Annotated in this window: 159 protein-coding genes, 10 pseudogenes and 1 riboswitch (1 of these 170 cut by a window edge); of the genes and pseudogenes, 81 read left to right on the top strand and 88 right to left on the bottom strand. The window is 58.4% G+C overall.

The window, feature by feature from the left end; translation table 11 throughout:
• Both ACVIW0_RS07700 and ACVIW0_RS07695 read left to right on the top strand, forming a co-directional pair.
• A protein-coding gene (locus ACVIW0_RS07700; protein WP_461351772.1) for a thermonuclease family protein crosses the window boundary here: on the top strand, nucleotides 1-502 show its 3' portion. Its footprint begins 224 nt before the window's first position; the window shows 502 of its 726 coding nt (coding positions 225-726); its start codon lies beyond the left edge, outside the window; it ends in the stop codon at nucleotides 500-502.
• A gap of 10 nt (nucleotides 503-512) precedes the next feature.
• The gene (locus tag ACVIW0_RS07695; protein WP_461351771.1) at nucleotides 513-1,256 is read left to right on the top strand and encodes a carbonic anhydrase; all 744 of its coding nucleotides are present in this window, start codon (nucleotides 513-515) and stop codon (nucleotides 1,254-1,256) included.
• A 558-nt stretch (nucleotides 1,257-1,814) separates the two neighbouring features.
• Here ACVIW0_RS07695 and ACVIW0_RS07690 read toward each other — a convergent pair.
• Nucleotides 1,815-2,462, bottom strand: a complete 648-nt coding sequence (locus ACVIW0_RS07690) for a hypothetical protein (protein ID WP_461351770.1) — start codon at nucleotides 2,460-2,462, stop codon at nucleotides 1,815-1,817.
• Between the two features lie 895 nt (nucleotides 2,463-3,357).
• On the bottom strand, nucleotides 3,358-4,509 hold the full coding sequence (locus ACVIW0_RS07685) for an 8-amino-7-oxononanoate synthase (protein WP_461351769.1): 1,152 nt from the start codon (nucleotides 4,507-4,509) through the stop codon (nucleotides 3,358-3,360).
• A 1,995-nt stretch (nucleotides 4,510-6,504) separates the two neighbouring features.
• On the opposite strand from ACVIW0_RS07685, the gene ACVIW0_RS07680 reads away from it, so the two are divergent.
• From ACVIW0_RS07680 to ACVIW0_RS07670, 3 genes and pseudogenes are all read left to right on the top strand, one after another.
• Nucleotides 6,505-7,671 carry an acyl-CoA dehydrogenase family protein gene (locus ACVIW0_RS07680; protein WP_461351768.1) on the top strand — a complete coding sequence of 389 codons (1,167 nt, stop codon included), beginning with the start codon at nucleotides 6,505-6,507 and terminating at the stop codon, nucleotides 7,669-7,671.
• Nucleotides 7,672-8,344: 673 nt separating this feature from the next.
• Nucleotides 8,345-10,057 carry an MFS transporter gene (locus tag ACVIW0_RS07675; protein WP_461351767.1) on the top strand — a complete coding sequence of 571 codons (1,713 nt, stop codon included), beginning with the start codon at nucleotides 8,345-8,347 and terminating at the stop codon, nucleotides 10,055-10,057.
• Nucleotides 10,058-10,686: 629 nt separating this feature from the next.
• Nucleotides 10,687-10,996 (top strand): annotated as a pseudogene (locus tag ACVIW0_RS07670) (branched-chain amino acid ABC transporter substrate-binding protein); the annotation flags it as partial.
• Nucleotides 10,997-11,308: 312 nt separating this feature from the next.
• Here the strand turns inward: ACVIW0_RS07670 and ACVIW0_RS07665 are convergent.
• Nucleotides 11,309-11,506 carry a hypothetical protein gene (locus tag ACVIW0_RS07665; protein ID WP_461351766.1) on the bottom strand — a complete coding sequence of 66 codons (198 nt, stop codon included), beginning with the start codon at nucleotides 11,504-11,506 and terminating at the stop codon, nucleotides 11,309-11,311.
• 167 nt (nucleotides 11,507-11,673) lie between these two features.
• A complete protein-coding gene (locus tag ACVIW0_RS07660) occupies nucleotides 11,674-11,850 on the bottom strand; it encodes a hypothetical protein (protein WP_461351765.1) in 177 nt (58 codons plus the stop codon).
• Nucleotides 11,851-12,742: 892 nt separating this feature from the next.
• Between ACVIW0_RS07660 and ACVIW0_RS07655 the strand changes: the two genes are divergently transcribed.
• From ACVIW0_RS07655 to ACVIW0_RS07630, 6 genes are all read left to right on the top strand, one after another.
• Complete coding sequence (locus ACVIW0_RS07655) at nucleotides 12,743-13,402, top strand: Crp/Fnr family transcriptional regulator (protein WP_461351764.1); 660 nt, start codon at nucleotides 12,743-12,745, stop codon at nucleotides 13,400-13,402.
• Nucleotides 13,403-14,959: 1,557 nt separating this feature from the next.
• Nucleotides 14,960-16,474 (top strand): FAD-dependent oxidoreductase, encoded by a 1,515-nt coding sequence (locus tag ACVIW0_RS07650; RefSeq protein WP_461351763.1) that lies wholly within the window; start codon nucleotides 14,960-14,962, stop codon nucleotides 16,472-16,474.
• 21 nt (nucleotides 16,475-16,495) lie between these two features.
• Entirely contained in the window at nucleotides 16,496-17,911 is a 1,416-nt protein-coding gene (locus tag ACVIW0_RS07645; protein ID WP_461351762.1) for an aminotransferase class III-fold pyridoxal phosphate-dependent enzyme, read from the top strand.
• Nucleotides 17,836-18,774: a sulfotransferase family protein gene (locus ACVIW0_RS07640; protein WP_461351761.1), complete on the top strand. Its 939-nt coding sequence runs from the start codon at nucleotides 17,836-17,838 to the stop codon at nucleotides 18,772-18,774. The genes ACVIW0_RS07645 and ACVIW0_RS07640 overlap by 76 nt, the downstream gene beginning before the upstream one ends.
• Nucleotides 18,771-20,018 carry an MFS transporter gene (locus ACVIW0_RS07635; RefSeq protein WP_461351760.1) on the top strand — a complete coding sequence of 416 codons (1,248 nt, stop codon included), beginning with the start codon at nucleotides 18,771-18,773 and terminating at the stop codon, nucleotides 20,016-20,018. The genes ACVIW0_RS07640 and ACVIW0_RS07635 overlap by 4 nt, the downstream gene beginning before the upstream one ends.
• An 18-nt stretch (nucleotides 20,019-20,036) precedes the next feature.
• Nucleotides 20,037-21,383, top strand: coding sequence for a condensation domain-containing protein (locus tag ACVIW0_RS07630; protein WP_461351759.1), 1,347 nt, complete (start codon nucleotides 20,037-20,039; stop codon nucleotides 21,381-21,383).
• A 717-nt stretch (nucleotides 21,384-22,100) separates the two neighbouring features.
• On the opposite strand, the gene ACVIW0_RS07625 is transcribed toward ACVIW0_RS07630, so the two are convergent.
• Nucleotides 22,101-22,748 carry an FkbM family methyltransferase gene (locus ACVIW0_RS07625; RefSeq protein ID WP_461351758.1) on the bottom strand — a complete coding sequence of 216 codons (648 nt, stop codon included), beginning with the start codon at nucleotides 22,746-22,748 and terminating at the stop codon, nucleotides 22,101-22,103.
• 1,051 nt (nucleotides 22,749-23,799) lie between these two features.
• On the opposite strand from ACVIW0_RS07625, the gene ACVIW0_RS07620 reads away from it, so the two are divergent.
• Together ACVIW0_RS07620 and groL are read left to right on the top strand one after the other, a co-directional pair.
• Nucleotides 23,800-24,114, top strand: coding sequence for a co-chaperone GroES (locus tag ACVIW0_RS07620; protein ID WP_229158150.1), 315 nt, complete (start codon nucleotides 23,800-23,802; stop codon nucleotides 24,112-24,114).
• Nucleotides 24,115-24,193: 79 nt separating this feature from the next.
• The gene (gene groL, locus ACVIW0_RS07615; protein WP_461351757.1) at nucleotides 24,194-25,834 is read left to right on the top strand and encodes a chaperonin GroEL; all 1,641 of its coding nucleotides are present in this window, start codon (nucleotides 24,194-24,196) and stop codon (nucleotides 25,832-25,834) included.
• A gap of 181 nt (nucleotides 25,835-26,015) precedes the next feature.
• Here the strand turns inward: groL and cysD are convergent.
• The 4 genes and pseudogenes from cysD to ACVIW0_RS07595 form a co-directional block, all read right to left on the bottom strand.
• Nucleotides 26,016-26,627: pseudogene (gene cysD, locus ACVIW0_RS07610) on the bottom strand (sulfate adenylyltransferase subunit CysD); the annotation flags it as partial.
• A 264-nt stretch (nucleotides 26,628-26,891) separates the two neighbouring features.
• On the bottom strand, nucleotides 26,892-28,151 hold the full coding sequence (gene noeE, locus ACVIW0_RS07605; RefSeq protein ID WP_461351756.1) for a nodulation protein NoeE: 1,260 nt from the start codon (nucleotides 28,149-28,151) through the stop codon (nucleotides 26,892-26,894).
• Nucleotides 28,152-28,287: 136 nt separating this feature from the next.
• Nucleotides 28,288-28,733: pseudogene (locus ACVIW0_RS07600) on the bottom strand (hypothetical protein).
• Between the two features lie 30 nt (nucleotides 28,734-28,763).
• Complete coding sequence (locus tag ACVIW0_RS07595; RefSeq protein ID WP_461351755.1) at nucleotides 28,764-29,132, bottom strand: antibiotic biosynthesis monooxygenase family protein; 369 nt, start codon at nucleotides 29,130-29,132, stop codon at nucleotides 28,764-28,766.
• Between the two features lie 109 nt (nucleotides 29,133-29,241).
• Between ACVIW0_RS07595 and ACVIW0_RS07590 the strand changes: the two genes are divergently transcribed.
• Nucleotides 29,242-29,715 (top strand): MarR family winged helix-turn-helix transcriptional regulator, encoded by a 474-nt coding sequence (locus tag ACVIW0_RS07590; protein WP_461351754.1) that lies wholly within the window; start codon nucleotides 29,242-29,244, stop codon nucleotides 29,713-29,715.
• 64 nt (nucleotides 29,716-29,779) lie between these two features.
• On the opposite strand, the gene ACVIW0_RS07585 is transcribed toward ACVIW0_RS07590, so the two are convergent.
• Nucleotides 29,780-30,007, bottom strand: coding sequence for a hypothetical protein (locus ACVIW0_RS07585; protein WP_461351753.1), 228 nt, complete (start codon nucleotides 30,005-30,007; stop codon nucleotides 29,780-29,782).
• A 10-nt stretch (nucleotides 30,008-30,017) separates the two neighbouring features.
• Entirely contained in the window at nucleotides 30,018-30,293 is a 276-nt protein-coding gene (locus ACVIW0_RS07580) for a YecA/YgfB family protein (protein ID WP_461351752.1), read from the bottom strand.
• Between the two features lie 1,634 nt (nucleotides 30,294-31,927).
• On the opposite strand from ACVIW0_RS07580, the gene ACVIW0_RS07575 reads away from it, so the two are divergent.
• Nucleotides 31,928-33,619 carry an acyl-CoA dehydrogenase family protein gene (locus tag ACVIW0_RS07575; RefSeq protein WP_461351751.1) on the top strand — a complete coding sequence of 564 codons (1,692 nt, stop codon included), beginning with the start codon at nucleotides 31,928-31,930 and terminating at the stop codon, nucleotides 33,617-33,619.
• Between the two features lie 62 nt (nucleotides 33,620-33,681).
• Here the strand turns inward: ACVIW0_RS07575 and ACVIW0_RS07570 are convergent, their stop codons facing one another.
• The 9 genes from ACVIW0_RS07570 to ACVIW0_RS07530 form a co-directional block, all read right to left on the bottom strand.
• The gene (locus ACVIW0_RS07570) at nucleotides 33,682-33,864 is read right to left on the bottom strand and encodes a hypothetical protein (protein ID WP_461351750.1); all 183 of its coding nucleotides are present in this window, start codon (nucleotides 33,862-33,864) and stop codon (nucleotides 33,682-33,684) included.
• 220 nt (nucleotides 33,865-34,084) lie between these two features.
• Complete coding sequence (locus ACVIW0_RS07565; protein WP_461351749.1) at nucleotides 34,085-34,795, bottom strand: hypothetical protein; 711 nt, start codon at nucleotides 34,793-34,795, stop codon at nucleotides 34,085-34,087.
• Complete coding sequence (gene alr, locus ACVIW0_RS07560; protein ID WP_461351748.1) at nucleotides 34,792-35,967, bottom strand: alanine racemase; 1,176 nt, start codon at nucleotides 35,965-35,967, stop codon at nucleotides 34,792-34,794. Before alr ends, ACVIW0_RS07565 begins: the two co-directional genes overlap by 4 nt.
• A 9-nt stretch (nucleotides 35,968-35,976) precedes the next feature.
• Nucleotides 35,977-37,065: an NAD(P)/FAD-dependent oxidoreductase gene (locus tag ACVIW0_RS07555; protein ID WP_461351747.1), complete on the bottom strand. Its 1,089-nt coding sequence runs from the start codon at nucleotides 37,063-37,065 to the stop codon at nucleotides 35,977-35,979.
• A 5-nt stretch (nucleotides 37,066-37,070) separates the two neighbouring features.
• Nucleotides 37,071-37,403, bottom strand: a complete 333-nt coding sequence (locus ACVIW0_RS07550; RefSeq protein ID WP_461351746.1) for a cupin domain-containing protein — start codon at nucleotides 37,401-37,403, stop codon at nucleotides 37,071-37,073.
• 53 nt (nucleotides 37,404-37,456) lie between these two features.
• Entirely contained in the window at nucleotides 37,457-38,791 is a 1,335-nt protein-coding gene (locus tag ACVIW0_RS07545; protein WP_461351745.1) for a SidA/IucD/PvdA family monooxygenase, read from the bottom strand.
• On the bottom strand, nucleotides 38,792-40,009 hold the full coding sequence (locus ACVIW0_RS07540) for an MFS transporter (protein ID WP_461351744.1): 1,218 nt from the start codon (nucleotides 40,007-40,009) through the stop codon (nucleotides 38,792-38,794).
• Nucleotides 40,006-41,667 carry a class I tRNA ligase family protein gene (locus tag ACVIW0_RS07535; protein WP_461351743.1) on the bottom strand — a complete coding sequence of 554 codons (1,662 nt, stop codon included), beginning with the start codon at nucleotides 41,665-41,667 and terminating at the stop codon, nucleotides 40,006-40,008. Before ACVIW0_RS07535 ends, ACVIW0_RS07540 begins: the two co-directional genes overlap by 4 nt.
• A gap of 1,193 nt (nucleotides 41,668-42,860) precedes the next feature.
• On the bottom strand, nucleotides 42,861-43,697 hold the full coding sequence (locus tag ACVIW0_RS07530) for a YopT-type cysteine protease domain-containing protein (RefSeq protein WP_461351742.1): 837 nt from the start codon (nucleotides 43,695-43,697) through the stop codon (nucleotides 42,861-42,863).
• 126 nt (nucleotides 43,698-43,823) lie between these two features.
• Between ACVIW0_RS07530 and ACVIW0_RS07525 the strand changes: the two genes are divergently transcribed.
• Nucleotides 43,824-44,021: a hypothetical protein gene (locus ACVIW0_RS07525; RefSeq protein ID WP_461351741.1), complete on the top strand. Its 198-nt coding sequence runs from the start codon at nucleotides 43,824-43,826 to the stop codon at nucleotides 44,019-44,021.
• 36 nt (nucleotides 44,022-44,057) lie between these two features.
• On the opposite strand, the gene ACVIW0_RS07520 is transcribed toward ACVIW0_RS07525, so the two are convergent.
• From ACVIW0_RS07520 to ACVIW0_RS07505, 4 genes are all read right to left on the bottom strand, one after another.
• Nucleotides 44,058-44,477: a multicopper oxidase domain-containing protein gene (locus tag ACVIW0_RS07520; protein ID WP_461351740.1), complete on the bottom strand. Its 420-nt coding sequence runs from the start codon at nucleotides 44,475-44,477 to the stop codon at nucleotides 44,058-44,060.
• A 55-nt stretch (nucleotides 44,478-44,532) separates the two neighbouring features.
• On the bottom strand, nucleotides 44,533-44,793 hold the full coding sequence (locus tag ACVIW0_RS07515; protein WP_461351739.1) for a hypothetical protein: 261 nt from the start codon (nucleotides 44,791-44,793) through the stop codon (nucleotides 44,533-44,535).
• Between the two features lie 142 nt (nucleotides 44,794-44,935).
• Nucleotides 44,936-45,136 (bottom strand): hypothetical protein, encoded by a 201-nt coding sequence (locus ACVIW0_RS07510; protein ID WP_461351738.1) that lies wholly within the window; start codon nucleotides 45,134-45,136, stop codon nucleotides 44,936-44,938.
• A gap of 1,407 nt (nucleotides 45,137-46,543) precedes the next feature.
• Complete coding sequence (locus ACVIW0_RS07505) at nucleotides 46,544-46,879, bottom strand: DUF7694 domain-containing protein (RefSeq protein WP_461351737.1); 336 nt, start codon at nucleotides 46,877-46,879, stop codon at nucleotides 46,544-46,546.
• Nucleotides 46,880-50,434: 3,555 nt separating this feature from the next.
• On the opposite strand from ACVIW0_RS07505, the gene ACVIW0_RS07500 reads away from it, so the two are divergent.
• The 8 genes and pseudogenes from ACVIW0_RS07500 (at nucleotide 50,435) to ACVIW0_RS07465 (ending at nucleotide 58,180) form a co-directional block, all read left to right on the top strand.
• The gene (locus ACVIW0_RS07500) at nucleotides 50,435-50,623 is read left to right on the top strand and encodes a hypothetical protein (RefSeq protein ID WP_461351736.1); all 189 of its coding nucleotides are present in this window, start codon (nucleotides 50,435-50,437) and stop codon (nucleotides 50,621-50,623) included.
• Nucleotides 50,624-50,881: 258 nt separating this feature from the next.
• Nucleotides 50,882-51,931: an anthranilate phosphoribosyltransferase gene (trpD, locus tag ACVIW0_RS07495; RefSeq protein ID WP_461357270.1), complete on the top strand. Its 1,050-nt coding sequence runs from the start codon at nucleotides 50,882-50,884 to the stop codon at nucleotides 51,929-51,931.
• A gap of 207 nt (nucleotides 51,932-52,138) precedes the next feature.
• Nucleotides 52,139-52,324, top strand: coding sequence for a hypothetical protein (locus tag ACVIW0_RS07490; RefSeq protein WP_461351735.1), 186 nt, complete (start codon nucleotides 52,139-52,141; stop codon nucleotides 52,322-52,324).
• Between the two features lie 935 nt (nucleotides 52,325-53,259).
• A pseudogene (locus ACVIW0_RS07485) lies at nucleotides 53,260-54,383 on the top strand (M20 family metallopeptidase).
• A 797-nt stretch (nucleotides 54,384-55,180) separates the two neighbouring features.
• Nucleotides 55,181-55,456, top strand: coding sequence for a hypothetical protein (locus ACVIW0_RS07480; RefSeq protein WP_461351734.1), 276 nt, complete (start codon nucleotides 55,181-55,183; stop codon nucleotides 55,454-55,456).
• Between the two features lie 127 nt (nucleotides 55,457-55,583).
• On the top strand, nucleotides 55,584-55,928 hold the full coding sequence (locus ACVIW0_RS07475) for a hypothetical protein (RefSeq protein WP_461351733.1): 345 nt from the start codon (nucleotides 55,584-55,586) through the stop codon (nucleotides 55,926-55,928).
• A 120-nt stretch (nucleotides 55,929-56,048) separates the two neighbouring features.
• Entirely contained in the window at nucleotides 56,049-57,347 is a 1,299-nt protein-coding gene (locus ACVIW0_RS07470; protein WP_461351732.1) for a preATP grasp domain-containing protein, read from the top strand.
• A 380-nt stretch (nucleotides 57,348-57,727) separates the two neighbouring features.
• On the top strand, nucleotides 57,728-58,180 hold the full coding sequence (locus tag ACVIW0_RS07465; protein WP_461351731.1) for a hypothetical protein: 453 nt from the start codon (nucleotides 57,728-57,730) through the stop codon (nucleotides 58,178-58,180).
• A 39-nt stretch (nucleotides 58,181-58,219) separates the two neighbouring features.
• Here ACVIW0_RS07465 and ACVIW0_RS07460 read toward each other — a convergent pair whose 3' ends face one another.
• Both ACVIW0_RS07460 and ACVIW0_RS07455 read right to left on the bottom strand, forming a co-directional pair.
• Entirely contained in the window at nucleotides 58,220-58,906 is a 687-nt protein-coding gene (locus ACVIW0_RS07460) for a 2OG-Fe(II) oxygenase (protein ID WP_461351730.1), read from the bottom strand.
• Between the two features lie 5 nt (nucleotides 58,907-58,911).
• Nucleotides 58,912-60,120 (bottom strand): GFA family protein, encoded by a 1,209-nt coding sequence (locus ACVIW0_RS07455; protein WP_461351729.1) that lies wholly within the window; start codon nucleotides 60,118-60,120, stop codon nucleotides 58,912-58,914.
• A gap of 1,090 nt (nucleotides 60,121-61,210) precedes the next feature.
• Between ACVIW0_RS07455 and tcuC the strand changes: the two genes are divergently transcribed.
• Nucleotides 61,211-62,563 (top strand): tricarballylate/proton symporter TcuC, encoded by a 1,353-nt coding sequence (tcuC, locus tag ACVIW0_RS07450; protein WP_461351728.1) that lies wholly within the window; start codon nucleotides 61,211-61,213, stop codon nucleotides 62,561-62,563.
• 93 nt (nucleotides 62,564-62,656) lie between these two features.
• On the opposite strand, the gene ACVIW0_RS07445 is transcribed toward tcuC, so the two are convergent.
• From ACVIW0_RS07445 to ACVIW0_RS07430, 4 genes are all read right to left on the bottom strand, one after another.
• A complete protein-coding gene (locus ACVIW0_RS07445) occupies nucleotides 62,657-63,499 on the bottom strand; it encodes an electron transfer flavoprotein subunit beta/FixA family protein (RefSeq protein WP_461351727.1) in 843 nt (280 codons plus the stop codon).
• A 221-nt stretch (nucleotides 63,500-63,720) separates the two neighbouring features.
• The gene (nifA, locus tag ACVIW0_RS07440; protein ID WP_461351726.1) at nucleotides 63,721-65,547 is read right to left on the bottom strand and encodes a nif-specific transcriptional activator NifA; all 1,827 of its coding nucleotides are present in this window, start codon (nucleotides 65,545-65,547) and stop codon (nucleotides 63,721-63,723) included.
• A gap of 177 nt (nucleotides 65,548-65,724) precedes the next feature.
• A complete protein-coding gene (locus ACVIW0_RS07435; RefSeq protein ID WP_375166498.1) occupies nucleotides 65,725-66,561 on the bottom strand; it encodes an SDR family NAD(P)-dependent oxidoreductase in 837 nt (278 codons plus the stop codon).
• Between the two features lie 631 nt (nucleotides 66,562-67,192).
• On the bottom strand, nucleotides 67,193-67,357 hold the full coding sequence (locus ACVIW0_RS07430; protein ID WP_143271014.1) for a PIN domain-containing protein: 165 nt from the start codon (nucleotides 67,355-67,357) through the stop codon (nucleotides 67,193-67,195).
• Nucleotides 67,358-67,694: 337 nt separating this feature from the next.
• On the opposite strand from ACVIW0_RS07430, the pseudogene ACVIW0_RS07425 reads away from it, so the two are divergent.
• Together ACVIW0_RS07425 and ACVIW0_RS07420 are read left to right on the top strand one after the other, a co-directional pair.
• A pseudogene (locus ACVIW0_RS07425) lies at nucleotides 67,695-68,753 on the top strand (integrase core domain-containing protein).
• A gap of 83 nt (nucleotides 68,754-68,836) precedes the next feature.
• Nucleotides 68,837-68,959 carry a hypothetical protein gene (locus ACVIW0_RS07420; protein ID WP_456827080.1) on the top strand — a complete coding sequence of 41 codons (123 nt, stop codon included), beginning with the start codon at nucleotides 68,837-68,839 and terminating at the stop codon, nucleotides 68,957-68,959.
• Between the two features lie 107 nt (nucleotides 68,960-69,066).
• On the opposite strand, the gene ACVIW0_RS07415 is transcribed toward ACVIW0_RS07420, so the two are convergent.
• The 11 genes and pseudogenes from ACVIW0_RS07415 to ACVIW0_RS07365 form a co-directional block, all read right to left on the bottom strand.
• Nucleotides 69,067-75,840: a shikimate kinase gene (locus tag ACVIW0_RS07415; RefSeq protein WP_461351725.1), complete on the bottom strand. Its 6,774-nt coding sequence runs from the start codon at nucleotides 75,838-75,840 to the stop codon at nucleotides 69,067-69,069.
• Nucleotides 75,841-76,262: 422 nt separating this feature from the next.
• Nucleotides 76,263-76,651, bottom strand: a pseudogene (gene tnpA, locus ACVIW0_RS07410) (IS200/IS605 family transposase); the annotation flags it as partial.
• Nucleotides 76,652-77,095: 444 nt separating this feature from the next.
• Nucleotides 77,096-78,208 carry a nodulation protein NodZ gene (locus ACVIW0_RS07405; protein ID WP_456827078.1) on the bottom strand — a complete coding sequence of 371 codons (1,113 nt, stop codon included), beginning with the start codon at nucleotides 78,206-78,208 and terminating at the stop codon, nucleotides 77,096-77,098.
• 138 nt (nucleotides 78,209-78,346) lie between these two features.
• Nucleotides 78,347-79,135 carry an ABC transporter permease gene (locus ACVIW0_RS07400; protein WP_461351724.1) on the bottom strand — a complete coding sequence of 263 codons (789 nt, stop codon included), beginning with the start codon at nucleotides 79,133-79,135 and terminating at the stop codon, nucleotides 78,347-78,349.
• 3 nt (nucleotides 79,136-79,138) lie between these two features.
• Entirely contained in the window at nucleotides 79,139-80,059 is a 921-nt protein-coding gene (nodI, locus tag ACVIW0_RS07395) for a nodulation factor ABC transporter ATP-binding protein NodI (RefSeq protein ID WP_461351723.1), read from the bottom strand.
• 1 nt (nucleotide 80,060) lies between these two features.
• Nucleotides 80,061-81,770 carry a nodulation protein NodU gene (gene nodU / locus ACVIW0_RS07390; RefSeq protein ID WP_461351722.1) on the bottom strand — a complete coding sequence of 570 codons (1,710 nt, stop codon included), beginning with the start codon at nucleotides 81,768-81,770 and terminating at the stop codon, nucleotides 80,061-80,063.
• A gap of 8 nt (nucleotides 81,771-81,778) precedes the next feature.
• Nucleotides 81,779-82,408 (bottom strand): nodulation methyltransferase NodS, encoded by a 630-nt coding sequence (gene nodS, locus ACVIW0_RS07385; protein WP_461351721.1) that lies wholly within the window; start codon nucleotides 82,406-82,408, stop codon nucleotides 81,779-81,781.
• A 16-nt stretch (nucleotides 82,409-82,424) separates the two neighbouring features.
• Nucleotides 82,425-83,795, bottom strand: a complete 1,371-nt coding sequence (nodC, locus tag ACVIW0_RS07380; RefSeq protein WP_461351720.1) for a chitooligosaccharide synthase NodC — start codon at nucleotides 83,793-83,795, stop codon at nucleotides 82,425-82,427.
• 17 nt (nucleotides 83,796-83,812) lie between these two features.
• Nucleotides 83,813-84,472, bottom strand: coding sequence for a chitooligosaccharide deacetylase NodB (gene nodB, locus ACVIW0_RS07375; protein ID WP_461351719.1), 660 nt, complete (start codon nucleotides 84,470-84,472; stop codon nucleotides 83,813-83,815).
• Entirely contained in the window at nucleotides 84,469-85,101 is a 633-nt protein-coding gene (locus tag ACVIW0_RS07370; RefSeq protein WP_461351718.1) for a NodA family N-acyltransferase, read from the bottom strand. The genes nodB and ACVIW0_RS07370 overlap by 4 nt, the downstream gene beginning before the upstream one ends.
• 41 nt (nucleotides 85,102-85,142) lie before the next feature.
• Complete coding sequence (locus ACVIW0_RS07365) at nucleotides 85,143-85,490, bottom strand: hypothetical protein (RefSeq protein WP_461351717.1); 348 nt, start codon at nucleotides 85,488-85,490, stop codon at nucleotides 85,143-85,145.
• Nucleotides 85,491-85,930: 440 nt separating this feature from the next.
• Here ACVIW0_RS07365 and nodD1 point away from each other — a divergent pair, with 440 nt between their 5' ends.
• The 9 genes and pseudogenes from nodD1 to ACVIW0_RS07320 all read left to right on the top strand — a co-directional run bounded on the left by nodD1 (nucleotide 85,931) and on the right by ACVIW0_RS07320 (nucleotide 98,076).
• Nucleotides 85,931-86,875 carry a transcriptional regulator NodD1 gene (nodD1, locus tag ACVIW0_RS07360; protein WP_461351716.1) on the top strand — a complete coding sequence of 315 codons (945 nt, stop codon included), beginning with the start codon at nucleotides 85,931-85,933 and terminating at the stop codon, nucleotides 86,873-86,875.
• 628 nt (nucleotides 86,876-87,503) lie between these two features.
• Nucleotides 87,504-88,493, top strand: coding sequence for a LysR family transcriptional regulator (locus ACVIW0_RS07355; protein WP_461351715.1), 990 nt, complete (start codon nucleotides 87,504-87,506; stop codon nucleotides 88,491-88,493).
• Nucleotides 88,494-89,416: 923 nt separating this feature from the next.
• A complete protein-coding gene (locus tag ACVIW0_RS07350; RefSeq protein ID WP_461351714.1) occupies nucleotides 89,417-90,130 on the top strand; it encodes a MerR family transcriptional regulator in 714 nt (237 codons plus the stop codon).
• 339 nt (nucleotides 90,131-90,469) lie between these two features.
• Nucleotides 90,470-91,582: a branched-chain amino acid ABC transporter substrate-binding protein gene (locus tag ACVIW0_RS07345; RefSeq protein WP_461351713.1), complete on the top strand. Its 1,113-nt coding sequence runs from the start codon at nucleotides 90,470-90,472 to the stop codon at nucleotides 91,580-91,582.
• A gap of 749 nt (nucleotides 91,583-92,331) precedes the next feature.
• Nucleotides 92,332-92,589, top strand: a pseudogene (locus tag ACVIW0_RS07340) (transposase); the annotation flags it as partial.
• Between the two features lie 205 nt (nucleotides 92,590-92,794).
• Nucleotides 92,795-93,775: an LLM class flavin-dependent oxidoreductase gene (locus ACVIW0_RS07335; RefSeq protein WP_461351712.1), complete on the top strand. Its 981-nt coding sequence runs from the start codon at nucleotides 92,795-92,797 to the stop codon at nucleotides 93,773-93,775.
• Between the two features lie 1,165 nt (nucleotides 93,776-94,940).
• Entirely contained in the window at nucleotides 94,941-95,315 is a 375-nt protein-coding gene (locus tag ACVIW0_RS07330) for a NolY (protein WP_461351711.1), read from the top strand.
• A gap of 958 nt (nucleotides 95,316-96,273) precedes the next feature.
• Nucleotides 96,274-96,519, top strand: a complete 246-nt coding sequence (locus tag ACVIW0_RS07325; RefSeq protein ID WP_461351710.1) for a hypothetical protein — start codon at nucleotides 96,274-96,276, stop codon at nucleotides 96,517-96,519.
• A gap of 834 nt (nucleotides 96,520-97,353) precedes the next feature.
• Entirely contained in the window at nucleotides 97,354-98,076 is a 723-nt protein-coding gene (locus tag ACVIW0_RS07320; protein WP_461351709.1) for an outer membrane protein, read from the top strand.
• A 305-nt stretch (nucleotides 98,077-98,381) separates the two neighbouring features.
• On the opposite strand, the gene ACVIW0_RS07315 is transcribed toward ACVIW0_RS07320, so the two are convergent.
• Entirely contained in the window at nucleotides 98,382-99,107 is a 726-nt protein-coding gene (locus ACVIW0_RS07315) for a helix-turn-helix transcriptional regulator (protein ID WP_461349783.1), read from the bottom strand.
• 99 nt (nucleotides 99,108-99,206) lie between these two features.
• Between ACVIW0_RS07315 and ACVIW0_RS07310 the strand changes: the two genes are divergently transcribed.
• From ACVIW0_RS07310 to hemN, 3 genes are all read left to right on the top strand, one after another.
• A complete protein-coding gene (locus ACVIW0_RS07310) occupies nucleotides 99,207-99,464 on the top strand; it encodes a hypothetical protein (protein ID WP_461351708.1) in 258 nt (85 codons plus the stop codon).
• 918 nt (nucleotides 99,465-100,382) lie between these two features.
• The gene (locus tag ACVIW0_RS07305) at nucleotides 100,383-101,099 is read left to right on the top strand and encodes a sulfite exporter TauE/SafE family protein (RefSeq protein WP_461351707.1); all 717 of its coding nucleotides are present in this window, start codon (nucleotides 100,383-100,385) and stop codon (nucleotides 101,097-101,099) included.
• Nucleotides 101,100-102,274: 1,175 nt separating this feature from the next.
• On the top strand, nucleotides 102,275-103,609 hold the full coding sequence (gene hemN / locus ACVIW0_RS07300) for an oxygen-independent coproporphyrinogen III oxidase (protein WP_461351706.1): 1,335 nt from the start codon (nucleotides 102,275-102,277) through the stop codon (nucleotides 103,607-103,609).
• Nucleotides 103,610-104,192: 583 nt separating this feature from the next.
• Here the strand turns inward: hemN and ACVIW0_RS07295 are convergent.
• Nucleotides 104,193-104,708: a hypothetical protein gene (locus tag ACVIW0_RS07295; RefSeq protein WP_461351705.1), complete on the bottom strand. Its 516-nt coding sequence runs from the start codon at nucleotides 104,706-104,708 to the stop codon at nucleotides 104,193-104,195.
• Between the two features lie 803 nt (nucleotides 104,709-105,511).
• On the opposite strand from ACVIW0_RS07295, the gene ACVIW0_RS07290 reads away from it, so the two are divergent.
• Both ACVIW0_RS07290 and ACVIW0_RS07285 read left to right on the top strand, forming a co-directional pair.
• Nucleotides 105,512-107,104, top strand: coding sequence for a carbohydrate porin (locus ACVIW0_RS07290; protein WP_461351704.1), 1,593 nt, complete (start codon nucleotides 105,512-105,514; stop codon nucleotides 107,102-107,104).
• 321 nt (nucleotides 107,105-107,425) lie between these two features.
• A complete protein-coding gene (locus ACVIW0_RS07285) occupies nucleotides 107,426-109,225 on the top strand; it encodes a hypothetical protein (protein WP_461351703.1) in 1,800 nt (599 codons plus the stop codon).
• 469 nt (nucleotides 109,226-109,694) lie between these two features.
• Here ACVIW0_RS07285 and ACVIW0_RS07280 read toward each other — a convergent pair whose 3' ends face one another.
• Both ACVIW0_RS07280 and nopM read right to left on the bottom strand, forming a co-directional pair.
• A complete protein-coding gene (locus ACVIW0_RS07280) occupies nucleotides 109,695-111,602 on the bottom strand; it encodes a hypothetical protein (protein ID WP_461351702.1) in 1,908 nt (635 codons plus the stop codon).
• Nucleotides 111,603-112,875: 1,273 nt separating this feature from the next.
• Nucleotides 112,876-114,627: a T3SS effector NEL-type E3 ubiquitin ligase NopM gene (nopM, locus tag ACVIW0_RS07275; RefSeq protein ID WP_461357269.1), complete on the bottom strand. Its 1,752-nt coding sequence runs from the start codon at nucleotides 114,625-114,627 to the stop codon at nucleotides 112,876-112,878.
• Nucleotides 114,628-115,132: 505 nt separating this feature from the next.
• Here nopM and ACVIW0_RS07270 point away from each other — a divergent pair.
• A complete protein-coding gene (locus tag ACVIW0_RS07270; RefSeq protein WP_461351701.1) occupies nucleotides 115,133-116,959 on the top strand; it encodes an NEL-type E3 ubiquitin ligase domain-containing protein in 1,827 nt (608 codons plus the stop codon).
• Between the two features lie 663 nt (nucleotides 116,960-117,622).
• Here the strand turns inward: ACVIW0_RS07270 and ACVIW0_RS07265 are convergent.
• The 3 genes from ACVIW0_RS07265 to ACVIW0_RS07255 all read right to left on the bottom strand — a co-directional run bounded on the left by ACVIW0_RS07265 (nucleotide 117,623) and on the right by ACVIW0_RS07255 (nucleotide 122,270).
• Nucleotides 117,623-118,663 (bottom strand): pectinesterase family protein, encoded by a 1,041-nt coding sequence (locus ACVIW0_RS07265; RefSeq protein ID WP_461351700.1) that lies wholly within the window; start codon nucleotides 118,661-118,663, stop codon nucleotides 117,623-117,625.
• 222 nt (nucleotides 118,664-118,885) lie between these two features.
• Nucleotides 118,886-120,184 carry a glycoside hydrolase family 28 protein gene (locus ACVIW0_RS07260; protein WP_461351699.1) on the bottom strand — a complete coding sequence of 433 codons (1,299 nt, stop codon included), beginning with the start codon at nucleotides 120,182-120,184 and terminating at the stop codon, nucleotides 118,886-118,888.
• A 1,756-nt stretch (nucleotides 120,185-121,940) separates the two neighbouring features.
• Nucleotides 121,941-122,270, bottom strand: coding sequence for a hypothetical protein (locus ACVIW0_RS07255; RefSeq protein ID WP_461351698.1), 330 nt, complete (start codon nucleotides 122,268-122,270; stop codon nucleotides 121,941-121,943).
• Between ACVIW0_RS07255 and ACVIW0_RS07250 the strand changes: the two genes are divergently transcribed.
• The 3 genes from ACVIW0_RS07250 (at nucleotide 122,270) to ACVIW0_RS07240 (ending at nucleotide 127,107) form a co-directional block, all read left to right on the top strand.
• The gene (locus tag ACVIW0_RS07250) at nucleotides 122,270-123,730 is read left to right on the top strand and encodes an MATE family efflux transporter (RefSeq protein WP_461351697.1); all 1,461 of its coding nucleotides are present in this window, start codon (nucleotides 122,270-122,272) and stop codon (nucleotides 123,728-123,730) included. The two genes, ACVIW0_RS07255 and ACVIW0_RS07250, sit on opposite strands and share 1 nt — an antisense overlap.
• Before the next feature lie 1,060 nt (nucleotides 123,731-124,790).
• Nucleotides 124,791-124,973 (top strand): hypothetical protein, encoded by a 183-nt coding sequence (locus ACVIW0_RS07245; protein ID WP_461351696.1) that lies wholly within the window; start codon nucleotides 124,791-124,793, stop codon nucleotides 124,971-124,973.
• 700 nt (nucleotides 124,974-125,673) lie between these two features.
• Nucleotides 125,674-127,107, top strand: a complete 1,434-nt coding sequence (locus ACVIW0_RS07240; RefSeq protein ID WP_461351695.1) for an NEL-type E3 ubiquitin ligase domain-containing protein — start codon at nucleotides 125,674-125,676, stop codon at nucleotides 127,105-127,107.
• A 1,466-nt stretch (nucleotides 127,108-128,573) separates the two neighbouring features.
• On the opposite strand, the gene ACVIW0_RS07235 is transcribed toward ACVIW0_RS07240, so the two are convergent.
• Both ACVIW0_RS07235 and ACVIW0_RS07230 read right to left on the bottom strand, forming a co-directional pair.
• Nucleotides 128,574-131,255 carry a PAS domain S-box protein gene (locus ACVIW0_RS07235; RefSeq protein ID WP_461351694.1) on the bottom strand — a complete coding sequence of 894 codons (2,682 nt, stop codon included), beginning with the start codon at nucleotides 131,253-131,255 and terminating at the stop codon, nucleotides 128,574-128,576.
• A 340-nt stretch (nucleotides 131,256-131,595) separates the two neighbouring features.
• Nucleotides 131,596-131,964: an antibiotic biosynthesis monooxygenase family protein gene (locus ACVIW0_RS07230; protein WP_461351693.1), complete on the bottom strand. Its 369-nt coding sequence runs from the start codon at nucleotides 131,962-131,964 to the stop codon at nucleotides 131,596-131,598.
• 97 nt (nucleotides 131,965-132,061) lie between these two features.
• On the opposite strand from ACVIW0_RS07230, the gene ACVIW0_RS07225 reads away from it, so the two are divergent.
• Nucleotides 132,062-132,535, top strand: a complete 474-nt coding sequence (locus ACVIW0_RS07225) for a MarR family winged helix-turn-helix transcriptional regulator (RefSeq protein ID WP_461351692.1) — start codon at nucleotides 132,062-132,064, stop codon at nucleotides 132,533-132,535.
• Between the two features lie 523 nt (nucleotides 132,536-133,058).
• Here the strand turns inward: ACVIW0_RS07225 and ACVIW0_RS07220 are convergent.
• The 5 genes from ACVIW0_RS07220 to ACVIW0_RS07200 form a co-directional block, all read right to left on the bottom strand.
• A complete protein-coding gene (locus tag ACVIW0_RS07220) occupies nucleotides 133,059-133,328 on the bottom strand; it encodes a hypothetical protein (RefSeq protein ID WP_158074166.1) in 270 nt (89 codons plus the stop codon).
• Nucleotides 133,329-133,511: 183 nt separating this feature from the next.
• Entirely contained in the window at nucleotides 133,512-134,159 is a 648-nt protein-coding gene (locus ACVIW0_RS07215) for a 4'-phosphopantetheinyl transferase family protein (protein ID WP_461351691.1), read from the bottom strand.
• Nucleotides 134,160-134,392: 233 nt separating this feature from the next.
• A complete protein-coding gene (locus ACVIW0_RS07210; RefSeq protein ID WP_461351690.1) occupies nucleotides 134,393-143,677 on the bottom strand; it encodes a non-ribosomal peptide synthetase in 9,285 nt (3,094 codons plus the stop codon).
• On the bottom strand, nucleotides 143,674-144,060 hold the full coding sequence (locus tag ACVIW0_RS07205; protein WP_461351689.1) for an ectoine synthase: 387 nt from the start codon (nucleotides 144,058-144,060) through the stop codon (nucleotides 143,674-143,676). Before ACVIW0_RS07205 ends, ACVIW0_RS07210 begins: the two co-directional genes overlap by 4 nt.
• A 623-nt stretch (nucleotides 144,061-144,683) precedes the next feature.
• Nucleotides 144,684-145,403, bottom strand: a complete 720-nt coding sequence (locus ACVIW0_RS07200; protein ID WP_461351688.1) for an aspartate/glutamate racemase family protein — start codon at nucleotides 145,401-145,403, stop codon at nucleotides 144,684-144,686.
• A 344-nt stretch (nucleotides 145,404-145,747) separates the two neighbouring features.
• Between ACVIW0_RS07200 and ACVIW0_RS07195 the strand changes: the two genes are divergently transcribed.
• The gene (locus tag ACVIW0_RS07195; RefSeq protein WP_461351687.1) at nucleotides 145,748-145,966 is read left to right on the top strand and encodes an Lrp/AsnC ligand binding domain-containing protein; all 219 of its coding nucleotides are present in this window, start codon (nucleotides 145,748-145,750) and stop codon (nucleotides 145,964-145,966) included.
• 31 nt (nucleotides 145,967-145,997) lie between these two features.
• On the opposite strand, the gene ACVIW0_RS07190 is transcribed toward ACVIW0_RS07195, so the two are convergent.
• The 4 genes from ACVIW0_RS07190 to ACVIW0_RS07175 form a co-directional block, all read right to left on the bottom strand.
• Nucleotides 145,998-148,121 (bottom strand): prolyl oligopeptidase family serine peptidase, encoded by a 2,124-nt coding sequence (locus tag ACVIW0_RS07190; protein ID WP_461351686.1) that lies wholly within the window; start codon nucleotides 148,119-148,121, stop codon nucleotides 145,998-146,000.
• Nucleotides 148,122-149,374: 1,253 nt separating this feature from the next.
• Nucleotides 149,375-149,575 carry a type II toxin-antitoxin system RelE/ParE family toxin gene (locus ACVIW0_RS07185; RefSeq protein ID WP_461351685.1) on the bottom strand — a complete coding sequence of 67 codons (201 nt, stop codon included), beginning with the start codon at nucleotides 149,573-149,575 and terminating at the stop codon, nucleotides 149,375-149,377.
• Between the two features lie 84 nt (nucleotides 149,576-149,659).
• A complete protein-coding gene (locus ACVIW0_RS07180) occupies nucleotides 149,660-149,938 on the bottom strand; it encodes a type II toxin-antitoxin system ParD family antitoxin (RefSeq protein WP_139481374.1) in 279 nt (92 codons plus the stop codon).
• 390 nt (nucleotides 149,939-150,328) lie between these two features.
• Nucleotides 150,329-150,535: a hypothetical protein gene (locus tag ACVIW0_RS07175; protein WP_461351684.1), complete on the bottom strand. Its 207-nt coding sequence runs from the start codon at nucleotides 150,533-150,535 to the stop codon at nucleotides 150,329-150,331.
• Nucleotides 150,536-150,902: 367 nt separating this feature from the next.
• On the opposite strand from ACVIW0_RS07175, the gene ACVIW0_RS07170 reads away from it, so the two are divergent.
• From ACVIW0_RS07170 to ACVIW0_RS07155, 4 genes and pseudogenes are all read left to right on the top strand, one after another.
• Nucleotides 150,903-152,492: a Fic family protein gene (locus tag ACVIW0_RS07170; RefSeq protein WP_461351683.1), complete on the top strand. Its 1,590-nt coding sequence runs from the start codon at nucleotides 150,903-150,905 to the stop codon at nucleotides 152,490-152,492.
• A gap of 15 nt (nucleotides 152,493-152,507) precedes the next feature.
• Nucleotides 152,508-152,705: pseudogene (locus ACVIW0_RS07165) on the top strand (RES domain-containing protein); the annotation flags it as partial.
• A gap of 105 nt (nucleotides 152,706-152,810) precedes the next feature.
• On the top strand, nucleotides 152,811-153,344 hold the full coding sequence (locus ACVIW0_RS07160) for a hypothetical protein (protein ID WP_461351682.1): 534 nt from the start codon (nucleotides 152,811-152,813) through the stop codon (nucleotides 153,342-153,344).
• Between the two features lie 286 nt (nucleotides 153,345-153,630).
• Entirely contained in the window at nucleotides 153,631-155,853 is a 2,223-nt protein-coding gene (locus ACVIW0_RS07155) for a hypothetical protein (protein ID WP_461351681.1), read from the top strand.
• A 506-nt stretch (nucleotides 155,854-156,359) separates the two neighbouring features.
• Here the strand turns inward: ACVIW0_RS07155 and ACVIW0_RS07150 are convergent.
• The 3 genes from ACVIW0_RS07150 to ACVIW0_RS07140 all read right to left on the bottom strand — a co-directional run bounded on the left by ACVIW0_RS07150 (nucleotide 156,360) and on the right by ACVIW0_RS07140 (nucleotide 157,743).
• Nucleotides 156,360-156,785: a hypothetical protein gene (locus tag ACVIW0_RS07150; protein WP_461351680.1), complete on the bottom strand. Its 426-nt coding sequence runs from the start codon at nucleotides 156,783-156,785 to the stop codon at nucleotides 156,360-156,362.
• A 135-nt stretch (nucleotides 156,786-156,920) separates the two neighbouring features.
• Nucleotides 156,921-157,280, bottom strand: a complete 360-nt coding sequence (locus ACVIW0_RS07145) for a hypothetical protein (RefSeq protein ID WP_461351679.1) — start codon at nucleotides 157,278-157,280, stop codon at nucleotides 156,921-156,923.
• Between the two features lie 100 nt (nucleotides 157,281-157,380).
• Nucleotides 157,381-157,743: a hypothetical protein gene (locus ACVIW0_RS07140; RefSeq protein ID WP_461351678.1), complete on the bottom strand. Its 363-nt coding sequence runs from the start codon at nucleotides 157,741-157,743 to the stop codon at nucleotides 157,381-157,383.
• On the opposite strand from ACVIW0_RS07140, the gene ACVIW0_RS07135 reads away from it, so the two are divergent.
• Nucleotides 157,730-158,305 carry a hypothetical protein gene (locus tag ACVIW0_RS07135; protein WP_461351677.1) on the top strand — a complete coding sequence of 192 codons (576 nt, stop codon included), beginning with the start codon at nucleotides 157,730-157,732 and terminating at the stop codon, nucleotides 158,303-158,305. The genes ACVIW0_RS07140 and ACVIW0_RS07135 overlap by 14 nt on opposite strands.
• A gap of 744 nt (nucleotides 158,306-159,049) precedes the next feature.
• Here ACVIW0_RS07135 and ACVIW0_RS07130 read toward each other — a convergent pair.
• Both ACVIW0_RS07130 and ACVIW0_RS07125 read right to left on the bottom strand, forming a co-directional pair.
• Entirely contained in the window at nucleotides 159,050-159,322 is a 273-nt protein-coding gene (locus ACVIW0_RS07130) for a type II toxin-antitoxin system YafQ family toxin (RefSeq protein ID WP_461351676.1), read from the bottom strand.
• A 12-nt stretch (nucleotides 159,323-159,334) separates the two neighbouring features.
• A complete protein-coding gene (locus ACVIW0_RS07125) occupies nucleotides 159,335-159,601 on the bottom strand; it encodes a type II toxin-antitoxin system RelB/DinJ family antitoxin (protein ID WP_461351675.1) in 267 nt (88 codons plus the stop codon).
• Nucleotides 159,602-160,067: 466 nt separating this feature from the next.
• On the opposite strand from ACVIW0_RS07125, the gene ACVIW0_RS07120 reads away from it, so the two are divergent.
• The gene (locus tag ACVIW0_RS07120; RefSeq protein ID WP_461351674.1) at nucleotides 160,068-160,376 is read left to right on the top strand and encodes a Fic family protein; all 309 of its coding nucleotides are present in this window, start codon (nucleotides 160,068-160,070) and stop codon (nucleotides 160,374-160,376) included.
• A gap of 1,055 nt (nucleotides 160,377-161,431) precedes the next feature.
• On the opposite strand, the gene ACVIW0_RS07115 is transcribed toward ACVIW0_RS07120, so the two are convergent.
• A complete protein-coding gene (locus tag ACVIW0_RS07115; protein ID WP_461351673.1) occupies nucleotides 161,432-161,845 on the bottom strand; it encodes a hypothetical protein in 414 nt (137 codons plus the stop codon).
• 5 nt (nucleotides 161,846-161,850) lie between these two features.
• Between ACVIW0_RS07115 and ACVIW0_RS07110 the strand changes: the two genes are divergently transcribed.
• Nucleotides 161,851-162,108 (top strand): hypothetical protein, encoded by a 258-nt coding sequence (locus ACVIW0_RS07110; protein ID WP_461351672.1) that lies wholly within the window; start codon nucleotides 161,851-161,853, stop codon nucleotides 162,106-162,108.
• A 310-nt stretch (nucleotides 162,109-162,418) separates the two neighbouring features.
• On the opposite strand, the gene ACVIW0_RS07105 is transcribed toward ACVIW0_RS07110, so the two are convergent.
• Both ACVIW0_RS07105 and ACVIW0_RS07100 read right to left on the bottom strand, forming a co-directional pair.
• Complete coding sequence (locus ACVIW0_RS07105) at nucleotides 162,419-162,625, bottom strand: cold-shock protein (RefSeq protein WP_050424578.1); 207 nt, start codon at nucleotides 162,623-162,625, stop codon at nucleotides 162,419-162,421.
• Between the two features lie 217 nt (nucleotides 162,626-162,842).
• Nucleotides 162,843-164,471, bottom strand: a complete 1,629-nt coding sequence (locus ACVIW0_RS07100) for an acyltransferase family protein (RefSeq protein ID WP_461351671.1) — start codon at nucleotides 164,469-164,471, stop codon at nucleotides 162,843-162,845.
• Nucleotides 164,472-164,863: 392 nt separating this feature from the next.
• Here ACVIW0_RS07100 and ACVIW0_RS07095 point away from each other — a divergent pair, with 392 nt between their 5' ends.
• The 4 genes from ACVIW0_RS07095 to ACVIW0_RS07080 all read left to right on the top strand — a co-directional run bounded on the left by ACVIW0_RS07095 (nucleotide 164,864) and on the right by ACVIW0_RS07080 (nucleotide 169,647).
• On the top strand, nucleotides 164,864-165,184 hold the full coding sequence (locus ACVIW0_RS07095) for a hypothetical protein (RefSeq protein ID WP_461351670.1): 321 nt from the start codon (nucleotides 164,864-164,866) through the stop codon (nucleotides 165,182-165,184).
• A gap of 291 nt (nucleotides 165,185-165,475) precedes the next feature.
• Complete coding sequence (locus ACVIW0_RS07090; RefSeq protein WP_461351669.1) at nucleotides 165,476-167,716, top strand: tetratricopeptide repeat protein; 2,241 nt, start codon at nucleotides 165,476-165,478, stop codon at nucleotides 167,714-167,716.
• Nucleotides 167,717-168,089: 373 nt separating this feature from the next.
• A complete protein-coding gene (locus tag ACVIW0_RS07085; protein WP_461351668.1) occupies nucleotides 168,090-169,265 on the top strand; it encodes an MFS transporter in 1,176 nt (391 codons plus the stop codon).
• A 16-nt stretch (nucleotides 169,266-169,281) separates the two neighbouring features.
• The gene (locus ACVIW0_RS07080; RefSeq protein ID WP_461351667.1) at nucleotides 169,282-169,647 is read left to right on the top strand and encodes a DUF3088 family protein; all 366 of its coding nucleotides are present in this window, start codon (nucleotides 169,282-169,284) and stop codon (nucleotides 169,645-169,647) included.
• Nucleotides 169,648-169,657: 10 nt separating this feature from the next.
• Here ACVIW0_RS07080 and ACVIW0_RS07075 read toward each other — a convergent pair whose 3' ends face one another.
• The 3 genes and pseudogenes from ACVIW0_RS07075 to ACVIW0_RS07065 all read right to left on the bottom strand — a co-directional run bounded on the left by ACVIW0_RS07075 (nucleotide 169,658) and on the right by ACVIW0_RS07065 (nucleotide 175,782).
• The gene (locus ACVIW0_RS07075; RefSeq protein ID WP_461351666.1) at nucleotides 169,658-170,632 is read right to left on the bottom strand and encodes a LysR substrate-binding domain-containing protein; all 975 of its coding nucleotides are present in this window, start codon (nucleotides 170,630-170,632) and stop codon (nucleotides 169,658-169,660) included.
• Between the two features lie 590 nt (nucleotides 170,633-171,222).
• Complete coding sequence (locus ACVIW0_RS07070) at nucleotides 171,223-173,343, bottom strand: prolyl oligopeptidase family serine peptidase (protein WP_461351665.1); 2,121 nt, start codon at nucleotides 173,341-173,343, stop codon at nucleotides 171,223-171,225.
• A 633-nt stretch (nucleotides 173,344-173,976) separates the two neighbouring features.
• Nucleotides 173,977-175,782: pseudogene (locus ACVIW0_RS07065) on the bottom strand (alpha,alpha-trehalose-phosphate synthase (UDP-forming)).
• A 950-nt stretch (nucleotides 175,783-176,732) separates the two neighbouring features.
• Between ACVIW0_RS07065 and ACVIW0_RS07060 the strand changes: the two are divergent.
• From ACVIW0_RS07060 to ACVIW0_RS07030, 7 genes are all read left to right on the top strand, one after another.
• A complete protein-coding gene (locus tag ACVIW0_RS07060; RefSeq protein WP_461351664.1) occupies nucleotides 176,733-177,209 on the top strand; it encodes an Lrp/AsnC family transcriptional regulator in 477 nt (158 codons plus the stop codon).
• A 374-nt stretch (nucleotides 177,210-177,583) separates the two neighbouring features.
• Nucleotides 177,584-178,420 (top strand): Crp/Fnr family transcriptional regulator, encoded by an 837-nt coding sequence (locus tag ACVIW0_RS07055; RefSeq protein ID WP_461351663.1) that lies wholly within the window; start codon nucleotides 177,584-177,586, stop codon nucleotides 178,418-178,420.
• A 144-nt stretch (nucleotides 178,421-178,564) separates the two neighbouring features.
• Complete coding sequence (locus ACVIW0_RS07050) at nucleotides 178,565-179,014, top strand: hypothetical protein (protein WP_461351662.1); 450 nt, start codon at nucleotides 178,565-178,567, stop codon at nucleotides 179,012-179,014.
• A 67-nt stretch (nucleotides 179,015-179,081) separates the two neighbouring features.
• On the top strand, nucleotides 179,082-179,600 hold the full coding sequence (locus ACVIW0_RS07045; protein ID WP_461351661.1) for an SIR2 family protein: 519 nt from the start codon (nucleotides 179,082-179,084) through the stop codon (nucleotides 179,598-179,600).
• Nucleotides 179,597-181,333, top strand: coding sequence for an ATP-binding protein (locus ACVIW0_RS07040; protein WP_461351660.1), 1,737 nt, complete (start codon nucleotides 179,597-179,599; stop codon nucleotides 181,331-181,333). Before ACVIW0_RS07045 ends, ACVIW0_RS07040 begins: the two co-directional genes overlap by 4 nt.
• A gap of 2,377 nt (nucleotides 181,334-183,710) precedes the next feature.
• Nucleotides 183,711-183,986 (top strand): DNA -binding domain-containing protein, encoded by a 276-nt coding sequence (locus ACVIW0_RS07035; RefSeq protein ID WP_229158575.1) that lies wholly within the window; start codon nucleotides 183,711-183,713, stop codon nucleotides 183,984-183,986.
• 1,177 nt (nucleotides 183,987-185,163) lie between these two features.
• Nucleotides 185,164-186,222, top strand: a complete 1,059-nt coding sequence (locus tag ACVIW0_RS07030; RefSeq protein WP_461351659.1) for a type III polyketide synthase — start codon at nucleotides 185,164-185,166, stop codon at nucleotides 186,220-186,222.
• 217 nt (nucleotides 186,223-186,439) lie between these two features.
• On the opposite strand, the gene ACVIW0_RS07025 is transcribed toward ACVIW0_RS07030, so the two are convergent.
• On the bottom strand, nucleotides 186,440-186,676 hold the full coding sequence (locus tag ACVIW0_RS07025) for a hypothetical protein (protein WP_461351658.1): 237 nt from the start codon (nucleotides 186,674-186,676) through the stop codon (nucleotides 186,440-186,442).
• A gap of 403 nt (nucleotides 186,677-187,079) precedes the next feature.
• Between ACVIW0_RS07025 and ACVIW0_RS07020 the strand changes: the two genes are divergently transcribed.
• From ACVIW0_RS07020 to ACVIW0_RS07010, 3 genes are all read left to right on the top strand, one after another.
• Nucleotides 187,080-188,486 (top strand): hypothetical protein, encoded by a 1,407-nt coding sequence (locus ACVIW0_RS07020; protein WP_461351657.1) that lies wholly within the window; start codon nucleotides 187,080-187,082, stop codon nucleotides 188,484-188,486.
• 895 nt (nucleotides 188,487-189,381) lie between these two features.
• Nucleotides 189,382-189,816: an SET domain-containing protein gene (locus tag ACVIW0_RS07015; RefSeq protein WP_461351656.1), complete on the top strand. Its 435-nt coding sequence runs from the start codon at nucleotides 189,382-189,384 to the stop codon at nucleotides 189,814-189,816.
• A 337-nt stretch (nucleotides 189,817-190,153) separates the two neighbouring features.
• A complete protein-coding gene (locus ACVIW0_RS07010; protein WP_461351655.1) occupies nucleotides 190,154-190,429 on the top strand; it encodes a transposase in 276 nt (91 codons plus the stop codon).
• Nucleotides 190,430-190,652: 223 nt separating this feature from the next.
• On the opposite strand, the gene ACVIW0_RS07005 is transcribed toward ACVIW0_RS07010, so the two are convergent.
• Entirely contained in the window at nucleotides 190,653-191,276 is a 624-nt protein-coding gene (locus tag ACVIW0_RS07005; protein ID WP_461351654.1) for a hypothetical protein, read from the bottom strand.
• 1,030 nt (nucleotides 191,277-192,306) lie between these two features.
• Nucleotides 192,307-195,717 carry an autotransporter family protein gene (locus ACVIW0_RS07000; protein WP_461351653.1) on the bottom strand — a complete coding sequence of 1,137 codons (3,411 nt, stop codon included), beginning with the start codon at nucleotides 195,715-195,717 and terminating at the stop codon, nucleotides 192,307-192,309.
• Between the two features lie 917 nt (nucleotides 195,718-196,634).
• Between ACVIW0_RS07000 and ACVIW0_RS06995 the strand changes: the two are divergent.
• Nucleotides 196,635-197,111: pseudogene (locus ACVIW0_RS06995) on the top strand (tyrosine-type recombinase/integrase); the annotation flags it as partial.
• Nucleotides 197,112-197,372: 261 nt separating this feature from the next.
• Here the strand turns inward: ACVIW0_RS06995 and ACVIW0_RS06990 are convergent.
• Nucleotides 197,373-197,867 (bottom strand): hypothetical protein, encoded by a 495-nt coding sequence (locus ACVIW0_RS06990; RefSeq protein ID WP_461351652.1) that lies wholly within the window; start codon nucleotides 197,865-197,867, stop codon nucleotides 197,373-197,375.
• A 130-nt stretch (nucleotides 197,868-197,997) separates the two neighbouring features.
• On the opposite strand from ACVIW0_RS06990, the gene ACVIW0_RS06985 reads away from it, so the two are divergent.
• From ACVIW0_RS06985 to ACVIW0_RS06970, 4 genes are all read left to right on the top strand, one after another.
• Complete coding sequence (locus ACVIW0_RS06985) at nucleotides 197,998-198,588, top strand: helix-turn-helix domain-containing protein (RefSeq protein WP_461351651.1); 591 nt, start codon at nucleotides 197,998-198,000, stop codon at nucleotides 198,586-198,588.
• Nucleotides 198,581-199,804, top strand: coding sequence for a type II toxin-antitoxin system HipA family toxin (locus ACVIW0_RS06980; RefSeq protein ID WP_461351650.1), 1,224 nt, complete (start codon nucleotides 198,581-198,583; stop codon nucleotides 199,802-199,804). Before ACVIW0_RS06985 ends, ACVIW0_RS06980 begins: the two co-directional genes overlap by 8 nt.
• Nucleotides 199,805-200,154: 350 nt before the next feature.
• Nucleotides 200,155-201,705 (top strand): nSTAND3 domain-containing NTPase, encoded by a 1,551-nt coding sequence (locus ACVIW0_RS06975; RefSeq protein ID WP_461351649.1) that lies wholly within the window; start codon nucleotides 200,155-200,157, stop codon nucleotides 201,703-201,705.
• Nucleotides 201,654-202,097 (top strand): hypothetical protein, encoded by a 444-nt coding sequence (locus tag ACVIW0_RS06970; protein WP_461351648.1) that lies wholly within the window; start codon nucleotides 201,654-201,656, stop codon nucleotides 202,095-202,097. Before ACVIW0_RS06975 ends, ACVIW0_RS06970 begins: the two co-directional genes overlap by 52 nt.
• 96 nt (nucleotides 202,098-202,193) lie before the next feature.
• On the opposite strand, the gene ACVIW0_RS06965 is transcribed toward ACVIW0_RS06970, so the two are convergent.
• The 4 genes from ACVIW0_RS06965 to ACVIW0_RS06950 all read right to left on the bottom strand — a co-directional run bounded on the left by ACVIW0_RS06965 (nucleotide 202,194) and on the right by ACVIW0_RS06950 (nucleotide 207,156).
• A complete protein-coding gene (locus ACVIW0_RS06965; RefSeq protein WP_461351647.1) occupies nucleotides 202,194-202,523 on the bottom strand; it encodes a hypothetical protein in 330 nt (109 codons plus the stop codon).
• A 142-nt stretch (nucleotides 202,524-202,665) separates the two neighbouring features.
• The gene (locus ACVIW0_RS06960; RefSeq protein ID WP_461351646.1) at nucleotides 202,666-202,980 is read right to left on the bottom strand and encodes a hypothetical protein; all 315 of its coding nucleotides are present in this window, start codon (nucleotides 202,978-202,980) and stop codon (nucleotides 202,666-202,668) included.
• 413 nt (nucleotides 202,981-203,393) lie between these two features.
• Entirely contained in the window at nucleotides 203,394-206,789 is a 3,396-nt protein-coding gene (locus ACVIW0_RS06955; protein ID WP_461351645.1) for an autotransporter family protein, read from the bottom strand.
• Nucleotides 206,790-206,988: 199 nt separating this feature from the next.
• Entirely contained in the window at nucleotides 206,989-207,156 is a 168-nt protein-coding gene (locus ACVIW0_RS06950) for a hypothetical protein (protein WP_461351644.1), read from the bottom strand.
• Nucleotides 207,157-207,691: 535 nt separating this feature from the next.
• Here ACVIW0_RS06950 and ACVIW0_RS06945 point away from each other — a divergent pair.
• Nucleotides 207,692-209,023, top strand: a complete 1,332-nt coding sequence (locus ACVIW0_RS06945) for an MFS transporter (RefSeq protein ID WP_461351643.1) — start codon at nucleotides 207,692-207,694, stop codon at nucleotides 209,021-209,023.
• 121 nt (nucleotides 209,024-209,144) lie between these two features.
• Here the strand turns inward: ACVIW0_RS06945 and ACVIW0_RS06940 are convergent, their stop codons facing one another.
• Complete coding sequence (locus tag ACVIW0_RS06940) at nucleotides 209,145-209,585, bottom strand: nucleotidyl transferase AbiEii/AbiGii toxin family protein (protein WP_461357268.1); 441 nt, start codon at nucleotides 209,583-209,585, stop codon at nucleotides 209,145-209,147.
• Between the two features lie 71 nt (nucleotides 209,586-209,656).
• On the opposite strand from ACVIW0_RS06940, the gene ACVIW0_RS06935 reads away from it, so the two are divergent.
• Nucleotides 209,657-210,931 carry a Wadjet anti-phage system protein JetA family protein gene (locus ACVIW0_RS06935; protein ID WP_461351642.1) on the top strand — a complete coding sequence of 425 codons (1,275 nt, stop codon included), beginning with the start codon at nucleotides 209,657-209,659 and terminating at the stop codon, nucleotides 210,929-210,931.
• A 660-nt stretch (nucleotides 210,932-211,591) separates the two neighbouring features.
• Here the strand turns inward: ACVIW0_RS06935 and ACVIW0_RS06930 are convergent.
• The 3 genes from ACVIW0_RS06930 to ACVIW0_RS06920 form a co-directional block, all read right to left on the bottom strand.
• Entirely contained in the window at nucleotides 211,592-212,002 is a 411-nt protein-coding gene (locus ACVIW0_RS06930) for an ATP-binding cassette domain-containing protein (protein ID WP_461351641.1), read from the bottom strand.
• Nucleotides 212,003-212,043: 41 nt separating this feature from the next.
• On the bottom strand, nucleotides 212,044-213,387 hold the full coding sequence (locus ACVIW0_RS06925) for an ABC transporter transmembrane domain-containing protein (protein WP_461351640.1): 1,344 nt from the start codon (nucleotides 213,385-213,387) through the stop codon (nucleotides 212,044-212,046).
• 1,245 nt (nucleotides 213,388-214,632) lie between these two features.
• Nucleotides 214,633-214,839, bottom strand: a complete 207-nt coding sequence (locus ACVIW0_RS06920) for a hypothetical protein (RefSeq protein WP_461351639.1) — start codon at nucleotides 214,837-214,839, stop codon at nucleotides 214,633-214,635.
• 1,027 nt (nucleotides 214,840-215,866) lie between these two features.
• On the opposite strand from ACVIW0_RS06920, the gene ACVIW0_RS06915 reads away from it, so the two are divergent.
• From ACVIW0_RS06915 to ACVIW0_RS06900, 4 genes are all read left to right on the top strand, one after another.
• A complete protein-coding gene (locus ACVIW0_RS06915) occupies nucleotides 215,867-216,325 on the top strand; it encodes a Tox-REase-5 domain-containing protein (protein ID WP_461351638.1) in 459 nt (152 codons plus the stop codon).
• Nucleotides 216,326-217,101: 776 nt separating this feature from the next.
• The gene (locus tag ACVIW0_RS06910) at nucleotides 217,102-217,584 is read left to right on the top strand and encodes a hypothetical protein (protein ID WP_461351637.1); all 483 of its coding nucleotides are present in this window, start codon (nucleotides 217,102-217,104) and stop codon (nucleotides 217,582-217,584) included.
• Nucleotides 217,556-217,924 (top strand): nucleotidyl transferase AbiEii/AbiGii toxin family protein, encoded by a 369-nt coding sequence (locus ACVIW0_RS06905; RefSeq protein ID WP_461351636.1) that lies wholly within the window; start codon nucleotides 217,556-217,558, stop codon nucleotides 217,922-217,924. The genes ACVIW0_RS06910 and ACVIW0_RS06905 overlap by 29 nt, the downstream gene beginning before the upstream one ends.
• Nucleotides 217,925-217,977: 53 nt before the next feature.
• The gene (locus ACVIW0_RS06900) at nucleotides 217,978-218,235 is read left to right on the top strand and encodes a hypothetical protein (RefSeq protein WP_461351635.1); all 258 of its coding nucleotides are present in this window, start codon (nucleotides 217,978-217,980) and stop codon (nucleotides 218,233-218,235) included.
• An 11-nt stretch (nucleotides 218,236-218,246) separates the two neighbouring features.
• On the opposite strand, the gene ACVIW0_RS06895 is transcribed toward ACVIW0_RS06900, so the two are convergent.
• Complete coding sequence (locus tag ACVIW0_RS06895; protein ID WP_461351634.1) at nucleotides 218,247-218,621, bottom strand: hypothetical protein; 375 nt, start codon at nucleotides 218,619-218,621, stop codon at nucleotides 218,247-218,249.
• A gap of 600 nt (nucleotides 218,622-219,221) precedes the next feature.
• On the opposite strand from ACVIW0_RS06895, the gene ACVIW0_RS06890 reads away from it, so the two are divergent.
• Nucleotides 219,222-220,130, top strand: a complete 909-nt coding sequence (locus ACVIW0_RS06890; protein ID WP_461351633.1) for a hypothetical protein — start codon at nucleotides 219,222-219,224, stop codon at nucleotides 220,128-220,130.
• 582 nt (nucleotides 220,131-220,712) lie between these two features.
• On the top strand, nucleotides 220,713-220,880 hold the full coding sequence (locus tag ACVIW0_RS06885; RefSeq protein WP_461351632.1) for a hypothetical protein: 168 nt from the start codon (nucleotides 220,713-220,715) through the stop codon (nucleotides 220,878-220,880).
• A gap of 178 nt (nucleotides 220,881-221,058) precedes the next feature.
• On the opposite strand, the gene ACVIW0_RS06880 is transcribed toward ACVIW0_RS06885, so the two are convergent.
• From ACVIW0_RS06880 to ACVIW0_RS06860, 5 genes are all read right to left on the bottom strand, one after another.
• Nucleotides 221,059-223,293, bottom strand: a complete 2,235-nt coding sequence (locus ACVIW0_RS06880; protein WP_461351631.1) for a hypothetical protein — start codon at nucleotides 223,291-223,293, stop codon at nucleotides 221,059-221,061.
• A 597-nt stretch (nucleotides 223,294-223,890) separates the two neighbouring features.
• Entirely contained in the window at nucleotides 223,891-224,244 is a 354-nt protein-coding gene (locus tag ACVIW0_RS06875) for a hypothetical protein (RefSeq protein ID WP_456709152.1), read from the bottom strand.
• A gap of 283 nt (nucleotides 224,245-224,527) precedes the next feature.
• On the bottom strand, nucleotides 224,528-225,766 hold the full coding sequence (locus ACVIW0_RS06870; RefSeq protein WP_456709151.1) for a cytochrome P450: 1,239 nt from the start codon (nucleotides 225,764-225,766) through the stop codon (nucleotides 224,528-224,530).
• 586 nt (nucleotides 225,767-226,352) lie between these two features.
• A complete protein-coding gene (locus tag ACVIW0_RS06865) occupies nucleotides 226,353-227,426 on the bottom strand; it encodes a ribonucleotide-diphosphate reductase subunit beta (RefSeq protein WP_456709150.1) in 1,074 nt (357 codons plus the stop codon).
• Complete coding sequence (locus tag ACVIW0_RS06860; protein ID WP_461351630.1) at nucleotides 227,417-229,354, bottom strand: ribonucleoside-diphosphate reductase subunit alpha; 1,938 nt, start codon at nucleotides 229,352-229,354, stop codon at nucleotides 227,417-227,419. Before ACVIW0_RS06860 ends, ACVIW0_RS06865 begins: the two co-directional genes overlap by 10 nt.
• 97 nt (nucleotides 229,355-229,451) lie before the next feature.
• Nucleotides 229,452-229,667: riboswitch (cobalamin riboswitch) on the bottom strand.
• Nucleotides 229,668-230,686: the final 1,019 nt, after the last annotated feature.

Below are 230,686 nucleotides of genomic sequence, written 5' to 3'. Positions count from 1 at the left end.
CAACTACTCGAATGGACGAATATGGGATTGTCAGACCGCAGGAGTAGACAAGTACGGCAGGTCTCTCGGCAGTTGCTTTATCGAGGGCCAGGACGTGAACGCCTGGATGGTAAGCTCCGGTTGGGCACTGTCATTCGATCCATCCACCCATGTTTACGTCGTCAATGAGGTGGTGGCGAGCAATGCCTTTGCCGGCTTGTGGTCGGGGGCGTTCATCACCCCCTGGGACTGGCGCCACCGCAACAAGAGCACGATTATTGTCGGCGCGAGCTCGGTGCCGAACAAGGCCCAGGAGCTCCTGCTCGGATCCGCTTTGCTATCTGACCCACCCTCGCCCGACTGCCTGATAAAGGGCACCGTCGACGGTACTGGCGAGCGCACGTATCACTCTCCGGGGCAAATCAGTTACGGACAAATCGACATGACGAAGAAGCCGGCTGAACGCTGGTTCTGCAGCGAAAAAGAGGCCGAAGCCATGGGGTGGCATAGAGCCGCGCGATAGGTGTCCTACCATGCATGCAAACCATACACAGAGCACTCCCTATCCGGCCGACGTCGCGCCTTCGCGCCGCTCGCTGTTGCTGTTCGCTGTTTCGGCATTGGTCGTGCCGTTTGCCGGCAACATTGTCGACGCGAACGAAGCGACAGCACCGCCGAAGCTGGATAACCTGCTCTCGCCCGATGCTGCGCTGAAGCGGCTGATGGAGGGTAACGATCGTTATATGCAGAGCGTGTCGCGAGGACGCGATCTGGAACGCGAGCGCCGACTTTTAGTCAATGGTCAGAATCCATATGCGGCGGTTCTGAGCTGCGCCGATTCGCGGGTAGCGCCCGAGCTTGCCTTCGACTGCGGACTTGGTGATTTATTCGTATGCCGCCTCGCCGGTAACTTCGTCAACGATGACACGCTAGGTAGCCTGGAGTATGCGGTTGCTGCACTGAACACGCCGTTGATCCTGGTACTCGGTCACGATCACTGCGGCGCGATAGACGCCACGATCAACTCGCTTGACGAAGGCAAGCCGGCGCCGGGACATATCCGCTCCATCGTCAGCGCGCTCGCGCCTGCCGTAAGAGGGGCGCGCCACCAACCAGGTGACAGCTCTGCCGATGTGATCCGGCAGAATGTGATCGACAACGTCAATAAGCTCAAATCCACCAGCCCGATCCTGAACCTGGCTGTCGAGCAGGAAACACTAAAGATCGTCGGCGGTCTATATCGGCTCGAAACCGGCAGGGTCGACGTATTGAGCTGACGCTGATGCCTTCGCGCGATCGCCCAGTCGGTGTGCCCTCGTCCCCTCAATCGACTGACACAACATTCGCGGATCCGTCGGGCTGCATCAAGTGCACCGGAACGTGGATCCGCGTCACGATTGTCATAGCTTCGGGATAATGTTGGCGTGGCCTCCTGATCGTGGTCATATTCTTCGTACGTATGTGGTAACGCGCCGGGCCAGCATCCGGACGCTCGATATCGCGGCCGATGTTGTTCATTATCGTTGTCTTCAGCAGCGTTGAGACCTCCACCCGGATTCACCCGCTGCCATCGCCCGTGGAGAGGCTATCCTTCGCGTAGTTGTTTTGTGCGCTTATGGTATGCGTTCGAAGACGATGCCGACGGCGATTTCACGAAACCGGTTCACGCGGGCGCTTCGGCGACTTGCTGAATTCGCGATCCGCCAGGGGCCGATGCGGTCCAACCGCTGGCGGACGCGACAGTCCATTGCTGAGCTATGAACAGCCGAGATAGTTGGAACCGAATGACCACAAGACTGTAGCGGCTAGCTCCGCTGGTTCTATCTCGGTGCCTTTCATCCAGCCCTCCTGAGCCTGACGAACCCTCCCTGCATCAATTCCGCATTGTAAGTTCGGCCATTGAGGGCAATGGTTGTTGTGTTGTTTGGACTAGGCATGAAGCCTGTTTCCTGCAGCTTCTCGATTAGGGCTGGGGTCGCCCACTGCTCCGGAAGCGGGAAACCTCTGCGCGACGTCTCGAAAATGAATGCTCCGAAATCTGGTAGCCCCGCTGGCCCAGCTCCCATATTTTGGTCCTCCGGAGGGTTATGAATGAGACGCACGCCGCTAGAGGGGTCCAGGGCAGCGGTATAGCGATGCCCTTTGATCTCATAGGTCATACTCGGCTGGTCGGCGTCAGGCAGGAGACCCAAGTGGTTCAGTCTCTCGACCATTTGCCCGGGAGCGGATTGGGTGCCGTGGGAAAACTTGTGGGGAACGGCGAATGAGACATCGTATGCCGTCTCCTCAGGCACGGCGGACGATGATGGCCCCGCTTCATTGATGATCCGACTAAATAGATCATGATCTTCTTGTGTCCAGGCGTACTCTCCTGGAGACCCTGGGGATCCGCCGTGGTTGATCTCATTGAAATCCATACAGCTCTCCTTCTGTTTTAATCCCTCGCAGATCGGCACCGCCGTTACCGCCACCGGTTCGGTCATCGCGAGAGAAGGTCTATGCTATGAGGCTTGGCTTTCGAGAAGCTGACGAGTTTCGGGAAGACGAGCGCAGTGGCAGACGCGGCGGTCGTGGTCCGCAGGAAAGGTGATGTCTCGGTCCGGGCTCGAGCTCAAGTCGCCTGTCGAAGCGAGCGACCGATCAAATCGACCTTAAGCCGACATCGACAAAGCGCTGGGGAGCGATCCTAAACCTTCCTACAATCCCTCCCCGCGGGCAGGAGCTTCGATCCGTATTCGGACAACATCAATATCCGGCGAGACTATTGTCTAACCGGCCTATTCGAATTCGAGTGTGATCGGCACCTGCCATCCCTTCGGGGTTGCTTTCTCCATCCATCATCAAATGATAGTCACCTGTCGAGCTTGGCCGTCTTCGCGGCCCGATGCATTGTGCTTAACAGGGGCCTTCCGGCGACGCTGCTCCATCGACATTCGTGAACCTGATTGTTGACTGTGACGTGGGTCGAGCCGCCGATCGGGTCGGCATGCTGATGGATGTTCAGTAAGCCTTCAATATCGAACAAGTTGAGAAGCCATACGACGCGGATCGTCCGACCTTGGCCATCAAGCAGGACTAAAGATCACATACAGGAAAATTGCGACAACGATGGCTGTCCAGCCCACTGATGATACGAAAAGTGCTAGTCGCGTCGACATGGGGCGTATTCTCCTTCGTCAGCCAACGAAGCGGCCGCCAGTGTCGCAATGAGCAGCCTCGTCGAATTTAGGTCGAGTTTATATTTGCGCCGCATCAAGCGGAACTAATCAGCGCAGGACGCAGTAACCACCGATCGGCGGAGGATTTGCGCGCCCAGGCGCTTTCCTTGGACGATCGTCGGCCGATCCGAATACCGATCAGCATCACGATTGTGGGACCTCACCGTACCTTCCCCCAGGTCTCTTCGACCAACGCATCGATCATCTCGGACACATCATCTTGCTCGACATTAAGCGTTAGCGAAATCCGCAACCTTGCCCTGTCCGGGGGCACTGGCGGTCGTATTGCTCGGACATCAAAACCGCGCGCCTGCAGTGCTGCGGCCAGCCGCATCGTGCGGGCGTTGTCAACGACCCTGTAAGGAACGATCTGGGAGCTCGAACGGGTCGGGCGGCCGCAGATGGCGAGCTGACGGTGTGCAAAATCGACAAGATCGATCAGGCGTCTCCGCCGCTCAGGCTCCTCCTGTACAATCAAAAGCGCCTGCCGAACAGCGATTGCCATCAGGGGCGATGGCGCGGTAGCGAAAATAAATGGACGACACCGATTGACCATGAAATCGCGCAATACGCGGGACGCAGTGACAAGAGCACCGGCCGCGCCGAGAGCCTTCCCGCAGCTGTGGATCACCAGAATACATTCGCGTCCCTGGTATCGCGCTGTGAGCCCCCGCCCCTCTTCGCCGTAAATGCCTGTGGCATGGGCCTCGTCCACAACCAGCATCGCCTCGTGACGTTCAGCGATTTCAACCAGATCTGCAAGCGGCGCGAAGTCACCCTCCATACTGTAGAGGCTCTCGACCAAGATCCAGACGCGCCCTACGCCGCCTTTGGCGCGCCAATTGCCAATCGTGTCTTCAACTGATTGAGGATCATTATGAGCTGCTATCCGGAACTCGGCTCGGCCCGCGCGCGCGCCTTCATGAATGCTGGCGTGCACGAGCGAATCGAGAACCAGCAGATCGCCTCGCTGCGGCAGCGTTGTCAGAACAGCAAAGTTTGCGATGTAACCGCTCCCGAAGAACAGTGCTGTCTCCGCCCGGAAGAAGCGCGCCGCTTCCGCTTCGAGAGCCTCGTGTTCCTCGCAGTTGCCGCGCAGGAGCCGCGACCCGCCAGCGCCGATGGGCGTTCCGGCCTTGAGCGCAGCGAACAGAGCTTCCTTCATACGCGGCGCGCCCGCCAGTGCCAGATAATCGCTGGAAGCAAAATCAACACCTGCGCGTGCCTTGAGTCCGCGCCGCCGGCGCTCTTCTCTCATAGCTTCCACGGCCGCGGCATAGCGGTCAAGCTTGCTTGGGTGAGTTAAGTTCATTGCTTGATCCAGCCTATGTCATCGAACGGGAAGACGAGGGAATGCAGCGCAGTCTTTGATCCTGTTAAAGCGCAGCTGTCTGCTCTCAAGCAGAGCAACGTGCGACCTTTGCGCCTTCCCATAGCTGCAGCCTGTCAATCGGAGGCGCCAGTCCCGATCTCAGAACGGTTCGATCACAAAGATGGCCGTCGTCGTTTCGGCTTTTATAAGTCACACTTGTCCGCTCAAATGCCTATCCTGGCCACGCGGCCGCGCAATCGGTCAAGTCTTTGTCCAACAATCTGGCTCGGGCCACTGGAGCGCGACACATTCGCTGGACGTTCTACGGCATGCTAGCCAGAGCGGCAAACCACCGCGATACTTTCCGTCGGGTCGGTAGACGCGATGAACGGGAGCGTTGCTGAGGCGCCTTTCGATTTGGGCCATCACGACCACCAGCGCGGGCTCGAACGTCTCAAGGACGTTGCCAAACGACCGCTCTCAAGGTCGAGCCACAGCCGGCATTAGTCAAATGGAACTGGCATTTCTGGCCTGGTCTCCACATGTTCGCCACTCCGGCGCTGCTGCCGCGGCTGATTCGTTGACATCACCGAGCTAGCGCCTTTGATCCCTTGCACCCAGGAGCTTTACCGAGAGGCCCGATGAGAGGACGAGCCTTGCGCTGCGCACTCGTTCACTCGCGGATAGTCATGTTGGCAGATTACCACTTGCTATTCGCGCGCAACCTCGGCACGGACCGGACAAACGCACAACACGGCAGTAAGTGTGATCTGATTGCATCACAATTGTTCGACACGCACGAACCGTTTCCAATGCCATTGCCGATTCTAGAGCTCGCTGCCCTGATGATCTTGTGGCGCGCATGACGGCAACCGGAGCAGCGTCGCGGTGCAGCCAATGCCACGATAGCGTTCTGACCGGTTCGGGTCGGGGGCTCGGATGTCTCACGATTCGTCACATGGTTTGTTCACTGACACGAGGCAGTTAAAATTCGTCGAAGAAAGGCCGCCAGCGGCCTTCGAAGAGTGAACTGAGCCAAGAGACTGCGCGACTGCCTTGTGTCCGACACGGCGGAATATGAACAGCGTATCGCTTGCTGGCAGGCCCGAACGTCTTCAAAAAGCCGCAGGAAGCTCTCTGTAGATGCTTGCATGGGCTGGGACCGCAGCACATAGAGCAGGACTTGGCAAAGCGAAGGCAGCGTCTGCAGCCAGTCCCTCGCGTTTGTCACGCGGCGTGCGTCCGCCCTCGCCTCTTAGCAACGGCGCAAGCGGCACGGGCGAGCCGCGTCAACCTTGGTACGAAGTAGAGAAGTACCGCACTCTGCTCCGTATCTTGGGTGACTTTGCAGCAATACGCCATATCGTCAAGTCGCGGTGACGGCTAATGGCCAAGGCGGGCTCGTGCGCGGTCGAGGTCGAGATCGAGGTCGGTCATTCACCTAGCACCCCGTCCGCTTGATGACACGATATGGCTGGAACCAAACACAGATGACGCTCACATCGCGCTGACTCGGCTCGTGCCATGCGATTTACTTCCGCGGAAACACAGCTGGCAGGCCCCGTTTGATGGCACATCGATTGCTGGCGAGACGATAAGCGGATCCACAGATTCATGAGCCCTCGCAACTCCCAGTTTGAGAATAGATGACAAGCAAACTCTATCGTCAACTCTCGCAGACATGATCAAAACAGATGAGAACGGATGTCGCCGCCGCGTTATTTGCTTACCGATCCAACCTCAAGGGCAGCGCCGATGGCGCCGATGGCCACGTCTTGCTTAGCTTTCCGGCCCCTCAAGACTGTGTTTCTGCCCCAACTCGTTCGGCAAGCGGTTTGGAGAGGAAGGAGCCTGCAGGCTGGTCGCAATCGATATCAACCGCGGCAATCGGCGATCTTCTCGGGCCTCACTCAATAGGGCCAGCTCTCCTATGCGGTCGCAATCTCCATCAATGACCGGCTACACCGCTTGGTCGTCTTAACGCCGAGGACAAACATGAACGCTCCGCCAGGAATGATCGCACCAGAAACGGATGTTTCGGCTGCAACAAGTGATGATCTGTCGCCCCTGCTGGCCAATATCCGCGCGCGCCGAAACGAGTTCGCTCGCGCGCAGAAGGTTCCAGACGACATTATTCAGGCATTCAAACGCATTGGCGTCTACCGGGCTCTGGCCGCCAAACGTTTTGGCGGCGACGAGAGAACGCCTGCCGATTTTTGTCGCCTGATCGAGCGCATTTCCGAAGCGGACGGATCGGCCGGTTGGGTCGCCAGCTTCGGCGACGGGGCTCGCTACCTCTCTGCTCTCCCTGAAGACACGCTTTGCCGCGTATATGCCAATGGACCTGACGTGGTGTACGCGGGTGCAGTTTTCCCGCTCCAGCCCGCTCAACGAAGTGCCGACGGGTTTGTCGTGAACGGCGTGTGGCCTTTCGCCAGCGGATCACCGGGCGCGGAGCTAATTGGCGTTGGAATCACTTTAGACGATGATCCAACAAGTGGGCTTGCACGCATAGCCGTGATGCCGGCCGACAAGGTAACGATCCGTCCCAATTGGGACGTCATCGGCCTGCAAGGCACCGGCAGCCATGACATCGTTGTGGACAATGTTATTGTACCAGAGGAATGGACACTGATCCGCGGCGGCCCACCGACTTTCGACGGGCCTCTCCATCGTTATCCTTCGGTGACTTTCGCTGCGCAGGCGCATGCGATTGTGGGCATCGGCATTGCGCGCGCCGCGCTAGACGAGGTGATTGCCGTGGGCCGGAGCCGCGCCTCGATTACTGGGGCGCCGGTGATGGCAGAGCGCGGCTATATCCAGCTGGAGGTCGCCAGAGCCGAAGCCATGCTGCGTAGCGCACGCTCCTTCTTCTATGAAGCCACCGAGGAGCTATGGAAGGAAGCGTTGCAGGATACGGTCCAGTCGACTACGACGACCCTGATGCGGCTTGCCGCGACCAACGCCGCCCGACAGAGCGCCGAAGTCTGCAAGATCGCGAGCGGTCTCGCAGGAACGCAATCACTCTATACGACGAGCAATCTCGCGCGCGCAATGTGCGACAGTTTCGTGGTTGCCCAGCACGCAGCCTTGAACGAGGGAACACTTCAGAGCGCAGGTCGTCTCCTGCTCGGAAGTTCAGCACCGGCAGGGTTTCCATGAAGACCGGCCATCCACGAGCAACTCCGCACGACCCGCAACAACGGTCTGCCGAATCCCGCGTCACGCTCGCTCGCGTGGGAACTCGTCCGGAAGTGTGAGACGCTTATGCGAGCGACTAGATAGCCAGCGGGACGCCTTGAACCAGGCTACGGGAACAATCTGCGTGTTAGCCGGGATAGCTCGATCTGTTGCATCCCATTTCGCTCTAGATAGAGATCCTTCGCCGCAGTCTCGGTCGTGGGGGACAGGGAGAGGCCGCCCACCCTATTCTGGGTTGCAACCACTCGCCCGAGAGAACAAAAGTCGATCAAGCGCTGCGACGCCCGTGAACTATGGATAGGGCTCTGACATGGGCCTTCGGCTTGTTAGCAAAGAGGGTCGCAGTTCACTCTACCCACCGACAAGCGATTCCGCACTCGTCGATTCGCCATTTGTACGATGCGTACAAAGTCTTGCGCGCGAGCGATGCAACATCTGTTCTACGTGTCCATGTAAGCGATGCGCCGGATGCAGCATAACGTCACCAATGAACAGCGCTGACTGGAACGTAAGACAGGCAATCAGCGGAACAACGTCATCTGATTGATGCGTCTTATTCCGCCGCGATATCACGTCGGGAACATCCTTGTGATCCGCGACAGAATCAAATCATGATAGATCATCACGATCCAACATGAGCGATTCAACCAAAGTCCCGTTGCGCAGCGCCGAAAGTATCACGGCGCCTCTGCGGCACGCGACCTTCCGTCGCATATGGATTGCGAGTCTTCTGTCCAATGTTGGCAGCTTGATACAAGGCGTAGGTGCAGCCTGGGCGATGACGCAGATGACGTCATCAGCTGACAAGGTGGCGTTGGTGCAGACCGCGCTGTTGTTGCCAGTGATGCTGATTTCAATACCAGCGGGCGCAATCGCTGATATGTACGATCGCCGCATCGTGGCACTGGTTTCGCTTGGCATCGCGCTCGCCGGCGCAACTGGCCTTACGGTGGCCGCCTGGCTTGGACTGGCCACACCGAACGTCTTGCTGGTACTCTGCTTCGTGGTCGGCAGCGGCATGGCGCTTATGGGACCGGCCTGGCAATCATCCGTAAGCGAACAAGTGCCGTTGGAAGCGCAGCTACCTGCGGCCATTGCGCTGAATGGCATCAGCTACAATATCGCACGGAGCGTCGGCCCAGCGATCGGCGGCGTAGTGGTAGCCAGCGCCGGCGCAGTGGCCGCATTCGCGCTCAACGCGCTGCTCTATCTCCCGCTGATGGCCGCGTTGTTCCTTTGGAAGCGCGTCCGCGCTCCCTCACGCCTGCCGCCTGAAAGATTGAGCCGCGCAATGGTGTCTGGCGTGCGCTACATCAGCAATTCGCCATCGATCAAGGTCGTATTGCTTCGCACCCTTGTAACCGGCGTTGGAGCCGGCGCGATTACTGCGCTGATGCCTCTGGTGGTGCGGGATGTATTGCATGGCGACGCCCAGACCTACGGCATCATGCTTGGCGCTTTTGGCGCGGGGGCCGTGGTCGGCGCGTTGAACATTGCCGAGATCCGCAGGCAGATGAGCGGCGAAGCTGCGATTCGCGCCTGTGCATTGTCCATGGGGGCGGCGATGGCTGCCGTGGCGCTGAGCCGCCAACCGGTATTGACCGCGGCTGCGCTGGTCCTGGCAGGAGCCGTGTGGATGCTGACATGGGCGGTGTTCAACATCGGAGTTCAGCTGTCGGCGCCACGCTGGGTGACCGGTCGCTCGCTCGCGGCCTATCAGGCGGCGAGTTCAGGGGGAATTGCCGTCGGCAGCTGGGGTTGGGGCCATCTGACGGACGCGGCCGGCGTTGAAACTGCGCTACTGGTGTCGGCCGCGCTGATGCTCGCCTCACCACTCATCGGCCGTTGGCTACCGATGCCCCGTGTCGGCGCGCGCGGCGAAGAGCCCGAGCTGCTCGCCGATCCCGAAGTACGGCTCGCCTTGACTGGACGTAGCGGGCCGCTCGTCGTCGAGATCGAATACCGGATTGCACAAGAGAATGCCCGCGCATTTCACAACGTCATGCAAGACGTGCAATTGTCCCGCCAGCGCAACGGCGCCTATGGCTGGTCGATCGCGCGCGACATCGCCGATCCCGAATTGTGGACCGAACGTTATCACTTTCCGACCTGGCTTGATTATTTGCGCTGGCGCAACCGCCCGACCCAATCGGAACGAGCGCTGGAACGGCAGGCCATTCAGTTCCACATCGGTCCTGCACCGGTACGTGTCCGCCGCATGCTGGAAAGGCCATTCGGCTCGGTACGCTGGAAGGACGACACGCCCGAGCACGCGAGGTTGGAAATGCCGCCCGAGATGGCAAGCGCGGCAAACGCACGTAGCCGGCCGCTTCGGCCGACCAAGTAACCCGGTTTGCCAAAGCCCGGAACCTTTGCGAATGGATGTGCTCGAATATCCAGAATGCCGAGTTTCGAACAGGCTGTACGGCTGGTCCAAAGTGCGAGCAGCCCGCCGGCGAATCCGGTCTTATGACCAAGGCCAGGCTCGCCGGCCGCGTCACTCGAGCACTGATGCACTTTTGCCAGGCTTCGAACTCATCCGTTCTTATTACGCCGCGCTTCAACGAGTTACGGCGCAACAACGCTGCAAAGATGCACTATCACGCAGCGAAAGCAGGAATAATGCAACCAGAATCGCAAAGAATTCACCTCGGCGAACTGCTTTTCTGTGCCTCCTTATAGGTTCAATCGAGGGTGATTCATGCGCAATCATGACCTTGTCTCCGGTAGTCTTCTCGCGCTGACCGGAGCCAGCTTCGCACTCCTCTGCTCAAGCCTGCTCGTCTTTGCTTTCATTTGAAACGGGCGCCGGTTGCCTTGGCGCCTGGTGAAGGCCGGTCTTGCTATCAACTATCCGGAGTTCGACGAACTCTAAGGACCGACAAGGATTCTGACCTAGTCGCGGCTCGGCTAGCGCCGAGAGCATCGCGATGCCCTCGTGCCAGCAACTGGGAAGGCGGGAGTGATCTGCAGTACGTTGAATTTGCCTCGGTCACCGGCGCAGCTGGAGCGGGCACGCTTTTCACCTTCGGGCCAGACCCGCGTAACAAGCCGGCGGCGGCCGCCATCGTCAGTAAGTTCAAAGCCAGGAATATCGATTCCAAAGGGTACACCCTCTACACCTACGCTGCAGTGCAGGCCTGGACGCAGGCCGAAACAAAGCCGGCACCACGGATCCGAGGAAAGTGATGGACGTGGTCAAAGCGGGCTCCTGACACGGTGATCGGCAAGCTGGTACGATGCCAAGGGTGGCATCAAGCAGATCGACGATGTCGATTACAGGTGAGACGACAAGGGCGGCTATAGCGAGACCAACCCGAGCGCGTTTTCACGCATCGTAGGCCGACGCATCAAAGCTGGCGTGTCTCCTGGAGCGATGATCGATGCCGATTGATGATTGCTCCAGGGCAGTAAGCTACGGCCGGACGAAATTGAATGCCTGAGCTTGGCTTATGCACGGACACTGCATGCGCTTTGCTTGGTTGATCGTGACGGCCCTATCGCCGAAATCGTCGCAAAGAAGGTTATCGAGATCGGCGCAAGGCGGTTAGCGATCCCGATATCAAAGCTCTCTGTCGAGCAGCTTGGTATCCGTAAATCACCATCGGCATAAAGCCAGCACCGCCTGCAAAGGCCGATCGGCGACCTTTACCCGATCGAGGCACGGCGCGCTCTCCGGGTTCAACACCGCCACCGGGTTGGAGGCAATGGGCTTGTTAGACCTGCATAGCGCATCGACAAGATGAAACAGCTGATCGAGAACCTGCAGACCTGCATTTTTCTGTGCGATCCGCACTCATGTCCATCGATCCACGAAGCGGTTCGACCGGAACTTACGCGGCCCCGCCCCATGAAGAACAAGGGCGGGGCCGCTCCCCTACCCCGGGGGGACGCCGCGCTGCCGGATCATAATGGCTATTGTCTAACGTCCGTCATCTGCGGATCGGTATACCGCCGAGCGCGTCAGCCGGATTGCGACTTTCGGCCCTCTGCGTTTTGCGTGACATTGCGCAAGACGAGTTCAGAAAGCTGCACGACCAGCTGTTTGAGACGCGCTATCTCCTGTCTGCAGCGCACCAGCTCACGCTCTTCATCTGTCGTTGTCGACAGTTCATAGCGGCTTCTAACCGCATGATTCATTGGAGCCTCTATTCGATCAAATAACCGCGAACGACAATTCAAGCACACCCTATTGCCCCGTAATTGTACGGGCACATCGCCCTCTACGCCACCAAACACTTTACGCAGCGATCCAACTGTCTCGACGAGCCGATCAATGTATTATCTACGCCACAGATCGGTCCGTTTCGTACATCGATAACTCGCTGGCATGACGCGCCACGACGTCAAGCTTTGTCCTCTTGGAGCCGGAACGAATGCTGACTTCGGATTTCTATTGCTAGCCCGATTTGCACTCACGTTGACGACAGAGCGCACCGCCCCCGAAACCGATCCCAGGCTGACGAGGCGATCGCCGTCCCTGCTGAGAAGGTCTGCCGATCGTATTTCGGGGGCTTCAGATCCGGCCGCTCATTCGACGGCGTCCACCCTCACTCATGATTGACCGCAAATTAGATGCATACTTGCGCAGCCAGATGAGGGTCCCGGCTCCGGAATTGCTTTTCTTGGGTGCCGCCAGGGCACGATGCGGAAGGCGTTCAGTGTCGAGCCGACGTTGGCTGCACGCTCGTAACCTTGACGCTCGTTTGGAGGGTATCGCAGATCGGCGGTCCACGCGATCGCGCGCCATGTTTCGTCCTTGTCCAGAAGTAAGTGGTCTATCGTCGAGCTTTCAGGGATAGCCATAAGGTCATCGTCCGGTACGTTTGTGCGCTGTCCGGCGTCTCCCCCAGGGATCGCGCAAAGCTCGAATAGGAGAGTAGAAGAAATGTTGAACATCAAGGGGAACCGTGCAGAATGGCCTCGACCATAGCTGGTGGGGATAGGTGTCGATATCGGCGTACCCCGGCGATAAAACGGGGTACGCTTGCCGCACCAAATGCTCATTGCGCGCCTGCGGGGCGTCACAGGCTTGTCCGAGCAAGACCAAGCCGAGCTCGAAAGCATGCCTCACACCATCAAACGGTTTGCTGCGGGCGAGTGCCTGGCACGCCAGGGGGATCGGCCTGTAAGCTGTGCAGTCGTGATGGGCGGCTTTCTGTCTCGCCAAAGAGTGGCTTCGGATCGGACTCAGATAACGTCCTTCTATGTACCTGGGGACATCCCCGACCTGCACACCCTTCACTTCCCGGAAATGGATCGCGATCTCTGCAGCATCGGCATGAGCGTCATTGCCTTTGTACCTCACTCCTACCTCAGGGATATCCTCGCGAAGTCCGCTGCGCTCACCCATGCGTTTTGGCGGGAGACGTTGATTCATACAGCGATCTATCGCGAATGGATCGAAAATCTTGGCTCCCGGGCAGCGCTGCCCCGACTTGCTCATCTTCTCTGCGAGATCGCCGCGCGGCTTGAGCTCGTCGGTCTTCTGGACAATGGTCGCTTCCATGTTCCGTTCACACAGCAAGACATCGCCGACGCGTGCGGCCTTTCGACGGTGCACGTGAATCGAACAATCCAGGAGCTTAGGCGCAGGAAGCTCATTGAATGGAACGGACATGCTGTTGATCTTCTTCAGCGAGATCGGCTCGAGTTGCTTGCAGAATTCCGTCCCTCCTATCTGACGCGCTGAACTGCTTCGGGCGTTGCTGCCTGCGCAGCTGTGTCTAGACATCGCAGACGGCGTTCACCATACGACAGGCAAGACCGAGCGCTGGGGTGCAATTGGCTTTGAGGCGAATGCATTGCTTGTGGGCGGAATCCAGGGCAATTTGCCCGCCGGCCAGCGCCCCGCCGCGGTCAGTCGCCGAGGAGCTCGCCGTCACGGGAGAGTAATTTCCGTGTTGCCAGCACGGCTTGGGCGGTTCGCTGTGACGTGCCGCCGAATGAGCCGCGTCGCGCAACTCCCGATAAAGATGCTCGGATCGGGCACCGAGCCCATCATGCTCGGACTAATCCTGTCCAGTCTTGGTAAAATGATCATCCCGCATTTGAGATCGTCGACACCGACTGTGTCATTCGGTTGGCCAACAAGACCCTCAAATGATGCGCTGAAGATTTTCGGCCGCCAATCAGAAAGCACGTCAGCTTCTGGAAAGGCCAAAAGGCATGAGATCGCACGGAAAACATGACGCGCAGCGCGTCTCGATCGCGTAGTGCGCGACTATCAAAGAACGAGTGCAACACGTACGTCTGCCTCTCGAAGCACTTAGCTGATTGTAAAAGGCCGTCCGCTTGAATCGTATGCGGGTCAGCTCAAAGAGCTTGAATCGCACGCGGCGGCACATTGTATCATCTCAGAGTAGCTAACAAGGGAGTCCGAACGGACCTACTGTTGCTGCCGTGATGAGACGCTGAAGCGGTCGGTATGTGTGCAGCAGAGATCAGCTCCACTGTTGCAACCATCATCCATGAGATGACGCGAAGAAGGAACACTCGACACCAGATCTGCCCGACATGATCCTTCGCAATTTGAATTTGCGGCGAACTCTTTGCCGCAAATAACCGTCGGCAGCCCTCCCTCTGTCGACGGAAGCTGGCGCGATGCTTAGCAGCCTCGCTCCCCCAGACTGACTCCGCCCGGCCATCGATGATGGCCGGGCCTTTTTTGCCGCCTATGAAGGGCGTTGTTTGAGGTGTTTTAGCCGGCGTCTGATGATTGCGGAGATTTGAGAACGAATTTGAATTGCTGGTGGGTCCATCAGACCGGCTGAGTTTCTCGCGATCAAACCGCGTACAATTCGTACGATGATATACGAGAGTGGCGACCAATCGACGCATTCCAGCGAGCGCGGCCTTAAAAACTTCCATATGGCCTCGCGGAGCTGCACTTGCGAGCACCTTCTCGATCACGAAAATATATGTTTCGGTACCCGCATCGGGAGCACATGTGGGTGGACTTGCTTTGAGAGCTCTTAGGTCTATCAAGAATCGCATTTCGAAAAAGCCGCTTGCTCATATTATGCGGTCGCCGCCTCGAAGGGCTTGAATCGCACGTGGCGTCATATTGTACGATCTTCCGGCGATGATCCTTGGCAGACGAGCGAAGCCAAGCCGGATAATCCGGAGCGATCGCATGGATCAGCCGCGCGTCCAACGCTCGCGATGAGACTTAGTTCGATGGCAGCTTCTCTCTAATGAATACGGCGCGATAGCGCATCGGCGATATTTGTTGCCAGAAGATGGGATAATGACGGCCGATATTGTTGATGTATGTGTAATCGGGAGTGGCGCCAGCGGCTCGACGGTCGCTCACGAGATCGCACAACGCGGATTGCGAGTACTCCTTCTCGAGGAGGGGCGAACACTTCCTCCCGGCGCCTCCCTGGCGAGCGTCCAAAAAGACATGGATAGCGCCCTGGTGCAGTCTGCGGCAGGAACGTTGACGCCGTTCGGGCGTCCGTGGACCGTCTGCGCGCTCGGCGGCGGAATGACCTTATATGCCGGAATAGCCTTCCGCTGTCGCGCCATCGATTTTGACGCACGAGCGCATGTGGCCGGGGACGCGCTCGACCCGAGCTGGCCGATCGACTACACGGACCTACGCCCATTCTATGATGAGCTGGAACGGCGCGTGGGAGTGGCCCGCGTAGCCGGAGCCGACCCGCTCGAGCCGCCGAGCGATCCCCCCGTCCTGCCACCGCACCGGTACAGTGTGCAGGGCCAGTTGATTGGCGATGCCGGGGCACGCCTGGGCCGGCTACCGTTCCCCACTCCGTTGGCAATCAACTCGATCCCATATCGTGGCCGGCCAGCCTGTTGCTGCGAGGGACCATGCAACGAACATTTGTGCCCAAGCGGCGCAAGGGCCGATGCACGCTCGCCGTTCACAGGTATCGCCCTGCCGCCGGACGCGCTGACGATTGCGCTCGGCAGCAAGGCCGTCCGCATCGATCTCGGCAACGTCAGTCGAGCCGATTCGGTGGAATGGGTGGACACTCTCAACCGACAACGCGCTCGGGTCCGCGCCCGCTGCGTGGTACTCGCGGGCAATGCAGTGCAGTCTGCTGCCCTGCTCCTACGCTCGGCGCAGCCGGCAGCGCCCCACGGAATCGGCAACGCATCTGGCATGGTAGGCCGTGGTATCTCGTTTAAGATCAGCGGCTACGTGTCCGGTAGGACCACGTTAAATCCGCCGATCACGCCCCATTCGGGCCGCCCCTTCTCTACTGTCGCGGTGTCCGATCACTACCTGGACGACGAGGCGCCTTCGGGGCTCGGCGGAATGATCTACGAAGCAAGTCCGCCTGAACGCACAGATTCCGACGGAGAGATAAGGCTACGGCTGCATTTTTTGGCAGCTGATCAACCCATGCGCAACAATTCGGTCAGGCTGGCCACCAGCCGGGACGGGCTAGGTTTACCCAAGATCATCCTCGATTACCGGACCCATCCCCTCGACAAGCGCCGACTAGGCTACTTGTCGCGACATGCGTCGAACTTGCTGGCCGAGGCAGGGGTAAAACAAGTCGATTATCAAGATTCCAATTATCAGTTCGGCAGCGGCCACCTACATGGCGGCTGTCGGGCAGGAAGCGATCCGACACAGTCGGTGGTTGACCGTTGGGGCCGCGTGCATGACATCGACAATCTCTATGTCGCGGATGGCGGCTTCTTCCCCTATGCCGGGGGCGTCAATCCGACTTTCACCATTCAGGCGAACGCGCTGCGGATCGCTCGAAGAATAGTCACGCAGCTGACGTAGCGAGCGCAACGGAGACGGGTTTTGTCGATCAGCACGCCTACTGCCACCGTGAGCGCGACCGACGGGCATGGATCGGCACTGCGACGCGCCCTGCGCGTCACCGCCTCGCAGAAGTGGGATCTCAACAGGCGTTTTCCGGTGGTGATGACGCGCGCGTCAGGCGCGCATGCATGGGACATTAATGGAAAGCAATACATCGATTTCACTTCCTGTAGCGGTGCCGCGCCGCTCGGGGCCGGATACGAGCCGGTCGTGGCTCACGCAGCCGCTGAGATGCGCCGTACCGGGGGGATTCTGCCCGGACCGCTGTCCGTGCACCGGGTCGAATTGGCCGAACGGCTAGCGGAGATCTTCCCCGTCGCGGAACGCTCGATGTTTTTCCGCACCGGATCTTGCGCTACCACCGCAGCCGTGCGCCTTGCCCGCGCGTTCACGGGCCTCAATCATGTACTGACCAGCGGATTTCACGGCTGGCATGACTGGCAGTTGCAGGACCGACCGGAGATGGGGTTGCCCAATCGGGACCGCGACAGCGTGGACTTCCGCTACAACCTCGACTTGCTCGACGAACTGGCAAGTGTCCAGCGCGTCGCCGCGGTGATCGTCACCCCCGAGGTCAACTTCTTCCCGCCTGAATACCATCAGGAACTGCAGAGGCTGGTGCATCGGCACGGCGCCCTGCTGATCCTTGACGAGGTGATGACTGGATTCCGCTACGCCCTTGGCGGGTACCACATGGCGGTCGGCCTAACGCCCGATTTGATTACACTGAGCAAAGGACTGGCGAACGGAATGGCGCTGTCGGCAGTCGCGGGTCGTGCGGACGTACTCGCCGCGGCCGAAAAGACATACATGGGAAACACTTACCAGCGCGAAGTCACCCCATTCGCCGCCGCATTAAGCACGTTGCACACCCTGCGCGACGGGACCGCGCTAGCCCGGATGCGCGAGGTCGGCGAGCAATTGATCAAAGGGCTCAACGGTGTCTTCACAAGACAGCAGGCCGCGGCATGGGCGTTTGCCTGGCCTACCATGTTCGACGTCGTATTTGCTGACGCGGAACTCGGCCATGCCTTCTTCCAGGAAATGTGGGGTCAGGGCTTCCTGATGCAGTATGGCGGGCGTTTCATGCCATCGGCGGCAGTGTCCGACACCGATGTGCAGGCCGCCATCGAAGCAGCTGGAGAGGCCCTTGCGGCGGCGCTGTCCCGCATGGAGAACCCGGCTCGCGACCCGGATCCAGTCGCAGCTGCAGTACGGTTCGCCAGAGATCATTTCGTTGCCACCCCCGGAGCGGTTCGGCGCTGGTTCAATGCGCGCCGTTCACTGACAAGCACGCATGTCGAACAGAGAACAAGGCCATGTCGCAGCCGGATCCATTTTCCACATCCCCGGTGCTGCTCGGAGGTGACAACCGGTCGGGCACCACCCTGCTGAGTATCGTGCTCGACTCGCATCTGGATCTGGTCGCCGGGCCAGAGATCGACTTCCTCGAACCGCCCAATCTCGGGCCGCACATTCTGGGTGCCATCGATCTGCTTGCGGCCGATCCACGGCTCATGGGCGCAAGCAAGAACACAATTGATCCGTTCTGGTATGACGGGACGCATTTTGTGGTGCAGTGCCGCCGCTTCGGTCTCGACTTCGATGACGTGCGCGAACTTGTCGGCAAGGTCATGGTCGTCACCGGCAATGACATTGTTTCGTTCGCCGACCGATGCCACCTCATTAACGAGATCGGCGAGTTGCGCCGGACGCGCAGCGGAGCCCAACGCTGGGGATTGAAACTGCAGCGGAAGATCACCCGGATCGACGACTTCGCCCGGCTGTGGCCGCGTGCACATTTCGTGCATATCGTGCGGGACGGCCGCGACGTTGCCGCCTCTCATCTGAGGACAGTTCCTGACTGGGGGTACCGAACAATTGTCGATGCCGCCCAGGGCTGGGCAGAAGTGGTATCCCGGCCGCACAGAATCGCGCCGCCTGGCCGTTACCTGGAGGTACGTTATGAGGACCTTGTCAGCAGTCCCCGCACTACTCTGGCGGCGATTTTGGATCACCTCGGCTTGCCTTGGGACGAGGCCGTGCTGCGTCACGCTGAATACGAACACGCGTTGTTCGAACAACCGCACGACCACCCGGCAGCCGAGGCTGCGGGAAAGCCGCTGCATCGGGGGCGGATCGGTCGCCATCGCCAGGATTTGACGCCAGCTCAGATTTTGGAGTTTGAGGAGATCGCCGGAAGTGAACTGGCGCGACTGGGCTATCTGTCCACCTCAACCCCGTCTGGCGACGCGTGAGTCGCCGGCACCGATCTGGCGCGCCTCACCGGCTGCCGAGCAGCTACCTTGCGCTGCTCGTCGGCCAGACCATTTCCTTGCTGGGCTCCAACGTAACCGTGCTGGCGCTGCCGCTCACTGCAATTACCCTGCTGGATGCCGGACCGGCGCAGGCGGGGTTCTTGCTGGCCTGCGCTCGGGCACCGTGCCTTTTCGTGAGCCTGTTCGCCGGGGTCATCGTCGACCGTCTCCCGCACCGACGAATCCTTCTGACCGCCAATTTGGTGATGGCGGTAACGCTCGCCACCATTCCGTTAAGCGCCAGCCTTGGACATCTGGGAATGGTTCAGCTGTACGTGACAACCGTGCTGGTTGGGGTAGCCGCGGTGATCGCCGACGTGACTTATCTGGCGTGCATACCCGCAGTCCTGGACCGGTCTCAGCTGGTTCGGGCGCAGAGTTCATTGGAGTTCAGCCAGGCGACCGCGATGGCCGCAGGTCCGTTCCTGGCCGGCTGTCTCATCAACGCGTTCTCCGCTCCGACCGCAATCCTGGCCGACTCTGTCTCCTTTCTGCTCGCCGCAGCGTTGCTCTCGCTGGTGCCGATGCGTGCCGCCTCGTGCTCAGCGGCCACCTCGAGCACCGTGCTGGCCCAAATGACAGAAGGGTTGGCGAGCGTGTTCGGCAATCCAGTTTTAAGGGCCGTTACCTTGGCCACCGGCACATTCATCTTTTGGCACAATGCGTATTCTGCGGCTTTTCTGCTGCATCTGATCAGGACTCTCGAGTTCGACAGCCGGATCGTCGGCATTGTGCTCGGTATCGGCGCTCTTGGCGGCGTGGTGGGCGCGGCGGGCTCACCGTGGGCGGGCCGGACAATTGGGCTTGGTCCCGTATTAATGATCGGCTTGGCAGTGAGCGCGGCAGGCATGAGTCTTGGAGGCCTGCTCACCGCGCCCTGGTGGGCAGCAGTGGCATGTGTGGCGCTCTCCCAATTCATTCTGTGGATCGGCCAGGGACTCTACCACGTGCAGCAAGTTCCAATTCGATATGGGTTGGTCCCGCAGCACCTGCAAGGCCGGGTCAATGCGAGCATCCGCTGCGTCGTGTGGGGACTGGGCTCATTGGGGGCACTGGTCGGCGGCGCGGCCGCCGCTGCAACGGGGCTGCGCACCATGTTGCTGGCGAGCAGTGTGCTAGGCACTGCCTCGATACTCTGGATCTGGCGCTCGCCGCTGCGCCGCATGCGCAGCTTGCACCTGTAACCATCGCGACGGCCCTTCATGGACATCAAGCAATTTTGCGATGCCGATCGGCAGGCTGGAAGGCTGATGGTGTGGCGGGTCAGCGTTCCCGACCCGGTCAGCTGGCGGCCCGACCCGCGCCGTCCGTCCCACGTTCAGGAAGACCATCTTCGCTTTGCGCACGATAGCCGGCCCGGCTGGCTCGGCACCGCCTTCGACTTGCCGGGCGAGTTCAACAGCGCTGCGCTGACCAAATCAATTCTTGGCTGGGTCGACCGGCACGAGGCGCTACGCAGCCGGTTGGTCAAGGATGGACCGGCAATTCGTCGTGCGACGATTGGTCGAGGCGCGGCAGCGCTTCAAAAAACCGTGGTCGGTGACTACGCCGATCCCGATGAAATAGCTCAATTGCTGGAAGAGCTATTCGACGCAGAGACCAAGCCGCTGTCCTGGCCGGCATATGTCTTCGTGACGATCACACGGCCGACATCGACAAGCCTCCTCTTGGCCTGCGACCACTCCGTCAGCGATGCCTACTCCATCGCCTTAGTGCCATACGAAATTCGCGAGCTGTACACAGCCGCAATCCTGGGAGGGGCGCCCGGGCTGGCGCCGGTGAGCAGCTATCTGGACCACGCTGAATCCGAACGAAAGCGACTGGGCTATTTGACCGATGATCATCCTGCTATCGCTCACTGGCGCGAACTGATCGCCGCAAACGGCGGTCAATTGCCGGATTTCCCGCTACCACTCGGCGCTCCGGAGGGCACCTTACAACGCACAGGGCGAATGTGGCTGCTCGACGCGGCACAAGCATCTGAGTTCGATCGCGGCTGCAGGTCCCAGGGCGGAAACGCGACGACGGGATTATTCGCCTGTCTGGCGCTCGCCGGAAAGACACTGGCAGACCAACAAGAATTCCTTGCCGTTGCCCCCTTTCACACGCGGTACGACCTGCCTTCGATGCGCTCGGTAGGATGGTATGTCGGGATGAGCCCGGTGCGTTTCCGCCTGGCTGGCACGCTGCCGGAGCTCCTGCGCGGCGCGCGGCTCGAGCTCAAGCGAGCCAAGAAAACCGCTCAGGTGCCATTTCCAAAAGCGATGGAGCTGCTCGGCACCGCGCTGCGCGACCGTTTCATGGTCTCTTATATGGACAATCGCACTGTGCCCGGGTCAGACCTGTGGCCGCAGTGGCGGACACGATTTATGATCAGTCGTAGTTCTGATGCTTGCGAGACATACCTGTGGATCAGTCGCTGGCAGGACGGAATTTACGTGCACTTCCGTCATCCTGGCAGCGCGCTCGCGCGAACCGCGATCGATAACTATCTCGCTGAAGTGGCGGCGCACGCTCATTCCATCAGTCGCGCTCGTCCGCTGCTGTGACTTTCGAACTGGCCAAAAGGCGCACAACAATCTCACCTACCTTTTTTCCCTGAGCTTGCCGATGGCACAGTCCTTGCCAAGCCTCGGCCGTGAGATTAATTCGCCCCAGAGCGGCCGAGGAGGCCTACGGGATGATCGGCTGCTGCAGTTATGTTCGCATGGATAAAGGAAGCTCCAAATGAATCCTGCTATCACCAAATTGTCCGCAGATGCAGATTCATTCGAACAAGGAAGACGTCAGGGGAAGGCGTGACCATCAACTCACGGCGTGAAACAAGATAGTGGCGCTAAGTGCGTGATGAAATCGGACCAACTCAGGGAGCTACGCGAACTCATGCAGTTGCTTTGGCATTTGTTCGAACGAGTGCACCAGCTTCCAAGAGGCCCAGAACATACAGCAGCCGTTCAGACGCTTAAACGCTTGGAGCGCCGGCTGGTAGTCCTGGTTCAAGCATCTGAAACTGCTCGGGCGGCTGACCGCAAAATCGCCGGTCGTGCCGGCTCGCTAAGCCGGTGATTGTCACACTCTCACCAAAGCCTCGACGTGGCCGCCATCGGCTGGATCTGCAATAACAGCCGCGAACAAAATGACGCTTGCAAGCCTGTCCGACCGCTACGTGTGTTCGCCCTATTGATCACTGGCTGTGCAGCTTTGAGCGGCATAAACTGCGCAAATCAGTCTTCCAGCTACGAATGAGCGCCGTATTCGAGTAGCCGTTAGAAGCGCGTATTTTTGAGCAATACATCGCCTTCCACGTCGCGCGGATAGTGCGCCGCCACTTCGAACGACGGTAACAGGTCAAGAATGGCCTGAAGGGACAGCTGCCCTTCGTAGAGCTCGCGGTCGCTGTATTCCGTGTAGATGAAGCGCGTGTTGCTAACGGTCTGCATGCCGCCGGCGATGACGTCGGCTTCGGCTCCCTGGACATCCATCCAGATGAAATCGACCCTGTTCAGCCCGGCTTCGTTGCACCAATCGTCAAGCCGCCGCGTTTGAACCGGGACGGGACGATCGAAACGAACCCAATCATACTCAGTCAGATGATTTTTCGGGCGCCGTATCGAGCCAGAAAGGTCCCATTCCTTCGCATCACCATCTGCATTGCTTGGATGGAATTCGATCACCCCGTTTCGATCGCTGATCGCAATTTCAAGCAACTTCACCTTGTCGAGAGATGGGCCCAGCTTCTTCTTGAAGCGCGCGATCGCTCTGGGGTCAGGCTCGAAGCAGTAGAGCTGCGCTTGCGGGCACAGGTTGAGAAATTGTTTCGTGTCGGTTCCGTCGTTGCATCCGATATCCAGGATCACCGGATCCGACTTCTGAAGAAGGGAAACAATGTGCTGATGTATTTCCACAGAAGACACCGGTCTTGCCCCAATAGTTGAGATTTGTGCTCGGAGCCGCAATCACACGCCAGACGCCGCCGCACAATGCATATCAACGTATATAATTCATATGCCCGTCGCCCTTTATCCAAGGCCATCTGGACGGTGATACCAAAGGGGAGTCTGTCGCGGTGGGAGCCGCAGCGATTGTCCCGGGGGGCGACAGAGCTATCCGGAAGGACGTAAATCGGAAAACGTGCAGGAGAAGCTGATAGCCATGCCGGTGTGCGGTCCTTCGCCCTCGAGACTAAACGTCTTCCTCTAAACATCGTTGTACCGTCGCGTTACCCGTCCGCGGCTCTCGATGGAGCGGTCGAGGACAGAGTTACCGCTCCTGCGCAACGATGACCAATCACCCTCGACCGCAGTTGCAGCCCAGTCAATGTCGCCCTGCCATCTGACAGCCGGCGTTGCAGATTCGCGCACTCACGATGCTTCGGCTCACACTTTTATTGTTTTTGACCCGAAGGAGCGCGATCACACCGGGCGATCCTGAGAGCGCGTCCCAGCCCACGCTGATCGCCGCTGAATGATGGTCGCAGAACTCACCGCAACGTTCGCCGATCCCGTACCGGCGCTCGGAGAAAACAGCATTGCTGCGGCACGAACTCCTAAAGGAGCATCGATCATGGCCACTCCGATGGGCACGCGGCCTCCCACGTGATCGGGCGCTCCCGACGAACCGGCTCGGGTCCGGAAGGCTACGCCAATTCGGACCGTCGACCGCGGGTCACGCTACGTTCCGCTACCCTTCACTTCGCGGTACCCGCGGCGTGCATCCAAAGACCGCGAAGGCGGTATAGGCGGAATGTGGTTGTGTTGACGAAATGCAATGTCATTTTCGCAACAGCTTGGCTGTCTCTAGACATGATGACGTCTGCTTCCGACCTAGGACACACGCAGTCCAGGCACACGATTCAGCAGAACCGCAGGCAAGAGGCGCTCCTCATCGTTGGCCTGGCTCTTGCTATCAGCGATACTGTTGCAATGTGGCGAAACGCCAGCTCGTTCAAACGCTCAGGAGGTCCGTATGAATTTCCGTCCGCTTCACGACCGCGTCGTGGTCAGGCGCATCGACGCTGAAGAGAAGACCGCCGGCGGTATCATCATTCCCGACACAGCCAAGGAAAAGCCCTCGCAAGGGGAAGTCATCGCCGTTGGCCCGGGCGGCCGCGATGAGACCGGCAAGCTTATTCCGATCGACGTCCAGGTCGGCGACCGTGTTCTGTTCGGCAAGTGGTCGGGCACCGAGGTCAAGATCGACAGCCAGGAGCTGTTGATCATGAAGGAAAGCGACATCATGGGCGTTCTCACCGATGTGTTTTCCAAAAAGAAGGCCGCTTGACCCGGCTACTCGCACATCTCACCCCGACGGGCGCCTGCCGGCGCGCCGAAGGATGAGAGAATAACCGAAGGAATTGTTTATGACAGCCAAAGAAGTCAAATTCGGAGTAGACGCACGCGACCGCATGCTGCGTGGTGTGGACATCCTCGCCAACGCGGTACAGGTCACGCTCGGTCCGAAGGGCCGCAACGTGGTGCTCGAGAAGTCGTTCGGCGCTCCGCGCATCACCAAGGACGGCGTCGCCGTCGCCAAGGAGGTCGAGCTGGAGGAGAAGTTTGAGAACATGGGCGCCCAGATGGTGCGCGAAGTCGCCTCCAAGGCTGCTGACGCGGCCGGCGACGGCACCACCACGGCGACCGTGCTTGCAGCCGCAATCGTGCGCGAAGGCGCCAAGTCGGTCGCCGCCGGCATGAACCCGATGGACCTGAAGCGCGGTATCGACCTCGCGGTCGAAGCCGTCGTCGAGGACCTCCAGAAGAACTCCAAGAAGGTCACCTCGAACGAGGAGATCGCCCAGGTGGGCACCATCTCCGCCAACGGCGACGCCGAGATCGGCAAGTTCCTCGCCGACGCGATGAAGAAGGTCGGCAACGAGGGCGTGATCACGGTCGAGGAAGCCAAGTCGCTCGAGACCGAGCTCGACGTCGTCGAGGGCATGCAGTTCGACCGCGGCTACATCTCGCCCTACTTCGTCACCAACGCCGACAAGATGCGCGTCGAGATGGACGACGCCTACATCCTCATCAACGAGAAGAAGCTCTCCTCGCTGAATGAGCTGCTGCCGCTGCTCGAGGCCGTGGTGCAGACCGGCAAGCCGCTGGTGATCGTCGCTGAAGACGTCGAAGGCGAGGCGCTTGCCACCCTCGTCGTCAACCGCCTGCGTGGCGGCCTGAAGGTCGCGGCCGTCAAGGCTCCGGGCTTCGGCGATCGCCGCAAGGCCATGCTGCAGGACATCGCGATCCTGACCGGCGGCCAGGCCATCTCGGAAGACCTCGGCATCAAGCTCGAGAACGTCACGCTGCAGATGCTCGGTCGCGCCAAGAAGGTGATGATCGACAAGGAGAACACCACGATCGTCAACGGCGCCGGCAAGAAGGCCGACATCGATGCTCGCGTTGCCCAGATCAAGGCGCAAATCGAGGAGACCACCTCGGACTACGACCGTGAGAAGCTGCAGGAGCGTCTCGCCAAGCTCGCGGGCGGCGTTGCGGTGATCCGCGTCGGCGGCTCGACCGAAGTCGAGGTGAAGGAGCGCAAGGATCGCGTTGATGACGCGATGCATGCGACCCGTGCGGCTGTCGAGGAAGGGGTCCTACCGGGCGGCGGCGTCGCCCTGCTCCGTGCCTCCGAGCAGCTCAAGGGCCTGCGCACCAAGAACGACGACCAGAAGACCGGCGTCGAGATCGTGCGCAAGGCGCTGTCCTGGCCGGCCCGCCAGATCGCGATCAACGCTGGCGAAGACGGCTCGATCGTGGTCGGCAAAGTCCTCGAGAACGATCAATATTCTTTCGGCTTCGATGCCCAGACGGGCGAGTACAGCAATCTCGTCACCAAGGGTATCATCGACCCCACAAAGGTCGTGCGCATCGCGGTCCAGAACGCGTCCTCCGTGGCAGCTCTGCTGATCACCACAGAAGCGATGGTCGCCGAACTGCCGAAGAAGGCCGCGGCGGGTCCCGCAATTCCTCCCGGCGCCGGCATGGGCGGTATGGATTTCTGACTGCGCCCCTCAAAGCGCCCACACATGCGGAGCCCTGGCAAGAAAGCCAGGGCTTTTCAGCTTCGGGCGAACCTCCAGACACCATTTGAGTTGGATTGGCAGGTGGCGTCGAGAGCCGCGTCGGTCATCCATGCCAGTAGCGGTTGGCCCGATCAAGCCTCGTCTGACGTATCCTCGGCGCCTGTTGCTTTGCGAAGTAGAGCGGGACGACCGGTATCTTTTCGAGCATGGTATATTTCCATCTAGCTCGGTCCAGGTTGACATCGCGAACACCCACATGCTTTCACCTTGGCGGATCGGCGCATTGAACAGACTCCAGATCTCCGGCCGCTGGTTGCGGGGATCCCATGTGTCCGGTCGAACGGTAGGAGAGTATCCGTTCTTTGGCGCGGCTCGTTTCTTTGTCACGCCGGGCTCGCCCCCAAACGCGGCATCAAATCCGTAAAGCTCGAGCGCCTGCTTCAAGGCATCGGTGTTCATAACTTAGGTATGAAGCGCCGATCCGGAGTCGATCGGGTTCCGCGCGCAATGCCCTCCTTGTTGACATGCACGATCAGCTCGAGGCCGAGCCGTTTGGCCGTCGCGTCCCGGAAACTGATCATCTCGCTGAATTTCATGTCGTATCGACGTGAAGCAGGGAAAAGCCAATTTTGCCGGACAGAACCGCAATATGCAGCAGCACGCTGGAGTCTTTTCCGATCAGTAAAGCATGACCGGATTGTTGAACTCGGCAACTACCTCACGCATGATTTCGATCGATTGATACGAGACGGCGCAGATGATTTGACAGCATGTAAGTTCTTTGGATGCTGGATTTCGGTTCTTCGCCGCCCTGCGACTCCGGCCCAGTGGAGCAATGTTGGCGGCGGAACGGGCCCGGCGTTGCGCGTGGCTATTCAGACGATCGTGCGCGTTGGGCAGAAGACCGACACAGCCTGAGACCTGTCGCATTCCGCCGCAATGCTGTGGCATCAGCCTCACACCTATACGTAGATCAGCTCTTTATAGGCTAAGGTTAAATCAGCCGGCAGGTTTTGATCGCAAGCATGCAGATCGCCTAAGCTATATTGATGATCTGCTCAAGCCGCGCAACCTGACCTCGCAATATCTCGATAGCCGCATCGCGAGCTCGAATAGCATCTAGCCTTGCAGCTCGATCAGCTTCTGACGCCAACAGTGCCTGTTGCAACTGTGTCGTCGGTGAATTGGCCAGCTGCAAATTCTCCTCAAGCTCGGCAGACGACGGATCTTCCGCCTGCACCACGGGGGAGTCGGACGCGGAGCGAAAGTTCTGTGCAACCGTTCGAGCAATGTGGACCTGCCCACCAGATTGAGATGGCCCGGACGATGCCCCCTTGCCAACTCGCAAATCCCACCAGATTTGGAATACCTGTCGATAGAGCTCAGTGAGCTGAGGTCCTCTATCAACGACCCCGGCTTGCTGTGCACGAAGTAGTTCCGCCTCATATCCGAGGTCTGTCAAGAGGTCGGCGCCAACCAGATCGGTCACGGTTTGCATTTCTTCAATGCTTAGTTGGGATTGCCATGCATCGACCGAGCTTTGGTCGACCGCGTTTCGTTCCAGGATTTTTCGATCTCCGAAGCGGCTGGATCGAAGATAGTCTACTTGTCCAAAGCCAGCCGATGCGTTCGCCGCCGGATCACAGCCGAGTCCAGTCAGCAGGCGCCGAACCTCTTCGTCCGGATGGGCCACAAGCAGTTCGTATCGCACCAGCTGTGTGTGCGGGCGCGTGCGCTGCGCAGCCAATCTGGGAAGACCTAGAACCAAATCTGAAAGTGCAGATATCAAGCCATCTGGCACGCGGAGCACGAGATCGGCGAGACTGGACGCGCTGAGCGAATAGGAGCTTTCCGCCCGAAGCGGGATTCCCCACGTGGATTTCAGTGAAGCCGCGATGGCATAGGGATTACGCACCAGAAGGATGTGTGGCGCTCGCGGATAGACACGTTCAAGAAATTCAAGCGCTGCCCAATAGCGTGGCGTTTTGTCTATGATGATCCGCTTGCCTGCTGCTGCCAGATACTGACCATATGCTGCGTCGGCGAAAGCGCGATCGGCAATCGTCCGATCGATACGCGCTAGGAATTCGGAGTTTGCGCCCTCAATCAAGGAGGGTCCTGCCGGGTGGCCTTGGTCCACCCTGCCAAAAGCCTCGAGCGCCAGCATCAACCAGGGTTCAGGCGGAGCCGCAATTTCTGGGTGTTGCTGGAGCAGATGCGCAAGGAGCGTTGTCCCCGATCGGGGAAGTCCAAGCAGAAAGCAGACCGCGGGCGGACGGTTAGAAGTTTCACTCATAATTCAGACCTTATGGTTCAGCAGCGAATTCGTAGCCGCTCGTTCGACTGAGCGAACCCAGCCGCGGGGTTAGGGCGCGTACTCATAAAGTTACGACAATACCGGGCGTCACGTCAGTTGTCCGCGCCGCTCCAGTTCAAGCGGGTTTGCGGCGTAGCCATCCCTTCATTTTGAGGCCGTCCCGCATGTTGAGAGCAAGAAGTATAATGTTTGTTGCGCCGGCGACGAGCTCGATCGCCTGCACAGCATAGAACGTGGCATCGAACTCTGCCGCCTGAGCCCTGGACGCAAGGAAGAGCGCAGACGGAATAAGAATCAGGATGCCGTTTCCTGCAACGAATGGCATGCGCTTGAATTTGGTCGCGATCAGTCCGGCCCGGCGCCCTTTGCCAAGACGACACCTGTACCACCGGTCGCAGCGAGCGCCGGAATCAGCAACAAGAAACCCCACGGTATGGTGCTCTTAACGGCTGCAACTGCGGCATGGGACGCGAACAGCTCACTGAGTACCGTCGATAGCCAAAATGTGCCGATCGTTGCGATAGCCAAGGCGCCAGCGACAGGATGGATCAACTTGATCATGAGTATCTTGCCTTCTTAAAAGCAGCAGAGCTAGGCAACGCAGATGCCGGGCACGGCAACTTTCTGGAACAGATGAGGGGAAGCTATCGCCGAGGCCGGATAGCTGGCGATCTTTGCTAGAAAGTCAGGATGGGTGAAGGCCGCGCGGAAGTGTGCGGTGGATTCCCAGACGGCGTAGTTCAGATAGGTCGGGCTGTCGCCGAGAGCCCTGTGCAGCTGAGTGGAAATGAAGCCCGGCTGTCGCTTCATGAACGCTGCGTCGTCTTGCCAGGTCTTGAGAAAAGCCGCCTCATCGGCTTTGTCGAGAGTGAATGGATTCACCAGGACGACAGAATTTGCCTCAACAGCGATCTGGCGATCGATCGGGAAGGAAGGGTCGAGCGGGCGTAGCAGCGACATGAGTGCCTCCATGGCTATTTGAATGGCTATTTGAACTTTGATGCCTAATTGGTACTATGGCTACATAACAACTTGACGTCATGATGTCAATATAAAACAATGGTGACAAATGAAAAGAGCCAAGCGAACCCCCGAGGGTGACGCCCTGACCGACCTTGTTCTCGATCTGTTTAGGCTCGACAGCCTACTTCTGACGGCCGGCGACCGTCTGGTCGCCCCGCTTGGCCTAACAAGCGCACGCTGGCAGGTGCTTGGCGCCATTGTATCCGCCGAACGGCCCCAACCGGTCGCTTGGCTCGCTCGCGACCTCGGCGGCAATCGTCAAAACGTGCAGCGGATTATCAATGATCTGCATAGAGAGGGCCTCGTATCTTTTGAGGTCAACCCACATCACCGACGGGCGCAGCTCGTCGTGCTCACTGAGAATGGACAGCGCGCCTTCGAAGCCGCAATGGAATTGCAGGCTCCCTGGATCAACGATCTTTCAGACGGGCTGTCGGTCAAGGATATACGGATCGTCCATCGCGTGATCACGGCCTTGCGAGATAAACTTGAGGGCAGCCGTGAGGATAAGTCGGCCTGACATGGCAAAAGCATTATGCTCGGCCCGTCGCCCGCGATTCAAGCTTCCAAATTGGGGTCCCGAATCAGCCGTGATAAGTGCGCGCGCGAGCGTAGCGGGTCGGCATCCAGTACTGGCGCATGGTCTCGACGAGGTCCGGGACATCGGTATGGGCGTTGCGCAGGAATTCCTCGATTTCGCGGCCTTTCTTTGGTGGTCCAAGCAGTGGAAGCCCCTGATCGTCGACGCAGTGCAGCAGGTGGGCACGAGCAAGCCGCGGTTTATATTGCGGGTGTCGAGCAGCGGGACCCATGCCGATAGTCTCAGCCGCATGGCGGCATAGAATCTCGGGCACCACGGCCGCGCATCAACGTCGCCATTCGGCTTGCGGGCATGGTGGGCGCAAACCGATGTGGCGCGGTGGAAAGAACGTTACCAAGGTCGTTGTGGCGCAGCGCGACGGCCGAAATCGCAGCGAACTCAGGCTTGCCGGCATGGTTGAACGGATCGGCGTCGATGGCGAGTAGCGGACAGCTCCAGTCGGGCGGACTTATCGACACCGGCCCTGCCGCGATCGCGGCGACATAACCGTCGAGCACAGGAAATACTCGTGGTGATGGGATGCTGCGCGGCGCGAGCCTGCAGCCAAGGCTCAAGTTCGTCGAGGAATCGCGGCTGCCGCCATCGATGATGAAGATGATGATGAATGGCGGCGCCGGCTCATGCAGCCTCCCGTGCGCTGAGCTCGCGGGCCGCCTTCCAGTTCCATGCGAAAAGTTCGCGCAACGCGCCCGCGTTCTGATTTATTGAATTGCTTGGCTTGGTTTCTGACGACGCAGGACCTGAACCAGCCCCTGCTGTGCCCTCACTGCTTTCCGTCCCGTTCATTGCATCAAACACATCATTCCATGCCGACCAATGCTCATACCGACAGGTTTGCCGTCCCGTGACTTCGCCTGAACAACGAACCACCTCGCAACGACTTTGACGTCTGTAAAGCCGCCGGCCTTCTGGAGGTCTTGTCGAATACGACGGCTTCATCCCACGCCCGACCAGGCGCACCGAAAGCCTCGACTGTCCATCAGAGCCGAGGTTCGCAAATGAAGCCCATAACCCCTGCACCTAAGATGTGGATGAACTCTTCTTTTCCAGATCAAGCGACCTTGTCAGCTAGCGTTTTCAGCATGTGGCTGAGAGGACGCGCAAGCTCCCCGAATACGCGGCCTAGCTGTAACACTTCGCCGATGGTAGCCGTGCGTCCGGATGTCTTCGCGGATCTGCTCGCTCACCGACCGTACGACGCGTTTCTTCCGCCAGTTCCTGTTGAAATGGAGCGGAATGGAATCGCCCCGAGGAACGACGAGAAGGTCGTTCCGTTCGTTCACGTAGATATCGTACATGGATCCTCGCTCCCGACGAACATAGGCCGATGCTCAAGCGGTTTGGTGACTTTGACGACACAGTCGCGAGAAAGCCACATGAGCCGCTTTGCTCATCGAGAGGGTGACAATCATGCCGCCGCCTCCACGGCAATGCGGCGCCGAGCGTGAACTAACCAAGTCGCCGGGAAACTCCTGCACGCGGACATCGAAAGATGCCTCGGCGTTTTCCTCAAGTTCAGTTTCCACGTCGGTCTTCAAATTACTCAGCATGCTCCGGCAATGACCTACAGCGTAGTGATCGAGAGGAAGGCTTCGGGGTCCACAAGCAGCTTGCCGACCAACCTTTTGACGTCCGCTGACGGCCCCAGCACCTCTGGGGGCCAAGGGCCTGTACTGGGGCCGCAATCTCGGCTGACTCAGGGATAAGAGACGGGCAGCTTGAAAATAAAGAGCGGCCAAACTGGGCAATGAGCAAATGTGAATCTCAGCGACGTTTTCCAACGAGAAGCGATCGTAGCAGACCTTGCACCCCGCACCAAAGCGGCGCGGACTCGCTTCTGAACGTTGGGCCCCCTCTGTTGCGAAGTCGGCGCAGCGTCTCGGTTCGAAATCGCTCCGACATCGATCGGCCGGACTTCGTAAGGCTCGATGTGGGGAATCACCGGTGCCCGTCGGCAGGACAGTCCGGCTCGCCGCGTGGCAGACCGCAAGCCTGATCAAGGCTCGTCGGCATCGCAGAACTCTGCTGAGAGAGCCGTGCCACGAGCCTGCTGCACGTCGTTCGCTCATCGGCGAAGCGGTCAACGCCAGGCGCCACGTTCTAATGCGGAACCTGCTCCTCAGAACCTGCGATGCGTTCTGACCGGGCGTCCTGTTGCATAGCGTCCCCCGCACAAATTCTGGGGGCTCTGGCCAGCGAGCTATACCAATGTGTATTCGGGCCAGCCGCAGGGATAATTGGCATACAGCGCAGAGGCAATCATTCTGGCGGCATGGCTATGTCCTCTCAAGTTTGCGCCCTTTTCGAGGAGGCACCGGAACGCTCAGCCGGAGTTCGGGCTTCCAGCCTATACTCCAGTCTGATCGATGACCTCAGTCAGTTAAACTTCGCAGACGCGGATGACCGTCGAGCATTCCCTCCGACCCTACATAGCATGCTGGCGAGGCATGGACTGTTCGGGCTCACCATACCGGCAGATCGCGGCGGATTGGCTCTTTCCTTGCAAAAGGCCATCGAGCTCATCTCTGCCACTGCATCTTTCGATATCTCCGCTGCCTCTACCCTCGTCATTCATAACTTTCTAGCTTTGCCCTGCATCGAAGCGGCACCGCATCTCCCCAACCAAGAGCAGGTCATACGGGGTGCAACACGCGGCGATCTTTGCGCTTTCGCTTTGACGGAGCCTGGAGCAGGTTCTGCCCCGAGGCACATAGAAGCCTCGGCTTTCATGCATGAAGATAAGGTTCGCATCAGCGGCCGTAAAATTTGGATTGGCCTCGCTGACTGGGCCCGGTGGATCGTTTGTTTTGCGCGAGCTTCCGGTCATGATGCCAGAGGTCGCCTCGTTGGTGTACTGGTTGATAGGCAGGCTCCCGGCCTTAAAGTCACGCACGAGCATCGCACCCTCGGTTTGCGTGGAATTATACAGAACACTCTCCAGTTCCAAGATGTCGAGGTGCCACGTGCTTACGTGCTTTCTCGCGACCAAGACGGTTGGGGCGCAGCGACATCCAGCATGAACCGCGGCCGAATAGGTGTGGCTGCGATGGGCCTTGGCGCCCTTGAGCGCGCGATCCAGGTCGCTGCTTCATATGCAAATCATCGTCGCCTAGGTAAGCTGCGCATGATTGAGAACAGCTATATAGAGCAGCTGTTCGGGCAGATGGTGCTTCGCCGCGAAGTCGTGAAAGCGATGCTTACGGCATCCTGCCGACTCGTCTCTGGGCAAGGATCTCCCAATGTCCACCTTGCGTCGGCGACGAAGGTACTATCGTCCGAATGGTGCGGTCTTGTCGCCGATCAATGCGTCCAAGTGTTGGGTGGCCGAGGGTACGACGAGGGAACGCCGTTAGCTAAAATCTATCGTGACGCCCGTATTCTCCGCATCTTCGAAGGGCCGACGGAGACGCTTTTATCCCATCTTGGCCGCTGTCTTCTTTCCAGAGCCACGCGCGACGAAATAGCCGATCTTTTTGTCTCTCTGGGTGCGGCGTCAATCCATGCGGACGCCGTTGACGAGCTCCGCGGCCTCAATGAGACAGACGGTGCCGTGCTAATCTATGCAGGTTGGCTCACCACATTGGGATTAGCACAAGCTGTCATGACTGCTGGCACTTTCACTGCTTCGGACTGTGCCACAGCGGCGGCTGATTTGGTCAGTACCGAACTAGCCGCGGTGCATTCTCGCGCGCCGACACGACTAAGTGTCGAGCGCCGCACTCGTGCCAGCCAGACGCTGGCCAATTTTCTTCAAGACGCGGCTCGCTCCATCCGTTCCCCTGTTCTCACAGACGATTACCTTAAATTGGTACAATATGTCTAACGTCCAGCCACGAGGTGGAGCGAAGGCGATCTGCCACACAAGCATTGCGGATCCGCGAAGTCTCACCTCGACCATGGTCTGACCTTGTCAGCGATAACAAGCCGCTGACCACCCAAAGCTGCCAGTTCTTGATGGCGCATCGCGTCAGCCTTGAGATGCTCCATCACCGCCACGCCGGACGACGGATCCACGATCGCGCGGCGCGGGAGTTTCCGTTGAAAACGATCGGGTGGCTCCTGCAGCATTTTTCGCTCCGGACCCTTGCTTGCTCTGCGTCCGCATTTGAGACGACGTTGAGCGGCATACGCTTGCTAAGCGCTCCACCTACGTAACATTCACTACTTCACTGAATCGACGATCAAAATCGACTTGTATTTCATCTTTTCTGCTAATGCCTCCGACGAAGGAAGCGTCGCTCCCCTCCTGCCCCTTCTGCATGTCTCGTAAATCGGACGCGAATAAGCTTCACACCCGCTCGTTACTGAAATGAAGGAAATTACAGACCTCAAAGTACTTTGCCTCATTCAAACGGAATCCAAATGCCAATATTCGGCTCGTCAGAACACATGGATCGAACGCAAACGCCTGGAAGCCGTTTGAGCAATCTAATCGGACGTAGTCATCTGTCCGCACCACAGCCTGAACGTTTATCCCGCAAAGATCATAATATTCTAGTCGCACCGCGGTCGCTGTCTCGCTGGTTGAAAAGAGCGACAACGCGAGATCAAAGGGCGTCTGGCACATTAGCGTGAGAAATTCCATCGGACGATCCATGGTGCCAAGAAAATTGAACGGCAGAATGCAAAGCACTCTTCCGTCATATCGCCGCATGATCTCACCGACCAGACGCCTTCTTTTAAAAAATTTGTTGGCCTCGCAGCGGACAACAGCTCCGTTGTCCTCCTTCAATCTTCGTGCACGAGGTGGATTGATATCGATACCAAGGTAATCACTCTCATCGTTCTTGATACCGATAAGGCGATAGCAACTGCAACCAACCTCAATAATTAATCGGTATGTAGTCGAACGCAGGAGTTCAAGATAGTAGGCTCTCTCACGTTCATGGAACTGGCGCACCCGAGCGGTGAAGTAGCCCGGACGCATGAGACGCATGCCTTCGTCGCCCAGATAGATCGCTCGATTCGCTTGGCGAGGCCGGAATGCAGAGGAGTTCACTGGAGCCTCATCTCATTCCGCTTGCCGGAAATATAAAGTCTGCGACATCGGCGTCCGATCGCCGTGGTCAGTTCATCGCTCAGCATGTTCGCGGCTAAAGCCACATCTGCGACGGTCTGCTCGGGGCAGATCAGGTCAACCATTGTACCCGGCGCAGTCGAACTCTCGGGCAGATCCGTCACATCGATGCTGATGAGATCCATCGAAACGAAGCCGACGATTGGCGCGCGAGTACCACATACGAAGACATGACCTCGATTGCCGAGACTACGCGGGAACCCATCTGCATAGCCAATAGAGGCGGTCGCGACACGCATCCGTCTCTTCACTGGGTATGACCTGTGGTATCCGATCGCTTCCCCGACCTTGACCCTGCGACATTGAATGATTCGCGTTCGCAGGCGGACGACTTGCGATGGCCTGAAGTCGGGATCACCGGATATGGAAAGGCCGAGAATTCCTCCACCCGACCGTATGAGGTCGAAATGAAATTCACATCCCGCAAATAGCCCCGCTGAGTTCGAGAGCGAAAGGATGGCTTTGGGAAAAAGATAGGTGAGTTTGCGGAACTGATGCAATTGTTGCCGACTGATTTCGTTGCGCCACTCCGCGCAGGCGAGTTGGCTCATGAACAACACGACAGGCAGATCCGACAGCACCTTTTCATTCTCGGCGGCTTTTTGCAGCTCATCGATGGGAAACCCCAGTCGAGACAAGCCTGTGTCGACATGGATACCTGCGGGCAACAACCGGTTGCGAAGGCGGCAATGCCTAAGCCATGCATCCAGCTGTTCCCTGCTGTTCAGGATCGGCAGCAAATCGTGGCGCTCAATAGCCGCCTCCAAACCAGGCATAGCTCCGTGCAGCAGGTAGATCTTCGCAGATAGTGGCAGCACCTTGCGCAAGACCGCGCCTTCTTCCACATCGGCGACGAAGAAATGCCTGCAGCCGAGCCGGGCAAGAACCGGCGCTATGCGCAGCGCGCCAAGGCCGTAGGCGTCTGCCTTGAGAACTGCGCCGCAAGCGCTTTGGGGCGCCAGCATCCGAAATTTCCGGTAGTTAGATTCTATCGCGCCGAGGTCAACAAGCATGGTTGATCGCGATGTGTTGGCATAACCGGCATCTGACAGATTATCAGAGAGATTGGAATTGAGACCAATCACATCCGGCATATGCCACCCTCATATCGCTGTAATGGCGTGTTTATCCGCAGAATATAGGGATCGCACCGCCTCTTGCGCACATGCTGGCCCAAAGCGAAATCCATTACCCGAACCACCGCCGATAACGTGCAAACCTGCGATATCTTTCGCAGGATGGGAGAACGGAACACCATCCGCCGAATAGCAGTCGCAGAACACACGTGCTGACGCCACTGCTGGCACTTCGGCGGAAAACCACTTGGCCAGAATTGCGGTAGCACGCGCGAGATCATCCGAACTGAGCCGCAGTTCATCGGACACCGGCTTCACATCCCATTCCTGCGAGGTAAAGCTAAACAACCAGTATCCCTGCTCGATCATGGGAATGAGGAATGCGTAGTCATCGAATAGCCCGATCATTGGACAGTTCGGCGTTGGCCGTGCGGCCAAATGGAGCGCGACTACCTTCTTAACTCGCAATCCCGATTCGTCTGTTAGATGTCGGCGCAACGGTGACCCTGGTAACCAGGGCCCGATTGCAAGAATGGCCCGCTTCGTCGCGAGTCCGCTGTTATCAGAGGTTTGGAGAAGAATATTGCGCGGCCCCTGCCGTATTCTCGTAATCGATGTACGTTCGCTTATTGAAACCTCTTCAATCTTGAGCCTTTGAGTCAGATCCTGAACGATGGAATCGACTTGACAGTACGAACCACGGTCCAACAGGACGGCCACATCGCCGGGGACGAAGAACTGAGGCAGCGATAATAACCTCTCGGCCAGAGCGGAGGGTGTCGATGGGGTCGGGTGGCCCACGCTGCTCTGTCGCGCGAGTTCGCCGGGATTGCGCGTCAACCAAAACACATCACAGTCTCGTCCCTTGGGCCATAGTCCGTCAGGATAGATCCCGCGCCAGAATTTCGAACCACAATCGATGAGGCTCCTTTCCTTCTGGTTACGACAGATGTTGATCTGGATCCCAGGCGCAAACCCGCTAGTACCAGATCCAACGAAATCTCGTTCGACAATGATTATTCTTCTTTCCGGGCCATCGCTCGCGGCAATGAAGGCAGCACTGAGACCCATAATGCCAGCCCCGATGACTGCGAGGTCATAGATCTTGTCAGTCATTGAGTTTATTTCCAGGAGATGGAGAAGGCGCTCAGAACTTCGCTGCCACTATTCCGCAAGTGATGGGTCTGATTTGGTCGCAGAAACACCAGATCGCCGGCCTTTACGGCCAACTCACCATCGTCGGTCACTACCTGACCGCGCCCGCTCGTGATCCGCCAGATCTCGGTGGAAGGATGGGAATGAGGCGTCGACACCGCGAGTGGATCGAGGCGGAATTCGATGAATTCAACCGGAACGCTGATCTCCGGATCATCTATCCCTTTGACGCCCTGTACCAGTACGCCGGGGCTATACACCGTGACGTCCCCTAAAGTCATCAGCTGAGCATTCTTCACGGTGTATCTCCAATCATGCAGCTGGATCGCAACACGCCGCCCATTGCCGATCCTCAGCGGGCGCTCTCAGGCACCGCATCATGCCACTTGAGAGTTCCTGTTGCAGGCCCGCAATCGTAAGCTACCCGACCAATGATCGAATTGAGCACCGTCGAGGCGCGCCAAGGAACCAAACTCAGATTTGTGTCGGCGATGCCATGTTGAAATCGTGCGCCATTCTGGACGTATAAGCGGCAGCTTTCGGGGCCATCAAACCGGGCCCGAAACTCCTTGCCGACCACGATCTCCCGAGAGCCCCCAGGCGCACTCACAATCGAAAGTCGGTTTGCGATCGGTTCAAGAAAGGGAGGGATCTCGCTACGGTAGCCCGTGGCCAGCACGATAATGTCAGCGACATATTCTGCGCGGACGCCGGTGGCCTGCTGACGCACCTCCAGGCGAAATGGAGATGTGGCACGCAGCTCCTCAGCCATGGTGTCGACGCGTATTTCAACCTGAGCGGGATACGAACCTCGACCAACCTCGCGCTCGTAAAGTGCGTTGTAGATCGCGCGTAGTGTCGATGGGTTGACGCCATCGCTCGCCAAAACCTGCCGTTCAAGGGTTTGTTTTCTGGCGGCGTCGCTTTGCTCAAGGAACCATGTGCCAAACTGTGGAAAGAACCACTCATTGACGAAGGGACTATCTTCGAGGGCAAATATGCTTGCGCGGCACGTGACCCAGACCAAGGCTGCCAGCGCGCCGCATGCGCCGGTTAGCAGATGAAGAAATATTTCTGCGCCGCTTTGTCCGCCACCTACCACAACAACACGCTTGTTGGGGAACTCGCGTCGTCGCAGGGAAAAGCTACTCGCGTGAAACACCTGATTCTCCGGTGCATTTCTGCTCCAGTCAGGAACAGAGGGCACCCGGCCTACGCCGACCACTGTCGTACGGGTCTGATAATTGCGGCGATTGGTAGCGATCCTAAACGCATCACCGCGTAGTTCGACTGCAATAACCTGTTCGCCGAATTGAACGTTCGCTAGCTTTTCTGCTGCCCATTTCAGATAATCTTCAAATTCGCTCCGGCCAATCGAAGCGATTCCTCGAACAATGGCTTGATAAAGCCGTCTTTTCTCGTGCAGGTAGGCGAGAAAGCTATATGCACTGGTCGGATCTGCTGGTGTTACCAGGTCTTTTAAGGGGCTGGTTTGCATAAGAGCCCCATCTAGAAGCAACCCTGGGTGCCAACTCGGCGCCTGCGATCTTTCCAGGATGTGTAAGGCAATTTCCGGAATCGGGGCCGCGAGCGCTGCCAGGCTGAGATTCGCCGGGCCTGCGCCGATTGCCGTTACCTGATGGCCGCCGCCCTGCTTCGACATCACACTGTCCGCAAGACGAGCCATTTAACGTTCCCGGCTGGTTGAAAACACTTGAATTGCGAGAACGATGCCATTGCTACCGACAAGCATCATCATGCTGATCAGCAGATCATCGAAGCTGTGGGCGCTCACGATCTGCCCGGCGATATATGGAAATCCGAATAGACCAACGAAGTAGGAAAGTGTGAAGACCTGGGAAGCAACCGCCAATGATGTCCCGTCTGTACCTGCAATGAAGACAACCATACCGTTCAGAGTCGAATAGCTAAGTCCGTATCCAAGGGCGAACATCGCTGTACCGAGGGTGTAGATCTCCGCACTGGTTTCATTGATCAAAAGCAAGAATAGTCCCGCCATGGTGCACACGACGAGAAACGCCGCGACCCACTCAAGTCGGACCTTTCCGATGACGGGCGCCGCCGCGAAGCGCAAGAAAACAGCCGTCACCGTGAAGACTATAAAGAATGTATCGGCGGATTGCCCCCGCGATGAAGCGTAAAGCGTCTGGAACGTGGACAGACCGGAAAACACGCATGCGCCGATGCCGATCATGACGATCGGATAACGCGTATTCGACTTGAAGGCCACTCGCAGGCCCTCTAACGTGAGTCGAACAGCCGCCATTTCGATATGAGGAGCCTGCGCCAGTGCCCTGCCGGCCAACTCCAGCAGCATCGCGCCAACGAGACATGCAGCCGCGAATAGAGAGTACGCTGCGATATAGGATCCGGAAATCTCCACTACGGTGCGCGCCAGGGGAACAGCTAGTCCGATCCCCAGCATCTGGGATCCGGAAAGCAAGGTGAGATACTTGACACGAGCCGCAGGCCGCACGCGTTCCAGGATTTGAAGCGGCGCCAGCATATAAAAGATTGACCATCCAATGCCCAGCGAGAGCCCGCCGAGATAAGCGAGGAACATGAAAGCCGGCGCCGCTGCAAAACAGATCATTGCAATTGCCATCACCGCGGCAGCAAGGGTGATCGTTCGCATCACGCCAAATAGATCGGCGATCCGGCCAGCTACAAGCGAACACAGTATTGTCGTGACCGTACCGGTCGAAATAACTGTTCCCGCTATGGATGCGCTCTGTGGAGCCGACCGCAGAGCATCCACGAGAAAGAAGCTCGACCCATACGACGCGGCCACGTTGATGCTACCAAGCATAAATGGAATCGAGACCTCGAGCGGCACCTTATCGGGCAACTTCTCGGCGGCGACAATGCTCGCTGCGACTCTCATTGTGCAACTCTTCCCGGAAGGAACCGATCTATGTCTGCGGCCGTCAAGCTGCGTCGATCGATTCTTGGTACGCTTCCGCTTCGTTCGGATGAGGGCCTGGCCGCGCGGGCTGCGAGGGGATGTCCTTCATGACCGAGCCAGTGCCACAGAACTTCCGTTATCCTGGGCATCAGCGGCCAGCCCAGTACGCTGAAGCCCATCAGCCATGTGTAAGCGGTCTGATGGTTCGGATTGGAATCAAGACAATCGAGCCATTCGGTCACCGATCTGGACGCGTGCGATACGCGCAGATGATCTAGCGAGAGAGCGGAGCACTGCTGGTCGTACAGCCGGTCCAGCGTGATCATCATTGCATCGTCTACGTGACACGCGGCGATGGCCGGCATCGCGCTGATGATGCCCGTGCAACGGTTGATGACCCCAGCGCTCTTGTCGAGAATTGCATTATAGCGGTCAATCAATTGTTTTGGGATCAGATCGGTTTCCGCTTCTTCGGGGCAGATTTCCGACAGACATACTCTGAGAATATCGATTGATATATCCGGCACTTGAGCTATTTCACCCGCCCAAATCACGTGGCCGCGACTGGTGGAGAACTTCGATCCGTTCAACCGAAGGAAATGATTAAAGAAGATTCGGTCAAACTGACGAAATGTTCCCTGGCCCAATGCGCATCCGGTAACTCCCACGAGCATCGAAATTGTATTGTCGATGCCAGTCGCGCCGATCAGGAAAGTATTGGAGTTGCGCGCAAAGGCACTTGGCGTGCCAGATGTCTCGGCATCTTTATGCCCGCAATAGAGTGAATGAGCATAGAGCAACGAGGAGTAGCTAAACAGGATCTGACGTGTGTTGAACTCCTGCGAACTCCAGGACAATCCATGCAGGCCAGGAACGGTCAACCGCATTTGCTGCCCTTTGCGTGCGATATACCTCTTCCCTATCTCCACAAAGGCAGGTTCGATCGCCGCATCGTCCCAGGCCCGGACGAGTTGGTCTTTTCGCGCAATTGAGAGAAAGGCAGAAATGTTATCTGTCCATTCTACAATCCGTCCTCGCCTCGACACCGGATTCCGTGCTTCATCTGGCTCGAAATGATGTCCACACTGCTCGCAGAAGAAGCTCCCTGCGGACGCTTCGCATATGGGGCAGGTTGCACCAAACCAGCCTCCAATGCAGAAACGCTCTTCCGTTGGCGTCAGAGCAGAGCCAGCATCATCGACGGGTAGCCGCGCTGCGCGAAACTCCAGCGATCCTGCTGCAGATAACGCATCCATGAGCGCGTTGCTGACATTGGAGAACCGCTGAAGATTTTTGCCATGGGCTGGATCATCGAAATGGTCGAAAACGATCCCTAGTGAGGCGAGATCATGAGCAATTCCGACATGGAAGCCATGAGCCAAGTCCGACGGGTCGACGCTCTCGCGCGCTGCTCGAACTAGAACATGGTTCTCGAAACCGTCGGTCGTCAGACCGGAGCGAACATGATGCCCTGCCCTCTTCAGGTGCCTTTGCACGACGTCCATTCTGAGAAATGGCCCGGCAGCGTGGCCAAGATGTGCCCTGCCATTAGCTGTCAAGTTGACGGGCGAGATATATACGTCGGCGGGATTCGTATTCGCTACGCTTAGCGGCGTGATGATTGGGCTTCCTCTCATATCTGCACAAATGACATCCAGGAACAGATCCTGAAAACACCCGAATAGACGTCCAGATAATTCGCCACGACAACGGGAATACACGCGCAGCTTGACAGGTTACGGATCCCATCGGGCCGCGGATTTCGAGCCAGGGCGTTCAAAGCGTGTCACTCACTCTTGAGTACCTCTAGAATCTTTCTTAGCTGGGCGCGTCACGGGTCGGTTCACCTCAGCTCACACCCTGGCCCCCTCCACCTCTGCTCAGTCAATCTCACCGATCGTCCTTGGACCAATCGAGATCACGTCGTGAAGAAGCAAGCGTCGCGCCAATTCAAAATATTTGATTTTTGCAATGCCGCGGCCTGCATTTAGGTCGACTACCAACATTTGGTCACGAACCTGACAGGCGGCTCGGCAGGGTCGGCAAGAGTCCGCCACAGGCTCGTTACCATTACTCCCTCACGAGCAACGGCGACCTGTGGGATGGGCAACTGTCCCCGGCCTAGGCAGCTGCGAGCTCACGACTTACGCCGGGCCACCATTCCGGCCATTGCAAAGTTTGAGATGATGCCGCCCACGCGGACGAGCGCGCAGCGATCAAATAGGCCCGCGCGACAGGCATGCATGCGCTCTCATTGGACGAGATCCGATAGCTTGCTTCGAAACACGGACCTTACCGACCAGCCGATTGCGCTTCGGAGCAGGTCGTCTCCGCGCGTCGCTGAGACTGGCCGGCGAACATGCCGACCTCCGCTGGTCGACAAGGCCATTGAAGCCAACACCAGAAGCTTAACCCTGTTTTGGTGAGACGGCTTCAATCTTGCGCCTCAAGGACTCGAGTGCTCGCCCTAATTCAACTGAGACCATCCAACGGATACCGTTATTGCGCCCTCCCGCGCCGCACAATCCTTGTGTAGGGCGCCTCAACCCCTAAGTTTGAGGCAGGCGCCTCTGTCGCGCGTGAGTTGTCGATCTCTTCAAGCAAGCGAGGCAATCTCGCTAACGTACCGCAGCTCATGCGCAACCGGCGTGAATCTCGGCGCCAAGCTGCGATACCTTCAGGGCACGACCGGACGTGCAGCAAATGCGATCTTCGATGGCTTCGGAGTTGGCACCTCAAACCAATGCGGCTTCCAATCTCCATGGCCACTGTCAGACAAAACAATCCGCGCGAGGACGTCGGACCGGCCTCCAGAGCCCTAATATGCTGCTCACGTCATTCGTTGCGTGACAACCCGGGATATTTGAAGCCTGTTCGGCGGGTTCCTGTATCGGTCGCCGAGGCTTTTGAATAGCTCGCTCGTCTGGTTTGACCGAACGGTAAATTCTCCATAATTTGGATCGAACAGAGTCGTCATTCCATTCGATGTCGAGGTCGCAATTGTATGCGCGCCACGCGGGTTAAAACGCAGGCTGATCAGATAGACTGATGGATCATCGGTGACTTCATTCGCTATCTCGGCAATTTGTGAGGACGTTCCAAACTTATATCGAGTCTGAGCGTTCGCAGGCTCTAATCCCGCCTCCCGCAACATTGCGGCTTTTGCCTGAAGGTTTCTGGAATCCACAGCCCCGTCACTTCGCAATAACGCCCTGAGATCTTCATACCGTTGCTGCCGCACTGCCGCCGAGGCATGATTTTCAGCGCCCGGTACCAGCGCGCTCATTCGAGACGGTGGACTACTGGCGAGATTGAGGAGCCACTCAGCTGCCAAGCCTACGCAGATGCCATTGTCATTGGCGCCAGATAATTCGGCAGTTCTGTATCGAAACAAAGGCTGGCTCGCCTCCGCCGGAGAGGCAGAACTTGAACCGGAAGACAGAGAGGAGGTGGTGAGGTCCGATGAGACCGGGGTGTGAATGTTTGCATCCGAGGTGTGCGGCCTGCTGCAGCAGAGCCCCATTTTATCCGACAGCTCTTCGGGGGGCAGGCACTCTTCCTGCGCGAGATCCCTAAGCACTTGTTCGAAGTTGCCGTTGTCCGCCGACTGACTCAGTTCATCAGCTTGATCGGCGCGCGTGGCTTGGCCAATTACCGGATTGAACATGGCGTTCCCCTGCCTCTAGCGTTGCTTGCCTGGGCCGAGTGGGGCTAGGCGAGCTCTGCCTGCGAATCGTATTGCGGCAAGCTGACGACGAGCTGACGAGCAAGAAAGGGTTGGAGAAGCCGCCGCATGGCGTTTCTTGGATGCCACCTTTTCCGCGTACCCAATCCCGGTCAAAATGCCGGCGCCCTGGTCGACAACTTCAAGGATAAGGAGTGGTCAGCACAATCGCAAGCGCTCGAGGCGCCGGCCGAAGGGCTTGAAATTCCGCCCTATCGGTACGAACAGGCGGAGCTACAAGTCGCTCGGCAACTGGCTCAACCGTGAAGCCTCAAGGAGCTATCCCGGACATATCTCGCTAGGCTATGGCTTCCCCCGACCCTCGTGGGACTTGTCGAGGCGACAAATCCCTCGAGGAGATGGGGGCTGGATGGGGATGGATGGTCGCTCAGTCCTCCCCATGCGCGACGCGTTACCGCGTCGCGCATGCTGGCTTGGCGTGATGCATGCCCGGCATTCCAACCCACCGCCTGCTGCATTAAGGTCGGGTACGATTGCGATGTTGACCATCATCATGCCGGCGTCCTCGTGGCCAAGTATGTGACAATGCAGGGCGTACTCGCCGATGTAGCTCTCGTACCGTGTCCGGATCCGGATTTGATAGTTGTTCTCAACGATAATCGTGTCGCGGAACGCGTGCCGCATGCCGCAGTACTGGTTGGCAAGCTGCTGCTGTTCGGATGATACGATATCCGGCCGGCAGGTGCCGTCGGCATTGTACATCCGGACTCGCTGACCACTGCTCAGCTCTTGACCGCCCGAGATCGAAATCGGGCTTTCAGTGATGTTGCAGGGCGCCGTACTGGGCTCGCTTTTCTGGCCGGAGCTTGCCCCACCTCCCGGCCCGGCTACAGAGCGAACTCAGCCGGTGGGTTCGCATTTGAAGCAGCACCGCCTCGGGGGACGAAGCCTCCGCCGCAAGGCCTTCGGCTTGTTTGATGAGCTCTGTGCGGCTCTGTTGATCACGTATTCGGAGAAAAGCCCGCATCAACCTGAGCGCCTGCAGATCGGTCCGCGCTGAAGGCGCGTTGTCGTTCATGTCCCTGCTCCCTAGCCCTTCTGCAAGGCGTGTAAAGGGCAAGTGCAACGAGGCCATCGCGCAGCGGTTGCAATATAAATCGTGCGCGGACGACTCGGCCCCGCAGCGCGACTTCTCGAGTCTCAGTAATCCGAGGAGCGCCTCACCGCCACATCGTGGGGGCGTCACTGAGCGCCTTGCGGCCGACCCGTATCAAGCTATCGGGCGTCGTTTGGCCCTGCCTTGCCGCTTCGAGTATCTTTGCGGCAACATGCGTCCGGGTGCCGGTTTCGTAGCGCGACACGGTTTGGCAGACATCGTCGAGAACTGCGCGCAGCAGCGCGGTGGTCTGGGCGTCGAACATCGGAGAGTGCCCCCCAATTCAGTGGAAAACAAGAATAGCCGGCACCGCTCGTTCCCGGATTCACTAATGTTATTGCGCGCCGCAAAAATTCTTCAAGGCCCACCGCGCGGCTAAAGCTCACCGTTGGTACTCCCGGGCCGCCGCGAAGCGGCTTCCATTTGTTCCTACAGCTTTGCCTCGCGGTCTGTTCCACTTCCGCACGCTGCCCAGAGCGGCACGCTCGGCCATCGATCGGAGCCCCCCCTCTCCTCGTGCTCCCGACGGGCTACTTCAGCATCGAGCAATTGCCGTCCGGTTAGATCCCGACCCGTGGCCGATCCAGTATCTAGCGAAGTTGCTTAATGACGTAAAAGCTGTCGATGCCGCCGGGCATCCCGTCACGCTCGGACCACATTCTGAATGTCCCCCGCACTGCGCATGGAGAAGGAATCCTTGTCGTCGAGACTCGAGGCACCTGCCTGTCGAGCCGTAAAGATTTTGGCCCATCAACGTCGCTGCCATTGAGTCCACGAACAAATAGCTGAACAGGACGTTCTGCAATGACGGTGCGTCTTTAAGGATAACGTGACATTGGCTAGATCCCGATTGGCATGATCGGCATCGGCTGGCTTTCGTCTATGCAGTACCTGCACAATCCGCGACTGGCGCGCGAGCGAGGCTGTCATCTAAGCTGCGTGGATGTCATACTTGACGCTGCTTGGGCGTCCACGTCCTGAAGAGACAAATACGTAACGAGCGGGTCGACGTAGTAGGCCTCAGCATCGACTCGCTTGGTACGCTTCGGACACTTCGGTTCGAGCGGCGAATTTCCCACGAGCGTCTTGGTAGACCGCAGTTTGGCTCGATGGCGGGCCGGATTTGTCTCCCTAGCGGTGGTATCATTCGAAGGGTTTCGCAACTTATTTTGCATCCCTAATCCCTTGTCGTACCTGCCCTCCAGGCCCTCGCATGGCCGAAGCGCCCTCCACGATTGCCATTCCCGTAAAACTCGCGGCTTTGCAGCACCGGAAGTTAGCTCTATCGGAGCGCTTGGCCGGCACCGGCGCGATCAAGATCGTCGCCATAGGTTCGTCCACGACCGCAGGCGAAGGTGACCTCGTTCCTTAACCCGCAACGTCGCGAGAGCGCCGTGCGCCAGAGGTACCAAGGCCAAGTCTTCGACGTCCTCAATCGCAGCGCCGGCGGCGAAGAGGCACCCGATGAAGCGAAGCGGTCGCAGAGGAAGGTCATCGGCGAGCGGCCAAACCGTGGTGATCTGGCAGGTCGGCACGAATGCTGCGTGGAAGTGATATTCATCGCTTGGGCTTAGTGTGCCGGCATACAGCCGACACCTTCTGTTGCGATGTGGGCTGACAACAGCGCCGAACCACTGTTTTTGATCGGCCACGCAGACAACTTTAAGCTATCTCATAATGCGGTCGCACTCATGCGGGCAACCCACATTGCCGCCTCCGATGGGCCGAGCCCAACGACGCCGACAAAGCCCGGCGGGGGCATTGGGATGTCCCGATGAGTTGGCCTCCAAAGATGCAGGCAATAGCGACTGTTATTTACATATTGCGAATGTGGGGGATGCAGCTGCATCACGCATTCCTCTTCATCCCAGAACAGGTCTTTGACGAAGCACATCTCTTCCCAATTCGGACAACGTCGCGGCGTCGAGACAGCGACATGCTCCCAGGCAGGACGAATCAATCCGCTGATCGTCAGTTCACAGCCGCAAGGTCCCTGTACAACGAACATGCCGCAAGGACCTGATCCTGGAAGGCTGGCAAACTGGCCATATTGTACGCGACCGGCCTCCAGCCTCTCTGTTACTTGCGTCCGCACGTTTCCTCCTTTGCCTCGTGGACCGCCTTGAAGTCGATGTATATGACGTTGTTGTTTTGCAACTCACAACTTGGCGCATGTTCCGTCCTCTTTGGGACGGCGCTCCAATACCATTCTTCAGCGAACCACCTGCTGAGAAAGCCGCAGATGTCCATCACTTGTTCTCCTGTCTTTTTGGACGCTGACGCCCTGCCCAGGACGCTTGCCAGTCCTTGCAGGGCCTTTTTTGCCCGAATGCAAACCGTGCAAAACCACTCGATAATGACCCGGCGCGTAGGTTGAGAATTGCCGCTCTGTGAAGCTCGGCGGCTATGGGAGCCGACCTCTCGATCACCGCACGAGGCCCATGTAGAGCGCTTTGCTCATTGACTGCAGCGTACACTGTCGAACAACGCGCGCATCAGCATACGATGGGGCTTTGAGCCTTCGCGATTGACGCACAATGTTGCGCTGCGTGCGCCGCGTCGAGGTTTCGCGGAGATGCGCTTGACGGAGGCGCCGAGGGCCACCACGTCATCGCCGGCGGATCGACGACCATGCTTGGTATGCACGCCGAAATGGCCTGACATCTACATTCTATTATCACTCGCAATACCACAGCATATTTCGCCTATCCTCGTTCAATGCTTCGCAAGGGCGATATGCTGCCTCACCAATTGTCCTGCGATCATTCGCTGTTTTCTGCTCGCCGGCTCTGAAACAGTGCCAATGCGTCATCTATGTGACCGTAATTGATTCGTTCGGAGCAAAATCGAAACGGGGCGCGTCAGGCCGCGACGATTAAGTATACCGTGTTCCCATACTGATCTCATCCATGGGTTGATGAGATCTCGTAAGCTAATGGTCAGAGAAGCTGATTAGTCTATCTTGAGGGACTGCAATCGCGCTGCCACCCGCTGCCCCTTTGCCGCGTCCCTACAATGCAACTCCCACCCGCTATTTTGTCGAATGTCGCTAGCGAGCTCTTGCCTTCTTTTGATGCCGATGTCGCCTTCCGGACACCAAGGTCGCAACTCCGACCAAGGGCAGCGAGCTCGTGCAGCTTCCTTCGTATCTAGGCTGCGCCGGCATCTGTCCGCTCGTGGCATGCTGATTGCTGCAGTTGAGTCCAGGCTGAATCCAGGCGATCACTCATCTGGCTATTTGTTTAGTTCTTAGCGATGCGCTGCCCAGCGCTCCTCAGCTTTGGTAGCACCTTCTCTCACCGCCCATTGCATGAGAACGCCCTCACCCGGATGCGCTGCTAACAAGAATCTGACAACCCGAGCCATGAAGGAGGACTGCGAACTTATGAACTATACGATGCATCCGGAAACCAGCCGTTCCCCGCGGACCAGTGCGGCACGTGGTCAATGACTCACTGGCGCGCACCAAAGGACTCGACTGCCAGGCATTGCGGTGCCGATTGCCGTTGTTTGCAGGCGCAACGGCGATGGAATCTATGGCCGCTGGCCGCGCTCCTCCTCGGTGCGCTGCTCTGGGCCAGCATTTTCTGGATTGTCGCAGCGGTCTTATAAGCCGAAGACGCTAACGGAACCAAAAATCACAAGGAAAGCTGCGTCGGGTGGCGCGCCCACGCACCTCCCGACCTCGGCGGTCCGATTCAGGGCAGCAATATGCCGGCGTCAGTGGGAAGCGGACACGCCTTTCACGGGCCAGCCTTGGGCCCGGCTTGGCTAGCGGGATATGAATTCGCAGCTGAGGCAAGAACACGCAACCGGCATACCATCCCGAACCAGCTTCGGAGGCCACTCAATGTGCCTCGAAGCCAAAAGGCCCATCGTGACCAAAGCCAAATCCAGCGCAACCTGCTTTGATGCGCCGATTGCCGAGTGACATTTGCTCTGCAATTGGCGCTGCGGCCGTCCAGCTGAGGCGCGGCTTCTCGAAGCCCAGCAAAGCCCTACAGCTCTCGCTCTGGCCATGTTTCGTCTTCCCTTCTACGCGTCTGCCACTCTTGGGCACGCCGAGCCAGCTTATCGTACTCGATCGCAACGTTAAGAAGCCTGTCTCTTAGTTTACCGTAAGCAAGTCCTTCCGCCTTTTTTCGCGTTGCTTCCGCACGGCTTCGCCAATGGTCGGGCTGATAGAGTTTACTTTTCGGATTCATGCCGTGAGCATGCAATTGAGACATCAAGGAAATGCGACACCGGCGCTCCGTATAATCACGTAAGAGCCGCGGCCATCAAAGTGCCACACGCGAGCGCAGAGGATACTCGGTCGACTTGATTGAAGGAGAGGGCTTGAATCGTACGCAGCGTCAGATTGTACGATCCTGGACAGCTGGACCGCCTTCGACAATCCAGACGCTTGCTGCAGGCAAAAGAGAATAGCGAATGTGTCAAACATCTGAACTCAGCTGGCGAGGGTCGCTCGGGATCATACGCTTCTGCAGATACGTGCCTGTTCGCAGGTTATCCGAGGCTCTCTCGACTAACAGCGGAAGCAATCGGGGCCCTTCGAGTATATCTACAGAAGGCGCTCTCATCCCGATCGCCGTCTCCATGTTAATATGGAGCGCAGGCCGACTACATTAAACATGACCTGCTGACGTCCCATCAGGGTTCGTTACGCAGGATCAACTACGTCATCAGCTAGCGCACCTGGCTTTTGGCCCCTCTCTCTGCCTCGATAAGTCCGGCACCAGGCCGCAGGTCTTGTTCGATCCCGTATTGCGCTGGCGTGACGGTAACTATCGGCCGTGAGGTGGGGCTGCGCTCAAACACCGAAAGACGTGCCACGCCGAATACCTCAGGACATCGAGGCATACCAAAGTAGGCGAAACGGAACTCGGGAGCATTGCACCTGGCGCTATACGTCAATTGGCCGACGGACAGACGATTTGCGCTTCGCTCAGGACATCGCAGACCTACCAAGCTGAAGGAATGACATGACTCAAGACCAACTGACCGGTTTGGCTTCGCTCCTCAATTCCTGCCGCGCCATCCCGATAGCCGCCGCAGTGACTGCCGTAATCCCGCGGCAGGTAAACGCGCGAGATCAAGCCCCGACTCCCGAGGAGAGACAGGCGTGTATGGAGGACGTGTTCCGCCTTTGCAGAAATCACATACCGAGCCATGTCGCTATCCTTGCCTGCCTCAGATCCAAGCACAACAGCGTCAGCCAGCAATGCCGTTACGTGATCTCCTCTCGAGATACAGACAAGAACAGCGGCAACTCGAAGTAGAGAATCAGGGGCACGTTCGCCCGCTCTCATGCTTCGAGATAGCTCACCTCGCACGCAGGACGGTCACGAAACGTTGGCAAGCGACAAGGAGCCCGGCCACTCACGAAGGTTTGATCCCTTGATGCTTATCTGGATAGGCACATACGACTATTGCCCTTCGATACCGTACTGATCGCCAACAGGAGCGAGATAGCCGCCCGCATCGTCAAACCGTTACGTAAGCTTGCACTCCGTTCTGCAATCGCCTACCACGAAAAGATGCGAGAACACCCGCCGTTTCCATGGCCGACCTGGCCATTCGGGTCGGCGGCAGAATGCCGATTACAAGTTATCTCGATACTGGGCAGATCATCGCGGCCGCCCACCAGGCGCGCGCCGGCGCGCCACTCCCGGCTATGGGCTACTTTCCAAAATGCGGAGTTCGCCAGAACCGTGAGAATCGCCGGTTTGCGTTTCGCCATCTTTGCTAGCAGCGACGGCACTGCTCTAGTCGGCCAGCGATCTCTTGACGGACTCCACGACATGGAGAGCTTGACCCTCACGTAGCGTCAGGTTGTAGCCTTGACAAAATGCCGGCGCCCGAACGACCCGATCACTCAAACGTCGACGTTCGGGCGTGCGTCGATGGGCAAGACGGCTTCATCAAGGCAGGCAGTGCGATGTCTCTTCAACAAACGCCTCCATTGAAGCGAAACGCTCCGGATACCGACAATGAACGTGTAAAGTCGATGGAAGCGCTGAAATCAATTATCGGTAAAGTTGCTAGCGGCGCCACTCTGACCCGTGCGGAAGCTGCGTCAGCATTCGACGGTCTGTTGTCGGGTCATGCGACTCCGTCGCAGATCGGCGGCTTGCTGATGGGTTTGCGAGTCAGGGGTGAAACGATCGAAGAGGTCACCGGCGCCGTCTCCGCGGTACGCGAGAGAATGCCGCGGATCGAGATCGCATGCGATCACATTAATATGGTTAGCACGAGCGATACCGTTGCGTATTCGGCCGCCGTGATGACGTGCGCCTCATTTATCGTTGCCGGAGCCGACGTTCCTGTCGCCAGACATGCCAACAGCGACGCATCCACAAGTCCTGGCTCGGCAGGCCTATTGGCGCATCTCGGTGTCAACGTTGACCTCAAGCCTGAGGCCGTTGCGCGCTGTGTCAACGAAGCCGGGATCGGCTTCTCATTTGCGTCGGCCCATTATCCAGCGATGCAGCGCATCCGCCAGATCCGGACCGCACTTGGAACCCATACCATCCTTAACCTCATCGGGCCCCTGTCCAATCCGACCAGGGTCAAGCGGCAGATCGTTGGTGTATTTGCCCGGGAATGGGTCCAGCCTTTGGCTTACGTGTTAAAAAACCTCGGCGCCAAATCGGCATGGGTGGTTCATAGCTCTGACGGGGTAGGCGAAGTTACCCTCGCCGGACCGACCTTTGTTGCCGCGCTCGAGGCCGGCACAGTGCGCACCTTTGAAGTAACGCCGGAACAAGCCGGTCTTGCCCGCTGCGACAAGGAGATGCTGAAGAGCGGCGAAGCGAAAGCCAATGCCGTCGCCCTGCAAGACGTACTCAATGGCATTCCAGGTCCGCTTCGCGACGCCGCACTTTTAAACGCGGCGGCGACACTGATCGTGGCTGGCCGCGTCCAGACGTTGCAGGAGGGCATCGCACTTGCACAACATGCGCTTGACGGTGGCCGCGCAGCCGTTCGACTGAAACGCCTGATTGCGGTTTCCAACAGCTCCGGGTTCGAAGGAGATTCCGGCGGAGGCGGATCGTGACAAGCGCTGAGCAATTGCAGCTGCGAATGGGCGTCGACACCTTGGAGCTCTCGATGAGCATGTGCCGCCTGCCGCGCGCCGATCAAGGCAATCCGCGTTAAGCACGCGGGTTCGAGAGCCGTTCCTGTTCATAACCGAGAGGCTGCTCCGGGCCTGTGCCGAGAGAGAGACCCGCGGCGTGCGCTGCGTTCCAAAGGAGATAATCAGATGATGTCATCGCAGAAGCTAGAAGCGCTCGGATCCATCGCAATGATAGAACACATCATTCGAAAGTTTCGTGAATTGATCGATACAGATGCCTCGATTCCGCCCGAGCTGCGGGGTTCGCTGCACGCGACGCTCGATGTGCATCTTCTAGATGCAAAGAAACGTGCTCTCTTGCGAGTGTATTGAGCGTGCTAACCAGGGCGGCACCCCGGTCAAAAGCTGATTATGAAGCCCTAGTTATCCCGAGGTTTGAGAAACCTGCCGTCTATTCAGCCCAGATCTCCGTCCGGCAATGCGAAGTCTGGCAAGCGTTGCCGCCATGGTCACGACCGGAGCGGCTGGCGGACGAGGTCGACTGATAGCGAACTCCGTGCCTCCATCTGCATCACACTCGTCGTGCTTGCTCGTCGGTATTCGCCCCTCTTAGTTGTATCGACGATACTTGTTAGGTGCAGTTCGCAGGGATGAGAGGGACTTACTCTGCGTTTCGGCGGCCAGGAGTGAGGGATACGCGTTCATCGCTTCGGCACCGCTTCCTGGACCCAAGTTCCTGGACTCAAGGCATGATTGATCTGCCGTTATTGTACAAAGCATTTTGCGCGCTCGAATGCGTTCGGTATGACGACAATATCGTTGGCACACATAGGGATCTTTATTGGACAAAACGGCGCGGACAGGCCAGGGCTGTACATTGTTCAATTTCGGCCGCGCGCTTCGAATCTTACCGCTTGCCGAGATCTGCGCAGAATGTCGTTAGCATGGAATACGTTGAGCGAACGACCAGTACTGCAGCGATAGTTTTCGAACAATCATCCGGGGAACCTGGTGGATGTTTTGGTTCTTACGGGCTCACCCCACGTTGAAAAGCGCGGATTTCTCGCGATCAGCTACAGCTTTCCTATCGCACGCTGGACTCTCATGGTCCCGACGTAAACTACCAGCTTTGGTAGCTCAGTTCTCCTCGGTAGGCGCGTAGCATCAGTGTCGCGGCAAGATCGTGGTGGTAGGCGCACTGCGTCACAATAGCCAGCCAAGCTGAGAGCTCCGTGCTCGATCCGGATACGAGCAAGTGGGTCTTGCGCGAGTGATGAAAGTCCAGATTCGAGGGGCGTCAGACAACCATGTCCAGTCACCCGTTTGAAACCTCCGCGATCCTCGATGGCATCCGCCGATGGGTCGAAATCGAGTCGCCGACGGAGCGGCCGGATCAACTCAACAAGTTGGCTGACGTCGTAGCGGCAGGCTATCGCGACCTACCGGCGACCATCGAACGCATTGCGGGACGTGAGGGTTGCGGCGACCACCTGCTCACACGCTCATCCTGGGGACAAGGCGTGCCGGGCATTCTGGTTTTGAGCCATCTCGACACGTTCATCCGATGGGATCCCTAAGACGATTACCGTTCAAAATCAACGGTGACAGCGCGTTCGGTCCGGGTACCTACGACATGAAGGGCGGTGCTTATCTGGCCTATCATGCATTTCGGCAGATCTGCGCCGACGACGCACGCCCACCGCTCGGCATCACCCACCTCTACGTGTCCGATGAGGAGATCGGCAGCCCGACCTCGCGGGCGCTGATCGAGGCGGAGGGCCGCAAGGCGAAATATGTGCTGGTTACCGAACCAGCGCGCGACGGCGGCAAGATCATCACCGGGCGCAAGGGCGTTGGTCGCTTCGATGTGCTCATCGAGGGCGCATCGGCGCATGCCGGTACACGTCCCGAGGACGGCCGTAGCGCAGTCCGGGAACTAGCCAATGTGATCCAGACGCTCGAGGCAATGAACGATCTTTCGCGTGGCATCACCGTCAACGTTGGCGTCGTCCGCGGCGGCACCAAGCCAAATGTAATCGCCGAACAGGCTCACGCGGAAGTCGATCTGCGCGTGCCGACCATGGCTCATGCCGACGAGTTGGTGCCGAGAATCCTCCGAATGACGTCACGCACGGATGGCGTTCGCTTGAAAGTATTGGGCGGCTTGAACCGTCCTCCCTATGAGAAGAGCAGGGCCGGCGCTGCGCTCTACGAACACGCCAGGAAACTTGCCGCTGAGATCGGTTTTGATCTGCTCGACGCGTTCAGCGGCGGCGGCTCCGACGCTAATTTCACCGCACCGCATACCGCAACCCTCGATGGCCTCGGCGTAGACGGCAAGGGCGCGCACACGCATTACGAGCAACTCTATATATCATCGATCGATCCTCGCGCGCGGCTTCTGTATCGCCTCTATCAGACACTGCGATAATCCACGCAATGGGAGGTGAGCGAACCCAAGAGGAAGTTGTCGCGGAATCGGCGTCAGCTGCGAGCACTCGATCCCTGGACGTGCGAGCCTCTCCGACCAACGGCCCCGATCAGCAGCAGAACCGTTCTCATGAGTGGGCAACTTTCCAACGCAGATCGCGCGCTGCAAGCTCTCCACCCGTCCCTGGGGGTCTGTCCGACATACCCCTTTAGGATGTTCACGCAGGTTGTTAGAAAGCACTTGAACCGGACGTAACGTTAAGTTGTACGATATTTCGGTTGGCACGCATCTTCATCCGCCGCCGGGCTGGAAGATTGCCGAATGTCTCAGCTGGTCAGAACAATCCCGCACCCTGGTTGGTCATGATCTTGATCCCTTGCGGCCTGTCGATCGAAACAGTAGCGCAGGACGCCTTGAGCGCAGCCTTAAGCCTCGCGGCTGGTTGCAAATGGTCGGGCATTGCAGGATCGCAACATTGTAGCTTGCGCAAGTCAGCCCAACAACGAGAAGGTGACGTGAGAAGAGATCAATGCAGAGTTCGATGCAGCGCCCCTGCAGGGCGCGGCCTCTTCCCGATATTCAACGCGAACCCCTCTTCTGGCAGGACACACTCCCACAATCAGTCGTCCGAGCCGGCTCTTCGCTCCGCTCAAGCCGGCCTGCCCGTGCATTCTTGTCGCGGAGATGTGCGACCGGCCGTTAGCGTCCAGAGGATTTCAGCGGGCCCCCGCTGCAAGTGTCACTCGGCGTGACAAGAACGGCACCGAAGAGATTGCCTGGTATCCTGGAGCAGCAAGTTGAAAGAGCCTGACGGCGTCAACAAGGTCCTGTTGATCGACCATACTGAAGGCCAATGCCGGGCCATCATCGGCTTCAAGGATGGAGATACTAGAGCTGCCTATATGTGCGGCGAGCCTGTCTGTCAAAGACCAGGCAAGAAACAGTCGTCATGGTGCGCTTACCACTACGGGCAGATGCACACCACCACTGCTGAGCCAAACAGAATGAGCAATCAATCGGCAGCGATTAGCCAGGCAATATCCGTTGATCGCAACCATAACAACCATCAATAGCTGCGTTGTCCTACCGAAGGGTGTGATTGTCGCTTGTGCAATGGGCGCCGAACCGTGTGATGGCGGCCTCGCGAGCGCGTTACGAGGTCTGTCCAATTGCGCGGAGCTGGATCATACGGAGATTTAGTTGGACCTCTGCACATTAGTTAACCGCAGCGCAGCGCATGCTCCTGATGAATTCGCAATCCGTCTCGAAGGGCAGACTCCAAGCCACGCGAGCCTCAATCGCCGGATAGGGCGGGCCGCTTGCCGACTGGGCGCCCGGATCGAAGCAGAGGCGCTGATGGCGCTTGTCCGATCGCGGCTCGCCCGTTTCAAGGTCCCAAGCGAGGTCATTTTCACGCATGGGAAAGGTTCAGCATTTTGTGCTGAAGGAAGCCGGCAGGCAATCAAGTGGCAAGCGAGGCGGCAGTTGAGTTCGGCGGATGAAGACCAGCCGTGCTTTCCAGCAACCCTGCCGATGATGCCGTGATGCCACGAAATGATCTTATCGGCCGCATTGCCAGGTCACGGGCAGCCACTTCATCCGTTTTGGCCAACGCGCTCTGACTAACCGAATACGCAAAGGTGACCGATGCCGCGGATCATAATCATGAATGCCGGTACGCCCCAAATGTCGGGCTCCGATCTGACAGCAGCTCAACTCTCGCTCGCCGCCAACTCGGCTTACCGTTCGACGTGGTTTGCCAACGAGGGCGATCTGATCGTCTCGCCGCTTACCATTCCGGCGGATCTGCTCTCCTATATCGGCGAGACACTCAACTTCGACGCCTCAAGCGTTTCATTGCTTGTACCTGAATTTGGCCACGAAGCGCCGGTCCTGAATGATCGCGCCCTGCTGTCCGGCAGCATCGTTGAGGGACTCAACAGCCATATTCGTCAAACATCTTCGTGGAGCATGTATCCCTGCTACTCCAGCGAAGGCGTTGCGCGATTGGCGGCGATGCTGGGCATTCCGCAAACCGGGGACAATTTCGCTCTGCAGCGAGGACCTGACCTGCTGAACCGCAAGAGCCATTTCCGTCAATTAGCGACAAGTGTCGCGCTTCCGATGCCAAATGGAATCGTCACGACGAACCCGAGCGAACTATTCCGGGCGGTCGATTTGCTCCGGCACGAGACCGGCAGGGTCATCGTGAAGCTGGACAATGGGGCCGGCGGCGTCGGAAATATCATCCTGGCCAGTAACGAAAGCGGTCCACTGCCTGGGGCAAGAGATACACGACGGATTCTATGGCCGTCGTTTGATCCTGACGCACTTTGGGCCGAGATGGCCACAGCGTCGTGCAACACGCTGGTTGTGGAATCATATCACCTTGCCAAGTCTCTCTTCTATCTCGAGTATGAAATCGAGGATGATGGCTCAATCACTTTCATCAACAGTGGAAATATTCGACTACGCCGCAGCACCGATCGATCTGAACGGGCTCTGATCTGGACCGGACTTGAGCTTCCAAGCGATCTAGGGAATGAGCAATGGTTGACTGCGCAGGCGCATGCCTACCGATTCCTATCCCTTGTCCGCAATCTAGGATATCGCGGACCGATTAATATCGACGCCATTTTCGCAAACGACGGGCGGCTGCTCTTCAACGAGGCAAACGGCCGCTGGGGTGGCGGCTCGGTATTACACAGCATTGCCATCCGGCTCCTGGGCTTCGACTACTCAGGCTCCTACGTTATTTCATCCGTGAGGAATGTTCGATCGAGTTCGCTCCAGGCTGCACATGAACGTTTCGCCAGGGAGGGTTTTCTATTCGATGGCGCACGCAAGCAGGGCGTGATCCCGCTCGCCAGTGACCAGGAGGCTGGCACGGTGGAGTGCCTCGTGATTGCGTATGACCGGCCAGCCGCCAGCGATCTGAAACGACGGCTACTCACATTGGTTTGATTGGGGTCATGGTAACCACATGTATCCTGCTACTCCACTCATTCGAACTTACCCCTGCTTCCGACGGCGTGCTGGAGGACGGTACCTGGGAGGTAACCCGGACCCGCGTCCGCCTCGCCTGATGCGGATATCGGTGCCGCTGCGCTGTTTCAGCCGACAGCCTGATCCGGGCGAGAACCTGCGGGCGGAAGGAATCCGTCAGCGTAAGGCGCGATCAGTCCCGAGGCGATCCCGAAGTGCCGGTCGATCGGCGATGAGACGATCGAGGTGCAGCGGCTCGCGGTCCGGCCGCTCTCCTTGCGCCCATCGTCCGACCAGCGCTCGCGTCGAGTCCATCACGAAGACTCCACAATCATGACCGTTCTGCTGCTGAGCCATCCGTGCCGCCTGCTGGCAGCCTGGGCGAGGAGCAGCCTGTCGCGGAGGCGTTTGCGACGACTGCCTTAGGCCAGAGCAAATTCGGTCACCGAATTCACCGTCTACCGCCTTCGTTCATTTCAGCAAGCGATCAGCTGACGATGGGCTCAAACGAAGGCATCGCCGCACAGGTCCTCCAAAACAAAGGACCCAGCAAAAACGTATTCACTGAAACACCCGGTTCCCGCTTTGACCAACGTTGGGCGCACCTCGCCTCGGTAGAATCTGGAACCGAAGTCCTTCGTGCGCGCGAGCTTGGTTCGGGGATCCTGACGGGTCACCACGTCATTCCTTTCCGAATGGCTCTCGCCGACGGCCTCACCGGAGCCACCCTGACAGCGCGCGCCGCAGCGACAAACCATCTCGCAAGACAGATCTTCTGCAAGATGGGTGCAATCTGCCGGTCTCACTTCTGAGAGCACTTGCGCCACTCAACCTATTAGCAAGTTTTTGAGCTAATTTGCTTTATGGCCGCTGTTAGCGCTTTCGAAGACGCGCCGGTTTGTGCCGCTGCGCTTCGAACAGAAATAGACCAGCGACCGGCGCTCCCCGGCAGATACGGGCTTCACCTCATGGCGCAGCCTACATGTTGTGATCAGCACCGCACCAAGTGGAGGTCGAAATACCTGCTGCTCATACGCGCTCGGATATACGACGAATTCTCCCCCCTCAAAATCTTGCGCGAGCTGCACAATTACGGAGTATTCAAAGTCGGGATCGCTCTCAGCATCCAAATGGATGCCAACAAACGAACCAGGCGGCATACGATGCAACTGGCATCTGCGAATCACATAATCCGACGATGCTCCCAGGATCCGTTTTAAGGCGAAGCCGCGGTCCTTCCTTTCAAGTAGATCGATGATTTGCCCCGCCGCTGCGCCATCCACGTTGCTGGGACTGCGGCCGGGCGGGTCCACCCTCACGCGTTTGACAAAGACGTTGTGCGAGTCGCCAGCATCTCCCAATCGTACCTCTTCTTCGGGAATCTCAGCCTGCAGCTGATTGATGCTTGCCAATTCATCCAGCGTAAATAACGTCTGGGGGCCGATCACGATCGTACCCTTCACCAGCAGCTCTACGCGGAATTTCGTCAGGGCCTCTTCTGAAAGTAGGCCTTTTTTGTCATTTGCTGAACGCGCCATTGGGTTCACTCCGGGGTTTGTTCTTCAATGCAGAGCCAGGATCCTGGTCGCTTCGAGCGAAATGCTTGTTCCCAATGCTCGCCATCGAACTCGTCTATTGTGATGCCGTCGATCGTTCTTCTATCCAGGCATCGAACATTGACGCTGAATCCGGAAGGATTCGACCGCGGGCGATAGAATGGCTTGACGCCGCAAACCCGACAAAACGTGTGCCGGGCGATGTTCTTATTGAACTGGTAAGTGGTGAGGAACTCTTCGCCGCATTCAATCTTGAGCCTATCGCCAGGTACCAGCAAATGCATAAATCCATGCATCCTGCAGATCGAGCAATTGCATCGAACTGCAAATAGCTGCCGCGGCGCCCGCACGAGGAATTTGACAGAGCCACAGTGACAATGGCCCCGGTGTTGGATTTCAGCTCGGTCATTTTGCTCAAGTGAGACAATTCGGAGCAGATCCTGGCACCACCCTAAGTTCAGTCGATAGGCCCGATCGAACTCGTCCAGAAAACGACCATTGCGATCAGCGGAGACGAGTTCGCCCATGAGGCGGCTTGTCATTTCTCCATGATACCTTTCGGCTGGATCTTCTCCACCGACGTGGCTGCGGAAGTACTCAAGATCGTCGGGCCTCGCATCAAAGGTTTTGACGATGGTGGTCCACAGCGCCTGGATCATCTCCGCAGCGTGCAGCTCAAAGGCGACCATGTAGGCGCAACGGACCAGGGGGTCTTTTGCTGACAATCCGTCATAGAGAGAATGCAGGTAGCGGTTCGTCGTGGCACTATAGTTGGGACGTATTGCTCTGCCGAGCAATCGCGATGCATCCGTTCTAAGCAGGTTCGAGTGAAACTTTTCGGTCAGCAGAATGTCGGGTAGTGCCGCCTTGCCACCCTGAAGAATTCGGCCATAGCCGCCCGTCTCATCCCAGCAAATGAAATTTGCGACGACGCTGGTCAGCTCAATATCCCTGGAAAGATCGCGGTTATGATGCATTGCATCGAATATGAGATCCTTTTGCGATCCTGCCTGCAGATAGGGAAACGCCTGCGACATCGCGAGATATTCAGGCACCAGGTTAGCAAACTGCTCCTCGGACAGCTCCTCAGCAAAGGGATGTGTGCCAAACAGAGCTCGCGCGCGCGCAGTCAAATGCGCGCAAAGTATCTGCGAAGGCTGATGCGGCGGAAATCGAGAAGCGTCAGAAGACGTCATTTGGACGATAGCCATGAGGAGAGAACAAACCCACCCTGAAGAAACGAATTCTCGTCGTGACCAACTATTGGCCAGCCGAGACAGAAGAGCTCGATGGCTCGATGGCGCAGATGACCGCCGTCGCCTTCCAGGCGAATTCTGCTCTTTGCATCCTCGCGGCTCCCCTTAGCCGGGCGTCTTGAGCCCATCCTTTTCACACCTGGAGCACGCCCATTGATTGATGCGGCGAGGTCCCTGTCAGATTGCGATCCGGATCAGTCCAATTCCACGCATGGTTGGCACCTCCAGGCATCACGCGCAGAATCTCATGGCGTCATTGGCCCCGCGCAAACGCATCGGGATTTTGGAGTCTGTTTGCGCGATCGTGCCTCGCTTGACGTCGGTCGTAAGATGCATCGAATCCTCGCGGTATCTGCTCATCGCTATTTCTGGCTGGCTACGCGCTTGGAACGGCGCTGCCCGAGGAGGCGCACCTACCGCGCTCTTGAGCGTTTCAGCCGCGATCTGCACGAGATATCGGCAACTCGCCGCCACGAGCATCTGAGAAAACACCGCCGCTGGTTCTTACCCGTTCCGCCTGCACTCGTCCGCTCCTGTTGTCTCGCACGTTTTCAGCAATCGTCGTGCCAAGATCTGCTCTCACGCCATAAGTTTCGGAATAGCTTGCGAAAACGTGCATACGGGCTCGTCAAGGCAGGTGTCTTGAGTCTGACACGGTTCGCATGGCTGTCAGAGATCAAGCAGCGAATAAGTGTCAGCCTCTGCCCGCAAAGGGCATGCGTCCCTGACCGCCGAGATCGCCCCAACCGGCGTCATAGCTGACGTGAGTCGGCATACGAATCACCTTCTGAATTCACAATTTCGGTTTGAATGAAGTTAGCTTGCGGCAATTGTCGTTGAGATCTGCTGGTGCTCCGCGAACTGGCACTGAAATATCTGCACTAATCTAATTATCGCCGAAAATACGCCGAAAAGATCTGGCGCCTTCCGCGCGGCCGGTAATGTCGCCAACGACAAAGTCACGGCCTGACGCAATTGGGCTGGCGTGAGGTTTTCCGAACCGGCCATTCTTGACGGGAAGGAAACTCGCATGTCACAAAAACTTATTCAGCCCGGGACGGTTAAATCGCGCGTCAATGCGATCCTGCGTGCAACGAGCGGCAATTTCCTCGAGCAATTCGACTTTTTCCTGTTTGGTTTTTACGCCAGCGCTATCGGACGAGCCTTCTTCCCATCCGAAAGTGAGACAGCCTCGTTGCTCAACACCTTCGGCGTGTTCTGGCTAGGAGCCTTAATGCGTCCAGTAGGCGCAATCGTCCTCGGCGCCTATATCGACCAGATCGGCCGTCGACAAGGCCTGATCATCACGCTATCAATCATGGCGATCGGCACCGTCATCATCGCCTTCTGTCCTAGTTACGCGACCATTGGCATTGCTGCCCCGATTATCGTTTTGGCCGGACGGCTGCTGCAGGGTTTTTCCGCCGGCGTTGAGGTTGGTGGCGTTTCAGTCTACCTGGCGGAGATCGCAACCCCAGGCAATCGCGGCTTCTATACATCCTTTCAATCGTCCAGCCAGCAGGTCGCGATCTTTGTCGCAGCGAGCGTGGGCTACCTGCTGAATGAGTCGATGCCGGCCGAAACCGTTGCCTCCTGGGGGTGGCGCATTCCGTTCTTTCTCGGTTGCCTTATCATCCCGCTTATCTTCCTTCTTCGTCGAACACTGGAGGAAACGCCGGAATTTCTGGCGATGAAGAAGCACCCGAAAGCCCGCGAGATCTTTGCCTCGGCGCTGGTCAGCTGGCGCGTGGTCGTTCTCGGAATGATGATGGCGATCCTGAGCACAACGACCTTCTATTTCGTCACCGTTTACACGCCCACTTTCGGCAAAACAGTCTTGAAGCTGTCCGCTCAGGACGCTCTCCTTGTTACGCTCCTGGTCGCCATGACCAATTTCTTCTGGAATCCGATTGGCGGCGCCATTTCCGACCGTATCGGCCGAAAGCCAGTTCTGCTCGCCATTGCCGGTCTTGCATTAATGACCGCGTATCCGGCTTTGAACTGGCTGGTAAGCGCTCCCACCTTCGGGAAGATGTTGGCGGTCGCGATGATGTTCTCGTTCTATTTTGGCGCCTACAGCGGAACTATGTTGGGCGCGCTCGTTGAGATCGTGCCCGGGCATGTGCGTACAACTTGCTTTTCTTTGGCCTTCGCACTCGCGGCCGCCCTGTTTGGGACCTTTACGCCATTTGCCTCGACCTGGCTCATTGAGCGGACCAACGACAAGGCCTCACCGGGGTATTGGCTGATGTTTTCAGCCGCGCTCGGCATCATCGCGGCACTGACGATCTATCGGGGTATCGCCAAACCGTCGAGAACCGCGGACCCTTCACACCCTGAACCAAAGGATAGCAGCTTGGGCGTGCAAACGACATCGCCCTAGCATGATGCTTGCTGATGCAGACGAGTTTCGCCTCGTCGCCACTGCACGTCGAAGCTGGCCTTGTATTATGGTCTAACTGAGCTTCTATCCAGATCAAGCATCACGGGCTGATGCCGCAAGATCGGCTTCGAGCTTGGGTTGATGCTTGAAAATGGCGTCTATCAGCGCCTGCGCTGGTTGCTCTGTGGCCTCCACCAAAGCCGCCTTCTCAGCACGTGCAGATGGCGCGAACACTCGCTTGACGACAGTCGGCGAGCCCTTGAGACCGCATTTGGAGATGTCCTCAACGCCAGCGTCGTGGGCGCTCCATTTCACGATCGGCGCCCGTGCGGCACGTAAGGCATCCGCCATCGCGCCGCGCCGAATCTGGTTTGTCGCCTCCAGCATAGTGACGAGACAGGGAAGTCTCGTGTGCAGCACCTGGATACCACCTTCGGAACGTCGTTCTGCTTCGATTGTATGTGCGGCAAGATCCAGGGATCTGACCTTGACGACGTAGGTAAGCTGCAGCACGCCCAGCCGTTTTGCGATGCCGGGCCCAACCTGCGCGGTATCGCCGTCGATGGTCTGCTTGCCCGTGAAGATGAGGTTTACCGGGCCATATTCCTTACCAATCTTCCGGATAGCTGTTGCCAGTGCATACGTCGTGGCAAGGGTGTCGGAGCCCGCAAAGCATCGATCGGTGAGCAGTACGGCGCGATCGGCGCCATAAGTCAGCGCCTTCCTCAAAGAGTCTTCCGCCGACGGCGGGCCCATTGTCAACACGGTTATTTCGCCGCCGAACCGATCGCGCAGTTCCAGCGCGGCCTCAAGCGCAAAGAGGTCATATGGGTTGATGATGGTCGGTACACCTTGACGCATGATTGTATTAGTAACGGGGTGCACGCGGATCTGCGCAGAGTCAGGAACCTGTTTGATACAGACGACATTGTGCACGGAGTTGCTCCAAAAGTTGCGACAGCTTCGAAGAGGCCAGCAAGTCTCGTACCATCGCGACTCTCCTTGGACTTTGCTCGCTATTACAACGGCCTGGACCGAGGCGCTCGAGCGACCAGGCCCGGTTTTGCGAGGGACGAATATCGACATACGTCGAGGCCGCGACAGCGCCCTGACGCCGACAGGCAGCGTCAGGTAAAGTGACGCCAAGATCCTTGCGCTCAAAATCGCTTAATTTCGATTCCGTATTTCCTCAACGCGTAACCAATCTGGCGCGGCGTTAGCCCCAGCAAGCGCGCTGCTTTTGCCTGCACCCATCCAGATTTTTCCATGGCCGCGATGACTCGCTCGCGATCGGCGATCTTCGCGCCGCTTACGAGGACTGTACCGGGCGGAGCAGCCAGCGAGGCCAACTCGCTGCCGCCTGGGGGAGCCGGCGCGGCCGCTTCCGATAGCGGGGCGATCGACTTAGGCAGCATCGACGTGCTCGGGACCGGTGGCATGATCATCTGCTCCGAGGTGCTTTTCCACAGCATCGCGGAAAGACATTGCCCGTGACAACAAGCGAAATCGTTTCTCACGATCGCCGGCCCAGCTGACAGCGTCGCCGTGCGCTGAATGCAGTTCTCGAGCTCCCGGACATTTCCGGGAAATCCGCAGCTCATCAGCACATCAATCGCGCTCGCCTCCAAGGTCAGCGTACGCCCGTTCTCATTGTTGAAGTTCCTGAGAAACTCTCTGGCCAACAGCGGAATATCACTGCGCCGTTCGCGCAGCGGTGGCAGGAGCAAGGGAACGACGCTGATCCGATAGTATAGGTCAGCACGAAACTCGCTTTTTGCCACGGCCTCTTCCAAATTCCTGTTGGTCGCTGCTATGACACGAACATCGACCTTGATGGTCTGGTTGCTGCCGACGCGCTCGAACTCCTGCTCTTGCAGAACTCGCAGCAATTTTGCCTGGAACGGCGCCGAGATCTCGCCGATCTCGTCAAGAAATAGTGTCCCTTTGTCAGCAAGCTCGAAGCGCCCCTTGCGCGAGCTGAACGCCCCGGTGAAGGCACCCTTTTCATGGCCGAACAATTCGGACTCCAGGACTGTCTCAGGGAGCGCCGCGCAATTCAATTTGACGAAGGGCCGCTTGGCGCGAGATGACGACTCGTGAATGGCTTTGGCTACCAGCTCCTTTCCGGTCCCGGATTCACCGCGCAGTAGGACTGTGCTATTCGACTTCGCTACAATCGCGATCTTCTCGAGAAGCCCACGGAGCGCCGGGCTGTCGCCAATGATGCCGTGGACGTGGACCTTCTTACGATCCCGCGCAGGTTGCCTAAGCTCAACCAATTGCTTTTGTAGCCGATCCTTCTCCACCATCAGCCGTTCGCGATCGGAAGCGAACAAGCGATGCAGCTTCACTGTCTGTCCCACCAAGTTAGCGATCATGGCGAGTAGCTGTGTATCGTGATCGAGCCGCAGACTCGACCTGTCGTCCCGGATACGGTCAACTGTCAACGTACCCACGACTTTGGGATCGATGCGAATTGGAACTCCGATGAACGATACGGGTGTACCATCCGAGACGCCCAGCACCTCGAGATCGGCGGCGCTGAATGCCGGATCGGCTGCCACATTTTCGGCGACAAGAGGCCGGTCCGCCGCGATGATTTGATCGATCGCCTTTCGGGGCAAGCGCATCCGGTAGCGTTCGTCGCTGCCTTCGCTCCAACCGGCGCCCACGGTCATGTCTGGCATCCCGTCATCGTCGAACAGTGAGACGATACCGTGTCGCATCTGCACAAACGATTGCAGAAGATCGAGAACGTTGGCCAATGTGACTTCAAGCCGGCAAGGAGCGTTCAGTATCTTCGATATTTCGAAAATGCCGGTCAGTGCGCTCTCGCGCAGCGGCTCGACGGAGAGCTCACGTTCCGGCTCCACTTGTGAGGCAGGTCTTTCGCGTGCGGAAGCGATATGCAGCATGGGACGGTCTCCGATGTTTTGATCATCCTCCCTGGCGTTTTCTTCTGGTTTGCGAGCTTCGTTCTGCATGTCATTCTCGATCTAGCGCCAAGCGGTGACGAGATGACATAGAAGCGTAACAGCTTTTCGTGGCACGACGATAAACTTTCAGTGCGTTTTGTTTTGCGGAATGGGTGACCGACGCCAGCGTAGAACGCACGTTCCACTGCTGCAGCTCACGTCAGCTGCGTTGTCAGGCGAGGCCGATCACAGATGTTGCCCACCGTTGATCGGCAGCTCGGCTCCCGTGACGTAGCTCGCAGCATCTGAGCACAGGAAGAAGATGACCTTGGCCACCTCGTCGGGCGTTCCCACTCTGCGCAGCGGGATGGTTGGCACAAGACGCGCTTCGGTGTCGGGCGACAACATGTCTGTCCCGATTTCGCCGGGAGCGATCGCATTTACACGAATGCCGTGCGGCGCATAATCATGCGCCATTTCGCGTGTGAGACTTGCAAGCGCCGCCTTCGATGTCGCATAGGCACTTCCAGCAAACGGATGCACCTTCGATCCGGCTATCGAAGTCACATTGACGATCGATCCTGACCCAGCTCTCAGCTCGTCAAATAAGCCCTGCGCCAGCAGGATCGGAGCCACGAGATTGAGGTGGAAGACCCTCATCCATGTCTCGGTGGATGTCGTCAAGGACGTTAGCCGGTCCCCATTAGGTGTTTTGGGCGAAATCCCGGCATTATTCACCAGCGCATGCAAAACTCCGCCGCTTAGGCGTTTCTTCACTTCGCTCACCGCGCGCGGCAGCATTCGATGGTCGCTTAGGTCGATCTGGACATGATCCTCATTCCCTGATTCCCACGGGCAGCGCTCGCCGTCAAACGGCCGGCGCGCACAAGAAATGATACGCCAGCCAGCTTCTGAAAACAGCTTGGCGGTAGCGTGACCAATTCCGCGCGACGCTCCGGTTAGCAGCATCGCCTTCCGTTCTCCTCGATGCACGCCAGCTTTATCGACATGAAAAGGACAAGTCGAGTGCATCGCCGATGGTGCGGCTGGGATCAGATCGTCATTTGGCAGATCGAGACCCACGCCCACCTCCTCTCCTGTTGCGTGCTCGCGCACTCCAAGCAGGAATTGGGCCACCATGACCGAGGCAACGCGGCTCCGGCTTTGCGGCCTGGTGTCGCGCACCTGGAACAGTCTGGGCTCGCGAGACGTCGGGTTGTCTTTGCGACAATAGTGGCGCGTCACCGACGAAATGTCAGGAGTCCGCCCTCATCTGTGTCGCGAGCAAGACAGGTCCCGAGGCGTACGCAGAATCCTGAACGCACAATCGAAGGCGCCCACCGCGGGCGGAGTTTTGCGCAGCGCAACGATCGGTCCACGGAGCCAGGTCCGTCGCCGTACCTCGAGCGATCCAAAGCTGACGCAATCATCATCGCACGTCCGATTTTCCTGAGCGTGACTCTGACCTGTCGCTCACCGCCAATGCCCCTCCTTTGGGCTGTCTGTGAACAAGCACGCATCCTGGCTACTTTAGAACACCTCCAGAAGATCCGTGCAGCGAACCACCAAAGACGAACCGACTGAGTGGGTCTTGGCCCGAGACCTCCTTCGCTTGCAGCGTCTGCGTTCCGTCGACGGTCTCGCCCGGATGAAGCCCATTTTTTTAGCCGAACGGTACAATGCGGCCCGCGAATTAAATTTGGGGCCTCAGGGTCTAAACGATGGTCGGCCCCAGCAAGGCGCGACGAATTTCGGTAAATGTGAGCGAGGTGATGAACAAATGGTTTTCAAGCTGCGCCCCCATCCAAGCCGGGAGCGGTTCCGACAGGTGCCGCTTGAGAACATTGCTGATGATGTTATTGGCGAGAGCAACGCTCATCGGGTCGCCATTGTGCCCTCCTTCGCGACGCCGTCACGTCCAGATCAGCGGCGACGGCCGGCGAGCGACGGAACGCGATCGGGATGCCAACGGACTTCGGGCTCGCCGGAAACGCCGGTCACAGTGATGTCGCCGATGCCTGCTTCCAATTGTTCCACTTACGCGCAAGCGCTGTGACGAGGTCGTGGTCGGTCTGAAGGCCTTGAATCTCGAACTGTACGGCGTCCGCTTTGGTTAGCGCAGGTCAGCACTTTTCCCTCGCTTCCGCGGCGTACTAGGGGTGTTTAGTCCCAGGCTTTGATGGTGCATTCTTGTCGCACGATTCGAAGGATGCGCTATGGGACGGGTTTTATACGGCTGCGTCACCACGGCGGAGGCTGTCCGTCGAGCAATACAAAATAGTCAAGGGAGCCTGAGAGCACTCGCCAGGCGCTACGGGATCAACAAGACTGCCGCGAAGTGGAAGCAGCGCGAGACCGTCGCCGATCGTTCGACAGGGCCCGAAGGAAGCCAAGTCGACAGTCCTTTGCATCGAGGAGGAGGCGATCATCATCGCTTTCCGGCGGCATACGCCGCTGCCCCTCGACGATTGCCTCTATGCCCTGCAGCCGACCATCCCGGCATCTGACGCAGTCATCCCTGCATCGCTGTCTCCAGCGCCACGGCATCAGCCGATTGCCGGAGGTTGAAGGTGGCAAGCCTTCGAAGAAAAAGGTCAAGACTTATCCGATCGGCTATTTCCACATCGAATCACTGAGCTCCAGACCGCCGAAGGCAAGCTCTACCTCTACGTCGCAATCGATCGCACCAGTAAGTTCGCCTTCGTGCAACTGGTTAAGAAGACCGGAATGACCTCAGAAGACCGGAATGACCTCAGCCCTCGGCCTTCCTCGAAGTCTGATCGTGGCTTTCCCCCACAGGATCCACACGGTGCTCACCGCCAATGGGATTTAGTTCATCTTCCCCCCGCGCTATGCGGACGGCCCAACGGCAAGGTACGTGACGCATATGTTCGATATGCATGCGAAGAGAACGGGATCGAACATCGGCAGACCAAGATCAAGCATCCCTGGGCCAATGGCCAGGTCGAGCGCATGAACCGCACCATCAAGGAAGCGCGACCGTCCAACGCTACCATTGCGATCGACACGATCAACTGGGAGCTCACCTTGCCGACTTCATCACAGCCTACAACTACGCGCGGCGGCTGAATACCCTGAAGGGCCTCAAACCCTATGAATACATCTGCAAATGCTGGACTTCCCAGCCAGAACGATTCAAATTCAATCCGCTCCAGCAAATGCCGGGACTAAACACACTAGACCGTTGTCGTTCAATGACAGAAACAAACGCTTGCTGCGTCGTTGCCATTCTGGTCGTGGACAATCCCCGTTGAGGTTTCCTGAAGGTCATTCGCGCTGCGAGCAGATGACTTTGCGTGGGCCCGACGAGCCGCGTCTGCGCCGCAAGATACTGATCATGCCTCCGCAACTGCTCGTGCAGCAGAGCGTAATCGGCCGCGATATCGTCACCTGGCAAATCCGCGGCGCCGTCCACGAAGCCGGCATCGGCCAGGGCTTCCGGTACAAAGCCCCGATTTGAAATGTTTGACACCACAAATCGTGCGGTGTGGACGGAAAATCGAGCACAGATCCAGCACTGCGATGGATGTCTGGCCAGGGAGCCGTAGCAGTCGATAGTGACGTGGGTCATGGCATCTGCTCCTGCGCAATCGAAGCTCGCGCCCTCGGGGCGCTTGAGGCAGCGGACTCCTCCTTAACCGAGCCAGATTGCCCAGCGTCTAGCCCGCCACCGGCGCAGAGATAGCCGTGCAGTTCGCTAAGACAAGCATCGGCGCTCTTGAGTTCCCGCCGGGCCTGTGGGGCAATCGTGAGATTGGCGAGCTTATACACAGGATTGCGCTGCTCCATCAGGTCTGTGATCATCTCGTCCCGGTCTGCGGTTTGTATTTTCGGACGGTTGGTGTCGTGTCGCAGGTTGCGCCTGATCACGTCCTCGTTGGTATTAAGCCAGATCGAGACCGCTTTCTCGCCGACACGACGCCGGACTTCTTCGGTCATGAAGGCTCCACCACCGGTTGCGAGCACCAGCGGCCCCCGATCGAGCAGCCGGCTGATCTCATTCGCCTCGAGATCCCTGAAATGCGCCTCGCCGTCCTCCGCGAAAATCTTGGTTATGGACTTGCCAGCCTTCGCCTCGATCTCTTTATCGGAGTCGACGAACGTCAGCCCCAGCTGCTTTGCGAGTGCACGTCCCACACCGGATTTCCCGGCCCCCATCATACCAACGAGCACGATCGGGCGGTTGTCGAGCGCGCCAACAATCTCTGTTGCGCGAGGCGACCGCGCTGCGCGTGTCGGCCGGGCCACGTTCGACACACGAGCATGGCTAGCGCCAACGCTGTTGCCGGCTTCGGCTTCCCAATGGGGGATCTCTGTGGCCCCCTCGGGGATGACAACCTTGTTGCACGCCCGTCGCACGCGCTCCAGGAGTTGCTCGGCTATAGACTCATCCGGGGGCTCCTCGCTCCCTCGCTGCAGCCGTCTGAGCTTCTGCAGCTCCTTGTACGTGTCATGATTGTCGAGCTTGGCCTTGTAGCTGTCTGCCGTGTGAAACTCGAGCTCAAAACGGTAACCGCCAAGCGTGGCGAGCACTGTCTTGATGCCAGCGAAGGTCCGCGATCGCGTCCTGAACCAGTTAGTCGTGCTGACCTCGCTATACCCGCTCTCCTCGAACGCTAGAATGGCTTTCTTGAAGGCAGGTGTAAAATCCCTGTCAGAGAATTCGAAGACGTGCCGTACAGCGTTGTTGAAAAGCTGGACGCCGGCCTCAGAGCTGGCCTGGATTCCGGTGAGCTCGTCTGTCATTGAGCTTGGCGATCTAAGACGCTTAGCCAAATGGGGCATCTTCACCTCGATGCCGGCCCCCTTAAGGGCTTCGGCAACCGACATTGCCGTCCGCGTGATGTCCTTCTCTTCGGCTTGAGCGCGGGACGCCTCCATTTGGGCGCGCTGTGCCGCCGCCTCGCGAGTCAACGTGATTGTGGTGGCGACATCTTCGGCAGCAAGCGTTGGAGCCGAGGGTTCGCGCAGAATCCCCCGCTCGGCAGCAAGCTTGATCGAGGCTTGCATGACCGACGCCGCGAGCGTCGGATTGTCATTAAGATCCTCCAAGGCCGCATCGACATCGAAACGACCGTGGTTGAGGGTAGCCGCCAAGCTCTTGGTGTATGGAGCCGATTTTAACCCGGGTGTCTGTTGAAGCAGGCGCTGAAGGTGCCTGCTCTTGATCATAAAGGTGTAAACGCCAGTGTCGGATTTGTAGGCGTCAGTTCCGACCTTGGTGCCGATGCTCAGCAAATTTTTTGCACTTTGCACGAGGTCGTCCGGCATGTAACCATCCGGTCGGGGCTCGATGCGCGTAGGGTAACGATCGACCAGAAGCTGGACGCGGTCCCGTGGGTGAGTCGTTGCCGGATAGGTCTCGGCTAGCGGCGGAAACAGCTCGCAAAGCTCTTGGCTCATTGCGAGCTGTCTCTCACTCGCAGTGGCGGCTGTTTCGGGCAGGAGTTGAGGCGGAACTTGCTCGTCGAGACCAGCCGCCCACGCCTCGAGTTCGGTGAGAAGCAACTCGGCCGCCTCGAGCGCGACGGGATGGTGTGCCAGCTCAATGTCGTGCCGCGCCTTCTCGAGCTTGTCCCGGACGTCGTGAGCACTAACCTGTTCCTGCTCCAGCAGGCCGCGAATGTCTCGCTTGAGCTCTCGGTCAATGCCTTCGTACGTGCCGAATATGGCACGTTCGGCAAACCACTGCCGGGCTTCATCTGATTGAGCCAGAAAGCCTCGCTGCAGGCCGGTATAGGTTTCCAGAACGTTCCGCGTGGCGGCGAGAATCTGGCTGGCGCGACCGAAATTATAGCGACCGTCCTCAATCGCCGGGGTATGGGATTTTGGCGGCTTGAGCGAGCGCAGGCCGCGAGCTTGCTCCTCTTGGTCGAATTGACTGACATGGTCGTAAAGCTGCGGCCGGTCGCCAATGATAATGGCCGTATCGCCATCGAAGTCGCCGTCGAGTTTCTTCTGTTCATCAGGCGGGATGGCAACCAGGGACCCCGGAGCGAAGATCTCAGTGGCCTGCAGGATTCCGATGCAATCGAGCGAGCTGTCCGCCGTTACGCGGTCCTTGCCCTTGATCCAGCTCGAATGGCACTTGACGTCCTCGGCGGACATCACCAAGCCACGGTCGGCGAAGTCGGCTGGCCACATTTCATCCGGCACCACGATCAGAAGCCCCTTGGCAAAGAAAGTCGGATCATCGACTGCCAGCTCCTCCCCCGACTTCTGGGCGACGTTGAAGCTGTATTGTATGGTCACGCACTGATCGAGAAACGCCGCAGTCGGGTCCCCGTCCGCAGCTGACCTGACGCGATCGGGGGCGAACGGGCGGAGGTTGGGCTTGTCGTAGGGCGATCGCCCGATCAGCACGCCACCACCGGTCAATGTTTCGCTCTTGAGCCTCGGCACATGCAGACAGCCATCAGCGGATGGGACGGCGACGGCGCCCGGACCATTGATATTCGCGGCTGTTACGACGCGAAACAGCTCCTCCGACGTCATCTCTTGCTTTACCCGACTCTCAAGCCAGCTCATCGCCTTCCGCCGGGCCTCATCCGCTACTTGCTCGCTGCGCGGATAATGTTGCAAGGCCGACGCTGGCAAGGATGCTCTCCTTCCCTCGGCAAAGGCCTGCACGCGGTCAGGACCTTCCTGCTCGCCGGCGCGGCAAACAGCTGGCATAAGCTTGGCCAGCGAGGCCCGAATGAAGCCGCAGCCGTCGTGCGGTCGCAATGCAATGGGTCCGGCCGCCCCCCTGAGCTGGAAGGGATGCTCCTCGTTGGCAGGGCGGTCCGGCAGCAACACCAGTTTGAAGGCGCCTTCCAGCGCGGAGTCGTGGGGTGATAGACCTTTGATCGCCGGCGGCGCCGCAAAGCCTCTGCGCTGAGTATAATAATAGGCCTCTTTGAAAGGGGCCCACGCGCGCGACAGCTGCTCGAATGCTGTACCCGGCGCGGTTTCGGCATAGGGAATCGCCAGCAGCTTTCCCCCCGAAAGCTTTGCTTGCTCGTCTGGGGCGCGGGTCGCAATTTGAGACACAGTTAATCGTGGCGGCTTTAACTTGCTGCCGCCGAACAGGTCCATCCGGTATGGAATACCGTTTACATTTACCGTACGCGCCAGCATGAAGGCGCTCGGGGGTGCCGGCAATTGTACCGCGACGACGGGCAGGGCCCCCGAAGTCAGGCGATGGAAAATCGAGTACCGCGTCTCCGGCTCCGTGGCCAACGGCCGCCCATGCATGTCCACGACCGGCAACTGCATCAGTCCCGCCTCACCTTGCGGAGACCTCGGGGCGTGGTCCATGGCTCGCAATACCTGGTGCACGTCGAACACCGACGGAGGACGTTGCGCCTGGATCGCCGCCGCATCCTGCTCCATGAATAAGTCCAGCGCATCCACTGGACTGTCCGCCTCGATCTGCGCAATCAGATTCCAGCTCATGCTGGACAGATCGTCTTGAATCAGGTCGCGAGCGCCAGCCAGGATCTCTCTCGTGCCGCACTGCAGCTCTTTCTGCCTGATCCGTAAATCGGACCTGTCGCCCTCGACATAGGGTGACCTGAACAATCTCTCCAGCACCGCACGAGCCTTGAGCGTCTGATAGATCGATAAAGCGGGGCGGCGGCTCGCAATGGGCCCACGGCTCCGCTCCGCACCGCCCGCGTTCAGATGCGCCTTGATCTTTTGCTCGAGCAAGGGCTGAAGATCGTTAAGCACGTTGAGGGCCTGCCTGCGGTGCCAGCGCAGTGGCTTCTCTGGGCTGCGCGCGAGCGGCAGCAGAGCAGCACTCAGATTACCCATGGTTTCAAGGTTGTTCTCGGCGGCAAAACCAGGAGCTGAACGCAATTCAGAGAGCCGACTCAAGCCTGTCGGCGCGAGCAAACCGAGATCATCGAATAGGCCAGCCTTACCCAGAGCCTTGAAAATGTTCGTGATGTTCAGAACCTCAGCCTTCAAGAGGCGATCATCATACTGCAGGTAGTGGGCGAGCTTGTGCAACCGATCCTTCGGCAGAGCGGCATCCGTAATCTCCCCACTCTCCTCCGCCCTCCTGATCGTTCGGGACAGAGCGTTGGCGAGCATAGCCAGCTCAGGCGTGGTGAACACACCAAATCGCTGTGCTCCAGCCCCCAATTCGCGCGCGATGTCCATGATGGACTGACAGCACATCGCGTCAGGCCACTTGCTGAAGCCGTTCAGAAGGTGCACCACGTCCTGCGGAGAGAACTTAGAGCGCTGACGTTGACGGGTTTCCCCGGCGATTACTATCGTGGCTTTGCGACAATCCTCACTCTCTGGCCATTTGCTGAAGCCGTTCAACAGGTTTGCCAATCCCTGGGGGGCCAAATCAGAGAGTTCGGCGCGAAGGACCTCACGCGCGATCGCAAACGTGACCTCGCGACAGTCCCGCGCGTCGGGCCATTTGCTGAAGCCGTTCACCAGGTTCGACAGGCTTTGGTGCGTAAACTCTGAGAGTCTGGCGTGACGAAGGACCTTACGCGCGATCGCAAGCGTCGCGTCGCGGGAGTCCTGCGCGTCCGGCAATTTGCTGAAGCCGTTCACCAGCATCGCAAGGTCCTGACGGTCGAAATCAGAGAGTCCGAACTCACTGCGCGCGTCGCGGCGAACGACCTCACCCGCGATCGCAAGCGTGGCGTCGTCACAGTCCGGCGCGTCAGGCCACTTGCTGAAACCGTTCACCAGGTTCGCCAGCTCCTGCGGAGTAAAATCAGAGAACTGGGTACCCCGACTAACGACCTCGCGCACGATCGCAAGCGTAGCGTCACGACAATCCCGCGCGTCCGGCCATTTACTGAAGCCGTTCACAAGCATCGCCAGGTGCTGGTTGTCAGAATGCCGGGCGCCGCGGCGAAGGACCTCACCCCCGATCGCAAGCGTGGCGCCGCGCGAGTCCTGCCCGTCCGGCCATTTGGCGAACCCGTTGACCAGATTCGCCAGTTCCTGCGAGTTGAAATGGAAGAGCTCGGCGCGGCGAATGACCTCACGTGCGATCGCAAACGTGGCATCGCGACACTTCGGCTCGTCCCGCCACTTGCAGAAGCCGTTCACCAGGTTAGCCAGATTCTGGTGAGTGAATTTAGAGAGCCGGGCATGGCGGTCCCGGCGAAGGACCTCACTCGCGATCGCCAAAGTCGCCTCGCCCGACTCCGTTCCGTCCGGCCACTTGCTCAAGCCGTTCACAAGATTCGCCAGTATCTCCGTGGCAAAATCGGATAGTCCGAACTCACCGCGGACGGCGCGGTGAACGACCTCAGACGCGATCGCAAAACTGCCCTCGCGACAGAGGCGCGCGTCCGGCCATTTGCTGAACCCGTTCACAAGCATCCCCAAATGTTTCTGATCAAAATCAGAGAGCTCGCAGCTGTGGCCGGCACGACGGACCACGCGGGCAATAGCTTCCGTGCCTTCACGAGTTTCCGCCTCGCGCGTCCACTTGCTGAAACCGTTCACCAGCAGCGAGATATTTTGGCTATTCGTCGCGCCAAGTACCTTGGGTTCATCACGACAAAACTCGGCAATTCTGATGACTCCATTGCGGCATGTCTTCGACTGCTGATGCCGACCGAATGCTGCCGCGAACAGCGAGAGAGCAGCGGGCTTAAGTTCGCGCAGTAACGAATTGGAAAGCTGCGACACCCGAGATGCCACCGCTTTGCAAGCTTCGAGGCCTTCCTGACCGCCGGCCTCGCGGCTCACAACGTTGCATGCCGTGGCGTAGCCCCAGGATTCCCCGCGGCGGATATCATCCTCGAAGTGGGTGACAAATTGGCTCCTGAACTGGGCGGCAGCCTTTTGCACAAAGACCGCACGGATCTTCTCGTCCTCCCGCTGCAGCCGCTTGTCATTTTCCACCACTGCACGTGAAAATTCGACAATGTCGCGAGCGAAATAAATGGCGTCCAGAGCGGCGTTACATTGCTGTTGTGAAATCGCAGCTTGCGCGCCCTGCGGGGCGACAAAATCCAGGCGCCGCCGTTTTGGCCCTGCCTCGAGGTCCGATACAGATTGCCTGTACGAGGAAGAGGCACCTCGTGAACTCCTGGACTGATCGGCACAGCGGCTCTCGGCACCGGAACGCGACGAACTTTCTTCCCAATTTGGCGCGCCGCGATGCGCCAAATACCGCAAAGCTGGCTCGTCGACATGCGTATTCACGGAAGGTTCGGTTGACGTACGGCGTTGGGCATCGCTGGCCGAAGTCGGCCTTCCAGCCGAGCCCGCAGCCAGGTCTTGATTTTCAGAGCTCAAACCCTGCAAGATAGAACTGAACTTCGAGCGATCGTTTCCGCCGCCAAGATCTGCTTCAGGACCGGACCAGTCCATGTCTGATCCGCGGGCTTCGTTCGCTCTCCAGTCGGCTCTCGTCAAAATCAATCTCCCATGCGAGCTAGAATGCGCGATTGCGGCGGTGGCATAGAGGCCCTCAGTGCCGGCCTCAACGACTTTTGTTTCAGCGCGGAGCTCCTTGGCCGCGTCGACAGGACGTCACTCGCCACAAAACTGACGCGCGAGTCAGCTTTGTACGATATTTCTAGGGGTGCCGAAGATATGCCCTGCACCTGACGTAAATCTGACTAGCGCGGGATTCAACGGAGTAGTTGCATTGGATTACCAGCCTTTGATCGCAGCGGCCGGACCGAACGTACACTGATCGCCTCACCCCGCGGGTACGCTTTGACGATCCTTCCTGAGAGAGCCTCCAACGTGCCGCAGGCGAATTTGAACATGCTTTTGCCGGAAGCCACATCCTCGGCCTCCTGCTTGCGGATGTATTCCCTGATCACCACTTCGTTTCGACCGACGGTCGAGACGACGTATCCAAGTGCTGCCCTACGAGATTGCGCTTCCTCTCTCCATTGACCCGCGCCAGGTGGATAGCGCTCTTGCCCTTGATGTACCCGATCACTTGCGACACCGCATATTTGGGTGGGATCGAAATCATCATGTGAACATGATCGGGCATCAAATGCCCCTCTTCGACCTTGCACTCTTTCTGCATGGCCAATCTGCGGAACACCTCCCCGAGATGCAGCCTCAACTCGCCGTACAGCGTCTTCCTGCGACACTTGGGAATGAAGACCACGTGATATTTGCACTCCCATTTGCTGTGGCTTAGACTCTCGTAATCATCCATCGCGAAACTCCTTCTCGTGCGCGTGGTGGCTCACGAGGCGCGAGCTTCGTCGATGGACGACTGCCTGAAATGTCACACTTCTGCTCCCTCCCCGGCAGAGCCGGGGGCCTCCCTTGGTAGGCTAGCGCCGACTGCGTCGACTGTCCCGAGTAGCGATGGCGGCGGGAATATGGGGTGGCCATTGTCCGACGTCAGGATCAATGAGATTGACGAGGCTCGCGCGAAGCGATGACGAAGAACGGTTGCACTTTCTTGAGCGCGACGGAGCCGCTCTTCACCGTGTTCGAGTGCCGCGGTCCCTATTTGGCTGTTCGCGGCTGGTGTCCTTTAATGGAACCTCGCCGCCAGGAGCTACTTTGGCAACAATTCTGCGCGCGGAGAAAAAGTGATAGTACTTCTCGATACAAAGAGCGACCAGTAGATCAATCAGGCGAGCCACGACTTTCATAGCGTCACAAGCTCTTGGGACGCTTCTTCAATCAAGATTAGCCGGCCCGGATCGTTCAGGTCGAATTCTACCACGCGTGGCGCAAACAGGCGGGCATAGCGCGTGAATGCGCTCGTCGGGGGAAAACGAATTGCAGTGTCGCACCTCGCAAGAAGATACATTTCGATAAGAGCGGAAAAGCCGCCCGCGGCTCCGAGCGCGCCACTGTGCAATGGTCCGGCTTGAGGCGCCTGGAAACTCTTGGGAACCGTGAAGACATCAGGAAATATCGCCGAGATCTCTTCGAGGACGACCGCACTGTCCGTGCAAAGGAACACTCTCGCAGGTTTTGCGTGCGGCAACGCTTTGGCCATTTCGACGGCATTGCAGACCTGTCGCAGGGCCCGCTCCGGATCGGTCCAATAAGGGGTATGCCCCATAATGTCCTCGCCGTTGCCATGTCGAACATGCACGCCGATCATGCTGTATGGCTCAAACTGCTCGCGGTAGATCGCATCAATCCTGGCCTGAATCTCAGATCGTGGTTTGATGGTCCGAAAAATTTCTCGTTCTGCTCCTTGATCGCAGCGCCACATCAGGCAAGCGTCACATACAACTGTATTGGCTTCACTATCCTGCTGACTTTGAAACAATTGATCGAGCTCGTCACGTTCCCGGAAAATCTGCTCGTCCGGCCGATAGACGCAGTCGATCGATGGCTTGTTCCACCAAGCCGGGAAAAATGGTCCCGGAAACGAGCACTGATTGATCTGGTCGTCGCAAATCACCCGCACACCCGCAATGTCTTGAATTGGTTCGAAGAACACGGGGAAGGCATTGATGAACGGTTGGTGGAGATAACAGGATCCACGCCAATCGATCACCAGGGTCCGCTCGGTCCGCTGTGCAAAACGCCAAGCTGCCGCCAGCGACCACAGGCAGTCGCCGAATCCGGTACGTCGTCGCGAGACAATGAACCGATCGCTCCTCGAGCTGCCAAGCATCTGCACTACCTCATTCCGGGCTTCGGGTTGGGCCAGAGACGTCCTAAGGGACGCTAAACGTTTTGTCCTGTCCGAGGCCATGCTCGGCGATCGAAGCGCTGGCGATGTCCTTCGGTAGAATTTCATAGCAGGGTTTATACCTGGTGGCGCCAGCACTCGTTCGCACCCGATCTGGTGACGAGAGCTGTCGGGCGCGGCCTAGCGCGTCTGAGGCGATCACGTGACACTGCTTCAATCGATTTTTTCCTGGTGCCGCACTACATGTCAACGCAGCAAGCGGCGCCGAAACAGCGCTGTCGATACGAAGAAGGGCAAGACGGCGTACAGACAAAGCGCCCCGATGTGCAGTGCAATGCCGCCGGCGTCGTGCTCAAGCATCACTGGACGAATAAGGTCGACCGAATGCGCCAGCGGCAATAAGCCAGCCAAATTCTGCACTGAGCCGGGCAGTTGGCTGGTCGGGAAGACGACGCCACATAAGAACACCATCGGTGTGAGGAAGAGGGTCTGGTAAAAGACGAAATAGTCGTAGGTCGGAGCAAGAGATATGACGACCATGGCCAGGCTTGCGAACACAATGCCGGTAAGAGCGACGGTTGGAATAGCGCAAAGGATCGAAAGCCAGGATGCATAACCAAGCGCGGCAGCGACGATCCCGATTGTTGTTCCGGCCAGAACGGACTTACTGGCCGCCCACGCCAACTCACCGAGAACGATATCGCCAAGCGTAAGCTGTGTCGATAGAATGGCCTCCCAAGTGCGCTTTGCATCCATGCGCGCGAAAGCCGCATACATTGTTTCGAAGGTAGCGGAAGTCATAGCGCTGGTCGCGACCATGCCCGCCGCTAAAAATGCGATGTACGAAGTCCCCTCAACGCGCCCCACAATCAGTCCAAGGCCAAAGCCAAGGCCGAACAGATTAGTTATGGGATCTGCGAGATTGCCGAGAATAGCGGCAAGAGCGACCTTCCTCCACGCCAGGAAGTTCCGCCGCCATACCGCCGTCCAGTTGTAAGCGTTGGCTGGCATCATCGTCGCATAACTTTCGGCCATCGCTCACTTCTCCATCTCGCGTCCGGTCAGGCGCAAAAATACGTCCTCGAGATTTGGCGGTCGCTGCAGAATGCGTAGACCCGCTCGCCCCCGCAGTTGCACACGGACCTGTTCCGGATATGGCGCATAGCAAAAGAGTGTCTCTCCACTCACCTCGACGTGACGTGCGTAGGGCCTTACTAGGTTGCACAGCTCATGTGGATCTCCGCCATAAACCTCAATTACGTTGCAACCAATATGCTGGTCGATCAACGCATCCGGTTTTCCTTCGGCGATCTTGCGTCCACTCTCAAGCACACACAAGCGGTCGCATAGGCGCTCGGCTTCTTCCATGAAGTGGGTTGTCATCAGGATCGTCTTGCCACGCGCCAGCAGAACTCGCAGGCGCTCCCAGATCAGGTGGCGTGCGTGCGGATCCAGGCCAGTCGTCGGCTCGTCCATTACGAGCAGATGCGGATCATTTATTAGCGCGCGTGCCAAGGTCAATCGCCGCTTCATGCCACCCGACAGTTCTGAGACCCGTGCGTCCGCCTTGGTTTCGAGCCGCGCGAACTCGAGCAGCGATGGTACGATGGCTTCGATCTTGCGGGCGCTCATGCCGAAATAGCGACCGAACACCAGCAGATTCTCACGTACGGTAAACTCAAGCTCAAGGTTGTCGAACTGTGGTACGACACCGACCCGCATGCGTGCGACACGAGCTCGCGCCGGTACAGGTTCATTGAGTACCATTATCTCGCCCGCGTCCGGCGAGATCATGCCGAGGAGCATACGGGCGATCGTGCTCTTGCCGGCTCCATTTGGCCCGAGTAAACCAAAGCACTCCCCGCGGGCAACAGAGAACGACAGGTCATCGACGATAATTCTGCCGCCAAATGACTTTCTGACGCCGGCGAGGTCGATCGCAACCGCGGAGCTGCTCATCTTAGGCCGACTGGAGCCGTTTTGCCGGCGGCTGCTTCCTTACGGCCGGCTTGGTCCAGAGCTGGCCATCACACCACACATGCTCCACGCGCCCCCATTGACAGGCCGCAGCGGCGTCCGGAAAGAATCCACGCCCGTTCAGGTTCGCGCTGGTGTTGCAGAGCAACGGAAGCCCCGTAAGGCGCTCGAATTCGATGAGAAGCTCAGCAACTTTGTGCGAAGAGCTGCGGGAGATTGTCTGCAGCCGCGCCGAGCCGTCCAGATGGATGACAGCGGGGATTTTGTCGCACCATTGCGCCCTGGTCTGATGATCGAACAGCATGTAGGGGTCCGGCGTACCTGGGTTGAATATCTCTGGCGCGCGATCCTCCAAGCAGATCGGCGCCACCGGTCGGAAGTGCTCACGACACTTAATGTCGTTGAGATGATCCTTCATCGCCGGTGAGGTGGGAGCCGCCAGAATACTTCTGCCGCCCAACGCTCGCGGACCCAGCTCGGCGCGCCCGGACAGGAACACCACCGGCTTGTTGTCGGCGAGAATGGCGGCAAGCTCACGCAGACTGCACGGCTCGGCCTCCCATTCCGACAACCCCTCGGTGGCCTGCAGAGCCGGACCGCTGTAAACGGACCATTCCAACGGTCCAAACCCATTTCGCGCCGCCATCGCCGCGCAAGCCACACCTATTGCCGAGCCGCTGTCATTCGGGAAAGGTGGTACCCACACCTCATCGAACAGGCCCGCAGCACGAAGCGCACTATTCCACTTGATGTTGAGACCGCACCCACCTGCCACACATAGATTTCGCGCGCCCGGAAGGGAGGAGTGCTGCAACAGAACCATCGCGATTTCCCGAACCAGAAGACGTTCCAGAAACATATGGAACGAGGCAAGGATGTCCTCGGCTCGTTTGCCTGTAAGGCGCAATGCGCTTGCCTCGAAAAATTCGTGCGTCGCCGCAAGTAATGCTTCCGGGTTGTGGATCTCCGCGCGGTAGCGACGAGCCTGCTCCGTGTCGGCGGCGAAGCGCTTCTCGTAGAGTTCTTGGAAGATTGCGACAACGTTTTCGTCGACAGAGCCGAGCGCGATATACGCCATCAGCTTGCCGGCGATGCCCAAATCCCAGCTGGTGCGGTTCGGCTGCCTGTAAGGCCCGAAGTGAAGGCCGGCGGCAGCGTAGGCCTGACCAATCATGGGACACAGGGTTCTCACGAGCCGCGCGCCGCGAGGTTCGACATAGTAAAGCCGGGGAAAGATGGAGCCGTCCCAAACCAGACAGAACGCGGGTTTTCCGATGCTGGCGAAGGGGCTGGTGCTATAGGCCGACGCAACGTGGCCCGTGACGTGGGGGTAACTTTTATAGGGAAAGACCTTGTCGCCGAGGATCAGGCCAAAGCCTTCGACGGAATCAAGAAGGCCCTCAGCATGACGCTCGACATATGGTCCTCCTTTCAGCGTGATCGGCACCGCCCCACTAAGGACCTGGAACCGCGACTCGATCTCTCCATCCCAGCCATCGATGACGAACTGATCAATGTCGCGCGGATCAAGACCATGCTCGGCCAACGCACCTACGACCTCATCGAGGTTGTCGATGGATTGATAGCGTGGGCTGTTGCCGCGCTTTTCCTGCTCGGTGCAAAAGACGAGACGCCCGTCCTCGACGAGAGCAATTGCGCCGTCATGTGTTAATTTGATGCCGCAGATGCGCATACGACCCCCTAATGACTGACAATTGAGTGTTTTAACGACTGCCTCGACTTCCGGAACAGGACGAGCAAGCAGTCTTCGTTAACCGACGAGGTTTGGCAGTGCACACGCTCCACCTCCGACAAGCTCTCCTTGAAGAGAGAGATCACCGTCTCGGCACCAGCCGCATGGCCCCAATGTCGACAGGTGGCATCACGCGCGGACCCGAACACCAGAGCGCCGTCTGGGGCAAGCATGCTCACCAGGTTGCGGACCGCCGTGTGCATCTCGGAAACGTCATTGAGATAGTAGAGAACCTCGGCGACGACGATCAGGTCGAACTTCTCTGTGGTCGACAACTGCTGAATATTGCAGGTTATCCAATTTATGTGTGACCGATGCCCGGTCCGCCGGCGCGCTCGTTCGATCGCTTGCGGCATGACATCGACCACCGTTAGGCGTCGGCAACGCAGTGCAAGCATTTCCGTGAATACCCCTGCTGCGCATCCAACTTCGAGGGCATGCTCGACACTGCCATTGGAGGACGACATCCGGAGCATTTGCGCATACCGCTCCTGCTCGAACGCACTGCCGTCGAGATGCCATGGATCATCCACAGCGAGTTCGCGTTCCAGCAATTGATGGTTCTTGTACACAGTCATGCGCCGATCCATCCACTTATAACGCGCCCGATCGTTTCCGACCGCAAATGCTCTCCGGCACCGCCAAGCGCGATGAACGGTGAGGAACCGACGGCTTCGGAATTGTGCTAGACGCGCCCCCTGTAGCCACAGGACCTGATGCACTGTTTGGCACCGGCAAGACCGCCTGCTCATCTCCTTCAGTTGGCGCGCTGACGATCGTGCGCGACAGCCAATCGCTGTTGCTCAATGTACAAAGGGCATACGCTTTGAGTGGCAGTAAAAGAAAAATGTTTATCGGTGTGTGGAGCGAGAATCCGAGAAATCGCAATTCCCCCGCCCGAAGTGCAGCTACACTGCACCGGACCATTGTCATCGCCGCGATTGTCAAGCCCGTCCACCAGGGTACAGATCCGCCGACTGCAAGCTCGGCAAGCGCAGCAAGTGCTGAAAGGGCGAGTAGCAGTGGGCCAAGATTCTGCCCGACAACGTCCAGTGTGAGGTAGCCATCGAGTTCCGGCAGCAGACGCAATGCGAGAAACGTGTCGCGAAACGTGCTGCGCGCCCAGCGCAGCTGCTGACGCAGGTATGGCCCCATGGTCTCCGGGACAAGTGTTGCCGCGATCGCGTCCGGAACATACTCGGTTCGAAACCCCGCCTTGAGCATGAGGATCGTCAAATGGCGATCTTCGCCGAAATCACTCGGCTTGCCGCGAAAGAATTGCGTTTCGTACTGATCAAGCAGCAGGGCAAGAGCAGATCGACGATACATCGCACATGGGCCGCAGCAGCACATGACCGCACCGAAGCGAGCTTGCGCCGCGCGCTCTTCGTTGCATGCCAACCAGTATTCCATGTCGATCAGACTGGTCAGCCATGTGTCGTTGCGATTGCTCGCCACCAACTGGCCCATCGCGGCACCAATGTCGGGGTCCCGCATCTTCGTCGCAAGCTTAGTGACCACGTCAGCGGCCAGTATCGTGTCCGAATCGACGTTAAGCACCAAGTCACCAGACGAGCCGCGTATTGCGGCGATCTGCGCTTTTCGCTTGCCGACATTCCTGGCAAGCAAGATGACGCTGAAGCGCGGATCGTTGGCATAGATCTTATGTACAGGCCCCACAACATCGCGATTTGCCGAGCCATCGTCGACCACATAGACCCGCAGCTCTCCTTCGTAGTCTTGCCTGGCGAGCGACTCCAAACACTGGGCGAGCGTGTCCGGCTTCTCGTTGAAGCAAGGCACGATAATATCTACGCTTGGCAGAGCCAGCTCGGATTGTCCCAGATCGTTCCGCAATGGGGCATTCCCCCGCCGCGCATACAACGCCTGCGTACTTTTGTAGATGGTCGAGAGCAGCGCGTAAGAAGAAACCGCGACGGCGCTGGTTGTAGCGAGCAGGTCCATAGGGTGCCGGTTGTTGTTCAGTGAAGCTGAGGGAGCGGGCGGATCACGAAACCGCGGTGTTGTAGTGCTGGGACCAGGTAAGAGAGCGCTCTAACCGTCTGATCTCGCCGGGTCGCATCAGCCCAAGGCCCGTCCTCATCAGGAGGATATCCGTCGTGCAGGAGAACAATTGAACCTGGCCGAACGGCTCCGAGCACCGAAGTCACAATTCTGTTCACCCCGGGCTGGGACCAATCTCTCGGATCGACCGACCAGTGCACAGCCGTAAGGCCAGCCTGAGCCGACGTAGCGAGCACCTCTTCGGTCCATTTGCCGTACGGCGCCCGCATGTGCCTGGGCGCGGCCTGCGGACACGCCGAACGAATCGCCTCGCTGGCCATTAGCACCTCATCGCGAACCTCCGCCGACCCACATCTGGACAGATCCGGATGTGTCATCGTGTGGTTCGCGACCTCATGGCCTTGCGCGACCATCCGTCGAATGAGTTCGGGCTGCTCGGCCGCGTAGGTACCGATCACAAAGAACGTCGCTGGCACCCGATGTTGCGTCAACACATCGAGAACCTCTGGCGTGCAGAATGGATTTGGCCCATCGTCAAACGTCAAATAGACAGGGAAGCTTCCGCTCACATCAGCGTAGTCGCAAGGAACGGCAGACACAGGGACAAGGTCTTTCACAGCTCGGGCCCGTTGCGATCGATCATTGCGCCGGCGGGCCACTCGCTCATCCCGCTCTGAACCGGGAACACCACCACGATCACCTCTTCGATGCGGATCGGCGACAAATTGGGATAGACATCCGGATGCGTTGAGCGGACGCGAAGGCCCGACATCAGCGTCGCGAGGCCCTGTCTTTGCACCAGTCGGGTAAGATGCTTCTCAAGTGCGGGCCGGACCGTCCCGAAGCCGAACGGGACTCTAAGTTCGTGCAAGATCGGATACATCACCCGCAGCGCATGGCTAATCCCCAGTCCCTCGAGATCCGGGCGCACCGCATACAATCCCAGTTCGGCCACGAGTAGATCGACTGCACCAATCTTGATGAAGCGGCGCAGAAGTCCGACGTGAGCAGCCACACCGTGGGCATCCCGACCAATCACGCGGACCTCAGGCCTGGCGCCGGCCCAACTTCTGTTACCTTCAAATGGCTGCGCATTGAAAGCACCGGTCGGCCCGTAACTCTTGCGAAAAAATTCGGCGAGCTCGGCGTGCTCGGTGAGCCGCAGTTCGTTTTCCCAGCGAACGCTCCAATGAACTTGAGTGCGCGCAGAAGGCGCTTCCGCGGTCCGAGATGCGACAATGTTCATGGCGGGCTTTCCTACGCGAGGCATTTCAAGAGCGGGGTCAGTCATGCAACCTCGCTCACCGGACGCAGATCGATCGAGAACTGCTCCGTCGCGTTGTGTTGGATGCCGGCTCTCCTTCGAGCGGCCGGCCGCAGCAGAAAGCTTGGGGTCGCCCCTCTGTGTGCGATCGGCTGATTGCCCCGTTGAGGCTCGTCATTCCGAGCGAATGCGCCGGAGGCGTACGGACGGGGCGATTTGATCGTGCAGACGTTATCTGCACCAGGGCGCCCGTCTGCCTCGTCTGCGGGAATCATCGGCGCTTTGCCGCTCGTGACCGGGCCATCGATGCGGACCACCTTGTTGAGGGAGCGTACCAATGACACCTGATCGACTTGGTTTTTCTCGTGCATCTTCGACACGCCCCGAATGCAAATGACAGTCGAGCGAATGGACTGTCGCCAGAAGTACTTGGCATCGGCAAATTGCGCCTGCCTCTCTGTCGTGACACTACGGCGATGCTGATCCAGCCCTCAAGTGTACGCGGGTAAACCGCCAATATGGAAAGGGTTGGAATGCACATACGAAGGTTTACCGAGCGCCTCGCGTTACAACGAATGCGCGAGCTGCGCCGGTCAAGACGACGCCTCATACGCCTTCGCCTTGAATAGCTGCCCAAGAAGCCGACAGCAGCCGCTCGCGTTCAAGAGGTGGTCCAGAGCCCGCGAACGACCAACAGCCATTTTGGTGTTCAGTCCATTTTCCAAACTGATGTTTGCTATCCAACATCCCACAGTTTGGTAAAATCGATTGTTTCGATAGAAAGCATCCAGACGGTGGATAGACTCAAACGATGCGATTCAAGGGACTTGATCTAAACCTACTCGTTGCGCTCGATGCTCTGATGACCGAGCGCAACCTCACAGCAGCGGCGCGTAAAATTAACCTGAGCCAGCCCGCGATGAGCGCGGCAATCGCGCGGCTGCGCACCTACTTCGGTGATGAACTTTTCACGATGCGCGGTCGAGAGCTCGTCCCGACACCGGGCGCGGAAGCGCTCGCAGGTCCGGTTCGCGAGGCCCTCTTGCACATTCAAATTTCGATCATTTCACGAGATTCGTTCGACCCTACTCAGTCTAGCCGTCGCTTTAGGGTCATTCTCTCCGATTTCATGACAATCGTCTTTTTTCGACGAATTATGGACCGTATCGCGCAGGAAGCCCCGGCTGTGCGCTTTGAATTGCTGCCCTTTTCGGATGAGCCAGACGAGTTGCTCCGTCGGGGCGAGGTCGACTTTCTCATTCTGCCGGAGTTGTTTATGTCGAGCGCTCATCCCAAGGCGATGCTGTTCGACGAGACTCTCGTATGCGTGGGATGCCGCTCGAACAAGCAGCTGTCACGCCAACTGACATTCGACAAATACCTTTCGATGGGTCACGTTACGGCCAAATTCGGACGGGCGCTGAGACCCAACCTGGAAGAATGGTTTTTGCTTGAACACGGCTTAAAGAGACGGATCGAGGTGGTTGTGCAAGGCTTTAGCCTTATTCCGCCCATAATATTGGACACCTGCCGTATCGGCACGATGCCTTTGCGACTCGCAAGGCACTTCGAAAAGCGGATGCCCGTGCGGATTGTCGAACCACCTTTGCCGCTGCCCGCATTCACCGAAGCAGTGCAATGGCCTGCATTTCACAACACCGACCCGGCGAGTGTTTGGATGCGGCGGATATTGTTGGAAGAGGCGTCCAACCTCGCATCTGGGCATCTCGAGACATCTACTCGCAGGCGATGTTAAGTTTAGCGTAGGCGATTCCGGCCGTGCCTCGAGTACGGCGCAGCCATCGAATCTCTGCCGACGCTTTCCGTTTATCGACGCGCGATGTTGCAAGCATCTAATAATAGATGACGGTTCGCTAACCGGACTTGGCAGGTCGTGCGCCTAATAATGTTCTGGTTGAGGTTGGGATACGCGCGATACTGCTCGACGGACGTCCAGCATTAGGCTGGTACATAACCCTTGTTGGTGCGCAAATGTCCGGCACGTCAAATTATTCGCTTGAATCCCACGCTGCGTGAGGTTGTAGGCTGTCCGCCTTGGCTGACGCTGCGTTAAGCGGCGGTCGACCGGGCGCATGGCCGAACTCAAGGCTTTGGCGGAACACTTGGACTGGTGCCAGCAGTTAACGACCGGGTCTTGTTACGAGGCACGCAGGTGAGCCTATTAGCTTCGGGCTTGTAATGGAGTCCGGCCTCTGATGTCCGCCAACGGCCGAAATGTCCATCGTTGCGACAATTCCGCGATCCTCCTCTCGCGATCGCAGGATGGAACGAAATTGATTCGGACGAGCCGGTGAGACTGCCTCAGACGTAGCCGCGGCCGGTCGTTTGTACAATGCAAGCACGTTTGCGCCGGGCAAGAAGATATGCGCTTCAAAGGACTGGATCTAAATCTTCTCGTCGCGCTCGATGCTCTCATGACCGAGCGCAGCCTGACTGCAGCTGCACGTAAGATCAACCTTAGCCAGCCCGCTATGAGTGCAGCCGTCGCCCGACTTCGCTCCTATTTTAGTGACGAGTTATTTGCAATGAGAGGACGGACACTTGTCCTGACCCCACGTGCAGAGGCACTCGCCGCTCCGGTTCGTGAGGCGCTGATGCACATTCAGCACTCGATTATTGCGCGGGAGGCCTTCGACCCCGGCCGATCGAAGCGGCGGTTCAGGATCTGCCTGTCAGATTTCATAACCGTCGTATTCTTCCGTCACGTGGTGGAGCGCGTCGCGCGAGAAGCCCCCAATGTCAGATTCGAGTTGGTGACGCTCACCGGTGAACACGATGAGCTACTTCGGCGCGGCGAGGTCGATTTTGTCATCCTGCCGGAACAATTCATGTCCGGTACGCATCCCAGAGCGGCCTTGTTCGAGGAGAGCCTCGTTTGCATAGGCTGCCATACAAATAGTCACCTACTGAGGCGGCTGACATTTGACCGGTATATGTCGATGGGCCACGTGGCGGTCAAGCTCGGAGGCACAACCTTCGTCGAGGATTCCTTGTTACTCGATCTCGGCCTCAATCGGCGCATCGATATTCTTGTGCAGAGCTTCAGCATGATCCCACCCCTGCTGGCGGGCACAGGACGCATAGGGACCATTCCACTAAGGCTCGCGAAGCATTTTCAAAGAACCGCGCCACTTCGGATTGCCACGCTTCCGCAGCCATTCCCCACCTTCACCGAGGCAGTCCAATGGCCAGTCCTGAGTAACAGCGATCCAGAATGCATTTGGCTGAGAGAGATATTGCTGCAGGAGGCCGCTAGCTTAGCAACTGCGCATGAAGAGGCGCGCAAGATTAGCGATTCGGAGCAAGCAAATGAGGCCGGCGGCTTCGCACGATCGGTCTCGCCGTTAGCGTAGGGACGTTGCCGATGAACGAACCCGGCACCGATCGTGTCTGAACGCGTGCAATTTGGGATCTCCTCGCTCGAACTCGTTGTCTCTCGTTAACGCTCCTCATAGTTGGCGAACGTCGCAAGCCTGCCTCTTTCCCGCACCGGACACGGTGTCGAGGTGAAGAAGCGGTAGCCCGAATCATTAGCCCAGACTTGAGAGACACAGCGGTCGCCACGTGCACGCGCCAAGCTACGCCGGCGCATTGTAAGCCCGACCTGCGGCTGAACCGCTCTTAAGAGGCCAGGTTCGACTCGGCGGCTAATCGCATCAACACGGCGAATCGGTTGCGGCGCTCGCAATGAGCGCCGGCTCGGCATCGTCGGAGATCCAGCTCCACGAGCAGCCAACGCAGTGCTGATTGATTGTGCATTTGATGTCGGACTAGCAGTCGGCCAGGCTAGGCATCGCACCCGCGTGTTGCTCTGTCGCATCACCCTAGAGCGTATCGCATCTTCGTGTCTCTGCGCCGCGGGGCTGACTTCTTTTGGCCCCACCTCGGCCAAACGTCTTGACGAGGTGCGCTATGCCGACACAATGACGAACAAGGAGCCCTACGTTGGAGCAACACAGCGGAGTATTCGATCCCGAAGAGCTTTCTTTCTTAGGAAGCCTTTTTGACAGGACAGTCTTCGCGCTGCCGCCATCAATGCGAACTCCGGACAATCGAACGGCGATCGCCAAACTTATCCTGGAGCGTACAGCGGCCGGCAATACCCAGCTGGCATGCTTAACGAACCTGTTGATCACTCTTTCCCCTCAGGGTTGATCGCGCGCCGTTCTAAGGATAGTCACCACTCCTGCGCTGGAATGGAAGACGATCCAGCTAGAGCTTTGAAATGGCTTGAATCCAACGTGACGTCAGGTTGTAGGCTTTGAAATTGAACAACATGAGCAAAGCTACACTAAGACGGCGTCGATGGCGCATTGGCGAACTTGCGGAAGCGACCGGAGTGACGGTACGCACGCTGCATCATTATGAACACACCGGCCTGTTAGCCGCTTCAGAGCGCACGGACGGCGGCCATCGTATGTACGACCGCGAAAGCGTCCAGCGGGTTCACCAGATCCGAGCGCTACGTGAGCTTGGCTTCTCCCTTCACGAGATCCGTAAAGCTATGGAGGGAACGACTTCGCTGATCGATCTATTGCGCAAGCATTTGGAGCGTATAGAGCTTCAAGTTGCTCGCGCAACGCTGTTGCGAGATCGATTGCGCAACATGACGACCGACAGTGACGTTCAGGTCAGCGTGGATGAGCTACCTGCCACCTTGGACGCCATGTCGCGGGTTGAGACACGGAATCAAACATCCCGATGCACATGCAAGTTGGCTGCAGAACGCGAGGAGCGATGGCGACAAATTCGGGACGACCTCCGCGATTGTATGGATAGAGGCGAACATCCTTGCGGCGAGCGCGCGAAAGCCGTCGCGATTGCCGCGCGGCTCCTGATCGGCGAAATCGCTGGAGCGGATTCTCGGGTTTCGACGATCCTGAAGGTTCTCGCACGCCTAAGTGCCCCACGCAGTTTGGCCGGTTGGGATCCCTGCCTCATGCAATATCTCGACCTTGCCCTCAGTGGCCTGGAGGACCAGCCATACTGAGATCAAAAGGCCGCGGCTCGGACGACCTGACCGGTCCGCTTGGCCGGCTCGATCGTCATGGCGGTTGGGCGTGATCCGTGGGCTTTGATGCCCGGCGGCAGCTTTCCCAATCACCGGTCAGATTTTCTGCGAGGCTCTCGGCAATCTGCTGCTTTCTCGATGTATTGCGCGAAGCTCCCGTTCAAGGGGCCTTGAACCGCACGTAACGTCAAATTGTAGGCTCCGCCACGGTCGCCGCCCGAGCTGACGCATGCTTCGCTTGGCGATCCTTCAATCTGCGGGCCCGTTCTGGTCGTAGACAGTTGGGCTTAGATCGAGGCGAGCACTAGGAGTTCTACAGTGTTGAAAAGGCGTTACATTCCAGCTGCAGGCGTAGCCTTCTTTTTCTGTGCCCTCGCCTCCACTGCGTGGGCTTCGGACGTTCATATTGCCGTGGCCGGCCCAATGAGTGGAAGCAGCGCGGCGTTCGGCGCGCAGATGCGCAACGGCGCCACTGCGGCTGTCGAGGCATTGAACGCTTCGGGCCTCCTTCCCAACACCAAGGTGCTACTGAGTGTCGCTGATGACGCCTGCGACCCAAAGCAAGCGGTCGCGGTTGCAAATAAGCTCACAATGGCTCAGGTGCGTCTGGTCGTCGGCCATTTTTGCTCGTCTTCGTCTATCCCAGCCTCCGACGTCTATGCCGAAGCAGGTATCATCCAATTGTCACCTGGTTCGACAAATCCTCAGCTAACGGAGCGCGGCATCCCGACCGTATTTCGGATCTGCGGCCGCGACGACCAGCAGGGCGCCGTTGCGGCTGAATACATTCACCGAAACTACCATAACGACAAGATCGCAGTACTCGACGACAAGAGCACCGCCGGCAAGGGTATCGCCGATGCGGTTGAGGCACAGCTTCAGAGATTCGGCAAACGCCTCACTCGGCAGAGCTATATCGCCGGTGAAAAGGATTATACGGCGCTGATCTCTAGATTGAAGAAGGACGGGATACGCCTCGCCTATATCGGAGGTTATCACACCGAGATTGGGCTGATCATCCGTCAGGCATCAGAGGCAGAGGCCGGCCTTACCGTCATGGCCAACGATCCGTTGATGACGCCCGAATTCTGGGGCATCACCAGCAGCGCGGGAAATGGTACGCTATTTACCTTCATGCCCGACGTGGCAACGAATGCCAATGCGGCCGACGCCGTGGCCAAACTCAAGGCTTCCGGACTGTCGTCCGAAGGCTACACACTTTACGCCTATGCCGCAGTGCAGGCGTGGGCAGAGGCGGTGAAGCGGGCCGGTTCGCTCAATGCTGCGCGGGTCGCAACCGAACTCCGTTCACGGCCGATCGAAACTGTCGTTGGTCCGGTCCGGTTCGATACCAAGGGAGACAATGCAGGTCCGGGCTTTGTGGTTTACCGCTGGCTCGACGGGCGTGTTGAAGCGCTGCACCAAAATTGATCTACGCGACCACAGCCCTTCTCTCAACACAGCCACCACACAGATGATGAAACGACATCATGACCTTGCTGCCGTTATACTCGCGAGCTCTCTTGTGCTCGCGGCTTTCGGAGCGCTTATCGCCCTCGCTGCAGCGCTTGCAGAATTACCAGACGTCGACGTAGAGGAGGAGCTACGTCCGATGTTAGACAAATAGCATCCCGACAAAGGCCAGTTCTTGCGACGCTTCACTGCCAAACATCCGCAACAGTCTGATTGGCAATGCTACGCAGGTCCGGCCGTTGCCGCTCATGCGACGGCACCTATGATAACCAAACTATCGCGGCAATGTCTTTCGACCACGCTTGCTGACAAATGCAACTGTACTTCGCAAGTTCCGGCGACCTCACATCGCGCGCAAGGCGATTGGGTTCCAATCGCTGTTTCCCTGCCAACAACAATTTCCAAGTTGACCGGCAATCGGCAAGTTGGGCATTGGCGCCTCGACAAACGGGCAGGGTCGCAACATTGGGATTGCCATCAAATGACTTCGATCGGCCTGCGCACTCTTCGACGTTGCTCTGGTTTCAGGCACAGCCGCCGATCCATTTGGCATGAAGGATGGAACGCTCCATCCGACATGGGGATACTCGGAATATCTACTGCGTGCTTTGAACCAACGCTTCGTAAGGGCGCCGACGACAGATGATGTCACATTGCATATTGCCTGCAATTTGAACTGCAAGCGCTATGCAAAGCGGAACGGATAGATGAAACGACCGAGATTCACAGAGGAGCAAATTATCGCGATACTGAATGAGTATGGGGCTGGTGCGAAACCGGCTGATCTAGCTCATAAACACAAGATCTCTGAAGCGGCGATCTACGACTGGAAGGACAAGTTCGGTGGCATGGACGTTTCAGCCGCCAAGCGGTTGAACGCCCTCGAAGAGGAGAACGCGAAGCTAAAGAAGCTTCTGGTCGAGCACATGCTCGGCGTGGATGCACTTCGCGAACTCTTATCTAAGTAGTCGCTACCAATATACAGGTTTCTCACGCCGACGCTGCAAGCCCAGAGCGTTAGCTCCCACGGAATTGCCAGATCGGCCGAGTTATGTACGCCACGTCTTTGAGGCCGAAGGCACAAAGCAACCAGTCGCCTATTCCAGAACCGGAGATGATCGAGTGAGAAGCGGCCTTCCCTTAAGACTGACATGCGCGATCTTTGACCACATGGACGACGACGGCCGCGATATCGCGCGACAGTATGAAGATCGTCTCAAGTTGGCGGAGGCGTGCGATTCTCTGGGCTTTTACGCCTATCACCTGGCGGAGCACCACTGCACCCCTCATGGCAGAGGGCCGTCGCCGAACCTGTTTCTAGCAAGTCTTGCGCAGCGCACCCAAAGACTTCGCTTTGGTCCCCTTGTTCTGTTGCTCAACCTCTACCACCCATTGCGCGCGTTCGAAGAGATCTGCATGCTTGATCAATTGAGCGGCGGTCGGCTCGAACTCGGTATCGGTCGCGGCTCCCAGCCGATCGAATGGGGTTATTTCGGAATCAACGCAGACGCGGCGCCAAGCCGCTATTTGGAGGCCAGCGAAATCTTAAATGTTGCGCTGACGGGCGATACGTTATCCTACCGAGGAAGCCATTTTGAGCTGAACCGTGTACCGTTAACTTTGAGGCCTCATCAGCGCCCTTGTCCACCTACCTGGATCGCCAGCAATCGGACCGAATCGGCGGAATGGGCCGCGGCAAATGGTGCAAATCTGGCGTGTGTCGGTCCCGCCTCTGCTGTCCGAAGCATTACGAATGCTTTTCGTTGCAGTCGAGCGCGCCGTATTATCGCGGACGATCGAGAGCCATTCCTTGGGTTGGCTCGTATGATCGTGATTGCGAGATCTGACAGAGACGCTCATGCGGCTGCCGAGACCGCTTATGGACAGTGGCTGAACAGCTTTAAGTTCCTTTACGAGTTGAATGCCACTCCGACACCGCCAACCCTGCCGCTGTCGTTCGATGCAGCGCTGGAGAGCCAATTGTGCGTCGTCGGAACGCCTGCTTCCGCCCGACTGCGGCTTCTTAACCAAATGGAAGAGGCAGGCACCAACTACCTACTCTGCCAGCTTGCATTCGGGAACCTTCCGCTCGACATTTCGCTATACACCGCGAGCACGATCAAAGCCGAAATCATCGATAGCTTTGGCTGACTTGTTCAACTCGCTACTTCGGGATGCCCCGCCGCTTCTTGGCATGCCGTACCCGCCGATTAGCGTACGATCAAGGCGTTCTTTCTTGCTCGACGGGAGACCTCAAGCATCACTTTTCCGGTCGCACGTCGATGTCGTCGGTAGCGACATGATCAGCTTGAACAGTGTTGGCATGACAAAGTCGCTCAATCCGCATGCGGGATCATCTTATGCGTCGTCCAGAGCACGTCGAGGAAATCGCGCGCGTTATCCGCGGACTGGATGCATCCCATCAAAACTTTCGATTTTACGGATTTCAGCCAAATGCACCATAGTCGCTCACCCGTTTCCGGCAAGCACCTTTGACGAAGCTCGTGTGACCATGGATACCCTTTGCTTTCAGCCAAGTCGTAGGTCGGCTCACGCCTTTCGCAAAACCAACGAGATCCATCAACCTTTGAGACAGTGCCACCAGCGGCCTAGCTTCGGCCGGATGGCCCGCCGAAACCTATGGCTTTCATTCGAAATCGCCGACAGCAATTTCGTGATCCTGAGGGCGGCCCGGAAGATTAGGTGCTTCGCACGCGCATTGGCCAAATTGAATGCGTACGTCACATAGAAGCCGGGCAGCCGAACTGCCTCTTACGCCGGCCTCGGCAAGGCTTGTCGACCTGACGAGGTGGACAGGCCCGTTACTTCCGCAATGTTGCGATTCCCATGCGGTGCAACCTCAGCTATCTGATCTCCTCGGACACGACAAAGACGTCCTGGTGTCAGCGGCGCCTATCGACCTCGATTCCGGCGACGCGAATGGCTGTGCGGCAGCACTAGCCGCCCACTTACGCCCTTTGACCGCGAGGGTCTCACGCGGCCCATCTGCTCCATGCTGTTTGGTGGCCTCCGCCTATGCCACTGGCGTCCCTGCGAGGTCCCCGAGCTTGGGGGGCGCCGGCTCGATAGCTCAACCAAGGACGGGCGTTCTGCCACGCAACGCGCAGCGCTCTATAACGTCCATAGCTCCTTTCGGTGTTTCTGCGGTGCCTGCCTGTCCCTATTCTTCGGTTGCACATACGCGAGTTACCTTGCGCTACGGCAATTCGGTCACGCACCGCACCGGCTGGCTCGCAACCCGAAATGCACACAAAAGCTACACGCCAATCTCGCTTAATTAGTCTGGAGCAACACTGTGGAACTTGACCCTTCGAATTCACGCATTCAGGACCTTGAGGATCGCATCGACCTACAGCTCGATATCGTGGCAACTCTCGTACGCGAGGGAAGCAACGAACTCGAGGCAATCCAGCTGCTCAACGCACTCACGAATGAAATGATATCAGCGGAACTGGAGCTCGGCCGGCTCGGCGATACGAGCACAGGTGGCCATCCTGGCGGCGGGCGAGCAGCGCGAATGAGACGGGACCATGGCGTCTACAATCCAGAAGAGCTTCAAATCCTGGGGCGCCTTCTCGATCAGGCAGTGGCCGCCTTACCGCCTGCACTGCGCACTCCGGCCAACCAGACGCGGATTGCCAGATTGATTCTTGCACGTGCGGCAGGCTGAGAGCCGTTTTGCTCTTCTCAGATTGACGGCCGCTCAGTGAGAACTTCATCGCTGGGCTGACGGTGGCTGTGCTATCCTACCCACGGATAAGGGCGCTCGAGACCCCGGCTCACCGCTACGTAAGTGAGCCACTTCCACGTGCCGATCATTTCGCTCCAATGAGCGAGACATCTCATCCGATTTCCTTTGGAGTGTGTCTCAAACGCTTGATCATGGCATGTTACACGCCCGCAGTTTACTCCAAGGCAGATGGGGAGAAGCACGATCCGGCATATTCGTGCCGCATGGTTGCCCCCGCCTTCCGATATTCGTGTCTTGACAGAAAAGCTGCCCCCTGATCGCGGCCGCCTTGTTCTAACGTCGCGCGCCACCTGATATTTCGTTGCCAGAACGAGCCCCAGCCAGATCAACGCATTTGCCGCGATCTCTCGTCTCGTTTCTTTGGTGCCACCATCCCGTATCGCAAACGTGGGGCGTGATGCGACCAGCTCGTTGACGCATGTCGGGAAGCAGACGAACGATTGTCGAGAATGAGCCACACGGTTGGACGCGACATAACGAGCGCATGCGACATCCCCCCAAAACACTTCTTAGTGTTGAAGTCCGAAAGGTCGCGAACGGCCTGCTCTGTAGGACGGCCTTAGTGCGACTGGTATTCCTGGGAGTGTGGGTACGGTGACGGACGAACGCCAGGCAACAAGATGCGCGGCGCAAAGAAGCAAATGTCAACGCAGGGTCTGTTCAGGCAACTAAGAATCGTTCGACTTGCGCGGCGCTTCGACATTCGGTCATCCGGACTTCAACAAGCGCCATTATAAAGTTCGCTGTAGCGTGGCGAGCAGATCGACCACATTTTGGCTGTGGCTTCGACTTCTTTGCCGGTTCAAGACAGGCCGCAGCTCGTCGGTACGACGCGAACACAGCGTTTAACTTGTGCCAGGAGTCGAGGAGTTTTGAGATGGATCAGGTCATATCCGACCAGATGCAAGCGCCAGAAGCTATCGTAAGCGTCGCATTTGACAAAGCGTGGAGCTTTGTCGAGAAGGATCCAGTTCTGGCGCATCATCTCAAGGCGTTCCTTCACCGCCGCTTGCGAGCATTACTGGAGTGTTCGATCAGGACCGGCGAACGGAATACCCTGCATCTGGCAAACGAAGCGATACGCAATTTACGAGCGGAGCTGGCGTCGCCGAGCAAACAGTAGGAGGTTCGTTCCTCTAGCTCGCCGGCACCCTTGTCATCGACAGAAACGGGACGGTGTCGTCAACTCCCGAAGGGCCAGGTCGCGGTCGAGCTGAGTTTTCTCTGCTGATCTTCTCCTAAACCGACGACTGCATCAGGGAGCCTGCTTGTGCAGCTCTCGTGGGCCCGCACGCCAGTAAGGCGAACAGGCACGCTATGCCTCGACGAGACACAATGCGCACCCGATCTGGCAGCTTGGCACGCGTCTGAGCAATTTCGATGCGAGCATCATCCAGTGCGGTGGCCAACATTTTGCGGCAAACGATCTTGGGGGCGCACCGTCGATTGGCTCTCCTGTCGCGGCAAGAGCAGTTGCAGCTCGCCATTAGCGCTCGGACTTCCAGGACGTCCGGATTCAGATCGATCAATGCCTCTGATGGTCCTTTCCGACGTTGCCACAACCTTAAGTCGATTAACGACTTCCTACCCCAGAAAAATTCAAGTCCCGCTCCAAACAGGGACACTTTCATCTTTGAGGTTTATGACGAACTCCGCAGAACCAAGCGTAATCGGACGTATCGCCGAGAGTCTGTAGCGCTGCTTCAGCAAATGCTCACAGCATTGCGTCGCATAGTGCCATCACGATCGCACCGCCTTCAGGTAGAGGCGCAACGAGGCACCCCTATTAATGTCGTTGCATTTCGTCCACGCGTCGCAAGTCAGGCGCCTCACAACCTGACGCACCGTGCGTTTCGACCCATTTCTTGCGGAGAAATGTTGTGCCTCAGTTACAGCAATTCGCAATCATGTTGTTAAGACGCACGGCGCCGGGGGACATCAAAGGAATGACACTGGAATGAAGAATTTTCTGATTCTGACCGCAAGCATCGCGGTCTGCGCTGCAGCTCCCGCATTCGGCGCTGACCTCGTCGGGCAGCCTGTCAACATCAAGGCACCACCATTTCCGGTCGTAGCTCCGATCAACGACTGGAACGGCTACTATATCGGTCTCAATGGAGGCTGGGGATCGAGTCACAATTGCTGGGATTTCAACGGCGTCACTCCCGAGGGCTGCCACAATTCGACCGGCGGCACCGTCGGCGGCCAGATCGGCTATCGCTGGCAGATTTTCAGAACGGTGTATGGCATCGAAGGTCAGGGCAACTGGGCCAATTTCGGTGGCTCTAATGTCAGCACCGCCTTCCCAGCGGACACCATTGGCACCAAGACAGATGCATTTGGATTGCTCACCGGCCACATCGGCTACGCATTCAATGCCGTGCTGCTTTACGCCAAGGGCGGTGCGGCGGTGACCAGCAACACCTATCACGTCAACTCAGTGGCTGCTGGCACCGAGCTTGGCAGGAACAACGATGTGCGCTGGGGTAGTGCGCTCGGCGCTGGCGCCGAAGTCAGCCTGACTTCGAACTGGTCGGCTGGCCTCGAGTATAATCACTTGTTCATGCAGGGCAGTGCCGTAAGCTTCCCCACGGCCGTTGGCTTCGATCGCGCTCACCAGGACATCGATCTTGTCACGGCACGGCTCAACTACAAGTTCGGCCCGGCGTTTGCAAAATAGCGAACACCGCGCGCGCCTTGTTAATCAATCGAGAACCCCGACCAATGGTCGGGGTTCTTTTTCCGAAACGCTCCCCCCTCGCAACCCAGCCGGCTGCACTCGCTCGAGCTCGTCGAAGCTTGGATCATTCGCTGGCGGAGCCGACCGCAGCCACCGTCCGTGGTCAACGACCCAGTCGGCTTGACATGCGCCGACGAACTCCAGAACCTCACGCGACGTTCGGCTTGCCCTCGCCTGTCTCAACCAAGCACTGCTTGACAAACGGCATGAGCCAGCCAGAGCTTGGCGTAACGGCTTAGCCAATCTCAAAGAATATTGAGGCGAATGGCGATAGCGGTCGCCTGGATCCTGCTGGTCGCACCCAGCTTTCGCATCGCATTCTTGATATGAAAATTGACGGTATTATCGCTAATTCCTAGGATCCTGCCGATTTCCCAGGACGATTTCCCCTCCGCCACCCACCGCATACAGCTGATCTCCCGTTGCGATAACGCAATTTTTTTCCCACAGCCGCTATTAGAGGGTCGAGCAATCTCGCCATAGGCGCTGTGAAAGAGCGAAGCCAGGGCGTTGAGATGACCGATGCGATCCTGAGGATCAGCATCGTCGGACGGAGACGCAAAGGACACCACAGATACTTGGCCCAATGGGCCAAAAAGGGGCACGCTCATGCCATGCTTTAGGCCGGCCTCTCTGGCCTCATCTAATACGCGTCTCTCGTCCGGTTGTAGCTGATAGTGGTCAGCGAGTTGGTCCCACAGAAACGGACGCGCATGCATCGGCGTCCGCCGGACCACCGGGTCGATGGTGTGGTACTTGTGTTTGAAGTATCGATCGCACCAGGCCGGCGGCCAATTCACAGCGACAGTCGGCGGTGGATACTCAGCCAACCGCAGCGGCTCGACGAAGTTGAGGGCTCCGTAAGCAACTTCACTGAATCCTTCCTCGGTGGCACGGTTTACAAGAAGATCAAACAACGCTCTCAGCGAGTGCGTCTGGTTTGCGCATTCGGTGAAGCTAAAGAGATCCACGATGGGCGCATCTGCACGCCGATCCGGTTCGCCATCGCTGCGTTCGATTACGTTTGTTTCAGGCGGAGCCAAATTTCGTTCCATGAGCTGAACTCTTAGTTGCTCTTCGAGAAGTTCAGAGCGCGCGCTGCGTCAGACGCCATCCCGAGTTTTTCGCCTTCCGCCAGCTACGGCGCGATAATCGTCCTGTCAAACGCCGCGATCCCGCTCGCCGATGACGCGCTGGCCAAGCAGGCGATCACCGCATTGCGTTCGTCTGACGGTCTGTGTCGGCTGCAGCAGCCCCGATCGCTCGTGATAATCCAGCTGGCGATGCCAACCAGCTATGAAAGACGATATCTGCCCTACTCAGATTGAACGGTAAGGAGCGACCGTGCTGCCCGAAAGACACCTGGCTTTGCCTCACGGTCGAGCACGATGATATCCTGAACGTTGAACTTTGCGGTTCAAGCGAAACGGAGCACGTTGGCCAACTTGGCGGTGCCGAACTCGACCTACGCAGTTCCGACATCGGCCTTCTGCTTTCTGCGGACAGGAGGGTGACTGTTTCTTCCCCATCTTGCGAATTGCTGTCGCGAATTCCGTCCTCCGTCTTTCGACGGCGTCGGGAACGCGGTCTGCGAGCAACACGGAAGAGCCGCGCCAGCAGGTGACCGCGTGATATGACGGCCCGGCGCCTGATCAGGCGCGTTGAAGAGGTCCAGCGCACCTGAATTGAAGGCACAGATGATCCGCGCGCCAGGCGAGCGACGGGAGATACGCGCAGAAACGAAACCTGCCGGCCGCGGAGGACACCTTGCATGCGCATCTCCAAAAGGGAGAGGACCTAGGCGCGGATCAGCAAGTGTCGTACCAACTGGCGGCCTCACAAAAATCAATCCTCGATACCAGGAATTCAAGGCAAGAGCCCGGTTTCGGCGCACGAGCGCTTGGAGCATTGGCGACATCTGGAGGAAACGCGACAGCGCCACTTGCGCAAGGCTCCCACGGCCTGGAAAGAGTGCCGCTCGGCGCGGCGGGTCCCAAGCGCCTTTCAAACAGCCGAGCTGCTCGCGTACTACTTTCGCATCCTGGTCAAGTACCAATGCTGGCAATTGAAGAAGCCGATCGACAACTGGCAATGCTCTAGGAACCTTGGCCGCTGCCAAATGCGGCGTCCGGACGCGCGGCATCCGATTAAGCGCTCGCTTGGACTTCTTCCCTCGCGGAAAGACAATTGGGACTGCATGCAGTCAGTGCAAGGCAAGCGAAGAACTTCTCGCAGGTTGGTGAAGTATGCTTTCCCTGTTCTTCGCGGTTATCTCCCTGCTCTATGCAATGGTTGGCCAAGCGGGTGGAACCGCGTTCCTAGCGCTTATGGCGTTTTCTAGCTTGCCTGCCACAGAGATGCGCCCGACGGCGCTTGGCCTCAACATTGTTGTCGCGAGTTATTCCACGTGGTTCTTAAACCGCAACAAAGCCATCGACTGGATAGCGCTCCGGCCGCTTCTATTGTCATCAATGCCAGCGGCACTTGCCGGTAGCTTGCTGGTGCTCGGGGAGCACGTTTACAGGACGTTGACCGGTCTTGTCCTCCTTTTGGCGAGCGCTGTGATGATCGTGCGGCGCGGCCGCATTGCCCATCGTGTTTTCGAAGCTCCGCTCTGGGGAAGCGTCAGCATTGGATCGGTCATCGGGTTGGTTTCGGGTCTGACCGGCGTGGGCGGCGGAGTATTCCTGGCGACCGCGCTCGTGACACTGAACTGGGCGTCAGCCAGACAAGTCGCCCTGCTGTCGCCTCCGTTTATCCTAGCCAATTCAACGGTGGGCTTCGTCGGAGTTCTTTTCACCGGCCAGTTTCCGTGTTCGGATTCGGCCATTTACGCAATTGCCGCACTGGGAGGAGCCATCGCAGGAACGGTTATCGGCCTGAAATGGTTGAGCCAAACAGCCATTAGGTTCATCCTTGTAGCGGTTCTCCTCATTGCCGGCGTGCAGTTGGTTCGCACCTAGATGCGGTTCGAACTGCCTTTGCTCCGGCTGTCGTTGCGGTCATCGTGCACTAACGGGGGCCAGGACAATAGCCGGCACGATTCCAAAACGAACGACCTGTGGCCTCGAAGCAGAACACACGCGTATCGTCTGACTTGGACGTACCGGCCAGCACAGAAGCTGACAACGCCCGCGCTTTGCGATTCCGGCCCATCCTGGGGCCTGGTTGGGAATTGGTGAACTCGTAGCGCTCACAATAGCGCGGCCGAATCAAAGCGCCCCGACGCACCTGCCGGGGTTGGAAGTGCGCCGGGGCGGCCCCAACATCATCAGTACATCCGTGACGATGCTTGGCGCAATGAGACAAGCGGCGTGGCGGAATTGAGGCTCATCTATACTTTTGAGGCGGAAGTGCAAAAATGTTTCTTAGCCGGTTCGACGGCTATTGAAACTCACGTTGCGTCACGTTGTACCATCTCGTACCCTGAGTTTCATCGACCGACACTGCCTGACTGACAATCCCAGCTCGGAGAGCATTCTACTCGCTGCATCTCGCGGCGCCGCGCAAATACTATCCCTATCCCCGTTCGCGTATGCCATTTCATCCTGCACAACCCAAGGCAGCTCGGACGCAACCCGGAACACTCCATGGCGTGCCAAAGCGTTTCGCGCCCACGTCGCTGAAAGCATTGCGAACCGGCTCAAACCCCGTCTGCGCAGGTTTGAAAAGGCGTGACTGACAAAGATTGTGCAGATTTAGTGGCGCGGACTACCAATCGGACTTAGCGTGATTTTCTGACTCGATCGAACATCTGGGCATCCACATCAGCCTTTCCACCGAAACCAAGTCTGAAAGGCTGAGGCCGGCTGGTTCGCCGCCGGCAACACCTTGGATCCTGTCTTTGCCGCAAAAGCCCCGCGTCTGAGAATGCACGCGCAATGTGCGCTCCGATATTGATTGTTCCTGCGCATAATGGTTGGGCGTATCGAGCCCGCGCGGCCGAGCTTATGTGAGACATTTGTTCTTTCGCCGGGGTGCAAATGATGGCTAGCACCTGACTTCCTCACCGCTCCCAGCTCGTACATCGAAGAAGGGTCTCCAGCTTCGGGATCAGAGCAACGCCTTTTGACGTAGCGCAAAGACACAGCAGAGGATACGCATCAGCCTCATACCGTATCAGCGCGGAACGGTAAGCGTGCAGACCTCACTCCTAAACAAATATTGCGATGCTCGCCTGCCCTGGTACACCATCTACCCGACCGTACCGGATTTCTCTGCTGCGGTCGGCGCCACGACCTATGAGGCGTGGTTGCAGCAGCTGCCGCCTGGCGAATCCGCATCGCTCTACCTTCACGTTCCGTTCTGCCGTTCGATCTGCTGGTATTGCGGCTTCCCGACAAGCCTCGCTCACAGCGAGCGGCCGGTTCGCAATTACCTGCTGACGGTACGCGAGGAAATTCGTCTGGTCACAGAGCAAACGGCTCACGGTCTTCCAGTGAGCGACCTGCATTTCGGCGGCGGCACACCGACTATCATCCCACCGCCAGATTTCTTGGCTCTGATGGAGCTCCTGCGCCGCTGTTTCGCGTTCAGCAAATCGACCGCGCTCGCCGTCGAGATCGACCCCCGCGCGTTCACGGCCGAGATGGCGGAAACCTTGGGAGTAGCGGCCGTCAGCCGCGCGAGCATCGGCGTGCAAAGCTTCGACCCCGTGGTTCAAAGGGCGGTCAACCGTGTCCAAAGCGAAGCGCAGGTCGCTTTGGCCGTCGAACGCCTTCGCCAGCATGGAATAAGCCGCATCAATTTCGACCTGCTCTTCGGATTGCCGCATCAGACCGTGCAATCCTGCGTGAACTCAGCGCGGACGGCCTTGACCATGCGGCCCGACCGCCTTGCGGTGTTTGGTTATGCCCATGTTCCCTCGTACATGAAACGCCAGCGCCAAATCGACGAAGCGATGCTCCCTGACAATGTTGCGCGCGCCGAGCAAGCTGCAGCCATGGCAGATACGCTGGTCTCCGCCGGATACCGCCAAATCGGGCTCGACCATTTTGCTCTCCCGGACGACGAACTCGCGCACACGCAGAGAACCGGCCGGCTTCGCCGCAACTCGCTGGGCTATTCGGCCGATACGTGTAACACAGTGATCGGCTTTGGTCCGTCAGCCATCGGCCGTCTACACGATGGCTACGTGCAGAACGAGACGGCAACCAATTCCTATAGCAGACTGATTAGTGCTGGCCATCTGGCAACCTCAAAGGGCCACTGCCTCACCGCCGAAGATCGCCTTCGGGCCGCAATCATCGAGCGGCTGATGTGCGACTTGCAGGCCGACGTGCCGGCAATCTGCTCCGCCCACGGCTTTGCTCCGATGCCATTTCTCGATTCAGTTGACCGCCTGAGAATGCTTGCCAAAGACGGGATAGTTGACATCAAGCAAGGGTTCATCCGAGTCAAACCAGAGCACCGATTTGTCATTCGCGCTGTTGCTGCCGCGTTCGACGCTCATCTCGACCGCACGCCCTATTGAGAAGTGACACATGCGAGCAGATCTGTAATATCAACGCGCATCGCAAAGGAGCAATCGACGAAGCGTCTGTGGCAGCCAGGCGAAATGGTCGTTATGAGGCGGAGCATTCAATGCTATAATTGACCCCGCAACCTGAAGTCGCCGAACTCCCTTGTCCGCACGGATCAACCGGCGAATACGATATTCCACCCCTGTGGAATCGATCTATCGTGGCGCTTCTGCTCCTGCTACGGCTTACTGACACGGCACGCCGAGTTGACGAGAGACGCAAATTGCGGGGTCGTGCCGCGGCCGTCAGTAGTACGTCGGCCTCATCTTGTGCAGATGTCGAAGGGGCATCGGCTGCGTGATGCCCCTCCCTCCAGATCGTGCCTGAATTGGCAACGATCTGATTACAGACGCGTTCCGCGGATATGTCGTTCACGACCTGGTACGTGGAACGCGCTCCGCCACCTGGCACGAATACCTTCAAAAGGCCCCCGTCGAAGCCTTTAGATCCTAGGGCGATAAACGGCATCGCGAAACTTGGCCCAAACAGTGGGACCGGTTGGGAGGCTGGTCACGCCTGTAGCCGATCGAAACGTCAAGGTGCGCTTGCCATGGGTGCTGCGATCACTGGCGCGCCTCCAACGGAAACAGGTCCTTGTGGTGTGGACTGACCGCGCCGCTTCTTGGCCCATCTCGAAGCAGCCTGGGCGGACGGTGGGGCAGAAATGGAAGGCGTGGAAGCGACATGCGTTGAATTCTGCAGCGACTCGATCCGCGAAGTCAGCACGCTGATCTGATCTAATATCCCCTTGAGGTCCTCCCGCGCGGCATGGATCCTGCGGTTCAGTTCTGCGATCTCATCGCTAGCCTTCAGCTGTGCCCACTTTATCTCGGACAGGGCAGCTCTGTCATCCAATGACGACCTCACGATTGGATCGACTTCGTGGGTTTCCGTCCCGACAAGCTCCCCGAGGCCGGCCCAAAGCCAGGCGCCAACAGCACTAAAGCTGACGACAACAAGGAGAAGCATCAAAACCCGGAGAATGCATCGTGACGGTTGTCGCAACAGCGGTCGCAAATCCGAGCCGACCGCATCGTCGATCATCGCCATCGCTCCTCGTTCAGCGTTCTTCTTTCGACCGGTCTGTTTCGCCGATCCGAGCGCTTGCGGTATTCACGCGCCCCAAAAGTCCCGACTGCCGGCAGCTTCACTCAAGACGCGCCGCTTAAGCGACAGCTGAGCCTCAATTGCTCATAGGGAGGGCAACCATTGCGCTCGATCAACTACCAATGTCAGCAGGTTGAATGAGATCGCGGGCACATGCCAAGCGAGACCAACGAAAGCCGCGCACCGGAAGGACCCACAATGCAAGACAGATTCGGCCGTCCCAGCGGTCCTTACCGAGCGAGCTGCTCGCCCGCCTCCACCAAAGAGGCCCGAAGGCTGTTTCGTCCATTCACCTGGGATGACCAGGATGGGCGTAGTGCGATCTTCGAGCGCACGCATTCCAGAGCCGGCTGGTCCCTCCTGTCGATTGTCTGGTCCAACAGCATCACAAAACTCCATGAACCCGTGGCTCGTGCCTCACGGGATTTGCTTTCTGGCGCCTGCCAAGTCATCAGTAAAGGGGTCATCCAGCAATGGCCCCGCCAACGCCGGCCCACTCTGCTCCACTGCAAGAAGCGAGGCTGTGTTTATAAAATGACAGCGAGAAGTAACGGCACTCGTCATAAACCTCCCCGCCGCATCAGCGCGCTGCTCTCTTTCGGCCATCCGGCCTGATGCGCAAGTTAATTGCAGAGCGGATCATCTGCTGCCTTCTCGGCGGCGAAGATGTTGGGATGCCACTCTCGGCCATTTCAGGCGACAGTTCGTCCCAATCATGACTGACTGATACGGACCTGAAGTACACTATGCGTGATTGGATTCTTGCGGCGACGTCGCTTCGAACATCTTCCGCCGCCTTGGCAACTGCTTTCACGTTTCGGCCAATCGGCAAACAATTTAGACGGGCTCTCGCAGTTTCGCTGGCAGCTTGCCTGCTGTCCGGCAACTCCGCGCGGGCACAAACCGAGGACGAGCTCGATCCCGGGAACGATACTGTAGATCAAGCCAGCGAAATTAGACAAGCTTCCGTTTGGGCGACAATGTTGCGGACCGGGATGATGCGTCAAGCAATCCAGCCTCGGCGCCCATGGTCTGCGGCACGCGCCGATGCGTCTGGCGAAAAGCGCAGCAGTGTTGTTAGATTTGCTCAGACGCGAACGGAAAAGCCCATCGATCCCTTCGCCAGGTACGACAATCTGCGTGAAAAGGGGTTGTGGCTCGCCATACCTGGCCCTGCAGATACGATTGATCAGGAGAATGGCGGCGTTCGGTCTGCGCTGGCAGATGTCGGTATTGGCTACATCGGCTGGACACACAACATGCTTGTAGATAATCAGCTGCCGAATGCAGCGAGAAGCCCAATCGCAAACCAGCTTTACATGGGCCAGAACCCGACCTTCGCTTCGGCGAACTTCTTGATCGTCACTTACGATCTCAGCCGATTTGGCATTCCCGATGGCCAGATCGTTGTCGGAGGCGAGCAGCAATACTGGACGTGGGATCGCCCAGGGCCTGACAGAGCGGGACTCAACACGCTCGCCTACTACCAGACTTTGCTCGACAGGAAACTCGAACTCAAACTTGGTTACCTGAGAAACCAAAATGAGTTTGCCGGCACATTGTTCGGAGGGATGACCGGATCAAACATGTTCGCCTTAATCCAGGCAGGGGTGAGCACCAATGCTGCGCCCACGCCGGCGGTCAACCTGAAGTACAATTTTGATGATCGCTTCTACAACAAGTTCTCACTTCAGCGCTCAATCAGTCCGGATGGTCCCTATGCCGAGATAAGGGAGAATCCCGCCGGCTTGAACTGGAGCACGGCCAATGCGGGCACGCTTCTCATCGATGAAATCGGCTACAGGAGCAAGGCCGCTCCTGGAGCACCCGACACATGGCTGCGGGCCGGCGCTGGTTTCAACACCAGCCGCTACAAGAATTTGGCAGACCCGGATCAACAGCGAGTGAGCGGCAACAATTTCCGTTACATCGCTGCGGACCGGCAATTCTGGCAAACTGATGCCACTGGCTCGCCGTCTCGCGGACTCTATGGCGGATTCTCTGTCATGGGAGCTCCGCCGGACCTCAACAGGATCAGCCAGTATTACGAGCTTCGTCTCTATACGAAAGGGCCGTTTGAAAGCCGCCCCAAGGATCTGATTGCTCTTGTCGCCAGCAACACGACTTGGAGCAAATTCGCCGTGGATGCTGCCCTGGCTAAAGGCCAGCTTGCACATCGCGATACCCTGGCGATCACGGGCACATATACCGCCCATCTTGCCCCGGGCATCTATGCAAGCGCCGGACTGTCATATATCCACAACCCGACAAGCGTCACACATACGCTTCACACCCAGCATGCCCTCAATCTGCTGGTGTCTACGCTGGTTTTCTTCTGATTATGGCAAGCCGCCCCCTTTGCTGTCGCCTTCGGGTGCGGAACTCTGCGCTCTGCTTGCAAGATCGGTCCTGCATCTGAGTTTGATAAGCCGGTGACATCCGATGTAAAGGGATGCCACCTGTAAGTGATTGCAAATGGAGGACGTTAGGTCTGTAGGGACGGTCGACGGATCGTCGAGAAGAGGCTGATACCGAACGCCGTCATTTGCGGGATTGGCCAACGCCGATAACCTCAAGTACGGAACCTTAACCACGTCAGGTTCTCGAAAGCTTGCCCGACTAGGCAGACCTGTTCAGGTGATCCTGGACGAGAGGTTAGCATGGATCCGCAAGATTTTGACCCGTCTAACGTGCCAGCTTGGCCGCAGGTGCAGCACGACGACTCGCAAGAGCTGCAAACGAGCCAAACCGGACAAGAAGGCTTTGAGCAGCACTTGGCTGAGACAAGGCAGTCCGAACCTGCGTCCGTCGGCCCTGGTAGCTCCTATCCCCATCTAGCTGCCGAAGACCGCGACCTTATCGACAGGGCGATTGCTCAATATAGGGCTCAGAAGGGCCTACAACCGAACACGGTCAAGCTTTATACTCACGCACTTTTTCGACTGGCGAATGATCTCCGCCGCCGTGGCCAAACGACTGACCTAAGGGACCACCAGTCCCTGGTTATTCACCTAGATACTTACTTTCCGAAAGACGCCCTCATGAAGACAGGCGTAAGCGTGCTTCGTGCGTCTCATGATTCCGGTCATTCGGTTTCTCGCGGGCGACCGCGCGCGCTCCCCTCGGCGAAAGACACATCTAGCGATGGCCAGCAATCCCCGGACGAAGCGATGGATCCACGTGCCAGAAGCAATCTCCTGGCAAGCGAGGATGTCCCCATCAATCATGAACCTGACACAGTTCAGTCGAGAGCATCGAAAAGAAAGAGGACGCTGAACGATCTGGAAGAAGTTCAGGTATATAGGAAACCGAACGCAAGCGCCGCTTCGACAGGAAGTGGCGGAGCAATGCCGGTCGCTTCAACGGGCGTCATAATCCGGGGACAGTGGGACAGACGGCCTCTTTATCCCGAGGATGCTGCCGATATCTTCAGGCTTGAGGAGGCGCTTTTTGAGGGCGGGACGGCTGCCGTTACGGCGAAGCAGCATGCAGGTTTTCTTATTGGCTATAGTCGTTGGCTCTTCGCAAATAACAAACCAAGCATTGTTGCTCGGTTAGACGGCAAATCGCTGAACGATGGCAGTGACATGCGCGAGTTCAGCGGTGCCTCTAATAGCGATAGACTCGCTAGAGCATTAGAGCATCTGCGGACCTTTCGGTCGACGGGAACCGTCGCGCCCATCGTGCGTCCGGCGCGTACGCGCGCTAAGCTCAATCCTTCCGTTCAGAACCCGGCGCTCATCAATCCCGAAGGCGCCTTACTGACAGAACCGACACGCATCGACATCGCCGCTGCGCAGCACCGCACGTCGTACGAAGCTAATCGGCAAGCGGAGCATCAGGAGGGACACGACAATCAAGCTGTCCCGTCGGCTCTCCTCGAAGGGGCGGTCGCGGTCGAGCCAGAGCAGCTTCCTCAGGAGCAGCTTCGGCGCTTGTGGGACGATCTTGATGACGAAGCTATTCCCTTGACAGCTTCCCTGCCTTCCGAGGAGCTTCAGCAACTGGAAAAGGAATTGGGCAACGAGCTTCAGCGGCAATCGGAGGATCCCCCGGCCCCCTCGTTTTCCTTTGATCAAGTAGAGTTTATCATTGATCCAGACCAGTTCTCTCCAGCGGAGTTTCGGCGACTGCTCGAGGATGAAGACGCACAGGAGCTTACCGGGGGGCGAGATGATCAACTCGCCACCTCGGCTTTCAGCCAAGAGCAAGTCGCATCCGATTTAGAGCAGCTCCCTCAGGCAGATCTTCGGCGAGTACTGGATCATCTCGATGATCAACCCAGCGACTCGCCAGTTTCCGTTTCTCCAGGGGAGCTGCGGCAACTGGAAAAGGACCTGCACGACGCGCTTCACGGACTACGGGATGATCACCTCTCTCCTCCTGTCTCCATTGATCCCGACGAATTTACCTTCGAGCTCGAGCAGTTTTCTCCAGAGGAGATTCGGCGACTGACTTGATGATGAATAACCAGAGGAGAATTAGGAAGGGCGGGACGTCGCTTTCGTGCAAGGCACATCGCCGCCTTGCGACAAGACCCGCCAGGACGCCCGGCTCGACCTTGCGGCGCGCGAAGAAGCGGCTCGACCGGGTGGCCTGACTCCCGGAAAGCCGGAGACACAACAATGCGGCAACATGCCTGCGGGTCAATAGGGTTTAAGCAGCAGTTAAAACGAGCCGCAAAATCAACTCCTCTAATCAGAGCTCCGCAAAAGTAGATGGACCGATCCGGCGCTCTGACGTCGGAGAAGACGATGTACCGACGAGCTGCGAGGTGGCCGCTTGGGAAGCTAACAGAGCCAACATCGCCGTTGAAATCAGGCGTGTACGCACGCCACCTCTGCAATCTGCATCGATGAAGCGTCCGCGTGATGGAATGCCTCGCGCGCGCTGCCTGACGAGCATTTGGAATTGCAGCCAACCGTTTCTTCACCGAGGTTCGGGATAGATGCGGACGCGCTGGCGTCCTTCGTTTTCCACCAACTCGCCCCTATAAGGCATTCCTCGGATCTCGAAATAGCTCGGCCGCCCCGGCGCGGGCATGATGCGCTCGCCTTCCAGAACGCGGACGAGGTAAGGCGGCAGGAACCGCTCTCTGTGCTCCCAGCCGCCCCGGATCAGATGGCCAAGATCAACCACACCTTCCCCTGGTCGTCTTGCGCTTACGATTGGCGCTGGGCGGTGTAGCGGCCGGGATGGCCCGGCTTCGTTCATCCCGCCAATGCGCGGGTGATGGATCAGGCGAATATCCCTGCGACCGCCCGGTCCAAATGTCGCCGAATAGCGCTCCCCATTAATCGCAAATTGACTTGGCCCGAACTGGTTTGGCAGCAGATTGATGTTGCCCAGCACATCGATCAACACCTCTGAGGCCGCCTGGGAACCGTGGTGCCAATCCCCCCCAACGATCGCTCCGATGTCCCGCAGCTCCGAACTGGCCCCGGGTGGGCCCGCGAACGACGAAGCGGCCGCTAATTCAGGTGCTGGCGCAGAGCGCGCATCGTCGCGCAAGTCTTGCGGTGTGGGTGGATCCAGATCAACGAAGGATTCGAGACCGCCGTAGATGTTGGACGATCGAGGCCTCACGGACGACGGCGATGCAGGTTCTTGCATCTGCTGCCCAAGCCAGGCCCAAGCTCCCTGGCTTGGGGTGGCCGGAGTGGCTGGAAGCTCGAATGGCGGATGAGCCTGCGCGGCCCAGTGCGGCGCAGGCATTGGTGAGGCGGGCCCATGGATCTGCTCACCAAGCCAATCCCAGGCTCCAGCGCTCGGCGTCGCAGGCGTTGCGGGAAGCGGTTGAGATGAGCTGGCCTGCCAACCGCTGTGCGGCGCCGGCGTCGATGAACCGGGCCCGTGCATTTGCTCTCCAAGCCACTGCCAAGCCCCCGCGCTCGGCGTGGCAGGCGTTGCAGGAAATTCCTGTGGCGAGTGGGCCCGTGGAGCAGCCACCTCAGAAGGCTGACCTGCGTACTCAGGAGGCGGCAATCCCAATGCCCTGTTCGCCTCGAGGATTTGCTGGTAGAGGCCAAGCCTGGCCAGATCAGCGTTGATCTTGCCGTCCTTGGTTTCTTGCTTGTATTCCTCGACGTCTTGGACAAGACCAGGGGTAGAAAGTCGGCCGGCGATCGGCGGTCTGTCGTGCGTCTGCAGCCACTCACTTAGCCTGAACATGCGGCGAGTTTGCCTATCGATCGTCTTGGGATCGATCCTGCCGGTTGCCTTTTCGGCCGCCGCCCACATGCGGATGAAGCTTGCGTCCTCAGCACGAGGGGCCAGCCGGCGGACATCGGCTGCCAGCGTGTTTCCGGCACCGACTTCACGAAGCTTCTTCAGGGCCGCTTTGATGCGCCTGCCGCGGTCCTTTGCGTAGGTGTCGACATCCTCATCGAGCTCAGCTTCCAGCTGCTGGTTTTCCACATCGGGATTTTCCAGCTGCGCATTCTCCAGTTCGCGGCGAATTCGATCGGCAATCGAGGGCCTGCCGGCGTCGCTCAGGCGCGCGCTCAAATGGCGTAAATCGGCTGCCGCGTTCTTGATCGTACCGTCGCTGAGATTACCCGCCGCCTTGTTTCGGAAATCCTCGATGAGCTCCTCATCGGCCCGGGAGACCCCACGCGTCCGGCCTGGCTGCCTGGCGTGATCAATTCGTAGGTTCGTCGAAATAACGTTAGATTGCCCCGCGTCGCGCGACGACTTTGCGCTGCTCCCGCCAAGGGCCTTGCCAAGTCCCGACTTGAAGCGTGACCATATTCCGCGGCTTTTTCCACTCTTGGCCGACGCGGCAGACCCAGCCTCCGGAAAGCTGTAGCGTGCGCTGCTGAACAGATCATCTCGCAAACTAGACTGCGGTTGCGCCGAAGCGGGAAGCTGAAAGCTCGGAATGTCTACGCTCCGGCGCGTGCCGCCTAGCGCGCTCTCCCTAGAACTGGAACGCGGCGGCGCCCGCATCGAACCGCCAAAATCGTCCCTCCGCACGGCTCGACCACCTGCTGCGGGAGACCGATCAGGCGAAGTTGAATTCCTATGATCATTCGGATCGAGGTTCAAGTCCTGCAGCCGCCCTTCAAAGTCAGCCTGCTCGCTTGGGCTACCCGCTCGCTGCCCAGTCCGCCCCTGAAGGGCGGCGTATTCGCGCATCCAGGCTCCTGAATCGAAGAATGGGTCAACCGGATCCATCCTGCTCTCCTCATGTTTGCATAGGCCCTGCAGCAATCCGCACTTCCTGGATTACGGCCAGGCAGCAGTTGGTTCAGCAAGGGTCAGATTCTCTGATTGTTGAAGCTGCAAGCTTTCCAAAAGCTGACGAGATCAGGATATTGCTGCACGCAACAGCGCCTTCGCATCACCCGCCGACGACAGGACGGGGTCGCTCCGGTTTTGCCGAACCTCTTCGCCGGCAGCGAATTGGTCGACGGATATAACAATGGATCGCCTGTCGATCGTGCGCCGAATTCAAACATCACGGCGGGATTCACCTAGCCTCTACCCGTCTCCGACAGATAAATACGTGACGAGTATCTGGTCGTCTGTGTCATCAACTTTGGCGCTGAGCTTGTCCTATTGCAGGCGCTCATTGATGACGGACAATGTCTTTTCCTTGACGCTGTTTTGACTGAGAACCGCAAGGCTTCCTGTGCAATCTCGAGACTGCCCTACTGGAGCGCGCGCACGATCTCACCTGCAGGACGGCTTGTCCATCGTAAGCTGCCGACGCGGTGCATGCTTGAACTGCACAACTTGCTTGCCAAGATGGAGCAGGCGGGAGGCGCCCGAAGTCAAATAGACCTGCCGAACAGTTAGCTGCCTCGTCAACCTGAGCCCGTTGGCTGGGCAGCGCCTCCGGAACTGATGATTTCACCGCTGTGCGCCTTGGTCTCTCAACAGCTTTTCGACCGATGGAGCTCTCGTCCCATAGCGGCTTTCGGCCCTACGCCCTCCCTCGCCTCGCGCGCGGGATTTCGTCGCTCGGCAAAAACGAAAAGCTCAGACCGACGGCAGCGCACTTTCCAAGGTGCAAAAGCACGTTGGCAGCGATGGACGAGGCTTCACGATCGATCTTTACGTGCCGCCGCAGAGCAATGATAAACATCTCTGCAGCGGTTCGGGAGCGTCATAGTTCGAGGCCATGCTCTGCCAGCACACGGTCCATGACCTTGCGTTTGATCTCGCCAGCGATCTCGTTTCGGACTTGCGCTCCGAGCACCCGCTCGGCATCGGCGTCGCCCAGCAGACCATGCTCGGCCAGTCGCTGGCCGAGGCGGCTTTGAAACTCCTCGCCCATGGCTTCGAGCACCCCGTCTTGCATCGCGGCATGTTCGTCCGGAGCGATGCGCTCCAGCACCGTGTCCCAGGGTTGCCAGCGGCTTGCCATATAGTCGATGAACTCGCTTGCTTCGCGCCTCCGGACCAGATCCAGCGCCTCCGTCGCATCATCCTCGCTTACGTCAGCGACCGCCAAGAAGCGCATGTCAGGAGCGATGTGACTGAGCTCGAGCGGCTCGCGCAGCCGATGTTGATAGGCCAAGTAGACCTCGACGTCGTCTACGTTCGGGGTGACGCTAGCGAGCAAGTTGACCCTGTCGCGCGCGATCTCGTCCAGCGCCTCCAGGCGAAACGCGAGACGACCGCACTGGATCAGTTCGCCAAGCCGGTTGTCATATAGCCCATCCTTGACCTCAGCGTTGATGCGCGCCGTCTGCATACCGTTCCAGTGCAACGTAACACGATCCTCGCAGCTGGTGTTAGCCTCGGAAGCCTGTGCAAAGAACTGCTCGCGCAAATCCGCATTGGCAGCCGCCTGCCGCAGATCATTGGCCACGGCCTGCCGAAACGCGTCATTGCCGTAGTTCACAGTGCCACGTAGCCTTTCCAGGAACTGTGCGTAGTCCTGGGCGCCAGGCTCATCGGCAAAGTTCTGCCATTCGGCCAGCGTGGCCGGGTCGTCTGCGAGCCAGTGTGCCGCAGCCTCATGCAGGGATTGCTGCGCAAGTTGCGGTGGTGGCGCCTCGGCCGCCGCCAGATCAGCGAGAATGTCGTCCGGCAGCGGGTTATCCCCGAACTCGGGGCTCTGCAGATGCGGGTAGTTGAGGCTATTCATCGGCACGAGAGCATCTAGCAGACCTTCAGGCAGGCTGGTCAGCCGGTTACCACTGGCGTTGAGCGATTGGAGCGTGCTCGGAAGTGGGTCGGGAAGGCTGGCCAATAGATTGCTGCTGACATTGAGTTCAACGAGCCGCGACGGGAGCGACTCGGGCAGATCGGTCAACTGATTGCCGCCAACCGCAAGCGAGGTAAGCCCACTCGGGAGAGCGTCCGGCAGGCTGGCTAGCCGGTTGTCGTTCGCGTTCAGGATCTCGAGGGTGGCCGGAAGGTTGGCCGGCAGACTGGTCAATCTATTGTCGGCGACCTCCAGCTCAGAGAGGGTCGCCGGAAGATCGTCCGGCAAACTGGTCAAGCGGTTATGGCTGATGAAAAGACGCCGGAGACCGGGTGGGAGCATGGCGGGCAGGCTGCTTAGCTCGTTGTGCCTGGCGCGCAGTTCCAGCAATCTTGGCGACAGGGCGGCGGGCAAAACGGTCAGCGAAAGCGAGGACAAATCCAGCGAGTGCGAGCCTGTGTTCTCCGTATTCCTGATTCGTGTGCGCCCCTGCCGCCGATTCTCGGCCTGGCCCTGCCCCACTTCGGCAACCCAGTTGTCGATGACCTGCGCGCGCGCGGAAGCCGGGGTCCGATAGCCCGTCAAGCTTTCGACCAAATTCGCCACGGCGCGGTTGAAACCGCCGAGGTAGCTTTCCTGGTCCGCCTCTTCGGAAGGCGCTGAGGAAGAAGAACCTGCGTTCCACTGTGCCCGTCCCGCGTCCATCAATTTCTCCATCATCAGAAACAAGAATGCCCCCCGCGAAGCAGGCGGTTGCACAGCGCGAATGTCTCTCGATAACCGCTACAAGTGCTCTACGGTACCGGGTCCGAGTGGGTACGGGTTCACACGAGTCCAAGCGCGGCAAATGGATCGACACTGCTGCGAGTTTTGCCACCACTTCGTTGACCGGATAAGTCCGGTAGCACCCGCTCCCAGGGCAGCGTTCCGCCGTTAACAGCCCTACCTGTCGAGCAGCTGACGAATGTCGCTGCAGAACCTCGGATCGCTCGTTTGCCACGGGGATGACCGAAGCACGTGCAGGTTGGAGATAACTGCCCTCGGCGGAGATCGAGTCACTCCAGCGTCGTCGCACCGACAGTCATTCGGCTTGGATACCATCGTTGCCACCCTACGGTGATAGTCTGTCAGCTTATCGAAAGCTAAGTGTCTTAGGTACAAGAGCAGGTCACCATGGGCTGAGGCTACTCAGTTTCATAAGGAGGGTGAGTTGGATCCTTTTGAGGCAGGACAGATTCAGCGCGGCGGAGGCGTCCCTTCTGCATCTTCCGGACAAGAGGGCGGGCAAAACGGGGCGGCGGCGCAGTGGAACGCAGTCGTGACCGGCTACGCCGCAAACTCCGGGCACTCAGTCCATGCAGAGAACGACGAAGACGAGGTGCTCGAGAGTTGGGCTGCCGAACCGGAGGTAGGCCCGCTCGAGGATCGGGAAGAAGCGGTGCGCCGAGTGAATGCTCTCGGTGAGGCCGTTACACTGAATCTCGCATCGCTGTCGCTTACAAGCCTGCCTAGACTTCCGAGCGCCATCGTTATGCTTGATCTGCCCTTCAACCGGCTGACCACTCTGCCCGATAACCTGCCTGCTTCGCTCCGACGTCTAAACGTCAGTGCCAATCAACTGGCCAGTTTGCCTTCGCTTCCAACCGAACTCAGAGGCCTCGATGCGAGCTCCAACCGGCTGAGGAGCTTGCCTGAGGTCCTACCCGCTGCGCTGGAGTTTCTCGACCTCAGCCACAATCAGTTGCAGGATCTGCCCGCGGTCCTACCTGCTTCGCTCCGGTTTCTCAACGCTAACCACAATCAGTTGACGAATCTGCCGGCGGTCCTTCCTGCCACGCTCCAGTTTCTCGACGTCAGCGAAAACCAACTCACGCGTTTGCCGGAGGCCCTTCCTGCTTCAATTGAGTTGCTCGATGCCAGCCAAAACCAGTTGACGAGTTTGCCCGAGGACCTGCTGACGCAGTTTCGCGCTGATGGCAGGATAGGTCTGACTGAAAATCCGTTGCCCGAGCAGGTGTTAGCGAATCTGGGTACGATACTTAGCGCCGGTGACTATGTCGGTCCGACCGTCCACCTTTGGCGCGATGACGAGAGTGAATCGTCCGGAACGGACGATGAGGCGGCCGATCCTCTCATCGAGAAGGTCGCAGACTGGCTCCGCGCCAATCCACAGGAGGCTGATCGAGAGGTGCTGGCAGCTTGGCAGAGCCTTGCTGAAGAGCCCGGCGCCCGGGAATACACGCTCTTCCTTGGCAAACTGTTCGACTCCGTGAATTCAGGTAATGAAGAATTCCGCCAGTCGGTCGCCGATGATCTGCGGCAGGCGGCGAACGACCCGCAATTATGCAAGCGCTACTTCCAACTGGCCCTGGACGCCAACCAGAGCTGCGAGGATCGCCGAACTTTGACTTGGAACGGCATGCAGACCGCACGGCTCATCGCGGACGTCGAAAACGGCGCCTATAACAACAAGGCCCGGCTTCCCGATCTCATCGATCTGGGGCGGGTCATGTTTCGCCTGGACGCGCTGGAGAGAATTGCGCGCGAGAAGGTTCACTCGCTAGGCTCGGGCAACAACGTCGAAGACATCGACGCGATTGAGGTCTCTCTTGCTTATCAAAATAAGCTCCGCGAGCGACTGGGATTGCAACACGTCGCGCCGAACATGCGCTTCTTTGAAGTCTCCGGCGTCACCGACGCTGACGTTGATAGCGCAGAGGCATCCGTGCGGGAGAGGGAGGCGACGGAATTCGCCGACTATTTGGCGGTGGACTGGCAACCTTGGGACGACGTTGTGAGTCATATCGCCCCCAAAGACCATGCCATGGCGCACGACGAGCTCATTGCTGCAATGGGGCCGGAGTTCGCCAGGCGGCTGCAGCAACAGCTCACCGACAAAGGTTTGATCGGGGTCGAAGCTGACCTTGTCGAGGATGCCAAGCGAGAGTTGGGCGCCGCAGTTCGTAGGGAAATCGCCCGTGAGATCAAGGGCGCTCTCAGAGACAAGGTGCTCAATGATCACGGCCTTAAACTGTAAATCGGCTTTTGCTGCAGGAAGCTGCTAAATCCTGTTGCAGTTTCCCTCTGGTGCGGCGGTCGGTCGCCGAGAGCATTCGCGTGATGCGCAGCGAGTGCTGCGGAACGCCGATCTAAGAACCGGCGTTGCTCGACTCATCCATCGGTGTTTCACTTAAGCGACGAGGGCCGATCTCGCGATGATGCGGATGTCCTCGGCGGCGAGGGCGGCAATGGATAGAGCGAATTGCCGAAATCAAGATAGGCGCTGTTTGTAGGCTCCCGATCCAGGATGGATGAACGTCGGACTCCACCGTAGTTGCCCCGCAGTATCGGCTGATCGAGCCGACCGCTACTGGCTGAGCTACGCGGGTCCCGAACATCACCGGCCGAGCGAAGATAGCCGCGAAGCATCAGCTCACTTCGTTGTCCGCAGATCTGCGCAAGGAGCTGAACAAGCAAATCAGCCAGTGCCGAGCTATGACGACGGCGCTGACGTGACGGTCCGCAGCGCTTGCCGACACTGAGCCGCCAAAAGGAAAAGATGATCTGCGAGCTGGCGCGGACGCATGTGGGCGCACCGCGAACCGGTGAGATCGTCGGGGTGGCCCCTTCTATCGCTTTGACTCGGGCGCCAGTTGGGTTTCTATACAAGACTCTCCATGACAACTGGGCTCTCCTCCCGTCATTCATCCGAGAATCGCCGTCGAAGCCCTTCACCCTGACCGCTGCTCTGTGTTCCATCGTGATGGCTGGTTGGCAACCAATCTGTGGCACCTGCGAAGAACACGCTCAGCGACCATCTCGCAGCTTCGCCATCTGTCAATTGATGGGAGTGAGGCTCGCGGCCTGAGGGGTTGGCCCCGACGCCGAATGATCTGTATTCAGCATAATAGCTTGTCTTCAACGTGAAGGTCTTACCGGGCGTCCATTCGCGCCACCCTTCCGCGATCACGGGGGCATCTATCTTCGCTGACAGGAAGACCACTGTGGCGTAGGGGCGCCAAGGGCGGCCAAGTGCGATATAGCCCGCAACAGGGTCGGCAGTTAGCCTGCAATGATCAAAAACATAGCCACTGTCCTCATCCCGCGCTGCCTTGCTCTGAGCGGTATAGATGACCGCTTGATTGGCGATGCCGTGCAACTCACATTGCCGAAACCAGGCCTTGGCGTTGCCGAATATAAAATCGACATGCCCCTCGATGTAGCACTTCGAGAAGTATTGTCGTGACATTCGGCCGTTCGGTCCCTTGCCAGCAAACAGCGTGTCCTGGGCGCCTAGCAGGCGCACGCGCGTAATGACGTCCCGGTCTCCGGTAACTGACAGCGCTACTGCTTGCGAGGGGGGATTGGCTGGATTGAGGGCGTAGTCGTTCTGGATCGTCAGATTTTCGAGCCGGAAGTCATCGCCAGTGGCATTCAGTGTTGCCGAACGCGCGGTTCCTCCCGCATTGATCGCGCCGTCGCCATACACAATGACCGTATCCTCCGGTTTGCCGCCAGTCCCCACGATATGAATACCGGATTTTGAGGTGTTGACCTTCTCGCGATAGGTCCCCGGCGCAATCCGAACATCCCCGCCTTGCGCCGGCAACGCGTCGATGGCTTCCTGCAGGGAGTGATAGTCTGCATTTGCGGCATGCGACACCAATAATGCCTCGGCGTATACTGCCGGGAGACAGAAACATCCAGCCAGAAGCGCGGCGGACATCAAAATCATTCTCATTTGACCTCCCCTTGGTCGCGTTTGCGGCGCGTTCTGTGCAGTCGATGTAACGGGCGGCCGCGAGATAACCCCGAGGATCCTGAGCGCAACTTTCGCAATGTCCGCCCTTGCTAATCAGTCGCAGCGGGGCGCGAGCCATGAGGCTTTATTCCGCCAATATCGGCAATCCAAGCCCATCGATGCGGCCTCTCCGTTCGACGTTCCGCGCCGGCGTCGTAGTGTTTACCGGTCGGTGTCTCGGAATGCGCTGGAACAAGCGTCCGATCCGCGCGACGGCGGCTCTGTCGTTTGTCCCGGCAGCGGCGGCGATACGTCAGAATGATCGGCTGTCACCTTTGCATGTTCGAGCTGCCAACTCGCGGAACTGGCAAATCGGACATCCTCGAGTGTTACGTCAAGAGCATGCCGCTCGTCTGCGCCACGCATCATCAGCACGCCATTGTCGCCACGCACATGGCGCAGAACAATCTGCCGATAGATCGGAATCCTCGAGCCCTGTGCACGTGGATCGTATTTCGTATCGAACGCCAGCGGCCACCGGTTGCCCCTCAGGCAGATGTTTTCATAAGTCACGCGCTCGACCAGACCGCCTCGACTGACATCGCTCTTGATGCGCAGACCAGACGTCGTTCCATCCAGCGTCAGATTACGCACCACTATGTCGCTGGCCCCGGAATTCACCTCGCTACCGATCGACATGCCGTGCCCCCAGCCGAAATAATTGTCGGTGATGGAGATATGGCTGCTCGGGCCATTATCGCCGGCTTTGATTGCGACGTTGTCGTCTCCCGTTCGGATGAAGCTGCGGGTAATGGTCACATCCTGGCTCGCGCCAGGGTCGATGCCGTCGGTATTGCGGGCGTCCGCCGGTGCATCGATCGTGAGGCCCCAAAACGTGGCCCCCTCGACCCGGTTCATCGCGATGTGAAAATTGGGCGCATTGCGCAAGGTGACACCCGCGAACGTGATGTCTTGCGCATGATCGATCTGGATCAAACGCGGGGCGTTTTGGTTGCCGCGCTCGGCTTGGGCGCGGCGGGCCAGCTGCCACCAGCTTTCGGCGCCGCCGACCATGGTTGCACCGCCCTGACCATCGATGATGCCGTCTCCGTAGATACCGCCGCCACGGGTTTTGGAAAAGCTGATGAACGGCCGGCAACCATCGCCCTTGCCCGAGATGCGACCACACTGTCCACGGCCCTTGTCGTAAGCAGCCGGTTCGGGGATGGCGATGAGCTTGGCGCCTCGCCCGATCCATAACGTCACCCCCGATTTCATCTCGAGAGGACCCGACCGGAACTCGCCTCGTCCTAAATAAACGGCGGCCCCCGACGGGCATTGGTTGATGGCATCTTGCAAGGTGACCGTATCTTGCTTGCCGGACGGCACGGGCCGGTCGCAGACCGTCTGAGGTGCAATGGGTTCGGTAACGATGCGACGATCTTGTGCGTTGGCGGCCGGACAGAGAATGACGCAAGCAATGATGGATAACAGGCTGCATGCTCGAAAGGGCTGTGTCATCGACCTCGTCTCTCCGCCGCGTTGATCGATGCGGCGTAATTGTCTCACGTACACGGAACTGATCCGTCGCGGCTCGCCTCACTCGCCGCGCATGATGACATTTATAAGACGCAGAGCACGCATAGACTTTTACGAGCTCGCAGCAGCATTGCTGCAAGGGGCGATGAACGGCCCTGCAAGGGCGCACACAATTTCCAGTTCATAGCGAAGAAAGAAGCTTGCACGCTCGTCATGCCCGCGCGTTGTAGCAAGGCTTACAGGTCAGCCAGTAATCCGCTGTCGATGTCTTTATTTCAGCGATGAGAGCCCGACAGGAACACTCTCTGGGCCACAAACGCATCTTCATCGCTCGCTGAAAGAGCACTGTGCGCGAAAGCTATCCAGTTGAGCCAGGGTTATCGAAGCAAAGCCGACTGAAGCCAAGTCGCACGCTCGATACCGACTAGACGTGTCGTGCCGCGCCGCAGTTTAACAGGCGCCAGAGCATCTGCGGCGATGCCTCGTGTGTGGCCTAATAGCCGCTCGGCAAGTGGCGAGGCGGTTGATCCGCGGCTCGAGATGCCGGCTCATCGTCAAGCAATCGCCGAAGCTCTCCTGGCGGCATGCGTGGCTGATCCCGCTGGCCCTGCCCGACGCCCCTGGTCCTGACTGCCGGTGAACCACCGCGCTGTTTCTTGAAGCGCCCGCAAAGCTATACCTACCCTAATCGGGCAAGCTGTCGAAAAGCTGACGAGGCTACGGCCGACACCGGATCGCATTCGTCGCGGGCCCCTCTTCCTGGCGTCTCACGAATTTAGGTGACTGCCGCTAACCGCTCTCTTCCGGGTCGAATTGTAATCGCTTGCGGCCCCATGATCAGTGAGTTCTCGTCATGATTCATGCGATGCCGGACGAGGCATGGTCGACGTTGCCGGTCAGCACCGCCCGGAACATCGCAAGCCCTGCCCCACGGCCGCGCACCACCTTGATCATTGAACGCCCGCTCCGGATACGTCTATCAGCAAGCTCAACGACCTGAAGACGAACAAGACGATCACTCGGCGTGAGTCCGGGTGGAAAGCTTTTGACTCGTCAAAATGCTACGATACCGTTCTGCAATCCCGACAGCGCAACGCATCCAAAACGCCCGAGCCTAGCGGCAGAGCCGCCCCGTTATCCAGTTCACCCTCCGGTTTGCAACACGATGCGTCTCGATATCTTTACCAGCTCCATGACAATACCTCTCTGTGTTAACGTCCGCGGCGTCAGCTTTCAACGGTCCCATGATCGGCTCGAAAACGCCACAGTAGCATTCTGATCAACAGGATCATTGACGCTTCGGGATTCGCGCGGTGGCGTGTTGCGTATTGAACTATTGACTGCAGAGTTGCGCTGTCGTGCATCGATCGGCGGCGAGACCGCTCGAGCCTCAAGTCTCCGCTCGAGCTCCGCCAATTCTGCCTTACATTCGGCCATAACCGATTGGGCACAAAGTATCTTGACCTTGAGCTCGTCCCGTCGCCTGAATAGTTGCTCAGGATCCCAATCGTCCTGCATCAGCTCATCAATCATCTGACGGCGCAAGCTCCGATGCCTCGCTTGTTCAGCTTCAAAGGAAACAGCTCGGCATCTTGCCGGTGATCGACGCTCACGCCTGCGATGTCGTGGAGCGCGCCTGGTGACACCCCTGAAGTCGAACGGATCCGGCAATCTTCATTTGGAAACCCGTATGGGATTACTGAAAAACATCATGGCCGCGTAAATCTTCTCACACCTTTCAAGCAATCGACATGCCAATGGTTCTTGAGAGTTTTTCATTGAAGAATGATGCGCCTCTCGCAGCATTAAGTCGCTGCAAACGTCCTGTTGTCGCGCTTGAGCCAGTCAGCGTCTGAAACGCAACAGCCGAAGTCGCGAGCACAACGCTCATAACAACGACTGCTTTCCTTGGAGGCCAAACGCTCTCACCATTTTTGAGCGGAGCGTCATCAATTGAGAACATGCTATCAGCAATGACAGTGCCGATGACCCGACCGTCATTGCAGCGCAAATGCCGTGTCAGCAGGGCAATCAGCTGAAGCGCGGAATCCAGAGCGGTGTCATTCAATGAGAAAGACTGGGGACGACACGCACCGATCATCCTGCCGTTGCCAGTTGGTCAAATGGGTAACGCGCCATCGTCTCAGTGGCGAACTCGCCGCAACCGCGACACTCGCGACCCCGATCGCACTCACGCAACTTGCGCAGATCGCGATGATGGCGACGGATCTGGCCTGGATCGGCCACATCGGCACCGAGGCCCTCGCGGCAGCCGCGCTTGCCGGCATGATCTTATCGGTTGGCCTGACCTTCGCAGCTGGCGTGATCTCGGCAGTGGGACCACTCGCGGCGCAAGCACGTGGCGCGGCAAACATAGCTCTGGTACGGAGCTCGCTGCGCATGGGGCTATGGATTGCACTCGTTCTATGGGCGCCGATCATGGTTTTGCCAGTGCAAGGCGAGCAAATCGTGCTTGCGCTTGGCCAGGAGCCAGCTATCGCGCGCTTAGCTCAGCAATATCTGCTCGGGCTCGCCTGGGGCATCTTGCCCGCGCTGTGGTTTTTGGCGATCCGCAGTTTCATGGCAGCCGTCGATCGCCCGGCGCCAGCCTTGTGGATCACGCTCGCCGCCATTCCGACCAACGCAGTGCTGGCCTATCTGTTGATCACCGGCAAATTCGGCTTGCCGCAACTTGACTTGTTCGGGGCCGGCCTTGCGACCAGTCTGGTCAACAGTGGGACCTTTCTGGCCGGTATTTGGTTCGTTACATACTGCCATCCTTTTCGCGACTACCAGGTGCTGCGATATTTTTGGCGGTTGGATTGGCCATTGATGCGGGAGCTCCTCGTGGTCGGCACTCCGATTTCGGTCGCTATTTTCATGGAATCGGGTCTCTTTTCTGCGACCGCACTCCTGATGGGTGTGATTAGCACCACCGCGGTTGCCGCCCATCAGATCGCATTCCAGGTTGCGGCCGCCCTGTTCATGATCCCGTTTTGCATCGGAATGGCGGTGAGCGTGCGCATCGGACACGCACTCGGCCGCAACGATCTAGCAGGTATCAGACAAGCTGGTTTTGCCGCCATGCTGCTTGGAGTCCTGATCGCGGCGGTCGCTACGATTGCGGTGGTCGGCACGCGCTTTGAAATCGCCGAGCTGTTCGTCGACCAGACGGCCAGCAACGCGGACGCCACGATCAAGCTGGCTGCAGCTCTCATCCTTGTCGGAGCGAGCTTCTTCATTACTGATGCACTTCAGAGCATTGCCGCTGGCGGCCTGCGCGGCTTAAGGGACACGCGTGTGCCGCTGGTCCTCGCAGGCATCGCTTACTGGCTGATCGGCCTTTCGGTCAGCTACGTGCTCGGCTTGAAAACTGGCCTCGGTGCCATCGGTATCTGGATCGGCTTGTCCATCGGCAAGGCCGTTTACGCGGCCATGCTTGTGATACGTTTGCGCGTTTTGGCGAACAGAACTCCCGTAGCAGCCATGAGCCAGGCTTCAGCTCGAGCGGTGGTGGGCCCGCCATGAGCCGACGCTATCGCGCAAGCAGAAGATGCGCGTGAATGACAGGCTCCCCAGTCTGTGGAGGGCGGTTCCTCATTCTCTTCGGAACACACAGGCGGCCGGCTCCTAGCCTATTCCAATGGCCAGTCTTCGGGATCCGAATCTTCGGCACCCTTGTTCCTGAACGTAGAAGAACCCCGGCGGGATACGCGGGCCCTGGAGCTCCAGCCCTATGGCGTCGGCGGCTGAAGCCCAGCCGAGGAGACCCAATCGTCAATATCTGCTGCAATTTCCGCGGTGCGGGCTCGCCTCAGCAGATTATCTCGCTCCGCGCCCGCAGGCATGGTCGCCGCCATTTCAGCAAGGCCTCTTGCAAATATGGCCAGGCGGTCCTGCAGTGACGTTGTTTGCCTCGCATGATTTCGCTTTTTCCTCATTGAGGCGGTTCCTCGTTTCAAGCGTCAGCGTCGTCGCTCTGCGAATCTTCGAGCAGCATAGCGTCCGACGAAATTTGCGTACGCGATGTCACCACCGTTTCTGTTGCAAAAAACAGGCCACTTCATATTGGCTAGCGCTTTCTATGTGGCTTACTCGATTCGCTTCTTGGACTAACATGCAGCAGGGGCTTTGGCTTGAGGTGATCGATTGAAGCCGATGCCGGACACCACCATTAGACAAGATCTTTGCGTTCCTGCTTGCCAATAGCAGCCGGAGCAAAGGCGTCGGCTGAGGGATGAACGCGCGTTGATTGACTATATTCCGCCTGCGAGCTGAACGCTTTGCTCGACGGTCCTTCCCTTTGAACGGGATAGTGCAGCTATCAGCAGGCGGTCGCGCTCGACCAAAATTCATCCACGGCGAAGGCGATGCGCTGCTGGCCCCGCGACATTCAGGACACCCGGGCCGCACATTGCACGATCTACTGTGCTGGAGCGGCGATCACATCACCGGCCCCACGGACACCATATGCAAGGAGCTGGGCGGAAGGCAGCTTCTCGCAAGCTTGCCGGCGTAGCTGTGCTGCCACCGTCCGCGGAGTGAGAAGAGCCTGGACAATCCTTTCCCATCCGGTCCGGTAGCTTTGATGCAGGTGCAATGGTCGGCCGCGGAAGATCATGAGGCAGGCTCGGCGTTCGAGCAGCAGTTGGCAAGCGCCGGCCAGCCTCGTGAGGAGACCGGGCTGTACGCCGGACCAGTCAGTTTCCAACCAGCAAAACGATTCAAGGTGGCCTGCTCTGAATATTTCGTCCGGAATGGTCCGGCCTGAGCAGCAGTCTCGAGCCGATGCTGCGAATTGGAATTGAAATATTTGAGCAGCTGCGCGACAGCGCAGAATTCTCACCACGAACGAAGAGTAGCTTTGAACCGCTCATGGGCGGAGACCTGACGATCGTCAGCTTATCGACAGCTGAGCTTCCTAGCATGCGAATGCCTTGATCCAGCCGATAGTACAGCCTCATCGGTTGCCTCCAAACATGTCATGGAGTTCAATGAACACCGAACGAGCTCAGCCTGGCGCTGGCATACCTTCCGAATTCGAAAGCACCGAGCCAGCGTCTGCGGCCGCCGGACGGTCCTCCTCATGCCTGCCCCAGTGGGCGTCAGCCCTGACGCGGTGGGTCACGGGAGCGGCCGCTGCCGACCGCGTCTCGTCGCAGGAGAGCGCCCTAGCGAGCTGGGCAGCAGAAGAGGGGCAGGGCGAAGACGAGAATCGGCAAGAGGGGGTCAACCGGACGAGGGCATGGCGGGACGAGGGTAATGTCAGAGACGAGCTGAATTTGTCGTCATTGTCCCTGACCACCTTGCCAGCCTCACTCCCGCCCAGGCTCCGAACCGTCATTGTCATCGGTAACCAGTTGAGCAGCCTGCCGACCCAGCTTCCGGGCGGACTCCGGGACCTCTACGCCTCTGACAACCGGCTGACTAGCCTTCCGGCTCTTCCGAGCAGGCTACGGAACCTCCACCTCATGGCCAACGATCTGACGAGCCTGCCGGCAGAGCTGCCATCCAGGCTCCGCAGCTTGATGGTCGATGGCAATCAGCTGACCGATCTACCCGCCCTTCCCGCCACGATCGAGGAGTTCTCCGCCGGCAATAACCAGTTGACCAGTCTGCCCGAGCTTCCAGCCAGGCTCCGGCGCCTGGACGTCAGCGAAAATCAGCTCACGAGCCTGCCCGATCTTCCAGCCAGACTGCGCTACCTGGACGCAAGCGACAACCAGCTGACAAGCTTGCCCGAGATTCCGGCTCGACTTGGATACCTGGACGTCAGCGAAAATCAGCTGACTAATCTGCCCGAGACGCTCCCGGTCAGCCTTGAAATGCTCGGCGCCAGCAATAACCAGCTAACCGGCCTGCCCGCGACCGTGCTGACGCAGCTCGGCAGCGCGTCCAGCATCGACCTGCGGTCGAATCCAATACCGGCCCCGGTGTTGGCCGATTTGGCGTCAGCCACGCGTGGTGCGGATTATGCCGGCCCGCAGGTCTTGCTGTCGATGCCCCTACAACCGGTGGAACATCAGCCGCGATCCCTCCACGAGGTTGTCGCGGATTGGCTTGTGGACGAGCCCGGCGCAGTGGACGCGTGGCAAGGCTTCGCCGAAGAGCAGGGTGCGCAGGACTTCGCACTGTTTCTCGAAAGACTCGCGGGCACTGTGAACTATGGTCATCGGGCGTTCCGCGACCAAGTGGCCGAGAATCTGCTACAGGCCGCGATGAGGCCTAAGCTGCGCGAGCAGTATTTCGAGCTGGCCAATGGAGCGACTGCATCCTGCGAGGACCGCATCACTTTGACCTGGAACGGCATGCAGACCGCACGCGTAAACGCTGATGTCAAGGATGGACTCTATGACAATCGGCTCGACCAATTGCTCCAACACGGCCGTGTCATGTTTCGTTTGGGGGCGCTTGACGACGTCGCACGGGAGACGGTCAGCTCGCTGCGTCGTGCCGACCCTGAGGCCGATATCGACGAGATCGAGGTCTATCTTGCCTATCAGACCCAGCTACGGGATCGGCTTGAACTGCACCACATCGCCCCCGATATGCGCTTCTTGAATCTCGCCGAGGTCACGGCGGACGACGTTGCCAGAGCTGAGACGTCGGTGCGGCAACAGGAAGCGACGGGTTTTGCGGATTTTCTGGCCACGCGCTGGGAGCCCTGGGATACGGCGGTCAGGCGGATCGCCCCCGATAATCATGCCGCGGCGCGGGACCGGATTGCGGATGCGATCGAAAATGAGTTTCCGGCGCGCTTGAACGAGCGACTCGCGGAGCATGGCCTGACGGATGATGTCGATGCCCAGCGGGTTGTCGGGGCCCAGATCCTCAGCGAAATCGCTCACGAGATCAAAGGCGAGCTGATGCATGAGTTTCTCCGGGAACACGGCCTCGAGCCTTGATCGATGCGACCTTCCCTGGATCAGGCAGTCTCGTTTAATCGCTCCAGGACGAGCGATTGTTCAAGTTGAATGGACACGTGCAGTTGCCGTCTGCTGACCGCCTCCGACCACCACTTCGGCGCGTTATCCACTCGCCTTCTCGCCGCCCGGAAGGCAGTCACTGTAGACCATTCAAGGGCGTCACACGGCTCACCTTCAGAATATCGATGATCCAAAGTCACTTCGGCGCGCTCGGCTCGACGCCATGCCGAGGTCCAATGACGTAGGCGTGACGGATTAGATTGGCGCCTATCTCGCCCCGCCCGATCGCGGGCAGCTGCTCTGCGGCTTCGTCAGCTTTTCGAAAGCTTGCTCTGGTAGGGTGTCTGCTCAGGTGATCTTGGACGTGAGGCTACGTGGACCCGCACAATTGTGACCCATCCAACGTAACAGTTTGGTCGCAGGTGCAGCATGCCACCTCGGAAGAACAGCAAGAGGGTTGGCGAGGCACCAGCCGTTTGAACGGTCCTTGGCGACGATGCTCCCGGCCAGCAGCGGTACATGCCCTCATCAGTCCGAAGAAGACCGGCGCCGAATTGATGACGCGACGAATAATGCGGCGGCTCGGACGCATTAAAAAGCGCACACTAAGCCTGCATACTACCGAACTTGGCCGATTGTGGGCATGTTCTCCGCTTTCGACGTCGAGCGTTTGATCTGCGCAATCAGCAATCCTATCGCTCACGTCAACGAATTCTAATAGCCGAAGGATGAAGGCGCCGTTGAGCAATCTTCGCGATTGCTGCGAGCCCGACGCTCGCCGTGCGATTTCCACCAAGGCCCTCCAGGAAACGACGAGAGTTTCATTGAAATGATGACGCGTGCCAATCGGCGCAGCGAGACCGCCCTTGACCCGTATCGCCCTGCTCTTCGTAAATTCTCCGAGGCGCTTGTTTTAGAGGGCCAGACGATATCAGGATTGGACCATGACGCGCGGGTCAAGTCTGCTCGGAGGCTATTCCCGCACGACAAATCTCTCATCTCCGCGCTGAATTTGTTTCGTGCTGTGGAGCTCCGCGATAAATTTGGGTCGTGATGCGGAGCGCATCCGGTCCAGGTGCCTCGAGCGGGCAGCTGAGCATTGCAGCTTGGCGGAGTAGTTCTCCATAGTCGTTTACCAGCTTCGGTTGGGTTGGGCGATGCGGTACGTGACCACCTTTTGCTTTCAAGAGCATGTCACTCTGTGAAACTCGCTAGTGCCGTGGCGTTGGCAATGAACTCACGGTCCGACCTAGCCGGGCTCGATCGGCTCGGGCTCTCCGACAGATGACGGACGATATCCGGGTACGGCACATCGGCGCCGACGAAGTGGATAAGCGTTTGGAGCGTCTCGCCGACATCCTCATTGACTGCGTCGCCCACGGCGACCCGGTCAGCTTTCTGCCACCGCTAACTCGTCGACGTGCGCCGCGAGTCAAATCGTCCTGTCAGGAGACGGCCCCCTTATGCAGCGGTAGGGCAACCTGGAAAGTCGCGCCCGGTCCACTTTTGCGGACCATTGACAGCCGTCCTCCGTGAGCTTCCACAATCGACCGGCAGATCGAAAGACCCATTCCAAGGCCGGTCGACTTGGTGGTGAAGAAAGGATCCAAGACGCGGTCCGCGTCGTTCTCGGCGATGCCGACGCCGCAATCGGTCACGGCAAGTTGGATGTGCCCCACATCGTCCCTTGATGATTGAATCAGCAGTTCGCACGTCCGGTCGGTAACTGCCTCCATGGCTTCGATTCCGTTCATCACCAGATTGATGATCACCTGTTGTAGCTGAATCCGATCGCCAAGGATCGGAGGCAGCCCTGCAGTTAACTCGGTTCGTAACGTCACTCGGTGGCTCACCAGCTCGCGCGTTACCAGCGAAATGACCTCCTTAACGACGCCATTGATGTCGAGCGGCACCATCTCAATGTCGCCTTTCTTCGCGAGCGCGCGAATACGACGGATCACCTCGTTTGCCCGGGTTGCGTCTTCGATGATCCACTCCACCGAAGAGCGCGCAGCGGAAAGATTAGGAGCTTCCCGCCCCATCCAACCGAGGCACGCATCGGCGTTGGTGATAATCGCGGCGAGTGGCTGGCTTATTTCATGGGCGATGGAAGTTGTCAGCTCTCCTAAGGTCGTTACACGCGTTACATGCGCAAGCTCCGCTTGTGCCTTTCGTAGCTCTTGTTCGGCTTGATCGGCGCGAATGGTCGCGGTGATGTCAGTGCTGACGCCACGGTAGCCGAGAAAGTTCCCCTTTCCATCGAAAAAAGGCTTGCCACTCGTGCGGACGTAGATCGGAGAACCTGTCCGATTCACGGTGCGGTAGATGAGATCCCGAAACGGAAGATGGGCCTCCAACGTCGCCCGATGCTGCCGCCACTTTTCGGGCTCCTCCTCAAGGTCGCACGCAATGTCCCAGCCAAGCAGGCCGATCAATCCTGTCGCCAAAATTCCCGCAGCGCTGGTGTGCTCGGATAAGCGAGTGACCTGATGATCCGGGCCAGTCTCCCAGAGCCAGTCGGAAGCTGTTTCTGCGTAGTCGCGAAAGCGCTGTTCGCTTTCACGCAGCGCGGCAAGTGTGTTTTCCAGGCGCTCCCTAGCTGCGTGTTGCTCGGTGACATCCATATGGGTTCCGATCAGCTCGCTGACGTTACCATCGCTGCCGACCACCACATGCGCAACGGAGTGCATGCGTCGTATCCCGCCATCTGGTAGAAGGATACGAAAATCACATTCGAACCGCCCCTCTTTTTGTTCAATCGCCTGGCGCTGCACCTCCTCCAGCCGCGGCAAGTCATCCGGATGGATGCGCGATCGAATCGTGTCGATTGATACCGGCTCTTGTGGGCGAAAGCCGAACAGACGATCGACCTCGGCGGAGCGATACACGAAATCTAGACCGTAGACATCCCAAGACCAGCTGCCCGTGTGACTGAGATGCTGGGCTTCGACAAGATAGGCCTCGCTGCGGCGCAGCTGTTGTTCTGCTCGCCTGGCCGCCGTAATATCCGTAGCTGCTCCGACAAACTCGATCTCACCAGAGGCCGTTCTCTTCGCTCGTGCCTGCGCATGGATGTGCTTTACCGAGCCGTCTGGTAGCAGAAGCCGGTATTCGTGATCGAAATCGCTCGGGTCTTGCATCGCGCGCTCGATAATTTCTTGAACCGATGCCCTATCATCTGGATGAGTGCGCTCAATGACAAGTTGCGGCCCCGGCGGCGTCTGCGGATCTAATTGGAAAATCCGAAATGTCTCCTTTGACCAGAAGGCCTCGCCCGTGGTGGGGTTCCAGCTGAAGCTGCCTGTGTGACTCAACTCCTGCGCGTGGGCCAAATGTGCTTCGCTCCGCTGCAAGGCAAGTTCGGTCCGCCTTCGCTCCGTGATGTCTTCGCAAGCGATAAGGACAATGGGCTGCTCATCCGCCCAGCGCATGGCTTTGGCGCTTTCACGTACCCACAAGACCGAGCCGTCCTTCCTGACCTTCTGGACGTTCCAAGTGCGCGTTTGTCCGAGATCCTCCAGGCACGTCCGAACGCATTCCCGAACGAACGCGCGATCCTCCTCGAGAAATACCTCCAGCACGGATTGACCGATCAGTTCAGCACGAGCATAGCCGAGTTGTGCCGCGCCGAATGTGTTGACGTTGAGAACAGTGCCGGCTTCATCGATCATGAAGTACATGGCCGGATTGTGCTCGAAGATGGCACGCCACTGCTTTTCGCGATCCTGCAAATCGGCCGCACTCCGCTGAAGCTTGGCCGCAATCACACGCGCAGCCTCTCTTTCCTGGCGGAGTTTACCGATCAGGTGCGCTCCCAAAATCGAGGCAATAAAGAATGCAACAATCACTGGCAGATCTTGGGGGTCATCGATTCGTAGGCTAAATGCCGGCGGCGCAAAGTAGTAAGCGAGAGCAGCGATGATTACGATGCAATGCGCCGACGACGCGATGAAGCTGCCCATCAGCGAAAACAGCAAGATCACTAACAAATACGCGAACGCCGCCGTGGCGAAATGCGCGTGAAGGTACAAGCAGGCTAGTGTTACCACGGCCAGCGTTATGCTGCCGAAGGTAAACTGAAGGGCCGAACGTTCTGCTGCTGATTTGGCTACGCGTTCTGATACCATCCGGCCTGTTCTCCGGCTGGAGAGCTATAATATTTAAGGGCGCGTACTCATAAAGCCACGACAAAACCGGGCGTCACATCAGTTGTCCGCGCGGTTCTGGTTCAAGCGGGTCTGCGGCGTAGCCATCCCTTCATTTTGAGGCCGTCCCGCATGTTGAGAGCAAGGAACGTAATGTTTGTTGCGCCGGCGACGAGCTCGATCGCCTGCACAGCATAGAACGTGGCATCGAATTCTGCCGCCTGAGTCTTGGACGCAAGGAAGAGCGCAGATTAGCCAAGGCGCCAGCGACAGGATGGATCAACTTGATCATGAGTAACTTGCCTTCCTAAATGCAGCAGGGCTAGGCAACGCAGATGCCGGGCACGGCAATTTTCTGGAACAGATGAGGGGAAGCTATCGCCGAGGCCGGATAGCTGGCGATTTTTGCTAGAAAGTCAGGATGGGTGAAGGCCGCGCGGAAGTGTGCGGTGGATTCCCAGACGGCGTAGTTCAGATAGGTCGAGCGGTCGCCGAGAGCCCTGTGCAGCTGAGTGGAAATGAAGCCCGGCTGTCGCTTCATGAACGCTGCGTCGTCTTGCCAGGTCTTGAGAAAAGCCGCCTCATCGGCTTTGTCGAGAGTGAATGGATTCACCAGGACGACAGAATTTGCCTCAACAGCGATCTGGCGATCGATCGGGAAGGAAGGGTCGAGCGGGCGTAGCATCGACATGAGTGCCTCCGTGGCTATTTGAACTTTGATGCCTAATTGGTATTATGGCTACATAACAAATTGACGTCATGATGTCAATATAAAACAATGGTGACAAATGAAAAGAGCCAAGCGAACCCCCGAGGGTGACGCCCTGACCGACCTTGTTCTCGATCTGTTTAGGCTCGACAGCCTACTTCTGACGGCCGGCGACCGTCTGGTCGCCCCGCTTGGCCTAACAAGCGCACGCTGGCAGGTGCTTGGCGCCATTGTATCCGCCGAACGGCCCCAACCGGTCGCTTGGCTCGCTCGCGACCTCGGCGGCAATCGTCAAAACGTGCAGCGGATTATCAATGATCTGCATAGAGAGGGCCTCGTATCTTTTGAGATCAACCCGCATCACCGACGGGCGCAGCTCGTCGTGCTCACTGAGAATGGACAGCGCGCCTTCGAAGCCGCGATGGAATTGCAGGCTCCCTGGATCAACGATCTCTCAGAAGGGCTGTCGGTCAAGGATATACGGATTGTCCATCGCGTGATCACGGCCTTGCGAGATAAACTTGAGGGCAGCCGTGAGGACAAGTCGGCCTGACATGCACGAGGACAGCTCCTGCAGTGCAGTCAAGACGTTGAGCCGGAACAATCAGGCGCGCCTCGCCGAACCAGAAAAAACTACGTCGCTGATGGACACCTCGGCCCTCTTTCGAATTCAAGAAAGCCAACAAAATAAGGGATTCTCGGGCAACTGATGGACAACTTGGCCGAATTTCAGACCTATCGTTGCGCTTGACTTACTGACCCCCGCTCCTAACGACCTCGTCTTGAAGCCAAGGTAGCGGGCATGCCGCCGCAATCTCACTACGCGAACGCCCTCTACGAAGCCGTCGGATTATTTTGCTGCTCGGCCAGCCGTTGGACCAAATGTGCGAGCCAGGCGAACGTCCGCCATAAACTTTCGTATCGTCAGGTGCTCCCCTTGAGGTGCCCAATTTTTACCAAGGTTCGATTGAGCCGCTGGTCACGATCCTCTTAGCTGCATATGCGGCTGGCTACAGCGACAACTCATCGTCTTCGCCGGCTTCGTCGACTGATAGCTGATCAGGAGGTCGCGTATTCTATTTTTCCTCGGAATGGCAGCGTTTGCCGAAATGTGGATAGAGATACTGATGGAACCACTCGAGCTTGCGTGGTGCGAGATCGAATACCAACGGGCTCTCAAATTCCTCGAAAAGATGGAGAACAAGGCGGATGATGTCCGGTCCCAGACCGTGGAAATTAAGCCATTCTGATCCGCGATGCGGGATGACCTGTGGGCCAAACACTCTGTGAGAGCGCACGGCTGCGCACGCCACGAGCGGCGATACAGCGATCGAAAGCTCGCTCAAGAATGGACATCGTGGGCGCGATACACTTTGCCGAACGGCCAGCACCACTTACGAGACAAGCCGGAGCGAAGGGCTAGACACGCTGGAGCCAGTGCTAGTCGCCTGCGTTACCTTGCGCTGCACAGCCGCACGGCTTTCCCTGCACCGGAAAGGAACGCGAGAAGGAGCTAGGTATCGATTGCTTTAGGGTGCTGGCCGCTCATTTTTGAGCGGCGCGTCCACTTCATTCGGCCGCGAATACGCCACCCCGATTACATTCTTGGAAATAAGTAACTCGAGTGAAAACGTGCGATTTGCCTTGGACACGTGTCCTGTTCGCGCAAAGATATCAATTTCCACGTCCTGGAACTCTAGAAACCGGCGATCCATTGGAAAGCACGCCTTATACACCGCCTCTTTCAAAACGAAGAGATCCCGCCGCTCGAGCGTGTGTAGATCGTACATTCGCCGCTCATTGGGCGTCGCAATCAATTCGATCAGGTTTTCCGGCAGAGGTTCATTCGGCTCAATGTCGACGCCGAGAGCTGCAATCCTTTTCGTTCGTGCAATAGCTGCGGCTGCGACTCTATCGTGGTGCGCCAAAGATCCGACCACGCCGGCTGGCCAGAGCGGAACACCAAAGCGCGTCTTCGGAATCGCCATTTGTGGGAATCCCAATTGCCCAAGAAGTGTTCGGGCAGCTACTCTTGCGGCACCGCTTGCGCGGCGGACTTTGGCAACGGCGCGTCCCATGGACATCGCCTCGGAAGCGTACAGTGTGGATTCGTCGCGGGGTTCTATCGGACGGATACCGACCATGATGTTCCGTTGATCAATTGTGACAATCTCCATTACTTGGTCCCGGTAGCTTTTCGAACATTTGAAGGTTGACCAGAGCGGGCGGCGGCCGCCCACATACGGACCGCTTCTGATCTGCGCCTGAATTTGATCCGGGGACAGTTAGAGTCTCGGTGGTTTTGCAGCGAGACCGAAGTCTAGACAACCGAGCCGCTTGCCAATCTGAGGGTATTTTGGGGCTTGAGACTGACCTTCGAAACCTAAACTTTTCGAGAGAAAATCCTTGTCTATTTAGGAGTTCCGCTTAGCGCTCTTGAGATGGCCCGAGCCAGAACTTGCCGGTTTTCTGGATTGCTCACCATTGTCGTGTGGTTACCTGGCATCGGCACCGCATGAATGGCCGCAGCATCCAAAACCAAGTCCCAACCCTTCTTTGGCGAGTTTGCCTTGCGATGCAGTTGTTCGTTAGATGGTACCCCAGGGCTGACAAGAGGCTCACTGGCATAAAACTGATGTATCTCGATCGGGAGCGACGGCACTCGGTACGATTGTAGCGCCCGGTGAAATGTTGCGGCCCTTTGATACGTCGAAACATCGCTGTGGAGATCGTGGTCTGGAGGTAACGCTCCTATCTGCTGCGCCTTTTCGAGCAACTCAGAAATGGAACATTGCTCCGTGCATCCTTCGAAAGCCTCGCCGTATTCATCGCGCGAGATTCTGCAACGCTCAAAAACGAATTCTAGAGCCAAATTGATATGTGATGCGTTTGAAAAATCTGCAGGTAAACCAACATCGATGAACGCCATGAATGATACAACTTCGTCGAAGCTCAGGAATTGCGCGGCAATTGCATAGGCCAGAATTGCACCTGATGAGTATCCAGCAAAGCGGTATGGGCCTCGTGGCTGGATCTCTTTAATCGCACGGATCACCTCTGCGGCCATCGCCTCAAGAGTGGGTGAGCAAACGTCATTGAAGGGCGGCCATGGCAGAGCGTAGACCGGGCAATCTACATCCATTTCCGCCACCAAACCGAAGACATAGGAATAATCCCCAAAACCTGAGGGGACAAAGAAGAGCGGTGGCTGCGATCCGGTCGATCGAACGGAAAGCACGCCTCGGCTACTGGGCTGTGGCTCCACATGAATCTTTGATGCAAACTCCTTCAGAACAGGGGTTCGGAAGAGATCGGCAGCGCCAAAGCTCAGCCCAAGTTCTAATGCTCGGCTGAGCATCTGCACGGCCAGGAGCGAGTGGCCGCCCAGTTCGAAGAAGTGGTCGTGGCGCCCGATGCGCTCGACACCGAGAAGCTCGGCCCAGATCCGCGCCAGCGCGGTCTCGACCGCGCCCTGCGGCGCCTCATAGGCCGCCAGCGCATAGGCTTCATCCGCCGGCGCCGGCAGCGCGTTCCGATCGAGCTTGCCGTTCGGCGTCAGCGGCAGCGCCGCGATCGGCACGAACGCAGCCGGCACCATGTAGTCCGGCAGCCGGCTACTCAAGTGCGCGCGCAAGGCGCCCGCAAGCCCGCCTGCATCGCCCTCGTCGGCAGCCTCCGGCGTGCAGACCACATAGGCGATCAGATGCTTGTCGCCGGCGCGGCTCTGGCGCGCCACCACCACCGCCTCGCGCACAAGGGCGTGCTCGCAAAGCTTTGCTACGATCTCGCCCGGCTCGATGCGGTAGCCGCGGATCTTCACCTGGTCGTCGTTGCGGCCCAAAAACTCAATATTGCCGTCCGGCAGATAACGCCCGAGGTCGCCGGTCCGGTACAGCCGATCGCCCTCGACAAAGGGACTGGCGATGAACCGCTCGGCTGTCAGTTCAGGGCGGTTCAAATACCCGCGCGCCACTCCCGCCCCGCCGATGTAAAGCTCGCCCACCGCGCCGAATGGCACGGGCGCGCCATGACCGTCCAGCAGGTAGACCCGCGTGTTGGCGATCGGGCGGCCGATCGGAACCACGGCCCCGTCAAAATCAGCCGGGCAATTCCAGACCGTCGCGCAAACTGTTGTCTCGGTCGGGCCATAAGCGTTGACAATTGATGCCGGGGCAAGACTTCGGATGAGTTCGGCCTTCGGCAGCTCGCCAGCAAGAATGAGAACTTGCGAAGCCAAACATCCCAGATTCTTGCTTGCCGGTAGCAACGCGGGGGGTAACGTCGCATGGGTGATAGCTTCGCTTCGGAGATAATCCGATAGCTTGTTACTCGCTTGGCGGATCTCGTCCGCAGGCAAGTGCAATGCGGCTCCAGAGCCAAACGCCATAACAAGCTCCCAAGCGCTTGCATCAAATCCGATGGAGGCGAACTGCACGACTCGGCTCTTGGAAGAAGCACGAAAAAGGCCGACCTGAGCCAACAGCAGATTGACCAGCCCCCGATGCTGGATCATGACCCCCTTTGGGGTCCCCGTGGAGCCTGAGGTGTAGATCACATAGGCGAGATGACTGGATGTGAGGCCAAGCGCGCGCGGGTCAGGGTCCGAATCCGGCCGGTCGCCCCAGGCCGGTGTGGCCGTCGCCAGATCGATCACCGTCACGGCATCCAGCACCTCGCGGCCGAGTGCTGCGCGTCCGGCGGCATCGCAAAGCAGCAACCGCGGCGCGGCATCGTCGACCACCTGCCGCAGCCGTTCGCTGGGATAGGCCGGGTCCAGCGGCAGATAGGCACCGCCCGCCTTGAGGATCGCCAAAAGCCCGACCACCATCTTTAGACTTCGTTCCAGGCAGATCGCCACCGGCTGGTCCGGCTTGACCCCGAGGGTGATCAAATGATGCGCCAGGCGGTTGGCCCGCGCGTTGAGCTCACCATAGCTCAGCCGCTCATCTTCGCAGACCAGCGCCACCGCCTCCGGCGCTTTTTGCACCTGTGCCTCGAATAGCTCATGGATGCACCGTTCCGACGGATAAGCTACCGCCGTCCGGTTCAAATCCTCCAGCAGATAGCTGCGCTCCTCGGCCGGCAGGATGTCGAGCTCGCGCACCGGCATGTTAGGGAAATGCTCCAACGCCTCCGCCAGTTGCTCGAGCGCCCGCTGCATGTAGCCGCAGACCCGATCCGCAGAGACAGGCTCCGCCACCTGCGCCGTCAGGCCGAGCGCTTCGCCATAATCCTCGACCGACAAGTTTACGGGATAGTTGGTGCGCTCCTCGCCGCCGAGCCATTCCACGCCCAACAGCAGATCATCCGCTCCGAAGCCGGACCTGGCCGCCGGCCTGTTGTGACGGTAGTTCAACAGCGCACTGAACAGCGGCGCCGGCGCCGCAACGCCGCTGCAGCGTTGCGCCAGCGCCAGCGAAGCATGCTCGTGCGCCAGCAGCTCGGAAAGTTGCGCGTGGGTGCTGCGCACGCTCGCCGCAACCCCCGTCTCGTCCAGGGCAAGCCGCACAGGCAGGGTGTTGATGAACAGGCCCATTGTACGATCGGCGCCCACACCCGCATGCATCCGGCCGAACAGGACCGTGCCGAACACCACCTGCTCTCGGCCGCTGCTGCGCGCCACCACCTGCCCCCAGGCCAAATGGCACAGGCTGGCCAAGCTCACCCCGAGCCGCTGCGCCTGTTCGCGCAGCCGCGCGTTGAGCGCCTGCGGCAGCATCCGATGCGCCTCACTGAGCCCGCTGCCGTCGCCGTAGACCTCGCTTAGCCCGAACGGCATGGTCGGTTCGTCGACGTCGGCCAGCATCTTTCGGAAGAATTCTTCGTGCGCTTCCGCACTCAGGCCTAGCCGCGTTTGCACGACCAGATTGCGGAACGGCTGCGGCTCTGACAACTCATGCGTGCGCCCCTCCAGCACGGCGCGCACCTCGGCGTCCATGACCTCTAGCGTCGTGTGATCGCCGATCAAATGGTGCTGCAGCTGCAGGAGCAGCCAGCGCCTGCTGCCCGGCTCGCGCGCGATCACAAACCGCAACAAGGGCGCCTGGCAAATTTCGATGCGCTGCCGGCGCGGATCAAACCGACGCCGGAGCTCATCGGAATCGGCGCTTTCGCAGCCGTCCAGTTCGACCTCGCTCACATGTAGCGGCGCGCGGCGCCAGACGACCTGGACCGGCCTCGACAGCCCTTCCCAAACAAAGGCCGTGCGCAGGATGTCGTGCCGATCCACCACCTGTTGAACCGCACCAAGATAACGCTCCAACAGGCCGCGCTCGGCAAACGCCACCTGCGACACCATCAAGTAGGGATCACCCCGACTGGCTAGCAGATGATGGAACAGGATGCCGTCTTGCAGCGGCGACAGGCCATAGATGTCTTGGATGTTGCTGACGCCGCCGGGCACTGTGGCGACGATCCGATCGATCTCGCCCTGTGTCAGCTCAATCATCGGCAGCATCTGCGGCGTAATGGCGATGCTTTGCTCGGTGATCAGGTTGACGGGGGCTGCCACCTCGTGATGGCTGCCAAGGCTGGCGGCCAGATCGGCCAGCACGGGCTTGGCGAACAAGGTGCGTACGTCGACCCCGAGCGACAGCCGCCGCAGCCGCTCCAAGACCTGCACGGCCAGGAGCGAGTGGCCGCCCAGTTCGAAGAAGTGGTCGTGGCGCCCGATGCGCTCGACACCGAGAAGCTCGGCCCAGATCTGCGCCAGCGCGGTCTCGACCGCGCCCTGCGGCGCCTCATAGGCCGCCAGCGCATAGGCTTCATCCGCCGGCGCCGGCAGCGCGTTCCGATCGAGCTTGCCGTTCGGCGTCAGCGGCAGCGCCGCGATCGGCACGAACGCAGCCGGCACCATGTAGTCCGGCAGCCGGCTACTCAAGTGCGCGCGCAAGGCGCCCGCAAGCCCGCCTGCATCGCCCTCGTCGGCAGCCTCCGGCGTGCAGACCACATAGGCGATCAGATGCTTGTCGCCGGCGCGGCTCTGGCGCGCCACCACCACCGCCTCGCGCACAAGGGCGTGCTCGCACAGCTTTGCTACGATCTCGCCCGGCTCGATGCGGTAGCCGCGGATCTTCACCTGGTCGTCGTTGCGGCCCAAAAACTCAATATTGCCGTCCGGCAGATAACGCCCGAGGTCACCGGTCCGGTACAGCCGATCGCCCTCGACAAAGGGACTGGCGATGAACCGCTCGGCTGTCAGTTCAGGGCGGTTCAAATACCCGCGCGCCACTCCCGCCCCCCCGATGTAAAGCTCGCCCACCGCGCCAAACGGCACGGGCGCGCGATGACCGTCCAGCAGGTAGACCCGCGTGTTGGCGATCGGGCGGCCGATCGGAACCACCGATCCATCAAAATCAGCTGGACAAGTCCAGGCCGTCACGTCGATAGCAGCTTCCGTGGGACCGTACAGATTCTGGAGACCAGTCCAAGGCAATACGCGACGAACCTTCTGCACAAGAGCGGCAGAAAGCGCCTCACCACTACAGATGAGACGCTTCAGCGATGTGCAGCGATCAACACCCTTCGCGTCCATGAAGCTGATCAGCATGGATGGTACAAAATGTGCTGTGGTGATGCGTTGGCTGACTATCAAGTTGACAAGCGCATCAGGGTCTTTATGCGCACCAGGAAGCGCCAGCACCAGGCTCGCCCCTTCAAGCAACGTCCAGAAGAATTCCCAGGCCGAGACATCGAAGCCAAATGAGGTCTTCTGCAAGACAACGTCCGTCGCATGGAGTGCGTAGGCTTTTTGCATCCAGATCAGGCGATTGATAATGGCCCGATGCTCATTCTGCGCTCCTTTGGGCGTTCCGGTTGAGCCTGAGGTGTAGATCACATAGGCGAGATGACTGGATGTGAGGCCAAGCGCGCGCGGGTCAGGGTCCGAATCCGGCCGGTCGGCCCAGGCCGGTGTGGCCGTCGCCAGATCGATCACCGTCACGGCATCCAGCACCTCGCGGCCGAGTGCTGCGCGTCCGGCGGCATCGCAAAGCAGCAGCAGCGGCGCGGCATCGTCGACCACCTGCCGCAGCCGTTCGCTGGGATAGGCCGGGTCCAGCGGCAGATAGGCACCGCCCGCCTTGAGGATCGCCAAAAGCCCGACCACCATCTTTAGACTTCGTTCCAGGCAGATCGCCACCGGCTGGTCCGGCTTGACCCCGAGGGTGATCAAATGATGCGCCAGGCGGTTGGCCCGCGCGTTGAGCTCACCATAGCTCAGCCGCTCATCCTCGCAGATCAGCGCCACCGCCTCCGGCGCCTTGTGCACCTGTGCCTCGAACAGCTCATGGATGCACCGCTCTGCAGGGTAAGGCGCCGCCGTCCGGTTCAAATTCTCCAGCAGATAGCTGCGCTCCTCGGCCGGCAGGATGTCGATGCGGCCGACCACCTGGCCTGCATCGGCAGCCATCGCCCGCAACAGCAACAGCAGATACCGACGCTGCCGCTCGATCGTCGCGCGATCGAACAGCGCCGTGACATAACCAAGTGTTCCGGCGATCTCTCCGCCATGCTCGCCAAGGCTCAGTTCCAGATCGAACTTGATCTGGTCGATCGCCTCGGAGACAGCTTCGATCCTCAGCCCCGGCAGGTCCAATGACCCGACCGCATGGTTCTCCCAGGCCAGCATGACCTGCAACAACGGCGTGTGATCAAGAGCCCGGGGCGGCTGCACGATCTCCACCACCTGCTCGAACGGCAGGTCCTGATGTTCCTGCGCAGCCAGCACCGTGCGCCGCGTCCGCTCCAGAAGCTCCGACACGCTCGGCTCGCCCGACAGGTCCAACCGAAGCGCCAGGGTGTTGACGAAGAAGCCGATCAACCCTTCGATCTCGCGATGCCCCCGATTGGCGCTCGGCACACCGATCACAAGATCGTCCTGCCCCGACAGACGCGACAGCACCGCCGCCCAGGCTGCCAGCACCGTCATGAACAACGTCGTGCCATGCTGCCGGCTCAGCCGCTTCAGCGCCCGCGTCAGATCCGCATCGATGACGATCGGGACCGTGGCCGCGGCAAACGACTGCTGGGCCGGCCGCGCACGGTCGGTCGGCAAGACAAGACGGGTCGTGCCTGCCAGGGCCCGGCGCCAATACTGCGCCTGCTTCTGCAGCCGTTCCCCCGACAGCCATTGGCGTTGCCAGGCGGCGTAATCCGGATATTGGATCGCCAACGCCGGCAAGGGATCGTCATGCCCGGCCGCGAATGCCCGGTAAAGCTGGCTGAGTTCACGCAGCAGCACGCCCATCGACCAGCCGTCCGAGACGATGTGATGCTGGGTCAGCAGGAAGGCGTGTTCATCATCCGACATCCGCACCAGATGCCCGCGGATCAGCGGACCGCGCGCAAGATCGAACGGCGTACGCGCCTCTTCTTGGCACAGATCCAAAAGTGCCGCTTCCGCATCAGCTCTGTGCCGAAGATCGTGGTCGACTATCGGCAATCCCGCATCCGGCGGCAGAACCTCAACGCGGGGCTTGCCTTGCCTCGCGACAAAGACACTGCGCAGCGCCTCATGACGCGCAAACAGACGGTCGAGGCTGCGCTGCCAGGCGCGGCGGTCAAGCACCCCGCGCAATCGCAGGGCCAGCGGAATGTGATAATTGGTGCTGCCTTCGTTCAGCTGCGCCAAAAACCAGAGCCGCTGCTGCGCAAACGACAGCACCAGCGGCTCATGCCGCGACACGACCGCAATCGACGGTAGCTGTTGCGGACCGGAGCGGCTCAACAGCTCGACGATGCTTGCCGCCAGGTCAGTCAGCACCGGGCTTGCGAACAGCGTCGACAGCGGCAGTTCGACCCCGATAGCCTGTGACAGCCGGCTCGACACCTGCACGGCCAGGAGCGAGTGGCCGCCCAGTTCGAAGAAGTGGTCGTGGCGCCCGATGCGCTCGACACCGAGAAGCTCGGCCCAGATCTGCGCCAGCGCGGTCTCGACCGCGCCCTGCGGCGCCTCATAGGCCGCCAGCGCATAGGCTTCATCCGCCGGCGCCGGCAGCGCGTTCCGATCGAGCTTGCCGTTTGGCGTCAGCGGCAGCGCCGCAATCGGCACGAACGCCGCCGGCACCATGTAGTCCGGCAGCCGGCTACTCAAGTGTGCGCGCAAGGCGCCCGCAAGCCCGCCTGCATCGCCCTCGTCCACCCCAGTCTCCGGGACGCCGGTCTCCGGCGTGCAGACCACATAGGCGATCAGATGCTTGTCGCCGGCGCGGCTCTGGCGCGCCACCACCACCGCCTCGCGCACAAAGGCGTGCTCGCACAGCTTTGCTACGATCTCGCCCGGCTCGATGCGGTAGCCGCGGATCTTCACCTGGTCGTCGTTGCGGCCCAAAAACTCAATATTGCCGTCCGGCAGATAACGCCCGAGGTCACCGGTCCGGTACAGCCGATCGCCCTCGACAAAGGGACTGGCGATGAACCGCTCGGCTGTCAGTTCAGGGCGGTTCAAATACCCGCGCGCCACTCCCGCCCCGCCGATGTAAAGCTCGCCCACCGCGCCAAACGGCACGGGCGCGCCATGACCGTCCAGCAGGTACACAAGCGTGTTGGCGATTGGACGCCCAATGTGAGGCATCTCGGGCCAACATGACGGATCAGCTGCAAGGCGGTGCTCGGAAACGACGCTGATTTCTGTGGACCCATATTGATTGATCAATCTCGCGTTCGGGTGTGCTTCGAAGAACGCCTTGAGCAGCGGAGTGGCGTGCAATCGTTCGCCGGCTGTATAAAGCTCTCTTAAAGAGGGCAGCTGCACGCGCTGCGTGCTCCAGACTTGTGCAAGATGATTCAATGCCACGAATGGGAGGAAAAGCCGCTCGATCGCCTCCCGCTCAATAAACTCCAGCAAGACGGAGAAGCGTCTCCGGGTTTCTTCCCGCAGGAGCACAAGTACTCCGCCATCCTTCCAACAAATGAACAATTCCTGGCAGGACACATCGAAGTTCAGGGTCGCGAACTGAAGTGTACGCAGTTTTGACGTGCCAATCCCGGCAAGCGAATTCACAAGCGAGCCGTGGGACATTTCGACGCCCTTGGGGCTTCCCCTGGATCCTGACGTGTAGATCACATAGGCGAGATGGCGCGATGTGAGACCAAGCGTGCGCAGGTCGGGGTCCGAAGGAGGGCGTTCGCACCAGGCCCAGCTGCCAGTATCCAGATCGACCACGCTGACATTGGCGAGCGCCTCGCCGCCCAGTGTGGTTCGGCCAGCGGAATCGCACAGCAGCAGCTGCGGCTTTGCATCGCCGACAATCTGCCGCAGCCGCGCCTGTGGATAGGCTGGATCCAGCGGCAGATAAGCGCCGCCCGCCTTCAGGATCGCCAAGACACCAACCACCATCGCCACGCTTCGTTTAAGGCAGATCGCTACCGGCTGGTCCGGCTTGACCCCGTGTTCGATCAGATGATGCGCTAGCCGGTTGGCCCGCGCATTGAGTTCGCTATAGCTCAATCTCTCCTTCTCATGGACCACTGCGAGCGCCTGCGGCGCCTTCTGCACCTGCGCCTCGAACAGCTCATGGATGCACAGCCCCGACGGATAAGGCGCTGCCGTCCGATTCAACTCCTCCAGTAGATATTTGCGTTCGTCGGTCGACAAAATGTTGATGCGACCGACCGGCTGCCCCGCATCGGCCCTCACGCCATGTAACAAAGTTTGCAAAGGTTGCGTCATGCAGTCGATCTTCGCCTTGCTCAATATGTCGAGCCTGCCGGGTCGTTGAGCTTGTGGCGCTCGGTTCCGTTAAGGGGCGGGTTGAAGATGCTGACGAGGATCAGATCCTTGTCCTTCCCTCCGCGCAGAAGATGCTTGTCATGCTTGTCAAGCACATACATGTCGCCCTTACGAATGGAGAAGACATTGCCGTCCATGTCCTCGACCTCGCCCTCTCCGGCGATGCAGTAACAGGCTTCGAGATGGTTCCGGTATTGCAGAAGCGAAACGGTGTTAGCGCGGACCACAGTGTGGCAGACGCTAAAACCCATGCCGTCCTTCTCCGTCAGAAGGCGGTGGCTCGTACCATTGCCCCAATCTACGAAGTGGTCGGTCGCTTCAACATCGTGCAGGCTACGCACAAACATGGCGTTCGATTGCCGGATACATGTTAAATTCATTGTTGCGCCAGCTGGAGGTTGTTGTACTGACCGGCAAGCGGGACTTCCGCACACTGCCGAAATAACGGCGACACCCTAAAGGCCTACCGAGCCCTCGCCGGCGTCTGGACAAAAATATCGGCGTGAGCGTATCCCCCAGCTGAGCCGAAGGGGTGCACCTACCACCTTGATGTTCCCCATTCTTCGTGGTGCGGCTGCCTGCGTTGGAAGGGTCGAGAATGCTGCTGGTGATGTTGCCGGCCAGACAAAGCGTTTCCGGTCGCAGATTTGGCAAGTTGTTTCCTTCCTTCGCTGTTGCTCGCGGCGCGAATACAGCACCGCGACCTCAGCTAACTCAGCAAACGTCATGCCATGGTCGCATGCAGATAAGAGATGAATTGGTGACTGTCTCAGCTGGCTAGCGAGCGGAAATCAGCAGGGCAGTGAAGCCAATCTGACAAACTGCTAAGATCAAGCGAACAATTGTTCTTGATGCGCTGCGCGCTGCCCGAGACGGCCAGATACAGCGCGTTGAGACCGCTGCAAAGGCCAGGTGGCTTCATCGCGGACGAGATCAGACGTCGATCGGCGATGCGATCGTCGCTGCGCGCTTAGGGAGGCGGCATGAGCCCACCGCTGCCCTCTGCAAAATCAGCTGCCGCCCTGGCATGCAGCCTTGCCGAATCGAACACTGGCAATTGTGTATGTTCGGGACCGATGAGAAGACCAATCTCAGTGCAGCCAAGGATGAGCGCGTCGGCTCCCCGGGCGCGACCTCGCGCAATGATGTCGAGAACTTCCTGGCGCGAGTGATCGGAAACCGTGCCGCAGCACAGCTCCTCGAAAATGACATCGTGGATCAGCCTCCGCTCGTCCTCCGCCGGTATGACCGGCGACAGGCCGAACCGCTGCCGCAGGCGATCACAATAGAACGGCTGCTCCATCGTATAGCGTGTCCCGAGCAAGAGTGGCCGCTTGACGCACGCGGCGAGCAGAGCCGCAGCGGTCACATCGACGATGTGGATGAGCGGTACACTCAGCTCGGCAGCAACGATGTCGGCAATCACATGCATCGTATTGGTGCAGATCAGGATGCAGCTGGCGCCTGCATCGACTAACTGCCGGGCGATCCTCGCCAGATAAGCAGCGGCTTGCCTCCATTCTCCCGCCTTCTGAAGGGCGACGATATCGCCGAAGTCAACAGAGCGAAGCAAGATGTCTGCCGAGGCGAGACCGCCGCGGCGCTGACGGACGATTTCATTGATTTCCTTGTAATAGATGGCCGTGCTTTCCCAGCTCATCCCTCCGATCAGCCCAATGGTTCGCTGCACTTTAGGATCTCCACTTGATGCGAAGGCGACACCGGCGTACCGCGCCTTCGGCGATAAATCTCGAAGTTGTTTGGCGCAATCTCTCTGGAAAATGCAAATCGATGGCAAAACTCTTCTCATCCGAGCTGCGAAGCCGACTGAAAGGGCAATGCCGTCGTCGGAACGATTCTGGACAAGTTGCAGCTCGACGCAACACCCTCCTGACGACGCTTGCCGGATCGAGCGAGCCTTTCGCTGTCCGCCTGTCGCGCGGTGCATCAAGCACGGTGGAGGACAGCAGTCTGATCGGCGCGTCGCCCTGGTCGACTGACGCAAAGCCAACGTAGTGATAAGTGTGTTCATAGGTGTGCGCCGTCGCGCAACTCGATGGCTGGCTGGAGGATTTCCGGCGGGTCATTGCAGATATTCCGGAGATCCTCGAAGCCACTCGCTTAACCGGCGGAACCGATAGTCTGCTCCGCCTCGCGGTGCCGGCTCTAGAGGTCTATGATGCAGTTTACAAGAAGCTGATCGCCAGTCTCGACTTTGCTGACGTCAGCTCGTTCACCAGCATGAAGAGCTGAGGCTTACGACCACAGTGCCGTCTACCTATACTTAGGGCGCGGCTCCTGCTGGCTCGGGGGAAAGCCGCCTGGATGCGTATGTGTATTCCAGAGCCAAATTTCGCACATGTTCGATGAGATTGGCTGCGGCGCTGTGCCCCCCATCGGGGTCCTCAAAGTAAAAATAAGGTTGGCCAAGCGCAGCAAGCTTCGCGGCGGCCTTGCGGCCATGCGCAGGATGGACGCGGTCGTCTTTGGTGGAGGTAAAAATGAAAGGCTCCGGGTAGTGCTTGCCCGGTACCAGCTTTTGATAGGGCGAGTAGCCCTCGATCCACTCTCGTTTTTCGGGAATGGCCGGGTCGCCATATTCGGCAGTCCAGGACGCGCCGGCGCCCAAGTGGGTGAATCGAAGCATGTCGAACAGCGGCACCTCTATGATCGCCGCGTTGAAGAGGTCTGGGCGCTGGGTCATTGCGGCCCCGACCAGCAGGCCCCCTTGACTGCCGCCGATCACGCCGAGCCGGCGCGGACTTGTGACTTTCCGGCGGATCAGATCCTCGGCGACCGCGATGAAATCATCCCATGTCTTTTGCTTTGTTGCCCCCTGGCCAGCCTGGTGCCATGGTGGACCGAACTCGCCGCCTCCGCGCAGGTTGGCAACAACATATGCATTCCCCTGTTCGAGCCATAGCCGACCCACAGTTCCTGCGTAGGAGGGGAGAAGCGGAACCTGAAAACCACCATAACCATAGAGCAGCGTCGGGGTTGACCCGTCGAATCTTGCGCTCCTGGGTCGCACCAGGAAGTACGGAATCCGCGTACCATCTCGCGAAGTCGCCTTGAACTGCTCGACGACATGCTTCGATGCGTCGAACGCCGCAGGTGCTGTCTTCAAAAGCTCGAGCCGTTTGGTTTTGGCATCAAAGTACCAAAGCGACGTTGGCGTGAGGTAGTCAGAGACGCTAAACATCATCTCGTCCGCTTGCTGGGAGACGGCTGATAGGCTGACGCTCGCATTCTCCGGCAGCGGGATCGGCTTGGCATGCCATCTGCCCTGATCGTACCTGTAGACGAATGCCTTGCTTTGAACATTGTCTAAAATCGTCAGCACGAGGAAATTCCTGCTGCTGCCAAATCCACGGAGTGCCTGCCGGCAATTGGGCCGGAAAACGACAGATGGTTTGGCCCGCAGCGGATCCTGCTTCCATTCGGCCAAGTCATACGAGATCATTGAGCCAGCCTTGAAGCTGGTCTCGCCGCTACGCATCCAGTCTTCGTCCAGTTTCACAAGCAGGCGGCCACTCACGATGCCGACGATCTCCGACTTCTTCGGCAGATCGAGCTCGATCGTCCCCGCAGGCCCGAACAGCACATACTGGCGCTCGAAGCCGTTGATCCGACGGGCGACGCCGGTCACATGGATCCGCCCTTCACCAAGCACCAATGGCACAATTTCGAAGTCGGTGCGCTGGCCACGAAAGACTTCGCGCGCCTGGTCGAGCGGCTGAGCGCGCTTGAGTTCTTTCAATACGAAAGCGTAGCCGGCCTCGGTCGTGGTCCCCTCGCCCCAATCACGTGCAACAAGGACGGTGTCACGATCGAGCCAGCTGACGCTCTGCTTGCCTTCTGGCAGCTCAAATCCACCTGCAACAAAGCTTTTGGCGTCACGATCGAACTCGCGTATGGACACGGCGTCCTTGCCACCATCGGAAAGTTTGACGAGGCAGCGGCGCCCAAAGCAGCTGCGCCCCTTGTAGACCCAGTTCTTGTTCTCAGCGGCAGCGAGCGCATCGACGTCCAGGATGGTCTCCCATCGCGGATCCTCACTGCGATAGCTCTCAAGGGTGGTGCGCCGCCAGATGCCACGCAGATGGCTCTCGTCCTGCCAGAAATTTTCGAGACCTCGTCCTCCCAGCGAAACGTACGGAATCCGGTGTTTTTCCTGGAGGATGGTTAGGGCATCCCGATAAAGGCGATCATAGCGAGGATCCGACTGCAGCGAGCCGAGCGTCTTTTCGTTCTCGGCCTGGGCCCAGGCCAATGCGCGCGGCCCCTCGGACTCCTCGAGCCAGAGGAACGGATCGTCCGCCGGCGTCGCGCCAGACTGCCCGTGGAGCAGCGCGACTGTCAGACATATGATCGAGAGCAACCCAGCGCGCGGAACGGACTTTTTCACTTTCATCTCCTCGGATGGACGCACGCAGGGCGAGCCCGCAGAATCTTGCGACCGGCCGACGGTCGCGAAATTGATGTTTTGAGCGTGCACGCACTATGTCGCCCCGCCCGCACCTCGACGGTGCAAGCAGCATGCCGTCCGGAAGACAGCAGTATCTGACGCGTCGTACCGCATCGCCAGGTCAGCTTCCCGACATTGGGTCTGAAGCTGACAATCAGGTGTTCGCCGGACAAGGTTTCGGCATCAGACAGCTCGCCTGCCCTTTGAGCCCGCTGGTTCGAGCTGGGAAATTGGCAGTGCGATATCGCGGCGGGCTGCTTCTCGCTTGCGCTCGGACAGACGACGCAAGCTGTTAGCCGCCGGAGTGTTGGCGCGTTCGGGGCCCAGCCTTTGCCGAGTTGAACCCGCCATAGTTCGGCCTGCCGCGAAGCGATGTTCTGGCGCCAGTAAGAGGATCTCCTGGAAAATGGAAGCGAGCCCGCCTTTTCGCTCGTCTTATGATCCAGACGCAATTCGTCCTGGAACTGCCATCCCTACGTTCAGCGGTCGCCACGTAGGCGCAAGCCCGGTGTCCGATATCGCAAAGCGCATTCTGACTTTGGCGACATGAGCCAGACGCTCGCCCTGTCGACACAACGCTACCTGACTCTTTTGGCGTCACTGAGGATGGTCCGACACAGACCCGGGACTTGCCAAGTGACGGGAATGCCAAGCTTGCCGTCATCGGCGTAGGTCTTGCCTTCGAAGCGCTGCTGGTAGAAGGCGTTGGCGAACAGCGTGGTGAAGCGGTTGAGTGGCCGCTGACGCCGGCGTTGAGCTCGCCCCAGCTGCCGCCGAGACTAGAGTTGAACGGAAGGAATCCGGTGTCGGAGGAAAACTGCGTCAGCGGGTCGCCGCGGAACTCATGTCAGACGTTCGGCCGCAGCCAGGCGGTGATGGTGCGGGCGAAGCCGCCAGCCGATGGGTTCAGGCGCCCCTGTCATGCATTCCCCCTATGGGTGGCCAGCGGAAGAAGCGTTCGACGCCGCGCCTTCGAGAGGGCTACTGCCCCGCAATGGAGATGCTCCGCCGGCCAAGGCAGGTCTCCTGTCGGCTAGCCATCTCGATATTAAAGGCACCTTCATTCAGCTCAACGGAACAGAGTGGGTCGATCCCTTGAAATTGGGACGAGTACTACACGTAGCGGCTGTGCAACATCAACCTGCGCCTCATAATCGTAGATGCGATTGTGCAACGGCTGACAAAGCAAGTTCTCAGTCGAGATCCTCCGGCGTGACATCGCGAGCACCGTGCAGCACTCGCACGATCTCAACGCCGTTGGGAAACGCTTCGTAGAATAGAATGTAGTTGCCGACCGGAAAGCTCCGAATGCTCATACTCAACTCGGGCCGCTGTCGGCCCGCCAGTGGATTCTCGGCAAGCATCTGAAGGACGTTGCCGATACGATCGAGCAAGCGGTCTGCAGCAGCGATATTGTCTGATGCGATGAAGAGCCAATCTCGTCCAGGTCGGTCTCGGCCTGGGGCCGCCTTGTGAGATTACCCGCCATGCTTCCCGGCTTTCAGCCGTTCACGTCCTCGGGCCTTAATTTGTTCGACCAGTTCGCCGGGCTCGAACGGTTCGGCCGGACCGCTTTCAAGGCCTTCCTGTATGGCAGCACGCAATGCTTCAAGCTTCACCTTGCGACGCTCCTCGCGTTCTTCAACAAGGCGCAGTCCCTCCCGCATCACTTCGCTCGCGGTTGCATAGCGACCGCTGTCGACGAGATCCTTGATGAAGCTCTCGTAGTGTTTGCCGACAGTATAACTTGTGGCCATACGCACCTCCTTGCCTCATAATATATTACTTTATGCTATAGCCACAAGAGGTTTCCAAATACCGCGCCTCGGTTCTCCAGCCACGTGGGAGGCGGGGCAAACGGCTGATAAGTGACGAAATCTTTGGCCCAGCCCGTCCGAGGCGCTTTTTGTTAGCGCCCACCAACTTGGTGTGGGAGGCATGAACAACCACCTAGGGGATCAGCCCGCAATGCGCTGAGCACAGACCCACTATTTTGCGGCGGAAGGCCGGCGCCGGGGAGCGAGGTTGTGAGGCCAGAGCGTTCAGATCGATGCGGTGGCATACCCATGATGCCAGGCTCTCAGCTCCTCGACGAGCCGCCGGACTTGTCGCGCCGGCGCCCAGAGATTGGCGGTCAGCCGCGAGGATCAGTACAAGCGCACCACCGAGAAAGATCCGGCCCGGTGACCGGTCGCCGTACCTCCATTTATGACGAGCCGGTCCGACGGCGAGCCGTCGGTGTCGAGGCGGGTGTTGAGCCCGATGATGCCGCCCGACGACGGTCGGCAGACGTGGGCCTTGGCGGCAGGACTCAGTCCAGAGCAAGTTGTTGCAAACTTGGCGCACCTCTCCATAAGCTACTGCAAAATCACGCATATATCGCAAGTTCCGGGGAGAGACGATCGGCTCTGGAACGCCCAAGTCGCCCTTGCCGGATCCTGGTCGAGGCCAGTGTTGGTACATCAGTTCGAAACCAGGCTGGGATGCGCCCGCCGCCGCGGCGCCGATTCCGTCGCATAACGACGCTGGCTCAAACCAAATCTGCCGATTTAGTCTCATAAATCCCCACTTTCTGCCGATTACGTCGCATAAGACTGGACTTCAACTCAGGGCTCTGTTATGCGATTTAATCGGCGGATTTTGGCTCCTTATGAGACTAAAGCGGCAGAAGCAGATCGTAGGAGCGTCTTATGGGACGCAATCGGCATAGGGATCATACCAATGGCGGCGTTCGGCGAGATTCGGATGATCGGCAATGTCGACCAGACGGAAGACCGGGATATCCGCCGCCTCGCGGAGACCGGGCAGGCGCGCCAGATCGTCCGGGGCGTCTACACGACGAACATGTCCGAGCCGATCGAAAAGGTCGTCCTCCGAAATCTCTGGCAGATCGTGGCGCGGATGTACCCCGGCGCCGTGGTGTCTGGCCGCACCGTCGGCACCATGCGCCCATGGACACCAGAGGGAGTGCAAGGCGGACCGGCCTACATCTTCCTCACGGGCCCCTACTCCCGCAACGCCGTCAGCCTTCCGGGCATCGAAATCAGGATCAACCAGGGGCCCTCGGCGCTGCCCGGCGACTCCAAGTTCATCACGGACGATTTCTATGTGGCGTCGACGGAGCGGATGCTTCTTGAGAACCTCGGAGCTTCCAGGCTACGCGGCGGGGTCCAGCGCACGCTTCGGAAGGACGAGATCGAACGGCTTCTCGTCCGGCATCTGGACTCCGGCGGTGTGGAGAACTTCAACGCGATACGTGACCGAGCCCGGGCGCTGCAGGAGCCGCTCGGCGCAGCCAAGGAGTTCGCCGCGCTTGACAAGATGATGGGCGCCCTGCTCGGGACGCGCAAGGCGCGCCTGACGACGCAGACGGCCAAGCTTCGCATCGCGGGCATCGACGAAGCCTGCGCCGACCGCCTCAATGCGCTCTTCTCTCATCTCGGAACGGTCGCGTTCCAGCACCGGCCGCAGCCGAAGCAGGAGGCCGAGCGGCAGAGCACGGCATTCATCGAAGCCTACTTCTCCAACTACATCGAGGGCACCCGATTTCCACCGGACGAAGCACGGCAGATCGTCTACGAGGGCAAGATTCCCAAGGCGCGCGCCGCCGACAGCCATGACGTCATCTCGACCTATCAGCTTCTTGTCGACGAGAAGTCGCTGATCCGCCTCCCCGACGATTTCGCGGACTTCGAGCGCACCTTGCGCGCGCGACATGGGCTCCTCATGGGAGAGCGCCCGGACGTCAAGCCGGGGATCTTCAAGACGGAAGCGAACATGGCGGGAAACACGATGTTCGTGGCGCCCGACAAGGTCATCGGCACGCTCCGCCACGGCTTCGAACTGCTGCAGGGCCTGCGCGAGCCTTTCGCGCGCGGCATCTTCGTGCACTGCCTGCTCGCGGAGGTGCATCCCTTCAACGACGGCAACGGACGCATTTCCCGCATCCACATGTCTGCTGAGCTCGCGCGCGGCGGCCAGGCGCATGTCGTCGTGCCCACTGTATTCCGGGACGATTACATCGGCGGTCTACGCGCCTTCACGGGCCGGAACGATCCTTCTGCGATTGTACGCGCGCTCGATCGTGCTCAGAACCTGACGTCGCGAATCGTCGTGTCTTCGCCCGAAGCCGCCATCGTCGAATGGGCGAAGACGTGCGCTTTCGTCGAGCCTGGTGTGAATGCGCGGCTGGAGGAGTACGATCCCGCCGTCGAGATCGAATGGCGGAACGGAATGCCGGCGCCGAAGTCCTATTGGGAGGCGGAGGACAATCCGCAGTCCCTTCTCGCCCCGTCGTCGTTCGGGCGCTGAAGTCGCCGGCAGCCGCGGCCCGGAATTCCGAGCGCAGGACAGCGGGCGTTCGGCGATGCGCTGCTGGACAAGCACCAATTCGTCGCCATTCCGAGCGCGGTGTCCCACTACAGCTGGAACCTAATCTTCGACCCGACCAAGGCGACAGGCGCGTACCAGCAGCACATTCAGGAAGCCTTCGCACTCGATACGCGTCTTCATCCTCCGGCGTCTAAGCTCTTGAGCCTTGCCGATGAAACTGCGCCAATGCTGGCGGGCGGTTTAGACGGATGCGTGCTTCCGCACCGATGAGCAGAGATTAGAGTAGGAGAGCGAGTAATGTTGACCGAGCAGCTGACGTCAGGAGATGTCGAAAGCTTTCTCAAACAGTGGTCCGCCGCGATTGAACTCGATCAGATGAACGTCGACGCTCTGCCGCCCGAGACCTTCTCGATTGCGTACGACGACAGTATGTGGCGTGAGTGGCGGCAAGATCATCGGGTCAATATCGAGAAATTGCTACCTACCGTGGATGCTGTTCCGCCAGTCGTGCTCGAGCAGATGACTGAGATTGCAGCAACTTATGAGCCCGCACATGTCCGAGCCATTTTGCAAGGATTGTTCGCCGAGACCGTCAGCGGCAGCCGCGCAGACGACCTTGACACGTTGGAACAGTTCTGTAGCGCGCTAATCAAGAAGATGGGCGGGCAACGCAAGGGCTACCCCCGCCACAGAAATGCTCAAGCGTCGATCTTGCAATGGCTGCCCCCACCGATCCGCTGCGGATTGCTCAAGACCCCGAAGTTGGAGATGGGCGGGTCAGGCACTTGGACATTGAGAATCTGCGCAGGGCTTAGTGCTGCTATTAAGTGAATACGCGCAAACGCTTGAAGCTGCGAACGCTCCTGATCCGACAACACAAGCTCTGCCTTCAGTCTGCCTATCATCATCGCCATCTCCATGAGACCGCGAAAACCATGTAGAATTAAAGCCTCTATTTGCGGTTACAGGACACTATTCACGGAGGAGATGCTGATCCCAAGCGATGTCGGTTCCGATATTGGCCGGTTCGCCCCTTACGTGCCCATGACCATGTCAGGTTCTCGAAAGCCAGCCCGAGTAGAAGACCTGCTCAGGTGAGCTTGAACGTGAGGCTAACGTGGACGTGCAAGACTTTAAGGCATTTAATGTGCCAGCTTCGTCGCAAGTGCAGCACGCGGTCCCCAAAGCGCCGCAGACGGACGAGGCCGTGCAATTTGAGCAGCACTTGGCCGAGGCAAGCCAAGCCTCTCCCGTCGCCAGCAGGCACCCCGCCTATCCCAATCTGTCCACAGAAGACCAGAGCCTTATCGAGAGCGTGATTACTCAATATGCGGCTCAGAAAAAGCCAACACCTGGAACGGTTAGACACTATACGCAGGTACTTCATCGACTGGTGAATAATCTCCGCGCGCGCGGCCAAACGACCGATCTAGCGGACCACGAGTCTCTGCTCAAATACGCAAATACTTATTTTCCGAACGACTCAAATATTAAGGCGGGACTGAGCGTCCTTGGTGCGTACCATGACATTGACTCCAACTATCCCTGTCTGTCTCGGGAAGACCGGAGCCTTATCGATAGAATGATTACTCAATATGCGTCTCAGAAAAACGTACAACCTGCAACGGCTACATATAATTCTACGGCACTTCGTCGACTGGCGAATGATGTCCGCGCTCGCGGCCAAACATTCGATCTAGCGGACCATAAGTCCCTGCTCGATCACGCAAATACTTACTTCCCGAAAGACGAATATGTGAAGAGAGGGCTAAGCGTCCTTTATGCGTATCATGGCCTTAACCCCGACTATCCCAATCTGTCTACAAAGGACCGAAATCTTATCGATAGCGTGATTGCTCGATATGCGGCTCGGAAAAGCCCAAAACCTGAAACGGTTAAACGTTATACTCGGGCGCTTCATCAACTGGCGAATGATTTCCGCAGTCGCGGCCAAACGACCGATTTAGCGGACCACAAGTCCCTGCTCGAATACGCAAATACTTATTTTCCGAAAGACGCGCATATGAGGTCAGCGGTAGGAGTCCTTCGTGACTGTTATGCCCCCAATTCTGACGCCGCTCCTTCGAGAGCAGCGAAGAGACTGAGGACGCCGAACGATCTGGAAGAGGTTGTGGCATACCGACAACCAAGTGCAAACGTCGCTTCAGAAGGAAGTAGCGCAGCACCGCAGGTTGCCTCAACAGGCGTCATAATCCGGGGGCAGTCGGACAAGCGGCCTTTTTATTCCGAGGATGCTGCCGCCGTCTTGGGGCTTGAGCAGGGCCTTATCCAGGGCGGCATGACCTCCAAATCGGCAAGGCAGCTTGGAAACGGCCTTGTTGGCTTGAGCCGTTGGCTGTTCGAAAACAGCAGGCCGAGCATTGTTGCTCGGCTGGACCGCAAGTCGCTGAGCGACGATGAGGCCCTGTTCAAGTACCCTGGAGGGACTGATGCCAATCTCCTCAAAGCTTTGGAATATTTCCACACCTTTCGGACAACGGGAGTGGTCGCGCCCACGCAACCTGGCCGCGCGAGAGCTAAGCTTAAGGCTTCCCACCAGAACGTGGACCTCAATCCCGAAAGCGCCGTGCAGATCGTACCGCGTCGCACAGACGACGCCGCTGCGCAGCATAGCGCGTGGCACGAAGCGAGTACTCCGCTAAAGGGGCTTCGGGAGGAACAGCACGGTCAACCCGCCGCCTCGGCTTTCGTTCAGGAGCAAGCCGCCTTCCATTCAGAGCAACTCCCTCAGGGGGAGCGCCGGCGAGTGCTGGATCATTCGGGTAATCAAGCCATGCCGTCGGCAGTCTCCGACTTTTCAGAGGAGCGACTGGAAAAGCAGTTCCATGCCGAGTTTCAAGGATTAGGAGATAATCATCCTGCTCTGTCGTTTCCCATCGATCCGGAAGACCTTACTTTGGATCGCGAACTGTTCTTTCCAGAGGAGCTGCTGCGACCGTTTGATGACGAGCCAGCAGAGGAGCTTCAGGAATGGCGAGATGATCACCTCGCCCCATCGGCTTTTATGCAGGAGCAAACCGCATCCTGTTCAGAGCAGCTCCCTCGGGAAGAGCTTCGGCGAGTACTCGATCATCTGGAGGATGAAGCCATGCCGTCGGCAGGCTCCGTCGCTTCGGAGGAACTCCAGCGACTGGAAAAGCAGTTGCATGACGAGCTTCACGGGCTAGGAGACAATCATCCTGATCTGTCGGTCTCCATCGATCCGGAAGAGTTTACTTGGGAGCCTGAGCAGTTCTCTCCACGGGAGCATCGGCGACTACTTGATGACGAGCCCGCAGAGGCGCTCCAGGAATGGCGAGATGATCACCCGCGCATGTAGCGAATGGTCGGCGCGACATTGCCCGATACGATCCCGTCCATAACTTCCGGCCCCAGCGCAGAAATGCGGCGCGCTGATCGGAGCAGGCCGGGGTCGCGTCACCCGCTCGGGGAAAGGCCCTGGTAGGACCAAAAGTGTTACAACTCTGCGGGATGTTCGGCTCCATCCGCGTGTTCGACGACAAGGGCGAGCCCCAGGCCGACATCGTCTATGACGAGCCGAGCTCTCTCGGCTTCCGAACGGACGCGGCGCCCCGATCGTCCTTCAAGAACTTCCAGCCGGCCCACCGACCACGCCGATGCGCCGCCCAAAAGGGACGTCCTTTTTGCTGTCCTTTCCTGTCCCAAACCTCCGTCCGCTCGCGTTAGCCTAAGGCCTGATAGCTAAGCGTTCGTCCCTTTTTCGTCCGGCATCGCCGCTCTCGATGGCCGAGCTAGCTTAGCCAGTTCGAATTGCACTGCGCAGCATGATCCTGAATGCAGTTACATCGAACACACAAAGCTTCTTTACAGTCGGACGTTCGGCTGCAAATCGCTGCGCGTGTTGCAATATCGACTCTCTAGATCGGCCTGTTGCGTGCCAAAGCCAGTAGAGCAATTTTGCTCGTCGCAACGGAGCGCGGAACGTTTCTGCATTTTGTCGGATAACATCGACGCCGACTTGCTTCCGTAGGACCTCAGCGTACCGGCGCGTTTCCCCTTGGTGGCGTCGAGATGGGTGAGTTCGATGAACCAAAGATCATGCAAATGACTACTGACTTCCTTCGAGCGCGCCGGCCATCGTGCGTCAATCGCGTGGATCACCTCACGTGCCGCCTCAATCAATGCATCCGCATTACTTTGATCGCCAGCAACGGCATGGCAAGCTCGGCATTTCAGGGCACCGACATGCTCGCTTGAAAAGTAACCGATCTTCTGCGCATCTTCGACCAAAGCGTCCTATCGAACAGAGCTTGAGCCTTCGGGGGCCAACGCTTCGGTGATACGGCTCTTCAGTCTGAGAACTTCAGGTTGTCGTTCGTCGCAAGATAACCGGCAGTTATCCATTGGTCAATTTCCTGCGCTCTATCACTGGCGTGCTGGAGATCTCCCTCTTGCTTGGACGGTCCGCGCACCAATTTCTGCAAGCCCGCGGAACTCATCGCTCGTCTTGGTGCAATCCTGGAGCAGTTCTTCACGACGCGTCCATTGCGCTTCCAGGACTTCCTCGAACAAGCCGTATTCCTCGTGGCCTATTCCACAGCCCGTGCATAGGAGGTGGATGTGGGCGAGCTTCGAGCGCTCAGGTGCCGGAATCAATGCTTCGCGATCAACAACGAGAGGGCGGAGGTCGGCGGCATCTTGAGCGATCAGGCCGAGGGGCCGCTCCTGTGTTCGGCGAAAATATTCTGAATTGTACCGCGAAGCCATGATCCGATCGAGGATCATTGCGACACCATTTTCTTCTGACGTCGCATACTTTGGGAGCGGTCGTTACGCGGGCATTCCACACGCGCTTCCCGGGTCTAATGAAAGCTCTCGAATGAAGTCATCCCGCGAATAGATCGGGGATACGAACAGATGGTCGGGTGGGTTGAGGCCGAACGATTTCCCGCAGCCATGAAATGATCGGCTGGGCGTAGTGATTGCGCCATTTGACGGCGGAGTTTTCGACGGCAAAGAGCTTCCCGAGATTGTTGGGTCTTTTCCCTCCGAATACTTCGCGCCGGAAAGTACCATTCGGTCCGACCGCCGCGTACGTTGCGTCGGCGTTCACGCACTCGCGCCCGACCGGGGCCTTGACTTGGCACGTAGTCTCCCCAGCGCTCGAGGCAGCCGAAGGATTGTCATTGAACTGATCTACTTTCTTGGGGAGCTTGCCATGCATCGAGCCGATCTTGTCCGGAGACATCAGGGTCGAGCTCCTTCGGGATGATGGAAACGAATGGCGGAAGTGGGTCGCGCCGGTTGACATCGAAGATTTCGCGACCCTTGTTCGGCTGGAGCAGGCCAAGCGCCCTGCGGCGCAGAGTACCTGGTTGACCAGAAGCCAGGCGGCAGAGATGCTCAACATTGCCGAAAGTTCGGTCCGGAAAGTTGTTCGGGCGGGGTTCTGCCGCAAACGTGAGGGCCGCAGCACGATCTACAAGCGCTCCGATGTGGCAATCACTACTCGAAGGTACATCTTCCTTCCGGAGATGCTCGAGCACTCGCCCTTCAAGGTCGCGCATGAAGTCGGTCGCTGGTTAAGGTCGGTGGGCGTCGAGCCGATCTCCGAGTGGAGCAAGAGCGCGTTCCCAATCTATGACAAGGCCAGCGTCGAGCATGTTCGCCCGTCGGTGCCTTCCGCGCTCGAGGACATCGAGGTTCAGGAGAAGGCGGCTTGGCGTCAGCGCCAAGGCCGTTACCCAATGGGTCGCACACTTCGACGAGTACGGGGGTGTTCAGCCTGCCGGCAAGCTCGAAGGCCATAAGACTGGCCACCGATCGACCGCTGGCGCAGCGCGGTTGGGCTTCTTTCGCTCCTTTACATGTCCCACGTTGCCTGCCACACGCCACACGGTCGTTCTTGTCGTGAGGTAGTCCTGCACGCGGCCGCGCAAGGCATCCAGCCGTCTCCCCTTGGGCCCCTCGGCCGGCCCCTCTGTTGCGCGCCCGCTCGTATCTGCCGGCCTCTGAAATTCCCGACCAGCCGCGACGGACGTGGCCGGAAAACCAACGGGATGACAAAAACATGAAAAACAAACAGAAAACCATCCGCCCTCATGGAGTTTTCGTGGTGGACGGCGAAGGCGAGAATGCAAGTTGGTGCTGTCGTCGTTAGGACACTCGCGACCGGGAATTAGGACAACTCCCACCATTAAGCATTCGGACGTTTTGTTTACCTTTGATTCACACAAGTTAATTGACTGGCTCACGCTTTGATTCGATCATGGCCCGACTGGGTAGGGCGGTTTCATTAAGATCATTTTACTAGTGCCCAGAGAGCCGCCCAAGTATTGCATCGGCGGATCGGAAGGCTGGAATGAGGAACGGCCTCAGCATCACCTCCAAGGGTGCTGGGGCCGTTTCTTTTGACCATAGTGAACGGGAGCCGCGCGCTCCGGGTTGTCTGAATTCCTCATGCGGTCTGCCGACAGCATTAGGACGCAAAGCGCAACTTGGCCTCAGCGTCGTGAGCCATCGCTGGGGCCGTTTCTTTGGGGACAGTGCGCGCTTCACTCTCCGAAAATATCGGAATGTGTTCCGGTACGAACCAGAACCAGCTCATCAGTATTATTTTGATAAATCAAACACCAGTCGCCCTGTACGTGACAGCCGCGATAGCCATCCCAAGGTCCCTTTAAAGGATGGTCATCGTCAATCGGAGACAGGGGCTTGTCGTTGCGAAGCTTGTCAACGATGCTGACAAGCTTCGACATCCGATAATTACGGCTCTTAACTCGCTTGAGATCTTTTTTATATTGGGTTGTGACTCGGAGAGGCTTCATCCTCTCCGAGTATCATTCTTCGTATAGAATGTCGTTAAAGATGTCCTCTGTGGACCCATTAACGACCTCTCCACCCCCAGATTCAGCCTCATGAAGAGCTGCAAGGGTGGTCGCATTGGGGATGCATACGTCGAAAGGAAGCCCCTTGCGAAACGCGACCTGTCGATAGAAAAGGCCGATGGCATCGGACGCACTAATCCCGATGGCAGCGAATACCTTTTCTGCCTTCGACTTAACGACGGGTTCAATCCGAGCGTTGATTGTTGCTGTCTTTGCCATGTTTCACCTCTCCAGGTGCGCGGTACGAACATCGAATGTTTGTACACGTCTTTGTATGCGCAATGTAATCACGAACGCAGTACAGACGCAACACGTTCCAATACAACAACGAAAATTTAATTAACGAGAAATTTCTTCAATAAATTCAAGTTGTTACACCAGACTGCCTAATGTGGAAAGGGGCCATTGCGGCCCCTTTTGGACGTACTTGCACGGAAGAGCGTGATCTCTGGCACGCTTGTTCTATCCGAGTTTTCCACCGACGATTACCCGAAAATTCCGGCTCGCCCGCACTGGACGGTCTGACTCCAACGGGCAGCACGGCATCGATCAAATCCCCCGATACTCCAAACCCGATCCGCCACGCCAAGCGCAACCGCTGCCGCGGTGCGCAGCGCCTCATGTACGCGGCAGAGATTGTAATGGCCACGTACAGCCTTCTACCTCCGCCGAGTTCATCTGCTGGGTGCACAAGGAGTTCTGCCAGCAACTGCCGGAAAACCTCCTTCTCGTGTCAGACCCCGAGTCCGGCAAGGAAGTGAAGGTCATTCCGGGCGAGCTGCGGCAGCTCCACGTACAGGTCGGGCGCCACATTCCACCAGCCCCAGAAGATCTGGTCCCCTTCCTGGCACGCTTTGCGAAGGCCTACGGAAACGGCAAGCCTTCCAAAATACAACGCATCATCGGTGTGGCGGCGCCGCATCATCGTCTTTTGTGGATTCACCCGTTCGCCGATGGCAACGGTCGCGTTACGCGCCTCGTCTCGCATGCCTAAGGAGTTAGGCATTGGTTCAAGCCTCTGGCCAATTTCACGCGGCCTTGCTCGGGCTGTCGACAAGTACAAGACGGGCCTGCAAGCCGCCGACGAGCCGCGCCGTGGCGATCTCGATGGTCGAGGCAATCTCACCCAAGCTGGCCTGGTGGATTTCTGCACGTTCTTTCTGTCGAGCTGCGTTGACCAGGTAGCATCCATGGAATCGCTGTTCGAGCCCACTGACTTCAGCGACGCATCGAAATCTGGTGCGAGGAAGAAACAAGGGCCGACCGCCTGCCGAAAGGGAGTTGGGCTCTCCTCCGCGAAGCCTTGCTTGCAGGCGAGTTTGCCCTGGCAAAGCTCCCGAGCTCACCGGCTATCAAGAGCGGCAAGCCAGAACAGTACTCAACACGTTTATAGGCAAAGGCTTCCTCGTTTCGCCGACCTCGCACGCGTCAGTGAGATTGGGCCTCCCGCTGACGGTCGTCGATCGTTGGTTGGCGCGCCTATACACCGGCCCGACCAGCGCAACGTAGCGTGCTCAATCCTACCACTTGGTCATGAATGACACTCTCACATGGAGGTTCCGTGACCATCGCAAGAAAGGCCCCCGCGCGTTCCGGCTCGCATCTCTCATTGCATCGACAACGTGCGCGCTACTCAACCATATGACCGACGAACTCGGTCGCTATGGCCCGCTGGGTTTCTATCACCTTGCCGAGGATTTCTGCCCCGCAGCGGCGCATTCTGCGAGCGTTGAGAGCGCCAAAGCCACGACTGCACTACAAGCTCGTGCTTTATCATCTTGATAAGCATTCGATCGAACTGACGCTCAAAGCCGTCGCGTCCGTGTATTGAACAGCCTGTTCGGCGATGGTGCGGCCGCTATTGCCGTTATCAGCGGGGCGGAGCCTGGCTCAACGACACGAAGCGCGGGATGACGCCCGTCAATGGCCTGGTTGCATACGACGCATGTTACGCAGCATCAAACTTGTTTGTTGCATCTCCTCCGTCCAACGGATCGAATACCGCAGCCATCTTGCGAGCAGACGGCTGACGGTTGGCGTCAAGCCACTTCATGCTGTACGCCGATCGGACCGGGCCTTCCTGCGGCGCCGCCGCGGCCAGCGACGGCGGTCGCAGGAAGCACCATTCGGCTTAGCGGCATCCAACGCATGCGTATGAACTTCGTTGGACGGGGGATCGATGGCTGATTGGGGCCGATCTCTTTGATCGGCGACCGCTTTTTCGAGCGCAGAGAGGAATTGCCGGCCCTCCTGCGTGATTTCCCAGCCGAGAGCGTCACGAATGACAAACTTCGCCGAAAAGATATTCAGATCCGGCGCATGTTCGGCCAACCGCTTCATGCGATCGGTCCAGTCGCGGCCGCTGTTCATCAGGATCTCCACGGCCCGTCGGACTTCGGCAACGGAAGCCCGCCCGGTGGACTGACCGGCCAGCACTTTCAGGACGGTCAGCTGGAAGGACACTTGCCGTGTCTCCGATGGGCTGTGTGGTGCAGTTCCCCGCAATGGATCAAGGCTTAGGCTGCATCGTCAACAACATGGCGCCGTTAACCTCAACTATTTTGGCTAATCCGGCGCGCCGCGTGCTGAAATCGCTCACCGGCTCATGGGCGAACGGTCCTCGCGCGGGAACGGATGTCAGCGCCGCAGGCTCCGTATCGTCCATAACGGACGAACTCGCCTCGGTAAGTTTCCTTCAGAAGCGACAGCAAAGCTTTGAGCCGTGAGCGATCGCGTGCAGCAAGATGCGGTGGGACATGGGCGGCGTACACCTCCTGCCCGCTGGGCAAGAGCGTACGGTTCCGACCCTTCATGGCACCGGGGTTATCGTGTCAGGTCCGCACTGCACCAAGCGCAAAATCCGGAACTTGCCGTGCCATCGGCGAGCGATGCCTTGATTGAAGAGTGCCATGGGGCGCGCGGCAACGCCTCAGTCGGAAGCGATCGTAAAGGACCGTCCGGCGCACCATATACAAGGCATCGCCGGACAGGTGCGAGATCAGAGGCTGCAGGAGGCAGCGGGGAGGTGCACTTCAATTAGCCAACCCGAAGATCCTCAGCTGACGTCTTGCCCGAGCGCCCGGCCTTGAGCTCGTAACTGACCCGAGCCCCCTCTTCGAGGGTGGTGTAACCCGCCTTTTCCACGGCACTGATGTGCACGAAGACATCGGCACTTCCGTCCTCCGGCCGAATAAAGCCATAACCTTTGCTGGAATTGAACCACTTCACAATACCCATTGCCACGGCGGCATCTCCATCAGTGAACTTTCGTGATCTAGCGAAGAGTCTCGCAGCCATCAAGATGGGCGGCAAAACGACGCTCGTCGGCCGCGGCAGTCACGTCCGCAACTTTCTTGCCCGATAACTGAGATGCTGACTCTGTTGTGCAGCGGCCGTAGCGACACCCTGACGTCGGAGATCTTCAGGGGAGTGGGATTCGGATGGCCGTTCAGCCTGCAGCTCAATCATCGCGCGCCACCTTCTTACAGGAAAGTTGCAGAGCCAAGGACGTATCGTGCGGATCCGGAGCCGAGCTGGAATGAATGCTGCGATCCCCCTTGCAGAACCAGGCGACCGCAAACTCCTTTGCGCAACCCGGCGCAGGATCGGCAATCCGTGCCGGCTCCGTCCGAAACGTACACTCGCTCTTACCATTACACGCTTCTGCAAGCACATCTGTGGTGTTGCCGCGCGCTGACATCCAGCGGCAATTGCCCCCATACGTGCCGGAAACAACCGAAATACCCGATTGCGTGATGGCATTGCCGGCCGCCCCCCGCAGTGCATACGCGGCCGCCGCACCAACAAGTGCGGCAAAGCCGACAGTTCCCAATCGCACCAGGAGCCTGCGCTGTCCCGTCGAGGCCGCCTGATAGGCGCCGCGAATTCGCCTGCGGGCCGGTACCTCGAAGCCGAAATGCAACAGGATCGCGGCGCAGGCCGCCAAGGCGAAAGCAAGAGCGAACGCACCGAGATGTCCAAGCAGTTCGCTCGCTGTTTCCCAACGCACCACCGGAAAACGCCGGAAGATGATGATGTGTATAAGATAAAGGGCAAAGCTGGCCTCGCCCAGAAAGACAAGCCACCTTGCCGACAACAGCCGTCCTGCAGTGCTGCCGGGCTGGGCCGCCGCAACAAGGATGAGCGCAACCGGTGCCGCGAGAGCGATATTGTTGCGTGTAATATCGAACAGGCTCATGGAAGCCTCAAATGGCGGCTTATGGGCGGTAAACCAGAACACCCAGCCAATCGCACTGAGGCCAACAATTGCCGCGATGTCCAGCAGAGCGCGAGACGGCCTGAAGTCCTGCGCCGACGAGACTTCATGGAGCCGTGCCAGGCAACAGCCGAGAACGAATTCCCACACCCTGCAAAACGGCGAAAAGTAGACGATCCAGAGGATCAGCGTGTTCTTCCAGTTCGGCAGAGCCGCCTCGGTGCCATAGGCATGAAGCGCAAACAGGTTGATGCGACCCTGCAACATGAGGATCGCAAGGTCGATGCCAAGCTCGATTGCAACGGCTCCGACGGCGCAAACAACCGCGGCGGGCACAGTTCTGATCCGCGCAAGCAGAGGGCAAACGAGCGGAAAAACGAGATAGAAGAACCATTCGGTGCTCACCGACCAGGAGACGATGCCGACCTCCTCGTACTGCCAGACGGGTGCTACACCGGCGATATTTGCGAAAAACCAGGTTTGAACCATCCCGAGTTGAAACGGGACAAGATGCGTTGAGAATCCTTCGGCCGGCGCATCGGTTCCGAGGAGCCACGGCCAGACAAACGGTCCGGTCAGCAATTCGACGAGAAAGAGAACAACAAACAGAGGATAGATTCGCGCGATGCGCGCCACGAGAAAGTCCGGGATCGCTTTCCGCGGGCTGCTCACAATCGAGCTGCCATAGTTATATTGAATGACAAAGCCACTCAGTGTGAAGAAGACCGACATTCCGAGCAGGCCGAGTGTCCCGACGCTGATATCGAGTCCGAGGCTCGGCCCCTGCAAGAACACGCTGCCGCCGTGAGACAATGCGACCGCTGCCGCCGCGACAAACCGGATACCGGTCAGCGCGGGTATCTGCTTAACCATCGATGTCGCTCGTCATTTGCGAGGTGGGTACAAATCCTGGCGATCGATGGCACCAAAGGCTGGCGGCTGAACACACCGCTAAAGGCAGGAAGACTGATCGCATCGCCCGAACCTGCCATGCGATCAGCCAAACTCTTCCGGAAGCTCAAATCGGTGATAAGAGCGCCCGTGCAGCTTTTAGTGGGTACCCGGTCAGCGCTGAAACTCTGACTTCTGGTAGGGCGGCTCAGATTCTAGGTCCATATTCCGACCGGTTCCGGCCCAAGCTACGTCCCCTCACCTGTCATACTTGAACCGCGCCATTGTCTCACCGGTAGCCTTCTCGAATGGGTTGGCGCCGGCGCCAGCCAATTTGCTCCTCTGCGAAGGGAGCTTGGGGCGCAAGGTATCCGATGAAGTCCAAGGTCAAAGCAACACGCTGTCGTCACCGGCAGCCTCACAACGGATACATGCACCAGTTCGCGTCCTATGTGGGAAAACCGCGAGCTATCATCAGCCAGCCAACAGGAGATTCGCGTGCAGCAGCGGAGCTGCACAAGGTGCCTATCCTCGTGACACTCTTGCAACGAGGTTCGTCCTTGCGCCCCGCCACCAGCCGGCTCAACGCAGCCGAGAGCGAGATCGCGATACCTGAACGCATCGCAAAAGGAAGGGCGCAAACATTGCGCCGGCTCGGGCCAGTCAATTCGAACTGCGGTGTTCAATTTTTTTGACAGCGACGGCCAAGGAATCTCGCTGCGGATTGGTGCAGAAATTCACTATCCTTGTCCGGCACGGCTGGCCGCGCTTTCGCTTGGGCCTGGCGTGCCAGAGAAGGAAAGGAACACGTGATGAAAAAGAAGATCGCTGAGATCAAGACCACGATCCGCACCACCACTCCGTACACAGGTACGCTCTAAGTTGGTGCGACGGATGCCTTGGATGCATCTACCTGATGAGAGCATCGCGGCATCGGAGGGTGGTCGTTTCGACCACCCTCTTTTGCGACAGTTCGGGAGAGTAAAATGGTTGATCTGATCCAGCAGCGCGTGGTTTCAGCCATATCGGCATCCGTCGAGCTCAGTGCGATCACGATTTTGAAGGCGGAAGCGGGCATGGCACCAGTGCCAACGATCAAATCGGCACTCGCGAGCTCCAATTCTAATTTCTCGATCGCTGACGGCGACTGGCGGACCGGCGGCTATCTTGCTGGGCTGCAAGCGCTCATTGACGCCGAACTAAGGTGGGCCACGGAAAATAGGCCCAAACTGGTTGAGGCGGCACAACAATCCTTGAAGCGGCTATTTCCCCTCCTAAACAGCGACGCGTTTACCGTGCCGAAGGATCTGACCAATACCTCGAGCAAGGAGGAGCGTACACGGTTCTATCATCATGAATATCAAAACAAGCTCCTGGTCGGACTAGCCGAATTCCTGATCAACTGCGCCCGACAGCTCAACGAGCGCCACATCATCGTCATCGATCGGGCGGCGGCCCTGTCCGGCTCGGCCAAGAACCTGATCAAGCTGCTCGTCAGGCTGGACGACGATGCGCGACTGTTTCGGTTCGTTCTGATCGATTATGAACAGCGCCTCTATTTCCCGGACGCCAACGAGGTTCATTTCGGCAGATATAGCTCGCAAGAGCTAGGCTCGATCCTTGATCAAGACCTACCTGCCGAGAAACGACGGCAGATCTATGAGGCAAGTGGCGGCAATCCGTTGATAGCGGAGGCCTTGAGCAAATGCGCAGCGGCAGGACTACCAGTCGTCGGCTATCTCGACCCGACCGCGACCGTGGATCTCTATCTGGCCAGCCTCAACACCGGGGAACGGCATAGCCTTCTCAAATCTTACATTGAATCCGATTGCACCACGCCCGATCTGATCGCGCAGCGAAACTATGCGACCTTTGAGCCGGCGACCGCTGATCATCTGCACGAGCAGTTGCACCACGCGCGCCTGGAGCGTTATCTGGCGGGCAAGGCACCTCTCGTGATGCTTCATGCGCTGTCGGTACGGGACAAGTACAAGCGCCTGGAGCTGCTTGCAGAACCAAGCCAGATCCTCCAGAGCATTGGCCTGTATGATCTCTGGTTTGGCTATTTCGGAGAGATTTTCGCCGACCCTGCGCTTCGCACCTACGGCTCCGGGGATGCCAGCGTCAATGCCGCCTTCATCAACGCGGCTTTTGTGCTGTACTCACTCGGCTGCGGGCGGGTGTCGGTGCCCTATCTGGATGAATTCTACAAAACGTTCCCAAAGAGCCGATACACGCCAACCGTTCTCTACGCCCAATCCATGACATATGGACGCTATCAGCAGCCGGTCAACCTCACGCTGGCCGAAGAGTATGCGTTACGGAACCTGGAAACCATCGAACGGGATTTCAGGGGGCACGACAAGTACGACTATATCAAGGTGTTTGCAGAGAACGCCTATGCCTACATCAAGGCCAAACAGCAGAAGTACGACGAAGCCCTCGCCCTTTGCGCCGAAGGCCTTGGCAAGATGCTCAAGGCGTATGGCGACGAGCGCTTCAAGCTTCACCAATCGATTCTGGTCTACAACACCAGTCAGGTCTATGAACTCATCGACGAACTATCTCGAGCTGAGAAGCAGCTGCGTGAGGCCATTGCCTATGATCCCTACTATGGAGAGTATCACAACGACCTGGGGAACCTGCTTTCGAAGGTCGCTGGACGGGAAGCCGAGGCTCTGGAGGCCTATGCGCGCGCCATTGAACTTTGCCCACCCTATTATGAGGCCCACCTGAACAGGGCCGCACTTCGCAGCAGAATGGGAGATGCCGCTGGCGCACTCGCCGATCTTGACAGGACACTTGTCATCAAGCCAAACGAATGGCGGGGTCACTTCGAGAAGGGCAACATCTTGATGCGGCAGGACAGGCCGAAGGCTGCTCTGGAGTCCTATCTGGCGGCGGCCGAGATCAATCCCAAAAACCCCGACCTACAGAGCAATATCGGGCTTGCCTACTCCGAGCTTGGCAAGGCGAGCGAGAGCATCGCGCACTATGTTCGAGCCCTTGAACTCAACCCCCGGCATGCGCTCACCCACAACAATCTCGCCATCGAATACTTTAACGAGGGTCGGCCGGATATTTCATTGAATCATGCGACGGTCGCTGTCGAGATCGGGGGAGATCCAGACTACCTCCTCACCCGCGAGCACATCGAGAAAAGCCTGCAGGCCGACCTTGCCTCGCGGCGGGACCGGGCTTCTGCATCTTCCGCCAAGCCTAAATGAGCTTGGCTCATGGCACTCTTGCCATTCGAGCAGCGTGAGACAGGATCGCTCAGGAAATGATAGCGGCGCCTCAGGGCTTCAATTGGGTCTAGCGGATACTGTCGCGGCAGGCGCGCCAACAGAGGCTGTCCGGCAAGGAAAGCGCCTTGACCGGCCTTGTCGTGAGTGACCGAACGCCAAAGGGAAGTACAGGGACGAAGTACAGGGACGTAGATACGTAAATAGGATGCCTTTTGCCATACCGTCCTATTGCCAGAGCGTTCATAGATGGGCTTGTGGGCTCATCGCACCGATGTCGCATCCCGAAGCCAGCGCCCTGCACCTGTCCATCCGCGTCAAGCGATCCGATGATTCTCGATGAGCTAGGTCAACAATGAGCGGGGCGAGCACAAGGCAGTTCATCTATCTCTCGCATTTGATCATCCAGATCGGCGGCTGGGCGTTCCGTATCGGCATCCTGATCGGCCTTCTGCGGTCCGGCATGAGCGCCGCGGGTCTTGGCATTGCGGTCACTTTTGCGCCGATCATGCTTGGCAGCCTCGTCCTGTCGCCGTTGGTCGACAGGGGCGATCCGATCTCAGCCATGATGATCGTCAATGCTGTACGTATTTGCGCGCTGCTCGCCATCTTCAGCAGCGACGGAGCCGATTCGTTTCTTAGCTATGCCGCAATGGCCGTCCTGAGCCTGGTCCAGCCGGTCTATTTGTCTGCAGAGATTGCTTTCTTTCGTCGCATTACATCGGAAGACGGCATGATCGCGGTGCTGCGCAATATCGCCAATATCGACTGGCTGACCTATCTTTTGGGAATGTTTGCAGGCGCCATGCTGACCGACCAATTGCACTTGCCTGGCGTCTTGGCCTTCAACATATCGGCGATCATGCTGTCCTTGGTCGTGCTCCTTGGCATCAAGCAGCAGTTCAGAAGGACGCCAGCCGTGCTTGAGGCCCGGCCTTCCGGAACCGTCCTGGACTTGGCGCCCCTCTATCCCGCATTCTTGGCTGTCTTTCTGCTCAACCTAGGCGCCGGCATCATCAACGTCTATCCTGCGATACATGCAACAGCTGACGGCGTTCTCGACAAAAGCGTTCTACTGACGATCGTCATGACGAACGGTGTTTTTGCCTTGCTGGGCGCGCTCGCCGTCAAGCGGATTTACGAGCTATTCGGCGCTTTGCCAACCATCGCTGGCGCCGCAGTCCTGCTTGCGACATGCCTTGCGCTGATGTCACTCGATGCGGGCCTGCCCGTGGTGATCGCGTCCAGCAGCGCAATGCTTGGTTTCGGCCAGATATTTGCCGCTGCCGCTCACGCGCACATGGTGTCTTCAATGGCTCCGGACCGCGCCGGTCGCCTCTCCGGCCTATTTCAATGTTGCACCTATAGCGGCGTCGCGGGAAATGGCATTGCCTTGTCGCTTCTAGGTGATTGGCCTCTCGGAACAATCCTTCTCCTATGCGCGGCGAGCGCATTTGTGGCCTTCGCAGTTGCGACCTTCGCGGTGGTCAGTGCAAGGAATACTCAAGCTTCTCGTCCCGCCGATCGCTAGATCAGGGATCCACACCATGCCATGGGATCAGCTGTTCCTTTTAGAACACCCTTTTGCGGATCCGGCCTTGCCGGGACGACAATTCTATTGCTGGCAATGCTTGCTGTTGGACGGGTTGCTGTCCGCATTTCCAAGTCGCGGTGCGAGGCTCGACGTTCGTCGGATTTCCTGGGCGAGGCCACGAACCGCACTCATCGAGAAGCTTGGGCAGGGTCATCAGTCCGCGCCGGTTCTGATTTTGGAAAAGAAAGGCCCTTTATCTGAGAATGCGAAGTACGCTAACGGGCTCGCCTATGTCGACGATGTGTTTGCAATCCTTGATCTTCTGGCCGCGCGCCACGGATTTCCGGCGCCCTACCCTCGAACAGTCGGCACCTTGTAAGTCATGGTGGTCATGAACGACTTGATGCCAGCACGAACCGATCGGGACGCTTCAATCGAGCGGCTTGCTTGATCTGCCGGGTTGGGGCCTCGAAAGGCGATGGCTGATAATCTGGCGTCAATATTTCTGACAACGCCCAGCGCTCAAACTGTTTGACGGCCGCGCTATTGCGGGCCTGTCCATTGGCAAACATGTAGATTGACCGATTGACCGGCACAAAGCCCAATGGCGCCACCAGCTCTCCTTTCTCAAGGTTACTTCTGACCAAAATCTGCGAGGATATTGCGGCTCCCAGCCCACTTTTTGCTGCCTCCATCGTCAAGGAAAATGTATCGAAGACGACCTTGCGCGATTCCCGCAAGCATATTGCAGCTGCGCTGGCCCATTCGCTCCAGGCGTCCAGCCTGTCGGCCTCGTGCAACAGAGAGATCGACAGAATATCTTGCGGGCTTTTGATGGCCTCGAGCGCAGCTGGCGCACAGACCGGGCCAATCATCTCATTTGAAGCGTGCACCTCGCGGACGGAACACGGCCGCTTCAGTGGGCCGGCGACAAACAATATGTCCAACGCACCAACAGAGAGCGCGTCAAGATCGGCTTCGGTTTCAAAGACTAGGTCGATGTCCGGATAGAGTTTGCGGAATCGACCGATATGGGGCAATAGGCCGTGCGACAAAAAAATGGTCGAGCCCCCGACCACGACGGAGGGTCCCGCATGGCGCCTTCGTAGCTCGTAGCATCCCTTCTCGAGCATGGTGAACGCGCTCGCGCAGCTTCGCTTGAGCTGCTCGCCGTCGGATGTCAGACGCACGCCCGAACTATGGCGCACGAATAATTTCCTGCCGAACCAATCCTCAAGCAGGCGCATCTGGTAGCTTACCGCACCGGTGGTCATATTTAGCCGCTCGGCCGCCCGTGAGAAACTTGGAAACTCGCTGACTGCCTCAAACAGATGGAGGCTTTTCAGGATCGGTAGCTTGCGCATCTTTGTTTCCTGCCTCCCACTGGGACAGCTGTTGTGGAGCCCTGCACTGCAGGCCGATTTTCTCAGGCATCGACGACGCCTTCGTTCACCGCCGGAACTGGCCACGAACGAGACCTCCTAGGTATTGGCCCTGTCACGGCGAACTCGACGACCTGGCTCCCTGTCAGCCGGCCGAGCAGTCGTTGATCCAGGCACATACCCCTTCAGATCCGGTGCTCCAGAGGCACAGTTAGATTCCATATGCGGTGCAGGGTTCATCGCTGCGCGATCTCTCAAGCATAGCCAGAACCGGGCTTGAGATTTAGAACGCCAACTCATGACCGATCTGGCTCAGCAACAGGTCGATCCTTCATGAGGAGGCGCCTTGCCAGCTGAATTGCATGACGAAATGGACATTGCGGGCTCGTGTTCGAGCACTCTGGCGTTGCCGAATTCGTCTAGTTCCCGTTAGGCTCTGCAGCATCTGGTCCGTCGATTGACTGGTTCTCTATCGCCTCGCAGCTCGCCTCAATGATTCAGCTGACGGATGTGATGCCCAGGCATCATGAATAGTCTGGAGCCTGGTTCGATTGACCCGTCCGCCGGTTTATTCAGAACAGAAGCCGCCTCGATGCATAGGTGTATTCAAGGGCTAATCGACGCGCCGTTTCGATGAGATTGGCCGCCGCGCTGTGCCCCCCATCGATGTTCTCGTAATAGAAGTAAGGCTGGCCAAGGGCGGCGAGCTTTGCTGCAGCCTTGCGACCATGCGCGGGATGCACACGATCGTCCTTGGTGGAGGTCAGAATTAAAGGCGCGGGGTATGGCTTGCCCAGCACCAGTTTCTGATAGGGCGAGTAGCCTTCGATCCACGCGCGCTGCTCGGGAAAATCTGGATCGCCGTATTCGCCGATCCAGGAGGCACCGGCGCCTAATTTGGTGTATCGAAGCATGTCAAACAGCGGCACCTGAATGATCGCCGCGTTGAAGAGCTCGGGACGTTGGGTGATTGCGGTGCCAACGAGTAGCCCGCCCTGGCTGCCGCCAATGACGCCGAGTCGGCGCGGACTTGTGATCTTGCGGCGGATCAGGTCCTCGGCAACGGCGATGAAATCATCCCACGTCGTCTGCTTCGCCGCCCGCTGGGCTGCTTGATGCCATTGCGGGCCAAACTCGCCGCCCCCGCGCAGATTTGCAACGACATAGGCATTGCCCTGTTCGAGCCAGAGGCGCCCTACAGGGCCCAGATAAGAGGGCAGGAGCGAAGCCTGGAACCCGCCATAGCCATAAAGAAGTGTCGGAATGGCGCTGTCAAATCTCGCGTTTTTTGGTCGCACCAGAGAATACGGAATTGACGTGCCATCACGCGAAGTCGCTTCGAACTGTTCTACGACATGCTTGGAGGCATCGAAGGCAATAGGTGTCGTCTTCAATTCCTCGAGTTTTTGCGTTTTGGCATCAAAATACCAGACCGACGTTGGTCTGAGATAACTTGAGACGGCGAACATGGCCTGGTCCGCTTCGTCGGAGGCGGCTGTTACGCCGACACTGGTATGTTCCGGCAGCGGGATTGGTGTAGCCGACCAAGCTCCCTGATCGTACTTATACACGAACGCCTTGCTTTGAACGTTATCCAGGATCGTCAAGATCAAGAGGTTCTTTGTGAAGCTTAGCCCGCTCAAGGCCTGACGAGGCCCAGGCTTGAAGACAAGCGAGGCTTTGGCGCGCAGCGGATCGGCCTTCCATTCGGTCAGGTCATACGAGATCAGCGAGCCGGCACTGAAGCTGACATCCCCCGACGGCGTCCACTCCTCGTCAAGTTTCACAAGCAGGCGATGGCTCACGAGGCCTGCGATCTCCGCCTTCTTCGGCAGATTGAGTTTGACGAGCCCATTCAGGCGGAAGAGCACGTACTCATGCTCGAAAAACCCGATCGCTCGGATGACTCCGGTCGCATGAACATGACCTTCATTGTCTCGAAGCACCAAGGGCACCGCCCGAACATCGTTGGGCTTGCCGCGAAAGACCTCGCGCGCCTCGCTGAGCGGTTGACCGCGCTTGAGCTCTTTCACCACAAAGGGGTAGCCGGCCTGCGTCAAGGAGCCTTCGCCCCAGTCCCGTGCAACAAGGAGCGTGTCACGGTCGACCCAGCTGACGCTCTGCTTGCCCTCCGGAAGATAAAAGCCGTTCGCAACGAAGCGCTTTGCCTCGCTGTCGAACTCGCGTATGGACGCGGCGTCCTTGCCGCCGTCTGAAAGGCTGACCAGGCAGAGGCGCTCTTCAGGCGGAAGGCAGCTGCCGCCTTGAAAGATCCAGTTCTTGTTCTCGGCAACCGCCAAGGCGTCCACGTCAAGAATGGTTTCCCACCGGGGATCGTGGCGACGATAGCTTTCAAGCGTGGTGCGCCGCCAGATGCCACGCACATGGTCCTCGTCTTTCCAAAAATTCTCCAACCCGTGACGTCCAAAGGAGACGTATGGAATTCGATCCTTGGCCTGTAAGATTGAGAGCGCCTGTTCGTAGAAGCGCTGATAGCGAGGATCTGATTGGAGCACGCCGAGTGTCTTCTCGTTCTCGGCGCGGGCCCAAGCCAATGCGCCATGGCCTTCGATCTCCTCGAGCCAGAGGAATGGATCCTCAGTGACAGCTGCAGTCTTTCGCTCCTGTGAAATTGCAGCGGAGGCGACGCAGGCAATCGAAAGCAGCGCTGCAGAGAGGACTGATGTGTTCATGGACTTGCTCCGGCTGAGGTCGTGCGGCCACGCGGGCTTGACGCGTCAAGCAGAAGCTGCAGAAAGTACGCAACGCATGACATGGTTCGGCTCGCGCTATCTCGCGAACCGTTCACTGCAAGCTGCATGCCGACCAAAGCGCAGCAAGTTTCAGCCGCTCAGGGCTCCACGATCATGTTCGCTTGCCGACATTGGTTGCCAAGCAGACAGGGCAATGTCGGCACGACATGAGTCTCAGACAGCACCAGTACTATGGATCTTCAGCGGCCAAAAGCCGGAACAGAGGGACGCTCCCGACACGCCGTCGGAACGTTTACTCCAATTATGAGGTCCGCTCTTCTGATCCGGATCATCGGGCAGACCTGTCGCCGCGCGTCAGCATGACATAGAACAGCGCGTTGATCAGCAGCCAGATCGCGATCAAGCTGATGGCAGTGCGCATGGTGACCTCCAATTCGTGACTGTAAGGATCTGGTGCGACATTCCGCTCATCATGTGGGCCAGCGCGGATCGAAAGAACCGCGCCAGCTGCCAGACCTGTATTGTGCCTCTCGCCTGCCGCAGAAGCGCAATCCGCCGTGTGCTGTTCGCTCCGTCAGTTCTCCCCGGCACCGGACTGTTAGGCGACCAGAACTAGGCGATGCTGTCCGGTGTCGGCAGGACCCAGAGTCTGTCCTGCGTACGCATCAGTGGAGCCGCTAGCGCCTCAAAGCTTGACTCAACATCTGCATAGGCAGCCTCCTTCAAGGCGGTATCAGCGGGGGCGACCTGGTTGAAAGCGGTCAAAGCCGTGGCATAATTCTGGTACAGCGGCATTTGAGCTTCGTTGGTCCAGCCGAGACCGAGACGATGGAACTGATCAGCTGGGACAGTGACACGGCTCTTATCTAGCTCTCGAACATAGTCCGCCGACCAGTCGTGGATGGTATAGGATTCAATCTTGTCCATCATCGAGCGCCACCGGGTGACACGCTCCTCAAGCGGCATGCGGATCGCCTTCGAGATCGCGGCTGCGATCTCTTCAGGGTTGTTCGGATCCACCAAAAGTGCCTCGTTCTCGTTGAAGTCTTCAGCTGCGCCCGCGAACTTGGATAGGACCAGAACGCCGGGATCCTTCGGGTCTTGTGCCGCAACATATTCTTTCGCCACGAGATTCATGCCGTCGCGCAACGGGGTCACGAGGCCGACATGCGCGGCGCGGTAAAGCCGCGCGAGTGCGGCCTGGCTGAACGAATCGTTCTTGTAATGGATCGGGCTCCACCTGTCTGTGCCATGCTCGGCATTGACGCGGTTGATCGCGCTCTCGACCTCTTCTTTATACTTCTGATACTGATCGACATCGGCGCGTGAGAACGGTGCGATCTGCAACAGCGACATGCTGCCGGGTTCCGTCCTTAAAAGCTGATTGAGCCCTTCGACCCGTTTGTCGATGCCCTTGGTGTAATCGAGCCGGTCCACGCCGATCGCAAACTTGGATCCCTCGAAGTTTTGCAACAATGACGAGACTTTTTCTTGCTCTGCAGGAGAGAGATCTGCAGCGAGATAGTCTGCGAACTGCTTGGGATCGATCCCGATTGGGAACTTTTTCAGTCGCGTCTCACCGCGTTCCGTGGTGACCACGCCATCCTTGGTTTCCAATCCGAAATGGGTCCGGAGGTACGCCGAGTAGTTATTCAGATCCTGGTTCGTCTGGAATCCGATCAGGTCATACTTCAGCGTCGCCTTCACCAGTTCGCGATGATTGGGTACGCTATCGACCATATCGGGCGCCGGCCACGGCGTGTGAAGGAAGAAGCCGGTCGGCCGGTCGATGCCGAGTTCATGCAGTCGGGCTCAGAGCGGGAGCAAATGATAATCATGCACCCAGAATGCGTCCCGATCCCGTACGTCGAAGACGGCACCCGCAATATAACTGTTGGTCCTTTGATAGCTTTGGTAATCGTTTTCATAATCGTCTTCCGAGACCGACATCCGGTCCGGCAGGGAGTGCAGTGCCGGCCACAGCGTCGAGTTCGAAAAACCACGATAATAGCCAGCATGGTCAGCGGCCGGCAGATCGAGCCTAGCGACGAATCCCGCCCCAGTCTCGACCAGTGGCAGGGGCACCTCGGTCCCATCGCCGCGGTTTTCCGAAGAGCCGACCCAGACCGCGCCGGACCGTTGCACGACCGGTTCGAGGGCGGCGGCAAGGCCGCCGGTTTGGGGTTCACTGGGGTCGAAGGGCGCAACGCGGTTCGAAATGACGACAAGCTTCAAATCAGGTCGCTGGTTGATCACATCTGCCACCTCGTCCGAGGCAATAGAATGGGCGGGGCCTGCACTGGCTTGTTCATTCAGCTCTGGCGCTATCCGGTCCAACTGTTGGCTAAAGACATGCTGGTTTTTGGTTTCATCTTGCTGGGTAGCGCCTGTTGTATTGCTGTAGGCCAAGGCTGCCATGTAGAGCGCATCATATCGAACCATCTCAAAACTCCGTTTGACGATGTTTGCGTTTGATTCAGTCGCAGATCAGCCCCGCGAGATATCCCCACGACGCCAGGATGGCAGGTCCAGCTTTCGGGAAGCTGACCAGTCGCGCCAAGCCAGACTGCACTATCAATCCAGCGTCGAAGGCGAGGTCGTGGAAGAACCTGACGAATGTCGGATGTTTGGAGGCAAGACGATCTTGGTTTCACCCCTTCGGTCCGATGCAAGCGAAGGCATTGCTGACGTGTCGAGACCCGATGGTCCGCAACGCAATGGGGAAGCCAGGAGCTACGGACCATTCAGCTGGATGACGCCGGCATCTGTGGTATACTCACTGGCCTATGCCCCAGATCTTGATTGCCGCGCGTCCGCACGGCCTGAAGCGTCTCGACGATACGATATAGCCGGCCATCAATTCGCCGATGTGGTCCGTCCGCGGCGCGTTGTGCGCCCAAAATCGCAACCACCTGTTCAAGGGGCCGGCTTACAAACCTGAGCTCCCCCAGATTCGGACCTGCGCCAAGCGACAACTCGACTGATCCTACCGTCACATGCTCCCGCACGCTTTTGGCGATGATTGCATCTAACTTCGTTGATTAGGTGCGCGGTCGCGCATGGCGATCCGCGCACGCTCTTTGATCCAATTGCACCCATGCGGCGCGCTTGGTTGCGCTCTGACTTCGCTTTGGTTCGTATCTTTGCAGAAAACGAAAGCCTCGCACCCCGATAGACCGGCGATCAGCTCACTGTCGAGCGGCCGATCCCGAACGCAACCGCCCTCATCCTTGGTCGGAAGTTGCTATGGGACAGCACCGTCAAACTTTGGGCTTTGTCTCGGGAGATTTCCTCGTATTTTCCACCGGAGGATTTCCTGCGCTGAGTGATCATCTCGCGGTGAAATTCATCTCAGGCTGGAGATGGTCATGCAATACGACCGGATAGATGCACGCATCCTTGAGATCGTGCAAAAGAATAACCGTCTGACTTCAGATGTGATCGGCGAGATGGCCGGGCTTTCCCCGACTGCCTGCCAACGACGATTAAAGAGACTCCGCTCGGAAGGTATCATCCAGGCCGATGTATCGGTTGTATCCCCGAGAGCCGTTGGGCGACCTATTCAAGTGCTTGCACTGGTGACGTTGGAGCGGGAAAGCGCCGATATCATCGATAGATTCAAAAAGGCCATCAAATCATCGACCGACGTCGTCAATGGCTTTTATGTCACGGGCGACGCTGACTTCGTCTTGTACATTACCGCCCGATCCATGGAGGAGTACGAGGAGTTCACGCGCCGTTTCTTCTACGAAAATCGCGATATCAAGGGTTTCAAGAGCATGGTCATATTGGATCGCGTCAAGGTCGGATTCGCTGTCCCGGTTGAGCTTCCCCCAGATGATTGATCGCTCCCATGCGGCTGCACGAATTAGCGCGCTATTGAGCGTTTGATCTACCGTACCGCTCTCCTTCTTTCTTAGGATCTCAATCAGGCTTCTCGAGATACGGCTCTGGTGGCCGACCGATGATGCGGCAATGTTGTGGACCCAACCTGTCGCCAGCGAAAAGGTGGCCAAATCAAGAAGCCGGCGCAGTTGAGTAGGAGCCGGCGCAAACGCACTCGTCGAAATCAATCGAAGATAGGCCTCCCAACGCGGGAATTGGGCGCCGATGGGTCATCGTCGCATCAATTCAAGACGGAGATGCTGCTATAGTCGCAATCACGTTCTCGTTACGGTCAGGCGCAGGCAAGCAAATGCCTATTGCCAGGAGAGGGACCATGACCGACCGCGCGCCCGCTGTCCTGGAAGTGCTTGAGTGCTCTGAAGATAGAGTTCTCAAGCAGCCGCCGGGCACGCGACCCGAGCCTCAGCTTTCCCTTCCGGTGCGTTCTGCGAAGCGGCCCTTTGTGAAGAACGTCATCCTGGGCCGTCTTTGTATGCAACAGCTTGCAGCAATTGGCGAGTGTCTCGAGCCGGTCGTCTTGAAAGAACGCATGGTTCTGCAAGAACCACGAAGGCCGGTCGAGCACGTCTACTTTATAGAGAGCGGCCTCGTCTCGCTGAGAGTTGTTGCCGCGGGCAGTATGCTCGAAACCGCAGTCATAGGTTACCGGGGCGTGGTCGGCACTTCATTCTTGTGGGGAGGACATCTTTCAACTCATCAATCCGTCGTCGTGTTCCCTGGAACCGCGCACAGAATTCGCGTCGAGGATTTGCGCCGCATCATGAAGGCGCATCCGGAGATCAAAGACCGTTTGTTTGACTACATCCAAGCGCTGACATTTCAGTGCGTTCAGACAGGCTTATGCGGGGTCCGGCACCATCGTGAGCAACGCCTCGCTAGCTGGCTTTGCCTCGCCAGCGAGGCTGTTGACGCTCGCGTGCTGCCAGTCACCCACGATTACCTTTCTTCGGTACTTGGACTGCGCCGCGCAGGGGTCACGGAAACGTTGACCCGTTTTGAGGAGCAAGGGCTGATTCGCAAGATGCGCGGCGTCTTGCAGGTTGATGAACCCAAAGCGCTCGAAGAAAAGGCATGCTGTTGCTACAAGCTCGTTTCGGCCGCCTATGCCGCCTCTTCAGTCCGCACTCTGAAAGAAGACCAGGCGAGCTAGCAACTCGTGAAAAGCACCTTGCATCGCCCGATGTGGTACCCTCGAGTCAAACCCGAGCCATTCAACTACACCAAGCAAGCTCTGCGCGTGCGAAAAGGCTCGCTTATGCTCAACGCGACTTCATTCGTGTGATTGCGAGCGGGCATGGCGGCGAAGAGCGAGTTAGATATCGCGCAGGAATTTGCGCAACACGCGCTGAGCTTGACGCCGGTCATCATACTTGGAAGCGGAGCCTCAGCAGCCCATGGTGTGCCTGGCATGGGTGCCTTGGCGGCGCATTTGTCCGAGGCCTCGCGTCCAGCCGACTGGACGGTTGAAGAGAATGCTGAATGGTCCTCGTTTCTTGGCGAGATGAAAGCTGGCCGCGATCTTGAAAGCGCACTCCAGGCTGTGCGCCCGACCGATCGTCAAACGTTGTTCGTTGCGGGCCTCGCCCGAGACTTTCTGCTGCCCTCCGATCTGGCTGTCCTCGCATTGGTACTGGCCAATCGGCACGCTCTTCCGCTCTCCAGGCTCTATCGGCACCTGTTCGACAGTACACATACCACTATTCACGTTGTGACACCCAACTACGACCGGTTGGGACGCGGCTGAAGTCAGTACGTTCACCGGTTTCAACTATGGCTACCTGCAAAGTCGGGCACGAGCTGCGAACACGCGCGTGACGGTCGACGGGCGGCAATCACGCACAGTGGCGGTTTGGAAGGTCCATGGATCGCTCGATTGGTTCCAGGACGCAGCCAACCAGATTGTTGGCGTGAGAAGCGCACTTGCGATCCCAGCGAATCATGCGCCACTCATGATCACGCCCGGTATTGACAAATACCGATTAACCCATGGTGAACCGTTCCGCACGATCCTCGGCTGTAGCGATAAAGCGCTAGATAGTGCCCGGTCCTGTTTCTGTGTCGGCTACGGCTTCAATGACGAGCACGTCCAAACCAAGCTGATTGAACGCTGCGACCGTGATTCCGTGCCATTGGTCGTCGTGACAAAGGAATTGACTGCGAGCGCAAAGGCTTTCCTGGGCAGCGGACGGTGTCGGCGCTATCTGGCCATCGAAAACGGTCCCGCCGGCTCACGTGCGTACATGCACCACTTCCCGACTGGCTTCGATATCGATACGCCCCTGTGGCGTCTCGATTGTTTTCTGGATCACATGATAGGAATCGGCCCGTGAGCATCCTGAACTTTACTGATCAAGAGGCGCTCGGGCGCGTTCAATCGGTCGATACTGCAACCGTGATCGTCCGGGTCGACGATATTGATTCGCTCCGCGCGCTCCAAGTTAATCGGCTGGTGGCACTGCAAAGCAGTTTGGCCGGTCACAAGCTGATCGGCGTCATCCACAAGATTACACGCACGGCGCTCGAGCAGGCGAAAGTGGCTGACCTGGAGCGCGCGGAGGAGCCCCTCCCCGAAGTAAACCTGGTCCGCATTGCCTTGATTGGAACGCTGATCGATAAAGACGGGCTCCGCTCCAACGTATTCCGGCGCACCCTTGAAACCGTTCCAGAAATCGATGCATGCTGCTTTGCGCTCGAGGGGGAACGGCTCACCCGATTTATGGGCGTTATTTCCGAGGTGACCGCCGGATCCCAGCGTCTGTCGCTTGGTTGCTACACGCTTGATCCTAACGCTGAAGCCTATGTCAACGGCAATAGGTTGTTTCAGCGTCACGCCCTTGTCGTCGGTAGCACCGGCTCCGGCAAATCATGGACAACTGCCCGTCTTCTTGAACAAGTGGCCGAGCTTACGAGCGCAAACGCCATCGTATTCGATATGCATGGCGAGTACCGATCTATGGCCGGCAACGGCTTCGTGCATCTTCGTGTCGCCGGCCCAGCTGATATCGAGGCCGGCAAAGGCTTATCGGACGGTGTACTCCATCTGCCTTATTGGCTTATGAGCTACGAAGCACTCATTTCGATGTTCGTTGATCGCACCGACCAGAACGCGCCGAACCAAGCCATGCTGATGTCGCGAGCCATCGTCGATGCGAAGACCGCATTTTTGACGGCTGAGGGACACAAGGATGTGCTCGCCAACTTCACGATCGACAGCCCCGTCCCATTCGCGCTTGACAATGTCCTTGCGGAGCTCAACCGGCTGAATACCGAAATGGTGCCGGGAGTGCGGACCGAGAAGCAGGGTGACTTTCATGGCAAGCCCAGCCGCTTAATCCAGCGCTTTGAGGGCAAGCGCACCGATCGTCGGCTTGGGTTTCTTTTCCCGTCTGCAGGCGTTGCGGATAGCTATGGCTGGCTGGAGGAAGTCGTGACTCTGCTACTGGGCAGCAGCGCGGCCAAGGACGGCCATGGCGGTGTAAAGGTCGTAGACTTCTCAGAAGTGCCATCGGACATTCTGCCGCTCATCGTCGGGATGGTCGGGCGCATGGTCTTTCACGTGCAGCAGTGGAGCGCACAGGGCGCCCGTCATCCCGTGGCCCTCTTTTGCGACGAGGCGCATCTCTACATCCCCCAGGATGCGAGCTCCGGAGCTGCTGAGAATGCGATCGCGATATTTGAGCGTATTGCCAAGGAAGGCCGCAAATATGGCGTCGGATTGGTCGTCATCAGCCAGCGGCCGGCGGAGGTGAACCGCACAGTCGTCAGCCAGTGCAACAATCTGATCGCCATGCGGCTCACCAATGGTGACGATCAAACCGTGGTCCGCCGCCTGCTGCCCGACAGTCTGGGCGGGTTTGGCGACCTGCTTCCAGTTCTGGATACCGGCGAGGCTCTTGTCGTGGGTGATGCAATTTTGTTGCCGACGCGGATCCGCATTGCCAAGCCGCGCAACGAACCGCTCAGCGGCACGATCGAATTCTGGGACCGCTGGGCAGATGCGAAGGCAACGGCTGCTCTCGACAAGGCCGTCGAGAGCTGGCGACGCCAGACGCTGATGGCCTGATGCAACCAACGGGAGCAATGACTCCTGCTCGGCGGTTGGCCACTCCAATCTCGGCTTCAATCTTGTCCAGCGCGGCCGTCTGGCTGGTAGGCGTGTTCGAGGCCAGCTGACCGGCAAATCGTCAAGAATAGCTTCGGCAGTATCTCGCGCATCGATACTCTCGTAAATTAAAGCCTGTCCTAGGCGAGCACAACGGTGGACCTTGCTGCCGCGCCCTGGATAAGTCGGATCTTTGTCGGCGAATTGATGTTCATTCGGGCGACGGAGATGGCCACATACTCGTGCTCGAATGAGCTGAGGAGTCGGCCCCATGCTGGCGCATGCATATGTCCTATTGCACCTGAGGGCTCGGCATCGGCACACATTATCGTCCGGCCGCATGCCTAGCCAACTCTCCACCCTTCCGATCGCCTGGCGGGTAAGCTGTTGGAGCGGCCTGGTCCCTGGAGCGAGGCCGCCCTGCTTGGCACGGCGATGCGGGTTTGGGCGGCCGCTCGCGCCGGCCACAATAGCATCATCAGCCAGGGCTGACCGTTCAGCTTTCGTTTTGGCTGCGCTCCTAGCCCTGCTTCATCGCAGACTCTGCCATTTCGCCAGAATTGGTAGGAGATCGTCGTTCGCCATCGGAGTATTCCTGTGGCGATCAGCGGCGCGGATCGAACCGGCTCCCATTGGAGAAAAATAGCTCCGATGTGATTTCGTCCTCGCTCTCACGCCGGGAACCCAAGGGACCGGACACTCGGCAACCCATTTGCGATGCCCGTTGGTGTACCTTCCCAAGGCCGCGCAGGTTCGAGCAGTATCCCGCACGGCCATGGCTACGAACCGACATCGGCTTGCCCGATAAGGCTGGACAATCGGCGGCCGGTCGAGCTGACGAGATGAGACTGAGGTACGGGGGATGGTTTTAGCTATTACAATTGGCTAGCAAGTAATTTCGTAACTGCGCAGAAATATTCAGTCGGCCTGATCGCAAGTCTGAAACTCGTCAGCTTAACAACATTGCTGTATTGGCGGAAGGGATCGTTTTTTCGTCGCTGTGAACGACGCTACACCTACTTGTCCCAATCAGGATATAGTTGAGTACCCCACGGTCACACCGATCGCATTGGAAATTGGCATTGCGCAGCGGGTTAATGCGCTCTTCTCTCATCTCTGAATGGTCGCGTAGCTCGGCCTTCGCGCTTGTCCTCTAAAGCAGGCTAGGTTGAGCTCGTCTTGCTCTGGCAGAGGGAATGGGCGGATGGAGTAAAGGCTCGCCGATACGCGATAAGAAATTCCGGTTCGTGCCTTTCCAACTGCGACCCGCAGCAGTCGCATCGATAGTTGTCGGCAAGCGACAGGCACTTGTACCGCTCCGATTCCGCGCGTTCGTATGCGACACCGCATCGACACGTAACATCACAGATCAGCATCGGTCGGCCTACAAGGAGGTTGGGGCCAGACTACTAAATGGTGGCGCTTTCAATTCCAAGCGCTTTCATATGCTCGTCACTCTGTACGAAGCTGACAAAATCGCATGCGCTCAACAGGTAAATTCCTCAATCGTGTTGCAGTTCTACGCGCCATGGCTCGCGGCGAACAGCGTGTTTCGTACGTTGCGTTAGACGTCAACTCACTTGAATTGGTGCAATCACGATCCAATGCACCACCGCAAATCCAGCGATCTATCCCGCACGGCGAGTTGCCGCGCCTGAACGGATCAAAGCAGCGGAGCGCTCTGCAGCCCTGACTGCTCGCGATGCGACGACGGCCGCCCTGACCACGGAGATCCGCTCGCTCTTCAGAGAGGTCGCATCTCGTTCCCATTACTGAAACAGCCTGCGCGCAGATTCGCGCGCCAGCCGCGACAGACTCGCGGCCGACCCTTTGCATCACCAGAGTTCAGACCAGGATTGAGAGCCATGATAGCAAAACAATCGCGCCGATCTCCCGGGCGCAAATTTGATAGCTCACGCGCTCGCGAACCTCTCGGCACTGCCCGCAAGTATCGCGTTGGCTTTGCGATCGCCCAACTTGAGTCCAAATTGACCGTATGACGTTCTCGGCAATGTTGCGACGAACATTTCTGCCGGGTTGGCGTCGACACGGCGCCATCCCTTGCCTGCGAGTTTCACTCCACTTTTCGTTGATGTCTCCAGCTTTGAGAATCATCACTTGTACCCAAGCTCATGATCGATGGCATGCCAAGCCGGCCCTTCAGCGCAGTGACAATAGGAGTGCAACGGTGAAGCGTTACAGATGTTGCGCAAATCGCATTACCTGATGTGCCTCAGGCATCACCAAAACTATTCCACAATCGGAAGATACCGCGACTACGCACCAAACTCGCGACGATCCCCTTCGTTGCCCCTAAAGCTGCCCGGGAGACCTTTCAGTGCAGGAACCGCTGCTCGATTTGACCGTCGATGACATTGCACCATCGGGTGCGAGCCTGACCGTCTATGACGAGGAACATTTGGCTACATACTGGCGGCTGCTCGACGCTGAAGCTGAGGGTGCAGACTGGCGCGAGGTAGCGCGCGTTGTTCTTCACGTTGACCCTGCCCACGACTGGCATCGGGCGCGTCGCGCTTTTGACAGTCATCTCGCTCGGGCAAAGTGGATAGCAGATGACGGTTATCGGCAGCTTCGCAGTGACGCTCGGAACTAGACGAGTGGATCACCTCGCAACCATGACACGTCAAGCCGGCCAAACTGCAATGTCGGCCTTTAAAGAGCCGAACTCAATCAATTAAGCTCCAATAAGAACAACAATCACTGTCCCGTGGATCCGCCTCACACGGATGGGAAGCCTCTACTGTGATCGCTTGCGGCCTGCACTAGGTCTGTCCCGCGCGGCGTTGCGGATAACTGGTCCTGACAGGCTCCCGGCTCGTGGCGGGCATCGCCAAAATATTTTGCGACGCCCGAGCCGATTTCGTCCGACATGTCAGCTACGCGAAATCCCGTCAGTATATCCGACGCCTGGCAACACGGCTTGCCGCGACGAACTCATTTGAGTCCGCGCAGGAGAAGACGAGCCATTCATTCTCAGAGGCGGACACATTATTTCCAATCACCTACCAACCTTACCAATTGATCAAGAAGACGGCCACATGGCATGCATCTGCATCTGTTAACCTCTCAAAAACGTTGACCTCGGATTGGGTCGCGAACAATGAAATGGCTAGTTCTGGGCGCGATGGCCATCGTTTTGCTAGTTGCAGCTGTCGCCGGTCTGGTCACGGGGCTCTGCGAGCGAAGCGGTTCTGATGTCGGTCTCAATCGCTCCGATCGCCGTCGATGCTGGGAATTCGTCAACGCCGCAGATGTGGTCCGTGCGCCACCTCCTGCCTCACGTGTTTTGGCGCAACAGGAAGTCCGCTCGGCGGCGAAATCGGCTCCCGCTGGCAGATCGCCAAGTCGATGTTTGGAATCGCGATGAAAGGCAACTCGGTGACGCCTGGAATGACGTCTTCCTGTACGCAAAAGGAGCTACTAAAGGCGCTACTGCGGTCGTCAGCAACAAATATCAGACGTGCGAACTTGCGACTACGCTGCCGACCCTCAAGGGCAGCGACGGACAGCAGGGCTGTGCAGCAGACGTAGAGATAAAGTCTTCTGTTCTACCCACTTGGCCGTCAGCGCTGAGTACGACTGGCCGCCATGGGCCCTCCGATCGTTGGCCTTTGTACAACCGGAAGCGCAGGCTTTCCGACGAGCGGCTCCGTAGGAACTGCCCGCGTTGGGCAGAACATTAACGTCGGCTAGGTCCACGTGCACTAACGGCAGGATGTCGCGGGCGTCCTTATTTGGTCTGATTCCATGTCGAGCGACAAGAGGCACTGATGTCCAGAATTTTGGCTGTTGGGACGGCTTTGCCACCATTTCGGTTCTCTCAGAGCGACCTCAAGGCTTTGGCGGGTCACCACTTCGTATCCAGAATGGAGAAGCTGAAGAGATACCTTAGCGTATTCGATCATGCGCTAGTCGATCAGCGGTTCTTTTGTGTTACGCCCGAATGGCTCCTCGATGAGCATCGCATAAGTGAGACCAACCAGATATATTTGGATTGGGCGAAGGAGCTCGCCTGCAAAGCGACCGTGCTCTGTCTCAACCGGGCTGGGGTTAAGCCCGAACAAGTCGATCGAGTTTTGTTCGTCTCGACGACAGGGATAGCGACCCCTAGTCTCGACGTGGACCTGATCTTCAAAGCCGGGTTGCGACCAGACGTGGGGCGGACGCCGATTTTTGGCCTCGGATGCGCTGGGGGAGCATCGGGAGTTAGTTTAGCAGGAGCCCTTTGCCGAGCAACCAACGAACGTATTCTCCTCGTTGCCGTGGAGCTGACTTCCCTTACATTCCAACCGAATGATCTCACGCCAAAGAACGTTGTCGCCTCAAGCCTCTTTGGAGATGGCGCTGCGGCGTTACTCATCGGGCCAGCTGAAAGTGGTATCGGCAAGCTGGATATCGTGAGAAGTACGAGTTTGCTTCACCCGGACTCGACTTCTCTAATGGGGTGGCATTTTGGCGACTCCGGATTTCAAGTCGTGGTCTCCGAACGCATTCCGTCAATGATTAGCGAATTGATGCCACGTGCAATGAGCTCGTTGCTCGCGGAGGCTGGCGTCCTTCCTGGCCAAGTAAGGAGCTTTATCTTTCATCCTGGCGGGAGAAAAGTATTGGAAGTTTGTGAGCGAGGCCTCGGCAGATCCTCTGACAGCTTTTTTTCCAGCTATGAGACACTTCGACTTCACGGAAATATGTCGAGCGCAACTGTGCTATTCGTGCTGGAACACGTGCTGGCGCATGAGAAGCAAGCGCCAGGATCATACGGTATCTTAGGCGCCTTCGGGCCAGGCTTCTCAGCCGAACTGACGCTGCTGAAATGGGCCGACACGTAAGCAGCACACGCAAAGCCCGTCCACTTCGAGCGGCCGGGCAACCAATTGCAGTGGGTTGCCCAGTCCTGATCGGCTTCGCCAAACTGTTCGCTTGGTGCCGTCGAGTGCTCGCGCGCCGAGATGCTGCCGCTGGTCAGGTCTGCTCAACGGTACCCAACAGCGTCCGCGAGACCGCTTGCAGTTGTAGCATCGCTCCTGAACCGATGGATGTCCCCTTCTAGGTGACCTCAGACGGCGATTTGATCAACTTCAAATCTTCGTCACAGTTTAGTCGCTCATGCAGTGCCCTGCTGGCCTTGAAGACCGGAAAGCGCTTTTGCTCGATTTTCAGGTACTCGCCCGTTCGATGGATGACGCCTTGCGAGTGCAATAATTCAAGTCCGCTCCTGGGGACACGCAACATGTCGCACATCACGTCCACCTTCACATCAGTCGCATGCAGAAATTCCTGCACTGTCCGCACCGCGGACGTGCCAAGATTGCTGGATCCGATTTTCCTTAGCGGCCAGAGTACACTTCAACGAAGAGGTCTGCCTCAGGGCACCGTCCGGACGGCATCGTCAGAGCACATCCCCGCTCAGGACACACATCTATTTAAAGACGAAAGTAGGTCCCATGATACTACTCAAAATGGTATTTGCTCTTGCCAGTTCCGACTCGGCCCAGCCGGTGCTTTCCGAAAAATGCAATCCGGAATCCTTGGCGCGTCCCTCTGGTGAGTGTGGCAGGGGCTAGCCAATCTGGCTCTCTCTTAAGTCTCTAAGTGCGTCAGCTTGTCGACAGCTGAACCTAATAGAGCGAGTACAGAGAGCGACACTATCTGCTCGGGATTGCGACCGGCTCAAACGGGAGGTGACATGGACCCATTTAACAGCATCAACCCATTCAACCAAGATCGCGCTGCTCACAATGCCGCGGAGCCACAGCCGCCGCAGCAGCAGCAGCAAACGGAGTTTGAGCCGTACTTGGATGAAGTGTCGCAGCTTGATACCCGTGCCGTCGCAGGGGTTCCTGTTTCTCCAGATCACTACTATCCTCGTTTGTTCGACGAAGACCGTAGACTCACCGAGGCGTTGGAACTTGTGCACCATAGGGCCCAAGATCCTCATCCCGAAGAGGCCGTTGCCAGACGCCTCGGGGGCGCCGTCGCTCAGCACAGCCCGCCGCGAGAAGCTTTAAGTTGGCCGAGGCAGCTGACTGCGGAACATCACGGTCGGGATCCGCTGCGGGGGATGATGGACGAAGCCATGCTGGCATCGTCTCTGATGCCAACCGCGCGCGATCACCAGGCACCGGAACCCGGAGAAGCCGTACGTCACTTCAACTGGAGCGACGGTTACCAGCTGGCTGCGAATGAACGGACGGGGATCGCCTCTCTTTCAAGTCACGCGGCCCTCATGGGCGAGGATTTCAGCGGGCAGTTGAGTCCTGCGAAGAGGCAGAGGACGCTAAGCCATGCGGAACTGGATGCTATTGAGCGCCAGCTGAGCGAGCCGGGCAATTCAATGGCTCGTGTGCTGATGGAAAGCACCGGCGCACCGTCGCCTTTCGGGCCAGCGGTCGGTTCGCCATTGGTCCTTCCTGAGGAAGGTTACGATCAGGATCAGCTGTGGGCGATGGCGGGAGACGCCGGCCCATCATCGTCTGTCGAGCCAACCGCGCGCCATCAGCAGCCCCGGGATTTAGGAGCGGTCGTTCGTCCCTTCAACTTCCGGCAGGGCGACCAGCACGCGTCGGCTGCGCTTGACGGTAGCAGCATCCCGCCGAGCCAGGACAGCCAACCCAACAGTTTCGTGGTTCACACTGACCGATACACCGCGCTGTTCGTGCCCGCGGCGACGATGAGGCGAAGCAGCCCACTCAATCCGCTAGGCGCTGCCATGCGTCCCGGCTTTCGACCGGAAGACGTTCCGCACCCCAGTGCGCAGCCGGCGAATCGGGCCTCGCAAGCGCAGCGTGGACGGTCGACGGAAAAAGCCGCTCCGGCGTCCTCCCGGGCTGAGACGACGGCCCCCGCGGTCCGCGAGATTTATGCTGCATCATGGGCCGTTCCCGAGGGCTTTTCGCACGGCACCCAACCCGCCCCGGGCACGATGATCTCGAAGCTCGACCGCTGGGGCCTCTTGCCGGACGCGGCGCAGCCGGAAAAACAGTACGACATTCGTGGCGAGCGCTACACCGCCGTCTTGGGCCCGGGAGGGCCCAATGACGTTCGGCTCATCCATCACCCCACGAATGGAGACGACGGACGCTCCCGACGCTAGGAGCCCGTCCAAATAGCTCTGGTATCGGGCTTGTTAATGGACGATAGCTCGCTCTAGCCACTCTTGCGAGCTTGGCCACATTTGTGGGCGGTGTAGATGAGCGCTACCCGTCCCGATGAACTTGCGCGCATCATAGCCCAGTTCTTCCTCGTTCAGCCGAATGGCCGTAGCATCTTGTTATCGAAGAGCCGGCCGTCAAAGCTGTGAAGAAAAACCTACGGTGTTCTTGACGGAACGTTTGGCGGCATTGCCCTTCGTAAAGCCCTCCTCACCCCCCGAAATAAAGGAAGCATCCTCGGAGTAAAGTGGCTGCTTCCTGCCTCCCATCAAAACCCCGGTCGACTGAACTGGCGCAAACTGATGACGACGAGTCTGGTGGTCCATCAGCCCAAATGCACATCCTGGTCGTGGCCTTCCGCAGCTCCTCTGGCCAACGCCGTGCTGCGGCGTCGTCGATCCGCCTCGAGTCTATCAGTGCCGTATCTTCGGGATCAGCAATGTCGGGATACCGGGCGCGATCGCCATCGCTTTAGACCGACGACTTCCGCAGCTGAGCCAGTGCTGCGCCGACGTTGCCATCAACCGAAGTGTCCTGGTTATAGTTCTTGACATCAGCATCCTGCGCCTCCCCGGCCAACAATGCCCTCCCTATTTTTTTAGGATAGTCGCTGCAATCTCTGAAAGCGGTGCATAGATCCTCCCAACTATGCCACCGACGCTCGCTCAGTTCGCTGAGATCCCGATCAGACAGCAGCAGCGAAGACAAACCAGAGTTCGAAGAAAAATCGGAATTGTGGCGGAGGTGCGATTAAACAACCCTACCAATACTTGCAGGAGATTTGCGGGACTTAGGTCAGTTAGCTTCCTCGGCGTAAGTCACTTCTGGAGATATTCGGTGTTGATTGTTGAAACAATTTTGAAGCCAGACCACTTCGGCGGCATCGGACTTTTCTCTGCTACTTTTTTACCTAAAGGCACATTAGTTTGGATTCATAATCCAATCGTCGACATTGCCGTGACGCCTCAACAGTACGAAGCCTTACCTCCAACATTTCAAGCTTTACTTGACAAGCATGCCTATCCAAAAGACCGCGATGTTGATGATGGTGTTGTAGAGTACAATGCTGACAATGCCCGTTTCATGAATCACAGCAGTCAGCCAAACACATATCAAGAGGATCATTGCCGAATTTTCACAGCGCGTGACGTACAACCCGGTGAAGAACTGACTTGCGATTACTTGTCCTTCGATCCAAGGTGCGACTTATCGTGGGCTAAAGAGCTAGCGCCGCATCCAGGGCTCGGAAGGCAACAGGCCGCGTTGGATTGAGTTTGCAGTCCGGAGACATTGATTCCGAATTTGCACCCGGGATGACTCGGGACATGCTTGCTTTCAGCGAGAAACGAATGCTTGCTTCACCAAGTGACCGGCCACTGAAGTTTCATCCAGCGGCGGTTAGGTACGCCAACTGGCTGTGCAGCGAGACCGAAGATGGGACCACCCAGAACTAGAGTTTTGCGCCTTGGTCACGTTGGCAGGCTGGTGGCGCCGACGTGGTTCTGCAGCAAAATCGGCGGTCAATTGCCGAGCGCCCGTGAGCGACAGGTCCACCATTGCAGCCACCGCACTGTATTGGCATCGGCGAGGCGTTGATGTGGAGCTCTGAATGCACCACTTGGCGCGCTCCCCCTCATTCCGACCGAAAAGGCCGAGCCGAGGCAAAGGAAGCAGCATTGACGAGGAGATCATCGTATCCTTGCCGGGAGTGAAAAGGATTGTGCTCGCCGCACTGCTCAAAGAAGTCTTCGATGCCCTGCAGCAACGTCACTACGCCGCCTTACGCTGTTCGACAGGAGTCGCGCCAGTCACCGAGCGCTCGGGTAAGAGCTGCCTTGGCTTAACAGGAGGCTCCGCGCTTTTTATCTTTATTTCTGCACAGTGAAGTTTGGCATGCGAGCTGCTGAGAGGCTCATCGGCTTGGCCGTCTATCCTCACGCGTCTCCAGCAAGCCAAGCTTGGCGTAGAATTGGGCCGGTGGCTCCTCCAGACACCCGCGCGTCTTTTTCCGTTAAACCCAGGCCGCGGCTTGTCCAAAGACGCTGTGGAGACCATTCCATGAACGTGAAGCCTTCCGAACGTGGCTACTGTCTGCGCCCGTTACCAGACTAGCGCCTTGACTTCGGTTTCCACCACCGCCTCGCGCTGAGCCGGCCGGCATAACGCTTCGGTCGCGACCCGGGTAGTATTTGTATCTTATCGGCCTTCAGCTCCACACTTTTCGCAACCACGCCGCCAAACCATTCGCTAAACTGAGCTGGAATGATCCGGATTTTCCTTCGGCAGGCGACCGACTCCAGCATCGCCTGAAGCGTCGCGCAGTTGTTTTTCAAGACTGCCCGTTCGGCTCCCGGAATGACAGACCTTGCAAAAACCGTGAGTGTTTTTGCAGAGGCTGTAACCTTGCGTGGAAAGGCACCGCAGCGGAAGCCGTCCATGCCGTAGACACATCTCATCCTTCGAAGCTCGATAGGCCGCCCAATGAACTTGGCGGGGTCGGCACAAACGTCGTTCCAATCAACAAGCCGAAAATCGTTCAAGGGGAACGTCATAACGAACTTGTTTGCAATCTCTGTTTCCGGCGAGCGAGGTACGTCGGCAGAGAGCGCGGGTCGCGGCGAACAGAGCAGGATTGCGGCTCCAAAAGAACACCATTGCAATCTACTGAATCGCACATTCGACATCAAAGCTAGCCGTTGTTTTGTATCAAGAATTCGTATCGTCAGCGCCATAACCGAACATTTCGACTGAGCGGCTTATGCACAGCAAGAACCACACCAACGTTCTACGGCAGAGGCGACGAAGCGGCACGCCGCAGATGCGCGGCACAATCAATTATGTCTGACCACCTCACATCGCGCTTCGTTCCCTCCACTCAGCCTCTTCCGACACTTAATGTAAGCGATTTAACGTGCGAGCTGCTCGATGAGCCAACAGCGTTTTCGCGCAGTATCGCAGGGCCAAACCGGCTCGGAAGCACGATGCATAGCCACCCCCAAAGACCACTGAAGCGGCTGACCGCGTTGAGTGACACCTCACTTCGCGTGTACAGTCGGAAAAGAGTCACTTCAAAGTCACGGCCCAATGGTTGACCTTCGAGGTTTAAGCCGCCTGGAGACGAGGTTATCTCAACGCCGTATTGGACGAGGTTCGTATGGTCCCGCCGGCCTATTCCCGGGGCACGCCGCAAAGGGGCTCCAGCCACTGCCGCTGCTTTTCCAGAGCTCGTCCGCAGCGCGCAAGCGTTCCTCCAGAGCCTCGGCCTCGCCAGGAAGGCCGAACCCGTTGCGCGCGTTCGCGTCTGGCTTTGTCCAGCGCTGTCTGTCCCGAAGCCTGACTTGTCGCGCCGTTCGCGACCCGTTGCGTCGAGGTTTTCCTTCCCTCAGGCGCTCGGTCCTTCCGCCCCAATGTTCCTTTGGAATTCAGCTGGGACCTCCGGCTCCCGCTCGGTGATCATGCGAGCGCTCCACTTCACCGGCTTTACGGGAGACTTTGCCCGCCGACGCCTGTTTGCGCCTGCCCGAAGTCGGCCGGCCGCTCGATCCCACCCCACGCTTGAGGCTCAAGACGATGCCGGAAGATCGTCAGCGTTGATGCAAATGCTGCTTGCCCCAGAGAGAGTTCGCTCCGACATCCGTCAGCATCGGCGTTCAGGCAGGCTAGCCTCGATCATAAGCGCCAGCCTCTTGTCGAGGAAATCTGGATCGAAATAACGTGATCTCATTGCTGTGCAGCACGCGGGTGAAATGCATTGCGTGCGTATCAGAACTTCACGTTGAAGGTGGCATTTAGTCCGTTCTGGGTGATGCCTGAACCGAACTGACCCTGGTAGGCGATGCCAAGGGTGCTGTTGCTCGAAAGCTGGAAATCCAGACCGGATTCGACGAGTGCCACGTCTTTGCCAATGGAAAGGCCTGAAGCTGCAAAAGCGCTGGAACCAGCAACAAAGCTCGCGGTCGACAGCGGAATGAGGTCGCCTACGGCATGACGCCAGCCAATATCGGCTCGCGCCGTCGTGGCTATCTGGCCAAGTTGAAAACGGGTGGTCGCGTAGACGCCGAGCGTGGAGAGCGTCGTATCCATCGTGCCAGCGTGAACGTTAAGCGCCGCTCCGTTCAATCCCCTCTCGCTAAAGCTATCCGTCGCCGCGCGAACATGGGCGAGACTGGCATAGGGCTCGATGACGGAAGACTTGCCGAGATGGATTTTGTAACCCAGTTCTCCAAAGATCTGGAACGTGCCTGCATCGTAATCCGAGATCAAGTTGTCGTTGAAGCCCGGGAACCGAACGTTGCGGCTCATCTCAAGATCGTGCCATGTATAGGCAAGTCCTGAGCGGAAGGCGATGGCCCCTTCCGGCACGGTCCACTCGGTGCCGGCATAGATCCCGAACGTGTAATTGTCGCTGCGGCCTGACGAGGAAGCAGCGCCGACCTTGAAAGTGGAACGGCTATAGCCCGCAAGGACACCGACGCGCCAGTCATCAAATACCGGCGTGTCGATCCCGGTCATGAGGCCGCTGATGGTGGATCTGGTGCTTGCACCATTGCTATCGCCCGATTGGGTCGTCCATCCGCCAAAGGCAGAAGCCCACGCTGCATACCCCCGCAGGTCATAAGAGGACAGGTCAGAAGAAGCCGGGCCGACCAAGCCGGTGGCAGAGGCAGAACTGCCGTCTCGCCTCGGCTCAGGACCATAACCCATCACCGCCATCGCTGAGGTTGGCGCGCCGCCAAACGCTTGTTCGAGACGGTTGTAGATTGCCGAACGCGCATAGTAGCTGTCATTGACACGTCTGCTCTGCTCCGACGCATAGATCGACGGAGAAAGTTGACGCAGCCCAGATGTCACCGCCGTGCCGTCCGGCGCGGAAAAGTCGAGCGCCGCGACGAGTGGGTGCAGCCCTGTAGCTGCGTTGCCAGCTACTCGATCGAGCGCCGTGCCCACCTGGCGGCTGTTGGCGTCGGTCCCATAACGCGAATAGGCATCGGATGGGCGGGAGAGTGTCAAGGCGTAGGTGTTGTCGCCTTGAGCCGTGGCACTCGCCAGCAAGGTTGGCGATTGCAGGGCTGTCGTCACGTTCGCGAACGAGCCCGTAAGATTTGTTGCATTCAGCCATTGATTTGAGGAGACGTTAAAGCCGCTACCATACCAGCCACGCTGCGGGCTGATCGTGAGCGTGCCGTCGAGCGTTGCATTGCCATTCACCACGAGATGGCTGAACGCGCCAGCATCGTTTACGGCGACCTGCAAGCGACCGGTCGAGGTTTGCAGATAGTCGCCATTCACCTTGATGCTGTTGTCAAGGCCGCCGATGAGGGGCGCGACAGCACCGCTGTTGGTGAAGCGACCATTAGCATTGAGCAGATAACTGCCGTTACCTGATAGGGTTGCGCCTTGCGCAACCGTTGCGTCGTACACCTCGTGATTGCCGGTAAACGAAACGACGCCGCCGGACAACTGCAGTGACAAGTTGTTGCGTCCAACGATGCTCCCTTCATACCGGGTTGCAAAGCTTGCATCCGGCTGTTCCGTCGAGTGACCGTTTGCGTCAGGCGTCAACCCGAATGTTAATTTGGTCAGACGCGGAGCACCGTTCTCGTCAAGCTGGTTGTAATCAGACAGGATGTCCCCTGACAACATTGCGCCACGCATCACATTGATCTCGCCGACGTAACCATTGTTCGACATGTACATCGCCGCATGACTGCCAGCCAGGCGACCGGTCAGATCGAACTTGCTGACGAGCGGACCTGCGATTTCGCTCAGCATCGGGGCCGGTTTGGTGGCAATCGTGCGAATATACGAACCACGATATTCATAGTCATTGCCCATCGCATTGTTACCAAAATCGAAACTTGCCGCGATGCCATGCTCACCGAGAGCCTGCACATCGCCACGCTGAGTCAGTGTGTGATCCTTGCCATAGGCGAACATGACCCCGCGCCCATAGGCGCCGTCGGCGTACACGCGGGTTCCGGGCGGGACCATGATGTGATTGTTTTCGCCGTCGACGCGGATGCCGGCGCCCCCTGCTCCTTTCGAAAGCAGGTCGGCGCGCTGGACCACAGTGTTGCCGCTGCCATAGACGTGCAGTCCCAGTCCGAGCGTAGCTGTATTGTATGTATTTGGCAGATAGGCGGTACCGTCAGCATTCCGGGCGAAGAACGGATTGTCGTTTATCAGATCGCGACCAGCGCCATAGATGGAGTAACCAAATAGATTACGCCGATCAATGCTTTGGCCGATGTCCTGGAAGGCGGCGATCTCCGCCTCCATCAGGGCGGTGTAGTTCCGGTATCCCTGATGGCTCATCAAACTGTTCTTCAGTTCGCTGTGCGAGACAAAGGGGACATCCAGCCCACCGTACTCACCCTTCACTCGAACCGGAATACCTGGCATGGCACCGGCCAGCACTTCGCTCACATGCTTTCCGGCGAAGTAGCCACGATCACGGCGCAGGTCAAAGACGTCATCAGCCGCAGGATTCAGGCAGGTGGAGCAATAGATCACCTGCCCGGGCCTGGCTTGTTTGCCGTTGTCGTCATACAAATGGTTAGTCCAGGCATTTATCGCTTTAGGGAAGTACGGTGATATCGGCTCGGCGGGCCAACCATCATAGCCGCCAATGGTACCGGCCATTCCCAGCTGATGAGCAAACTCATGAATCATAACAGGTGCCAGGCCGATCTTCGGCGTCATTGGCAATTGCGAAGGAATGTATGCTTCGGATGAAAATCCCATTTCGCCGATCGCGATCATACCATGTGCGCCATGGTTCAACTCGCCCGGATTCTGACCGGTGACTGCCGCCTGCACCTTGTTCTCGCCGTCAGGCGACGTCTGGACTGAGGCCCATGCCGTGTTGCCCTGAATTCCGCCGATGTTGACGACGGCCGGCGACTGCCCGGGTTTGACCCTTATGATTTCGGCCCAATAGCGGATCGCTGCGAGCGAATGGTCCTTTTCCCATTGCGGCAGATTCCGGACTGAATACGCCGGCTCGCCACCTCCGCCACAACAGAAAGGGCCATCTCCGGGAGCGAATATTCGTGCTCGGATGAAGGACACGCCGTTCGGATCCCTAACGTCGTAAGTTTCAACCGCTCTACTGGGAGAAGCCAGCAAGGCACTAGCCGCAAGCACGACGGTCGTAATTGTCTTCGTCTTCATTTACAGATTCTGTTCGAGGTCTTGATTGCCGGCGTGCTTCGCCTTCCAACTTGGAGCGCGCGCGCACGCAGATGCCGCCAGCGTAGCGCAGCCGTCATTGATCGGACATCGGCCTTGCGCCTTCGTAGCCCGAGTCTGGCGGTAGAACTTCAATTCAAAAGGACGGCTAGTTCTCTGCAGGGAAGTCAGCCTTGATGAAGTCAAGTCAACTCACAAGTATGTCCCTCATTGCTGGTGACTTTGATTTCAACTTCCTCAAGCTCAAGCTCAAGCTCTGGCACTTCACGCTTGCCATTTGCGATCCGCCGAGCCGCGGCTCCCCTGAGCGAAGATGACCGCCCGATGCTTCGCGGCCGTGGCCGATGTCGAGCGTTTTCATGGGCCCCGTTAACAATGCAAGCTCCTATTGTCTTTTGATCGCAGACAGACCCTGCATTCTGCAGCGCCAATCCCGACAAAGCAGGCGACTGACTGCACGCAACTAACAAGCAGCGGAGCAAAAGCCGGGCCAAATCGCCTGATGCCTTCGCCGTGCGCAAACAGATGAACTCAGCAACGCCGCGCGGCGGCCCTTCTGCGTGAAAACGGGCGATGCCTGTGCGTCCCCCGCCAATGTTGTCGCAAACTCGCCATTGCACAGGAGCAAAACGACTGCCCCGCCCGATAATTGCAGCGCGCCCTGTTCATCTTTGCTGGCGATCGCCGTGATCGGTTCAAGTTTTGAATGGGGCGCAAGAGGCAGGCATTTGTTGCACTCATCGTCGTGTGCTTCGCCCAGCCTGCGTCAGGCAGATGTAGAGCATCGGGACGTAAGCCCGGCCACCTCAAGCTAGCTCGGCGATGTCTACAGACTGAGGAAGTATAGCCTGCTGCATCGCAGCTACCTATTCAACGCTTACGCCGTTTGGTCTCAGCCTGTTCGGCCGGTCGGGCTTCCGGTGGTGGAGTTCCTGGAGGCGAAAAGATCGCAGAAGCTCGGATCCTATGTCTTTCCAGGATATCGAGCCGACAACGCCTTTGGCAGCTTCCCCAATCATTGGGAGCAGCTTTTCCGAAAGTCGTCTCTTTCGGATGTCACGCCGCATGTCTTGCGCCACAGCTTCGCGAGCATCGCTAATGATCTCGGGTTCACCGAAGTGACGATCGCCGCACTGGTTGGTCATGCGAAGGGGTCGGTTACCAGCAAGTATATACACACACTCGACACCGCCCTCATCATGGCGGCTGACACGATCTCAGGCTACATCCAAGGCCTGTTAGGCGGAGTCACTTTCAAGCAAACTGCTTACGCCTTGGACCGCGACTCGCGAAAGGTTGCTCTAGCCAGATTTCTAAGCAAGGCCATCGATGAACAGTCCACGGTGCGCGAGAACCCTCAGCAAATAGCTGCTTGAGCGCATTGACGCATTCGACTATGTGGCGCCATCAGCCGTTGACCAGATCGTTATGAATGGCCCTGCCTGTTCGAGCGTCCCGGAGATCATTGGCTTTTTTCGTGACGTAGCCTGACAGCCTTCTTCGTTCGTTCACGCCGTAACGGTGGTCAATCGGTGGTTGAACGGCGCGCGGTGTCCTTGGCTGATTTGCGCGGCGGGTTCAGTGGCCAGACGGGCGTCGGCATGCCTAGGGCTTTGGCCGAGCGGCGCAGGTTGGCGTTATTCGCTGTCATCTTCCAATCGCCAAGTTCGATGGCAAGGTCGAGCAGGCGATTGGCGAGGGCAATCATGCTCTCCGCCGTGACGCGTCCTTACGAGCTCCTCCGGTTCGTTGTCCTTGACCCTGACCAGGGCTTTGACTTCGTCCGTATCGGTCGTCCGCCAGGTGCGGTGGACGATCTCGTTTCTTTCCGAGCGAGCGGTGCCGATCTCGCTGAAGAACTCCGCTATCGCATGCGAGCACTCAGGCATGTCCAGCGTGAGCGCTTCCTTGATCAGTTCGATTTTTCTGACGGTTGAAAACTTGCTCAGCTCCTTCCGGATCACCGGCGGTTGCCGCTGAATCAACTGCTCGGCAGTCAGCTCGATCAGGTTGTCCAGCATGCCGCCGCGCAGAGCGACTTGACCGATAGCGGTCAGATGGTCGTCCATGAGCGCCAGAGCGAATGGCTTGCGGCGTTCGGCCCGCCGGTCCTTTTCCTGGGTCCTACTCATTTCCTTCCTCGTACCGATATAGTTTACTTATCGAGTTCCATATTTGATAAGGATACTTATCAAGGCATTGGCAAGAGCCTAGCGATATACTATACTTATCAAAGCTGGGACTCGATCAGGATATTGTATCATGTCTTACGAGTCTGAGGAACTGGTCCACGAAATCCGAAGCCGGCGCACCAAAACCGGCATGAGCCAGCGCGCCCTGGCGGATCGCACAGGCCTGTCGCAAGCGCACATCTCTCAAATGGAGACAGGCCGCCTCGAACCAGGATTGTCGAGCTTTCTCCGGATCGCGCGCGCGCTCGACCTTGAAGTCGTGCTTGTGCCCAAGAAATTTCTGCCAGCCGTGGAGGGCATCATCCGTCAGCCGGCCGAGGATCGCTTTTCTCCCGAGCAAGGCGAGGCCGCGCTGCGCGAAATCGAGCGAGGCGAACGCCTCGTCATCAAATTGAAGAACCTGTACGGCAGCTCGGCCGACCTCGACCGCATTGTCGAAACTTTGCGATTTTTCAAGCACGCCCCGCTTCGCCAGAATGATCTCAAGATTGTGGTTGATGCAATCAACAAGCTAAAGCGCTATCAAGCAAGCCCGCAATCGAAAGACACCGTTGCCAACATTTCCAGAAAGCTGCGCGACGTTCGCAATCACCTGGTGCACAACCCCTCGGAAGCGCCAAGGCCAGCCTATGCCGTAGACGATGAGGACGACGATGCCTGATGTATCCGTCTTGAACGTTCAGCTAGGAGGTCGCGCCGTCGGCACAATCACGCATGTGCAGGGCAATCGCAACCTCTTCGCATTCGATCAGGCTTATATTGACGACGCCAATCGGCCGACCCTGAGCCTGTCCTTCAAGGACCAATATGGCGGGCTCATCACCGACTTCAAACCCGTCGGTCAGGTTGTTCCGTCGTTCTTCTCGAACCTGCTGCCGGAAGGCCCGCTCCGGAAGTACCTCGCCGAACGAGCAGGCGTGAAAGAGCACAGCGAGTTTTTTCTCTTGTGGATGCTCGGTCAGGACTTGCCCGGCGCCGTGTCCGTTCGCCCGGCCGACGGCGAGGAGCTGCCGCCGCAGGTCGAAGCAGAAACGACGCCAGAAGAGCGGAGAAACATGCTGCGCTTTTCTCTCGCTGGCGTTCAACTCAAGTTCTCGGCGCTGCAGAACGGAAAGAAGGGGGGCGGCCTCGTCATTCCGGTCGAAGGCGTGGGCGGTTCATGGATCGTGAAACTGCCGTCGCAACAGTATCCGGGCATTCCGGAGAACGAATACTCCATGATGACCCTCGCGAAAGCGATGGGCATGGATGTCCCCGACCTTGAGCTGCTGGACCTTGAGGCCATCGACGGACTGCCGGAAGGCATCGGTGAGTTAAAAGGACAGGCAATGGCCATCAGGCGGTTTGACCGCGGCGAGAAGGGGCCCGTCCACATCGAAGACTTCGCGCAGGTGTTCAGCATCTATCCGGAAGGCAAATACGAACACGCCACCTACCGCCGCATAGCTGGCGTGCTGGGCATTGAGACCGGCGACGCCGATATCGCGGAGTTTATCCGCAGGCTCGTGTTCAGCACCCTGATCGGCAACGCCGACATGCACCTCAAGAACTGGTCCCTCGTTTACACCGATGGGAAGACACCGACTCTATCGCCCGCATACGACTTGCTGTCGACGATACCGTACATTCCGGATGACACCATGGCGCTTAAATATTCGCGCACGAAAAAGATGAGCGAGTTTTCAAAAGACGAGCTGAAACATCTGGCAGCCAAAGCGAGGCTGCGCGAGAAGCTGGTGCTCGATACGGCCGCAGAGACGGTTGAGCGCTTCAAGGCGATCTGGGCGACTGAAAAGAAAAACCTGCCGCTTGAGAAGAAAGTCGTCAGTATCATCGACGCCCATGCCGCATCGATACCGCTCTATACCGAGCTTTAGCATGGCCTATGACTTCGGAAACTTGTCACCCGTCGATTTTGAGGACCTAGTTCGCGATCTCATCGGCCGGGAATTCGGAATGCGGTTCGAGGCCTTTGCGCCGGGGCCCGACGGCGGACTCGACGGCCGCCACGCCAAAGGCACGTCGGCCACGCCAAGCATTATGCACGCTCTTCGTACGCCTCGCTCAAGGCGCAGATAAAACGAGAGAGCGCATCGATTGCCAAGCTCAATCCGGGCCGTGAGTCCTGGCCACCTCCTGTCCGCTTCCACCGCTCAACAAGTCGGAACTCGCCGGGCTTATCGGGCCGGCGCTCAAGAGCGAAGCCGACATATTCGGACCGGGCGACTTGAACGGGTTGCTGAGGAAATACCCGGATATCGTGAAATCCCATATCAAGCTCTGGCTGTCCGACGCGGCGGTCCTCGATCGCATCGTTCGGTCGGCGGCGCATGCCTTCAACAGGATGACTAAAAAGGAGATCGAAGCGAAGGTGCGGGTTTATGCGCCTAATCCTAGCTTCGACGGCGCGCGTGAAACACTCGAATCGAACCATGTCGTCATTATTTCCGGGCCGCCGGGTGTCGGGAAAACGACCCTGGCTGAAATGCTCTGCTACGCGTATAGCGGGGAGGGATGGGAGCTGATCTCCATCCGCAGCCTAGAAGACGGGCTGGCCGCGATTGAGGACCAAACCAAACAGATCTTTCTATTCGACGATTTTCTCGGGAAGGTCCTTCTCGACCGCCACGCGCTGGCCCACAAGGATTCAGAGCTGGCGAGGTTCATTAAACGCGTCCGAAATTCGCCAAACGCGCGGTTCATCCTCACCACGAGAGCATATATTTTCGAAGAAGCGCGCCAGATTTCTGAATATCTGGCAGATCGGCGGCTGGATATCAGCAGGTATGTTCTCGACGTTGGTATTTACACCCGCCGCATCAAGGCCCTCATTCTCTACAACCATTTGCTCGTCGCGGGGACACCTTCGGACCATATCGCGGCGCTGATCACAAGCGGAGAACTTGCGGCGATTGTCGATCACAAGAACTTCAATCCGCGCATCATCGAATGGATGACGGATGTAAGCCGTATTGGCGATGGTGCGCCAGACGTCTATCCCGCGGCATTCATCAACGCGCTCGATCATCCCGGTCAGTTGTGGGACATCGCGTTTCGCACGCATATCTCCAAGACGCGCCAGCATCTTCTGATCGCGCTGTTTTTCGGGTCCGAATACGGCATGACAGTTGACGATCTTCGGGATGCTTACGAGAGCCTTCATCCGCGCCTTTGCGCCAAATATGGCGACCGCCATGGCCCCAAGGATTTCGAGGAATCCCTGCGAACCCTTGAGGGTGACTTCGTCTCGATCAGGGGATCTCAGGTCGGTTTCGTCAATCCTTCCTTGCGCGACTATCTGACGGGCTATCTAAGTGATGAGCCGTTGCTTTTGGAGATTGCGCGGAGCGCCCGCCAAACAGACTGGGCTGACGCCGTCTGGCGATTTGGTGTCAAGATGCATTTGGCGGGTGACGCGCTCACCAAGCTTGCTCTCGGTTTTGCCGATGTCGCGCAGGAGTTTCCCAAATTGCCGACATGGATGATCGTTACGAGAGAGCATATCTCGCAGCGCTATGCGAAGGGGCTTTCGAACACGGATCGCATCAAGTTACTGATCAGATGGTGGGCGGAAACGAACGACGCGCGGTTTTCCGACGCCGCGTTTGAATTGTCCCAATCACCTGTCAGCGGCCTCGATTCATGGCGCGACGGAGAAGAGGCGATCGAATTGATAGCGAAACTGAGGGATGGCGATTACTTCGAGGAGCTGCACGCGCCGATGAAATGGCAGACCACCTCGAAGAGGCCGCCGTTTCCATGCTCGAAACGAACCTGACCTCCGAAGAGCTGGAGAAAATATCGGACGCGGTCGATGACTGGAGACGTCATCTGACCGACCAGCTTTTTCGGGCGGTCGATGACGCGATCCGGTATGAAATCGAGAATGTCGGGACGGTCGTCGAAGAAATGGATTCAGAGTCAACGCTGCTGGAGCATATCGATACGATCAATAAGCTCGGAGAGCGCGTGGGGCTGAGCTCGCAAGCGGTATCGCGCGCCATTGAGAGAGTGAAGGATCGCATAACGAAGCTTGAGGAGGAGACCGAAGTTTCGGATTCGCCGTCATTCCCAGGTTCAAAGGCCAAGGCGAACGATGTGTTTGACCATACGGCGCTGAAGAACGTGTTCACGCCGCTTATCCAGTCAAACAATGCGGCGCAAGTTTAGGGAATTCAGGCGAAGCCCATCTTTTTCCGGCGGCTATTGCGGGCCCGGCGCAGACCTGCCCTCAGGAGGCGTTTGGCGCCGCGTTTCTTTAAGAGCTCACGGACCGCCTTTTGCAAAGCTTCGTCCCGTTTCGCCGTAGTTGCGATATAGAGCCGATCGAGCGGTGGCGAAAAACGCTCCGGCATTGGTCATTTCCTTCTTGATGACGCTTAAGGTGATGCCGGCGATTGCATTTTTGCATTGGATTCCGATGTTGCGACCATCGTCGTGGCCCCAAACGTCAACGCCATCCTGCTTTTGTCCCTGCCGGCCGTTGCGGAAGAAATCCGTTGCATTCCAGCGGAGCTTGGCGGCCGCGAGAACGATGTCCTCGAATTCGTCCCAGGATTTCGGCGTCGGGATGCTTGATGATGAGATCGTTGGCATGATTGCTGCGTCAAAAGAGGCGTGGCCGCACATTCTCGGACGGAATGGACAACGTCGAGGTTGTCTAACCCGTTGCAGCGAATTGCCGCTAACTGCGGGATGGCGTCTCGCGTACGAGAAGCGCCTTGGGGAGACTCCGATTCTATAGACGACGGCGGCCGCGCGTAGGAGCCATGTATCGGTTGAAGCCCGGCGCGGCTCGATGTCGAAGAGCCTCCTGCTTGCGCAACCGCTCGACAAAGGCGTGAAGTTCTTTGGTGAACGGTTCCTCGAAAGAGACTCCTTGCTGGGCAACGCCGATTAAGTAGGATTTGGCGACGGGCGACAAATAAGCGGTATTGCTGCTCCCGTCGCTGGGATTTAGCCGCCACAGCGTGGGTGCGTCGAAACGCAGTGGATCGGCAGGCGCGCTGTCCCCGAAGTCGAAATACACGGGCGCGCGGCTGGCCTGGCGCATAGACGAGGTCGTCGCTGCGTATAATGGCGATCTGTGCAGCGCCCTCAAGGTCCTCTTGCTCGCCAATGAGCAGTTGGAGCACATTCTAAACTGTTTGAACGCCGAATTGAACGAGCATATGCAGCGGCATCATCGACAGCAGACGTTGCATTAGCCGGCAAAGTTCGAGTTTAGACCCCCGATCCCCCTAGGCTTTTCGGCGGCAAATGATCTTACTTCGCGCCACCTCAGGCGGGCGCGGCGCCGCGACGTCGTCGCATGTCTTCGGCTGATGGCGGCGGCAAGACCGCTGTGAGGCGCCGGCGGCGGCATTCAGGTGAGCGCGATTGCCGGCCAAGTTTTTGCCGACGAGATGTGGACGGAAATCAACATGGTTCACTGCACAGCGGCGCCGGAGCCACGCATCCCCATTATCAGAACTTCACGTTGAAGGTGGCATTTAGCCCGTTCTGGGTGATGCCTGAACCGAACTGACCCTGGTAGGCGACGCCAAGGGTGCTGTTGCTCGAAAGCTGGAAGTCCAGACCGGATTCGACGAGTGCCACGTCCTTTCCAACGGACAGGCCTGAAGCTGCAAAAGGGTTGGATCCAGCAGCAAAGCTGGCTCTCGACAACGGAATGAGGTCACCTATGGCATGACGCCAGCCAATATCGGCTCGCGCCGTCGTGGCGATTTGGCCAAGTTGAAAACGGGTGGTCGCGTAGACGCCGAGCGTGGAGAGCGTCGTATCCATCGTGTCAGCGCGAACACTAAGCGCCGCTCCGTTCAATCCCCTCTCGCTAAAGCTGTCCGTCGCCGCACGAACATGGGCGAGATTGGCATAGGGCTCGATGACGGAAGACTTGCCGAGATCGATTTTATAACCCAGTTCTCCAAAGATCTGGAACGTGCCTCCCTCATAATCCGAGATCAAGTTGTCGTTGAAGCCCGGGAACCGAACGTTGCGGCTCATCTCAAGATCGTGCCATGTATAGGCAAGGCCTGAGCGGAAGGCGATGGCCCCTTCGGGCACGGCCCACTCGGTGCCGGCATAGGTCCCGAACGTGTAATTGTCGCTGCGGCCTGACGAGGAGGCAGCGCCAACCTTGAAAGTGGAACGGCTATAGCCCGCAAAGACACCGACGCGCCAGTCATCAAATACCGGCGTGTCGATACCGGTCATGAGGCCGCTGATGGTGGATCTGGCGCTCGCACCATTGCTATCGCCCGATTGGGTCGTCCATCCGCCAAAGGCAGAAGCCCACGCTGCATACCCCTGCACATAAGAGGACAGGTCAGACGAAGCCGGGCCGACCAGGCCGGTGGCAGAGGCAGAATTGCCGCGCGACCTGTTCTGCTCAGGACCATAACCCATCACCGCCATCGCCGAGGTCGGCGCGCCGCCAAACGCCTGCTCGAGACGATTGTAGACTGCCGAACGCGCATAGTAGCTGTCATTGACACGTCTGCTCTGCTCCGACGCATAGATCGACGGAGAAAGTTGACGCAGCCCAGATGTCACCGTCGTGCCGTCCGGCGCGGAAAAGTCGAGCGCCGCGACGAGTGGGTGCAGCCCTGTAGCTGCGTTGCCAGCTACTCGATCGAGCGCCGTGCCCACCTGGCGGCTGTTGGCGTCGGTCCCATAACGCGAATAGGCATCGGATGGGCGGGAGAGTGTCAAGGCGTAGGTGTTGTCGCCTTGAGCCGTTGCACTCGCCACCAACGTTGGCGATTGCAGGACTGTCGTCACGTTCGCGAACGAGCCTGTGAGATTTGTTGCATTCAGCCACTGATCGGAGGAGACGTTAAAGCCGCTGCCATACCAGCCACGCTGTGGGGTGATCGTGAGCGTACCGTCGAGCGTTGCATTGCCGTTCACGATTAGGCGGCTGAACGCGCCAGCATCGTTTACGGCGACCTGCAAGCGACCGGTTGCGGTTTGCAGGTAGTCGCCATTCACCTTGATGCTGTTGTCAAGGCCGCCGATGAGGGGCGCGACAGCACCGCTGTTGGTGAAGCGACCATTTTCATTGAGGAGATAACTGCCGTTACCTGATAGCGTTGCGCCTTGCGCGACACTTGCGTCGTACACCTCGTGATTGCCAGTCAATGTCGTGGCACCACCGACGAACTGCAGCGAAAGATTATTGCGTCCAACGATATTACCGTCATAGCGGGCTGCAAAGCTTGCGTCAGGCTGCTGCGTTGATTGACCGCTCGCGTCAGGCGTCAAACCGAACGTAAATTTGGTCAGACGCGGAGCACCGTTCTCGTCGACCTGGTTGTAGTCAGACAGGATGTCCCCTGACAGCATTGCGCCACGCATCACATTGATCTCCCCGACGTAACCATTGTTCGACATGTACATCGCCGCATGACTGCCAGCCAGGCGACCGGTCAGATCGAACTTGCTGACGAGCGGACCGTCGATTTCGCTCAGCATCGGGGCCGATTTGGTGCCAATCGTGCGAATATACGAACCACGATATTCATCGTCATTGCCCAACACATTGTTGCCAAAGTCGAAACTTGCCGCGATGCCATGCTCGCCGAGAGCCTGCACGTCCCCGCGCTGAGTCAGTGTGTGATCCCTGCCATAGGCGAACATGACACCGCTCCCATACGCGCCGTCGGCGTACACGCGGGTTCCGGACGGGACCGTGATGTGATTGTTTTCGCCGTCGACGCGGATGCCGGCACCGCCTGCTCCTTTCGAAAGCAAGTCGGCGCGCTGGACCACTGTGTTGCCGCTGCCATAGACGTGCAGTCCCAGTCCGAGCGTAGCTGTATTGTATGTATTTGGCAGATAGGCGGTACCCTCAGCACTGCGAGCGAAGAAGGGATTGTCGTTGACCAGATTCTGACCATTGCCGTAGATGGAGTATCCGAAGAGCTTGCGCCGGTCGATGCTGTAGCCCAGATCCTGCAACGCGGCGATCTCCGCCTCCATCAGGACGGTGTAGTTCTGGTATCTCTGATGGCTCATCGTGCCGTTCTTAAGCTCGCTATGCCCAGCGAAGGGTGCATCCAGCCGGCCGTCCTCAGTCATCACTCGCACCGGAATACCTGGCATGGCACCGGCCAGCACTTCGCTCACTTGCTTCCCGACGAAATAGCCCCGATCGCGGCGCAGGTCGAAAACGTCCTTAGCTGGCAGGTTCACGCACAGCGAGCAATAGATCGTCTGTCCAGGCTTGGCTTGTTTGCCGTTGTCGTCGTGCAAATGCTCCGTCCAGGCGTTTAACTTTTCAGGGAAATGCGCTGATAGCGCCCCGTCGGGATATCGTTCATAGCTGATAGTGCTGAGCATACCGTGCCCATGGCCGAGCTCGTGGATCACAACGGGTGTAAGACCAATCTCTGGAGTCCTTGGCAATTGCGAAGGAATGTATGCTTCGGACGAAAACCCCATCTGGCCGATTGTAACCATGCCGTGTGCGCCGTATTGCAGCTCGCCCGGCTCCTGCCCCGTGAGTGCCGCCTGAACCTTGGTGACGCCACTAGGGGACGTATCACTATAGGCAGATGCGTTGCGCTCGCTATCCCCACCGATGTTGACAATGGCCGGCAATTGCCCCGGAACAACCTTGATGATTTCCGCCCAATACCGAATCGCCGCCAGTGAATGATCTATTTCTGATTGTGGCAAGCTCCGCGTTGAACGCGTATCACCTTCCGCGTAAGCGCCATCGCCGGGACCAAATATCCGCGCCCGCATGAAGGGCATGCCATTCGGGTCCATGACGTCGTAGGTTTCAACCGCTCTACTGGGCGAATCCAGCAAGGCACTAGCCGCAAGCACGATAGTCGTAATTGTCTTCGTCTTCATACTACAGATTCTGTTCGATGTCTTGATTGCCGGCGTGCTTCGCCGTCCAACTTGGAGCGCGCGTGCACGCAGATGCGTTAGCGAAGCGCAGCCGTCATTGATCGGACATCGGCCTTGCCGCCTTCGTAGCCCGAGTCTGACGGTAGAACTTCAATTCGAAAGGAAGGCTAGTTCTCTGGGGAAGTCAGCCTTGATGAAGTCAAGTCAACTCACAAGCATGCCCCTCATTGCTGGTGGCTTTGATTTCAACTTCCTCAAGCTCAAACTGGGGCACTTCACGCTTGCCATTGCGATCCGCCGAGCGGTTTGCGCCTGATCGAAATGATCGCCCGAAGCCTCGGTGCCAGGCGATGTCGATCGTTCTCATGGTACCGCCAAATATGCGCCCCTATCGTCATTTGATCGCGCAAAGACCCCCCTTTGTGCAGCGGACCAATCCCGACAAAGCAGGCGGCTTGCGCGCAACTAACAACGAGCGGAGCAAAAGACGGGCCAAATAGCCTGATGCGTCCACCCGCGCGCAACCAGCTGAACGCAGCATCCACGCGCGACTGCCCGTCTGCGCGAAAGCAGGCGCTTCGTGTTGGAACACCCACCAATGTTGGCGCACACTCGCCATGCACACGAGCAAAACGATGTCCTCCCGGGCAGTTGCAGCGCATTCCTTTGTTCATCTTTGCTGTTGCCGATCAGTTCAGCGTTTGAATGGCGCCGCAACAGGCGGGCATTCTTATTGCACTATCGTCGTGAGCTTCGTCCTGGCATGCGTCAGGCATAAAACACTCGGGACGCGAGGCCCGTCACTTCATGCTAGACGACGCGTAGAGCAGGTCGAATGCAACGCGCGCGACCCGGCTGCTTAAAATGCTCGGGACGGCGATCGGGCCTCAGACGGATCGAGGATGGTCAAGCAATTTACTCAGGAGAAGCCGGACCCAGTCCTCAATGCCGCAGACGAACGCTTGACCCGCCGCGCCGTGTTAGGTGCAACGATCGGGAATATTCTCGAATTCTACGACTTTGGGACCTATAGCTTTTTCGCGATCCAGATCGGACAAGCGTTTTTCCCGGCAAGCGATCCGTTCGCCAGCCTCATGCTGTCACTCGCAACCTTCGGCGCGGGTTTTGTGACCAGGCCGATCGGGGCCATCGTGCTCGGCTCGTATTCGGATCGGGCCGGGCGCCGGCCCGCGATGACCGCCAGCTTTGTCCTAATGAGCGCCGCGATCCTTGTGTTAGCGCTTACCCCCTCATACGGGACAATAGGAGCTGCTGCTCCGCTCCTGGTCATTGTCGCGCGTTTGGTGCAAGGCTTCGCGCTCGGCGGTGAGGTTGGTCCGACAACTGCCTATTTGCTGGAAGCAGCGCCGGCCGAGGGGCGCGGTCTTGCTGTCTCGTTTCAGCCTGCCAGCCAACAGATCGCTGCAACGGCCGGGGCGCTTGTTGGAGAAATACTCTCCCTGACCATGACAAGCGAGGCACTCAACGCGTACGGATGGCGGATCGCGCTCTTGCTCGGCGCCGCTACGCTGCCGTTCGGATTTTGGCTGCGGAGCGGCTTGCCCGAAACGTTGCACCGGCCCCAAGCGCCGGCTACGGGCGTTCAGCCTGTCAGAAGATTGCCTGCCACTCGCCGTATCATCAGCTTGGGATTCGTCGTCCTGGCCAGTTGCACGATCATCACCTACGTCACGGGATATATGACCACCTATGCACTGAATACCCTACAAGTTTCCGCGCCTCTCGCCTTTGGCACCACGCTCGTTAGCAATACGGTAGGAATTGCTGCCGCGCTGCTGGGCGGCTGGCTCGCAGACCGCGCGGGCCGCCGGCACATCATGATATGGCCGCAGATCGCTGCGTTGTTGATGACCTATCCGGTGTTCTTCTGGATCTCAGAGAGCCGCAGTGCCCTCGCACTTCTCGGGGGTCTCGGCGCGCTCACACTTATCGGAACGATTCCGTATAGCGCCTTCTATGTGAGCATGGCCGAAGGTTTGCCCAAGAACATTCGTGGTGGCGCCTTCGCGATCATCTACGCTTTTGCGATAGCGATCTTCGGAGGCACAGCTCAACCAGTCGTCACCTTGCTGATCTATCTTACCGGGAGCGCGCTGGCGCCCGCCTGGTACATGCTTGTCGCTAGCGTGGCTGGGCTCCTTGCCATGCTCATGATGCCGGAGACGGCACCGCTCAAAATTAACAGCGCTGTAAACAAGCAAAGCCCGCTATAGCGTGGCGAATGCGCTATTTTTCCAACGTGCAGCAGCGCGTGCTAGGGCTCATCTTCGGCAATCCTCAGCACAGCTTCTATACGTCGGAAATCTTTCGAAGCGTCCGTTCCAGCAACCGGCCTTACTTACTATTTGCGCGCCGCTGCAGAGCTTCACAGCGCTTCATGAGCTGCTCAAACGGCTCAGGTTCGCCGAGAAGTAATCCAGCGTCGATCGTCTTTTGATGATCGGCCTCAAGGTCCTTACGCATCTTTTCGTCAGGAACTAACTGAAGCTTGCCGGATATCGCGGCGTGATAGTCGATGACATTGCCGTTGCGATCTTTCTCCCGGAAGAACTTGCTCTTCCAATCGGCGACTTCCTGCGCCAGCACTTTGTCATCGAAGGCAGCTTGCGCAAATCCCTTATCATCGAGCTTCACGAGATCGTACCAATGGCGCGACACACGATCGCCCGCGATACCCTGAGCGCAAAGAACGTGGACGGCCGTTGCTTTCTCCCAAACGGTGCGCTTGGGAAGCATGATTTTTGGGGTCGCTACAGGAAACTCGAGCTCGGACAGGGATTTCGCCGCATCGCAGGTGATCTCTCTCGTCTCGGACGGCCCACCAGGCCGACCAGTTTACCAAGAGCTTGCGGGCCATTCTGGCCGACCTGAAGCGGATCCGACGGACCGTCATGGAATCGAAGACGGTGGCTACCCGGCTGGAAGCCTTCTTCGAGGAGTTCGTCGACCAGCTCCTGCTGAAGGATTTCGAGTCCATCCTCACCGTCAACCATCCGTACCGCTTCCGCGATGCCATCGTCGATCTCGCACGGCGGATCTCCTATACGCCGGACACCATGCAAGTCCTCGCCGAGGAGTACACCGCTTCCAGCATGGCCGCCGACGTCGAGGACGGTCGAATGGCGGCGGCCGACGATCAGGTCGCACACGTGCGGCTGGCCTCGGCGGAGATCCTATACCGATATCTCGACCGTACCCCCGCGTCGCGGATTGCGCAGGACGCTGCGGCAATGCTTGCCGCCGGATCGGCGCTGCGCGACTCTCTGAAGAACAGCGCTTCCCAAATCGCCGAGGTCTGGGGACGGGGGAAGACGTGGCACGGATTCGCTTCGTCCGACGTCGAGATGCTGCGCGACGCCTTCGTTCTCGCCCAGGCCATTCTGGACGACAAGCATCTCGACGTCGACTACAAGACCTTCTCGCGACGGACGGTGGGTCACAGCAAGACGCTCGAACGCATTGAGGGTGCGGTCGTGCGGCTCCTGAGCGGCATCCTGGAGTTTCCGCCCGGCGCGCGGCCCCGCGAGGCACTGCGGGCAATCGGACTGGAACGCTTCGCGCCACCGCTGCTGCTCGCAGGAAAAATCGACCTCGAGGGAGCCGACCTCTCCAGGATTTCTCCACATTATCTCGGAATCACTCCCAAGGAAGCAGATCGCGTCCGTTTTCGAGAGCCGCCGGCGTACATTCTTACGATCGAAAACTTCGCAAGCTTCAACCGGCACATTGCCGAGGCCGACCCCCGTCGACTGGGAACGACGATGTACGTCGGCGGTTACCCTTCGCTCGCCACCCAGCAGGCGCTGCGGATGATCGCAGGATCGGTATCCGAACAGACGCCAATCTTTCATTGGTCGGACATCGATCCCGACGGGACCTGGATCTTCCACACCATTGAGCGCGCCATCGGCCGACCGATCCGACCCCACCTGATGAGCGTCGAAATTGCCGAGCGCTCGGGACAATGCCGTCCAAAAAATCTGCACCCGCCAGATGCTCACCAGAGTCCGGTATCGCGCGGCTGGCAGCGTACCTGGCAGAAGATGGAGCCAAGACGCTTGAGCAGGAAGAACTCGATCCCGTTTTGCCAGAGCTTCGTTAGAAAATCCGTGTCGGTGTGAGGCCGACATCGCCCCGTCTGCAGTTCAAGGATAGATGGTTGAACAACACCTGCGATCGGCAAAGCGGACGCCATGAGTAAGGCGGCTGCTTGCCGGGATCGAAAAACGCCGTCGGCACGCGCTCGACACGCCCCCAAGTACCGCCTGCTCTCCAGAAAAGATCGCGTCCGCCGTTTTCCTGGGTTGCATACCCACCCTCGTGGTCAAGCGCATGCGCGCAAGGGCGGCGCCTGCGATCCAGGTGACGGCGCAGGACCATGTCCATCTCGCCAATGCCCGCGAAGGCATTGTGGCCGATGTTGCCGTCCGGACGCAAGAATGGGTAGTGGGGCGATGTCTACCTTGTCGACGAGCTCATCAATCGCGGCACATATGCGCAGAATTCCGTCTGGTGCAGCCTGAATTCAGGATGAAAGGAGCCTGTTCCGACCGCAAGCCGGCCGATCGCCAACCTACGCCCGCCCCTGCCGACTGGCGTCGCAGATTGGCAATCGGCACCCTGGAATACTTCATGTCTACCGGAGCACAGGGCTCCGATTCCATCATAGATGCCGAGGATGCTCTCTATGACGTGGGTAGTTCCTTGAACGGCGAAGGCATCTCGTCCGGCCATGCACCTTCTGTGCGGCATCAACGCGCCGGGCCGATCATTCCCCTCGCCTATGTCACTGACAAGCCGCAGTCGGTCAGGTCGACCACGACGTCGCTTGTAGAAACGACGCCCTTGCGGTGAGTGATCGCCAGCACGGTCACATCTTTGGCTAGCGTACGGATATGGTTCATAATGTCCTGCTCGGTTTCTTCGTCGAGCGCGGAGCTGGCCTCGTCAAGAAGAAGGATCGCCGGCTCGCCATAAAGTGCGCGGGCAATAGCAATACGCTGGCGCTCCCCGCCGGAAAGCTTCAAACCACGTTCTCCAACGGTTGTGTCAAATCCTTCAGGCAAGGCCTCGATCAAGGGGAGAATAGCGGCTTTTTCCGACGCGGCGCGAAGGCGCACCTCGTTGCGGGGCCGTCCTAGCAGGATGTTGTCGGCTAGCGACTCGTTGAGCAACATCACGTCCTGCGGCACGACAGCAACTGCGGCATACCAATCCGCGCGTTCGATGCCCGCTATATCGGTCCATCTACCAGAATACGACCGCGGTCCGGTTCAATCGATTTCAAGACGAGCCTAAAGATTGTCGATTTTCCCGATCCCGATTCACCGACAAGGAAGGTGATCCCACCCCGCCCAGCCACAAACGAGACGTTCGTAACCCCACGACCGTTGTCGTAGGCGTAACCAATGCCCTCGAAAGAGAGCTGGCCAGCGGAGGGCGTGAAATCTTGAGCGTGAGATGGTCGCCGCTCTTCGGGTGCGGCCCATAGTCTAGCCAGAGGGATGAGGTCGGCTCGCGACCGCGCCACATCGGAGATGGCACGAGCAACCATCTCGAATGGCATATTGAGCTGGAGTAGAAGCGTGTTGAATAGCACCATATCCCCGATGGTGACCGCCCCGACCCGGTATTCAGGTATGAGAAGGAAAAACGTGACCGCAAATTGTAGCGCGACGGCTGGGCCGAGCACGGCGATGTAGGCAACGCGTTGCAACACATAGGCGCGCCAGTTATCACGCACCTCCCGCGCCGTTATCGTAAAGCGCTGGCTCATCCAGGAATGACTGCCGAAATAGCGCAGGGTGTCCATGGAGCTCATGACGTTGCCAACGAAACGCGCATTGTCCTGTCCGGCTTCTCTGGCTCGCTCCAGGAACACGTACGCCCGACGGGTCGAACTCCACGTCAATGTTATCAGGACTGCCCCATAGACGACGACGATTGCAGCGATCTGGATATTGAGGAGCGCGCCGAGAGTAGCGAACGTAAGTAGAAGTTGTGTTGCAGCAAGGATGAAGACGACGATCCCAAGCTGGACCAGCGCCGTCAGGGCGCTGCGCCCGCGCGCGGCCGCATTCTGTATCTCTACCGGATTGTGCTCAAGAAAAAAGGCCGCGGTTTTCCTCAAGATGCGATCAAAGAAGCCCGTTGCAGCGATGAAGCCCAGGTTCTCGGCTGTCATGAAGGACAGATACTGCAGCATGCGCTGCAATGCGGAGGCTACCACAAGTAGGACCGCATAGCCTGCGAACCCCCATGCAAGCACCGACATGTCTTCCTCGCGCGGGAGACGGTCAATGAGACACGAAAATACATAGGGCGCTGCGACGCTGGTCGCGCTTGAGATCAGCACCACTGCGACAACGACGAGAAGCAACCACCGATCGGAGCGCCAGTACGCATGCAAAATTTCGGAAACCGGTGATAACGTGCTGCCGTTCGACATATCTAGCGGATAGAGAAATGGGCCTTGCTTAGGTTGAAAGAGCCGACATAACCCTGTTCGCACGATGATTCCATGCGAGCTCACATGAAGATGCTCGATGAGGGCTCGCAGGACTTTCCTGTGTACCATTGCTTGGCTTCAAATCAATAGATCCAGCACGGTCATCAACTCACCAATGCTGGTAGGTTGTCGTCTGCCTTCTCACATGAGAGATCATTTTTGTGGCGGGGCGGCTGAACGCCAGCTGCGAATTTTGCGATTTTTGTTTGGCGATTGACAACTCGACGGAGCGCTATGGACTCACCTCGAAGCGCGCCGAGGCAACATTAGGCAGGAGGTCTGAACTCAACGATTTTACCCGCGTTTTAATCTCGTCCCGGCCTTGGTGACAAAGCGGAGCTCAGCAGCGCGCGCTGCCTGATCGTTGTTAAGCACCCTGTCCTTATCCGCGCGATCCCAAAGCTCCTGTGGCGAAACTTGAACAGCTTCAGAGACCGGAACGCAACGGCTTTGATCAAATCGCAGTTGGCTTGGCCTTTGAACATAGCCGGACGCACACATGTGCTCGGTAAGTCTTGATCTTTACCGGCAGGTGAGCCTTTGAGGCTTACGGCGAGATAAATGTATTCGGGCGTTCTGAAGTTCGCGGCTATATTGGAAAGTATGGCATCCGGGGTGCTCAATCGGGAACACCGAGTAGCGACGTCCGCCTGCCTCGTCCGCCTGCCTCTTTGCCTTTGGCGGACCGATTTCGGAGTTGTCGGGATGCTCGCACGCGCGCCGCGATCCAGCGCACTGCTTTTCCTGTCCGCAGTGCTCCTCACAGACCGGCTGGCCGCGTCATCAAGAGCAGATTCAGCCAGCTCGACCAGGCGAAGCCTCATATGGGACGCGCCGAGTCGCCTGCGAGTCCCAGACCGCGTTCAGTTTCTCAGACGGCTTTTGCAGTGCCCGCCGATCGACGACGAGGTTCCTAAGGTTCAGGTCTGGCTGCGGACCTGCCGCTAATCGACTGACCAGTGCCCGCGTGCCATCAACCACGAAGACGCCGCAGTCATACTCATTCCTCTGCTGGCTTATGGGCGCGTCTTGCAGGTTGGCTCCGACTCGTTCAGCGATCCTGCTGCGTATCATTATATCCTAGAACTGAGTCATAGTGATAGGCAACGAGCCGAACGCGGCGATCCACCAGCAGGAACGACCAATGGGAGCCAAGGCGATTGAGGTCTGTAGCGCTAGCATCATTCACCGGCAAGAACAGGATTCACCGGCAAGAACAGGAAGTCGGCTGTAGCCGGAGGAGGAGGACGCGACCGCTGTCCAGCTAGCGGCCGGCGCCTCTATCCTCGTTCTATGCTTGGTTGTCTTCCGTCGTTAGTGCCGCACGCACGAGGGATCGGTCAAACAGAAGAATAAGTCGCAGATACCATCCAACGGGTCATCCGCGCATTGAGGATATGACGTATCGGCTACCTGCACCTTGGTGGCGACCGGTTGGGCGGCAACCTCAGCAACAAAGGTCGGCACCGCCGCCGTTCCAAGCGCGAGGGCGCTCGCAGTCACAATCACGAATTTTTTCATTCTAGAGTTGCTTCCCTAGGTTGGCCCCAGCCGTCCGCCACGTCTATATGACCTCACCGCAAGTGGTAAAATTGATTTTCTTGATTGGGTCTATCTACGGAATGGATACGTTCGGATATCTCGGCAGGGCCTCGCCTTAAGTCAATCGGAGTCAGCGGAGCCGTTTATGCTCGAGCTCTCGCCCAGCCATCGAAGCTATCGATACATCTGTCGAAGCAATCGAAGCATTGATCCTGGCACACGGTGCGTTGCATTGGTTGGGACTGCACGGGTTTCCCGACGGCCCCTGCGTCACTTTCCGGATGAGTGTATAAGCGATTTCTTCACCGCCGATACGACCGATTGCGGAGATCGCTCTACTAGTTCCTTTTTCTTATGGCTGCGCTGCAGGCCACACCGCAAGGCTTTCGCCGCTGTGGTGCCAAGTCTGGTGCAGCACCGGGCAAGTTAGTCCCTACGACCTCATCAACCGAATGAAATCGTTGAGGCCAAGATTCACGATCGCGAGGATTGAACGACCGATCCGGGAAAAGCAGATCCCCTAGGTCGTGTGGACTCTAAGGATTCCCTTTTAAGGGCAAATCAGATTCAAGGCGTCTTTTTGGGAGGCAGTCTTGGGTGCGATGGATCGTTTGGTGTTGAGTGCGTATTTCGCAAAAACGGGACAGCGGTTTCGCTAACTGACGGACAGCAGTTTCGCTAAATCGCGGACAGCGTGGCGACGCTGGCTTTTGGTTGCCTGGTTGTTGAAGTCAGTTGGTATTCGTTTCGCTGTTTTCGACGTCGGTCAAGGGGCGCGCGGCTTTTTTCCTTCGCATGCTGTCACCTTCGAGGGCGATACGGTGGGAGTTGTGGATGATCGGCCCAAAGCGCGTCGATCATTCAGGACCTGGAGACAAGCTCAGCCACCACAGAATTGTCGGCCCCCCGAGCGGCCATTGATACGGCCGCGTATCGTGAAAGCGCACCCACCGCTGCATACCCACCCTTTCCGTGCTGCAGGCGTTGGAATTGCCGCTGATCGCGTTTGACGCGTCTGGCGCAAACCAAGGCCGGCGAAGCAGTGGCATCCGAAGTCGACGAACGGGAAGATGAGAGCAATTGCCCGCCGTCAACGCCCGTCGGTGAATCGATGTCGGCCCGAGCGGCTGCGTACCAGAAGCAGATTACCGGCCTTGATCCGGGTTCGGCCGTGGTGCTGAACAACGTCAAGTTCGACGGATGTCGGCAAAGCGACGGTACCATGCTTGAGGCCAAAAGGCCTGGCTACGCGCAATTCTTCGTTGCCAGCGCCGATGCGGTTCAAAGCTGGTACCAAGGCTGGACCAGCATCCTTGAGTGGACGGAGAGGCAGGCCGAAACTGCCCTCGCGGCCCGCAAATTGGAGTGGCATTTTGCGGAAAAGCTCGCGAGCGAATACTATGCCCGGAAGTTCGGGCCAGCCCGTATGCGAGGACAATGTACGATCCACCCCTTTAGAAGATGACGATGGACAGGCACTCCTTCCAGATTCGAAGTCAATGGCGTCAGCGGCCGGAAACCGCGCTGCAGGCTGCAACTCATCTTGCGAGATTGCTGCTGGCTCTGTCCAACGTTCATCCAGGACTCAAACGCTGGCTCAAGAGATCCTCAAACCGGCCGTCTCAGGTAGCGTTTTGCCCCATGCCGCCGGAGGCGAGCGAACTCGAAGCCATTCTCAAAGACGGCGCCCAGTTCAGGGGCACAGTCCCGCCAGAGCCGTGGCCGGAGCGCGGTTTCCATGCGAGCGCCTGGAACGGCGTCCGTGGAGACGTCGGCGAGTTTCAGCCTCAAAATCGGTGCGTATGACGGCAAGCTCGTGGCCTCCAACCGCTTCGAACTCGTTTTGACGGACGCTCCAGTCGAAGGTTCGCTAATTTCAGCAGAGGTCATCAGGGTGTTGCTTCCGCTACCATTGCAGAAATGCAGAAATCGAGCCATCCTGGCTCGATGTGATGAGCAACAAATGGCCCCATGAGGGGCCGATGGATCTAGACCTTACCTGCCCGCCGGCGGCTGGATGTCGTACGTGAAAGGCCGACGTGATTTCGATCCTCCGGAGGGCATGAATGTCGAGCCCATGGGGGATGGCATCGTGGTGTCCGTAACCTCCGAGATTTTCTCAGATGCCCAGCCGGAGCACGTCGACGCAGCAAATCGGCTGAACGAGGCTGTTGTTTCAGTGCGGACGGCGGAGAATGAATTAGCCTCCCAACCGGACAGCCGGCGGGTCAGTCCTATCCGGTGAAAAAAGGCGTCGGCACCGGCGAGTTTGCGGAACCTGCCCAACCATGTAAGGGGCCAAAAAGGGCCAAAAACCGCGAAATTTTAACCTACTTGGCCTCCAATGGTCGACTAATCGAGAGGAAAGTCTATATTTTGTCGATGGCTGACGTAGCAACCGAGGAGCACAAGACTAGTACGGCGGGGGACATCTCGGCCGTCGACAAGCTTGTTTTGGCCACGGTCAACGCACCGTTCAAGCGGGATATCAGCGCGGCAACGCTCCAGCACTGCATTGCGCGGGCGGAGCTTGGCGAGTGGCCAGTCCACGTCGCGACGTTCTTCACCGACGTTTCGCCGCACTTGATTTTGAGTTTTGCTGCCGGTCACGGTATCTCCAAGTCCAAGCTTGCCGAAGCGTACGTGGTCATGAAGACCAAAACGGGCGAGCAAAATCTGGATTTGGAGAGCGATCTTGTCCCACTGGCGACTGTTGCTCGATAGAGCAATTACCGGTTTAGGGCGCTTTCGAACCAACGGACAGCCTGTTCCTGATTGGGTGCTTGGAGGCGGTACCGCTCTGATGATTCATAGCGCGCACCGCCTCAGCAAAGACGTCGATGCTTTCATCGACGATCCGCAGTTCCTCACGTTATTGTCGCCGCGTCTCGGTGGTGAGGATATCTGGTCGTGTGATGCCTATGACGAAACAAGCCACTATCTGAAACTGATCTATCCTGAGGGTGAAATCGACTTCATTGTTTCCGGCTCGATTACAGACCTCCCGGTCGAGGCGAAAACCATAGACATGGTGACATCCGGCCCGGTACTTCGCATACGGTAAAGGTCGAGCACCCAGTCGAGATTGCGATCAAGAAGCTGTATTATCGCGGGGCAATGCTCAAAATTCGCGATGTTTTCGACATCGCAGTGGTCGACTCGTTATTTTCGGAAGAACTACACGAAAACCTCCGCCACGTTTCTCACCTGAAGCATGGAATTTTGGAGAGACTGTCGGCCATCTCGGAAGACTTCCTGCGACAGCAGCTCGATGAACTCGCTATCGAGGACAAATGGCGCGAGCTTGCAGCGACATGTCTTCAGCGGGTCAAAGAAATCGCGGACGCGATTCCGGAGTTGAAGTGCGTTCCCTGATAGATTCGACATCAAGGCCGTTCTAAATCTGACTTGCGGTAGAACGTCGCCCCGATCTTCTTCGGATCGAACACGGGCTCCACGCCGGCGTGCAGGAGCTCTTTCTTGGCCGCCAAAAAATGCCGTCCTCGCTGCTTGGCGAGCGCGAACAGGGAGACGTACTCCCGGGCGAAGCGCTCCACCTCGTGGGCAGGCACGACCACGGTCGGACAGCGGTTGATCGGGGTGACCACGGTGATCGATTTGAGGTTCCCGAGCTTGATGAGGGCGGCGGCGACCTCGGCCGTGGTGGACAGCTTGTCCTTGATCTGGAGTCCGCTCAGGCCGCCGTGATCGGGCCCGCGGACCAGCGCACGGACCTCCTCGAGGTCGAGCAGCAGGGACATGAAGCCGCGCTCGGAGGCGAGACGCCATCTGCGCTTGGGCTTGTCGCTTCCACGCAACGCCAACCGGTCACGAGCCCGATGGCTGTGACAAGATCGGCTATTCCGACCAGAGCCAGCGTCTCGAGCGGCACTTTCGGGCATCGATTCACTATCGATGCAAGCCTGGCTCGGCAGCCTTCCTTACGCAACTCAAGCTCAGGATCGTTGCGCCTCCGCCGGGCTGCGTCTGCCAGACTTTCGCACTGCCGGATTTAGCGACGATGGCGCCATCTCGCCAAAATCAGCTCTGCGATGAACAATGGACGGCCAGCACAGTCGCAAGTGCTTTACTTTCTTCAAGCGATGAAACTCGTCAGCTGTTCGACAGCTAAACCCTCTAGCAATGAGACCGTCTATATCCGGACAAGGCTGGGCTTGATGGGCTCAAAATCTGGAACAGAAGAAGGAGCGGGATCCCCTCAACATACCGCCCCGTCGAGAACCAGATCCGCTCCATTTTATAGCCGTTTGTGCATGTCTCGGTTTCCGACCCTCGCGGCTCGCTCAAATCGGATCAACTTGTCCGATTGATATCGACAAGGCTACCAAAGGGAAAATGGAATGCACCCGTTTGATAATATTGACCCGTCTGCGGCTTTTAAGAATTGCGTCGAGCAGCAACCAGAAGAAACCGGGCAAGCAGACTTTGAGCAGCGGCTTGGAGAGCCTCAGCCGAGCCTCCAAACATCAGATGCGCCCGGGGCCGGATCGTCCCGGACTGACACGGAAGGCAATTTGAGAGCGCAGGCTATTCAGGGGGACGAACGGTGCGCAGCTGCATCCTTTATCAGGACGCGCGCTCAGCTTGCCGCGACGCTCACCTGCGCAACCGTTGCGGAACTGAGAAGAGAAATCGAACTCGCTGCGCAAAAATCGGCACGATGGTCGCAAGCAACTGGGCCATCAGCCGGCGGCATCGATCGTGGCCGCGTCTACGACGAGGTGGTGGCATCGTCGTACGCTGAGCTGCAGCGCTTTCAGAATCACGCCAGCCATTGCAAGCCACGCGTACTGGACCGTCAAAGCGCGATGGACCATTTGCGTTCCATGGCGGCTTTGCGTTACGACGTCGCCCCCTGGAATATTTGGGGAGGCCAACAACTTGATCTGGGTCGCGCAGCGGCAGCGCACATGAGAGGGGACACCTATTCTTCGCCTTTTGTATCACTGTCCGAGGAGGCCTCACAACTGCTCCTGTCGCCGGACGATGACAACGAGTATGGCGCCAAAGCAATTGCGGAAAGCGCGAACGAGTTGCACACCTATACGGTACCACGGGTCACCACCTGGACGGCCGAAGAGATCGTCAGCATCCTTGAGGACGGGACCGAGAATGATGAACCCAATCTTGCATGGGTGAGCGATACCCCAACCGAGGAGCGCGAGGTACTGTTTCTGGGCGGGAATCTGGATGACTATCGGACCGCTAGCGAATTGAATCCATACAGAAAGTCACAGACGAGAGGATGAGGCTAAAAGGGTGCGAGAAAGCGCGACATCTCTTGTTGCGCTGCTTGGAAAAATCGGAAGCAGGGTTGCGGCATCTATAATGCCTGATCGGAGTGGCCAGCGCCTGCTGGCCGGGTAGCGGACGTCGACCATCAAAGTGTCCGCCGAGATCTGTATCATCTTCAAATTCGTCGCACATGTCGTCGGAGGGAAGCGAGGTATTTCGCTCGCCGACGGACCAATATGATCCATTATAATCGCCAGAGCTCCCGCTCGGTCTGACACCAATGCCAGCAGAGCACAACGAGCTTGCCGCCACGCCGACGGGGTCGTGGCCGTCACAAGATCAGTGTTTGCAGAGAAGCAGCTCCGCCCTCAGCGGCCGGGACACTCGGAAGAACGAAAAGCCCCAGCATCTTCTGGGGGGCCTGGAGGCCGGGATGCTGGGGCTCTCGTCGCCTTATCCAAGAGAAGCAAACGGATAGGCGGGCTCATTGTGCATTGCGAAGTCGATTCGTCAAACCAGAGCGCATAGTTTTCTTTTGGCATGCCAACCATCCGAAGCAATCCCTCTGGAGGTTTACTTGTCAGTTGGCGGCGCACATGCAGGCGTTTCGCGACGAGCGCGACGACATCCGGCCGTATCGTCTTCGGGATCACGCACATGTTTCTCCGGCTGCCGCGCTCAGCGGCTGGCTTCGTGCCCACGCGCCGATCTTCGGCATCACCAATGGCCTCATAGAGAGCTTACTTGCCCGTGATTGGAAATGATCCGGCTCTCCGGCCGACGAGCGTCTCGTGGATTTGGTGCGTGTTCTCTTCCTCCGAGCTCCATCCTTTGGGAGATGGAGCCTGAGGAGGCCCGGTGCGGCTCAGGTAATCCGCCGAGCCGAATTGGAGGCATGAAAGCTGCCATCGAACGGCATGCTGCCGCAAGACAAGAAGCTCACTAGATTCCCAGTCGCCCTATCTGCGCTGACACGTGCCCAGCGTCGGGAAGGTGGTACAACGCCTGGCCGCCGGCTGCGGTGCTCAACAAGGACTTGCAAAACGCAGGTGTGAGCTTGCCGCGGTGGATCACGACGTGGTTGCGCCCCTCGGCGGCTCGAGCGTTCTGCCAGTGCCGATTATAGCCGCGCTGTTCATCGGACTTCACGTGGCAAGCGGCGAAGTCACGGTCCCCCAGCATTGGCAATTGCCAGGCATGTACCGGCCGCTCGGTATGGATGTGCACCCACATCGGGCTTGGCCTCGCACCACTGCTCAGCGCCTTGGGCTGCAGCTTGACCTCGAACAGCTTCCCTGGCTCTCCCTGCAAGGCGCGCGGTGGATCGACTGGCGCCAATTCCCCCGCCGCCCGCAATTGTTCAAGGTACCTTTGCGACGGAAACGCATAGGTCTTCATGCAATCGCTCGTGATTGCCGCCTTTCGCACGTTCAATGATTTTGCCTGCCCCTGCACCTCGGACTGCATCGCCTTAAGCCGAGATATTTTCTTGTGCACTTCGGGCACTTGCGCCGGCGTGAGCAGGCTCAGGCGAGGCTCCTCCAGCGCGGCTATAGCGGCTATACAGGCCTCAGTCTCGGCATCCTGCGTCTGCAAGCGCTTACTGACGAGATCCAAGACGTGGTCGGCGTCCTCGGGCTTCATCTGGCGCGCTTGCGAGACGGCACTTTGTTGAGCCGGAACGCTGAATTGCAGCAGTTCATCCAGTCGCTTAAGTAATCCCGCCAGCGCTTCCCTTGAGGGCGGAGCCTGCCACATCCGGAGGTGCTCGGTAGCAGAGGTTGAGGCGCTCGCGCGTGCCTCCTCCGCGGTCACGAGTTTTTTGGTACCGAGGTCCGAGAGCACGATAACCTTGCCGGTCGGGGTCGTGGCCGCATCGGGCCTGGCGAGTTGCGGCTCGGGTGGGCGGGCCGTCGAACTCCCCTCGCCTGCGGCCGCTGCGCGCCTTCCTTTGCCCTTTCTGCGCGCTCTGCTGCTTTCGCCCACCATGGCGGTATTTTCCGGCAACGCAGCCCAAGCCGGCGGTTCAATTGTGGCTGCCAACTTTGGCTGCACTGCCAGCAACCGCATGACTTCGTTCGCCGTAAGCCACGCACCTTCCACGATCTGGTCCAGCAACTGCAACGGAAGGTCAGCTCCTGATCCGGCTTCCCTCAGCGTGGCAACCATGGAACTCACTCCTGAAGCGAATTCCGAAAGCCGCTCCATGACGCCTTCCAGAACGGCGCGATGTTCGGCGTCGAGCGATGCCCCGTTGCTGTACATAACGGCATGGCCGGTCGAGACGAATGCTGGAAAAACATCTTCGATGAAGGTCCCGAGCAGACGCACCCGCCCGTTCTCGCCCATGAGGGCTTGGTGCGCGTCTGGTTCCAACGTGCTCACTTGCGAGTCAATCAAGAGCTTCGCGAGAGCTATCCGGGTTTGCAGATACATGCACTTCGTATTGAGCGCATGGCCGGTATGCAGTCTTAGTGCGGCCTCTTCGGCCTCGCGCATCGCGGGCGTAGCGCTTGGCAAGTCCGCAGTAGCTGCGCAGACGGATTGCATCCGCTCCAAGCGCAGTGTCTTCTTTCCCCACCACTCCATGTGGGCCGCATAATGTTCCGCCACGCTTGCAACCGAGCGGCTCAGCTGGTGGGGCGTAGCGATGCCTTTCAACCTCTCGAGGCATCTCAACGCTTCTTTTCTCTTCGTCTCCAGTTGGTCAACAATCTGCCTGGCCACGGTGTTACATTGGGTGGCTGCGTCAAGCACGTCATCGCGGAGAAGGCGGGCCCGATCGTCGGGCAGAATGCGACGCGCCAAATTTGGGGGCAGATCGGCGTAGTAGTCCAGAGCTGCTGAGCCTGCCCTGACGACTTGGTCCATCAGCTCTTGCGCCTCGGGCAAGTCCCGGGCGCGCATGGCCGCTCGACGACAAGTTTCCAGCTCCTCAAGCAGGCTCTCCAATCTTCGCCTTGCTGCTCTGATCTCGTCCCGCGTTGGCACCACCACATCTGAATCTGGTGGCTGGTGCGCGAGTGGCACGGCTCGCTCCTGAGGCCCGGAGCGCATCCGCTCCACGACGGCGTCGAAGGATCGACTGCGTTCTCCAGGGACGACGCCGAGTTCCACGGTGCTGTCGGCTGCTGCCGCCCCAACGTGCGATTTCCCGGATCGGCCAATGCCCGTCATGCTTTATCTCCGATTAAGTCGACGATGTGCAGCCTGTCTGGATAGACCGCTTGGCTGACGAGTAGCTGACCAAGAGCGTTCTCCAGGGATGCGCAAAAAATTATGTGGCCTGTGGCTTCATTTCCCGTCGCACCTCCTATGTTGCTGAAGTGCGGGGATGACCGCGTAGGTTGCCGAATAATCAGCTGAAGCACATGACCGCGGACTGACCTGTCCTGGTCGTGATCTGCTTTTCCGAATGCGACAGTACAGGCCGCGAGGCGATCCGTGATCATCCTGCCTCCAGAGCAGTGGTGAGTTCACACGAACTGGATCCAAATGCTGGAGAACACCAGGCAACGACTGTGGTCAGGCAGAAATTGGCGAGCGTAGATCGATCAAGATCTACGACCCCGCACGCGTCTCACTATCCGGCAAGGAGACTTCGAGAAGAGTTTACGAAGCCAACGGCAACGCACCGACCGTGATGAAACGTTGAAAGCCGATCAGCAACAACATTAGCCCCCGTGCGAAGCGAGCAGAACCGACGTTGCGCAGGTCCCTTTCAAACTACATCTCGCCGAAGCCAGCACCCATCCAGGCTCAATCAGAATACCCTCATAGACATATGGCAGCGAGCGTACCAAGCGCACCGAGCATCAGCCCGATCAGCGAACCGGTTGTCGGAACGTCTCTAAAGAGGAGAAGAGTGAGTATCGGCTCCACCACCAGAATAGCTCCCACCGATATTGCGACAATGATCCAAATATTCTTCAGATGCATGTAGCCCAGCGCGTATCCGAAAACGAGAAGGATGCCACCGAAAGATATCAGCAGAAACATCGGCAAGAGCATTGTCACATCCCCGCCGGCTTTTCCAAACCGCCTTGAGGCAATCAACTCGGCGATGATCGAAATCGCTTCTCCAACGAAAATCGCTGCCACCGCTACAATCTTCAATATCAAGCTCATCGGCCTTTACCGTTGCAGCTATCCAGGAGGCCCGGAGATAGGGCATTTGGGGGGCACCGTTGGCGTTGCCTTTTTCGCTTATCCGGCGCCTGCAGGGCGCCGGGCCGGCTCAACTGTCGCTCCTTACGCGGGCTCGTCAACGCCTGCCTGATTGCCGACCGGCTCGCGACATGCAGCGATTGTTTGGCGCCGATCAAGCCGCTTTCGCTAGCGGCGTCAACGAATGCGGTTCAAGACGAGCCCAACCGCACCGCGTGCCGCCGGCCGCCGACGCGATCAGGGACTAGGCTGCAATCCGCACTGGAAGTGAGGAATAGCCGCGCACGAAATTAGATGCGATTCGCTCGGGTTCGCCGACAACGCTTACGTCTAGCCCTGCACGCAATATTTCGTCCCAGAGGATATTCAACTGCAATTGCGCAAGGTGCCGACCAACGCACCGATGGATACCAAATCCGAACGATAGATGCTGCCGCACATTCTTGCGGTCGATCACAAAGCTGTCGCCATTCTCGATAACTTCTTCATCTCGGTTGCCAGAGATATACCACATAACGACCTTGTCGCCCTTGCTGATCTGCTTGCCACCCAGAATGCAATCTGCCGCGGCGGTGCGGCGCATATGGGCGATCGGTGTCTGGTATCGAATAATCTCCGACACGGCGCTCGACACGAGCGCAGGGTTATCGCGCAGTTTTCGCAGCTCGCCGGGGTACTGATTCATGAATAAGACGCCGCCGGTCATCGAGTTGCGGGTGGTGTCATTGCCTCCGACGATCAGCAGGATCAGATTGCCGAGAAACTCATCCGGCTTCATATGGCGCGTGTCGGGCGAATGTGCCATCAAAGAAATCAGGTCCAGCCGCGGCTCGGCATTAATGCGCTCGTTCCAAAGTCGCGTGAAATACTCAAGACATCCGGACAGGATTGTCCTTCGCTTTTCCCAGCTGTCGATGGCATGGCCGGCTCTCGGAGGTGTGACAGCTACATCTGACCAATAGGTCAGGAGCCGTCGGTCTTCGAAGGGAAAGTCGAAGAGCGTGGCAAGCATCTGCGTCGTCAGCTCGATCGAGACCATATTCACCCAATTGAACGGATCATTGCGCGGCAGCCCGTCCAGAATCACCCTGACCCGCGAGCGGATCAGACTTTCAAACTTCGCCAGGTTATCCGGTGCAACTATCGGACTTACGGTATTGCGCTGCCCGGCGTGTTTTGGAGGACCCATCTTAATGAAGCTCGGGGTCCAATGCTCGTCAGGCACATCGACGATCGTGACACCGTGTTCTGACGAGAATGCCTTATGGTTTGTATCCACCGCGACAATATCGCGGTACTTCGTGACGGACCAATAGGGGCCATAGCAGCTATCTTGGCAGTAGTGAACGGGATCCTCCCTTCGCAGCCGCTCGAAGTACCCCCATATGCTATCATCCTGAAAGCGCTTGGCTTCGCTAACATCCAGCTTGCTCAGCGGGATACTCGACGCCTCATCGGCTCTACGTGCCGATCTGGCTTTCATGATGGTCTCCGCAGATTTTGTTCATTCGAGAGCATACGGGTCCGCATAGTCGCTCTCCACGACCGTCCTCTTGTGTTGATTGCGAGCATGTCCTCGCTCCAACAGAGTATCTCAAAGCGCGAGCCGGCCCCTCCTACCATTTCCGGCAGTCAGAACCGCATTGACTTTCCATATCGATCTGCTTGTGGCTGGCCGAGAGCCATCATCCCATGGTTCGGCGCCAGGGCTGCGCTGTAAAGGGGCGCAAGCTCAGAACGCAGCTCCGCCACCCGCATGCCGCGAGGCTAAGCTTGTCAAACTCGCAACACATACGCGTTTGAGCACCGACCGAGTGCGCAGGTTCACTATCGACTGCCTGCTCTGTCGACGCCAGAACGGCCGATCCTCCACAAGCATAAGGACCTGAGCGACTGATGGTGAGTGGCGCCAGATCCAGCGGCTTTGCTGTCACGGGTCCGCGATAATCATTTCGAGCGGACCAGATCGATGTCACGCGATGTGGCCTTCCTGCGCGGTCTCCAGCGGACTTTCGCGAAAAGTCCTAGGTGCACCAGAATCGAAGAGCAAAAGCGTTGTTGCGTTCGTGCTAGATACGGCCGAAAGTAGCCCATACTCCCTCTTCGCCGTCCCAGCTGCCGCGGCTTGCTGCCTTGGAGTACTCCGTAGCGCGCTGCTCGAAGAAGTTGGCGTGCTCGACCCCATTGAGGATCTCGACCAGCCAGGGCAATGGATGCGGCTTGAGCTGGGTAAACCCGCTCTGACCAGCCTCAAAAAAATCGAAGACCGGGGCAATCCCGAGCTGGGTCAGCCGCCAATCGGCGACATAGCGGACATAGGCATGGATCTGCTCAGGGCGCATGCCATCGATCTCGCCGAGACCAAAGGCGAGATCAACGAAGTTTTCCTCCAGCTTCACCATGGTCCTGGCGACGTCGATGATGTCGTCGCTAACGGAGCGCGTCACCGCGCCAGTTTCGCGGTGCCATTCGTGAAATAGCTTGATGATGCCCTCGCAGTGGAGACTCTCGTCGCGCACTGACCAGCTCACGATTTGTCCCATGCCGTTCATCTTGTTGTGCCGCGGAAAGTTAAGCAGCATGGCAAAGCTCGCGAACAAAGCCATGCCTTCAGTAAAGGCGCCGAACATGGCCAGCGTGCGAGCGACGTCGGCCACAGTATGGACGCCGAATTGGTGCATGTAGTCAGCCTTGGCGCGCATCTGCGCATAGCCGCGGAATGCCTCAAACTCGGCCTTGGGCATGCCAAGCGTCTTGAGCAACAACGCATAGGCGTCAATATGGACGGTCTCCATATTGGTGAAGGCAGCCATCATCATCTGCACAGTGAGCGGCTGGAAAATCGGAATGTAGCGCTTGAGATAATTGTCACCGACCTCGATGTCCGATTGAGTGAAGAAGCGGAATATCTGGGTGAGCAGCGCGCGCTCGTTGGCAGTGACACGATCCGACGCCCAATCCTTGAGGTCGGAGCCGAGCGGAACCTCCTCGCCCATCCAATGGGTCTGCTGCTGACGTTTCCAGAACTCGTAAGCCCAGCCATAGCGATCAACGTCATAGCTTCCGGTCGAGTCCAGGAGGCCGACCCGTCCCTTGCCGATCAACGTGCGCGGATCGACAGCCGAGAGGTCAATCACTGACATGCAAGGCACTCCTCATAGTCGGTGCGCTGCGGCTGCGGTCGTTCCGCCTCGTCACGGCCGCTGATTTTGCCGGCGAACGCTGCGCGCGAGATCGACTTCGAACGGCAGTAATAGAGGCTTTTCAATCCGCGCTCCCATGCCGTCCAATGCAGCATATGGAGATCCCACTTATCGACGTCGGCCGCCAGATAGAGGTTGATCGATTGGCTCTGGCAGATGAACGGCGCGCGGTCGGCGGCGAGCTCGATGATCCAGCGCTGATCAATCTCGAAAGCGGTGCGAAAGATCGCTTTCTCGTGCTCCGAGAGGATGTCGAGATGAGCGACCGATCCCTCGTGCGCTATGATCGACTGCCATATCGCCGGGGTGTTGGCGCCCTTGGCCGTGAGTACCCTGGCGAGATGCGGATTGCGCACCGAGATGGCGCCAGACAATGTCTTATGGGTGTAAATGTTGGCCGGGACTGGCTCGATGCAAGCGCTCGTGCCGCCGCAGATAATGCTGATCGAGGCGGTCGGCGCAATTGCGATCTTATGGCTGAATCGCGCCATCACGCCGCGTTCCAGCGCATCCGGGCAAGGGCCGCGCTCGCGAGCGAGCGTCACCGACGCCGCGTCGGCATCACGCCGGATTTTCCGGAACATGTTCAGATTGAACGACTTGGCCAGGACGCTCTCCATCGGAATGCCCTTGGCCTGAAGGAACGAGTGGAAGCCCATGACACCTAGGCCGACGGAGCGCTCGCGTAGGGCAGCATAGCGGGCACGTCTCATGCCCTCCGGCGCCACCGTGATGAAGTGGGTGAGCACGTTGTCAAGGAAACGCATGATGTCTTCGATGAAGCCCGGCTCCTCGCTCCACCGGTCCCATGTCTCGAGATTGAGCGATGAGAGACAGCACACCGCGGTGCGCTCCTCGTCGCGATGATCGATGCCGGTCGGCAGGGTAATTTCGCTGCACAAATTGGAGGTTGAGACCTTGAGGCCGAGGTCGCGCTGGTGCTTGGGAAGGGCGCGGTTCACGGTGTCGATGAACAAGAGATAAGGCTCGCCGGTCTGCAGCCGGTTCTCAAGGATACGTTGCCACAGCTGGCGAGCGTCGATCTCGCGAACCATTTCGCTGGTCTTTGGACTGCGAAGCGCGAACGCTGTCCCGGCTCGCACGGCATGCATAAATTCGTCAGTAACGTTGATGCCGTGATGCAGGTTGAGGCTCTTACGATTGAAGTCGCCGGACGCCTTCCGGATCTCAAGGAACTCCTCTATCTCGGGATGTTGGACATCGAGATAGACTGCCGCCGAGCCCCGCCGCAACGAGCCTTGACTGATCGCCAGCGTCAGGCCGTCCATGACGTGGATAAACGGGATGATGCCCGAGGTGACACCGCCCTTCACCTTCTCGCCGATCGAGCGAACATTCCCCCAGTAGGTACCGATGCCGCCGCCGTTGGAGGCAAGCCAGACGTTCTCGTTCCAGACGCCGACAATACCTTCGAGCGAATCCGAGACCGAATTGAGGAAGCATGAAATGGGTAGACCACGCGAGCTGCCGCCATTCGAGAGCACCGGCGTCGCCGGCATGAACCACAGTCGGGACATTGCATCATATAGACGCTGAGCATGTGCAACATCGTCCGCAAACGCGCACGATACCCGCGCAAACATGTCCTGGACGCCTTCGCCCGCGAGCAGATAACGGTCGGTCAATGTCAGCTTGCCGAACGATGTCAGGAGGCTGTCGCGCGATCGATCAAGGGCAAGGTCAGACGGCTTTGGAGCTGGCGCGAGGGGACGCGGCAGCGGGGCCAGCGATGGAGGCTGCGCAACAGACCGCTGAAGCGGGGCAAGCTCTGCCTGTGCGTGCGCTGCCCGCACACTGGATGGTGTAACGAGGTGACCCTGTTGATCGAAATCAAAAGACGGCGACATCGGCAACCCCGCGATGTTTGGAGCCGGGGCCGCGGACGACTTGCAGGGAGACAAACGTCCCTCAGTGCAAGCGCTCCACCGGGGCACCCCGCCCGAGGACGTTTGTTCTGTCGCGGCAGGTCTCCTGGCTTGCGGGTCGCTGCGGCTGTCGACCTTCCCGGCGCGTTTCTGCGCCAGTGGCCCATGATGACAACCGCTCACCGCCTACAGTTGCGGGGGCAGCCCCGGAGTAGCCGTTCGGCGCACCGGGTTCCCTCTTAGCTTCCTGTCCTACAAGATAAAGGATGGAAGAACCATGACAGATCTACATCTAGGCGTCACATGCCGAGATTCGTCAAGTCTCGTTTGGGGTACATCAAGCTTCAGAAGAGGACACCGCGAAGTCAATGAATGGAGCGGCCGGCGCCGAGCACCGGTATGTTCCGATATCCATACACGTCCACCTGTGGCTGTTCAGGCAAATCAATCCAGAAATCCGGCCGACCATTCATCAGTCTATGCTGATCTGGAACGTAGATCCTACCAAAGGCTCTGAGACCGTTTTTTCCGTTCCGATGAGTATGAGCGGATCTTCAGCTCAAGATCTTCGAAGCTATCAGCGTCAACGATCCAGATGAAATCGTGTCTAAGGCGCTGGAAAGCTATCATGGACGTAGCCGACGCAGTCAGCTCCTCGACGTACGACGCTCCCCGCGCGATCTCGCTGCTCGAACGGCTGAGGGCCCTGAAGAACACGAAAGCTCATCGAGCTCGCAGCGGCTAAGCCGCTGTAAGCGCGACGAAACCGGCTCCCTTCGTGAATTTACCGTCGGCGCAAGCCTTGTCTCACAATGAAGGAGCAGGTCCGTCCCACCGAGATCGCCTGGTCAATATCTTTCTAGCCAGTACAGCTGCTGTTCGGCGCGCATAGCAGATCGATTTGGTCGCGGCGCATCTAGGTCGCCGCCCTTCTGATCAATTCGGCACGTGCCCGGTGCATGTTTGTAGCGGACCAATTGTCTGGCCCATTCTCGCGATCTGCCGATAAAGGCTTCGCCTACTGTTCGGTGCCCAAAGAAGTCAGGTTGGTCCTACTCGGCCGCGTCCATCAGGATTTCCGGATCGTTCGCGCCTCTCATCGCGACCCAGAGCACTCTTCGCAACGCGCGAAAGCCTCCAGGGCCGTGCTGGATCACGCCCGACGCGCTTGAATCGTACCCGACGTCATGTTGCAGGATTCGGCGCAAGCCACGACTGTTTGGCAAACAAGCTTGGCATTTCGGACCCGATCGGAACAACGTATGTCGCCTCTGGGCGGTCTCATGTCGGCGATTGACTGCGCGGTCCGGCGAC

This window comes from Bradyrhizobium sp. USDA 4454, from assembly GCF_054822705.1.
This window is presented reverse-complemented; position numbering and strand designations above follow the sequence as displayed.

Bases quoted from the DNA above. Each gene is read 5' to 3' on its own strand.
- ACVIW0_RS07100 (WP_461351671.1), bottom strand. From the start codon at position 164,471: ATGGTTAAGCAGATACCCGCGCTGACCGGTATCCGGTTTGTCGCGGCG.
- ACVIW0_RS07290 (WP_461351704.1), top strand. From the start codon at position 105,512: ATGCGTGATTGGATTCTTGCGGCGACGTCGCTTCGAACATCTTCCGCC.
- ACVIW0_RS07175 (WP_461351684.1), bottom strand. From the start codon at position 150,535: ATGGAGAGGTGCGCCAAGTTTGCAACAACTTGCTCTGGACTGAGTCCT.
- groL (WP_461351757.1), top strand. From the start codon at position 24,194: ATGACAGCCAAAGAAGTCAAATTCGGAGTAGACGCACGCGACCGCATG.
- ACVIW0_RS06890 (WP_461351633.1), top strand. From the start codon at position 219,222: ATGCACCCGTTTGATAATATTGACCCGTCTGCGGCTTTTAAGAATTGC.
- ACVIW0_RS07685 (WP_461351769.1), bottom strand. From the start codon at position 4,509: ATGAACTTAACTCACCCAAGCAAGCTTGACCGCTATGCCGCGGCCGTG.
- ACVIW0_RS07080 (WP_461351667.1), top strand. From the start codon at position 169,282: ATGCCATGGGATCAGCTGTTCCTTTTAGAACACCCTTTTGCGGATCCG.
- ACVIW0_RS07095 (WP_461351670.1), top strand. From the start codon at position 164,864: ATGAAGTCCAAGGTCAAAGCAACACGCTGTCGTCACCGGCAGCCTCAC.
- ACVIW0_RS07325 (WP_461351710.1), top strand. From the start codon at position 96,274: ATGGATCAGGTCATATCCGACCAGATGCAAGCGCCAGAAGCTATCGTA.
- ACVIW0_RS06965 (WP_461351647.1), bottom strand. From the start codon at position 202,523: ATGCCAACGATCTCATCATCAAGCATCCCGACGCCGAAATCCTGGGAC.
- nodU (WP_461351722.1), bottom strand. From the start codon at position 81,770: ATGCGCATCTGCGGCATCAAATTAACACATGACGGCGCAATTGCTCTC.
- ACVIW0_RS07415 (WP_461351725.1), bottom strand. From the start codon at position 75,840: ATGGACTGGTCCGGTCCTGAAGCAGATCTTGGCGGCGGAAACGATCGC.
- ACVIW0_RS07125 (WP_461351675.1), bottom strand. From the start codon at position 159,601: ATGGCAAAGACAGCAACAATCAACGCTCGGATTGAACCCGTCGTTAAG.
- ACVIW0_RS07090 (WP_461351669.1), top strand. From the start codon at position 165,476: ATGGTTGATCTGATCCAGCAGCGCGTGGTTTCAGCCATATCGGCATCC.
- ACVIW0_RS07660 (WP_461351765.1), bottom strand. From the start codon at position 11,850: ATGAATCATGCGGTTAGAAGCCGCTATGAACTGTCGACAACGACAGAT.
- ACVIW0_RS07085 (WP_461351668.1), top strand. From the start codon at position 168,090: ATGAGCGGGGCGAGCACAAGGCAGTTCATCTATCTCTCGCATTTGATC.
- ACVIW0_RS07030 (WP_461351659.1), top strand. From the start codon at position 185,164: ATGTCCAGAATTTTGGCTGTTGGGACGGCTTTGCCACCATTTCGGTTC.
- ACVIW0_RS07225 (WP_461351692.1), top strand. From the start codon at position 132,062: ATGAAAAGAGCCAAGCGAACCCCCGAGGGTGACGCCCTGACCGACCTT.
- ACVIW0_RS07250 (WP_461351697.1), top strand. From the start codon at position 122,270: ATGAGAAAGACTGGGGACGACACGCACCGATCATCCTGCCGTTGCCAG.
- ACVIW0_RS07525 (WP_461351741.1), top strand. From the start codon at position 43,824: ATGGCGTTTCTTGGATGCCACCTTTTCCGCGTACCCAATCCCGGTCAA.
- ACVIW0_RS07245 (WP_461351696.1), top strand. From the start codon at position 124,791: ATGCAGGTGCAATGGTCGGCCGCGGAAGATCATGAGGCAGGCTCGGCG.
- ACVIW0_RS06860 (WP_461351630.1), bottom strand. From the start codon at position 229,354: ATGTCGCCGTCTTTTGATTTCGATCAACAGGGTCACCTCGTTACACCA.
- ACVIW0_RS07640 (WP_461351761.1), top strand. From the start codon at position 17,836: ATGTCGCAGCCGGATCCATTTTCCACATCCCCGGTGCTGCTCGGAGGT.
- ACVIW0_RS07535 (WP_461351743.1), bottom strand. From the start codon at position 41,667: ATGAGAGGAAGCCCAATCATCACGCCGCTAAGCGTAGCGAATACGAAT.
- ACVIW0_RS06950 (WP_461351644.1), bottom strand. From the start codon at position 207,156: ATGAGAACGATCGACATCGCCTGGCACCGAGGCTTCGGGCGATCATTT.
- ACVIW0_RS07545 (WP_461351745.1), bottom strand. From the start codon at position 38,791: ATGGCTCGTCTTGCGGACAGTGTGATGTCGAAGCAGGGCGGCGGCCAT.
- ACVIW0_RS07510 (WP_461351738.1), bottom strand. From the start codon at position 45,136: ATGTTCGACGCCCAGACCACCGCGCTGCTGCGCGCAGTTCTCGACGAT.
- ACVIW0_RS07350 (WP_461351714.1), top strand. From the start codon at position 89,417: ATGAGCAAAGCTACACTAAGACGGCGTCGATGGCGCATTGGCGAACTT.
- ACVIW0_RS07005 (WP_461351654.1), bottom strand. From the start codon at position 191,276: ATGGCGCTGACGATACGAATTCTTGATACAAAACAACGGCTAGCTTTG.
- ACVIW0_RS06920 (WP_461351639.1), bottom strand. From the start codon at position 214,839: ATGAAAAAATTCGTGATTGTGACTGCGAGCGCCCTCGCGCTTGGAACG.
- ACVIW0_RS07010 (WP_461351655.1), top strand. From the start codon at position 190,154: ATGCACCACTTGGCGCGCTCCCCCTCATTCCGACCGAAAAGGCCGAGC.
- ACVIW0_RS06925 (WP_461351640.1), bottom strand. From the start codon at position 213,387: ATGGTACACAGGAAAGTCCTGCGAGCCCTCATCGAGCATCTTCATGTG.
- ACVIW0_RS07490 (WP_461351735.1), top strand. From the start codon at position 52,139: ATGATGTCATCGCAGAAGCTAGAAGCGCTCGGATCCATCGCAATGATA.
- ACVIW0_RS06980 (WP_461351650.1), top strand. From the start codon at position 198,581: ATGCCTGATGTATCCGTCTTGAACGTTCAGCTAGGAGGTCGCGCCGTC.
- ACVIW0_RS06960 (WP_461351646.1), bottom strand. From the start codon at position 202,980: ATGCGCCAGGCCAGCCGCGCGCCCGTGTATTTCGACTTCGGGGACAGC.
- ACVIW0_RS07500 (WP_461351736.1), top strand. From the start codon at position 50,435: ATGGCCGACCTGGCCATTCGGGTCGGCGGCAGAATGCCGATTACAAGT.
- trpD (WP_461357270.1), top strand. From the start codon at position 50,882: ATGGAAGCGCTGAAATCAATTATCGGTAAAGTTGCTAGCGGCGCCACT.
- ACVIW0_RS07055 (WP_461351663.1), top strand. From the start codon at position 177,584: ATGACCGACCGCGCGCCCGCTGTCCTGGAAGTGCTTGAGTGCTCTGAA.
- ACVIW0_RS07020 (WP_461351657.1), top strand. From the start codon at position 187,080: ATGGACCCATTTAACAGCATCAACCCATTCAACCAAGATCGCGCTGCT.
- ACVIW0_RS07000 (WP_461351653.1), bottom strand. From the start codon at position 195,717: ATGAAGACGAAGACAATTACGACCGTCGTGCTTGCGGCTAGTGCCTTG.
- ACVIW0_RS06990 (WP_461351652.1), bottom strand. From the start codon at position 197,867: ATGAGTAGGACCCAGGAAAAGGACCGGCGGGCCGAACGCCGCAAGCCA.
- ACVIW0_RS07650 (WP_461351763.1), top strand. From the start codon at position 14,960: ATGACGGCCGATATTGTTGATGTATGTGTAATCGGGAGTGGCGCCAGC.
- nifA (WP_461351726.1), bottom strand. From the start codon at position 65,547: ATGCAGAACGAAGCTCGCAAACCAGAAGAAAACGCCAGGGAGGATGAT.
- ACVIW0_RS07690 (WP_461351770.1), bottom strand. From the start codon at position 2,462: ATGACCGAACCGGTGGCGGTAACGGCGGTGCCGATCTGCGAGGGATTA.
- ACVIW0_RS06880 (WP_461351631.1), bottom strand. From the start codon at position 223,293: ATGACGGGCATTGGCCGATCCGGGAAATCGCACGTTGGGGCGGCAGCA.
- tcuC (WP_461351728.1), top strand. From the start codon at position 61,211: ATGTCACAAAAACTTATTCAGCCCGGGACGGTTAAATCGCGCGTCAAT.
- ACVIW0_RS06955 (WP_461351645.1), bottom strand. From the start codon at position 206,789: ATGAAGACGAAGACAATTACGACTATCGTGCTTGCGGCTAGTGCCTTG.
- ACVIW0_RS07070 (WP_461351665.1), bottom strand. From the start codon at position 173,343: ATGAACACATCAGTCCTCTCTGCAGCGCTGCTTTCGATTGCCTGCGTC.
- ACVIW0_RS07695 (WP_461351771.1), top strand. From the start codon at position 513: ATGCATGCAAACCATACACAGAGCACTCCCTATCCGGCCGACGTCGCG.
- ACVIW0_RS06875 (WP_456709152.1), bottom strand. From the start codon at position 224,244: ATGAGCTTGATATTGAAGATTGTAGCGGTGGCAGCGATTTTCGTTGGA.
- nodC (WP_461351720.1), bottom strand. From the start codon at position 83,795: ATGGACCTGCTCGCTACAACCAGCGCCGTCGCGGTTTCTTCTTACGCG.
- ACVIW0_RS07145 (WP_461351679.1), bottom strand. From the start codon at position 157,280: ATGATCCTCGATCGGATCATGGCTTCGCGGTACAATTCAGAATATTTT.
- ACVIW0_RS07620 (WP_229158150.1), top strand. From the start codon at position 23,800: ATGAATTTCCGTCCGCTTCACGACCGCGTCGTGGTCAGGCGCATCGAC.
- ACVIW0_RS07430 (WP_143271014.1), bottom strand. From the start codon at position 67,357: ATGAGCGTTGCTCTCGCCAATAACATCATCAGCAATGTTCTCAAGCGG.
- ACVIW0_RS07260 (WP_461351699.1), bottom strand. From the start codon at position 120,184: ATGACACAGCCCTTTCGAGCATGCAGCCTGTTATCCATCATTGCTTGC.
- noeE (WP_461351756.1), bottom strand. From the start codon at position 28,151: ATGAGTGAAACTTCTAACCGTCCGCCCGCGGTCTGCTTTCTGCTTGGA.
- ACVIW0_RS07235 (WP_461351694.1), bottom strand. From the start codon at position 131,255: ATGGTATCAGAACGCGTAGCCAAATCAGCAGCAGAACGTTCGGCCCTT.
- ACVIW0_RS07520 (WP_461351740.1), bottom strand. From the start codon at position 44,477: ATGTACAATGCCGACGGCACCTGCCGGCCGGATATCGTATCATCCGAA.
- ACVIW0_RS07180 (WP_139481374.1), bottom strand. From the start codon at position 149,938: ATGGCCACAAGTTATACTGTCGGCAAACACTACGAGAGCTTCATCAAG.
- ACVIW0_RS06865 (WP_456709150.1), bottom strand. From the start codon at position 227,426: ATGTCAGTGATTGACCTCTCGGCTGTCGATCCGCGCACGTTGATCGGC.
- ACVIW0_RS06970 (WP_461351648.1), top strand. From the start codon at position 201,654: ATGGCAGACCACCTCGAAGAGGCCGCCGTTTCCATGCTCGAAACGAAC.
- ACVIW0_RS07460 (WP_461351730.1), bottom strand. From the start codon at position 58,906: ATGGCGCGTTCAGCAAATGACAAAAAAGGCCTACTTTCAGAAGAGGCC.
- ACVIW0_RS07575 (WP_461351751.1), top strand. From the start codon at position 31,928: ATGCGTTCTGACCGGGCGTCCTGTTGCATAGCGTCCCCCGCACAAATT.
- ACVIW0_RS07335 (WP_461351712.1), top strand. From the start codon at position 92,795: ATGGACGACGACGGCCGCGATATCGCGCGACAGTATGAAGATCGTCTC.
- ACVIW0_RS07130 (WP_461351676.1), bottom strand. From the start codon at position 159,322: ATGAAGCCTCTCCGAGTCACAACCCAATATAAAAAAGATCTCAAGCGA.
- nopM (WP_461357269.1), bottom strand. From the start codon at position 114,627: ATGGACGCGGGACGGGCACAGTGGAACGCAGGTTCTTCTTCCTCAGCG.
- ACVIW0_RS07680 (WP_461351768.1), top strand. From the start codon at position 6,505: ATGAACGCTCCGCCAGGAATGATCGCACCAGAAACGGATGTTTCGGCT.
- ACVIW0_RS07370 (WP_461351718.1), bottom strand. From the start codon at position 85,101: ATGAACATTGTCGCATCTCGGACCGCGGAAGCGCCTTCTGCGCGCACT.
- ACVIW0_RS07540 (WP_461351744.1), bottom strand. From the start codon at position 40,009: ATGAGAGTCGCAGCGAGCATTGTCGCCGCCGAGAAGTTGCCCGATAAG.
- ACVIW0_RS06895 (WP_461351634.1), bottom strand. From the start codon at position 218,621: ATGTCCCTGCTGCTCGACCTCGAGGAGGTCCGTGCGCTGGTCCGCGGG.
- ACVIW0_RS07585 (WP_461351753.1), bottom strand. From the start codon at position 30,007: ATGGGTCCCGCTGCTCGACACCCGCAATATAAACCGCGGCTTGCTCGT.
- ACVIW0_RS07170 (WP_461351683.1), top strand. From the start codon at position 150,903: ATGGCGGCGTTCGGCGAGATTCGGATGATCGGCAATGTCGACCAGACG.
- ACVIW0_RS07205 (WP_461351689.1), bottom strand. From the start codon at position 144,060: ATGTTTGTGCGTAGCCTGCACGATGTTGAAGCGACCGACCACTTCGTA.
- ACVIW0_RS07285 (WP_461351703.1), top strand. From the start codon at position 107,426: ATGGATCCGCAAGATTTTGACCCGTCTAACGTGCCAGCTTGGCCGCAG.
- ACVIW0_RS07320 (WP_461351709.1), top strand. From the start codon at position 97,354: ATGAAGAATTTTCTGATTCTGACCGCAAGCATCGCGGTCTGCGCTGCA.
- nodD1 (WP_461351716.1), top strand. From the start codon at position 85,931: ATGCGATTCAAGGGACTTGATCTAAACCTACTCGTTGCGCTCGATGCT.
- ACVIW0_RS06900 (WP_461351635.1), top strand. From the start codon at position 217,978: ATGCTCAAAATTCGCGATGTTTTCGACATCGCAGTGGTCGACTCGTTA.
- ACVIW0_RS07265 (WP_461351700.1), bottom strand. From the start codon at position 118,663: ATGAGAATGATTTTGATGTCCGCCGCGCTTCTGGCTGGATGTTTCTGT.
- ACVIW0_RS06870 (WP_456709151.1), bottom strand. From the start codon at position 225,766: ATGAAAGCCAGATCGGCACGTAGAGCCGATGAGGCGTCGAGTATCCCG.
- ACVIW0_RS07365 (WP_461351717.1), bottom strand. From the start codon at position 85,490: ATGCACGAGAAAAACCAAGTCGATCAGGTGTCATTGGTACGCTCCCTC.
- ACVIW0_RS07675 (WP_461351767.1), top strand. From the start codon at position 8,345: ATGAGCGATTCAACCAAAGTCCCGTTGCGCAGCGCCGAAAGTATCACG.
- ACVIW0_RS07140 (WP_461351678.1), bottom strand. From the start codon at position 157,743: ATGTCTCCGGACAAGATCGGCTCGATGCATGGCAAGCTCCCCAAGAAA.
- ACVIW0_RS07050 (WP_461351662.1), top strand. From the start codon at position 178,565: ATGGCGGCGAAGAGCGAGTTAGATATCGCGCAGGAATTTGCGCAACAC.
- nodS (WP_461351721.1), bottom strand. From the start codon at position 82,408: ATGACTGTGTACAAGAACCATCAATTGCTGGAACGCGAACTCGCTGTG.
- ACVIW0_RS07240 (WP_461351695.1), top strand. From the start codon at position 125,674: ATGGCCAACGATCTGACGAGCCTGCCGGCAGAGCTGCCATCCAGGCTC.
- ACVIW0_RS07470 (WP_461351732.1), top strand. From the start codon at position 56,049: ATGAATGCCGGTACGCCCCAAATGTCGGGCTCCGATCTGACAGCAGCT.
- ACVIW0_RS07230 (WP_461351693.1), bottom strand. From the start codon at position 131,964: ATGTCGATGCTACGCCCGCTCGACCCTTCCTTCCCGATCGATCGCCAG.
- nodI (WP_461351723.1), bottom strand. From the start codon at position 80,059: ATGAGCAGCTCCGCGGTTGCGATCGACCTCGCCGGCGTCAGAAAGTCA.
- ACVIW0_RS07355 (WP_461351715.1), top strand. From the start codon at position 87,504: ATGCGCTTCAAAGGACTGGATCTAAATCTTCTCGTCGCGCTCGATGCT.
- ACVIW0_RS07590 (WP_461351754.1), top strand. From the start codon at position 29,242: ATGAAAAGAGCCAAGCGAACCCCCGAGGGTGACGCCCTGACCGACCTT.
- ACVIW0_RS07215 (WP_461351691.1), bottom strand. From the start codon at position 134,159: ATGGAGATTGTCACAATTGATCAACGGAACATCATGGTCGGTATCCGT.
- ACVIW0_RS07305 (WP_461351707.1), top strand. From the start codon at position 100,383: ATGCTTTCCCTGTTCTTCGCGGTTATCTCCCTGCTCTATGCAATGGTT.
- ACVIW0_RS07515 (WP_461351739.1), bottom strand. From the start codon at position 44,793: ATGAACGACAACGCGCCTTCAGCGCGGACCGATCTGCAGGCGCTCAGG.
- ACVIW0_RS07595 (WP_461351755.1), bottom strand. From the start codon at position 29,132: ATGTCGCTGCTACGCCCGCTCGACCCTTCCTTCCCGATCGATCGCCAG.
- ACVIW0_RS06985 (WP_461351651.1), top strand. From the start codon at position 197,998: ATGTCTTACGAGTCTGAGGAACTGGTCCACGAAATCCGAAGCCGGCGC.
- ACVIW0_RS07075 (WP_461351666.1), bottom strand. From the start codon at position 170,632: ATGCGCAAGCTACCGATCCTGAAAAGCCTCCATCTGTTTGAGGCAGTC.
- ACVIW0_RS07505 (WP_461351737.1), bottom strand. From the start codon at position 46,879: ATGTTCGTTGTACAGGGACCTTGCGGCTGTGAACTGACGATCAGCGGA.
- alr (WP_461351748.1), bottom strand. From the start codon at position 35,967: ATGCCGGATGTGATTGGTCTCAATTCCAATCTCTCTGATAATCTGTCA.
- ACVIW0_RS07420 (WP_456827080.1), top strand. From the start codon at position 68,837: ATGCCTCCGCAACTGCTCGTGCAGCAGAGCGTAATCGGCCGCGATATC.
- ACVIW0_RS07160 (WP_461351682.1), top strand. From the start codon at position 152,811: ATGTTGACCGAGCAGCTGACGTCAGGAGATGTCGAAAGCTTTCTCAAA.
- ACVIW0_RS07060 (WP_461351664.1), top strand. From the start codon at position 176,733: ATGCAATACGACCGGATAGATGCACGCATCCTTGAGATCGTGCAAAAG.
- ACVIW0_RS07570 (WP_461351750.1), bottom strand. From the start codon at position 33,864: ATGCTGCAGGAGCCACCCGATCGTTTTCAACGGAAACTCCCGCGCCGC.
- ACVIW0_RS07400 (WP_461351724.1), bottom strand. From the start codon at position 79,135: ATGGCCGAAAGTTATGCGACGATGATGCCAGCCAACGCTTACAACTGG.
- ACVIW0_RS07405 (WP_456827078.1), bottom strand. From the start codon at position 78,208: ATGAAATTCTACCGAAGGACATCGCCAGCGCTTCGATCGCCGAGCATG.
- ACVIW0_RS06945 (WP_461351643.1), top strand. From the start codon at position 207,692: ATGGTCAAGCAATTTACTCAGGAGAAGCCGGACCCAGTCCTCAATGCC.
- ACVIW0_RS07530 (WP_461351742.1), bottom strand. From the start codon at position 43,697: ATGTTCAATCCGGTAATTGGCCAAGCCACGCGCGCCGATCAAGCTGAT.
- ACVIW0_RS07455 (WP_461351729.1), bottom strand. From the start codon at position 60,120: ATGACGTCTTCTGACGCTTCTCGATTTCCGCCGCATCAGCCTTCGCAG.
- ACVIW0_RS07555 (WP_461351747.1), bottom strand. From the start codon at position 37,065: ATGACTGACAAGATCTATGACCTCGCAGTCATCGGGGCTGGCATTATG.
- ACVIW0_RS07630 (WP_461351759.1), top strand. From the start codon at position 20,037: ATGGACATCAAGCAATTTTGCGATGCCGATCGGCAGGCTGGAAGGCTG.
- ACVIW0_RS07295 (WP_461351705.1), bottom strand. From the start codon at position 104,708: ATGGCGATGATCGACGATGCGGTCGGCTCGGATTTGCGACCGCTGTTG.
- ACVIW0_RS06885 (WP_461351632.1), top strand. From the start codon at position 220,713: ATGCAGGCGTTTCGCGACGAGCGCGACGACATCCGGCCGTATCGTCTT.